Origin of the sequence: Lysinibacillus sp. FSL W7-1291 (genome assembly GCF_038593415.1) — a bacterium.
GTDB classification, from domain to species: domain Bacteria; phylum Bacillota; class Bacilli; order Bacillales_A; family Planococcaceae; genus Lysinibacillus; species Lysinibacillus fusiformis_D.
The window spans coordinates 3,112,822-3,343,507 of record NZ_CP151994.1; the positions used below are offsets into that span (position 1 = coordinate 3,112,822).

Genomic DNA, 230,686 nt, shown 5'->3' on the forward strand with positions numbered 1-230,686 from the left:
AAATTCATACAAAGGCCATCGAGAAGTTGATCTCGATGGCTTTTGTCATTTTTCTTCCTCTTTAATTTCCAACATTTAGTAAAACATTAACGTATCCAACCCCTGCACGGAGTGGAAGCGGTTAGGCGCTCGCCCACAGGAAAGCAAGTAGCCCATGCATGTGTATATACTAATTATATCGCTTGCATTATTGATTCTGCTTCCACAAGTTACAATTAACAAAAGTAAAAAAGACACATTATAAGGAATTGAAAACCTTTTTTACCCATTCAAGAAACTCTCTCATATAGTGTTCCTGCTTAAAGCCATGATTCTGACCTTCTACTACAATTTCAGTAATATCCGCATCTGCTACTCGTGCAGATTGAATATATTCTTGTGGCCCTTTTACCCCAACAGCTAAATCATTCGTCCCATAAGCAATAAACTGAGGTATATTTGCTGTGCTAAAATGTTTAGATAAATCTGTCTGATTCAAAAGCTCTTCACGCACTTCTGGACTTCTTACATCTTCATCTTTAAAAGAAGCAAAGAGCATAGGCACATTATAGCGATAGGTCAATGCTGGATAAATCATAGCTGCAGAGACTACTTTATCATCGACTGCATCGATGTCATCAAGCTGATAACTATTAGGAAACAGATTTTTCCCCTGAATGAGATTAATAAAGCTACCGGTTTGAAAACCACCCGCGCTAAAACCGATTAATCCAATTTTATCTGGATGAATACCATAATCATTTGCATGATAACGTAGATAACGGACAGCCCGCTGAACATCCAATTGGGGAATAGGCCATTCATATGGGTTAGAACGATAGTGTAGAACGAATGCATTGATACCTGCCTTATTTAATGATTCAGCTACTTCTTTTCCTTCAGCAGTTCCACCATCCATTTCCTTAAAGCCATAGCCACCTCCTGGAATAATAATGATGGCACTGTCACTGTTTGACCTCGTATAAGGAATCAGATATGGTTCATCTTCATAGGTAGATTTTTCATAGCCTCCTACAATTTCATGGACATATGTAAAGGTATCAATTGCAGCTTCATTGTCTTTATATTCTTCTCCCACAATACTAGTAGAAAATTTGAATGTCGCTAAGAGTCTGTTAGGATTACCCTTAATATTCATATCGTCTAGCTTACTTCCAGAATGATTTCCTGCAACTTCTTCTCCCCAAATTTCAACCTTGTGCTCAATATCCGCAACTGGCTTGCCTAGTTTATTCCCAAATGGATTAATCTCAAGAATAGCGTATCCACCCCCTATAAACAAAGCGAAAATAGCTAGAATTATTCCCACTATCTTGGCTATTTTCTTCATTATGTTCATAATATATAACCTCCTTTAAACCTATTCATGACAGTATTAAATAGTATATTAGCAGCCATTCCTACTTGTTTCTTAGTTGAGTATAATTCTAGTCGCTTTATGACCGATTTCACAAGAGACATACCAAAAGTGTCTTTCTCCATGAACGATCCCTGCTTCTGCCCTCAAACCAATATAAACTCCATATTCTAATAATTAAATTTGCTCATTATACCTTAAAATATAAAAAAGAACCTTCTATCATCTTTTATGATTCGAAGGTTCGTACTTCATCAATTTTTTGTAGTTTCCAATGTAACCCATACAATTTCCTCCATTCGAATGAAGAAAGGGGTACGATTCATCTCAAGGATCATATGGTCAGGTAGTATGGATAATAAAATACCTTTTTGCATCGTTTTTTCTGTTTGCACCACTACTGCCTGGCCAATCATCATGTTAAGTGTTTCGTATAAATATGGATTAGATCTACTCCCTATCTGCGTCAAGTTTAAGACACTCCTTCCTATAAAACTAACCATACTCATTAGTATATGAAGGATTTATAGGAAATGTTCCATTATTTTGATTCTAGAAGTATTGTTACTGGACCATCGTTGATTAGTGCAACATCCATCATTGCACCAAAAATACCTGTTTCCACATGTAAGCCGAGCTCACGCAATGCTTGATTAAAAGCTTCCCACAGCGGTTCGGCTACTTCTGGTCTAGCTGCACTGATGAAACTAGGACGATTTCCCTTTTTTGCATCCCCATACAATGTAAATTGTGAGACGGATAAAATTGCGCCTCCATGCTCTAGGATCGAATGATTCATTTTTCCTTCCGCATCTTCCCAAAGGCGTAAATTAGCTACTTTTTTCGCTAAATAAGCGACATCCTCATGTGTATCCTCATGTGTAATACCTACTAGAAGAACATAGCCATTATCAATCGCTCCTGTGACAGTTCCGTCAACCGTTACAGAAGCAGCTTTACTGCGCTGTAATACTACTTTCATGCATTAAAACCCCAATTCTATGTTGTTGCCAATCATTAATTGATGACACGCTGCACCGAATAAATATCAGGTGTTTGTTTAATCCGCTCAACAACCTTATGCAAATGTGAAATGTTTGAAATGGAAATCGTTAAATGAATTGTTGCCATTTTATCACGATCAGCACGACCACTGACTGCTAAAATATTTGTTTTTGTTTCACTAACAATTTGCATAATTTCATTTAAAATACCAGGTCGATCAAAGGCTGACACTTCGATATCCACTGGATATTCTTTTTTCTCAGGGATGATTCCATGCTCCCATTCCACTTCAATTAAACGTTCTTGCTCATCCTCAATTTGAATATTTGGACAGTCTGCACGGTGTACAGAAACACCTCTACCTTTTGTAATAAAGCCTACAATCTCATCACCAGGTACAGGCGTACAACAACGAGAAAGTCGAATAAGCATATTATCAATGCCCTTGACGATGACACCCGATTCCGTTCGTTTTTGCGGAATTGGATTTTTCATTTTTTGTTCGATTTTCTCTAAAGCTTCTTCCTGCTCACGCTCTTTACGACGTTTTTCCGCTAAACGATTAACCACTTGCTGTGCAGTAATGCCATTCACCCCTACTGCTGCATACAAGTCCTCCTCATTCGTATAGTTGAATTTATCACATACACGTTTGAGGTTTTCTGATGACATCGTTTCCTTTAAATCGAAATCCTGAGCACGAATTTCCTTTTCAATCATTTCTTTCCCTTTGATGATATTCTCTTCACGTAAATGTCGTTTAAAGAATTGCTTAATCTTATTTTTCGCCTGTGAGGATTGTGCTATTTTTAGCCAATCGCGGCTCGGACCAAAGGATTGCTTAGATGTTAAAATTTCAATGATATCGCCGGTTTTCAGTGGTGTATCAAGCGGCACCATTTTCCCATTGACTTTTGCCCCAATCGTACGATTTCCGACCTCTGAATGGACACGATAGGCAAAATCGATGGGCACAGAACCCGCCGGCAATTCGATGACATCGCCTTCAGGTGTAAATACGTAGACCATATCAGAAAATAAATCGAATTTTAAGGATTCCATAAATTCTTCTGCATTAGAAGATTCATTTTGAAATTCTAAAATCTCACGGAACCATGTTAATTTTTGATCGACATTTTGCTTTTGATGATCAACATTTTTGCCCTCTTTATACGCCCAGTGTGCCGCAATCCCGTACTCTGCAATTTTGTGCATTTCCTTCGTACGAATCTGAACCTCTAATGGATCACCATAGGGTCCAATAACGGTCGTGTGTAAGGACTGATACAGGTTTTGTTTTGGCATGGCAATATAGTCTTTAAAGCGCCCTGGCATCGGTTTCCAGAGTGTATGCACAATCCCTAAAACCGCATAGCAATCTTTAATACTATCGACAAGTACACGTATGGCTAATAAATCATAAATTTCATTAAATTGTTTCTTTTGGAGCACCATTTTTCGATAAATACTGTAAATATGCTTTGGACGACCATAGATATCTGCTTCAATTTCAACCTCATTAAGCTGTGACTTCATCTCAGCCATGACATTCTCTAAATAAGCCTCACGCTCATCACGCTTTTTCTTCATCAAACTGACAATACGATAATATTGTTGTGGGTTTAAATAGCGAAGTGCTGTATCTTCAAGCTCCCATTTTACAGTCGAGATTCCCAGACGATGTGCAAGTGGTGCAAAAATTTCTAGCGTCTCTTTCGATATACGTCGCTGCTTTTCAGCAGGTAAATGCTTTAACGTACGCATATTATGGAGACGGTCTGCTAGCTTAATTAAGATGACACGAATATCCTGTGCCATAGCTACAAACATTTTTCGATGATTCTCTGCTTGCTGCGCCTCTTTTGATAAATATTTAATTTTCCCTAGCTTTGTCACACCATCAACAAGCACGGCTACTTCTTCGCCAAATTCCCGTACCAAATCATCCCGCGTAAAATCCGTATCTTCGACAACATCATGTAAAAAACCTGCCGCTACTGTTTCCGGGTCCATTTGTAATTCAGCTAGAATACCTGCCACTTGTACTGGGTGAATGATATAAGGTTCACCAGAGCTACGGAATTGCTCAATATGGGCATCCCTTGCTAATTCATATGCTTTTTTCACGAATGTGACATTTTCATCATTCATGTAGGATTTGACTAACTCAAAAACGTCCTCAGGAGTCAAAATTTGCTCTTTCGCCATAACATGTCCACCTTGCTCGTCAAATTTTTCAGATTAGATATAAACTTAATTGTATAAAATTTTGTAGCCTATTGTAAAGAGACTGTGTCATTTAGTTTAGTTAATCTCGTGAACAGTTCGAAAAATGGAAAAAATATTCTTCTTTTTAATGAAAAAGACCCTTTGCGACAGGATGTCACAAAGGGTTCTTGTTTCGACAAATGATTAGTGTAATTGATTGTAGGCAACAGCAATTTTTGCGCCAACGACTGCATTGTTTTTCACTAATGCAATGTTCGCATCAAGACTTTTACCTTCTGTTAATTCTTTTACTTTACCAAGTAAGAATGGTGTAACGTTTTTACCTTGAATACCATTCTCTTCAGCTTCAGCTAAAGCTTTTTCAATAATGTTTGTAATAAATGCATGATCTAATGCTTCAGCTTCTGGAATTGGGTTGGCAATGACAGCGCCACCTTTTAACCCTAATTGCCATTTCGCAGATAGCATTGCTGCAATCTCCTCTGGTGTATCAAGTTGGAAGTTGACATCGAAACCACTTTGACGTGTGTAGAATGCTGGTAATTCATCTGTACCATAACCAACTACTGGTACCCCTTTTGTTTCAAGGTATTCTAATGTAAGACCAATATCTAGAATAGATTTTGCACCCGCGCAAATAACAGCAACATTAGTTTGTGCTAATTCTTCTAAGTCAGCAGAGACATCCATTGTTGTTTCAGCACCACGGTGTACACCACCAATACCACCTGTTACAAAGATTTCAATGTCTGCAAGTTCAGCACAGATCATTGTAGCTGCAACTGTTGTCGCACCTAATTTTTTTGTTGCAAGTAAGTAGCCTAAGTCACGACGTGAAGCTTTTGCAACGCCTTGTGAATTTCCAAACATCTCTAGCTCTTCATCTGATAAACCGATTTTGATTTTGCCATCTATTAAGGCAATGGTTGCAGGTACTGCACCATTATCGCGAATAATTTGCTCAACTTCACGCGCAGTTTTCACATTTTGTGGATATGGCATACCGTGTGAAATGATTGTAGATTCTAATGCCACGATTGGTAGACCTTCTGCTTGTCCTGCTTTTACTTCTTCTGATAATACGATGAATTCTTTCATGTTGTTATTCCTCCATTTCATTTTTTAACAAATCTACTGATAATTCAGGTCTTACTGTATAAGGAGATGCCAATGTATTTTTAGCATTTGTTAACCCTGCATCAATACATGTCTCAAAAGATTGACCTGTCAACCAACTGTGTATCACAGCGCTGACAAACGCATCTCCTGCTCCTGTAACATCTTCAATTTTGTTGATCACTTTCGCAGCGAAATGACGAGGTGTGATCGTCGTAGATGCTGCATAAACACCCTTGCTACCAGCTGTGATAATGACATGTTCAGCACCTAGTTGTAAGAGCTGTTGTAATGCTTTTTCATAATGGGTAGCGCTTTCAATTTTATGTCCAACAATTGTTTCTGCTTCATCCGTGTTACAAATAAACCAAGTTACACCTTGTAATGTTTCAGGTAGTCGATTCATTTTTGGCGAAGATACTGGCACAATGACTAATGGAATGGCACGAGCAATGGCTACTTGCTGGATATACGCCACTGTTTCTTTCGGGCAATTTAAATCCAAAATAAAGCAACCAGCATTCACTAGCATTGTTTCATGCTTTTTCAACAAACTCGGTAACAGCAGGTCATAAACCTCCATATTGGCTACAGCTAATGCTAGCTCACCTTGTTCATCCATAATAGCTGTATAGGAACCCGTAGAAGCCTCAGCTAGCTGCTCCACATAACGTAGATTCATAAAGGATTCCGAAGCTTCTTGGATCACTTGCCAATCAGCATCTTTACCAGCCGTTGTTAATAACGTCACTTGATGGTTTAATCTGCCTAAGTTTTCAGCAATATTTCGACCAACTCCACCTACACTAAAAGAAGAGCTGGCAGGGTTAGATGTTCCAAATTGAACATTGCCCTTCACATGGAATTTTCGGTCTAAATTAGCTCCCCCGATGCAAATAATTTCATTTTCCTCGGGTAAAATATAAGCACGACCTACAATTTTTCCTTGCTTTGTTAAACTAGACACTAAATTAGCAAGCACGGGACGGGACAGATTCATTGTATCTGCCATCTCTTGCTGAGACATAAACGGGTTTTGGCGAATTAAAGCAAGCACCGCCTGTTCTCTTTCATTCATAGCATCACCTTTTATTATATTTGTTTATATTGTAAACTTTTGTTTGTTAAATGTCAAACTAATATTGATAAAAAAAGTTGAACCTCTTTCTGTCGAGGTTCAACTTTTTTAGTCGACTGTTTATCCTTGCTGAGGCGTTTGTTTTTTTACAATGATAACGAATAAGCTTGCCAATGCACAGAATAGGCCAGCAAGGAAAAAAGCCCATGTGTAGGAATTGAAAAATTTATAAATTAACCCACCCCCATACGCAGCAACTGCCGCTCCTGCCTGATGTGAGGCGAATATCCATCCGTAAATAATGCTGCTTTTTTGCATCCCAAAAATTTGTCGTGTAATGCTGATAGTTGGTGGTACTGTGGCAATCCAATCGAGTCCATAAAAGATGCTGAAAATCGTCAATAAAACAAAGGAGCCTTGAGCGAGTGCATAAGGGAGTAGCAAGAGAGAAGCTCCCCTTAACAAGTAATACCAAAATAATAGCCAACGATTATCAAAGCGATCCGATAGCCAGCCAGAGACAGTCGTGCCTAATAAGTTAAACACCCCCATAAAAGAAAGAAGAGATGCAGCGGTTACTAGCGGAACGCCAAAGCTAATACAATATGACACAAAGTGAGTTCCGATTAATCCACTTGTCGAAAGACCACAAATGAAAAAGCTGCCTGCTAAGAGCCAAAATGCTTTGACTTTAACTGCCTCTGCTAAACCAAGAAATGCCATACTAATTGGATTCTTCTTGGGCTGTACTTGCGGCTCTTCTATAATCTCATCATGACCGTAAGGGGTTAGACCAATATCTTGCGGCTTGTTTTTAATAAACATAGCAATCATGACGAACATCATGGTACTCAGGAGTAGGATTAATCCCATTGCCCATCGCCAAGAATAATGTTCAATAATAATGGCTAGCACTGGCAGTAAAATTAATTGACCTGTGGCTGTACTAGCCGTTAAAATCCCAACTGCCAGCCCTCTGCGTTTAACAAACCAATGATTCGCTACATAGGGACTGAGCACCGTTAAAAAAAGGCTCGCACCAAGCCCAATGATACCTCCCCAAATAATGATTAACTGCCAGGATTGGCTCATCCAAAAGGTTAAGGTCATTCCTACTATTAAAGTAGACATGGCACTAAGCATCATTTTCTTTAAGCCAATGACTTCAAGCAGCGCCGCCATAAATGGTCCAGATATGCCATATAAAAATAAACTTACAGCAAATGCTAAAGCAATCGTTGAGCGATCCCATTGAAATTCTTTTTCGAGGGGATCCAGGAAAACACCAGACGATGACATTGTAATCCCTGCTACAATAATCGAGAAAAATGTGACAATCAAAATCAACCAGCTATAATGAACTCGCTTCATCCTAACACCTTCTTTTCTTGTGAGATGCATAACAAAACATGTATATACATGTTTTGCGATCTCTTCATTCCATTTATATGTATATACATGTATAATGATAATAATCGTTCCTATAGCTGTCAAGCAGTCTTTTCTAGCTCTTAGGTGTATACTTACAATTAGTAGAATCCCCTCAAAGGAGTACTGACGATGAAGAATCAACTTAAAACAATCGATTATACACAAATCTGTGTTTGTGCAAACCTTAGAAAAAAAACAAGGGTTGTCACACAATTATATGATAAGCTGCTACAGCCCACTGGTTTAAAGGTTACACAATATTCCATGCTGGCCCATATCGACCTTCAGCAAGCTGTCTCAATTAGCCGTTTAGGTGAAATTTTACAACTTGATCAAACGACTGTGACCCGTAATATTAATCTATTAAAGCAACATGGCTATGTTGAATTAAAGCGAGACACAAGCGATGCGCGCACTAAAAAGATTACGCTCACTGAAAAAGGATTAGAAAAGCTGCATGAAGCCGCACCCATTTGGCAAACGATTCAAGATAGAATCATCGAAGATATAGGAATCGAAAAATATGCAGATTTCTATGATACCTTGCGCACAATGCAGAAGATCATCCAAGCATATGATGAAGATTAAAAAGTACCTACTTTATTGGGCACTTCAAACTGCAAACAACAGCCATCGAAAAGTTCACCTCGATGGCTGTTGTCATTTTTTCTTCTAATTACTTACCAAATATAGAGTGGCATGATTAATATTTGGGCATCCATAAGCTTAGTAAGTCGTTTCTACTAAAGGGTAAATAGCAGCCTCTAATTTTCGCTCAAATGATATAAATTGATTAACCGTTACCATTTCTAATTGTTCATGTTTATTGATTTAATTTTCCGTCTTCAGCTTTCATCAGCTTAAAAGTTTACGGTTAATCAACACAGTAATAGGGAAAAAGTTGGATGGAGCGAGGAAAGCAGCTCGGCCCGTATCGTCTTTACTTTATTTCATTGTAAAAGAAAAAGACTGTAGGCAAACTCGTAATTTCTTGAGTTTGTCTACAATCTGAAGTGCCCACTATGGTAGACGCTTTCTCTTAATATTGAATAAGTGTTTTAATATTTAAATCTCCAAGCTTTGCACGACCATTTAATTCTAAAAGTTCGATTAGGAAGGCACAGCCTACTACCTGACCACCTAATTCTTCTACTAAACGAACAGTTGCTTCAACTGTCCCACCCGTTGCTAGTAAATCATCACAGATTAAAACCTTTTGACCAGGCTTAATCGCATCATGATGCATTGTTAACGTATCTTGACCATATTCAAGACCATAGTCTGCACTAATAACCTCACGTGGTAATTTACCTGGTTTACGAACAGGTGCAAAGCCAATTTCAAGTGCATAGGCAACTGGGCAACCGATGATAAAACCACGAGCCTCAGGGCCAACTACAATTTCAGCTCCCACTTCTTTTGCATATTCTACAATTTGGTCTGTTGCATATTTATATGCTGGTCCATTATCCATAATTGTTGTAATATCTCTGAAGCTAATGCCCTCTTTCGGCCAGTTTTCAACTGTTGTAACATATTGCTTTAAATCCATGTTATTGCTCCTCCTACGAAACGCTGTACGTCCGTTTATGTTAATCGTTCATCAAACCATTGTTTTAATTCTATATAAGGAGCATAGACAAGCTTTTGCTCCATCTCAATCTGTTCTGAACGTTGTTTGTAAGACGGTGCCTCTGTTAGTGCTTGTTTTGGGGCATTCACGTTGACAGTCGTCAGTCCACTCTCCATTTTAACAAAACCAAGCTCAAAAAACACCTGTGTCATAAATTTTAATACATCCAATGGCCAACCTGTATGCTTTGCTAAATCTGCTATATGCATATCAAGCGGAAAGGCTGGTCGATTTTTCAAAAATTTATAATACCAAGAAAATTGCTCACGAGTAGGTAAACCACTAAAGTATTGCGAATCAGGCATATAAAAATGCGCATAAATACGTGAAGGTGTCGTCTTCTGTAACACCTCTTCTAGTCTTTGAACTTGTTGTGGCAAATCTAAGAGCACAATATAATCACTTTGTTCCACATTGGATAGTGCTGGGTCAACTACTGTAATAGGAGCACCAATCAATGATTGATAATACGCCATCGTTGCTGGATGAAAGGCAATAAACTGTGCCTCATCCTTCGGTACCGTATTAAGCCAACGCGCAGTTTGACGGATACCACGAATATCAAATAGCTGCCATTCCGTTGTTTGGACATCCTCGATCATAAATTGGGCTTTTTTACGTCCCTGCCATTCATTAATTTGTAAATCGCCTATAAAGGATACTTTAATGCCATACGTTAATTCATCATGTAAATGCCCTTTATTAAAGCCGACACTATCTAATTTATCATAGCCATTTGTTAATTCCATTTTAATATGATTCTCAGCTGCTCCAATTTTACGCATAGATGAGATTTCAACATCCTCAAGTACGTAAACAGGCTTTGGAAAATCTGTTCCAAATGGTCCTAGTGCTGAAATTTCTTCAATAGCATCTGCTGAAACTTCATCGATGCTTAACGGAATATCAATATGGACGATTGGTGTTAATTGCTCCTCTGTTAAACATTCTCTTGCCTGTGCATCCAAGCGTGTACGTAGTTCATCCACATGCTCTAACGATAAGGTCATGCCTGCGGCCATAGGATGTCCACCAAAATGCGGTAAAATATCTCGGTTTTTAGCTAGTTCATTATATAGATGGAAGCCTTCAATGCTTCGAGCGGAACCCTTTGCTGTGCCCTTTTCAGGATCAAGTGAAAGGACAATGGTTGGACGATAGTACTGCTCAACAAGTCGTGAGGCAACTATTCCAACAACGCCTGCATTCCAGCCTTCCCCCGCCACAACAAGAACTAAGGAATTGCCGATTTTTTCATCCGATTCAATAAGTGCAATGGCCTCATCTGTAATGCTTTTCACAATATCTTTGCGCTCTGTATTGCAGGCATTAAGCTGCTTTGCCAATGCGCTTGCTTTAGCACTATCATCTGCCATTAATAACTCGACTCCTGGAGCTGCTTCTCCGAGTCGACCAACAGCATTTAATCGAGGACCAAAATAAAAGCCAATTGTCTCTTCCGTAATTTTTGCCTGCTCTGTACTGGCTATATCACACATTGCTTGTACCCATGGACTAAGGGAACGACGCATTTCCTGTATACCTCGCTTCACGAGATAGCGATTTTCATCCACTAAAGGAACTAAATCAGCTACAGTTCCAATCGCCACCAATTCCATTAAATGAATTGGTAGTTCACCATATAAAGCATGTGCTAACTTAAAGGCTACACCTACTCCAGCTAGCTCTCCAAACGGATAATGACCTTCTGGTAATCGAGGATGAAGAATAATATCTGCTGGCGGTAGTTCCTCACCTGGCTCATGGTGATCTGTCACAATGACATCCATGCCAAGCTCTTTAGCCACTCGAACAGGTTCGATACCAGATATCCCGTTATCTACTGTTATGATTAACTGTACACCCTCTTCATATGCTTCACGAAATAATGCCTCATGTGGACCATAACCATGGATAAAACGATTGGGGATTTTAAAGGATACATCCGCTCCAAGATCTAGTAAAACATTTAGCATAACAGTCGTGCTTGTGACACCATCGGCATCATAATCGCCATAGACTAAAATCTTCTGCCCATTTTCTAATGCTTGCTCAATTCGTGCTACTGCTTCAGCCATACCGTACATAAGAAATGGGTCATGGACATTTGCTTCAGTCATATTTAATAAGCTTTCTGCTTCAGCCGTAGTTTCACAGCCTCGTGCTGCTAAAATTTTTGCAGCAATCGCGGAAAGTTGTAAGTCATTTTGTAATGCTTGTACAAGTGTGGCATCTGGACGCTCCACCTGCCATCTTTTTTTCGATAGAATCATCTTCTCACTTCCTTACGAAAGCTATTATACCGAAATTCTATTGGATACGCACTATCCGTTAGATTGATAGTTTTATCCATCAATGTGAAAATTTCTATCCGCCCCTTTTACTGATTAATCCATCAGTTTAAACTTACTATCCATCTAGCAGCAAAAAAGCCTACTCTATAGAGTAGACTTCTCGAATACACCTTTTGAAGCGGCCACTAATGCTGCTACGGTGGTCATATCTTCTTCATGCAATGCTGTTACAATAGCACTACCAACAATAACTCCATCTCCCAATGACCCCATCCTTTTCACTTGCTCAGGTGTTGAAATACCAAAGCCTGCAAGCACAGGGATTGAACTTGCTTGACGTAGACTTGCAAAATGCTGCTCTAAGTTTGCAGCAAAACGGGACCTTGCCCCTGTAATTCCATTCACAGTCACAGCATAAACGAAGCCCTGACTAGCTGCTGCAATATGAGCAATACGCTCAGGAGGACTTGTTAAAGAGACAAGTTGAACAACATCAATGGTATATGGGTTTAATGCCTCCCGTAATAGAGCACTTTCTTCTAATGGAACATCTGGTACGATTATTCCCTTAACGCCCCCAGCTACACAGGCTTTTGCAAAAGCCTCTAAGCCATACGCTAACACTGGATTGAAATAAGTCATGACAACTAGAGGTACCGTGATTTCATCTCTAAATGAAGTGAGCGTTTGCAATACCTTCGTTAATGTTACGCCAGCTGCGAGTGCACGTTCTCCTGCCCGCTCAATTGTTGGCCCATCTGCAACAGGGTCTGTAAAGGGGATACCTACTTCAATAGCTGTCACACCTAGCTGCTGTAGTGTTAGGATGGTTGGCTTGATCGTTTCTAGCCCTCCATCACCTGCCATGATATACGGAATAAAGGCTTTGTTTCCTGCTACCTTTGCTTGTTCAATTGCTTGTTGTAACGTCGTCATTTGCCATCTCCTCCTAGTACCGCCCTAACCGTGTGTACATCCTTATCTCCGCGACCAGACAAGCACACTACAATGATCTGGTCTTTCGGCATGGTTTTAGCAAGTTTTGCTGTGTAAGCAATAGCATGGGAACTTTCAAGCGCAGGAAGTATCCCCTCTGTTCGACTTAACAATTGTAAGCCTTCTAGTGCCTCAGCATCTGTGATGGCGTCAAACTGCGCTCGACCGATATCATGTAAATAACAATGTTCTGGCCCTTTTCCCGGATAATCTAACCCCGCGGAAATCGAATGTGCTTCTTGGACAAAGCCATTTTCATCCTGTAATAAATACATGTAGGCACCATGCAATACACCTAATTGTCCACCTGCAATTGCCGCAGCGTGTTTCCCTGTTTCAAGACCACTCCCTGCCGCCTCTACACCATATAAAGCGACTGATGCATCATCTACGAACGGATGAAACATACCAATTGCATTACTGCCGCCACCAATACAAGCCACAACAGCATCAGGTAAACGACCTTCCTTTTGCAAAATTTGCTTTCTCGTTTCTACCCCAATGACACGCTGAAAGTCTCGAACGATTTTAGGAAATGGGTGAGGTCCTAGGGCAGAGCCTAAAATATAATGCGTATCCTCAACATTTGTCACCCAATAACGTAGCGCTGCATTCACAGCATCCTTTAAAGTTTTAGAACCACTTTCCACCGATTGAACCTTTGTGCCAAGCAACTCCATGCGAAAAACATTTAACTGCTGACGTTTCATATCTTCCGCACCCATAAAAACAACACATTCTAGATTTAATAAGGCACAAGCAGTAGCCGTTGCCACACCATGCTGTCCTGCACCTGTTTCAGCAACAATTTTCTTTTTGCCCATGCGTTTGGCAAGAAGCGCCTGCCCAATCGCATTGTTAATTTTATGTGCACCTGTATGATTTAAATCTTCACGCTTTAAATAAATCTTAGCTCCTCCAAGTGCGCTCGTTAAATTTTCTGCGTAATAGAGTGGGGTTTCTCGCCCTACATACTCCTGTAAATAATAGGATAGCTCCTCTGTAAACATTGAATCCTTCATCGCTTCTTCATAAGCTGTTTCTAATTCTAGTAAAGCTGTCATTAATGTTTCTGGCACATAACGTCCACCAAATTGTCCGTAACGACCTTCCTTAGTCGGTACATTAAATGCGATTGAATTTCCCATTATTCGCTCCCCCTCTTTACTGCCTGCAAAAATGCCTGTATTTTTATAGAATCTTTGACTCCGTCTGTTTCCACGCCACTTGATACATCCACCATTACAGGAGCAACACTTGAAATGGCCGCTTCAATATTGTCCACATTGAGACCACCCGCTAATAATAATTTCTCTCTTGGAATACCTACTTCCTCAAGTAACGTCCAATCAAAAGTATGACCGCTACCACCTTTAAAATCTGTTCCAGGCGCATCAAATAAATAATAATCCACCTGATAATGAACAGCTGCTTGAACATCCTCTCTTCCTCGTATCGACAATGCCTTAATGGCTGGGTAGCCTTGCTCCTGAATAAATGCTGGCGTTTCCTCTCCATGATATTGCACATAGTCTAAAGGCACGCGCTCTACCGCTTCCTTTAATTCAGCTGGTGTGGGATTGACAAAGACACCTATTTTCAAAACACCTCGTGGCACCTCCTTCGCTAACTGTTGGGCTTGCTCAACAGTTACACGACGTTTACTTGGTGCAAAAACAAAACCAATGGCATCTGCGCCAGCATGAATAGCTGTTTTGACATGTTCTTGTTCTTGTAATCCACAAATTTTGACTTTTGTCATATAGAAGCTGCCTCCTTTAGTACCTGTAAACATTGTAGTGCTTGCCCCGCGTCTTCACTGCGCATCAATGCCTCCCCTACAAGAACGCCACTAGCTCCCATTGTGGCAACTTGATTGGCATCTTCCTGTGACCAAATACCACTTTCACTAATTAATATACGTTGCTCACTGAATGGGAAAACTTCGGCAATTTCTTTTGTCCGTTGTAGACTAACCTCAAAGGTACGTAAATCCCGATTATTGACACCAATCAACTTTGCATCTACTGCAAGAGCACGTTCAAGCTCCTCTGTATCGTGTACTTCCACTAAAACTTCTAGGCCTAAGCCCGTTGCATAACTATATAAGTCGCGTAAAGCGTCATCCGTTAAGGCCGCCACAATTAATAAAATAATAGAGGCACCTGCTGCCTTCGCAAATCGAATCTGCACCCGATCTATCATAAAATCCTTACAAAGAAGAGGCGTGTCAACAACATGAGCAACTGCCGCTAAATCTTCAAAGGAGCCTTTAAAAAACGCCTTATCTGTTAAAACAGAAATAGCTGCTGCTCCTGCCTGTGCATAGACCTGTGCTTGAGCAACTGGATCTGCCGCACCAGCGATGACCCCCCTGGAGGGCGAAGCACGTTTCATTTCAGCAATGACCTGTAATGTTGTAGCTTGACGTAATGTTTCGACTAATGAGGGTCGTGACTTTTCTGTAAAATTTGCTAAAGGATCTGGCTGCTCTAATAAAGCACCTATCTCAATTTTCTTTTGCTGCAGAATTTTATAGAGTATATTCATTGCCCTACCTCCACTTCTTTCATTTGTTCACTGTAAGTAATAACTGCTTCCAATTTTTTCAATGCTCTCCCACTAAAAATACTTTCCTTCGCCATCGCGACACCTTCTTTAATGGTTTCTGCTTGACCATAACCGAATAAGCCAATACCCGTATTTAATAACACCGTATCTAAGTACGCACTGTGCTCTCCAGCCAATATTTTTTTCATAATGACCGCATTGTCATCTGCATTGCCACCACGGATAGCTTCTAAAGGTGCTGCTTGAAGACCAACATCTTCAGCCGACAAGGAGAAGGGAATTAAATCTCCTCTATCTACTAGGACCAATGTATTTTGTCCTGCTAAGGAAGCCTCATCAAGCCCCTTAGGACCTGAAACAACAATGGCTCGCTCCCGCCCCAGCATCTGTAGGACTGAGGCATATTCCATGACAAAATCAGGACGATTAATACCTGTGAATTGCGTAAATAATGGTACTGGATTGGTTAAAGGACCGACTAGATTAAAAATCGTTGGTTTTCCTAATGAACGACGAACTTCGCCAATTCGCTTTAATTTTGGATGAACATTCGGTGCATAGATAAAAGCAATTCCTTCTTTCTCTAGCAATTCAATCGTTTGAGGTATGGAAATAGCTGTATGAATACCTAATGCCTCCAACACATCTGAGCTACCCGAGGATGAAGATATTTTACGATTCCCATGCTTTGCCATTTTGACACCTGCTCCAGCTAGTACAAAAGCAGAGGCTGTACTAATGTTGAAGGTATGAAGACCATCTCCACCCGTACCACAATTATCCATATAGTCGTCTTCTTTTACAGCTACATCACGTGCAAAAGAACGCATAATGGTTGCTAATGCTGCTACCTCGTGTGCTGTTTCCCCTTTCACAGCTAAAGCCGTTAAAAAACTGGCGATTTCCTCTTTAGGTGTCTCATCCTGAAATAACCATTGCGCGACCTTTAGCATTTCCTCATACATCAGATGTTCACCTTGCACTACTTTCCGTTGTAATTGTTCCATCAGTTTCGCCCTCCATCGTTAACCAATAACTGTAAAAAATCTCTTTCTTCCTCTTGCACTTGCTGTAACACGTTAGGGATATTCGTATATTTAGTCATTGTTATTGTAGATTGCATATACATCGTTTCATGTTCAACTACAATGGATTGCGCTGTTAAAGCAAAATCCAAATGGCCATTGAATCCAATAAAACCAAGAGCATCACCAAAAATACCTGCCATGTGTGACCCATTCTCTAAGTAACGTGTCACCTGCTTCTGAGAAATCCCTGTAACTGAAAATGGTGGGATTGTTACTGCCAGTACATCCAGAGCGTGCAACATAGGTAAAAGCCGACCTTCTACTCTCGACGTCAAGTGCAATGCCTGTTTTGACCTTTCAATACGCATGGCCTCAATGACCTGAACAGAGTCTCGAAAACAAACAGACTGTAATTTTTGCTGAATGGCACTAACGAGTATTGCATGTGAATTTCGAATGTCCGTTTGTTCATATAATGTGCGCTCATTTTTTAGGTCTTCACTTTTAGTCTCCCCACGTGGATAGGTGCCCTCCGTTGGTGTGGCTATCACTCGCTCCCCCTTCACTCGTATAAGGCTGTCAGGAGAAGTGCCTAATATAACGTGATCCTCAAACTCTACATAATACATATAGGGTGCAGGTTTTTTTTTGCGTAGCTGTCTGTATAAGGAAAACGCATCACCTTGAAAATTTGCTACATAACGCTTAGGCAGTACTACCCTTGTTATGTCATCATTTAACTTGGTTTGCATCGCCTGTAACTCTGCTGCAAAGGATTCATCCGTTGCCTTTTCTATTGCGTGATAATGATAAGTTGCTTCGTCATAAGCATCACCATTTAATAATTGTTGGGCCAGCACTTCCAAATCAGGTTGCTGTTTTTCCGCATCAATATTTGTATGAATCAGTGTCACTTCATCTGTTAAATGATCGAACACAATGATCGTTTCATACACATGGAAGTGCGCATCAGGAAGCCCTATTTTCTCGTCAGCGAACATTGTCGTTCCGCCATGACCTATATATCCGACAGCACCTCCTGAAAACGGAAATTGTGTCGTATTAGAGATACGTGGCATAAGTCGTTTAAGGAGGACAAAGAGCTCCCCTTTATGCACATATGTTTTTCCCGTTTTATAGGATATCTCCTGAATTTCTTGTCCCACACCTTTATAGGTTTTTCGTGGATTCGCACCAATAAATGAAAATCTGCCTGCTCCCTCATGCTGTGCAGAGCTCTCCAGCAAAAATTTATATTTCCCCTGTAAACGTCTGAAAATTAAAATAGGTGTTAAAGAATCGCCATTGATAGTTTTCATTTTTGTTCTTGAACTCGTTGTTTGCATAGCTTATAAGCTCCTTTTCAAAAATTCCTTTTGCTAATGTCTAGACGAATGCTGAAGCAAAATAAAAAAAGCCCTCTGCAAAAAGGATTATTCCTAATTGCAGAGGACGATCATGACCGCGTTGCCACCTCATATTAGAGCATATGCTCTCACTTTTGTGCTTTCTATGATGACCAGCTTCATTTTAGCCATACATTCAAAGCACCCCTATAACGTGGGGAATCACGTTCGCTTTTAAAAGCGACTCTCATAAGTCCATTCACATAAGCTGTAAATCAGTTCACACCACCCACTGACTCTCTAAATTACATACCTATGCTACTACTCTTATTCAACAATTTCTCAGCTATTCTCATCTAAACTCAGCTCATCTGTTCTTAGGCTGACCTCGCTCCCGAAGCCTTCTACCTTGACCGAACAAAAAGTTAGCCTTAATTCTATGCCAAACCAATTTAATTGTCAATTAATTCTGAAGAAAAAGATTGAAATTTATGTTTTCGTAAGAACTTTTTATGTAGGTATATTATCCTTCAAAAAGGCCTTAAAAGGGAAAAGGATTCCTTACTATTGAATATTTTCTGAGTATTGACCATGTAAATATATCAAGTTATAGTAATTTCAGAACAATAATTTTTTCCATATAATATATAGAAAGTAGGAACGTATATGTCCGTTCGCAAAAAATTAAATTTAGGCTTCATTTCTTTAACCTGTTTACTATTCATTTCAAGCATCTTATCATTTCTTCAATTCAAAACAACACAAAATGATTTAGAGGAAGTATTGAAGCATCGTATTGTTCAAATTCAATTAACGGAGAATATACAGCAACAACTTGCGTCTCAAGGTTTATTTTTACGCTCCTATGTTTTAAATAATAAGGATGAAGCAGCTCGGGACAATTTAGAGCGTTATCACAAACTTTTACCTGAAACAGTTCAAGAACTTTCTGGTCTTGTTCGCTCTGATTATACAAAAGATATTATGCAACAAGTCACTGCATTACAAAACGAGTTACTAGCCTCTTCAGCGAAAGCCTTGCAAGCGTTTAATAGTGGCAATACGGATTTAGCTCTCACTTACATAAATAACGATGTCACAAAATACAATAAGGAAATTTTCAAGCTAACAACTGATTTATTAGCTTATCATGATGAGCAGCTTCAAAAGGTCGATCAAGAAGTGAACCATACCGTTTCACGTGCTCTTATTATTTCCATTAGTCTACTAATTGCTAGTATTATTATTGGTATATATTTTATGTATTTTGTTAAAAACTCCATTGTTCAGCCATTACGGAAGGTCACTGAAGCAGCAGACACATTAGCACAAGGAGATTTAACAATCGCTGAGCTTGACCATCAGACAAAAGATGAAATTGGCATACTTGCGGGTGCAGTCAATACATTAAAACAAAGTCTAGCTGGTCTGATGACGAACATCCAAGATAGTGCATCCCATTTATCAGCTGTCTCTGAAGAGCTTACTGCGAGCACAGAGGAAGTAACGGCAACATCCGATGATATTGCACAAAGAATTCAAGAAAACGCAACATCTCTCACTTCTTCCGCTCGTACCTCGCAGCAAAGTGCTGTGGCAATGGATGAAACAGCAGCAGGTGTTCAACGCATTGCTGAGGCGACACATAGTCTTCACCACAATACAGAGAGTATGCGCCAACTAGCCCATACAGGCGGAGCAACGATTTCAACAGCGAAAGAACAAATGAATATCATTTCTGTGGCTACCTCTGAAATTGCCACATTGACCCAAAAGCTAAGTAAGCAATCGGAAGAAATCGGACAAATTACAACCGTCATTACAGCCATTTCAGAACAAACAAATTTACTTGCACTCAATGCGGCCATTGAAGCAGCAAGAGCTGGAGAACATGGTAAAGGCTTTGCCGTTGTAGCTGATGAAGTGCGTAAACTAGCAGAGGAATCCAATCAATCTGCTAATCAAATTGTTGCCATTACGAAGGAAATCCTAACAGATACGCGCAATGTGGCTAATGCAGTGGACCATGGCTTAGCTTCTGTACAGGACGGCGTGTCCAAAATTCACGAGGCAGGAGATGCTTTCTACTCTATTACCTCAGCGGTCACAGCCTTTACAGAGCAAATTGAAGAAATATCTGCCACATCCGAAGAAATTTCAGCAAGTGCCGAGCAGGTTGCCGCCTCTGTCACCGAAACAGCCAATGTTTCAAATCAATCAGCTAGCAATTCTCAACTGATTGCAGAGTCTGTTGACGAACAAGTGGCGACAATGCAGCAAGTGAATGCGGTTGCTGAGGAATTAAGTCAGAATGCGCAACAGCTCCAAGAAGTCCTTCAGCAATTTAAATTATAAATACACTCGGCAATCTCGCCTACAAAAAAGCAGGGAATAGAAAACGAATCGTTTTCTATTCCCTGCTTACTAAATTATACTGTAGGTTCGTCAGTTCCCCATTGTTTTTTCTCTTTCTTGAGTAGCTTTCCATCTGATTTTTTCATTTCACGAATTTTTAATGAATACCAGATTTGAGCGGCGATACAGATAGAAGAATACATACCTGTAATTAAACCAATCAATAAAGCGATAGAGAAGTTTTGAATAGATGGTGCACCAAAAATTAATAGGGATACAACAACGATAATAACAGTTAACACTGTATTAACAGAACGTCCCATTGTTTGGCGTAGCGATTTATTCACAATATTTGCCAATATTTCACGGTCATTAATGGTATCATATCGATCTAAGTTTTCACGCATACGGTCAAAGGTAACGATTGTATCATTAATGGAATAACCAACAATTGTTAAAACAGCCGCAATAAACGTAATATCTACCTCTAAACGCATGAAACTAAACACAGCAACAATTAAGAATACATCATGCAGAAGCGAAACAATTGCCCCGACCCCCATGCGCCATTCAAAGCGAATAGCCACATAAATGATAATACCTAGTGCTGCAAGAGATAATGCCTTAATGGCATTTTTCACAAGTTCCTTACCAACAGTAGGAGATACTGTACTTACAGTAGGTTTATGACCATATTCCTCAGTTGTTTCTTTTTGGAATTTCAAAATCTCTGCTTGAGATAAATCGGTTTTATAACGTACAACCGCTGAGGTACTCTTTTCTCCTGAAAGAACTACATCTTCCGAAGGGAAGCCGATGCTATCAACATATTTTTCCACTGCTTCTTTTGTTAATGTTTGATTTGCTTCAATTTGAATACGTGTACCACTTGAGAAATCAATACCAAGGTTTAGACGGAAAATACCAAGAACAACTAAACCAGCCACTAAAATAGCTAATGAGAATGTATAGAATTTCTTACGATTGTGTACAAAGTCAAAGCGATCAAATTTTGTTGATAAATCTAATGCACCAATATTTTCATCCAGACTATGTTGTTTTGATTTCGCAATACCATACCAGGCTGGATTATTGAAATAGCCACTGTTCACAAGTAAACCTAATAGTACACGTGAGCCCCACACTGCTGTTAAGAAGCTCAATAAAATACTAATGATTAATGTTGTAGCGAATCCTTTAACAGAGCTTGTCCCAAAGTAGAATAGTACACCTGCTGCTAATAATGTAGTTAGCTGTGCATCAACAATGGCTGATAAAGATTGTTTAGAGCCTAGTAGGAAGGCTTGCTTCGCCGAGTAGCCGACACGTAATTCTTCTCGAATACGTTCTGCTGCTAAAATATTGGCATCTACTGCCATTCCTATACCAAGCACAATGGCTGCTATACCAGGAAGCGTTAAGACTGCATTAATCCAATCAAATACAACCAGTACTAGGAATGTAAATACACCAAGTGTGATGATCGAAATAAAGCCTGGTAAACGATAGTAGAATAGCATAAATAAGAAAATGATTACTACGCCAACAATACCAGCGAAAATAGTGCTTTTCAGTGCTTCATCACCAAATTGAGCACCCACAGAAGTTGAATAAATTTCATCAAGTTTAACAGGTAATGCCCCTGCATTTAAAATACCTGATAGATTTTTTGTTTCTTCAACAGAGAAATTACCACTTATCATTACATCTGTTGTATTTAATGTTTGAGAAACTGTTGCTGCAGATGCATAGCGAGGCTTCGCTTTCTGTGATTCCGCTTTATAAGAATCAACACCCTCTTCGAAGTCTAACCATACAACCAATAAATTTTGTCCTGCGGGTTTCGCAGCAATCTTACTTGTTACATCAGCAAATTTTTTCGCATCTTTTAATTTTAGCGAAACAATTGGGCGATTTTGTTGGTCAAAGGAAGCACTTGCTCCATTTTCTTTTAGATCATCTCCATCTAATAATAAATTATCATCAACATCACGGAATGTTAAATTCGCAGAAGTAGACAATAACTTACGTGCAGATTCTTGATCTTCAACACCTGCTAATTGCACACGGATTCGGTTTTCTCCCTCAACTTGAATGCTAGGTTCACTTACCCCAATAGCATTTACACGGTTGCCAAGAGCTGTTGCCGTAGCAGTGACGATTTCAGGTGTAATTTTTTGACCATCTTTTAATTCATTTACCTCGTAAAGTACTTCAAACCCGCCCTGTAAGTCAAGACCAAGCTTGATGTCCTTTAAGACGCCGTTTACAGTCGTACTAATTCCTGCTGCGAAAAGCACTAGAATTAATAGGAATGCAACTATACGACTTTTTAGTTTCATCAATAAATCCTCCTCGAATTGGTGTAAGGGCTGTCCTTACACGCCAAACAAGTAACTAGCAATACCTTTTGAAACGTTTAATCCTCCTTTTCCTTTAGAATCGTGTTACCTGTGCCTCAAAAAGGTTGCTCTACTTATTCAATCGTTCATAACGCGCAAGTTTATCTTTGTATTATTAGGTACTAGCCTTCCAAATGCAAGTAAAAGAGCATTCAAGACTTATGTAAGTAAAAACTTATTCAAAATAAAAAAAGCGCAACACACTTATTATGAAACAGGTTGCGCTTGGTGTCAATTCAACACATTTAGGATTCTTTGAAATATTGTAAAATTTGACACATCCTTGATTACGTTCTAACTGGACCAAGCAGTAATTGTAATTCTTCCATACCTACTTCTTCAAACCAATTATTACTTTGTAAAAACTCTACTTGATTAAATGAGACAATATCAGATGGTGATACCGCAAAAATGGTCGCAATCACCTCATGTAAACGTAGCTGTTCGATTTTCTTTTTACGCCATTTTTTTTCAATACAGTAGCGCCAAAGTTCTTCCGCCGTAATGGCATCATATTGATAATGTTTGAACTCTGCCATCTTACTATCAATTGCCGGACGGATTTTTTCAAATAGTTGCTCATATTGCATACTCATTTTGAATCATCTCCAATCAAAGTCGTAACGTAAGACATGTTTGCATACAAATAGTGTAAATGAATTTTTGCGGCTTGAGAAGGGACGGATGGCATGAGTTCTTTTGTAAGAGGTACATTATTTTTAATGTTCGTGATTTTTTTATCTAAACTTTTTGGCTTCTTTTATAGAATGCAATTTATGCGTATTGCTGGTGAAGAGGCTGTCGGCATTTATATGACCGTCTATCCAGCATTTATTTTCTTTATCTCACTCATTCAACTTGGACTACCTATCGCTGTAGCTAAAATCGTGGCAGAATTACTAGCAAAAAATAAGCGCGAAAACATCTTTGGTGTCATGCGTACGGCCATTCTTTGGTCATTCATAGGTATGATCATTTTTATGCCACTCGTTGCACTCACAATACCATATATTTCGACGACGCTCTTACATAATGAACAGACAACATTTACGCTATGGATTGCACTCTTTGCTGTACCTGTGTCCGTTGGATCTGGGTTATTACGTGCTTATTTACAGGGTGTAGCTAAAATTACCCCAACTGCTTGGGCTCAAATGATTGAGCAAATTGTCCGAATTAGCTTCATTACGTTAATGCTGCCTTATGTGGCTAATTACAATAATGCGGCTGTTACTGCTGCTGCTGCAATGGGTATTACACTTCTTGCTGAGGTTGTAGCATTCCTCTATTTATGGCTACATTATATCGTTTCGAAAAAGAGACTATTGACGCGTAAAACTAAAATCGAAGGCTACCCTGCATCACCCATGCTACGTATTGCCCTTCCCTCTGCGGGCAGTAAGCTGTTTGGTTCTTTCACTTGGTTTTTAGAACCGATTATCTTTTTAAAAGCTTTGACAGTTGCAGGTTTAACCGCTTCTGCTGCTACTATTTTATATGGTGTCATCTCTGGTGTTTTAGTACCCTTACTATTGTTTCCAGCTTTTGTATCAACAGCCTTATCCATTGTACTAATTCCAGCTGTGAGTGATGCCGTCGCTCGACAGCACATCCCGCTGTTACAAGAGCGAATTTCGGTCTCCCTAAGATTATCTTCCTTAGTAGGCTGCTTTGCTGCTACGTATTTCTTTGTACATGGTGATGAATTAGCTATGAAGCTCTTCCATCTAGAAGAAAATCGAGGGTACGTTAAAATTTTAGCACCAATTTTTTATTTTTATTATATTCAAAGCCCACTCCATTCTATCTTACAAGCGATTGGTGAAGCTAAAGCTGCTATGATGAACTCCATCTATGGTGGACTCGGTAAATTATTTGTGATGTTTGTACTAGCCTCTCAACCTGGCATTCAGGAAAAAGGAGCCGTCGTAGCTATTGGTTTTGGTGTTTTACTGACGTCCTTCCTGCATATCGCAACTGTTAGACAAAGAAAAAACCTACGTGCTGGCTTCAGAATGTTTGTCGTACCTTATAGTTGCTTTATTGCCGTTTGTGTCGCACAGTATTTTCTTATTCCAATCTTATCACTACCATTTATTTTGAGCAGTGGTGTTACATTATTTTTACTGTTTACTTTTTTATTATTTACCAATCAGTTACGAATCACTGATTTCCGCTACATCAAAAAATTAGCGAAGAAGGTTTAAGATTCTTTTAATTGGATGTGGAGCTTATGGTCTTCCCAAATACAAAAAAATACCGTTTCACTGTTTGTTATATTGTTTTTAGCTAGCTCACCCATTAACCAATCCACATCTTTATGCATGGTCAATAAATGTCTTTCTTGAATATCGCCATCGATAATAAGTGGATACACGAAAGCTTTTTCATCTTTTTTATAGATGGAAAGATTGCCTGATGGCTCTAAATAGGCAAATGCCACATCTGTCACTGATGCAACGCCATTTTCTCGTAATTGCTGACATAAATCATCTAAATTATAGCGGTGTTTTCGCATCTCACTCTCTAAAATAACACCATCTTTTACTAATAAAGCTGGGTCACCATCCACTAAATCTCGTATTTTTTTGAACTTTAACGATAAGTAAGCACTTAAAATTTGAATAAAGAGCAAAATAATGATAGGTAGTATGGCATTAAAGAGAGGATTTTTAAAGTCATCTAGCGCAAAAGCAGCAACTTCTGCAATCAATACAAATACAACCAAATCTATGACTGATAATTCTCCTACTTCTCGTTTACCCATTAAACGGAAAACAATGATAATAAACACATATAAAAAACAAGTTCGAAAAATAATATGGTAATATTCTTCCATAGAAACACCCCCATACTATCAAAGTGACCTTACTTATTGTTTTTTATACAATTTTCAAGGAATAGTCTCCACTTGTTCGTACACAATAACAAAGAACAAAATGCTTAACGACTATAAAAACAAACAAGGTGAGAACATGACAAGGAAAATAATTGTTTTCGTTGTTGTTTATATGCTGCTGTTGCTAATAAGCCCCTCCCCTATTTACGGATACCAAGAGCCGGAAATACCGGTTCTTATGTATCATCATTTAGAGGAACATATAAATAATACTACAGTTATTTCACCCGAAAATTTTGAAAATCAAATGAGGGCGCTGAAAGGTGCAGGATATCATACCATTTCTGTTCAGCAATTATATGATTACTTAAATGGGCAAACGCCATTACCTCCAAAGCCTATATTAATTACGTTTGATGATGGGTATTTAAGCAATTATGAAAAAGCATACCCTGTTTTAAAAAAATACGATATGCATGCAGAAATCTTTGTGATTGCAAGCCGAATCCTAGAAAATGATGAAAAAATTCAACAGCCAAAAGAAATTCCAAAGATGAGCTGGGAGCAGTTAAAGGAAATGAAGGATTATATGACAGTTCAGAGTCACACATGGGATTTGCATTATAAATTACCTTCAGAAAACGGTAGGCTAAATGGTGCGGTATATGGACCAGGTTTTGTAGACGGACAACTTGAAAGTTATCATGCATACGAAGAAAGAGTTAGAAATGATTTTATTCGCTCACGAAAAATAATAAAAGAAAAACTTGGCTATGAGCCCATTGCTATTAGCTATCCTTACGGCATTCATTCACCATCCACCATAAAATTAGCAAAAGAAGCTGGTTTTAAGATGGCCTTTGTTATTCAAAATAAACATGTGAAAAGGGGCGATTCTCTGTTTACGTTAAGCAGAATAACTGTAAACGGCAAAGATTCTGGTGAAGTATTGATCCATAAAATAAAAACAGCTAACTAGCCATGAGTTCGCTTCATGTGTAAAAAAAGACTTACAACATAGCTAATGCCCTATTGTAAGCCTTTTCTCTTTTGTTACTGATTGTCATTAACAATTCGCCCAATTGCTTGACGGTCAAATTTCACTCGTACATTGTCAGCGATTTTTAACGTCACTGCTGTGTCCTCAATCGCATCTACGACACCATGTAGACCACCGATTGTAATGACTTTATCTCCACGTTGCAAACTACTTTGCATATTTTGTGTTTCCTGCTGTCTTTTTTTAGCTGGACGGATTAAGATAAACCACATTGCAACGAACATTAATAATATTGGCGCTAATCCTAATAATTGATCCATAATATATCTTGCCCCCTTTCCAAATCTCACTTTTTTAGTATAGACTATTCCACCAATAAAAAGCGATGAACAAGCCAAAAAATTTTCTCAATTACTAATATTTTTTCTATGATTGACATTATTTTGCTAGAAATATTCACTTTTTACAAAGATTTGAATGCTTTTACAAAACGATTGCCATAGTATAAGGACATTAGGCACTGCCTAATGTCCTTTCATAGTGTTGAAAAACAAAACCATCCATAGAATTTATATGAAAGGTGAAAAAGGATTTCCGTTGCAGGCTACTTGCTTTCCTGTGGGCGAGCGCCGAGCTATCCCACCGGAGTCAAGTAGCCTTCCACTCCAATCCATAAAAATGTTTCTGTTTAGCAAAGATCTTCAAATAAAGTGAAGGTATTCATTACTCTTTATAAAGGGTGTTGTCACTCATCACTTCTCCACATTGAAAATAAGAGGCTATCCTTTCTCTAATCATACAAATACGGCTCGTATGAAAGATAAGGAAAAGACATTTTTGCAGAATGGTTGATTGGAGTGGAGCCAGTGTCACTCCTAGGGGATTTAGCGTCATAGAGGAGACCCTGGAGCGAACGCAGTGAGTGAAGCGGCTCATCTGACGCCCCCTGGAAAGGACGCTGGTGGAACGGAAATCAACCCCTCGCCTTACAAAATTGCTTATTATGCCGTTGACATTACCTTTTTTATTTCGATTCAGTAACATAAAATGAAAGGCGTAATGGCTTAAAAGTTCTTAGCATTTGGCCCATTGAAGCCATATTTTTCAAAGAATTCTTCTCGGAAATCACCAAGGCGGTCTTGACGAATGGCTTCACGCACTTGTTCCATCAGCTTCAATAGGAAATGTAGATTATGATAAGACGTTAAACGAATACCAAACGTTTCTTCCGTACGGATAAGGTGTCGAACATAAGCACGAGAATAGTTTTTACATGTATAGCAATCACAATTCGGATCAATTGGACCAAAATCACGTGCATACTTAGCATTTTTCACCACTAGACGGCCTTCAGATGTCATTAGTGTACCATTACGCGCAATACGTGTTGGCAGCACACAGTCAAACATATCAATCCCACGAATTGCTCCATCAATTAAAGAATCTGGTGAGCCAACCCCCATTAAATAACGTGGTTTATTTTCAGGCATCATTGGCGTCGTAAATTCTAACACTCGGTTCATCACATCTTTCGGTTCACCAACAGATAATCCACCAATTGCGTAGCCTGGGAAATCTAATTCCACTAATGCTTCTGCTGAACGACGGCGTAAATCCTCATACTCTCCGCCTTGGATGATCCCAAACAAACCTTGCTCCTCTGGACGCTTATGCGCTTCTTTACAGCGTTTTGCCCAACGTGTTGTACGATCAACTGATTGCAGCATATAATCATGTGTCGCAGGAAATGGTGGACATTCATCGAACGCCATCATAATGTCAGACCCTAAATCATTTTGAATTTCCATTGCTTTTTCAGGGCTTAAAAATAGCTTATCTCCATTAAGGTGATTACGGAAATGAACGCCTTCCTCCTCAATTTTACGGAATTGACTTAGGGAGAACACTTGGAAACCACCTGAATCCGTTAAAATAGGACGATCCCAGTTCATAAATTTATGGAGTCCGCCTGCTTCCTTGACAATATCATTGCCTGGACGAAGCCATAAATGGTACGTATTGGACAAAATGATCCCAGCATTCATTTCTTTTAATTCCTCTGGCGACATCGTTTTAACAGTTGCTTGTGTGCCCACTGGCATGAATGCTGGTGTTTCAAAGGAGCCATGTGGTGTATGGACGATGCCAAGACGTGCTCCTGTTTGTTTACAAGTATGAAGTAATTCATATCGAATTGCTGGTTGTGTCATAAACTAAAAATCCTCTCTTATCTGAAGTAAAAACAGTACTTCGATTGTATCCACTATTATTTTTTCGGACGTATAAACATCGCATCTCCAAAACTAAAGAAGCGATATTTTTCCTCCACTGCTTGCTGATAGGCACTTAAAATAGTTTCTCGAGTAGCTAGCGTACTAACAAGCATGACAAGTGTTGATTTCGGTAAATGGAAGTTTGTAATTAACCCATCCACCACCGTAAAGTTGTAGCCTGGATAAATGAAAATAGACGTCCAACCTTGTTCTGCTCGCACTTCCCCCTCATATTTAGAGCCAATTGTCTCCAATGTACGTGTAGAGGTTGTCCCAACAGCTATGACCTTGCCGCCGTTTTGCTTAACACGATTAATCGTATCTGCCGCTTGTTCGGTCACACTATAGAATTCAGCGTGCATTTCATGGTTTTCAATCGAATCCACACTAACAGGACGGAAAGTGCCGAGACCCACATGTAGCGTGATAAAGACCACTTCTACACCTTTCGCTTTTACCTGCTCTAATAATTGCTCCGTGAAATGCAGTCCCGCTGTTGGTGCTGCAGCTGAGCCACGTTCTTTGGCATAAACCGTTTGGTAACGATCCTTGTCCTCAAGTTTTTCACGAATATATGGAGGCAACGGCATTTCACCAAGTTGCTCTAATATTTCATAAAAGATGCCATCATAATGAAAGTCAAATGTACGTCCGCCATGTTCAAGCTCTCCTGTACAAGTAGCTGTTAATAAACCTTCACCAAATGTGATAACAGTTCCTACTTTTACACGCTTAGCTGGTTTTACAAGTGTTTCCCACTCATCTGTACCAGCTAATTGCTTTAATAACAATACTTCTATATGTGCACCTGTTTCCTCTTTCACACCCATTAAGCGAGCAGGTAAGACTCTTGTATCATTTAATACGAGACAATCTCCAGCATGTAGCTCATCTAAAACGTGAGCAAAATGGTGGTGCTCTACTTTAGTAGCGCCAGGTGTAACAACCATTAAGCGGCTCGCAGTACGATCAATTAATGGCGTTTGAGCAATAAGCTCCTCCGGTAATTCAAAATCAAAATCTTCTACACGCATGAAAAAACTTCCTTCTTTATGTTTGTTGTGGATACTCATATCCAAAATGTTCATAGGCTAAATGTGTGGCAACTCTTCCCCGTGGTGTACGTTGAATAAGGCCAATTTGCATCAAATAAGGTTCATATACATCCTCTATCGTAACCCGTTCCTCACCAATCGATGCCGCAAGCGTATCTAAGCCCACTGGACCGCCTTGGAAGCGCTCAATCATGTTCGTTACAAGTTTATGGTCGATATGATCAAGCCCTCTAGGATCAACTTGTAACAGCTCTAGCGCTTGCTGTGCAAGACCCTCCGTTATCATACCATCTCCAAGCACTTGTGCATAATCTCGTACTCGTTTTAATAGACGATTCGCAATTCGAGGTGTTCCGCGTGAGCGTCTCGCCATTTCCATTGCCGCTACTTGCTCAATTTTCACCTCAAATAAATGAGCACTTCGCACCACAATTTCAGCAAGTGAACGATCATCATAATATTCTAAGCGTAGTAACACACCAAAGCGATCCCTTAAAGGGGCTGATAAGGCGCCAGCTCTTGTTGTAGCACCTACAAGGGTAAAGGGAGGTAAATCAAGGCGTACAGAACGTGCTTCTGGACCTTTCCCCACCACAATATCTAAACAGAAGTCCTCCATTGCTGGATATAGCACTTCTTCAATGGCACGGGAGAGTCGATGAATTTCATCTATAAATAAAACGTCCCCAGGCTCAAGTGAACTTAAAATAGCTGCTAAATCCCCTGGGCGCTCAATTGCAGGGCCACTCGTCATGCGTACATTGACATTCATCTCATTCGCAATAACAGCAGCTAATGTCGTTTTACCAAGTCCCGGAGGTCCATATAACAGCACATGGTCTAAACTTTCTTGGCGAAGCTTTGCCGCTTCAATGAATATTTGTAAGTTTTCCTTCACTTTATGTTGCCCAATATACTGCGTTAATTTTTGAGGGCGTAAAGATAATTCAAACTGCTCATCATAGCTACCTGCCTCACTTGCCATCATACGTTCAGACATGCACCTTCCCTCCTTTCCTTATTTTATTTTTAGCAATAGTTGCAACGCTTGTTTCATAAAGGCATCTGTCGTTTCCAGCTTGTCGTTGTCCTCAAGCTGTGGACGAATTTTTTCGAGCTCTTTTTCAGAATAACCAAGTGCCATTAACGCCAGTATAGCTTCTTCTAGCTCATGCTTATAAGGATTCACACCAAACAATGGTAGCTCATGTTCTGCACTAGGAAGCTCCAATGTATCTAATAACGAGCCTAGCTTGCCCTTCAAATCAAGAATCATTTGACGTGCCGTTTTTTTCCCAACCCCAGGGAACTTCACTAAAAACGCTTCGTCCTCCCGCTCAATGGCACTAATAACCTGTTGCGGATTCCCAGTAGCTAAAATCGCTAGAGCCCCCTTTGGCCCTATGCCAGATACTAATATTAGCTTTCGAAATAGCTCACGTTGATCTAGATTAGGGAAACCATATAAAACTTGTGCATCCTCTCGTACATGCAAATGAACATATATCTGTTGCTCCAGGGCTGATGTGCGGAATGCAAACGGATTGGGCGTATGAAGTTGCCAGCCAATACCTTGTTGTTCTAATACTATAAACTCAGGTGTAATACGAGTTACTTGTCCTTTTAAATAATCATACATCTATAATCCCTCACAATCATCGTCTTCGATTATAGCATATAGCGAACGAATGCTCGACAAAAAGTAGTGGCAAAAGCGCTGTTGCCAAACAAAAATGACCGCCAAATGACGGTCATTTTTTAACAAATCTATCAATATCGTACCACAGTTTTGGCCAATAGGTGAGGGCTCGTTTTGTGAATGGCACTAAATAATCTAAAAATACTAGCTGTTGCTCTAGTGGTAAATCCACTGCAAAAAGCCATTCTCGTAATAGCTCATTCGGATATTTCAAACGATGGAGCTTTCTTTTATCCAGTCGTTTCAGCTCAGGTAATTCGGCAAAAATTTTCCCAAGATCATAATCAACAGCAGGTAATACACGATGCAACCATAAAATATATTCATCATCTGCTTCGCCAAGATGTGCTAAATCAAAATCAATTAAACGTAATTGGCCATCAGAGCACCATAAAAAATTATGATGAACCACATCCCCATGTAATAGTGTGATTTCTTTTTCAGGCGCATCCTCTAATGCAATCAGTTGTAAAGATTTATCACTATAATGCACAATTTGATCGATTTCTTCTTTTGTTAAAAAAGCTCGAAACTCATTTCTTCTACTTTTAAAACGCATATGACGCATTTGCCATTTTAAAAGCTGCGAGTAGGTATGCAAGCCTGGCATTCGCTGCCAAGCTATTTTTTTATGTGTATCATGTAAAGCTATTAATAATTTAAGAGATTCTTCACGATCTTTTTTATATGCAAAGTTAGCACCATGGCTTCCTTCTTGCCATACTTGCACAATTAACTGCTCATCATCACTCTGGACCAATGGTAAGATTAGAGAAGGCTCCATGCGTCCTAACTGGCGATGAATTGCTCTCACCTTCTCTGCAATTTCCACTTGCTTCGCTCGTTTGACAAAATAATGATTCGATTCATACTTATATTTCCAAATGTTTGACTTTAACTCTTCTACAATATACGCTTTTTCACCATCGATAAGGCGTCATCCCGCCTGGGAAATAGTGCGGTGACATCCATTGTCCCCCTGCTGGTGGGCACGGCGGTGGACAATGTGTCGGACATGGTGGTGGCGGACAATGACAAGGATCCATTTGCCATGTAGGCATCATCATTGGTTGTTGATGACAGCCACAGGATTGACCCATGTTCATATCAGGCATCATCATTGGCTGTGTACCACAGCCACAAGATTGACCCATATTCATATCCATTTGTGGCTTCATTTGCTGATCCTGTGTATGGAAGAATGGTGATGTAGACTCTAAAAAGTCTTCCATCCCACCTACTTTATGATCTGGCATGTCACAAGACATTGGCTGTTGTGGCATCGTATAATGCTCGACCTGAGGTTGCATTGGCATCATCGGCCACCACATTTGATGATAGATCGGTTGATGACAACTTGAGCAATGTGGGACAGCAGGCATTTGTGGCATGATATGCATCGGTGGCTGTGGCGCTGGTTGTGGCATTGGCTTCGGTTGAGCTACAGGTGGTGGTGTAGGTGCTGGCGGTGGTGGTGGCTGTATTTGTACAGGTGGTGTTGTAACATTTTGCTCCATTTGTGGCATCACCAATTGTTGGTGCCAATTCATTTCCACAGGCTGCGGTACCCACATCGGTTGTTGTGGCATTTGCATAGGCATTGGCATCGGTATTGGAATCGGAATCATTTGTGGTTCTGGCATTGGCATAGGAGCTGGTGGTGGCGGTACAATAGGCGGCGGTGGTGGCATCGGTCGCTGTACCTCTTTTTTAGGACTTTCCTTCGGTGCCTCCTTATGCACTTGTGTTTCCTTTTTCGGCATTTCTTTATGTGATTCTCTATGCGGCTCTTTGTTTATTTTTTCAGGCAATATAATTTCCATACCTGGAACAATATAATCTGGGTTGGCAAGATGGACATTGAGCCGCTTCAAATCTTCAAACGAAATGCCGTACTCTTTCGCAATCTTCCACAAGGTGTCTCCCTTTTGAACAATATGAATACGCAATTTTTTCCTCCCTTCCTCTCTACGTATCATATGTTCAATGTTTCATTTGGATACAAAAATTTCAGCAAGTTAGAAATGCTTCATGGTACACTAAAACATAAGGAATGCTGATTCCTTTATTATGAGCAGAGGTGAACTCTTATGAAAAAAATGTTAGGCGAAGAACGCCGACTGCAACTTTTAGCGCAATTAAAAAACAGTAAAGCACCTATAACTGGGACAGACTTGGCTAAGTTCGCCAATGTTTCTAGACAAGTTATCGTCAATGATATGACTCTATTAAAGGCAAGAAATGAGCCCATTATTGCCACAAGCCAGGGCTATCTTTATATGCATCAGGAACAATTACAGCAAACCGTTGAACGTACGTTCCCTTGCTTGCATACCTCAGAGCAAACAGAGGATGAATTAATGACCATTGTCGATTGTGGTGGTACTGTCAAAAATGTTATTGTAGAACATCCAATATATGGTGAACTCACTGCCTCCATTATGGTATCAAATCGCCATGAGGTGAAACAGTTTATCGAACGTGTCAATGCCACACAGGCTAATTATTTATCCGCCCTTACTGGTGGCATTCATCTGCATGTCATCTCTGCACCCTCTGTTGAAGTTTTAACTTTAATTGAACAAGCCTTACAAAAAAAGAGCTACTTAGTGTCAGATCAATAAATAGCAAAAGCACCGTATGATATCCTTTTTCATACGGTGCTTTCTGTTTTGATTGCAAATGTTATGCTTCTGATTGGACGCTTGAGCGACGGTATTTCTTTTCTCTTCGCGAGTATTTTGATCCTGAGCGAAAGTATTTTTCCACTCTCTGCGGATATTATAAACCCGTGCGCTACTAGGAAAGAAATCGTTGCCGTTGAGAAGGTGTGGGCAATAAGCATTCACTTTTTTGACCAAATAAACGATAGCGTTGTTTAGCAAATAATCGATACAGCGCATTACGGATAATGGGGGGAACAAGAATCAAGGCATAGAAGCAAGGCCACAGTCCATCCAATTTCCTGCATATGTTTAATGCTGCGGTAGATTCCAGCGAGACGTTCCCTTGTTCAATCAGAATCACACTATCTATATTCTTTGGTATATTGTACTGATTGAGCAATGCTTGGCCGATATCACTTTGAAGTGACGCAAATTGAAAATAGCCAGCTTCATCGTGTTTGATAATAAATTGAACAGTGCTATCACAAAAATTACAGATACCATCAAATAAAATGATGCCTGCCATTACCATTCCTCCCTACAGCTATTCTGCCTCGTCTGATGTAACATAAGTGAAGTAAGTACCCAAAGATTTTACCTTACAGCCTAGTGCAGCTAATTCTTCCATGGCGCCACGCATCATCGGTTCTTTTTCATCTGCTAATACATCAATCATAAAGAAATAATCACCTAAGCCCGTTTTAAGTGGACGTGATTCAATTTTACTTAAATTCAGTTGACGCCATGCAAAAACAGAAAGCACCTGATGCAATGCCCCTGAACGATCCGTTGGCAATGTAATCATAAACGTTGTCTTAGCTTGCCCTTCAGATAGCTCTTGCGGCAATCGTTTATTTTGCTTGGACAGTACAAAGAAACGTGTATGGTTAAAATGGAAATCATGGATATTCGATTCAACTATGTCAAGACCATATTTTTCGGCTGCTGCTGCATTGCCTACTGCGGCTATACATTCTTGTGGATTTTCTGATACATATTTCGCTGCTGCCGCTGTGGAAGTTGTTTGATGTAATGGCACATGACTGAAACGATAAAATAAGTATTTATGACATTGAGCTAGTGCATGTGGGTGGGAATAAACACCTGCGATAGACTGCCAATGATCCTTTTGCGCTTTATTCACCATTAAATGCTGCTGGATTTTTAGCAATAATTCACCTGTCACATAGAGTGTTGCCTCATGGAATAAATAATCTAATGTTAATGTTACAGAGCCCTCTAAGGCATTTTCTAGCGGAACGACGGCTAAATCCACCTTTCCCTCCGCGACAGCCTCTATACATTCTGGAATCGTCGCACACGGTACAAGCCACTCATTTGGAAAAGTAGCCTTTGTTGCTAAATATGTAAATGATGCTTCTGGTCCTAAATAGGCGATTCTATTTTCCCATTGTTGCTTTGTCATTGCAAATACCTCCTTTATGGCACAATAAGGAGCAGTCCCGCGAGATTTCTCACTGTTGGGACAGCTCCTTATTTGAGCTTGTTATCGCATTCTGACCTAGCAGTCTTATTAAACACGATAATTCATTTTTGTCAAAAATTAAAGGATTGAACACTGTACTGTTATTATAATGCTCCAGAACTAATTACTTCTGCTGATTCTACAAAATCTAAGCGCTTTAATTGCTGAATGAGGTCATCAAGATCACAGGTCATGCTTGTTACATCTAATGATAAAGTAACATTGGCACGTCCCTGAATCGGAATCGTTTGATGAATTGTCAATACATTACAATGTGTAATTGTCACAGTTTCTAAAAGCTTAGCAAGTGTTCCTTTTCTATCTTGAAGCTGTAAAAAGACTGTTAAAATGCGTTCCTGCACAATTGAATGAAAAGGAAAAACCGCATCACGATATTTGTAAAACGCACTTCGCGATAAATCCACCTGCTTTACCGCATCCCAAATGGAAGATACTGAACCACTTGATAGTAAGTGTTTCGCTTCCAAAGTTTTTTGCATTGCATCCGTTAAAACATCCTCACGAACTAAATAATATCGCTGATTCGCAACATTCTTCATACGCTTCCCCCTAAAACTCATGTCTTAATCGACAAATTCAAATTCAAACTCTTGTAGGCGTACTGTATCGCCATCTTGTGCTCCACGTTGACGCAGAGCCTCATCCACACCCATTGCACGCAATTGACGAGCAAAACGACGAATACCATCTTCACGGCTAAAGTCCGTCATTTTAAATAAACGCTCAATGGCATAACCATTAATAATAAATGTACCATCATCGTCACGAGTGATTTCGAAATCTTCACCTTTTGCCTCATGCTTGTACATGACAGTTGCGTCTGATTGCTCCTCTACATCTTCATATAGTGGGAATTCAGGCGTTACTTCCAGTAGATCCGCAATGGCAAACAACAGCTCTTTTAACCCTTGACGTGAAACAGCAGAAATTGGGAAAATTTGAACATCTTCTCCTACCTTTTGGCGGAATGCTGCTAAGTTTTCTTCTGCATCTGGCATATCCATTTTATTGGCTACAATTATTTGTGGGCGCTCTGTTAAACGAAGATTATATTGTTTTAGCTCTTCATTGATTGTTAAATAATCTTCATATGGATCGCGACCTTCCATTCCTGACATATCAATAACATGGACAATAACGCGTGTACGTTCAATATGTCGTAAAAATTGATGGCCTAATCCTACCCCTTCATGTGCCCCTTCAATAAGCCCAGGTAAATCTGCCATCGCAAAGCTTCGGTGATCTTCCGTTTCAATCATGCCTAAGTTCGGTACAATTGTCGTAAAATGATATGCACCAATTTTTGGCTTAGCAGCAGAAACCACTGATAAAAGCGTTGATTTACCAACACTTGGGAAACCAACTAATCCTACATCTGCTAAAACTTTTAACTCTAATATAACATTTAATTCTTGTCCTGGCTCACCTTTTTCAGAAAGTTCTGGCGCTGGGTTGGCAGGAGTGGCAAAACGAGAATTTCCTCGTCCACCTCGGCCAGCTTTCGCAATAATGGCTCTTTGCCCATGCTCCACTAAGTCGGCAATAACTGCATTTGTTTCTTCATTCATAACCACTGTGCCTGGTGGAACTTTAACGATTAAATCCTCTGCATTTTTACCATGCATGCCTTTACTCATCCCATGTTCACCACGAGGCGCTTTAAAATGACGTTTATAGCGGAAATCCATTAACGTTCGTAAGCCTTCTTCTACTTCAAATACGACGTTACCGCCATGTCCACCATCTCCACCAGCTGGACCACCATTTGGTACATATTTTTCTCGACGGAAGGCAACCATACCATCTCCACCGTCGCCACCTTTAACAAAAATCTTTACGTGATCGACAAACATTTAGTTCACTCCCTATTTGCACTCAAGACATATTGCCAGCGCGTAGTTGTCTGCTCAATTGTTTGAATGTCGAATTGTTTCAAACCTTTTTCGGTGAATGCATCAGCACTCCATAACCCATTTAGCGTGAATGTCACGGCAAATGTATGATCGTCAACACGTACATCAAGCGTTAGGATCTGCTCTGTAAATGGATCTAATGTATCATAAACATGCATAACTGTTTTGTTTAAATAATCTACAACTTCCCGATCAATATTGTTGGTCACTGGCTTTTTTATCTCACCGCTTAGCTTCCATGCTAGTGATGGATAACGCCATCCTGCTGTTTGTAGCCACTCAATTGTTTGTGGTAATTGTAGTCGATTGAGGATAGAAAACACGCGTAATTGTTCTGAATAATGTTGAATAAGTTTCTTTGATTCATCAATTCTACCTAAATCTAAATTCATGCGAATCAGTTGCAGTTGATTCACATAATCATGATTTGCAAAACGTAATACTTCACTAATGGTTAGTGATTGATTGTTCATCCCATTCACTCCAATAAAGTTATCCTTACTAGTATAACAAGTTTTGCTCTATTTTTCCCTTAATTCTTTAATCAATTATGCCTCAGCTTAATTGAGACCAGAATCGGCATTGTTGAAATTTAGCCAAAAAAAGGACTGCAATAAATGCAGTCCTCCGCTTTATGTTATCTTATAAAAGATTAAGCTTCTTGTGTAGTTGGATATACAGATACTTGTTTGCGATCGCGACCTAAGCGTTCGAATTTAACAACGCCGTCAACTTTAGCAAATAGTGTATCGTCACCACCACGACCTACGTTTGTACCTGGGTAAATTTTTGTACCGCGTTGACGGTAAAGAATTGAACCACCAGTTACGAATTGGCCATCAGCACGTTTAGCACCAAGTCGTTTAGACTCAGAGTCACGTCCGTTTTTAGTAGAACCTACCCCTTTTTTCGATGCGAAAAGTTGAAGATCTAATGCTAATAATAATTTCATCGAGTTCCACCTCCTACTTGGTTGTAGTTGATTTGGATGTATTGTCCGTAATTTTGCACCATAGAATACACTTGGGCAGTCATTACTTGAACAATTAACTGTAGTTTTGCATCTACTTCAGGCTCTAAATCTGATGGTAAATCTACCTTAAGATAGCCTCCACCTTCAGCAGCTTGTTCGACTTCTGGTTGAATTTGTAATAATGCATAAATAGCATTTACTGTACCAATGGCAATAGTAGATGCTCCTGCACACACTAAATCTTTACCAGATTCATCGTACCCAGCATGTCCTGAAAATTCAAATGCTGACACATGTCTATTTTCATTGTGATGAATCGTAACTTGTATCATTCGCTACACCTCACAATTAAGCGTTGATTGCTTCAACAACTAATTTTGTGTAAGGTTGACGGTGACCTTGTTTACGACGGTAGTTCTTTTTAGCTTTCAATTTGAAAACAACGATTTTTTTCGCACGGCCTTCTTTAACAACTTTAGCTGTTACTGTAGCGCCTTCTACGAATGGAGCGCCAACTTTAACGTTTTCGCCACCTACGAATAATACTTTATCAAAAGTAACAACCTCATCAGCTTCTACGCCTAATTTCTCAACATAGATTTCTTGACCAGCTTCTACTTTGATTTGTTTACCACCAGTTTCAATAATTGCGTACATTTTACTGCACCTCCTCTTAGACTCAGACTCGCCTGTTTTAAAAGGTGATCTTATTAGATACTTAAACCTTTCCAGAGCGGTTGTAGTAGCACGGGTGCTACAAACAATAACATTAAAATATTACCATACGTTTTTTTTTAAGTCAATCTATTCATAACATATTTTTCAAAAGCAACTCTATATTTTCGATAGCGCCATTCTTTCAATGCTTGCAGCCAAATGAATAAATTAATGATGGCTAAAAAAATAGACTGTGGCAAGAACTTGAAAGTGACTAGTAATAGTGTAGTGGCAATGATGAAAGACAACCAATAATACATTTCCACCACTTGAGCTCTTGGATAACTTAAAAATAGCCAGGCTAATACTAGCCTGCCACCATCTAACGGTATGATGGGCACAATATTTACAGCCAGTAACACTAATTGTACAGTTATTAGCTTAGTGGCGAGCAGATCAGGCATAAAAAAAGCGAGGCCAATCCCAATAATGGTAGCGATTGGTCCTCCTAATGCAATCCATAGGAGTGACGAAGCTTGCACAACCGCTGGATTTTCAAATTGAATTTCTCCCCCATATGGTGTAATAACGCATGATTTCACCTTCACTCCGCACAATACTGCTGCTACTAAATGACCTGCCTCGTGCCACAGCAAAGAAAATAAAATGATGGCGTAATAAGCTAATTGTCCACTAAAAATCATGACAAATACCAGAGGGATACATAGAAGATGTAATTTAATCCTCATTGGTCTCCGTCGATTCAAGCCATTGTACAATTTGCTCTAAATCATAATGAGTATCTCCCTTTTCAATGGACATATATAATTGACCAGCTTCTTTCATACCAATTAAATCATTAGCTTGAATCGATGTATAAGGGAGCTGCGCTAAACTATCTAACATACCATAAGATACCGTTGTCCCGTCCTCATAGCTGATTGTCATAGTCTTGCCCGTATACTTTGTATGACCAGTAAAAACCACCAACCCATTCTGCCCAGCATAGATCGGTAAACCAACATCATACTGCAATAAATAACCTTCTTTAAAAACTTGGGCATTAGCAAATGTTAGAAGATCGGCCTGCCCTACATCACTTGATACCATGATGGTCTCTTTTTCTTTTTCGAACCAACTTTGTCCGAGCTCACTTAAATAGGTTAAATCTGCAGAGGTTGTTACAAGCTTTCGAACGGGTGTATCTACTACGCCTTGATCTTCTAAACGAATTACAAGCATGATTGCTGCCACAAGTAGTATCGTGACGAACCATTTCCATTTTTTAAACAAGCTCTCATCCTTTTTTCCACACTATATGAGATTGCATGTCCAAACATGCACAAGAAAAAACCTTCTCGTACATTTGTACGAAAAGGTTGTCATTTATTTTGAAAATAGAGCCTTAAGTTTTGAAAACATACCTCTTTGCTCATTTTGAATAGCCATCAATGGCACGGACTCACCAAGAATACGACGGGCAATATTGCGATAGCCCAATGATGCTTTATTTGATGGGTCCATGACGATTGGTTCACCTTTATTGGAAGATGAGATGACACCCTCACTATCGACAATAATGCCTAATAGATCAATAGAAAGATGTGTAGTAATTTCATTGACATCCAATGTATCACCGCTCTTCATCATATGCTGTCGAATACGATTAATGATGAGTTTAGGTGCTGTAATCTCTTCTTGTTCAAGTAAACCAATGATACGATCTGCATCACGAACAGCGGAGATTTCAGGTGTTGTCACAACAATCGCATGATCTGCACCAGCGACAGCATTACGATAGCCTTGTTCAATACCGGCAGGGCAATCGATTAATACATAATCATAATCCCTTTTCAATTCCTCTACTAAGCTCTTCATTTGCTCAGGGGTAACAGCGTTTTTATCCGTTGTTTGAGCAGCAGGTAATAAAAATAGTTTCTCATCTACGCGCTTATCCTTAATTAATGCTTGATGGATTTTACAGCGTCCTTCCACCACATCAACTAGGTCATAAATAATACGATTTTCGAGACCTAAAATGACATCTAAATTGCGTAGGCCGATATCTGTATCAACTAAACATATTTTTTTACCTTGTAGAGCCAATGCAGTCCCAAGGTTAGCCGTTGTCGTTGTTTTACCGACACCGCCCTTACCTGAAGTTATGACGATCGCTTCTCCCACACTAGCTTCCTCCCTTAGACACATTTAACAATGGTCGTATATTTTTTAAGGCATGAATTTGATCGTACGTAATGCGTCCATCATAGCCAAGAAATGCACAAGTCATTTCTGCCTGATTGATCGCGTTTACATGTTCATCTGACATTGCCTGAACTTGATCAGCAATCATGATATGTGTGGCTTCAAATCGAGATGCTGCAATGATTGCTTCTTTATTGCCATGCACACCCGCATGTGCAATTCCTTTTAGTCTACCTAGGACATATACATTACCGCCAGCCTCTACTCGACCGTTTGGATTTACATGGCCTACAATGATAATGTCCCCTGATGAACGCAGAACTTGTCCTGATCTGACCACACCAATATATGTATCTTGTTGACCTTCAATCATTTTCTGGTTGCTTTCTTGGACAGTCAGTACTTCACTTTGCACCTTAGATACAATAAGTTGCTCCGTTTCTTCTACAATTTTTATCAGCTCATTCATTTGTTCATCAGTACAGTATCGATAGCCTAAGTATAATTGTACATCTACTTTACCATCGATACCGCCTTCTAACACTTTCTTCTTCAATTCTTCTACTAACTCGCTATACGAACATTGATCGTCTAGACGTAGTACAAAACCGTCCTTCGTTCCCTTCATATTAACTAACTGTTTTTTCATGAATGCCTCACCTCACGTTGTTCTTTATTAAGAAACTTCACGTGCTCTCTGTAAGACACGCGCATTAATTAGATATTTGAAGGCCCAACCAAGAATCATTAAAAATAAAGCATTAGCAATAATTGTTGGTAGTAGTCGTGAACGTAAGAAATCCGCTAAAGGTATTGCTGTAAAATCAATTAGGAAGAAAAATTGATATAGTATGAATTCTAAAATGGCTACTAGTACAACTGAAATTGTCGTTGTCACAACTAAGTGCTGATGGATAACTTTCACGATAGAGCCTGCTAAAAAACATATAAGTGGATAAAGCACTGAATATAATCCAATAATATCAATGTAAAACACATCATACAAGACACCAAAAAAAACTCCATACATTACCGCACGTTTACGGCTGTAATAGATGGATATAAAAATTAAATATAAGATTAAAAAACGTGGTACCAGAAAATAGACTTCCCCTTTAATTTCAATCGGGGAAAGCATAGCAAATTCTGGCTCTAATAAGAATAGTAAAACCGCTACAGAGGGGATGAGAAATCGAACCATCATTCCGCCTCCTCTTCACTCGCCTCTTGCGGATTCGATAAATCTTCATTTGTTGTATTGCCGTCTGAGCCATCAATAACTGTTGATGTACGTTTAGCAATGACAACATGTTCTAAAATTGAAAAATCAGCAGATGGTTTGACATAAGCCATTTTTGTTAAGCCATGATCATCTGTACTAACTTCTGTAATTTCTCCGATTGGGACACCTTTTGGGAAAATACCACCAAGCCCTGAAGAAACTACTTGCTCGCCTTCTTTCACCGTTAAGCTAGAATCGATTCGCTTCATAATGAGTTTATTACGTTCTTCATCAAAGCCCTCGATTAAACCGTATGCTTCTTTTTCTCCTAATACCATCGCAGAAACACGATAGTTTGGATTATTTGTATATAAAAGCTCTACCTCAGATGTGAAAGGTGTTACTAGTATAATTTTCCCTACTAAACCTTTCGCCGTCATAACTGCCATATTTTTTTGGACACCATGAGAAGACCCTTTATCTAAAATGATTTTCTCTTCCCACTGGTCTGGATTTCTAGCAATCACTGTTGCATGAATTGGATTAAATGCCTTCAAGCTCTCGGTTTTATCCAATAGCTCTCGTAGCTTGTTATTCTCTGATTTTAAATCCGTAGCTTCAGCTTGTACAACTGCAAAATCTTCTAAGCGTGCTTTTAAACGTTTATTTTCTTCGTACGTGTTTAAGAGGGAGTCAATACTATTAAAAATACCATTAATATAATTCGCCGGCTTCGCAACAATCGATTGTGCGACGCCGACAGTATCTTTAATAATTTGCTCTGGTAAAGTTGCATTCGTCCGATCACGTAATGAGAAGCTAATCAATGCCACAAGAAAAACCATACCTACGAGCAGCAAAATTACTTTCTTATTGAAGAAAAAGTGTGGCATTGCCTCAACCTCCTTACCCTTTTACTTGTTGTTGACGAATTAAGTCGATATGATCTAATGCTTTACCTGTGCCAATTGCTACACAGTCTAACGGATCTTCTGCGATAAAGACTGGCATGTTTGTTTCTTGGCTAATAACTTTGTCTAAGTTTGTTAATAGCGCACCACCACCAGTTAATACAATACCACGTTCCATTACGTCAGCAGATAATTCAGGAGGGGTTTGTTCTAATGTTTTGCGAACGCCGTCAATAATAGAGGCAACCGCTTCACGCAATGATTCAGAAATTTCCTGTGAAGAAATTTCGATTGTTTTTGGTAAACCAGTTAATAGGTCACGTCCTCGAATATCCATTTTATTCTCTGGACCTTCTGCCAATGCCGTACCAATTTCCATTTTCACAGCTTCTGCAGTACGTTCACCAATTGTTAAATTATATGTTTTACGAATATACGAAATGATGGATTGATCCATCGCATCCCCACCAACACGTACGGATTCACTCGTTACAATACCACCTAAAGAAATAACGGCAACTTCTGTTGTACCACCACCGATATCAACAACCATTGAGCCAGTAGGATCCCATACAGGAAGATTTGAACCGATTGCTGCTGCAAATGGCTCTTCAATTGTGAACGCCTCTTTTGCACCCGCTTGTCGTGCTGCATCAATAACCGCACGTTGCTCCACTGATGTAATGCCATAAGGCACACAAATCATCACATTCGGTTTTTTCCAGTTGCCTCCAGAGTTTTTACATGCCTCTTTTAAGTAATATTCGATCATTGCTGTTGTAATATCGAAGTCAGCAATAACGCCATCTTTCATTGGACGAATTGCTACGATTGAGCCAGGTGTACGACCAATCATATTTTTCGCATCATTACCAACGGCAACGATATCTCCTGTTTTTGTATTTTTTGCTACAACTGAAGGTTCACGTAAAACGATCCCCTTTCCTTTAATAAACACTAATGTATTCGCTGTGCCGAGGTCAATCCCGACATCTTTGCTTCCTAGTCCAAACAAATTGTGTACTCCCTTTCTATATAAGCCATACTTTCGTTGATATCCATTATCTTTGACGACAATGTGCAGGAACTTTAATTGTGTAAAAAACACAATTGACTCCTCTCAAAGCCTATCACACCTGTCAAAGCTTTTATCTTCATCAGTTGGTGATTGACACCTCGAAAAAATTACACACTCATTCACCTCACCACCAATTTCGATGGGAGTCCTTCCTGAATAAAGATAAAATTCATACCGTTCATTATAACGGAAAAGCGCAAGAATTTGTAGTGTCACATACTACATCTCACAGAAAAGATACTATTTTAATTCCCTCTTAAACTAAAAATAGTACGTATAGATTAGCATATAATTTTTATTCTCATAAGACAACGTGTATCAGGCTACCAATTTTTGTGAAGATAATAGCGTTTCTATGAATACATTAACGATTTGTAATGAAAAAGGTTCGCCAATAAACCACAAAAAAATACAAAAATTTTATAGCTGCCTAACGAAGATGTTTAACTTTCTGTATAAAAAGCATTTGCTGGCTCAACATAAAAAAACTCTGCATGCTTCATGCAGAGTTAAAAATACCCTTTTTCTTTCATGCTAATAAATTGATGATCACCAATGATCACATGATCAATTAATTCAATACCGATAATATAACCGGCTTCAACAATTCGCTTCGTTACCTCAATATCCTCCGTACTAGGTGTTGGCACACCACTTGGATGATTATGAGCACAAATAATGGAAGCGGCAGACCGTTTAACAGCTTCTCGAAAGTAGGGTGAGAACCCAGCGCCTTAATATATTTCTATATTAGGTTTCCAAGAACTCCCCTCCAAACCGTACGTACTCCTCTCAGAGTATACGGCTTTCCATTTACTTTAATCTAACTTACCATTATGTTATGTAAATCGTGATGACACGATGTACATAACGCCATTGTCTTTCTTCTTCGGGCAATCATTTTTTGTTCCCACATTTTCTTGCCTTTTAAATCTTTTAGTTTATGGATGTGATGCATTTCAAGTGGTACTCCCACTATACTGCACCATTCACATTTTTCGACAAGTAATCGGTCAATCATACTCGTTCGCCCTGTATAAATTAATGTATTTTCAACTATATCAACTGTTGGCTGTTTAATCGTATCGTTCTTTTCCATTCATTGCTCTGTAAAATAAGCAATTTTTAGACCCTCTTTGGTTTCATATCGAACACCCAATTTCCCATTAATCTTATATTTAGTGATAATTTTGCTGACAGTACTTTTATATTTATTCGTATACGTTTTAATCATGCTGTATTTCATCGTTTGACGGAAAGACTGTAAAACATGTACATTACTCGCTAGACGATAGTAATTGTAGTAGCCCTCTATTTCCGCATTGTACGTACGTAAAATTTCAAGATCATCATTATGCACCAAATACGGGCGATGAATGGGTTTCCAACCATTGTTTGCTCCTATTTTTAACGCATTTAACTGTAGAAGTTTTTGGATATATTTTTCATGTGGAACGAAAAGCTTTGCTTGATAGTTGAACTTACGCTTTTTTGTTCCATTTGGCATTTTCATTCTATGCCAATCTCTCATAACACGAATATCATACCCAAGAAAACGCGCATTTTTCTTACTGTGAGTAATTAAGGTCTTTTCATCGCTTAACTCTAACTTTAGTTGTTTTTTTAAGAACATTTTCAAGTCTTGCTTAGTTTGTTCGGCTTCCTTTTTACTACCGATGACACCTAGTATAAAATCATCTGCGTACCGCACATATTTTAAGCGTCGGTAATTTGGGTCAAAAAGGTCTTTACTATCATGGCTTTGTAATTCTTCATAAAGCGCTTTTAATTCTTTTAACCGTTCTTTCTTTTGTTCTTCACTTAATTTAGACCAATCACGTTTATTGTTACTTTTTCTCTTCGCAATTTTTGATGCTAAGTTATGATAAGTAAGATTGTGTGTACGTTTATCACCTTTATTATAGCTTTCTATATATTGCTCCACATATTTGTCGAGTTCATTTAAATAAATGTTCGATAACAGAGGACTAATAATCCCGCCTTGTGGTGCACCACTATAAGTTTTGTGAAATACCCAATCTTCCACATAGCCTGCTCGCAAAAACTTCCAGATTAAATTGATGAATTTTTCATCTTGAATCTGTTTTCTTAAAATATTTATTAATACATGGTGGTCTATATTATCGAAGAAGCCTTTAATATCCCCCTCAATAAACCATCTTGTCCCCGTAAAAGTATTGCGGATTTCTTTCAATGCTGTATGACAGCTAAGATTTGGTCTAAATCCATGAGAGTGTATGGAAAAATACTGTTCATAAATACTTTCAAGTAATCGCCGGACAACTTCTTGGACTAATTTATCCTCGAAGGTAGGAATGCCAAGCGGTCTTGTTTTCCCGTTCTTTTTTGGGATATACGTCCGTCGTGCTGGATTTGGTTGATACGTTTGCGTTTTTAATTTTTCAATGAGCTTTTCAATACGTTTTATACTCATACCATCAATCGTATCTTCATTGATCCCTCTTGTATTACTACCCTTGTTTGTATACAATTTTGCGTAAGCTTCAAAATAGAACTCTTTATTGTATAAGTTACGATATAGCCGTTCAAATACATAATTCTTATCTTTTGCTTTGGCAGTTAGACGATTTAATACTACTTTTGGAATTCTCATAGAGCCTCCGCTCCTTCCCAATTTTGTATTAACGTTGTAAACTGCTCCCCTTCGCCATGTACTAGGCTTTCCCTAGCTCGGACTACTACGAGAGCTCCGTTACCATATCAGATATTCAGTGTCTATACACATAGCCCAAAGGCATTCTGACTTAGGTAATCCCCATTTAGATTTATAAAGACTTGTCGCATGTATAATGTCGGATATGACGTTCGCTCGTTACTTTTATACGAAAGTTGGGTGAAATGGTATCACATCATTGACCTCGAAATCTTTAAGGACAATGCACATTTCAAATAGCGTAAATCATGACCTCCCGCTAAAGGTCCCCGTAGTCCCCCTTGAGCTGTCATTCAAGCAGTTTAGCCTTTATCCTTATTTATACAATTCATCTCGCCATTCAGTCGTACTTCGGTCATTAAGTAACTTATGGCTTTTCCAACATGCTACACTCCCTGTCCGGTTTCCCTTTCAGATAAGTTGGCTGATGATAGGGTGAAGCTTGTGATATGTCCCTACTGCTATGCGAAAGCAGATTCCTTATAAACCCTTATGGGCGCACAATTTCCCTGGGATGAACGATCGAGGCGTTTAAACTACCTATAAAAATGGTCTGTTTATGAATAATTTGATTCTTGATATTCAGAAAAAGAACAACAAAATGCTCTTGGTTAAGCGACGTCATATCAGGCATTAAGTAGGCTGCTGCATCTTGCGGAGAACGTATCGTAAATTTCTCAATATTTTGTTTTTGAGCCAATCGTCTACCAAGTTCAATGGCTGCGAGTAATTGAATGGCTTTCACCTCACCGATTCCTTTAATAGCCACCATTTCTTCGATGGTTGCATGCTTCAAATGATGTAAACGTTCAAACACATTTAATACTCTATTTGCAAGAGCAAGTACAGATTCTTCCTTCGTCCCTGTTCTCAATAAAATGGCGAGCAACTCTTGATTGGATAGACTTTCAGCCCCTTGCCGTAACAGCCGTTCACGAGGACGATCCTCCATATGGACATCACGTATCATCAAACTTGGTAAAACCTCTTCCAGCAAAAATACTCACTCCTTCGCAAATTGGATAATTTGTCGTGCTACCAATTGCGAAAACAAAGCTGCAAGTGGTAGACCTACAACATTGTTATAATCTCCTTCAATTCGTTTAACTAATAGTGTGCCTACTGTCTGAATACCATAACCACCAGCTTTATCAAATGGATCTCCAGAATCTACATAGGCTTCAATTAACTCTTGTGATAAATGATGAAAAATAACTGTAGTTTCCTCTACAAAAATCGTTTCTTTTCCATTTGGTTCGATAATTGCTACCGCTGTCATAACAACATGCTTGTTGTCTGACAATCGCTGTAAATGTGAAATAGCTTCCTCACGTGTTTTTGGTTTATGTAGTAGCTCATCCTTGTAAACCACGATTGTATCTGCACCAATAATCGTGGCATTAGGTGCTTTTCTGGCTACATCACGCGTCTTTAATAGAGCCACTCCCTTTACATAATCCTGCATAGTGTTGGCTTGTACACTTGTTTCCTCCACTTCACTAGTCATTACTTCAAACGGAAGTGCTAACATGCCCAGTAATTCCTTTCTCCTTGGTGACGCAGAAGCAAGGACAAGCTTATAATTTGTTTTCAACATGATCTGACCATTCCTCCTTATCCTTATGATAACGAAGAATAGACGATTTGAAAATTTTCAAAAAATCAAGATAATGATACTTTCGCGGTCTTTTATGCTTAAAACTTCACCTGAAGACATGTATTTTTAGATTGATAATGCGCAAAAACATGCAGTCGAATAATGTTAACATCGTTGGAAATAGTAGAGGCAGCCGCTCCAATTGATTGCCAATCCTCTGGTAATGTAGAGTCCTTTCCATTTTCTTTAAAATTTAATTTTGTAGCTTTTTTGTCTGCTAAGGCTGTTGGCAGTTCTGCAAGTGTTGGTTCCTTACAGCTTGCGCCACTGACAGTAAATGCTTTTTTAAAGGTTGCGGGTTCCTGTAAAAATTCTAGCTGACTTTCTTCTGTTACCATGCTTGTCCATACATAGAATTTTCCATCAACCTGAACAATCGCACTCTCTTTTAATGCTGGGTATTCCGCAACAAAAGAACTGGCACTCTCATAATTCGAATACACACCTGCTTGACTGGCAAAAAACATAGGGGCATTAGATGTATTGGTTGTCTCACCGGCAGTTGGAATCGTCTCTGTTTTTGATTGATTATTTGCTACTTCACTACCATTTATCTTTAACGGTAACTGTGTACTGGCCTGTAACACGCCTAAAAAAATCGCCACACCTAATAAACCAACAAATCCACCAATAATCATTGCTCGAAATATTTGTTTTTTTATCACATGACTTACAATTTTCATGCATCTATCACCTCACCCTTCCACCGATCTATCCAACTAGTAGCGTTGCAAAAATTCGATGACTCAATATGATATAAGTATATGTAGATTACGAAGTGTAAATGCGAGTTAATTGTGATTTGCTACAGAACTGTTGAAAGGAAAACATGGTCTCTAGCTATAAAAAAGCTAGGACTCCCTCTCAAGAGTCCTAGTCGGTTTATTCTTTTAATCTATTACGTACCGCTGTTAGTAAATACAATGAGCCAGATACGATTGTTCTTTGCTGACTTAGTGACTGCGCCTGTAAAAAAGGTACATAATCCACAAGGACAGCTTTGGATGCTGCATTGGAAAGGGTTAGCATTTGTTGCGCAGTCATCGCTCGCGGATTGTCAAAATCAACAAAATAAAAATTATCGCTGACCTGCTCAAAAAGGCGGAGAATCTGCTGTACGTCTTTATCTGCTAATATACCGATAACAAATGTTATGCGCTCATTTGGAAACTCACATTGAATCGTTTCCACTAATTTTTCCGCACTTGCTGGATTATGAGCACCATCTAAAATAACACAGGGCATTATTTCTTCAAAACGTCCTAAAATAGTAGCCCTTTGCACTGCCTGACGTATAGCTACTTCACTCGTAGATACATCTAATACAGATGCCACTTCAAAAAATGCTGTAATGGCAAGTGCCATATTATTCGCTTGATGTGTTCCCTTCATAGACCGAGTTAGTTTTGCTATTTGAAACTGTTGCACTACATTGGTATAGCATTCTCCATCAGCTGTTGATTTGACAGTAAAATGTTGACCTAATGCTAGAACATTGGCATTTTTCCGAGCGGCTTCATCATCAACAATACGCTTAGCTTCATCTGGTAAATCACCTATAATGACAGGGCGAGATCGTTTAATAATGCCTGCTTTGTGACGGGCAATATGGGCAAGCGTATCTCCTAAAAATTTTGTATGTTCTAACGCGATGCTTGGGATAATGGAGACAATCGGTGTTACCACATTCGTGCTATCCAGTAACCCACCCATACCTGCTTCAATAAGCGCGATATCCACGTGCTCATTCACAAAATGTAAAAATGCAGCTACAGTTAGTAATTCAAAATCCGTTAGTTTTTCACTAAGCTCTGCCTGTTGCATTTGTTGAAAAACTCGATCCATTTCAGCTTCCGTTATAGGGTGACCAGCTATTTGAATTTGATCATGGACATCCACTATACATGGAGACATAAATTTGCCTACGCGTAAGCCATGTTCTTGAGCAATTGCCTCCAGAAACGTTAACGTAGATCCTTTACCATTTGTGCCTGCTAAGTGGACAACACGCAATGTTTGCTCGGGGTTTCCTACTAAGGACAAGGCCTCTTCAATCGCCTCAAGACCAGGTTTAATCACATCATCGCTTTTGACATGCCATTTTTCTTTATAATGATCAAGTTTTGGAATCATTGTCCTTCCTCCTGTAGCCATTGTCGAACTTCCGCTATAAAGTATAAAGAACCTGTAATGACCACAATATCCTCTTCATGGCGTTCATGTAGTACAGTTTGAACAATTTCTAGCCATTCTTCGTGATGAGTTTTATGTGCATGTGTCGATAACATCGCTAAGCTCTCGGCAGGCATTGCATTGGGCAGGTTTATTTCCGTAAAGGCAATTGAAATCGCTACAGCATCCATTAGCTCTATACTGTTGGCATGATCCTTATCAGCCAATGCTGCATAAATGAATCGATATTGGTTGTTAGGATAGACATCCTTGAGTGTTTGGATTAGGGCAGCTGTACCTTCTGAATTATGAGCGCCATCTAGCACGATATGATTCGGCCATTGCTCGAAACGGCCAGCCCACTGTGCGCGTTGTAGTCCTTGACGAATTGTATCATCAGCAAAGGAAAGGTATCCGTCTTCACGTAATAAAAGTAGAGTCGTAATAGCAAGACTTGCATTATTAATTTGATGGGGACCAGCCATTTTTAAAGGTACATCCATCATCACGACCTGTTCTTTTTTATATGTAAATTGCTGATAATCTGTGCCTTGCTCACTATTTGTCACCGTAAAATCTTGTCCTAAAACGAAGCATGGTGCGTGTCGTTCCTCTGCCGTGGCTTTAATAACAGCTAATGCCTCCTCATTCCTAACTCCTACTACAACTGGTACGCCTCTTTTGATGATGCCTGCTTTTTCACTGGCAACCTTTGCGAATGTATCACCTAAAAATGCAGTATGCTCTAGCGAAATCGTTGTAATAATCGCTAAAAGCGGCGTGACGACATTGGTCGCATCTAAACGTCCTCCAAGCCCTGTTTCAATAATCGCTATATCTACTCCTTGATGGGCAAAATATTGAAACATAATCAGTGTGACTACCTCAAAAAAGCTGGGAAAATCTCCATTGTATTGTTCTTCTATAATTTTGGCTAGTTGATTGAAATAGGCTAAAAATTGCTCATCCGAGATTTGCTTGCCGTTAATAGTCATCCGTTCATTGACTCTCTCCAAATGCGGGGACGTAAATGCTCCTACTTTGTAACCCGCATGTTGTAGCATTTCTCTTAAGGCATTCACCGTAGAGCCTTTGCCATTTGAACCTGCCACATGAATTACACGTAGTTGATTGTGCGGATGACCTAAATGGGCAAGTACTTCTCGCATGAGGACAAGTGGTGCACGTTTATGATCAACTGCTTTTAATGTAAAGATAAATTTTGTACATTCGTTCATTGTGTTAAACAAAAGAAACACTCCCTCTTACTGCAATACCTTTATTTTAGTACAAGTAATGTTTAATAACATCGTTAAATAGCAAAACACTCGAAAAAACACGCTGCTAGCGACTGCGTGTTAGTTTTATTTTTTCAATTAATGTACTTGGTGAGCATCTAATAGAACCCCCATATTGTCAATAGCGGGAGAATATTTGGACGTTGTACTCATTCAAAGGGGTTTTTTAACATTTAAATATCGAAATTCGAGCAATACTCATTTATTTTTTGAATCGTTAATAAATCTGTACGTGATAACTGGATACAATTCTGTTGAGGTTTATTTGCTAATAGAGCACACGTCCACTGGCATTTAATAAACGATAATACTTTGCTTCTAATAATTTCAAAAGATTCGTTTCTATCAGTACCCTTGCACTTACAAAATCTAATTCATCACATGCTTTATTGACTTTCGTAATAATTGTGGCAATGTGTCCTGTCAACCTCAACACCTCCACTTTTCATACAATAGGCTCTACAAAAAGGGGGCTAGCCATCCCAATTCACCAAAACATTCAGGTTTTTTATCCTACTGAACGAATGATAACACTAATCTATTAGACTTATTATTCGAATAACACTATATTTTAACCTAATTACACACATACCTTTTGCTCCATTATAAAAAGAAGCAACGGATGACTTTACAGCCATCCATTGCTTCCTCATTACATATTTTTTAATTCTTCTAAACGTTTTAACACAACAGCATGCTTGCTTTCATAATCTGCTAATTTTTCACGCTCTGCATTGACTAACGCTTCAGGTGCTTTCGATACGAACTTCTCATTTGATAACTTACCAGTAACAAGCTTTACTTCTTTTGCCCATTTCTCTAACTCTTTTTCAAGGCGAGCAATTTCTTCCTCTAAGTTAATAAGACCAACAAGTGGTAGGAACACTTGCGCTCCTGTGACAACAGCCGTCATTGATTGACCTGGTGCCTCTAAACCTTCACCAATTGTGAGGGTATCAGGATTACAGAATTTTTCTAAATAGCCTTGATTCGCTTCAAGAACAGCTACTGTTGCTGCATCTTTCGCTGAAATAAATAGCGGTACTTTTTTGCTCATCGGTGTATTCACTTCCGCACGAATATTACGTACTGAACGTATAATATCCATTAGGAGCTTCATATTATCTGCTTCATCAGCAAAATGAAGATCCGCACGTACTGTTGGCCATGCAGCCACTGTAATCGATTCACCTTCATGTGGTAAGTGCTGCCAAATTTCTTCTGTAATGAATGGCATAAATGGATGTAATAAACGCATTGTTTGATCCAGTACGTAAGCTAAAATAGAACGAGTAGTCTTTTTAGCTACTTCATCCTCACCATAAAGTGGTAATTTCGCCATTTCAATATACCAAGAACAGAAATCATCCCAAATGAAATTATATAATTCACGACCAACTTCTCCAAATTCATAACGTTCTGCAAGAGAAGTTACACGTTCAATCGTTTCATTTAAGCGTGTTAAGATCCATTTGTCAGCAACGGATTTTTCACCTGTTAAGTCGATTTCATCATAGGTCATACCGTCCATATTCATAAGTGCGAAACGTGATGCATTCCAAATCTTATTGGCAAAATTCCATACTGCCTCTACTTTTTCAGTTGTATAGCGTAAATCTTGACCAGGTGATGAACCAGTCGCTAGGAAATAGCGTAAAGAGTCTGCACCGTATTGCTCAATAACATCCATTGGATCTACACCATTACCAAGTGACTTACTCATTTTACGACCTTCGCCATCACGTACTAAACCGTGAATTAACACATCTTTGAATGGGCGTTGACCTGTAAATTCAAGACCTTGGAAAATCATGCGAGATACCCAGAAGAAAATAATATCATATCCCGTTACTAATGTGCTGGTTGGGTAATAACGTTTATATTCTTCATTTGCCTCATCTGGCCAGCCCATTGTAGAAAACGGCCAGAGCGCAGAAGAGAACCAAGTATCGAGTACATCTTCATCTTGCGTCCAATTTTCGGAATCAGTTGGGGCTTCTTTTCCTACGTAAACTTCGCCTGTTTCATTATGATACCAAGCTGGGATTTGATGGCCCCACCATAATTGACGAGAAATACACCAATCACGGATATTCTCCATCCAACGAGAATATGTGTTTTCAAAACGAGCTGGGACAAAGTTTACTTTCCCTTCTTCATCTTTTTGAAGCTCGAGGGAAGTGTCAGCAAGTGGTTGCATTTTAACGAACCATTGTGCTGAAAGGTATGGCTCAACAACAGCACCAGAACGTTCAGAGTGACCTACTGAATGCATATGCTCTTCAATACGAATCAGCACGCCTGCTTCTTGTAAATCAGCAACAATTTGCTTACGGCATTCAAAACGATCCATCCCTTTATATTTGCCAGCAAGATCATTCATTGTACCGTCTTCATTCATCACAAGAATGCGCTCTAGGTTGTGACGATTTCCAACTTCAAAGTCGTTCGGATCATGGGCTGGTGTCATTTTTACAACTCCAGTACCAAATTCCTTATCAACATAGTCATCAGCTACAATCGGAATTTCACGACCTACAATCGGTAAAATAACTGTTTTACCAATTAAATGCTGATAGCGCTCATCGTTCGGGTGAACAGCTACCCCAGAGTCACCGAGCATTGTTTCAGGACGTGTTGTAGCAACTTCTACATATCCTGAGCCATCCGCTAAAGGATATTTCATATGATAGAATGCACCTTGCACATCCTGATAAATTACCTCAATATCAGATAATGCTGTTTTCGCTGCTGGATCCCAGTTGATAATACGTTCGCCACGGTAAATTAAACCTTTTTCATATAACTCAACAAAAACTGTTTTAACTGCATCTGAAAGACCTTTATCTAGTGTGAAACGTTCACGTGTGTAGTCTAAACCAAGGCCAAGCTTTGCCCATTGATCACGAATATGTCCAGCATATTCTTCTTTCCATTCCCATGTTTTTTCAAGGAATTTTTCACGGCCTAAATCATAACGTGTAATATTATCCTCACGCAGTTTTGCTTCTACTTTTGCTTGTGTTGCGATCCCTGCATGGTCCATACCTGGTAACCAAAGGGCATCATAGCCTTGCATGCGTTTCATACGAGTAAGGATATCTTGTAATGTTGTATCCCAAGCATGCCCAAGATGTAATTTACCTGTTACGTTCGGTGGTGGAATAACGATGGAATAAGGCTTTTTCCCACTTTCAGGCTGTGCCTCGAAAAATTTCCCTTGTAACCACCATTCATAGCGACCGGCTTCAATGGACTGTGGGTCATATTTAGTTGGCATTGAAATGTTTTCTGTCATCTTGACTCCTCCTATTGTTTGAAGACTATTGGTAAAGAAATGCTGTTCATTTTTTTACCCAATAAAAAAACTCCTCTCGTCTAAAAGGACGAAGGAGTTTTAATTCGCGGTACCACCTTTAATTCCAGCAGCGGTTAAGATCAATGCTAAATGACACATTTTCTCAGCCTTCCCTACTGGCTCTTAATTCGGTAACGGTGTTTAACCGGCTTTAACTACTGTTAGTTCACTAAAGCTGCTCAAGGGCTACCTTCAATTAAGTACAAATAGAAACTTCTCAGCTACCGTTTCCTCTCTGAAAATGTAGACATAATTTACTCTTCCCTATCATAGCATCTGTATTTGATTTTCCTTATTGTACCGCAGAATCGTGTCATTTTTCAAGTGATTTAGTCATCTTTTAGTAAGAGTAAAGTAAATAGAAAAGGAAGTGACAATTCAATGCGTCGACGCAAGTATAACCCTTGGCTTTTACCTCCTTGGCTACGACAAGTTCGTTTTTATTGTAGAACCATTATTGTGCCAATTTGTGCTTTTCAGTTTATCCGTGTCATTATTGTGCCAACATCAGGCGATTTAGTCTTCTTATTGCTCCTACTACTTCTCTGCTATTTACTTTTGAAAGACATCATTTGAAACACGGACTTTAAGCGGTGTATACTCTTCTGTTAGGTCCCAAATCATGGAAGGCACTTCATGCCAAGTGCTGGATTCACGTACAACAATATGGCTTGAGGATTCTCTCATTACTATCTTTTGGTCAACTGTTGTAGAGGTCTCTTGGCGTGAAGCTGCTGCTACTGCGGTAGGTTGTTTCACTTGAACACTTTCCTCGATCACAGCCATTTTTTCTTCTTGATCGAAAGCATGAGCCATTAGGTGTGGATTGTCTAAAGTATCATTTTCAACAACGGGTTCATATTCGTTAAAAATACTTGTAACTGTCCACTCAAGCTGACACATCTGATTCGACAGACTAGGGCGAATATCTTTGACCATTAAATCTTTGACATCCGATTCTTTTGGTAAATCCACATGTAAAGGGACAGCATACTCAAAATAACCAGTATCTCCTTGGACATCAAGGGCATCAATTGTAATTAAATTATCATCACCTGTAAATGCTTGCATATCTTGAAAATCAAAACGAACATGTGCAGTAATATGGTAGATGCCCATTAATCGAAGTGAATCCTCTAACTGCATGGCTTGCCACTGTGGTTTAATTTGTACAGCAGCTAATTCTGTTGGGCAACCATATCCAGGAAAACAAAATGTTTCTCGCATATTCCAAGTTTTTTGTTCGATAATAATCCCTCCCTTTGCATCATATGACGATTTAAAGGATAGTATGCTAGTGTGTTTCAAGTTGAACACAATTATAAATAGATACTACTAGAAAAATGGCATGCTAGAATATTACTTCTAGCATGCCATTTTCATGGATGTTCTTATCATTTAAACATTGACTAATTTAATTTTATTAGCTACACGATCTGTTAGCATTTGTGTTGCCTTTGGTACAATCGGTTTAAAAATCGGATTTAACACAGGGCCAGCTAAGCCGCCAGCAACGACTTCTAAAAAACCTGTCATTTTTGTGTTTTCAGCATCAATGCTTTCTGCAAGGAAATAGCCATTTCCAGTGAAATTATCAGAAAGACCCTTTAATTCGAATGTAACTTTTGATGGTGCTACCCATTCTAAAATTGTAATTTCTACTTGTACCGTTTTTTTCAAAACGCCAACATTGCCTTTAAAAGTCCATGTTGAATGTTTGTCATCAATCATTTCGTGTGTATTATAACCTGGGACAAGCTTTGCCCATTTTTCCATATCACTGACGAATTCCCATACATTATCAATTCCTACGGGTACTTCGACCATGTGTGTGCCAGTTGCCATATTAATTCACTACTTTCTATTATGAATAGCTATATTATAAACGATATCGCCCACAATTTGGCCATGCTGAAAGATATAATTTTAACAAAAACAGGTCCTTCATCCAGTATAGAAGTTCTTATTTGCTAGTTAATATATGCTATACTTTCTCTTTTGCTCATTCATTGCTCAAGTACTAGAATGACTTCCATCATAGAAAACTATTAATCGTAAGCGCTTGCGGTTTTCTGTCTCTGTCGCTTCACTTTAAGCTGAATTAAGCTAAAAAAGGCACGCTAGATTTGTTTCTAGCATGCCCTAAACTTTGTTATCTTGCTAATTGTGCAAATACTTTATGGAAGGCATCCACTGTTTTAGCCATATGTTCTTCCGTATGCGCTGTGGAAATAAATAATCCCTCAAACTGAGAAGGTGGTAGGAAAATCCCTTCCTCTGCCATCAGGCGGAAGTATTCAGCGAATAATTGTAAATCAGATGATTTAGCAGAAGCAAAATCAATAACATCTTCATTCGTAAAGAAGAAACCAATCATAGAACCAGCACGATTAACTGTGTGCGGAATATTGTATTTTGTTGCGGCTTCACGGAAACCTGCTTCCAGCAGATCACCTAATTTTTTAAAGTAATCATACGTACTATGGTCTAAGCGTGATAACGTTTCGTAGCCGGCTGTCATCGCTAATGGATTCCCAGATAGTGTACCTGCTTGATAAATAGGGCCAGCTGGTGCTACTTGCTCCATAATCTCTTTTTTCCCAGCAAACGCTCCTACTGGCAGACCACCACCGATTACTTTTCCTAAAGTAGTTATATCAGGCGTGACATCAAAATAGCCTTGTGCACAGCCATAATCTACACGGAAACCTGTCATAACCTCATCAAAGATTAATATTGCACCGTGCTCCGTTGTAAGGGCACGTAGACCTTCTAAGAAACCTGGCTGTGGTGGTACAACCCCCATATTCCCTGCAACTGGCTCCACAATGACTGCTGCTAGCTCTGCACCAAATTTCTCGAACACCGTTTTTGCCCCTTCTAAATCGTTGTAGGCAACTGTTAACGTATTTCGAGCAATATCTGCCGGTACACCAGGGCTGTCAGGTAAGCCTAATGTGGCTACACCAGAGCCAGCCTTAATCAATAAGGAATCACCATGACCATGATAAGAGCCTTCAAATTTTAAAATCTTATCACGTCCAGTAACACCACGAGCTACACGTAAAGCAGACATAGTAGCCTCTGTTCCTGAAGAAACAAAGCGAATCATTTCCATACCTGGCAGACGATCTAAAACTAATTGAGCTAAACGATTTTCTGTATAGCTTGGCGCACCAAAGGAAGAGCCTTTTGCTGCTGTGTCAGCAATTGCTTTCACTACCTCTGGATGAGTATGGCCTAAAATCAGTGGCCCCCAAGATAATACATAATCAATATATTCGTTGCCATCAATATCTTTAATAATAGCACCGTGGCCAGATTCCATGAAAATCGGATCCATATTTACTGATTTGAATGCACGTACTGGGCTACTAACGCCACCTGGCATTAATTGAACAGCTTCAGCATAAGCTTGCTTTGATTTTTCGTAAGAACGTGTCATTTATTTCTCCTCCAACCAACGTGCAGCATCTTTTGCATGATACGTAATGATTAAATCAGAGCCTGCACGTTTCATACCTAGTAATGTTTCAAGCACAACTTTTTTCTCTTCAATCCAACCATTCATAGCAGCCGCTTTAATCATTGCATATTCACCTGAAACATTATACGCAACAAGCGGTAGTGGATAGTTATTTTTCATATCTCGAATAATATCTAAATAGCTAAGGGCAGGTTTTACAATTAAGAAATCTGCGCCTTCTTCGATATCTGACTCTGCCTCACGGAAAGCCTCTAAACGGTTCGATGGATCCATTTGGTAGGACTTACGATCACCAAATTGCGGTGCACCATCTGCAGCGTCACGGAACGGACCATAGTAGCTAGATGCATATTTGACTGCATACGACATGATTGGAATATGCTCAAATCCTGCTTCATCTAGACCAGCACGGATTGCTGTAACAAAGCCATCCATCATATTAGATGGAGCAATAATATCTGCACCAGCTTTTGCTTGTGACACAGCTGTACGGGCTAACACATCTAATGAAGGGTCATTTAAAATCTGATCGCCTTCAATTAAGCCACAATGTCCATGGTCTGTAAATTCACATAAGCATGTATCGGCAATGACTAATAGCTCAGGATGACGTGCTTTAATAAGTCGTGTCGCTTCTTGAACAATGCCATGATCATGGAACGCACCTGTTCCAACAGCATCTTTTTCAGCTGGTAAACCAAATAAAATAACCGCAGGAATTCCTAATGCTACAACCTCATCAATTTCAGCTTCTAGTTTATCCAATGAAAATTGAAAAACGCCAGGCATTGAATGTACTTCATTTTTAATATTTTCGCCTTCAATTACAAAAATAGGATAGATCAGGTCCTCTTTATGTAAGTATGTTTCTTTTACCATTGATCTCATCGTTGCATTAGCACGCAAACGACGATGTCTTTGAAATTGTAGTTTTGTCATGATTTGTCCCCTACTTTCATAATTTCTTCGATAACTGCTTGCATGGTATATACACTTGGCATAATCTCCACAGTAGCACCGTATTGTTCAAGAGCCGCTTCCGTAATATGACCAATGGCTGCAATACGAGTTGCTCGCCAGCCAACATGTGATGCTACATCCCTTGCATACACATCAACAGCTGATGGACTAGCAAAAATGACCGTGACATCTTGATGTTGATCGATGCATTTGAGAATAACTGAGGTTTGATCATGTCGTTCCCTCGTTTCATAAACAGTCCACTCTTTTACTTCAAAGGGCAGTCCATCCTTCAGCGTACTTTTCGCCTTCTCTCCACGAATAAACAAACATCTCGGAAGATTACCTGCTACACTCGGAAATTCTTGGACGAAAATATCAGCACTAAATACAGAAGGCATAAAGCTCACTTGAAATCCTAGCTTTTCTAATGCTGTCGTTGTTTTTGTTCCAATGGAAGCAATTTTCCCTTGGAAGTGATCGGCATTCAAATGATGCCGCAGCATTTTACGAGCAAAAGCATCGACAGCATTTTGACTCGTAAAAATAAGCCAATCAAATTGATTCGCACAATTCAATCGTTCAGCATCATGATTGTCTAATCGTTCGCATGTTTCAATTAATGGGGCAATGATGGCATGGCCACCTAAAGCTGTTATATTGTCGACAATGGTTGTTGTCTTAGATGTCCCCGTTAAAAGGATCGTTTTACCTTTTAGGGGTAAATTACTTGGCATCTTGCTCTGCCTTTACACGTTGAATTAGTTCGAAAGCGCCCTGTTCTGTTAAAATAGCAGCCAGCTCTTCCCCAATTTTTTGTGCGTCTGTTCCTACTACTGTTTCCTTATACAAAACAGAAGCATCTGGAGCTGCGACAAGGCCAGTTAATGTCATTTCGCCCCCATTTGAAGTGGCATACCCAGCGATTGGTACCTGACAGCCACCATCCATTGCTGCCAAAAAGGCACGTTCCGCATGTGCCTCTTGCCAAGTGAATGGATCCGTTAATTTTCCTAACTCAGCTAATAGCTCCGCATCATCTCCACGACATTCAATACCAAGAGAGCCTTGCGCTACTGCTGGCAGACAATGTTCTACAGGTAAAAACTCTGTGACTACATCATCACTCCAGCCAAGACGTTTCAAACCAGCGGCTGCTAGAATAATTGCATCATATTCCTCTGTCTCCAACTTAGCTAAACGTGTATCAACATTTCCTCGAATCCATTTAATCTCGATATCTGGGCGTACTGTTAATAGCTGTGCACTGCGACGTAATGAACTTGTCCCAACTACCGCTCCCGCAGGAAGTTCTGCAAATTTAACATGACCTTTCGAAATAAAGGCATCACGTGCATCTTCACGTGGAGGAATGCAACCAATCACTAACCCTTCTGGCAACACAGCAGGCATATCTTTCATAGAATGGACAGCAAAATCAATTTCTTTATCGTAGAGGGCTTGCTCAATTTCTTTCACAAACAATCCTTTTCCCCCTACTTTTGAAAGCTGCACATCTAAAATTTGATCCCCTTTTGTTACGATCTCTTTTACTTCAAATTCGAATGGGGCACCAGCCGCTTTTAATTCATTAATGAACCAATTTGTTTGAGTTAGCGCTAGCTTACTTCTCCTAGAACCTACAATAATTTTTCTCAACAGTCTCCAACCTTTCTTCTAATACCATAAATGGAATCGCGATAAACTACTTCCTAGGAAGAAGTTCACAACAACTAATAGATAGGCATAAATATGTACCCATGCATAAGTTGTTCCTGTCAGCTTGCTTTTGCGATTCACATATAGGATAAAGCAATACAAAATTAAAATAATGAAGGACCCTATGATTTTCGAATCGAAAATCGAAAGACTCTCTAATGTTAATAGTGCCCATTCAAACCCTAATATTAAACTTATAAATAACATCGGAATCCCAATAAAAAATGAAATATTCATCCAGCTACTCGTTTGCTGTAGGGATGGTAATCTTGTCCATAAATGTGTCCACTTTTTCTTTTTCAGTAAACGATATAGAACGAGATACAAAATGGCAAACACGAATGTTAAAGTGAACGCTGCATATGACAGTATCGCAAATGATATATGAATAAAAAGCATTTCCGAAATTAATGTCTCTCCGACGGCTCCTGTAGGGCGTTTAGGCATAAATGTAAAGATACTAGCGAATAAAAATCCTAGTATATTAATAATAAACACCGGTAAGTCCACCTTCGCAATACAGTGAAGGATAATCGATAACGTCACAAGTAACCAGGAATAAAATAAAATTCCCTCGGACAAGGATAGAATCGGAAAACGCTTTGTTTCCACAAATGTTAAAATAATAATGGCACTTTGAATCACCCATACAAATGAAACAAGCCAAAAAGCAATGCGTCTTGCTCGTACTTGCTTATAAAAATAATCAGTAAAGTAAAAAACTAGACTGATCGCATACAAGACGATCATCACTTCATATAGTCTCGTCATGGTCAAATCAGCCAATAGACATCCCTTCTTTGTAGTAAAATGGTCAAGCTAGTATCTCTCAGAAAACAAAAAAAACGTTTTCGTATCCTTAGTTTACCATACAGATACGAAAACGCCTCTTGTAATATCAGTAGAGAATCCAATTGCGCGAAGTACTTACGTACAACCATTTTGGCTACGCGTACACATTGGATATTTTAGAAAGAGTACTTTGGCTCAGCAGAAGTTTGAGATGCCTTTGAGCGTTCTTTACGCTCAAGATCTTGCTTTGTCATCTCCTGAACTTCAACTTCAACAGCCTCTTCTATACCAAAAATTTGTTGGAATAAACGTAACTGTTCATTTGCTTTTGGTTCATTTGCCAATTCTTTAGCTTGTAAAATTGGCTCTTTTAACAATTGATTGATAATAGATTTTGTATGTTTGCTTAAAATTTTACGTTCACGATCCGTTAAATCTGGCATTTTATTTTCGATACTAATCATCGTCTCTTCTTGAATACGATTAGCTTTTTTACGTAACGCTGAGATGACTGGTACTACACCAAGCGTTGCTACCCAATCTTTAAATTGGTCAACTTCTTTGCCAATCATATCTGTAATATCAGCAGCAGCACGTTCACGCTCTGCTAAATTCGCTTCAACAATACCTTGTAAATCATCAATATCGTATAAGAAAACATTTGGTAAGTCGCCTACTCGTGGATCAATATCACGAGGAACAGCAATATCAACCATAAACAAAGGTTTTCCTTTACGTAAACGTTCCACAAATTGCATCAGCTCATAATCAATAACAAAATCTGTTGCACCTGTTGAAGTGATTAAAATATCCGCCTCTAAGAGAGAACATTGCAATTCCTTCATTGACTTGGCTTCTCCGTGGAATTTAGCTGCTAAAGTTTCTGCTTTTTCAAATGTACGGTTGATGACAGTAACTTTTCCTACACCACTACCGTAAAGATTCTCAATAGCAAGTTCCCCCATTTTTCCTGCACCTAAAATAGCTACATGCTTACGTTGTAAAGAGCCAAAAATTTTCTTAGCTAATTCAACGGCTGCATAGGAAACAGATACTGCATTCTCACCAATCGCTGTTTCATTATGTGCACGTTTTGCAAATGTTACCGCTTGTTTAAATAGCTGATTATAAACCGTACCTGTTGTACCAATCTCTTGTCCACTTAAAAAGCTTTTTTTTACTTGCCCTAAAATTTGCGTTTCACCAAGAACCATTGAATCAATTCCAGCTGTCACTTTAAATAAATGTTCGATTGCCTCATCTTCTTCACGAATCGTTAAATACGAAGAAAATGTCTCCACAGGCAAATCAAACCATTTGGCTAAAAATTGTTTCACAAAATGACGTCCAGTATGCAATTGATCCACAACAGCATATATTTCTGTACGGTTACAAGTCGAAACAATAACGTTTTCTAAAATACTTTTTTGCTTTTGCAGCGCTTCCATTGCTTGTGGTAGTTCACTCTCAATGAATGATAACTTCTCACGTATTTCAACAGGCGCTGATTTATAATTCAAGCCTACTACGATGGTATGCATGAATAACACCTCACACGTTCTAATTCACAAATCTCATTATAGCACAGTTCGACAATAGTTCATCACTAATTTGTGAACATGTCATGAAGAACTGCAATTCGTCATCTACATTAGAATTATTATAAACTAAGTGTAACAAATTATACGTCTTGTTTCAAATTAAAAAACTGCCCCCATTGTTTGGGGGCAGTTTGCTTATTAATTTGTAATTGTAACTGTTTGTAACGCGATTATATTGCCATCTTTATCATATGCCACAAACTGGATTTCATTATTGACTTTAAAGTCCTGCATCGTTTGTACAGTTTTCGTTAACATATAAACATGATCACTACGCTTTTGTAATTCAAATTGGACATCTCCACTAATCGAATTGTAGCGTACATTCATCTTATCAACGTTTTGACAATTACCATCAACTCGAGCGCTCATTGTAAGATAGCCTTTTCGTAGCGAAACGCTTGTTTCTTCAAATAAATCTTCCGGGTTGATACAGCTTGAAGCAGGTGTTTTACATAAAATAGTATCAATTAACTTCTGGAACACTTGATGCAATTTTAGATTATCAATCGCATGGAAATATGCTCCGCCAGTTTCTGTAGACAATTGCATTAATGTGGCATCATTTACTTGTGATTTTTTGCCCATACTTACAGTGTACACTTTAACGCCTTGCTTTTTCGCCTCATTAATAACCTTCGTCATTTTGGTTTTACTTGTTTTACCGTCAGATACTACGACAATCGCTTTGGCTGTTTTTGTATCATTTGAGAATTTTGTTAGTGCGATATCAATACCAGCAAAAATATCTGTCGCACCCTTCTCTTTGGATGCTTTGTAAAGATCTTTCTTCAGCACAGCATCTGTCGTCCCTTCACCAAGAACCGTTGCTTTTGTATTCGTTTCGATGACGATATTATTTTTTGCTTTCAATTGATTGATCAGCTCAATCATTTTTTTGCCACGATAATTCGTTGGATCAACTGCCTTCATAGAAGAAGAATAGTCGACTACATAGGCAATCTCTGTTGCTAACGAACATGAATTTTTACTAAAGTATGGATTAGTAAAAATATCTTTCGTTACTGTTTTATCTTTTAAACCCCTTAAAATTGTTGCATAGCGAGGATCTATTGGATTAACGAGTGTTGCCTCCACTTTTGATTTTCCATAAATAACTGAGTCAAAGTAGGCTACGGCCGTACCTGGGCTACCTGTATTATTTAATGGATCTGAAGTATTCGTAATGAATGAAGCTGTTTTTTCCACGCCATCATACTTAATTTTAACGGTTCCTTGATAATCCGTCACAGGCTCTCCACCAGGGCGAACTAAAGTCACCATAACTTTTGTATATCGATCTTTCCCAGATGGTCTTGAGGCTGCATCGGCACTTTCTTTCAATGCATCTACACGTTTTTTGTAGGCCTCTACTTGCCCAAGTAATTTCCCGCCTTGATATTTTAATAACACCGTACGGTCATAGTTACTTAAGTTAGTGAAGATAGCATAAATTTTCATCACACTATCATAGTGCTCTAATGTTAGATTTTTTTCATCTGGCATTTCTTTCATAAGTTGAATAATGGCGCCGACCGGATTAATATTTTCAACCTGTGATGCAATATCATCATCAATCCCTTGAACGCGATAAATTGGACGACCGTCTTCCGAAATCATATACATGATTTCAGTTTTAGCAGGTGTAGTCACAGAGTCAAGCAGACGACCTTTTATTAGTTCTTCAAATAAGAAAACGGAAATATCATAGTTTTCAAATTGTAATATTGCATGTTCATACCCTAATGCTGGATATCTAGGGTCAGATCCACCATAACGCAAATAGACATTTTGTACATTCCCCAAAGCATCTGTTACATTTGTTTGCTGCCCAATACTAAATAGCTTTTTATCCCCATCATACGCAAAAGGAATTGGATCATACACATCAATTAAGTTTTGTGTGAAGAACTCTGGCAATTTTTCATAAGGGATATATGGAGGTGTCACATTGCCATTATCATCATCTGAATTTGCAGGATCATATACTTGATAATCAATACGTAATTCTGGCTGTGGTGCGTAACGAACTTCTGCATTTAGCTTCTCCCCAACAAGACATTTCATAGCTGGATCTGTATTATTCACTAGCTCAAAAGAGATAGTATCACGTACTGATTTAGTTAATGATGGTGCGATAACGATAGCTGATACAGTCGAGCCGTCAGATTGGACAGTTTTAACTGCTTCTCCAGATGTATCAACGATTGTGCCGTAAGATGACGTAACTTTGAACGTATACGATTTATCATCCGCAATCGGGTCACCATTACAAGCCTTTAGCGATACGGTCACAAGTGTAGAATCTACATCGTTCGCAATTAAATCTGGCTTTTCCACCACAATGCTTTGCAATGCATTATTAACATTGCTAGGACCAGTAAAATCATTGGAATTATCCTTTGGTACTTCAAAATCAGAACTGTTGGAGCCCATGAAACCAGGCGGTAAAGTGATACTGTCATTATCACGACCTGCTGCACTACGTTTTAATCCTTGTACAGCAAAATTGCCATTTTGAACAGCTCTATATAAAAAGGTTGCAACATCACCACGTGTTAGTTTAGTAGAAGGATTAAAACTAGCAAATGTTTTTTTGCCTGAACTACTTGTAGATAGTTCATTTGAATATAAATATTGTACAGCCTGTGGTTCATCTAAATCTAAGCCTTTAAAGGCAGCATAAATTCGAGCAAATTGGCCACGTGTAACGGCTTTTGTTCGATTAGCATTCACATTTGTACCATTAAACGGTAAATAAAAATCACTATAGAAATTATAAGCAACACTATCAATATATGATAATGCATAGTTACGATCCAGCTTAGCAAACATCAAGATAAGCTCTCGTTCCGTTACTTGTTCATTTGGTAAAAAGTTATTGGCATTGTTCAAAGACATTAGGTCATTGTCAACTGCCCAAGAAATAGCCTTATAATTATTGCTATTTGTAGGAACATCTTTAATTGTTGGAGCTGCTTGCGTGACGACAGGCGTTGCTGTCATCAGTATTAGCATGAAGCAAAGCGTAGTGAGCAGTGCTTTTTTTACATAGGTCATTTTTGTTCAGTCCTTTCCTTAGTTAAAGAACAATATGTCATCACGATAGTTTTGCTTTAAGTCATCTTCTAAATATTTCAAGAAACGCTCTAGAACAACTGATGCCTCTGCACGAGTTAATGGTTTATTTGGATTAAAACGACCGGCCGAGTCGCCAATCATAAGACCAATTTCATTTGCAATATAGATGCCATCTCTTGCATAGTTTGGAATCTGGTTTTCATCTTTAAATTTCGTTATATAGCCAGGATTTGGTGCTCTATTTTCAAGGCCTAAGGCACGAACAAAAATAGTGGCAGCCTGTGCTCTTGTTATGGCACTATCTGGCTTAAAGTAATCAGCAGATACACCTTTAATTATCCCTTTGTTTAAGGCTGACTCTATATAACCATAATCTTTAACAGAACGCTTTAAATCTCTAAACACGCTTGTAGTTGCAGTCTTTTTCGATTTCTTTTCTTCAAACACACGTAAATCTACTGCTTTACCAATTGCTGTTGTAAAGTCTATGCGTTTCATCGGTGTGTTTGGCGAGAAGAAATTACTTGAATCTGAATAAATTCCTAGAGAATATAGCTTTTCAATGGCTTCTTTTGCATAGTGATTAGTTAAATCACGGAATTTAGGAATAATAAGGCGCTCGATCGTTGGCATGTATTCTGTATCTAAATCAAGCGTACCTTTTTGTCCAGAAGATAAATCATAAGTGTATTCAGAAATAACATCCTTTTCACTTAAAACTGCATAGCCTCCCTCAAAACTCCCTAAACTACCAAGGTTTTCTTCATAATTTAAAACACGTGATTTACTTGTAGACAAACGATTTTTCACATGGCTTGTCTTGCCATTACTATAGGAATAAACTGACTCTGTAATTTGTGTTTCTGTTGCTCCCCAAAAATTTTCATAGCCAGCATGTCGACTATCTGTTTCAATCGTTACTGTGTTTTGAACTGCGTTTTTTCCTTTTCCTGTTTCAAATGCATACGTTTTTCGCGAGATTACATTTCCTGAGTAATAATCAGAGGCTGCACGATTATCCGTAACCGTTCCTTGAGAAAATTGATAATCGACTAATGTATAAGTAATAGATCCAATCGTAATTTTCTCCGTATACTTTTTAACCTCACCATTGGATGTTTTTTGGCCGAGTACCGCATAATCTACTACATCAGATTCGTAGGCAATATTTCTTGTCAATGTAGCCCCATTGCTTGCCGTTAGCTTCATGCTATACGTTTCTGTTAACTTACCTTTGGATTCCTTTTGTGCAATTTTAAGATCTTTACTTGTTCCCTTAAAAATAACTGGTGTCCCTGACAGGAACACGGCTTCCTCATATGTATACTCGTTTTTTACAGCACCTGTTGTTTCTAATGAAGCAGCCGATGCATTGAACGGGATAGTAGTTCCAATTACAAAAATAACAAGAACTACCAACGTTATTTTGGATAAATATTTTTGCATTTGCTTTTCCTCTCTTTCACTGTGCATGAAGTGCATAATGAAGCTTGGTCTCATGACTAACAAAAAATCTGCTCGTCTATCGAATGTATTCAAGCCTATGCGAAGTACCTTCCTCTTTTCAGATCATGTATACATCGCCTTTTTGCAAATACTATTCGCATTAGACTCGCAGATTCTTTCTTTGTCTTTTATGCTAATCTACTAAAATAAAATGAGCTTTCACAAATCGATCGGATAAGACAACTAAACGATCGGATGGTTGTAAGTCAGAAGCTTGAATGACTTTTCCCGCTTTAATCAACGTCGCTTGGTCAATATTCACATTAACCATTTCACCCGCTTCATACCAACGACCATTTTGCCATTGGCTCACACTCTTGACATTTAGCACAGCAGGGTACGTAGATTTTACTGATTGTAGCTTCCCTGTCAGCATTAATGGAGCAACAGGTTTAGCATTATTTAAAATATGAAGTGCTTGTACATGGCCTTCCTTCACATAGAAGTAACCATAATCACCTTCAGATAAGTAAAGTTCAATATCCGGCATAACACTATATGTTTTATTGCCATCATCCACTAAAGCTTTTGTGGAATTACTTACTGACAGTACTGTACGTTCGGTTTTCTTGAAAACATTCGATTCAATTTTCATCGCATCGTCAATCTCAATTAAATAACCATCTGCTTGAGCTAAGCGTCCATAATATAATTCATGACCAGCTAAGTTAGGTGATATAAAGCTATCACTTGTCACTTGTACCACCTGTGCATAATGATCACGAGCAGCACCGTCTGTAATAACAAAAGCAGTACCATACGCCATCAGCCCAGTAGGTTCAATTAAACGCCCATTCCGAATTAAAATGGTACCATTATGGAAGTACATTGAGCCCGCTGTTTTTAGTTTCAACAGTTTATAATCTGTATCTACAGAAAGCATTGGCTCATAATACGTTCGCTCATTATTTTTCAATACTACAATCTTCTCAATGACTTCTTTCCCAAATTGTTTAACTGTCGCATAGTATGCTTCACTACCTATATAATTTTTCAGTTGACCTTTCTCTACTTTCGTATTGCCAACATATATTGGCACCTTGGATGTAAAAGACATTGTCGAAAGGTCATTTGTTGTTTGTGAGCCAAATTGCCAATTCACAAAGGCATGTTGGTTTTTCACGGTTAATTTATTAGCATTTGGATTGACTGCTTGTATTTCGCCTTTGTATAAGTTTTCCACTAGAGTACCTGTTTCACTAATGGCTACTTTCGTCACCACAGAGGTATTTTTATTTTTAAAACTTAATTTAACTCGATCTCCAACATATAACGCACTAATATCTGTTGCTGAAGAGCCTTTTTGATAATTGGTTTCTTTGTTTATATAGTAGGTTGTTTCTGCACCAACATCTGGTTTTACCATAATAAATAATCCATTTGGATCAATACTCGTTACGACACCAGCCGACGTTTTAACGCTACCTCCAGTTGATGTTCCATTCGTTTCTATTGGTGTATTAGATGTACCACGAAGTTCTACAACACTTCTTAAGGATATTTCAGCTTCCACTGCCATGCCCATTTTAAAGCCCTCAATAGTCGTAGACGTATTATTAATTGATAAACGAGTGTTCTTATTAATATTGAATGTGACTGTTCGTCCACGATCATTTTGCAATGTCACTTTGCTAAGCTGCTTTTCTATCGTACCATCTGGCTTTGTATATTCTGAATACGTTACATCGACAAAGGTCCCCGTCACCAATTGGGCTGCTTTTGCAGGTTGGCTAAAGGAAAAACCAATAACCATCAGTAACATCAGCATTAGTATGTATGAATACTTTCTCAAAAATCCTGCCTCCTTACTAAATATTAGTAATAGTATATCGTATTATTGGTAGTTTTTCTTATTCGAAAAGTTACATTTTAGAAGTTTCAAACATTCTTAAAAGTAAAGGTAGCTTTCAACTTCAAGCTACCTTGCCTGCATTACACTTGAATGTCTATTGTATGTCCGGCTGTTGGATGTGGAGCATCTAACATTTCAACTAATTGTTCTGTGTTTTGTTGCTGCATATCCATAGCCTGTTTCGTAACAGCTAAAGATACATTTTGCATAAGTGTCGCTTGATTCATTGCCATTGATAAAGCTGCGATATCCATCTAGTCCACCTCCTATCTCATTTATCGGACAAATTGTTTAATCATCAAGCGTTTTCCCCAATTTTCTACTTATCTTACTGGTAAAAAGACAAAAAACATCTACTGTCCTAACGACTAGACACAATAGATGTTTTTACATTACATTTTATTTTCAATTGTTTCCCAAACTTCTTCAAAGCCAAGACCCGTTTCCGAAGAAAAGACAATAAGTGGATCACTTTTCTCCAGTTCCAATGTCTCTTTGACAATTTTTTTATGTTTATCCCATTTACCTTTTGGAATTTTATCTGCCTTCGTTGCAATAACAATACAAGGAATATTGTAGTGCTTTAAAAAATCATACATCATGCGATCATCTGCTGTTGGTGGGTGACGCAAATCTATAATTTGTACAACCGCTTTTAATTCCTGGCGCCCTGTAAAGTAACGCTCAATCATTTTTCCCCAAGCTTCGCGTTCAGACTTAGAAACCTTTGCATATCCATAACCCGGAACATCCACAAAAAATAATTGTTCTTCGATTTTATAAAAGTTAAGGGTTTGTGTTTTACCAGGCTTCGAAGAAATCCGCGCTAAAGCTTTACGTCCAATCATTCGATTAATGAAGGAAGATTTCCCTACATTCGAACGACCAGCTAATGCAAATTCTGGCAGTCCATCTTCTGGATATTGGTCTGGCCTTACCGCACTAATGACCATTTCGACATTATGGACTTTCATTTTTCTAAAAACCTCCGTCCAGTGCATAGGCTAATACTTCATCAGCCGACGACACTAGTTTAAATGTTAGTTGCTCACGCACACTGTCAGGAATATCTTCTATGTCACGTTCATTATCTTTTGGACAAATAATCGTTGTTAAGCCTGCACGGTGAGCACTTAATGTTTTTTCTTTTAGACCGCCAATTGGTAATACACGACCGCGTAACGTAATTTCACCAGTCATACCAACCTCACGGCGAATCGGACGATGTAGAATCGCTGAGACAATAGCTGTTGCCATTGTAATACCAGCGGATGGTCCATCTTTTGGTACAGCCCCTTCTGGCACATGGATATGAATATCATGATTATCAAAATATTCTGCATCCACATTAAGTTGTTCCATTTTCGTACGAACATAGGATAATGCTGTCTGAGCAGATTCCTTCATGACTTCACCAAGTTTACCAGTTAGCTGTAACTTCCCTTTACCTGGTGTTAAGGATACTTCAATTTGAAGTGTATCTCCACCGACTGTTGTATAAGCAAGTCCTGTAGCTACTCCCACTTGATTTTCCTTTTCAGCCTGTCCATAACGGAAGCGATGTTTACCAAGTAATTCTTGTACAGACTTTGAGCTAACTGTTACTCGTTTTTTCTCACCAGATACAATTACTTTGGCGATTTTACGACAAAGTGTAGCAATTTGCCGTTCTAAACCACGAACGCCTGCCTCACGTGTATAATAACGTATAATGTCGAGGACTGCTTCATCCTTCATTACCACTTGTGTTTTTTTCAAGCCATGTTCTTTAAGTTGCTTTGGTATTAAGTGGTTTTTCGTTATTTGCGCTTTTTCAATTTCTGTATAACCTGCAATGGAAATCACTTCCATACGATCTAACAATGGTCCTGGAATACTGCTTAAATCATTGGCTGTTGCAATAAATAATACATTCGATAAATCATACGGTTCCTCAATATAATGATCACTAAATGTATTGTTTTGCGCAGGATCTAAAACCTCTAGCATTGCTGCTGCTGGGTCCCCTCTAAAATCATTCGACATTTTATCAATTTCATCCAATAAAAATACCGGGTTAATGGTACCCGCTTTTTTCATTCCTTGAATGATACGTCCTGGCATTGCGCCTACATATGTTCGTCGATGTCCACGAATTTCAGATTCATCACGCACGCCACCTAATGAAATACGAATAAACTTACGATCTAAGCTCTCCGCAATAGAGCGAGCTAACGATGTTTTCCCCACACCTGGTGGTCCTGCCAAGCATAAAATAGGTCCTCTAAGCGAATTTTTCAGCTGACGCACAGCTAAATACTCCAAAACTCGTTCTTTGACTTTTTCTAATCCATCATGATCTCGATTTAAAATATTCTCAGCATGGGCAATATTCATGCGATCTTCTGTTGAATTTGTCCATGGTAATGAGATGAGCCAATCGATGTAATTGCGAATAACGCCGCTTTCTGCACTGGCACTTGGTATTTTTTCATATCGATCTAATTCTTTCAGTGCCGCCTCTTTTGTTGACTCTGGCATACCCGCTTCGTCAATACGCTTACGCAATTCCGCTACTTCTCCAGTCTTCCCTTCGCGGTCTCCCAGCTCTGTTTGAATAGCTTTCATTTGCTCACGCAAATAATATTCCTTCTGCGTACGCTCCATTGATTGCTTTACTTTGGAATTAATTTTCTTTTCTAAATCTAACACTTCTTGTTCATCGTGCAAACGAATAATTAAGTGATCTAATCGTTTTTTTACATTCAGCATTTCCAATACTTCTTGCTTATCCGCAATCTTAAATGGTAAATGAGAAGCAATGATATCTGCTAAACGGCCAGGCTCTTCAATATCTGTTACAGTGTTGATGGTTTCAGTCGTAATCTTATTGGAGGATTTTGCATATTTTTCAAAATACGTCATTAATGTACGCATCAATGCCTGCGTTTCTACATCTTTATTTATTGACTCCTCTTTTACGTCAACATCCACAACAGTATACTTCTCTAACGCACGGTAGTTATTCCAGGTAGCACGCGATACCCCTTCTACTAGTATACGCAATGTGCCATTTGGTAATTTTAGCATTTGTTTAACAAAAGCCATCGTACCAACTGCATACAAATCTTGCTCTTCTGGCTGTTCATCGTGCATTTCTTTTTGTGTCACCAATAAAATCATTTGGTCCTCTAACATCGCCTGCTCTAGCGCCGCTACAGAACGATTTCTACCCACATCAATATGTAACACCATCGATGGGTATACTAAAAGTCCACGTAAAGGCAATAATGGTACATTTGTTGTTTTTTGTATTGTCACCATGCGGGCATTCACCTCCGTCAAAATTTTCATGTTCACATCCCGCGCTACTAGTATGTGTTTAAAAAATTGATTCACACTAGTTATTGAAGCGAGCCAAAAATTTCTTCAAGTTACAGCTGGCTTTATGTAGGAATGAATAAAAAGCTGACTGTCGATATGTGCGAATATTGCACAATCGAAGTCAGCTAATTACTCTCTATCTCACAACGGTAGACAGCCACATCTATTCGTTATGCTGAAGTTTTAGTGTCGCTACCTTCATCGAGTTCAGTGCCATCTTCAAGAAGCAATTTCGGTTTTTCTTTATCCGTAATTGTTTTTGCTGTAATGATACATTTTTTTACGTCTTCACGGGAAGGCAATTCGTACATTACATCAAGCATTGTTGACTCAATAATTGAACGAAGACCACGCGCACCTGTTTTACGCTCAATCGCTTCCTTCGCAATTGCCACAAGAGCCCCTTCATCAAATTCAAGCTCAACACCATCTATTTCAAGCATTTTTTGATACTGCTTAGCTAGTGCATTTTTTGGCTCCGTTAAAATTTGTACAAGTGCAGCTTCATTTAATTGCTCTAGACTCGCAAGTACAGGTAATCGACCAATGAACTCTGGTATTAGACCAAATTTCAGTAGATCCTCAGGAATCAGCTTGGACATGATAGAACCTTCATCAACTTCTACTTTATTCGGATCTGAACCGAACCCAATTACTTTTTCCCCTTGTCGGCGTTTAATGATAGTTTCAATACCATCAAATGCACCACCAACAATGAAAAGAATATTGGTTGTATCAATTTGTAAAAACTCTTGATGAGGGTGTTTTCGTCCTCCTTGTGGTGGAACACTTGCAACTGTTCCTTCTAAAATTTTAAGGAGTGCCTGCTGAACACCTTCGCCAGAAACATCTCGTGTAATCGATGGGTTTTCTGACTTTCGTGCAACTTTATCGATTTCATCAATATAGATAATCCCTTTTTCAGCACGCTCGATATCATAATCTGCTGATTGGATTAGCTTTAATAAAATATTTTCTACGTCCTCACCGACATAACCTGCTTCAGTTAGTGAGGTAGCATCCGCAATTGCGAATGGAACATTTAATATACGTGCTAACGTTTGAGCTAATAAAGTTTTACCGCTACCAGTTGGGCCGATTAACACAATGTTCGATTTTGCTAATTCAACATCATCAATTTTACTGTTCGTATTGATGCGTTTATAGTGATTGTAAACTGCGACTGCCAATGCTTTTTTAGCACGCTCTTGTCCAATTACATACTCATCTAGAATCGTTAGGATCTCTTTCGGTTTTGGGATATCTTGGAATTCGATTTCCTCTTCTACACCTAGTTCCTCTACAACGATTTCGGAACAAAGCTCGATACATTCATCACAAATATAAACACCTGGACCTGCAACTAATTTACGTACTTGTTCCTGTGGTTTTCCACAGAATGAGCATTTTAAATTGCCTTTTTCATCATTAAATTTGAACAATATGTTTCACCCCTATTCAAGCAACAATCTTACAAGATTATTGAACCTTTATCAAATAAATTGTCTGCATCATTTACTGCTCGGCGTTCCTGCCTACATAGATTATAACGCATCGTCATGTACTTTACTTCATTTGTCTCCTGAAGCACTGTAGAAACCTGTTACCTTTGCCACCTTACGCGCTATAAAGTTACGGCTCTTCACTCCAGTTATACAAAAGAATAACTGATCTCTATTTATAAATCTACTACATGCATGGACCGAGGGCTTTTTTCATTCAAAAAAATAAGTCATGTTAATAAGATCTATCTGAATGAAGTTAAATTTAGCATCGTATCAATTTCGCCTTGACGCAAGGTCATCTAAATTTTAAATTGTGCTAGCACCTTTAATTTCTCGAAACCTGTCAATGGCTCTATCTTCATTCAGTGATTGGACACACACTACAAAGTCTATATAGAATACAACACTCCCCCTAAAGAGAAGAGGTCTTTTGTACTGATCTATACTTTCAGTACAAACATCTGCTGAATGAAAATAAAAACTAAAACAATACTATGTATAAGTGAAGTAAAAAGAGAACTAAACTTTAAGGGGACTGATTTTAAGAGTTTATGTGATAAAACAAGGCACGGATTAATGCCGTACCTTGTTTTTTTTAACTATCTAATTACACAAAAACCTATTCAGTAATTTTAGCGTTTTCTACTAAAAATTCAACTGTTTTTTGGATTTTGATGTCGTTTTCAAGTACTGCTGTTCCACCTAAAGCACCTGTGATTTGATCTTTTGTCATGTTGAATTGAGCAGCCATTTTTTCTAATTCTGCTTCAATATCAGCTTCAGTTGCCTCAATTTTTTCAGCTTCAGCAATCGCTTCAAGTGTTAATGACACACGTACACGGCTTTCTGCTTCTTCTTTCATTTGGCCACGTAGATCTTCTTCTGATTGACCAGAGAATTGATAGTAAAGATCTAAGTTCATACCTTGCGTTTGTAAGCGTTGACCGAACTCTTGTAACATACGATCAGTTTCAGAGTTAATCATACCTGCTGGCACTTCAAATTCAGCATTTTCAGCAGCTTTTTCTACTAGCTCATCACGAAGAGCTGCATCTGATTCTGCTACTTTTTGCTCTGCAGTTTGTTCTTTAATTTTAGCGCGTAAAGCTTCTACGCCTTCCACTTCTGGATCAATTTCTTTTGCGAATTCATCATTTAACTCTGGAAGAACTTTTGTTTTAACTTCTTTCACAGTTACTTTGAACGTAGCTTCTTTACCAGCTAATTCAGCTGCATGGTATTCTTCTGGGAATGTCACAACAACATCTTTAGATTCGCCAGCTTTTACACCTACTAATTGCTCTTCAAACCCAGGAATGAATGAACCTGAACCGATTTCTAGTGGATAGTCTTCACCTTTACCACCTTCAAAAGCTTCTCCACCTACGAAACCTTCGAAGTCGATTACAGCTGTATCACCATCTACGATTGCTTCGTCTTCTTTAATTTCTAGCTCAGCTTTACGAGCTAATTGTTCTTGAATTTGAGCATCCACTTCTTCATCTGTTACTTCTACTGGAAGTTTAGATACTTCTAGACCTTTGTAGTCACCAAGCTTTGGTTCTGGTTTCACTGTTACTTGTGCAGTGAAAGTGAAGTCTTGGCCATGTACAAAGTTTTCTGTACCAGAGATTTCTGGGTAATCAACTGGCATAATTCCAGCATCATCAATTGCTTTTGCATAAGAATCAGGAACGATGATTTCTAATGCATCTTGGTATAGAGATTCGATACCAAAACGTTGTTCAAACATTTTACGAGGCATTTTACCTTTACGGAAACCTGGTACGTTAATTTGTTTTACAACTTTTTTGAACGCTTGGTCCATTGCTGCATCTACTTCTACAGCAGGTACTTCGATTGTAAGAGTACCGATATTACCTTCTTGTTTTTCCCATTTTGCTGACATGTATAAATACCTCCAAATAAATAATCAAGTTTAGATGTTAGACAATTCATTCGTAACTACGATTTTGACAACCATTTTAGTATAACATAGATGAGTATAGTTTCAACTTATTTCATACCTAATGTAGTTCTGTTAGCTTTTCTAACATTTGTAAAAAGTCGATGAGTTCATAGTCCATTTCCTGCACATTACCTAGCATCGCTGAGACAAAATCAATATAACTATAGGCAACATCATCGGCTTCGAATGGATGCCATTCAAACGGATACGTTACAATAGCATGTTTCGCCATTAAATATTGTACCATTTCTAATGTCGTTGGGTCTTGTTCTAGCTTCTTTTCTATTATATTTTTTATCTCGCCATACTGTGGTAGCTGGTTAGGTAATACTAACTGGACAGGATTAACGTTTTTGGTTTGCTTAAATTTGGCTATGGTAACGTCAATGGCTACTTCTTGTTCCACTAATAAAATTAATGCCAAGCTCTGGACAAAAGGATGAATCGTTGAACATTCAATAATCGCTTTTAGTGCCGTTTTTAATTGTCTTACATTTGTATCCATCAGACGATGTAAACGAATGGATTGTTCATTTGGAGTAAGCGCACAAAATTTCTCCAGCTCATATTCCTGTTCCTCTATTAAAAGCTGAGCATTTTCTCTTTTTTCTAGATTTTTAGACACTTCTCTATTTAAACTCTTCAATCGTTCAAATTTCTCCACTTGATCATGAGGCAATACATTTTCTTCAAGAAGCGTCGTAATTAATGTCTCAACCTGATGGTATTCTTTCAACTGCATACATATTGTAATGTACAATTCCATCACTTCCACATAAAGTGTCGTTCCCATCGTAAATAACTGTTCACAAACACCTTTCGCTTTGTCATAGTCTTTTAATTCATATAAAGCAAAGGCATATGCACTGAGTGCAAATTCATCTCCCGCTTCATAGACAAATGCCTTTTCAAAACTGGCTACCGCCTTTTCATATTGATAATTCTCAGCAAACATATGCCCTTCACGTAGTAACGTTTGGACAGTGCCAGGAAAAACAACAATATTGTCATGTTTAAGAACATGACGCTTTCGTTTTGTCATTTTTCTCACCTCTTTATTTCTATTTTTCATTTCGGTTATTTACTAAAAAATCCACAAGTTTCTTATTTTTAACAAAAAATCATTGCTTTACATTCATATTTTGTAATAAATTGTATTATAATTAGAATAATCTAAAATTTATTACAAATTGCGGACGCTCTTTATTAATGTCTGCTACTTCAAGAAAATCAAGTTCTTAATAAGGAGTGGAATCCATGCAATTACTAGATACAATCACAGAATTTGATCATTGTATCTCATCTGCATTTGAGGCATTATCAATTAAAGTCATTTCATTTTCTACAGCGGACGGACCTTTTCAAGATAAGCCGATAGAATTTGAATTTTTAACACGCACCAAAATTGACGTCTATACGCAAGAAGCCTGCACCTATATTTTACGTATTCAAGGGTGTATTCCTGGTTCTATTGCACTTGGTCATCAAAATGAATCACTTGCCATTATTCCTCAAAAAGTAAACATTGAATGTAACTACAAGCTGTTACATGTTGATAAAAAAGATATGCAGCAAATTTTACAACATCCTGAGCCAAATCATCATTACAGTGAATGGCTTATTGATGCAATCAAAAATACCCACATTCTTGTCGAGTTAAAAACAAATCAGCACACCCTTATTGAATGGCCCATCGGCATAAAAGCGGCAATCATCGTCTAACTAGACTAAGACATACTTAAATAGGTATGTCTTTATTTATTGTTCACATTTAAGCTTTACCATTTTGTAGCGTTTCTATCATAACAACTTTCTGTAGTTTCTGGAAATAATATTGTAAAAGTTATATTGGTAATTAGCCACGTATCCTTTCTTCATATAAATGAAGGTTTCAAATTGCTCCATTCGAAATAAAAAAGGCTATAATATATAGTACAAAAATGATGATGGGGGCTTTCTCAAATATGAACATTAAAGAAACATTACAGTCTTTTTCTACAATGACACTTTCTGAACGACAGGCACTTATGCTACAGCATAGTGATTGGTTATTACAAGAAATGTTAGCTCATATCGGCTCAGTTGATGCAGAATTACGCGACCACCTAATTTATCGGACTTTCATTGAATTACTAAGTGACAATTTATTAACTCCCCAACAACTACACTATTTATTTGAAACAGCAATTAGCGAGGATTTCTTATATTTACATATTGGTGAAAAAGCTACAGATAGCGTCTTTACTCGTTCATTTTCTGCTTTACTTGTAGCAGGGCTTCTTGCAAAGGATGCTGAATTATTAGTTTTAAACGATGATGACTTACACATTTTCTTTAAAAAAATCGGACGCTATCTATTATTGGAGCAAGATATAAGAGGTTATGTACAGGATAAAGGATGGGCACATAGCATTGCACACGGTGCTGACTTAGCTGCAACGACCATTAAACATCCAAAATTCGATTTACAATACGCACCATCAATCTTACACGCATTAAAGCTTGTAACTTGGAAGGACAATGTCTATATCAATGATGAAGAGGAGCGCTTAATCAACATAGTTGACGCACTATTACAACAAAATTATTCCGAAGAAGCACTAATAGAGTTTGTAGAGCAGGCTTTTGATAGATTTGAAATGCATTTAATGACACAAGGTTATAATAATTCCTTCTTTAGTGGGCGCACCTGTACCTTAAACTTTATGAAAACATTGTATTTTTCGTTGAAAATGAATAATAAAGCACATCAACTGCAAAACACGATTTATGGGCAAGTTTCTAAATGGCTAAAGCTCGGGGATTGACAGTCAACTTCAAAAATGCTGATTTACTACATTTCCTTCTCCATAACTTAAAAATTTTCTAAAACACCAGCAAACTAGGACAAGTCTTAGTTTGCTTTTTTACTTTTCAGATAGAATAAATAAAGTAAAAAATTGGATATTAAAGAAAAGCAATAATTATATTAACATAATTAATAATCCCCTCCAATTATTCCCTTATTGCAAATTCCTTACATTGAAAATTCATCCTATAGTTTCCACACAACGCTATTGCGTGTACTCCTTTTTTTAAAAAAAGGCAAACAAAAAGTGTTGTAACGACTTATTAGGCGCTGATTTTATTACAAAACAGCGTCCAAAATGTGAAATGCTATTTTTCACAAAAAAATTTATTTACTTAGGTAAACATGAGGAATCCAGTATTTTCAACGTTTCCACAGTGTTTATTAATAAAAACCTATAAATACCAATACTAAAATAACGATTTTCGTTCAAAAAATGTTCAAATTCGGTGTCGTCTTACTATCATTTTCATAACAAAATTATGTTTTTTCTTAAAAACAGGGCGTATAATCCAATGTGCAAACAACGACAAAATGTGACAATCGTAGTCAGGCAAGTACGTCTTTAGAAACGATTGCACATCGCTTTGATTTTGCTAACGCTTGCATCACATCAATCAACACTAGATTTTATGTTTCATATTGAACCATGCCATTGTAAATTCTTATGCTGTTGATTGATACTCCAAGATAAAAGAGGTGACCTCAGTATCTACTATTTGTAAATGTGAGACTGACAAAAAACACATGAATTTTATGAATAGCCGTTCTTATAGAAAGGAGTCAAACATGAAGAAAAAATTAAGTTTAATGTTTGTAGCATTGAGTGCGCTTGCTCTTCTTGCTGGTTGTGAACCATTAACAGTGTTCAACCCAAAAGGACCTAATGCCGAAACATTATCAAACACAATTATCTTATCCATTATTACAATGGCCTTTATATTACTAGTCGTGTATGTGCTTTTAGCCTTTATGCTAACAAAATATCGCGCATCAAAAGCATCTGCAGATTATGAGCCTCCTCATGAAGAGGGTAGCCATCTTCTTGAAATTACATGGACAGTAATTCCAATTATTATCGTAGCTTTCTTAGCTGTTGTTACAGTAAGAACAACTTCTACAGTAGAAGCCCAACCTGCGGGTTATGACGATAAGGAGCCTTTAGTTATTTATGCATCATCATCAAACTGGAAATGGCACTTCAGTTATCCTGAAGAAGGTGTTGAAACAGTTAACTATGTAAACATTCCAGTGGATCGTCCAATAGAGTTTAAGCTTTATTCATTTGGTCCAATTACAAGTTTCTGGATTCCTCAATTAGCAGGTCAAAAATATGCCATGAGTGATATGTTAACAACGATTCACTTGGCTGCAGATGAAGTTGGTTCATTTATGGGACGTAACTCTAACTTTAATGGTCGTGGCTTTGCAGAAATGGAATTTGAAGCACAAACTATGACGCAAGAAGATTTCGATCAATGGGTTGCTGATGTCAAAGCAAAAGAAGCACCATTAACTGAAGAAAAATTTGACGAGCTATTAGAGGCGGAGCATGTTGGTCGCCAAAGCTTCTCATCTACACACTTAGACTTCAGACCAGCTCCAATGGAACATGGTAAACACATGAATATGGATGACATGGATCATGAGGATATGTCTGAAGAGCATTCAGGACATCACTAATTTTTTATTCGAACGAATATTTACATTTATTTTTAATTTTGAAAGGAGCGCATCCAATGAGTATGGAAGAATTATTCCATCCAATGCAAGAACCGATGATTTTAGCGGCAGCTATTAGTATCGTAGTTGGTGCAGTGGTTATCGTAGCAGGCCTTACTTATTTCAAAAAATGGGGCTATTTCTACAAAAACTGGCTATCAACTGTTGACCATAAAAAAATCGGGATTATGTATATCGCAGTAGCCTTATTAATGCTATTCCGCGGTGGTATCGATGCACTGTTAATGCGTGCACAAACAGCCGTTCCAGATAACGGACTTCTTGATGCACAACACTATAATGAAATTTTCACAACACACGGTTTATTAATGATTCTTTTTATGGCGATGCCATTTGTGATCGGCTTAATGAACATTGTCATTCCACTTCAAATCGGTGCACGTGACGTTGCTTTCCCACGTCTAAACGCTGTCAGCTTCTGGCTATTTGCAGCAGGTGCTGGTTTATTAAACTTATCATTCATTATCGGTGGTTCACCAGACGCTGGTTGGACAGCCTACTTCCCTCTTGCAAGTACGGAATTTAGTCCGACTGTAGGGAATAACTATTATTCTTTAGCACTTCAATTATCAGGTATTGGTACTTTAATGACAGGTGTTAACTTTATCACGACGATCATTAAAATGCGTGCCCCTGGTATGACATTAATGAAAATGCCAATGTTTTCTTGGTCTATTTTAATTACAAACATTATTATCGTATTCGCGTTCCCAGTATTAACTGTAGCGCTTGCACTTATGATGTTTGACCGTCAATTCGGCACAAAATTCTTTGCAATGCAAGACGGTGGTATGGATATGCTTTGGGCCAACCTATTCTGGGTTTGGGGACATCCTGAGGTTTATATCGTTATCCTACCTGCTTTCGGTATTTTCTCAGAAATCATTGCAACGTTTGCACGTAAAAACTTATACGGTTACAAATCAATGGTGATGAGTATGGTGGTCATTTCCCTACTATCATTCGTAGTTTGGGCCCACCACTTCTATACAATGGGTCACGGTGTAATGGTTAACAGTGTTTTCTCTATTACAACAATGGCAATCGCAGTTCCTACTGGTGTTAAAATATTTAACTGGCTACTCACAATGAGGCACGGGAAAATTCAATTTACAACACCGATGCTTTATGCACTTGGCTTTATTCCTATCTTCACTATTGGTGGGGTTACAGGGGTTATGCTCGCGATGGCAAGTGCCGACTACCAATATCATAATACGATGTTCTTAGTTGCCCACTTCCACTATGTATTAATTCCAGGTACAGTATTTGGTGTACTTGCAGGTTACCACTACTGGTGGCCAAAAATGTTCGGTTTCCGTTTAAATGAAAAATTAGGGAAAGCTGGCTTTTGGTTCATTGCCATTAGCTTCAACGTAACATTCTTCCCACTATTTATTCTAGGTTTAGATGGTTATGCTCGTCGTATGTACACTTATTCAGAGTCTACTGGTTATGGTCCATTGAACATGTTATCGTTCGTCGGTGCGCTAGGACTTGCAGTCGGCTTTGCATTAATTGTTTATAACATTTACTACAGCTGGAAACATATGCCTCGCAATGAAAAGGCAGATGTTTGGGATGGTCGTACACTTGAGTGGGCTACACATTCTCCAGTACCAGAATATAACTTTGCCGTAGTGCCTACTGTTACTCGCTTAGATGAGTTTTGGTTCGCGAAAAAAGAAGGTCGCGATATTACTGCAGGTCCAATCGAAAAAATTCACATGCCAAATAATACAGGCACACCATTCTGGATGAGTGGATTCTTCTTCCTTGCAGCATTCTTCGCTGTATTCAATCTATGGATTCCAGCCATCATCAGTATGCTTGGTGTATTTGGCTTCATGATCCATCGTTCATTCGAAAAAGATCATGGTCGTTACATTTCAGTTGAGGAAGTAATGGCAACTGAAAAAAGCTTGAGAGGTGATAAATAATATGAAAATCGATTCTTCACTTCCATTAGAATATAGTACAGAGGAAAACCGTCTAAAAATCTTTGGTTTCTGGATTTTCCTCGGCGCCGAAATCGTGTTATTTGCCACACTATTCACAGTGTATTTCACACTTCATACACGTACAGGTAGTGGCCCAAATGGTGCCGAAATTTTCGAATTAACTCCAGTGCTATGGGAAACATTCTTATTATTAACAAGTAGTTTCACAATTGGTCTTGGTGTTCATGCAATGCGTATTGGTCGTAAAAAAGCGATGATGACATTCTTTATCATCACTCTTTTACTAGGTCTTGGCTTCTTAGCTATTGAGATTGATGAATTTGTCACTTATGTACACGAAGGTGCGACAATTCAAACAAGCGCATTCTTATCGTCCTTAATGACTTTACTTGGAACGCACGGTGCCCACGTAACATTTGGTTTCTTCTGGGGCGTAGCTATTTTAATCCAAGTGGCTAAACGTGGTTTAAATCCACAAACAGCGAACAAAGCGTTTATCTTCTCATTGTACTGGCATTTCCTAGACGTTGTTTGGATTTTCATCTTCAGCTTCGTCTACTTGAAAGGACTGATTAGCTGATGAAGGAATTATTCCCAAAACAACATGTGATGGGCTTCGGCTTCTCACTATTACTAACAATTGTAGCTTTAGCTGTTGTTAAATTCGATATGTCTCTTAATATGGCATTTGGAATTTTACTAGTAACTGCCCTTGCACAAGCAACTGTACAATTAGTATTATTCATGCACATCGGTGAATCTGAAGATAAGAAAACGTTGTATACAACGATTTTATATTCAGTATTCGTAGGTGTAGTCACAATCATTGGTACATTATTCGCCATGATCTGGGGTTATAATTAATCCATTACATCAGGGCATTATCGCGATCAGCGGACACTTAAATCTCTGCAGAACAAAGATAATCAAAAAAGCTGTCCCAAGCTATTGTCATTGGACAATTGCTTGGTGACAGCTTTTTCCTTTTTAATTATGGCTTCTGTACCTTTATTAATTTTCACATGTTTATCACGTGCAGTTGTGAAAAGAATGTTATTTTTTTAATAAAAGATTAGTCTTTTTTAAAAAATAACGAAACTTTTCCTTTTTTAGGGCGTATAGTAGTAGATAGTGTTTTTTACCAAGAATAGGAGATGAAAGTAATGAAGAAAATTTTTAAAGTATTAGCAGTTGGGACACTAGCATTGACACTTGCAGCTTGTAACTCGAGTGCTACCCCTACGAAAGACACAACTAAAACAAGCAAACTCACTTTAGAACAAGTGTATGACAAAGCAGTGGACCGCCAGGCTGACATTAAAAGTGCAAGTGCCAATATGGACATGACACAGGTAACAAAGGTTGGATCTGGTAAAGAGGCTATGGAATTTTCTATCGACTCTAAAATGGACATGGACATCATTGTTGACCCACTTGCAATGCATTTGTCAGGTTCAATGTCGATGCCCGATATGATGAGTGAAGGCGAAGAAACAACGGACATGCCAATAGAAATGTACATGAAGAAAGACACTGGTCTTTTCATGAAAGATATGACAACTGATAGCTGGATCAAGCTACCTGATGAGAATTTTGATGAGATTTTAGATCAAACGGCTGCTTCTGCAGATGCGAAAGAACAGCTAGAACATCTAAAAAAATTCATTGGTGATTTTAAATTTGAACAAACAGACGATGAGTATGTCCTTACTTTAGAAGCAAAAGGCGATAAATTTAAAGAGCTAATTGATTCTGAGATCACTAAATCTATCGAGGATATGGGATTAGAAGAAAATCCAATGGATCAATTAACAATTGAAAAAATCAACTATGTATTACACATCGATAAAGAGACTTTCGATACAAAAAAAATGGATATGAATTTTGATTTAAAAATGGCCGTAGAAGGTGACGAATTAATCATGAATACAAAGTCAGTCGTTACTTACACTGATTTCAACCACCTAAAAACAATTGATATTCCTCAAAGCATTATTGATAACGCTCAAACAATCGAATAATAATGAAAAAACCTGCTTGTCTACTAGCACAAGCAGGTCTTTTTTATTCAAAAAATTAACGGACAATTAGCACATCACATAGAGCATAGCGCACTACTTTCTCTGCAACAGATCCTAACATCATTTTCTCCATACGATTTAACCCCGTTGCACCACAGACAATTAAGTCCACATTCGGTAATTGCGTTAAAATACCTTTTGGTGAGCCTGCTTCTACTACAGATTCCACGGTTTTGACTCCTGTCTGCAATGCCTCTTTTTCCAACTGTTCCATTTTTACAACGTTTTCTTTCTTTAGTTCCTCCGCATATTTCAAATCATATGCAGATACCGCTCCAAATGATTTTGTATCAATGACGTTCACTAATTGCAAAATAGCATTATGTTGCATGGCTAAGTGACTTGCTCGATCCAATGCTTTTAATGATTGTTCCGAGAAATCAATTGCCACTGCGATTTTAAGATAATTAGCCAATGTTAGTCCTCCCCATTCCTTATACCCTTCTATGTCTTCACAAATAGTATATCACAATGGTATCCGATATAGTTTATCGTCCTGTGACTGTGGGCTTCCTCGACCATCTGTATTATTGCTAATAAAATAAAGAAATGCGTCATCCACAAAGACATCACGAATTCTTCCAAACTCCGACAATCGTTCAATATATTTGTTTTCTTTCACAGCAAACGCTAACACTGCACTACCTCTTAAAGCTGCGACATATAATTGATCATCCATCATATCAATGCCAGATGGTGCCCACGTTTTAGAAGTACCTGATGTAAAGAGAGGTGTGATCATACCTTGCTGTTTCTTTGTTCCTTCAATATCGGGCCATCCATAATTCTTCCCCTTCTCGATTATATTAATTTCATCGTTTGCGGCATTGCCATGCTCACTGGCATACATCGTACCATCTGTTGCCCAGGTCAAGCCCTGTGGATTTCGATGTCCATAGCTGTATACATAGGACTGTGGAAAAGGATTATCGTTCGGTATGGAGCCATCCAAATTGATGCGTAAAATTTTTCCCTCTAGAGCATCTAAATTTTGTGCTAAGGAAGGTTGCGTCGCATCACCTACTGTTGCATACAGTTTACCATCAGGCCCTATTTTTAAACGACCACCATGATGATATGTACCACTCTTTATCCGATCTATGATAAGATCCGTTTCTAACCACTTATTATCGTTCAAGGTTAATGTAACAATTCTATTAAACTGCTCGCTTCCTTCAACATACGTATAATAAGCAAAGGCAATCTGTTTGTCTGAAAAATTAGGTGCTAATACAAACCCCAATAAACCAGCTTCTGGCGCTGTTGAAAGCTCCTTATCGAGGATGACCTGTTGCCTGTCAACTGCTCCTCCTTCCTCAATTTTCACAATACTACCAGGCCTTTCTGCTACATAAAAAACAGTACCATTTTTTTGAATCGACCATGGTGTTTGCAATTGATTTGCTAGTATTTCTACTGTTGAATTTATTGAAGGAGCCATGCGCGTTTCCTCTTTTTCTAAACCTCCGTCACTCTTGTCCTTAGGTGGCACGCAAGCAACACATAAAACCATTACTAGCAGTAATAGTGGCATGATACATTTCATTGTTGTTCACCCTTTCATTTTTAATGCATTAAGAAAATAGAAAAAGACGCCCCTAGACGTCTCTTAGTGTTGAAAAACAAAACGATCTATAGAAATTTTGTGAAAGGTAAAAATAGATTTCCGTTGCAGGCTACTTGCTTTCCTGTGGGCGAGCGCCGAGCCGCTTCCTCCGCTACCGCTCCGTGCAGGGGCTCGCCTGTCTCGCTATCCCACGGGAGTCAAGTAGCCTTCCACTCCAATCCATAAAGATGTTTCTTTTTAACAAAGGTTTTCAAATAAAGCGAAGGTGTTCCCTACTCTTTATGAAGAGGTGTTGTCACGCATCACTTCTCCACATTGAAAATAAGGAGCTTTCCTTTCTCTCATCAGGCAAATAAGGAGCGATTTTGATCGTGACGGCTCGTATGAAAGAGAAAGAAAAGCCACTTTTGCCAAATGGTTGATTGAAGTGGAGCCAGCGTCACTCCTAGGGGATTTAGCGTCACAGCTGAGACCCTGGAGCGAACGGAAGTGAGTGAAGCGGCTCAGCGGACGCCCCCTGGAAAGGACGCTGGCGGAACGGAAATCAACCCCTCGCTAAAAGTTCTTTTTCTGCTATTGACATGATCTTATTTCAACAACATGAGACGTCCCCTAGACGTCTCTTTTATTACCTTTTATACCTTCAAAAGTGATTATTTCACCAAATGCTTTTGTTTTCGCTAACACATCAAGATACGCTTCTTTTCGATGGATGAGTCTTTCTTGTTGCAATTTCTGATGGGAATGTTGAAAATCATCTATAGCTATTTTGTCCATAAACTCACCTCTTCTAGTAGTGTACGTTAACACTATTATAATGTTGGAAAATTCTTACGACAATTCTATTTCTATTTTTGATTACAAGTTCCCAATAATAAAAAGGAAAAAAGGCATATAATTTTAGCCATTAGCTATTCAAATTTATCTAGCTAATGCATAAAAAAAGGTAGCACTTTTTCTTCAACAGCTTGTTCGCCTGCTTGAATCCATCTACTTTTATCGTGAATATACCCGTCCTTATCAAGCGGAGTTTGGAATTGACTAACACCAGTTGCATCAAGTAAAGACCCCTCATCATAATCTAGACCTATATTCTCAACATGCTTAATGACAAATGGTTTTTGAAAACGAATTTGGGCATCCTCATTATCAAGTTCCCCTGATGTTACGATAAAGGGAACACGCAAATAAATAGTTTCCCCTGCCTCTTTCCATAATATCGAATCGAAGCTTCCTTTATAATACTCCCAATTCCCACCAATCGTAAAACCTCGATTGGCAATTTTATCACGTAAATAGCCGAAACCAATCTCTTTTCCAACAATTTTTGAATCAAATTGTAGCAATTTGTATTCTCCTCCTTTCACTCGATAAAAGTCTAACCTAAAAGGTGGCATTACAAACTAGTTATGATGTAATTATGATTGCCAAAAAAGTCTCGAAACTTTTTTAAATCAAAGTTTCGAGACTTTTGTAAGTTGTTTATAAAGGCACTGAAATCTTTCGATGCAAAACATATTTAGCAGCTTCTACATACTCTGTGGCAGCCCTTTGACTGACTGCGGCTGTTGGAGCAATACTTTCAAAGCCATGATAGCAACCTGGGTATAAGTGGAATTCGACATCTACTCCAGCCTGACATAGCTTTGTCACATATTGTAAAGTCTCGTCACGGAATGGATCTAATTGACCAACACATGTATACGTAAACGGTAATCCTGATAAATCATCTGCTCTAGCTGCTGCGGCATATGGTGACACATTGTCGCTGCCGTTCTCTCCACTCAAATACATTTCCCAGCCTTTTTGATTGAGCGAGTGGTTCCAGATCATATGTCCCGTAATTTCCAATGAAGATGGTGTGTTATTCCGATCATCTATCATTGGATATAGAGGCATTTGGAAACTAAGCTTTGGATAATTACGATCTCGAGTAAGTAATGCGAGTGCAGCTGTGAGACCTCCTCCAGCACTTGCTCCAGCAATTCCTAAACGACTGGGATCAATCCCTAATTCGTCCGCATGATCTGCTACCCATTTTAACGCAGCATAACAATCTTCAAGAGGTGCTGGATAAGGATGTTCAGGAGCAAGTCGATAGTCTACAGATACAACCACACACTTCGCTTCATTAACAAAGCGCTGACAAAGCAAATCATCTCCTTCTGGAGCACCTAAGACATAGCCGCCGCCATGAATCCATAGTAGCCCTGGGGAAATTTCTTTCTGCTCTTTTGACTTATAAATACGAATGCGAAGAGAATCGTTGTCATCAGGCCCTTGAATCACTTTATTTTCAACTGTTATCTGTTCATCTATCGGAGCTGGCACAGCAACGGCTGCCATTCCTTCTCTTGTTGCCTGTACATTATCTAAATCTAATGGGGGGAAAATTGCTAACGTTTCTCTTAGTTCTGAATCAATACGATGTTCCATTAAAATTCTTCCTTTCTTATTTAAAATATTTTTTACGATGTTAAACCGCCATCAATTGGTACGACAGCGCCATTCACATAAGAGGCTTCCTCCGAAATTAAGAAAGCGATTACATTTGCGATTTCAGAAGCATCTGCTAATCTTCTTAGGGGGCCGTTTTCCTCTGGACTGGACGTTAAGCCCTTTGTCATATTAGTCATTACACCACCTGGACAAATAGCATTTACTCGTATACCGCTAGGACCATATTCAATGGCAGCAGTTCTAGTTAACCCAATAACACCGTGCTTACTAGCAGCATAGCCGCCTAAATAGGGTTGTCCTTGTATTCCTGCCGCTGAAGAAGTATTCACGATGACACCTGACTGTTGTTGCTCCATCTCTTTTAATACATATTTTAAGCCTAAAAAAGTTCCTTTTAGATTGACCGAAATGACGTTATCAAATGTCTCTTCCTCTAAATCTGCTAGTAAAGATGGCGGGCTTAACACACCTGCATTATTGATGAACGCATCAATTCTACCAAACGCTTCTTTTGCAGCCTCCACATATTTCTTCACGTCTTGGCTTTTAGAAACATCTGCGTGGACAAAGATAGCCTGTTGTTGATGTTCCTTCACAGCGTGTAGTGTGTCTTGACCACTTTTCTCATCAAAATCTACTAATACTAATGCCTTGTCCTGTGTGGCTAGTAATTTTGCTGTTTCTCTCCCTATACCATTTCCTGCACCTGTAATAATGACTACTTGTTGTCCCATATTGATATATGCTCCTCTCTTGCAAACTATGATATTGGTTTTAATCTCATTAATTTAAAGCCTTCATAATTATTTTGAGCCACCTCATGACAATGCTTTGTATAATAATCAAATCCGCCCAGATAAATTAAAAAACTGCGGGGTTTACCTTCAATATTAGCTCCCGTATACCAGGAATCACCTTTGACGTAAAGTGTTGTGTTAGCAATCTCTCGACAATGCTTGCTCCAAGCTTCCTCGGCTTCTTTATTTGGTTCCACAAGGTCAATGTCATGCTCACGCAAGTAATCGATACATTGTGCAATCCATTCTACATGCTGCTCAATAGCGATTGGCATATTCACGAGGACAGATGGACTTTCTGGACCAGTAATCATAAATAAATTAGGAAAACCTGCTGTTGTTAGTCCGAGATATGTTTGAACAGAAGCACCATCCTCCCATTTTTCCTTTAATGTCTCACCGTTCCTTCCCCTTATATCAATTTTAAATAATGGTCCTGTCATGCCATCATAGCCTGTTGCAAAAATGATACGATCTAAATCGTAATGTTCATCCGTCGTTTGAATACCTGTTTCTGTTATTTTTTTGATAGGTGATTCTTTTACATCCACCAGTACAACATTCTCCCTGTTGTAGGCTTCAAAATAATCACTATCTAAAACCTGTCTTTTCGTGCCATACATATACTTCGGACATAATTTTTCTGCTACCACAGGGTCTTTCACAATTTGTCGTATTTTAGAGCGAATAAATTCCGCTGCTTTTTCATTGGATTGTTCATTTGTTAACAGATCATCATAAGTGGCTGCGAAGGCAAAACCACCTTGTGCCCAAGCTTTCTCAAAAACCGCCATCCTTTTATCATCACTATCCTCCATTGCAGATTGCTGATTTTGTGCAAAAGGTGTACCTGATATAGAATTTCTCATCGACTGCTTTAAAGCTTCGAAATTTTGCTTGGTTTCTTTGATAAAGTTCTCATCATATGGATGATTACGAGCCGGAATCGTATATTGTGGTGTCCGTTGAAATACAGTAAGCTGCTCTGCTTCTTTCGCAATTACAGGTATGGCTTGAATACCACTGGAGCCTGTCCCGATAATTCCTACTCGTTTCCCTGTAAAATCAACCTTTTCATGTGGCCAATGCCCCGTGTGATACCAATTTCCGCTAAACTGTTGCAGTCCATGAATGTTAGGAACATTGGCAGCAGACAGACAGCCTATTCCTGTAATAAAATACTTAGCTAAGATGTGCTGTCCGTCGTTTAGATAAACAATCCATTTATGACGTTCCTCATCAAAATGTGCTGCAGTGACCCTTGTATTAAATTGGATATCCGTTCGCAATTGAAAGCGATCTGCCACGTAATTTAAATAACGTAATATTTCCGCTTGTTCTGGAAATCTAGATGTCCAAGTCCATTCTTCATACAACTCTTTTGAAAATGTATAGTTATAATAGATGCTTTCTATATCACATCTAGCGCCCGGATAACGATTCCAATACCAAACACCGCCTACACCATCTCCAGCCTCGCATACAATGGTAGAAAAACCTTTACTCCTCAGCTGATGTAACATATACAAGCCTGCAAAGCCAGCGCCTAAAACAACTGCATCCACCTCTTTAATTGTTTGGCTACTCATCCACTACACCCCTCACTCCAATAAATTATTAAATACAAATACAAGAAAATACTGGATTTCCTTAGCTTAAATACTACAACTTACAGAAAATATTGAAAATTCCTTATTTTAAGCGTAGTATATACTTAAAAAAGGGGATAGGTCATGTCCAATCTTTATACCATTCAAAAACGTTTCGACACGGTACAAAGTTATGCCAATCATGAAGAGCTGTTGATACATATTTTGCAGGTATATTTAGATTCTTTTCCTATCAAAGATGCCTACTTATTAAGGTATTCTCCAATAGGCTTTGTAGCTGAAGGAATCATTTTTTTGAATGAATCTGGAGGTAGTCATATCGGTGAAATTCGAGAGGAGATTCGTAGCTTCCCTATTATTTATGCTGCTATTGAGGATAAGAAGGCTAAATTTTGTACAGGAATGGATTATTTAAAAAATATAAGTATTAAATATTCTATTCCCTCACAAAATAATTCATTTTTAATCATTCCCATCTTCATTGGTCAATATGTTTTCGGCTATATTTGTAGTACACAATTGGAAGAAGAAATCGCTATAAATGAAAATCTATTGGATGACATGACAGCTTTTGGAAATGTTATTGGTCAGCTTATCATGCAAGCTAGAAATAGCAAAAAGGAAGACCTTCTTAGCAAACGTGAGCTGGAGGTGATGAGGCAGGTAGCACAGGGGGGAAGTACGAAGGAAATTGCAGATTTTATGGATTTAAGTGAATTAACTATTACCCAATATGTCAAATCTGCTATCAAAAAATTACATGCCAGAAATCGTTCTCATGCCATTAGCATTCTTTATCAAGAGGGAATTATTCTATAATAATTCAGGGGGAGCATGCAACTCCCCTCGATTACTACACAAGTATGCTCTGCATCCATTGCATAATGCAACAATTTTCTTAGACTCAAATGTCTTCGCTTTAACAACTTTATTACCCCCAGTAGGCCCTCATTAAATCTATTGACCATGCTGGCTGTTGAACATCCTTTTTAGGTAAAAACTCTTTCATCACAGGCTTTATATCTAGTATAGGTGTGCCATCAATGGCATCTAGCCCTTGGACGATTAATGCTCTTGGTTTGACCTCTAATAACTCAACGATTGTACTTCCTAATTTATTGGGTCTATTCTTACCCCTTTGCGCGAAAATGCCGACCTCGGGATAATTTTGATTATTTCTAGGATGTCTCGCCTCATATTGGATCTGATCGTCTGTAACTTTATCAAAATAAAAAATAATTTCTAGATGAGAAAAATCTCCTATTCCTTTTAAGGATGCCTCCTGGATATGATCAGCAAGTTCAATAGTTGAAATAATCTCTCCCCAATAATCATCTTTGATCATTTGCCGATTGTTATAAACTGTAGCGATTGATTGAACGATATATTGCATGTCTTTTATCTCCCATCGTTTCGAATGTTTAATAATACGGACTTTAATTCCAGTATATACAAAATAGACAAAAAAAGATGATTAACCTCGTTAATCACCTGACGTCCCATAATCTTTAATGGTTACATTCACTTCACATGTGATTGGAACCTCACTAAATGTTTGATCCCAATCTTTTTTTATTTTTTGCCATACCTTTGGATAATCTATTCTTATTTTATTGCCAAATCCAGCAACATCCGTTTGAAATTCATGTTGCGTTTTTTCCAAAACCTTCTTCACTAATCGTTCAATCTCTTTTTCAAATACTTTCTCCGCTTTTTTCAAAAATCGATTGTCAAATGCCTTATCTGATAGGACCCAATGTTCAGAGATTCTACCCTCTGTTTGAATTTTTATGGTAAAAGAGATTTGATCGTCCTTTATGAGAGGAATAATTTTACTTTTAGCTGAAATAATTTCATAGATAATGGGTGCCCCTGACTCCTCATCAAAGCCTTTGACTAAACCACCTTTCCCTTCGCCTGTTATCCATGCAATTCCTTCCAAGTCACTTTCATTTAAAAAGCCACGCAACTTTTTCGTTTTGCCTTCAATGACAGCAGCTCCTGCAAACCTTACTTCCCCATCTTCCGCTAACACATTTTGCAATAAAAAGCTTGAGTCTGAATAGAGCTTTCCTTCTAACTTGGCAACGGTCATCGGTGGTAAAATCTTAGTCGTCCTTTCATGCCCCTCCATCATTTCCACTAATTGAAAAGCTGGAATTTTCGTTGGTTCATTCGTTTCAAGTGCCTGACTTGCACGATTTTGAGCAATAAGGAGCAGGCCACTCGGTCGTATTTCTAATTCTCTTAGAAAAAAATCTAGTGTTTGTTGAAGATTGACGGTACTGGCTAAATCTTCCCCAATAATAATCACTTTGGAATGTTCAGCAAAGGAGCGTTTATCAACTTTTAGAAGCATATTTCGTAATGTTGGCAACACCGCATCGCCCGTTTCAGTGACATTTTTATATGCTTTTTCAGGTAAGGTACCCTCTTTCGTTCCAGAAACTGTTGTCTCTGATGTAATGAATTGATTGGTAATTGTTAGCAGATCCCTATTTGCATATCTAGCATCTTGTTGCTCCTCAGAAGATACATCACCTGTTTCTAAATCCAATGATGTGCCTACAATAATACCTAAATCCTCAATCTCTTTACTACTCCAGCAACCAGTAAGAAGAAAGGATACAGTCATTAATAGAAGGTATCGGATATATTGATGTTTTCGCTTCATGCTTTATTTCCTCTCCATTTCGATATAAGGAGTAAAATTATAGGTACGGCACCAAATAAAATTAGTGCAGCATGGCCAATCTTATCGCCAAATGTAAAAAGATCATTAATATTTTTTGGCGTCATCGCAATGATATAAATAATCGGTAATAATCCGTATAAGAAAGGATTCATACTTTTCTTAAAAAGTTGAGCTAATCCTAAAGCAGCTGCATAATAGGTAATCGAGAAGGTAGCAAATATTTGCATAATCCAGATGACCAGTAAAAACGACTCAAAGCGTTCAAAAATTAATCCAGGAATTTCAAAACTTCGCATCAATTCAATCGTGGGCCATGTCCTTGTCATAACCCCTTCAATGGATAAAGCTCCAATAACCATAACAACTGTAATAACATAAAAAAGTAAAGGAATCGTTATGCCCACTAGTACAACCTTTACAGCTTTTGTTTTATCTGATGGATACATAAATGCTACTATAAGCAGCATAATTTCAGGACCTAAAAATGCCAGTGTCGCTGTTTTGATCCCCTTTAACATGGGTACAACACCCAAACCTAATACTGGTCTAAGATTATCGATTTCAAAGATTCCTAAGCTTAAAAAGGCCACGAGCAAAAAAATCACAAAGGTTATAGGGAAAATGATTTCAAACAAACGAGCAATTGTATTGATGCCACCACTAATCAAATAAATCCCTACCCACAAAAAGGGCAAAATGATAGCCCATGTAGGTGTTCCTTCTAATAAGAAGAGAGAGGTTACTTCAGCCATTATGCGAACCTCAAAAGCAGAAATGGTAAAAAAGTAGACAATTACACATATACTTATGAATGAGCCCAACCATTTCCCTATAATATCTTGATTGTATTGATAAAATGTTTTGTCAGGATATTGTTGGCTTAGCTTGACAATAATTACGCCCGCAATCATGGCAACAACTCCACCTAAAAAAACACTAATCCATACATCCGGCGTTTTTACTTTTTCTACAGATGCACGAGGTAAGGTAAGAATTCCAGTGGCAAGAATATAGTTAATAATAATAACAACTGCTTGTGATGTCGTTATTTTATCTTTTAAAGTGCTGTTCAAGGCTGTTTTTCTCCTTTCCTCTTATTTCCCTTTGCGGATAGAATCTTTTGGCTTTAATAATCTCGGACGATGTTTCATCACCCTGAACGGCATACGAACCATAAAGTCTTTCCAGTCACCTGCTCTATACGGAACAGTAGGACTAAGATATGGTACGCCGAAGCTCTTTAGTTTCACTAAATGACTGCAAAGGAATAAGAAAAATAGGATGATGCCATATAGTCCAAATAAAGCAGCAGAAAACATTGAGACAAATCGCAGCATTCGTAGCGTGATGCCAGCATTATATTGAGGAATAGCAAAGGAAGAAATCGCCGTTAGTGCAACAACAATAACCATAATTGGACTAACAATTCCTGCCTGTACTGCTGCTTCTCCAATGACAAGCCCCCCAACAATTCCCATTGTCGGACCAATCGGCTTAGGCAAGCGAAGGCCCGCTTCTCGTAGTATTTCAATGGCAACCTCCATAATGAGAGCTTCGATTAATGCTGGGAAGGGTACCCCTTGCCTTGTCCCCATCATGGACAACGCTAGTTTAGTGGGAATTAACCCCTGATGAAACGACACAAAAGCAATATACAAGGATGGTCCAAATAAAGTGATACCTGCAGCAAAATAACGAAGCAAACGGATAAGAGAGCTAGGCAACCAACGTTCATAATAATCTTCTGGTGATTGCAATAACATATTAAATGTGACAGGTACAATTAAAGCAAAGGGAGTGCCGTCTAATAGAATTGCAACTCGTCCTTCCAGTAAAGCTGCAACAACACGATCAGGACGCTCGGTACTCTGTACTTGCGTAAACGGACTAAGATAATTGTCCTCAATCAATTGCTCAATATAACCTGATTCAGCTACATCATCCAAATTGATTGTTTCAATCCGTTTCCTCACCTCTTTGACGAGATCAGGTTCCACAATTTCATCTATATAGGCTAAGACTAACTGTTTTTTTATTCGCTCCCCCACTTCCATTTCAATAATAGATAAATGTTGGTTTTCACCATGTTGCCTCAATAAAGAAGTATTGACACTTAATTTTTCCGTGAAGCCCACCCTTGGTCCACGTACCAATGCTTCAGAAACAGGCTCCTCAAGATTTCGAGTCTTTCCATGTGCGGTACCAATGATAAATACACTCGGTATACCGTCAACAATTAATACAGTAGAGCCAGTTAATACTTTTCCCACGGAATTCATGACATTCGATTCATCTATAAGATCACTCACTGGTAGGATTTCATTTGCAATCAATTGTTGTAATTCATAACCTCTTATCAACGTGGAACTTTCTGAAAGTCCATTCATTAATGATTTTAAAATATGCTTGTCAATCAGCTCTTTATCGCATAACCCTTTAAGAAAAACGATGGCTGCACGATTACCAGTATTTCCAATGTGAAATTCTCTGAAATGGATATCCCAATTATGACCAAGTTCTTTCCTCATTAGTAAGAGATCTTCACTGTAATTACCTGTAAATTGCTCTAACGTTTTTTGAATAGGTTTATGCACCGTCTCACTTTGATCACTATATTCTTTTATATCAATCTTGCCGTTGCCCTTTTTGACAATAAAAAAACCATTAAACAATTTGAAAATCAAATATGGAATGAAAAATGCTAAAAAGCCCTGAAAAAAAACTTGCCAATGCGGCACATAGGAAATCACCTTTTCCCACATATTGATCACCCTCTTTAGTACAATCGTACAGAGTATCCCTACATGTTTTTAGCATTATCTAAGCAACGGCATTTTAAACTTCTAATCCCCAACATTCTTCACAAAACAAGACATCTGATCTTTGATAGTCATAAAAAAACCAGCCTCAAATAATTTGAGAACTGGTATTAATAAATTGTTGTAGTATTGGATAAGTTGACTTGTCTTTCCTAAGTATTCTTCAATATCGATTCTACTTACTTTCTAAATCCAATTTTCTTTAACGACATTGATTTCATGCGTTATGAGCAGGACTCCCCATTCCCCTCTCATGCCTTATTTCCACCTTTAATGTTTAGGATAAATGAAATCTATTAAATAGGATATGGTATACTAGCTACTATGAAAAATTAGAAGGTGAAATTTATGCTAGAAGTCAGTGAAAGTAAATTAGCACAATATAGTCTACATTTTGTGAGCGAAACACTTATTTTAGGAGAAGAAGCCTTGTCTCAACCCGAAGTCATGCTAGAAGCAGCCTTTACACAGCTTGCATTTAGTAAAATAGATATGGAGCAGCAATACGAATTTTTCCATGAAACCAATATTGAGCTTAATGAAGTTTTTACGTATTCTAAGGCTATTTTTGAACAGAACAGTAACTTTCTAGAACAGTCACAAAATATGGCTAGGCACTTACATAGTGTCTCACAACATCCAAACATCAAAAGCGGTGAACTGTTTATTGGTTTGTTCGAAAATTGTTTACTATTGAATGAAGCTAAAAAAGTTATTGCCATTGTCAAAATTGATGAAAAAGAAATATTTTTAGATGTAAAAAATGACCACAATCAAATGATTATCAACGGCGTTGATGGTATTAACGTCAAGAAAATAAATAATATGGCTATCATTGTTGATATGGGACCAGATCAAGCACCTGCTGTGTTTATGAAAACGAAACGTAAAGAAGATATTGTTTATTGGCAAGAACGATTTTTAAAAATTAAAGCAGCAGATGAACATTATCATAAAACGGATTTAGCATTAGCTGAATGTAAAAAATACATCTTAAAGGAAGAAAATTATACAAACACGGAGAAGCTGGGACTTCTGAATAAAACACTAGATTATTTTAGAAATGAAGAGGAGTTTCAAGTAAACCATTATATCGACACCGTATTTGAGCAAGCAGATGCTAGCCAAAAAGATATCATCATCAACTCAGTCAAACCCTATGAAACAGTCATTTCGGACAGTGCTTTAGAAAAGGCTGAGAAGAAGTATAAACGTAAAATCAAACTGGATGCCAACATTGAAATACAAGTAAATATTCAACATATCGATCAAATAGATGAGCTGATTGAAGTTGGCTATGATGAGGCAACGAATCGTAAATTCTATAAAATCTATTTCCAGGATGAACAGTAGAAAAGGCATTCACTTTTTATGAAAGCTGATTTAACATAAACAGATAAAAAATAATCATTCCCATTTCAGACTACCCGCTTTCCTGTGGATTGGCGTTAAGCTACTTCCTTCGCTATCTCTACGTGCAGGGTCTCAAAAAGGCTCGCTTACCCACTGGAATCGGTAGACTTTCACTATAGTCAGTAGTAGTGGAACATTTTAAACATTAGAATTCAATTGATGTTCATCAGAAAGTGCTCCTAAAGCTAACAATTAGGAGCACAAAGCTAAAACCATCATACTCTGCACTAATGCCTTCGTTACTCGTGCAATTCCAAGGACGTACTAGGTCGTAACGGAAAACGCTCCTCCCCTTGCAGAATAGTAACGTTCAGTTCTCTTTCTCCCTATAGAAAACACTTTCGTCATGTCCTTGTACATATACTCCTTCCTTCAATCTAAATAAGACCCAATCTTTTGTGTAAGTTGTACTGTAAATAATGGCTATTTTTCAAAGCAATCGGGTACTAAAAAAGAGAGGGCATGTCTTGAACTCCGCTCTTTTGATTTCTTTAAAAATTTTTAAAAAAGATAAAACCTTTTCAATTGGTAAAACGTCTAATTATTGGTAACACAAGTTAACCTAAAGGAGAATTGATAAACATGAAAAAACCTGTTAAAAAAACATGGCTACTGGCTTCAGCACTAACACTAGGAATGGCTGTATTAACACCGCTGCAAGCTGGTGCAACATCTGTGGAAACAACAAATAATGTCATAATGCAAATAGAACAAAAAATACAAGGTACCGTTAAATATTTTGGTGGTGATGGCCTTACTATCAAAGGTACAGATGGCAAAAATTATTATATTGGGTTACACAAATTCTCTGATCAGCAAATCGAGCAATTGAAGCTAGTGGAAGGACAGGAAATTTCAGTTGAAGGTAGCATTATAGAGGATTACTCGGACTTCTATACCTTTGATGTGTACAAAAAATCACTACCTAAGGGCGTAACGAAAGAAGAGTTAATCCAATTAGAAAAACTCTTTCATGACATGAAAAAAGCAGGAAAAGAAGAGAATTATGAGGAAATGGAACGTCTCTATCAAGCGATGGATAACATCACAAGACCCTATGAATTAGCAAACTGGCAACCTGAGCCGTTTGAAGAATTTATCAATGAAGCAGCCTTTACTGAAAAGAACATTGTTATTAAAGCTCAAGATAAAGAGCAGTTGAAAACTCTTTATACAGAATGGATAAAATTCACAAAAGAAGATAAAACGGAAATGGCACAAGAAAAAATAGATAAAATTTACACGATCCTTGAGCCGTATCACCAAGAGCTGTATCCGCCACTAACGTTTGAGCAATACATGGCGGACATGGAAGTAGATTTGACAAAAGAGGAACTCACAGAGTTAAAATCTATCTATGATGAAGCTCAAAAAGCAGATAAAGATAAAAACGAAGAGTTATCAATGAAGCTTTGGGATCAATTCTACGAAAAGTTGAACTCACATTTTAAATATGAACAAATTTCCTTTGAAGAATATATGGCTGATATTGAATTCGAAATTAGTCAATCGGATTACACAAAATTAAAACAACACTATGAAAAAGCTGTTACCCTTGAGAAAGATGGGGAAGAAGAAAAAGCTGGTGAGCAATGGGAAGCCTTCTATAAAATTTTAGATCCTTATTATGAGGCCAATAAAGATATTCTCATCTCTGCATCTAAACTCATAATTAATGGGCAAGATTTACTTCCAGAGCAAACTAAATAAATTTTATTGGGGCTCTCCTATTGATATAGGAGTAGCTCTTTTTGAGTTTTCTGATGTGACAAAATTGTCATGTTATCCCTCGAATAGTCATGCTAATCGATGGTTTGACCATATTTTGGTTGTTATAGTAATCCATGTTGTAACAAATATATTTCATTCTAAGGAGAAAACAACATGACACGATTAATGAAAAAATCGATGATGATTGCTGTAATATTGATCTTTTATATTTTGATACCCAAATTAGTACAGGCTGCATCAAATGATACAATTAGGAAAATTGATCAATTTATTGAGGAACAGCAAACCATTAGCGAAATCCCAGGCCTTTCGGTAATCATTGTTGATAAAGGGAAAACGGTATATCAAAAGGGCTTTGGTTTTGCAGATATGAAAACAAAAACGCCTGTCACTTCTCATACCCTTTTTGAGCTAGGCTCCACCTCTAAAGCATTTACGGCGCTTGCTATTCTGCAATTAGAAAATCAAGGTTTGTTAAAACGCTCTGATAATGTTCAAAAATATATCCCTTGGTTATCATTAGCCTATAAAGGGGAGGAACAGGTCATGACAATTCAGCAGTTATTGTCACATACAAGCGGAATTCCCTCTAATTCAATTACTCGTATTCCAGAAAGCACGGCTGATAACGCCCTTGAGCTAACGGTCAAAACATTACTGGATCATCCATTAAATCGCAAACCAGGTAGCTCCTTTGAATATGCAACGATTAATTATGATGTCTTAGGACTAATTATTGAGCATGTTTCGAAACAGCCATTTGATCAATATATCCAGCAAAATATTTTACAACCTATTAACATGGATCAATCTTTTGTAGGGGTTCATCAAGTACAATCTAGTAATATGGCTTCTGGTTATAAAATTGGCCTTATGAGAGAGCAGGCATATATACCACCTGTCTACCGTGGGAATATCCCTGCTGGCTATATCATCAGTAACGCCAATGATATAGCGAGATGGTTGAAATTACAGTTAGGAAACAGCGAAATCTATTCACTCAGTAACAATCTCATTCAAGAATCCCATATTCCCGATCAAACAGTGGAGCCTTTTGATACGAATACTTTTTATGCAAACGGTTGGGCAGTTGTTGAAAAGGACAATAAACCATATATTTACCATGCTGGTGAAAATCCAACCTTTACTTCATATTTCATCATGCAACCAGATGAACAAATAGGCGTAGCTATTTTAGTCAATATGAATACAAGTTTTACAACAGCGATTGGACAAGGGGTCATGGATTTATGGGAAGGCAAAACGATTCAAAATCAACATGTTAGTAGCTATCAAAAGCTAGATAAAATTGTAACAATTATAAGTGCTATCGTCATCGCAATTAGTATTTTCTTCTGTTACCTATTATTTAAAAATATTCAAAGCCTCTATAACAAGCAACGTGGTTTGGCAAAATTAAATTACAAAAGAATATTCCTTTTATCTGTACATTTTGTACTCGCTACTACACTACTGGCCGCGATATTTTTTACGCCCACTATTTTACTCGGTGGCCTAAATTGGACATTTATCAAAGTTTGGGCTCCCACTTCTATTACGATATTGTTGTATAGCACCATTGTGGCAAGTTTCCTCTATTTTTCACTAGGGTTTACACTCATTGCTACAAAAAAGAAAATCTAGATAACGCCTACATTTTCGATGAAGAAAAGAAGGATAGTTCGTCACAATCAATGGATATATTTCACACAATTAAATTATAGATAAGAATTTTATCCATCTATTTTCATTGTAGGTTGAAAATTAAATGGTAGGTCCAAACAGGAAAGGTCACCTCTATACTTTTTAAGATTCTATTCGTAATGCTGAGGAGATGACAGAAGACTTTCACCTGCGCAAATTAAAAAGGCAAAAAGAATGGGTAGTCTTATGAATTGAACGATGAATGGTAAGTTGGTTCGCCCATATTGCACTAACACTAAATAATAATAAAAGCGGCGTTTTTGAAACTTGACATTTATTTTTTTATAAAAGCATCACCGCTTCATTTAAGCTAAAACACTAGCTACAATTCTGGATTGGGTCATTATAGAATAATCAATTAGACGAATACCCCTCTCCTTTCAATATCCCCACATACAATAAATTGAAGAAAGGAGAGGTCACAATGGGATACTTTGGAAACACAGGCGGTTTTAATTGTTGTTACGGAGGCTATAGTCAAGGCTTTGGTCAAGACTATGGCGGAGGTTATTGCATGGACTACGGTAAAAATAATAGTTCCACATTCGTTTTAATTGTTGTTCTATTTATTCTTTTAATTATTGTAGGCGCAACTTTCGTGCAAAAAGAATATTAATATGAATCATCTTTCACTGTAAGAAAACGAATATAAGCTAGTGCCTTCATTATTGGCAACTATTGATCATGTCGTTACTCAGCACCATAACAAAAGGGTCACCTCCAGCTGGTGACCCTTTTGTTATGGTGAGAACATCTTGTTGATGTCATTATAAAACTTGCCTCGTAAAATTTTGTTAGTCCACAATTAGGGAAAAAGCCAGTTCTTTTCCCAGCTTTTCATCGGACTAGGCGTCTTTTTTAAGGAAATGCTATTGTTCTCACTTCAATTTTCGTTAGTTCAATATAACCAATAAGCTAGACATAATTGAATAAAATGATAGAAATTCCAGATGCACAATTCGAGGAAAGTTTTATATTGAAAGATGGCAGAGAAAAATAGAACAGATGGCAAATAAAGTCGCCTGTTTTTCATTTTTCGCTTTTCATCATAAATAAATCTTGCTATCATTTCTTTATTTCCAGCAGGTAAAGTCGTAAAATCGGGGAAAATCTATAGTTTATTGAAGAAATCCGGTAAAAAGGATGAGGTAAATGCATTAGCAGGATTAGGGAAAGTTCAAAAGTTTAATAGCAGAGGAATCTTAATGGATGGAAATTCTAAGACTGGATGGCAACATATTGATAAAAGACATGTGTCAGGAACTGCTGCTACAAAAGGGACAACACTTTTTCCAAAACACCTTGGTGAGGCGAAAATTAAAAATTTAATTATGGAGTCTCTAGAAAAAGGACAATTAGCAAGTGTTAATCCAAAAGATGGTACTATGGTATATAAATATAAACCTAATAAATATGGTATTGATGAAATGACAACAGTTGTGACAGATAATTATGTTATAAAAACTTCTTACCCAACCAGTGGGAAATCAGTCATCACTAAAAAATAATTAAAGGAGAGCACTACATGCGAATAAAATTTAATGTCGATGAAGATATATTCGTTTTAAAAAACGAGGATCTTGGTTATGATTACTATTTCGATAGTTATTTAGAAGTATTAGTTAGTGATGGAGATGTCGAAGAATTACTCTTTTCTACAACTATGCACAGTACTATTGTAATTGAATTAAATGAGTTATTAATACGACTTCATCAAACAAATGAAGTACAAAAATTAGACCCATTTGGAAACGCTAATATTATTAGCTTTGAAAAGAAAGGTCATAATCTCATTATTACGAACTACAGTCAATTATCTGGTAATAATGAATGGGTACATACTTTCGATTTATTCGATTTTACAAGTGCTTATATTAATGAATTAAAGAGATATTTAAATTCTTTGATGGCGGTAGATAGTAATGTAATAAAATATAAAAGTTTTGTATATCTTAAAGAAGGGTTAGACTCATTACAAGCAATTAATTAATAATAATGGAGTAATTCCCTTCCAAAAACAGAGAATCATATGAACTAACCCCATAAAAGTCAGATACTAATTTAAACTTTTATGGGGGTTTTTTTATTCAAGTAGTCTAGCGATACTGCATCTATGATTGAAATTGCGAAAAATAATCTTAAACCTTCTAGCTTTCCTTTAATCAGTTCATTTTTTGTCAAACCAAGCTTTATAGACTGCTTGCTGTAATCTAGTAAGGAGCGAGAATGGAAAGGGTATACTTATCTATTCTCAACTGAGTTTGGTAAAGCTTATCTTCGTTACTCCTTCAGTAGTGATGGGATTATATTATAAAAAAATCCAGATTCGTGTTATCGATTAACGACACACTTTTGCTAATTTATATAAATAGTTATTTAATCAAGAAGCAAGAATGTAAAAACTATTTGATAATTAAAGTTATCTTATAAACATATTGTAAGGCTTTATATACTTGTTCCATCCGTAAAGATTATGGATTTAATTTTATAGTTAAAAGTCATATTCTCAAATGGTAAATTATAAAAGCGCATATCTACATCATTGAATTGATTTAAATCAACAGCAGTATTAAAGTTTGTAGAACCATTTGCAGGAATAACATCCCATTCATATTTCATTGCTGACTTGTATACTAACTCGCCGAACATATCATAAAAATATGTTTCTGCTAAAAATCCTTTAATGTCTTTATCTGTGTGATTTATATATTTCATAATAAAATTTAATTCATATCCATAGACATTATTATCAGTACTAGGATCTCTAGGAATAACATCTTCTAAAACTACTGTCAAAGATGTATTTAAATGATTGTCTTCATCAGTCTCTTCATTAGTGGAAGCTTTCTCGATAGCTAAATTATCTTGATTTGTTGTTACTGCTTTTTCCTCTTGATGTAAAGTCTCTACTTTTTCTTGTTCATTCTCACCTGATTTATCAACACGCTCTTCTTTCTGATTACATGCTGATAGAATTAAAATATACAATAAACATAGTAATAATAACTTTATTTTACTCTTTTCCATAATAATTCCTCCATATATGTATTAATCTATATGGTATCATAATTAGGAAATTCCACTCAATACAAAATAATCATTTTAAGTGTTAATAATATAAATCAAATTAAAAAAATGTCCTTGCAATAAAGCTAAATAACTAGGAAAAGAAAATATGACATCTACATTGCATTTATAAATATAGCTAAGCTACTTTCCCAAAGAATGAACTTATTTTAAACAAGTAAATTTTTCACTATACCTTAGCAAACTTTTTTAATATGTTATTAATCTTAACAAAGCATATTCGTCTACACATATTGTTTTCTCATGAACGTAGCAAACGATATTTAAAATGACTACTATGTTATTTGAAGAAGATTTATTACCATCTAGATGGCTTCACGCTAAATGTTTTTTATCCTCCTTGTCGGAGAGTTGTGTGCCGAACAAAACTATACTATTAGATACTTTTGAGGTAACTGTAGCTACCTTGAAGCTTGATTGCTTCCTATTTTAGGAGATATAAAGATAAGTTGAACAGCCTTGTATTACTCTCATGGCTGGCTCAAACGATCGTCGATTTGGATTACTGTTCGAATAGTTGCTGTCTCTTTTTAACATAGTAAAAAGCACCCAAATAGGAGTGCTTAATACAATAAATAGCTATCTAATTATTTGTTCATACGTTTTCCCTTTTACAGTAATTATCGCTTTAAGCGGCTTCCCATCCTGCTCTACTTGTTCTGGAACGGAAGCTAAAAAATGTAGTGTACCATTTTTCAGAGGTTCAATTGATGTAATATTTGTAAACGTGAAATCTGATCCACCTCGATTTTCTATTGTTGAGAAAGTCTTGTATTCGTATTTTCCATCATAAATAATTTTTACATCTACAAATTCATTAGATGTTTGACCTGTTGTTAGTAAACTTTTTACTAAAATAATTGTATCTAAGTATACTTCCCCCTCCTCTTCATTTTTGTAATATGTATACACAGAACTTGGATTTGGTGGTGAAATTTGTTTACCAAAAATATTGTTGTTAATTGTGATTTCTGCATAATTATCAACTACTAATACATTACCTTTAGTAATCGTCAGAACTTCCTCTACCTCTGGTTCATTTTCTTCATTATTTTCAGATGCCTTAACTTCTTCCTCTGCATTTTTCTCAACAGACTCTTTTGTTTTGTTATCTGAACTGCTGTTTTTATCACTTTGACCACAAGCTACCAATAAAATAGACACCAATAATAATAATCCTAGCTTTTTCATGACAACTCCTCCTGTATATTAGGTGCTCTTCAAGTTACTTATCGTTATTTTCATTTAATTCATCTGGATAAACCATAGTATCAAATACTTCTCCATTTGATTCATCTTTAATATATACTGTGACTTTATAATGTTCAACGTCTGCACCGTTAAATAATTGGTAGTACATGCCTGCTAAAGCAAGCCCAAAGGATGCCAGTGCATCGAAACTACCTTCAAACTTTTCCTTATTTACTGTGAGTGTAAACTCAGAAAAAGATTTGTTATAAGCCACATCATTTATAGAAGCAAAATCTTCACTTGTTTTAAGTTCTTCTACACTTTTTACTATTCTTTCTTTTAATTCCTTCATCATTTTTTTGTGCTCGGATTTAGACATTTTATAAGTTAAAGATCCATCATCATTCTTAATAACTTCCTTAATTCCACTATTTTTTGCCTCCGAAATAATAGAATCTATGTCTTGTCCCTTGTAAAGTGTAGCCGGTATGGTAACTTCAACATTTAAAAGTCCTTTATCCACTTTTAATGTTTCTTCTGATGCTTTTTCAGCACCTTCTTTTTTCTTACCACTCTCATCACCTTGGCTACAAGCTACTAACAAAATACCTAGTAGCAAAATAAGTGGTAAAATAAGCAATTTTTTCATTTATTCAAACTCCCTTCTCCACAAATATACATGGATAATCGAGGTAATTCTATGATTATTTTCATATTTCTACATTTTTTACTCCTATCAATAAAAAAACACCCTCATGCGAGAGTGTCTGATATCAAAGCTATTTTTACTTTTTCTATCCATTACTATGTTTTCATTTTCCTCTATCTAAAACCTATTTTTATAGCTTTTTATCAATCGGTATATTAAAAACTTATTAAATCTTTCCATCTATTTATATTTATTTGGTCCCTACCTCTAACCCTTCAATGATGAAGAGAGACCCCGTCTAATTAGGTTTGCAGAGATAGGCTCTCTTCCCATCTCTCTAGCCCAAATTGATAACTGTCCTATATGATGGATTTCATGTGCAATCGTATGGCGAATGACTTCACCCCATATATGTGTCTCAATCCTTCCATCTGCTAATGTATTATGGAGTAAACGCTCTTCCATACTGTCGTCCCATTGGTTTACAAAGTTTTTTACTTCTAAATGAAATTCAGCTTCCAATTTACGAACCTTTTCCAAGCTATTATATTCCTCAAAACTCTCCTGAAAATCAGTTTTACCTTGTAAAAGTCGTATCCAACTCCATTCGACATCAATTATATGGAAAAGTGTATGTAATATACTTCCCATTCCACCAGGTCGGTTTTGCAAAAGCTCTTCTTCACTCAACTCGTCACACCAACGAAACCAGTCTTCTCTTACCATCCAATTATATTTAAAAAGTAATTGCAAAAAAGTTCCTCCTTAATTAAAAATGATTGAGTCATCTCAACAAGTTACTACTTCTTCATATAGAGTTAGGGTTCCTTCTCTTTAATTCCTTCAAATGTGAGAAATTCGTACGCAAATCACGCTATAAATTATATAAAGGCACTGTTTGGGAACGTTTAAACCGTCGTTTCAGTACCGTATACCCTTCAAAAAGTCGTAACAGACATATAGACGAAAAAGCCTAATACTGGATTTATATAATGGTGAGATTATTGCTTTAGCATATCAAAATGCCCGACACTCGATTTTGTGATGGGTTAGTGCTCCTAATCATTCATGAACGTGTAAAATACCATACGACCATTCACTCAGATCAAGCGTGGCATTATCAACATAATTCGTGGGTGCAAACATTAAAACAAAACAAGATTTTCCAAAGCATATCTCGTAAAACAACTTGTGCAGACAATGCCGCAATGGAGAACTTCTTTGATTTACTCAAACAAGAAATATATGACGGGGAAGAATGAATCTCCTATGAAGCGTTAAAAAAGAAAATAGAGAAGTTTATCGATTACTACAATAATGAACGAATTAAAACAAAAACTGGCTGGCTTGAGCCAGTAAATTACCGAACTCATGCCAGCCAATTAGCTGCATAACTAAAACTTTAACATTAAAAGGTCACTACCTTTGGATGTGACTTATAATGATTAATCAAATTCTACAGTGTCTTGCACTACTGATACCTTATAAACATTTTTAGTATTAATTAATACCGTTTTATAATTTTCTGTTTCAGTAAATGAATACCAGGACTTCTCATTGAATCCATTAGTAATTTCTTCTGCAAAAGTTTCTTGTCCAATATTAGTCTTGATTTTATATTCTTCTTCACGACTTTCTTCAAAGTAAAACTTTACAGTATATTCATAATCCATTAACCAACACCCCCCATCTATCTATATCATGGGACAAGTGGGATGGAAGTAATCAACGCTTTTAATAAAACTTGATAATATCAATTCACACTGTTTTTTGCGAACTTCTCTGGTATTAAGAAATTCATTTTCTTACTTATTTATTTTTATGAGTTAACAAAATAAAAACCACACTCTTTTTTGAATGTGGCTTTAGTATTTATTCATTAAAAAAATCACCTTTGAAAAAAGGTTTTATTCCAACTTCTCTAAATAAATATTTTATTGGATGGCAATCATTGACCAAATTTCTGTTGGGAATTAAAATTTCCTCCCTGAGTTCTTTAAATATTTCTGGATTAATTTCCGGAAACCATTCTTCATAACTCAAATGTTTATCTTTCTCTATCAGAAGTAAATAAACAACAATTATTTCAAACATATAAGGAAATTCTCGTTTAATATTTTGATAGTTATCTAACAATGAAGTTATATAGTCCTCAAAATTAAAAAATTTTGCTCCTTTTTCATTGTTATATTGTAAACGTTCCTTTTCAGGTTTAAAGACAAAAGTCGATTGATTATACCAGTTACCTAACATGCATGTAAAAAGTAGTAATGCATATTTTTTAGTTTCTTGATCCTCATCATTAAAATATTTAAAATATTCATCGTAAATATAACTCTTGGCAGTGGTAAAATACCCAATTTCAATCCCAGAAATAGTTTGTTTCACATTTTGTATAATTTTATTATTTCCCATCCCATAGTCACTTTCTTTAAAAATTTCCATAATATAGATTGTAACATAAATTTAAAATACAGGGAACATTGATACTATAATCCAATCATACTTTGAATATGACCCTGACCATGAACTCCCTTTTTGAATTGCAACCCTAACTCTTTGTCCTTCTTTAAACGAAACAAATTCTTTTGTATAACGATCTTTAACTGTAGGATCTTTTATCAATTCGTCTGTTCCATTTTAATTTCTTTGTTCACCATGTTTACATTTTGTTTACCTAATTTATTTTTTATATGTTATTCTATGCGATTCTTAAAAATATTAATATAAACAAAAAAAGCGCTCAAAACCTATTGTTCATAAGGTTTCAAGCGCTTTTCAATTTGGTTAAAAATTAACCTTTGATTTGTTATTGACGTCCCAGGAGGGATTCGAACCCCCGACCGACGGCTTAGAAGGCCGTTGCTCTATCCAGCTGAGCTACTGAGACATGGTGTCGTTTCTATGTATTTCATAGGAAGGACAATACTTATTATATGTACTTTATGGCATAATGTCAACATTAATTTTACTATGTAGGCAAGGTTTGCCTCATATTGTTCATCATATGTTGCCACAGCTTCGATTATACCATGTCTTACTCCTCTCAAGAAGACGAATATGAAAATATTTGCTACACTATTGGCGATAAAAAATTGTGAGGTATGTAGATGTTTAAGGATTCGGTCGTTGTTGTTACAGGTGGCGCACAAGGGATTGGCAAAGGGATTGTACTTGCATATGCACGGCATGGCGCAAAGGTGGTAATTGCTGATTTAAATGACGGTTTAGGTCAACAATTAGAACAGGATATGCTTGCACAAGGCTACGTTGTTTTATTTGTTCAAACAGATGTAACGAAGGAACAGGATATCGTTCAGTTAATGCAACGAGCTGTTGAGCAATATGGGACTATTCATATTTTAATTAATAATGCTGGGCAGTTTCAGCATATCTCTCCTTATGATGTGACGTTTGAGGAGTGGAATCATCTACTACACACAAATTTAACGAGTGCCTTTTTCTGTGCCAGAGAGGCTGCGAAGGTGATGAGGCGCAATGTGAAAGGTGGTTCGATTGTTTCGTTAGCATCTACACGGGCTGAGATGTCAGAACCTAATACAGAAGCCTACGCGGCTACAAAAGGTGGTATTGTGGCGTTAACACATGCTTTAGCGCGGTCTTTAGGTCCTGATCAAATCACGGTGAATTGTATTTCGCCTGGCTGGATTGAAACAGGCGATTATGAGGCACTTCGACCAGTCGATCATGTACAGCATTTATCAGGAAGGGTTGGTGTGCCTGAAGATATCGCACAGGCTTGTCTCTATTTAACAAACCCCGTAAATAATTTTGTGACAGGCATTAATCTTACGGTCGATGGCGGCATGACAAAGAAAATGATGTATGAAGAGTAGTTTTGTCATTTGCTCTTCCTTACTTGTTCTTCATACCCAGAGTTTCCTTAGAGTATGCTACTGTAGGAGAAAGAACAAGAAGGAGTGAAGCCTTGTCCCCCTATTCAAATGGTTTTTCATTAAGCCAGCTGTATCAAGCCCCCTCTACTCAATATATGGCACTGATTCGTCACTTTTTACATGCACATGATTACCGGCGCTGTATCAGTAAAGCCGAAGCTGATTTTATGGCGATGAATCGCTTACTTTGGATAGAGCATGTCAATTGGACGCGAATGACGATTATTAGCATTGTCTTCAATTTACCTGATCTTCCTTTTGTGCAGCAGCGTCTGTTACGAAATGCGACTGATTTAGGAAATTGTCTACGTCCCTTTTACGGCGACTCTATAGCAGATCGATATACAGCATTAATTAAAGAACATCTGCTGCTGGCTGCTCAATTAGTGACAGCTGCTTCTAAAGGAGATGCTACCATAGCGGAAGCAAAAGAGAAGGAATGGTATCGCAATGCAGATGATATTGCGCTATTTTTGCATACGATTAATCCTTACTTAAGTAGAGAGGCTGTCCAAAAAATGTTTTATACGCATTTAGCTTTAACGAAAAATGAAGCCGTGACGATGATCCAGAAAGATTATCAAGCTGATATAGACGTTTTTGATGAAATTGAAGCAGAAGCTCTAGCCATGTCAGATATGATTGCTGGCGCCATTGTGATGCAATTTTGTTATCTTTTTTAATGTAAAAATCCCATTTATTTGCGTTCAACTACTGGTGGAAAAACTTTCGCTACTTTGTTTTTAGCAAAATGAGCAATAGGCTGCGTTCCCTGAAAATTCCCCTTCATAAAAGAAGCTAATGTATTACTGTGAATCGTTGCGCTTGCCCGCTGTAATTCCCATGGTGAGTGGTGGATATCAATTCGAAAAAGGGTATCCTTCCACTTGGCCCATGAATGATAACGTTCTACAATCCATTGGTCAAAATTAGTATTCGTGTGATCTTCTATTGTATAAGTAACCCTTAATCTTTCGTCACAGGCTTTGTAATGGCTTGTATATGAAAAGTGATTTTCTCTTTGTTTTGCTAAGATTTTGGAGAAGCGGTATGGTAAACTACCTAATGCCGTGATTTTTGACACGAAATAATTCGTGACATCTAAATGAAAAAAATAGATGCCTTTCATGCCGTTATACTCTACATATGTTCGGACATTCAATTGTAAATAGATATTCATCCCAGGAATGGTTGGTAGAAATCGTAGTCGATGTCGATGAACTTTAAAAAAGACAGCACTTAGCCAAGCATTTTGTTCAAAGAGTTCAAGTTTTAGTTCCTCAGGTAGATGTTTTTCTAACTCTTTGGGGTCTATGGGCCAGTGTAAAAATAGAACATCTTGCCATGTCTGTGTCATCATCCACATAGAAAAACTCCTTTCTAACTACTAGCTTTTCCTAGAAAGGAGTTATTCAAACAACTGGACTATTGATCTTGCTCAGCATATTCTATTTCAACATACCGATAATATAAATTTCGTAATTCAGATTCTTTAAATAAGCCTAAATGGTTTTTAAATTGAGGATGAACCATTATCCCATGAGCTCGTAACTCTTTGACAAACCAACCTTTTGAAAATTTATGCACCGACCCCATTCTCCTTTATCTTTATTCATACATAGAGTATGCGATCGGATTCTGTAGAGTGCCTATATACAATAAAAAACGAGAGAATGAATGTCTCTCGTTTTTACTCATGTGCCACAAAAAGTACGATATGGTTGATTAGACGGTTCAGGTAATGCAGCATATTCTTGTTGCTCTTTCGTATGGGCATAAGGCTGAGCAAGGACTTTTAATAAATTATTCATAACACGATAGTCGTCTCGTTCTACAGCTGCTTCTAAAGCTTCTTCTACCCTGTGATTGCGAGGAATAACAGCAGGATTATGTTGACGCATTAATTGTTGTGACATTTCTTTCGTTTGCTGCTGTCTCGCTAATCGCTCCGTCCATTTTTGATGCCATTCTTGAAACCCTGATGCATTCATTAATGGGGTATCTTCCATTTGCTCAAAGGTTAAAGCGATAAACGTATTCGTATAATCTGCTTCGTATTGTTGCATAAGCTGGAGAAGCCCTTCAATAAGCTGGACATCTTCTTGCTCTTCATTAAAAATACCTAGCTTTGCGCGCATCCCCTTTAACCAATTTTCAACGTAGAAGTGAGGATATTGTTGTAGCGTGTCTTGTGCCAATTGAATAGCTTCTTCTTGATCATCGTGAATGAAAGGGAGTAACGTCTCAGCTAAGCGTGTTAAATTCCAGCCACCAATGTTGGGCTGATTTCCATAAGCATAACGACCTTGCCGATCAATAGAGCTAAATACAGTCGCGGGATCATAGGTGTCCATGAAAGCGCAAGGACCATAATCAATGGTTTCACCGCTAATGGTCATATTATCTGTGTTCATGACTCCATGAATAAAGCCCACTAACTGCCACTGTGCTATTAAGGATGCCTGCTTCTTCATGACTTCCTTTAGCAAATAAAGATAGCGATTTTGAGTGCCAGTATCAGCTGAGAAATGACGTTCTAATGCATAGTCAGCCAAGCGTTGGAGCTCTTCATCTGTTCCCCATTGTGCGGCATATTGAAAGGTCCCTACTCGCAAATGACTGCTGGCAACTCGCGTGACAATTGCTCCTGGTAATTCAGTTTCTCGCATAATCATTTCACCTGTAGCCACTACTGCAAGACTACGTGATGTGGGAATCCCTAACGCAAACATCGCCTCACTCATGATGTACTCCCTTAGCATTGGCCCTAACGCAGCTCGTCCATCTCCACCACGAGAATAAGGTGTTCTACCAGAACCTTTTAGTGCGATATCATACCGTTCCTGTTGAGGTGTTATATGTTCTCCATATAAAAGCGCTCTACCATCACCCAACATATTAAAATGACCAAATTGATGCCCTGCATAGGCTTGTGCAATTGGTTCGCCACCTTCTGGGATTTTATTGCCAGCTAAGATAGCGACTCCTTCTTCCCTCTGTAAAGCTTGAGCATCTAATCCAAGTGACACTGCAACAGCTTCATTTAACAGAACTAGCTTTGGTGAACGAACAGGATTTAACGAAATATCGGAATACATAATACTTGGTAGTCGAACATAACTATTATCAAAATGCCAGCCAATTGTCTTTTCCATGTTTTCTCCTTTATTGCCTTTTGATTTATTTTTGCTATTTCAACATTAATCATTCCTAGTCAAATTTACCACTAGAAAGCCTACATAAAAATCCACATAACTTTAATGTTATGCGGATTTTTATTTTATGTTAATTTCGTTGAAAAATATGAGTCGCAATACTTTGATGATCATCTGTCAAGCAAGCGACTTTAAAAGAGGTTGCAGTGATTTCCACAACCGCAAAGCTTTTCTCTTTACGACCACGTGGTTTTAATAAGCTTCCAGGATTTAAAAATAAAATATCATCAATCATTTCGGCACCAAGGATATGAGAGTGACCAAAGCATACGATTTGTGCGTCCACCTCTTTGGCCCGATAGGTTAATGATAAGATGGAATTTTTCACATTGAATAAATGGCCATGCGTCACAAAAATTTTAACATCATTGACTGTGAAAATTTCCTCTTCGGGGAAAGCTGTTTCACGATCACAGTTTCCTCTTACTTTTTTCACGCCTTTTAATGCCTCATGTGAGAAAGGAAGTTCACTATCTCCACAATGAATGACAACATCTATTTCAGGATAAAAACCTTTAACCTTTTCGATGACATGGCTATCACCATGTGTATCGCTCATAACAAGTATTTTCATGGATATCACCTCTTATTTTATAAGATTCGGTAATTGTTCCTTTAACTTGCGAATGGCATTGCCACGGTGAGAAATAGAGCCTTTTTCCTCTGGTGAAAGCTCAGCCATCATACGATTTAAGCTTGGTACGAAAAAGATTGGATCATAGCCAAATCCATTCGTTCCACGTTTTTCATGTGCAATAACCCCTTCACATGTGCCGAATACCGTTGTCGTTACAAAATCAGGTCCTGCAATTGCAATGCAGCAGCAAAAACGGGCAGTACGTTTGTCATCTTCGACACCATGTAAATTAGCTAACAATTTTACCATGTTTGCTTCGTCGTCATGATCGCCAGCATAGCGGGCAGAATACACGCCTGGCTCACCATTTAATGCATCCACTGCTAAGCCACTATCATCTGCAATCACAATTGTGCCAAGTTCCTTCGCCAACGCTTCTGCTTTTAAGATTGCATTTTCTTCAAATGTTGTACCAGTTTCTTCTATTTCCATTTCTGGTGCTACTTCAAACATTGTCACTACTTCATAACCTAGTGGACCAAATAATGCTTCAAAATCTTTTGCTTTTCCTTTATTTTTTGTGGCGATGACTACTTGTTTCATAATTATTGATTCCCTCCGACTTTGTTGGCCAGTTCACCAAGCGTTGTTTTTTGAAGATTTACTAATTGCTGAATGCCTTTTTCACCCAATGCTAACAATTCATTCAGTTCTTCACGAGAAAAGGTAGCTTCCTCACCTGTACCCTGTATTTCAACAAATCGCCCTGTGCCTGTCATCACAATATTCATATCAACAGCAGCAGCCACATCTTCTACATAATTTAAATCAAGAATGGCACCTTGTTCTTCTACAATGCCAACACTTGTTGCCGCTAAAAAGTCTGTTACTGGGAACTTCTCAAATGGCTTTTCTTCAGCAAACTTAGCAATTGCCTGTGTCATTGCAACAAATGCTCCTGTAATAGATGCTGTACGAGTGCCACCATCAGCTTGAATAACATCACAGTCAATCCATACAGTGCGTTCTCCAAGGGCTTCTAAATCGACAACAGCACGTAATGCACGCCCAATTAAGCGTTGAATTTCCATCGTACGGCCATTGACTTTTCCTCGTGAGGATTCACGTGGTGTACGTTGAGCGGTTGCACGAGGAAGCATTGAGTACTCGGCTGTGATCCATCCTTTCCCTTGGCCACGTAAAAAGCCAGGTACTTTGTCTTCAATTGTTGCTGTGCAAATTACTTTTGTATTACCTACTTGAATTAATACCGAGCCTTCTGGGTGTAATAGATACTCTGTATCCATTTTTACAGGTCGTAGCCCGTCTGCATTTCTTCCATCAAATCTTGTCATATCATTCGTTCCTCCTAAAAACTTTCGCGCCCTCATCTTATCACAATTTGTGCCATCAAAAAAGTACTCAGACGTTTATGTACATAGCTAAAAAAACGGCAAAAATCAGCCTAGCCTGTTGCTAAGCTGATTTTTTATTTTAATGTCATACGTTTTATGTCAAGAGTACCTTGCTCCAGCCAATTCTCAGCGATTGAACGGAAAATTGGAACAGAACCAGATGCAAAAAATTTATGGGCAGGCACCGCATCAGCATTTGCTAAAGTGCCGTTATACGCTAACATTTCTTGAACATCTTTTGCTGTTTCCTCCGCAGAAGATAACACATTCACATCTCCTCCGACAACAGCTTCAATTTGTTTTTGTAAAATAGGGTAATGTGTACACCCTAAAATAACCGTATCAAATTGTCGATTTTTCAACGGCTTTAAGCCTTCAGCTATTAACTTATTTGCAAAGTCACCTTTGTATTCGCCACTTTCTACAAGTGGTACGAATGTTGGACATGCTAGTGGGATAATATGTGTTGACGTATTAAGTGATAATAAGGCTTCTTCATACGCCCCACTTTTAATTGTTCCTTCTGTTGCAAGCACAACGACTTCATGTCGCTTCGTCTTTTTTACAGCTGCACGTGCGCCAGCATTAATAACGCCTAGTACCGGAAAAGGCATATTTCTTTGTAAACTTTCGAGTGCTACTGCAGTCGCTGTATTACAAGCAATAACGAGCATCTTAATATTCATTTTTTCGAGTGCTTTTGCCATTTGCCAAGTGAAATTCCGTACTTCCTGACGACTTCTTGGACCATACGGACATCTTGCTGTATCGCCAATATAATAGATCGTTTCGTTTGGCAATCGCTTCATGATTTCTTTTGCTACGGTTAAACCGCCTACTCCTGAGTCAATAACGCCTATCGGGGCATTCATACTTTCCGCCTCAATCCTGTTTCATGTGTACATGTAGTTTTTCTAAATAGCTTGATAATTGCGCGACTTCTTGTTCATTAAAACCAACAAGCATCTCCTGCAAGTATTGCTGCCTTTTTTCAATAACTTCTTGAATAATACGTTCGCCCTTTTCGAGAAGATGAACGACAACAACACGGCGATCATTTTCATCACGCACACGCTTGACTAATTCATTTTTCTCCATTCGATCCACTAAATCTGTTGTTGTGCTAAAGGCTAAATATAAACGGTTTGATAATTCGCCAATTGTAATATCACCAAGCTCTTCTAACCACTGTAATGCAACAAATTGTGGCGGCGTTATCGCATAGTCGGAAACAATTTCTCTTCCCTTTTGCTTCACGATGGCCGCTATATAGCGTAATTCCTTTTCAACCGTTGCAACGGTTTCAGGTGAGTGCTTTGTTACTTCATCCGACATATAACTATTTCACTCCTAAAAATACGTTGAATAGTTCTATTTTGTCGTTTTTTTCACGAAATAGCAAGTGTCCATTAGTCTAATTTAAATTCTTCCAAGCGTAACAGCTCAATTAACGCCTGAGATCGATTCGTTACACCTAGCTTTTGAATTGTATTGGAAATGTGATTCCGCACTGTTTTTTCACTAATACCAAGCTGCTCTGCAATATCTCTCGTTGTTTTTTCAGCTAATAAAAGCGCAAATATTTCACGTTCTCGGTTTGTTAAAAGAGAACGATGATGAGAGCCATTCATTCAGTTACACCCTCCTCCCCCGCACGTATTGTAACTTATGTTAAGGGGCTGGAAGCGGTGACGGCTATTTGCATGATTATTCCATGTTTCCTTAAAAATTTCGAAAATTACATCGATACATTCATAAATTTTATGTAAAATGCAATTCCTACTTTTTCAATAAACTTTCATATAATTACACTATAAACTAATGAGGAAGAATCGCCAATTGAATGAATTTCGTCCTATCTTCCTCAGAAATCGGCACACTCTTGCCTGTTCGAGGATCCATTTGCACAATTGTTCCACGACCAGTGAAGCAAATTTCATTCTTTTGATTTTTAGCAAGATAATGAATGTCCAGTGATGAATTTCCAACTTTCGCGATCTTTGTGTAAATTCGGAGAACATCATCAAAGAAGACCTGCTTCACATAATCACATTGTAAATCGGCCACTATCGGTATAGCCTCCACATCCTCATTAACTGCTGAAGGCATTAAAATACCTAAATGATGGAAATAATCAATTCTTGCTTGCTCAAAATATGTAAAGCTAACGGTATTGTTCATATGACCAAACATGTCTGTCTCTGAAAAACGTACACGTACCTCACTATAAAAGGAAAAATCCTTTTCCCACTCTTGAAAATCTTCAATATAGTTTGCTTTCATGTTACACCATCCCCTGTTATGTATTTGCCTGTTTTAATTATAATGACGGCAAATGAAATGAATACATATTCATTATAAAAGAAAATACTATATTATCATAGAAAAAACCGCAATTTACGCCTTTTATCACAAATATTCCTTCTGTTTATATCATATGCAACTTCAAATAAAAAAACTCCCTCACACAAAGTGTAAGAGAGTTTGGGCATTTAGCTTGTCCGTATATTAATCTACGTAGTGATCAGAACCGAAGAAGTTACGGAACATTTGCACTGTAGTTGCACGGTTTAGTGAAGCGATAGATGTTGTTAAAGGAATACCTTTTGGACATGCAGCTACACAGTTTTGAGAGTTACCACAGTTCGCAAGGCCACCATCACCCATAATAGCATTTAAACGTTCATCTTTAACCATTGCACCAGTTGGGTGAGTGTTGAAAAGACGTACTTGTGATAATGGAGCTGGTCCGATGAATGAAGCTTTTTCAGACACGTTTGGACATGCTTCCATACATACACCACAAGTCATACATTTAGATAATTCATAAGCCCATTGACGTTTACCTTCTGGCATACGTGGACCTTCACCTAAATCATAAGTACCATCAATTGGTACCCAAGCTTTCACTTTTTTAAGTGCATTGAACATACGTTCACGGTCAACTTGTAGGTCACGAATAACAGGGAATGTCTTCATTGGCTCAAGCTTAATTGGCTCAGTCAATTGATCAACAAGTGTTGAACATGATTGACGTGGACGGCCATTGATGACCATTGAACATGCACCACAAACTTCTTCTAAACAGTTCATATCCCATGATACTGGCGATGTATTTACACCATCCTCAGTAACAGGATTTTTTTGAATTTCCATTAAAATTGAGATTACGTTCATACCATGACGGTAAGGCACTTGGAATTTTTGCCAGTAGCTATTGCCGCCTTGTGTGTCTTGACGTAAGATTTCCACTTTGACCATTCTTCCAGTATTAGCTGCGATTTGCATAACTTTTAGTCTCCTTTCGCAGAGTAGTCGCGTTTACGTGGTGGGATTAAAGAAACGTCGACTTCTTGGTACGTGATGATTGGATTACCAGTAGTTGGGTCAAACTTCGCCATTGTTGTTTTTAAGAACTGCTCGTCATCACGGTTAGGGAAATCAGGTTTATAGTGTGCACCACGAGATTCATTACGTAATAGTGCACCTTTTGTCATTACTTTTGCAAGCACTAACATATTTTTAAGTTGACGCGTAAAGTGCGCGCCTTGATTACTCCATTTTTGCGTATCGTTAATGTTGATGTTATTCCAACGCTCAGTAAGCTCATCAAGTTTTTTCAATGTATCTTCAAGCTGATCATTGTAACGTACTACAGTCATTGTAGCAGTCATCATTTCACCAAGCTCTTTATGCAGTAAGTAAGCGTTTTCTGTGCCTTCCATTTTCATGATAGCATCCCATTTCGCTTGCTCCTCTTTGACACGAGCATCGTAAATCTCTTGTGGAAGATCTTCTGCATGCTTTTTAAGGTGTTTTACATAATCTACTGCGTTTGGTCCTGCAACCATACCACCGTAGATAGCAGATAATAATGAGTTCGCACCAAGACGGTTTGCACCATGTTGAGAGTAATCACATTCACCTGCTGCAAATAGACCAGGAATTTCAGTCATTTGGTTGTAATCAACCCATAATCCACCCATTGAATAGTGAACTGCTGGGAAAATTTTCATTGGTAATTTACGTGGATCATCCCCTACGAATTTTTCGTAGATTTCGATGATACCACCAAGTTTAACGTCCAATTCATGTGGATCTTTATGAGAAAGATCTAGGTATACCATGTTCTCGCCATTAATACCAAGTTTTTGGTTTACACAGACATCAAAAATTTCACGTGTTGCAATATCACGTGGTACTAAGTTACCATAAGCTGGGTATTTTTCTTCTAAGAAGTACCAAGGTTTACCGTCTTTATAAGTCCAAATACGACCACCTTCACCACGAGCTGATTCTGACATTAGACGGTTTTTGTCATCTCCAGGAATCGCTGTTGGGTGAATTTGAATGAATTCACCATTCGCATATGAAGCACCTTGTTGATAAACGATAGAAGCAGCAGAACCTGTGTTAATAACAGAGTTTGTTGTTTTACCGAAGATAATACCAGGGCCACCAGTCGCCATAATAACAGCGTCTGCACGGAATGATTTAATTTCTTCTGTACGCATATCTTGCGCTACGATACCACGGCAAACGCCGTCATCATCGATGATAACACCAAGGAATTCCCAGTGTTCATATTTATTTACTAAACCAGCTACTTCATGAGAACGAACTTGCTCATCTAGCGCATATAGTAATTGTTGACCAGTTGTTGCACCAGAGAAAGCTGTACGGTGCATTAAAGTACCACCAAAACGACGGAAATCTAAAAGTCCTTCTGGTGTACGGTTGAACATAACACCCATACGGTCCATTAAGTGGATAATGCCAGGTGCTGCGTCACACATACCTTTTACTGGTGGTTGGTTCGCTAAGAAGTCCCCACCATATACTGTATCATCAAAGTGAATCCATGGAGAATCCCCTTCACCTTTTGTATTTACCGCACCATTAATTCCGCCTTGCGCACAAACAGAGTGTGAGCGTTTTACAGGAACTAATGAGAATAAATCAACTTCAGTACCAACTTCAGCTGCTTTAATCGTTGCCATCAGACCGGCAAGACCACCGCCGACAACAATTATTTTGCTTTTCGCCATGATTATTTCTCACTCCTCTTAAAAAATTGCAATGATTGCTGTTACTCTATCGTAGCTTCTATTGAATTATACGAAAGCTAAAATAGCAGCCACACCAACTACACTTAGAATTACGAAAATAATGTTTGTTACGTAAGTAGCAATCTTTTGAGACTGAGGAGATTGTGTAATACCCCAGCTTACTAGGAATGCCCATAAACCGTTAGATAAGTGGAAAGTTGCTGATATAATACCAACAATGTAGAATCCAAGCATGAATGGATTAGCAACGATATTCGCCATCATGTCGTAATCAACGTGTGTGCCAAGTGCTTTTTGAATACGAGTTTGGAAAATATGCCATGCAATGAAAATCACTAGGAATACACCAGTGAAACGTTGTAAAGAGAACATCCAGTTACGGTATGTGCTGAAACGTCCTGTGTTTGGTGTAGCAGTGAATGCAATGTAGACACCATAGAATGCGTGGAACATTAATGGAATATAGATGACAATCCATTCAACTAGGATAAGGAATGGAATCTTTTCCATTACTGCGGTAGCATCGTTGTAACTTTCTGCCCCGCCTGTTGCTGTAAAGTTAATGAACAGGTGCATCGTTAAAAACAGACCTACTGGAATGATACCAAGTAGAGAATGTAAGCGACGCCATAAAAACTCTCGATCTTTCGACAAGACTGTTACCCCCCTTAGTACTTAAAATAGCACAACAAAAGAAGTCATCATTTTGTAAATGATACTTCATTGACTGTGTATTTCATCATGGTACAATATTATGACATGTTTATTGTACTCTCAAGAGCTACGAGCGTCAAGGCAACTCGGAGTTTTTCATAGAGCTTATTAAAGAACTAATCTAGTACATGATGCGTTGTTTTTTCTCGAAAAATCTATCATTACTTTATTACTGTTGAATTTTAAGAAAATTCTAAGAAAGAAGGATAACAATGTTAAACACTCCATCTCCTACAATTTCATCATTTGGTTATGAGCTCATTCGCGATCATATTCTATCTTCTATCCTTGGTAAACATGAGAATGATGTCCTTTATTGGGCAGGTAAAGAGCTTGCTCGCAAGTTCCCATGCAAAAGTCAAGACGAACTTATCGCATTTTTCGCAGATGCCTGCTGGGGTACACTAGAGCTCATGAAGGAATCAAAGGATGGTCGCATTTTCCAATTGACAAATGACCCTGAAATATTGCAAATCAAACAACGAAGCTTTAGACTGGAAGCAGGATTTATAGCAGAGCAAATTCAATTAGCTAAAGGCTACCTTACAGAATGCTATGATGAAAAGCGAGAAAAGCAGCACTATGTCATGTTTACAGTCAAATGGGATGTCAAGGAACGTATTATGAATACCATCCCTACTGAATGATGAAAAGGATTGTCTCCCTATTCAACGGGATGACAATCCTTCTTTTTTCTTCCTTTAATTTCGGACTATTACATAAAATACTGTTTCTTCTATTATTATATATAAAGTGCTTGCTCTAAATTGAATTCATCATGCAAGGCATTTGCTGCACGAATCATATCATCCTGTGGTACAACAACAGACACTTTTATTTCAGACGTACTAACCATTTTTATAGGAATATCTTCACGACGTAATCGATCAAACATGCGAGCAGCCACACCTGGATTAGAGGCCATACCTGAGCCAATGATAGAAACCTTCGCCAACCCTATTTCAAAGTCAGCAAAACTAAAGCCAAGTGACAATTTACTATCTTCTAGAACACGCAATGTTTCCGCAAATTCTTCTTTTAAAATGGAAAAAGACACAGTTGGTTTTAAGCCATCAATGATTGCCTGTACAATAATATCTACATTAATGCGGTTTTCTGCAAGGATTGTAAACATATCTGCCAATGCACCATCGGCATACGCATCATACCCCACTGTTAAACGGATAATATCTGACTCAAAGGCTACACCACGGACGACTAAATTTTTCTCCATTTCCACTTCCTCCTTCAATAAAGTACCTACTGACTCTACTAAGCTAGAGCGTATAATAACGGGCATTTGAAATTTTTTTGCTAACTCCACTGCACGAGGATGAATAACATGTGATCCTAAATTAGATAACTCCAGCATTTCATCATAGGAGATTTCCTGCAGCTTTTGAGCTTTGCTGACATAGCGTGGATCTGCTGTATAAACACCGTCAACATTTGTGTACATATCAGTTCGCTCTGCTTCCAATGCTACCGCGAGTGCTATAGCTGTTGTTTCAGCTCCGCCTTTGCCAAGTGTAGTAATATTTTGTTCCTCATCAATACCCTGTTCTCCAGCAATCACTACAATTTGTCCCTGTACAAGATGTTCTTCAATACGACTGTCATCGATATAGTCGATACGTGCATGACGATACTTACAATCTGTATGTATACCTGCTTGCCATCCAGTTAAGGACACTGCCTCATAGCCCGCTTCCTGTAATGCGATGGCAAATAAAGCGCTGGATAATTGAGAGCCCGTAGACACGACTGCAGCTAATTCTCGTTTGGGCACTTCGTCCGTTAGTTGATGTACCATCGTTTGCACATCTTTCGTTGTGTGTCCCATTGCTGCAACGACCACGACTACATTGAAGCCTCTGTCCTTTTCAGCAATCGCCTTCCTTGCTGCCTCTTGGATTTGTTCAGTAGAAGCTAGTGCAGCCCCTCCAAACTTCATCACTATTTTAGCCATTTCTTGCGTTCTCCTTTCCAGTCATATATTTCACCTGCTTCTAGAAAACTAAAAGGCAGCCTCCACATAACGTGAAAGCTGCCTATAACATGTACAATGATCGTAACTTGTGCATGTGTGATAGCTCTCCGAAACTTTTAGAATCGACAATCTTACATTTCTTAAATGTAAAACCAGTACAACAAAGGAAACAACAATGCTATACTTCGGCAAGCTCCCCTTTCACACACGATCTCTGGACTTGTTCATCCTCCATTGTGTTACTCTTGAATCTTGCACCTCTATCATCACCATAAAGTGAATGTATTCAATTGGTTTAACGCTGGCGTCAACATGCTAGCCACACCAGTTCGCTATTCATCACATTGACGAACAATGTTATTTACAACCTTAGCACATGTCTATTCCTTTGACAATGACTCTTGCTGAAAATAGCTATAAATTTGGCTCGCTAAATTAGCAGGTATTCCTGCCTCCTGCAAAGCTAGCTCGCTCGCCTCTCGAATTTTCTTAACTGAACCAAAATGTTTGAGCAACTGCTGCTTGCGTTTTGGCCCCACACCTTCAATATGGTCTAACACCGATTGAATGGCATGCTTCTCATGCTGTTGGCGCAAGAAGGTAATAGCAAAGCGGTGAACTTCGTCCTGAATTCGTTGTAATAAATAAAAGCCATCACTAGTACGCTTTAAGGCAATTACTTCTGGTGGATCACCAAACAATAGCTGCGACGTATTATGCTTATCATCTTTTGCTAAACCTGCAATCGGTATAACAAGTCCAAGCTCATCTTCTAGTACTTCACGGGCGACTTCCATTTGCCCCTTGCCACCATCAATTAAGACCAAATCTGGCAATGGCAAGCCTTCCTTTAAGACACGCGAATATCGCCGACGTATAACCTCTTGCATCGCACCGTAATCATCATGCTTTGCAGCCGTACGCGTTTTGTATTTACGATATTCCTTTTTCGCAGGCTTTCCATCAATGAAGACAACCATAGCCGATACAGCATCCGTGCCATGCATATGACTATTGTCAAATGCCTCAATTCGTAATGGCGTTGAAATACCTATTGCTTCACCAAGTGCCTCACAAGCACCAATTGTCCGTTCTTCCTGCCGTTCAATTAGCTGGAATTTAGCTGCCACAGCAATCTCAGCATTTTTAGTTGCTAATTCAACCAATTCCCTCTTTTGACCTCTTTTTGGTGTAAGAACTTTAAGCTCTAATAACTCCGTTAAGATGGCTGCATCAATTGCTTGTGGAATAAAAATTTCTTTCGGCTTAATATGCTCTGGTTTTTCATAAAAGCGGCCAACAAATGTTAAAAACTCTTCCTCAGCATCTTGATAAATTGGGAAAACCGAGACATCACGCTCAATCAGCTTTCCTTGGCGAACAAAGAAAACTTGCACACACATCCAGCCTTTTTCGACGGCATAGCCAAATACATCGCGGTTCGTTGTATCACTTGATACTATTTTTTGTTTCTGCATGACCGTATCAATATGTGCAATCTGATCGCGAAACTCCTTCGCTCGCTCAAATTCTAAGTTTTCAGCAGCTGCAAGCATTTTAACTTCAAGCTCTTTTTTGACTGCCTCGACACCACCATTTAGAAACTTCGTCATATCCTCAATCATCTCTTGATAAACCTGACCATTAATTTCTTTTACACAAGGTGCTAAACATTGCCCCATATGATAATACAAGCAAACTTTGGAAGGCAATTGGACACATTTGCGCAATGGATACAATCGATCCAACAGCTTTTTCGTTTCACTTGCCGCATAAGCATTGGGGTAAGGACCAAAATATTTAGCCTTATCCTTTTTTACCTTACGTGTCGTAATAAGACGTGGATGTTTTTCATTCGTAATTTTTAAATATGGATATGTCTTATCATCTGTTAGCATGACATTGTATTTTGGATCATGTAATTTAATGAGATTCAGCTCTAAAATAAGTGCTTCAATATTAGATGATGTCACGATATACTCAAAATCTTCTATTTCACCGACAAGCCTTTGTGTTTTGCCTTCATGTGTTCCCGTAAAATAAGAACGTACACGGTTTTTCAGTATTTTCGCTTTGCCCACATAAATGATTGTCCCTTGACGATCCTTCATCAAATAGCAGCCAGGCTGATCCGGTAAAATATCTAGTTTACGCTTGATTAAATCGTTCATTACCTACCTGCCCCCCCTACGTAAAAATCCCTCTCAATTGAATATGATAGATATTACCTTTATTATATAACGAAAAAAAGCCGAACACATCTATTGATGGTCCGGCTTTTGTGAACTTCATTAATTACGCATGTTTTGCGATAAATGCTTCTAAAGCTTCTTTCGGTTGGAAGCCTACAGTTTTGTCAACTAATTCTCCATCTTTAAATAATAGTAAAGACGGAATTGACATAATTTGATACTGAGCTGCAGTACCTTGGTTATTGTCTACATCAACTTTTACAATTTTAGCCGCACTTCCTGCAGCGTCCATTTCTTCAAGAACTGGCCCAATCATTTTACAAGGTCCGCACCAAGCAGCCCAAAAGTCTACAAGTACTAACCCTTCTTTAATATCGTCCTGGAACGTAGCATCTGTTGCATGTACAATTGCCATTTGAAATCCTCCTTAAACTTACTATGATTGTAGTATAGCATGGATAAATTCACTTGAGCGAACAATCTGCCTGCAATGTATTTTTTATGAAAAACTGTGTCGAAAAAAACTATAAAGACCATTAATTGGCTTGATAACGACCTTTCCATACATAGGTGAATGTTATAAAAAGATAAATGCCTAACGTAATGCTTGTCACGATAATAGATGTTGTAAAAATAATCCCAATTAAAATCGCACTTAACGCCATAATGGCAATCCATGTTGTATACGGGAACCATTTTACTTCATAGGCACTTGTATGTTCTGCTTGTTTTTTACGGGATTTCAAATGGGCAATCGCAATAATTAACCAAATAAATAACACGGTATAGCCAAGTGATCCCATTAGAAAATCAAAAGTCTTGCTGCCAACATATAAAGATAGAATAACTCCTAAATACATCGCTAATGTACACATTAAAATAGCATATACTGGCACTTTTCTTTTAGATAAGTGGGCAAATATTTTAGGAACCCGTCCGTCTACAGCTTGTGTATATAGTACACGGGATGAGCCATAAAGCCCTGAATTCATGGAAGAAATAATGGCAAGTATCACAACAGCATTCATAATGTGATCTGCGCCTGGAATGCCAATCATTTTGAACACCATTACAAAAGGACTTTCAGGAACTCCGTTTACTTCATTCCATGGAATCAAGCTTACGATAATAAAGAAAGGCAGTAAATAGAATGTAACAATACGTACTAATGTACTACGAACCGCTTTTGGCACTACTTTCTCAGGATTTTTCGTTTCTGCTAATGTAATCCCAATGATTTCTGTACCACCATAAGAATAAATAACAACTAACATAGCAGCAATTAATCCCATAGATCCGTTAGGGAAAAAACCACCGTGCTCAGTTAAGTTAGAAAAACCAACGGCGCTATGGTTTCCAAACGTAGCAAGTAATAAAATAAGTCCTGCTATAATAAAGACAATAATAACGGTAATTTTGATCAATGCTAGCCAGTATTCTGTTTCCGCAAATATTTTCACCGATAATAAATTAATGGCTGTCACTAACACAGAAACAGACAGGGCAAGTATCCAAATTGGATATTCTGGCAACCAATATTGAATAAAAATAGCGGCGACGACAGATTCTGCTGCAATATTTAAAACCCACATTTTCCAATAGATCCAATCTAGGAAATAAGCAGGGTATTTTCCCAACACTGATTGAACTAAATCTCTGAACGTTCTTGCGTCTTTATTTCGAACAGCCATTTCTGCTAGACCTTGCATGACAAATAATAAAATAATGCCCCCTATTAAATAGGCAATCAGCACTGAAGGTCCTGCCATATCAATGGCTGCACTACTTCCTTTAAATAGACCTGCTCCGATGGCTCCACCTAACGCCATCATGGTGATATGACGCGAGGTCATAGTTCTTGTTAATTGTTGCTTGTTCTTTTCCACTTTCTTACCTCCTAAAAATCAAAAAAGCATATCATCTACTCCTTCATCATCAAATGAAAGAAGAGACGATATGCTATCAGCAAACCGCGGTACCACTCTAATTGGTTCTTGAGAACCCAGCTTAAAAACCCTGTAACGAAGGTTAATCGTCAAACAAATAGAATAATCCGACAATTCTATTTATGTTACCACTCCTAGGCAAGTTCAAAGTCTTATTGGTCTGCGTTGCACCATCCCGCAGCTCTCTTCACCGAATAATGAGCTTTTACTACTCCTAATCTTTGCGTTTCTAATCATTATTATTGTATCAATCACTATACTGGCTAACGTTAATTATGTCAATATTTTATTTTGCGATAATTTTCAAATAGTACTTCATCACAAAAAAAGCAGGAAGGATTAGCCCTTCCCGCTTGTGCATTACGCGTTTACTTTTAACGCTTTAAATTCTTCTATTAGAAGTGGGATCACATCGAATAAATCTCCAACGATACCATAATCCGCTACTTTGAAAATATTAGCTTCTGGATCTTTATTAATAGCAACAATTACTTTTGAATTTGACATTCCTGCTAAATGTTGAATCGCTCCCGAAATACCAGCCGCAATATAAAGATCTGGTGTGACTACCTTACCAGTTTGACCGATTTGTAGTGAATAGTCACAGTACTCAGCGTCACATGCACCACGTGATGCTCCAACTGCACCGCCTAGTAAATCTGCTAGCGCTTTTAATGGTTCGAAACCTTCTTCAGATTTCACCCCACGACCACCAGCAACGACTACTTTCGCTTCTGATAAATCAACACCTTCTGAAGATTTGCGAACAACCTCTTTAATAATTGTGCGAAGGTTTGTAATATCAACAGTGATTGCAGACACATCGCCAGTTTTACCTTCTGCTTTTTCTAAAGGTGTAATGTTATTTGGACGAATGGAAGCTAAAACAACGCCTTCTTTCACTTTCACTTTTTCAAAAGCTTTACCAGAGTAAATTGGTCGGATGAAGACAACATCATCGCCTGCACCCTCAATAGCAGTAACATCAGATACTAGACCTGCTTGTAATTTACTTGCGATTTTTGGTGATAAATCTTTTCCATTTGCTGTATGCCCAAAGACAATGCCAGCAGGTTTTTCTTGCTCGATAACAGCTAATAGTGCTTGACTATAGCCATCAGATGTATATTGTTTTAAATGTGGGTGTTCCACTGTTACTACGCGGTCAGCACCATATTCAAATAATGGTCCTGTTAAACTTGCTACAGCATCTCCTAAAAGTACCCCAACAACTTCGCCACCATCAGCGATTTGTTTTGCAGCTGCAATTGCTTCGAAAGAAACATTACGTAAGCTTCCTTCACGAACTTCACTTAATACTAATACTTTTTTTGACATAGCATATTCCCTCCGTTACCCTTTAAGATTCGATTAACATCAAATAATTAAACAACTTTTGCTTCTGTGTGAAGTAGATTTACTAGCTCTTTTACTTGTACAGAAAGGTCGCCCTCTAGAATGCGGCCTGCTGCTTTTTGAGCTGGCAAGAAGATGTCTACTGTTTCAATCTTCACTTCTACATCATCTTCATCGATATCTAAATCATCTAACTCAAGCTCTGCAAGCGGTTTCTTTTTCGCTTTCATAATACCTGGTAGAGATGGGTAACGTGGCTCATTTAAACCTTGCTGAGCTGTTACTAGTAATGGTAAAGAAGTTTCAATTACCTCTGAATCTCCTTCGATATCGCGAACAATTTTCGCAGATGTTCCATCAATTTCAAGCTTTGTAATCGTTGTTACATAATTTATATCTAATAAGTCTGCAACACGTGGACCTACTTGACCTGAACCACCATCGATCGCAACATTTCCTGTTAAAATTAAATCAGCCTCTTTATCTTTTAAGTATTCCGCTAATAGATAAGCTGCTGCATTTTGGTCTAACTCATCTAAATCGTCTTCCGTATTAATTAGCACTGCTTCGTCTGCTCCCATGGCAAGTGCTGTACGTAATTGCTTCTCTGCATCCTCGCCACCAATTGTCACTACTGTTACTTTACCACCAGCAGCATCGCGAACTTGGATTGCTTCTTCAATGGCATATTCATCATAAGGGTTGATAATGAATTCTGCGCCGTCCTCTTGGATTTTACCACCCGACACTACGATTTTTTCTTCTGTATCAAACGTACGTTTAATTAATGCAAAAATATTCATATATCCATACCTCCTGGAACGTTTTATAATTCTAAGTAAACTTATAAATATTATATATTTTCAGTTTCGATAACGCCGATAACATCTTAAAACTGTTATCGACATTTGGGAAATTATTTGCCAGTAAACACAGGCTCACGCTTTTCAATGAATGCTTGAATTCCTTCTTTGGCATCTTCTGATACGAATACTGTCCCAAAGGATGTTGCCTCTGCTTCAATGCCCTCATAAAATGATGCATGCTTTGCATATTGCAATGTTTGAATAGCTGCTTTTAAAGCAATTGGGCTTTTCTTTGCAATATTTTTCGCAATTTTCAGCGTTTCATCTAGCAGTGCTTCGTCTGAGAATGTACGATTCGCTAAGCCCCACTGCACGGCTTCTGCACCAGTAATTGGCTCACTTGTAAACATCATTTCAGCAGCCTTTGCTACACCTACATAACGTGGTAAGCGCTGTGTACCACCAAAGCCAGGTATAAGACCTAATTGTAGTTCAGGTAAACCTAGTTTTGCCGATTCAGTGACAAATCGCATATGACAGCTCATGGCTAATTCAAGCCCACCGCCTAATGCCGCACCATGAATGGCTGCAATAACAGGCTTCGAGAATGATTCAACTCGCTCAAATACTTGCTGCCCGTTGCTAGCTAGCTTCGTAAATTCTTCTCCAGATTCTACCCCAGTAAATTCTTTAATATCTGCCCCTGCAGAGAAGAAACGGCCTTCACCATGAAGTACAAGGACTCTTACTGCATCATCGTGTTCAACAGCATCTAAGACAGCGTTAACTTCTGCAATAATACCGCGAGATAATGCATTTGCTGGTGGGCGTGCAATTGTAATAATCGCTACCCCATCTTCTACTTTCCAACTTAGAAATTCCATTTCTCCACATCCTTTTAAGCTTTAATGCCGTTCAGGATTAATGCCTGAACCTTTGGAACTTGTTCCATCAAATCATATCGATAGTCATTCATAACCCACGACGTAATCGTTTCATCAATTGTTCCAAAAACCATTTGTCGTGCCAAGCGTACATCCATCGTCTGATTAAACTCCCCTGAAAGCATACCTTCGACTAAAATTTGATCGAGTAAATGTAAATACTCACGTAGTACACCATTAATTTTTAATCGTAAGTCTTTGTTTGACTGGCGAAGCTCTAATTGTGTGACGGTTGCTAGGTATCGATCTGTCGCAAGAACATTAAAATGATTGGCAATCATTCGTGAAAGTTTGTCACGAGACGTACTTCCATTTTCTATTATATCTTGTAATGACTCTACAAAAACAGCCATTTTTTCATTAAAGACAGAAATTAATATATCTTCTTTATTTTTAAAATATAAATAGATTGTTCCATCGGCCACCCCTGCCTGTTTGGCGATTTTCGATACTTGCGCTTGGTGATACCCATTTTCCGCAATAACGATGACAGCTGCATCAATAATTTGCTTATATTTCGGCTTATCTCGTTTCACTTTTATATCACCACCTAAAAAACATGCGCACGTCTACAATATCAATATGACGTGTGAACCTAAAAAAATATGAAAATATGAATGGTCATTCATTCATATTTTCATATTATATTTTACAGCATTACTTGTCAATACTTTCACACGTATTTATTTCGCTTCTTTATTCGCCAATTTTGTTTTTTCTTCGTCTACCAAAGAGCGGCGTAAAATTTTTCCTACGGCTGTTTTTGGTAGTTCCTCTCTAAATTCATAATAACGAGGAACTTTAAATGCCGCTAGATGCTGACGGCAATATTTATTTAATTCGTCCTCCGAGATCGAATATCCTTCTTTTAAAACAATATAAGCTTTTACCGTTTCTCCACGATACGGGTCAGGTATGCCTGCAACAACACACTCTTGAATTTCTTCGCGTTCGTATAACACTTCTTCCACTTCACGAGGATAAATATTAAAGCCACCCGCTATGATCAAATCTTTTTTACGATCCACTACATAGAAGAAACCTTGCTCATCCATATAACCAAGATCACCTGTTAAAAACCAGCCATCGACAAATGTCGCTGCTGTATCCTCAGGTCGGTTCCAGTAGCCCTTCATCACTTGTGGACCTTTGACAGCGATTTCACCCACTTCGCCAACTGGAAGCTCTTCCGTATCCCCTGTACGTAAAATAACAGCTTCTGTATTAGGCCAAGGTAAACCGATTGAACCAATCACTCGCTTACCCCAAATTGGCGTAGCATGTGTTACAGGTGATGTTTCTGTTAATCCGTAGCCCTCTACAAGCTTCCCACCAGTAACCGCTTCAAATTTCTCCTGAACTTCAATTGGCAATGAAGCAGAGCCACTTAAGCACGCCTTAATAGATGATAAATTATAATTCGCAATGTCTGGATGATTTAGAAGACCAATGTATAAGGTTGGTGCACCGGGGAAAAGTGTTGGTTTTTGTTTATCAATCGTTTTTAATGCCGTTTCAGCATCAAATTTCGGTAAGAGCACCATCTTATTTTGAGTGAATACTGATAATAGCATAACCGTTGTCATACCATAGACGTGGAAGAATGGAAGAATGCCCATAATGGTCTCTTCACCATGCACACATTTATACATCCAGGCATCACACATTGTCGTATTGGCAATTAAATTTTTATGGGTTAACATAACCCCTTTTGGGAACCCCGTTGTTCCACCAGTATATTGTAAGAGTGCTAGGTCTTCTTCAAAATCAAATGAGATATGATCAATTACCTTAATCGGTGCAGAGCGCATGATTTCTGAAAATAAATGATTTTGCCCGCTATGTTCAACCTTGACACTAAAGCCATACTGCTTTTTTTGAATAAATGGATAGACTAAATTTTTTGGGAATGGTAAATAATCTTTAATGGCTGTCACGATAACATTTTCAAGTGCTGTCTCTTTCATAATTTTCATCACTCTTGGATATAAAATATCCATGACAAGAATAACCTTTGCACCTGAATCAGCCATTTGGTATTGAAGCTCACGTTCAGTATAAAGTGGATTTGTTTGTACGACAACAGCACCTGCATACATAGCGCCGTAGTAAGCGATTACACTTTGTGGCGAGTTAGGTAGCATAATGGCTACTCGATCTCCCTTTTCCACACCTAATGCTTGTAAATAGTTTGCGAACCTTAAAGCTGACTCATATAGCTCGGTGTACGTCAAATCCTTCCCCATAAAATGAATCGCAACTTTGGATGGATTCTTTTTATAGGCGCGTGTCAAAAACTCTTGCACTGGAATTTCCTCAAACGTTAAAGACGGTGGTACTTCTTCAGGATAATTTGCTAGCCATGGTTTTGCTGTCATACGTCCTCTCCCCTTTGTCCCAAACTTTGTCAATTCTTATATTTATTATAATGAAAAAGAAATGCAGTTTCAAACAGAAAATAGAAAATAAATGCATTTTCGATTAATTATTATGCAATTCACAACATTAATATGACAGATGTTTAGTCTGTTTTATTTGCATACACCTTATGAATCCTCATTCATTCTCAAATCTTTCAAATAGAAAATTATGAGGATATTCCTATACTATAAAAATAATTATTTATTCAGGTTATGGAGGAAAATGAATAGCTGTTAGCAGAAATTGAAGTAAATACAAAAAACGCACCCTCATAAGAGAATGCGTTTTTTACTTAAACAGTCATCATATAGTAGACGCCCACTGCCAAAAATGCAATACAGACAATGATTAGTACTTTTGCTAATTTTTCCATGTCATGACACTCCTATGCAATACTTGCCCCAATTACAAACGATAGACCGACTGAAATGGTAAAGGAAATGAAACCAACTGAGCGATTATCATTGGCAATCTCTTGATCTACATTAAAACGAGGTGTCATAAATTCAAATAAGAAATACGCTACAATCAATAGTGTAAAGCCAAAAAGACCCCAGCCAATCATTTCACTTAATGTGCTATGGCGTGCTATGGAAAAACGAAAGATGTTGCAAATCCCTAGTATTTTTCCACCTGTTGCAAGGGCCACAGCAACATTACCATTTTTAATTTCTTCCCAATTCTTATATTTCGTAACGACTTCGAACAATGCCATCGAGACGACTAAACATAATACAACAACACTAAAATATCCTGCCGTTTCGATAATTGGATATCGCCAAAAGCCAGAATTCAGCATTTTTCTCCGTCCCCTTTATAGCTTATTTCAATTCAACAACTGTGACGCCTAAGCCCCCCTCGCCGGCTTCACCAAAACGGAAGGATTTCACGCGCTTATGCTTCTTTAAATAGCTTTGAATACCTTGACGTAAAGCCCCTGTACCAACCCCATGAATAATAGACACACGCCCATAATTAGCGAGTAACGCATCATCAATATATTTCTCTGTTCTTAAAATAGCGTCCTCATAGCGTTCACCACGCAAATCTAATTCTAATTTTACATGGCTATTGCGATTTTTCACACCAGCTGTTCGTAATACCGTCTCTTTTTCAGGCTTAATATACTCTAAATCACTATCAGCGATTTTCATTTTTAAAATCCCCATTTGGACAACCCATTCGGTATTTGACACTTTTTCTAACAAAGTACCTCGTTGACCATAGCTTAACACCTTTACCTCGTCCCCGACAACTAAGTTTTGCGCACGTGCTTTTACTTGCGCTGCTTTTTTCAGTACTTTATTGTCTTCAAGTGGTGTTGCTTCTTCCAGACGTTTACGTGCTTCAATCAATTCGTGCTCCTTGACAACTTGATCAGCATTTTTGCGCATTTCTCGAAGCTCTGCAATAATCGCTTCCGCTTCTCTTTTCGCTTCATCAACAATTTTACGAGCTTTTTCCTTTGCTTTCTTATCAAGTGCCTCTTTACGCTCTTCATAGGCTTGCAATTTATCTTGAAGCTCTTTACGTAAAGTTTCCGATTCTACTAGCAATGCATGGGAACGTTCTGCATCATCTTCTGATTGGCGACGTGTTTCCTCCAATGAGGCAATCATCGATTCAACCTCATGTCGATCTGTCCCTGTAAAGCCTTTCGCACGATCGATAATGGATTCAGGCAGTCCAAGACGACTGGATATTTCGAATGCATTAGAGCGCCCAGGTACACCAATAAGTAGACGGTAGGTTGGACTCAAAGTTTCAATATCAAACTCTACACTAGCATTGGCAACACCTGGTCGATTATAGCCATACGCTTTTAGCTCAGGATAATGAGTTGTAGCCATTACACGTGCACCGCGTCCATGTACTTCGTCTAAAATGGAGATAGCTAAGGCTGCTCCTTCCTGAGGATCAGTACCTGCTCCTAATTCATCGAAAAGAACAAGTGATTCATGATCAAATTTTTGTAGAATGTCTACAATATTGACCATATGAGACGAGAACGTAGAAAGTGACTGCTCAATTGATTGCTCATCACCAATATCAGCAAACAATTGCTCAAATACAGCAAGTTCTGAGCCATCTAATGCTGGCACTGGTAATCCTGCCTGCGCCATTAATGTACACAGACCTACCGTTTTCAATGTTACCGTTTTACCACCTGTATTAGGACCCGTAATGACAATAGCTGTAATTTCTTTACCAAATTCAATATCATTCGGAATAGCTATCTCTATTGGTAGAAGTGGATGACGTGCACGAACTAGTCGAATATAGCCATCCTTATTCATTTTAGGCATTGTACATTTATTGGCTTGTCCATATTTGCCTTTAGCTAAAATAACATCAATATCCCCTAAAACTTTCACTAAATTAAATAAATCTGATGCTACTTCTTGCACCATTGCACTTAATGCCAGTAAAATACGCTCAATTTCCGCCTGCTCCTTCATTTTTAAGCGATGAATTTCATTATTCGCTTGTACAACAGAGTCTGGCTCGATAAATAAGGTTTGACCAGAAGAGGATTGGTCATGGACAATCCCGCCATAATGGTGACGATATTCTTGTTTAACAGGAATAACAAAGCGATCATTACGAATTGTCACAAGTGTATCAGAAAGCATTTTCGCTGCATTACTTCCACGAATTAAACTTTCCAGCTTAGAACGGACTTTCCCTTCTTCAGCTCGTAAAGATTGGCGTATAGAACGCAATGTTTGACTAGCCGAGTCTAAAACAGCTCCATTGTCATCAATACAGTTGTTGATTTCATGTTGCAAACCTGTTAAAACAGGTATCGCTTCCTTTTTCGCGATGAAATGTGGAATTTCAATCACTTCATCAGCCTCTAAATCCTCAATGAAATTACGTAAAATTCTACTCGCTCGAATTGTGCTCGATATTTCCATTAATTCTATTGCTGCTAGCATGCCTCCTATTTGGGCACGTCTTGCAGATGGTCGTACATCAAATATTCCTCCCATTGGAACATTGCCTTTAACACGTAAAATGGATAATCCCTCATCCATCTCCTCTAATAATTGTACTACTTTATCAAAATCTGTTTGTGGTACAAGCTCCTCAATGGCAGATTTCCCAATAGAGCAAGTACAATATGAGGCCACTTGTTGCCGAACTTTATCGTATTCTAGTGTTTTCAATGCGCGTTCTGCTATCACTGAGAACACCTCCTCAACCTATTTATTTCGTCGTATGAACGCCTCAAATTGTTCAAGCGTCCATGTATTCACTATCATATCTTTCGGTAGCCATGCTCTATTGGCATAGCGAACACCGATATCCATAAAACGTAAATGCGCTATATCATGAGCATCTGTATTAATGGCTACAGGTACACCTGCAGCTAAAGCCATTTCTAAATGTTCCACACATAAATCTAAACGATACGGATTTGCATTTAACTCTAAAATTTTACCATATTCCTTCGCCCACGCAATCAGCTGTTTCATATCAGGATTATAGCCATCACGATCCTCAATAATTCGACCAGTTGGATGGGCAATCATATGAACATAAGGATTTTGCATGGCCGTTAGTAAACGTGCCATAATTTTATCTTGTGATTGTGTAAAGCTCGAATGAATAGAAGCGATAACAAAGTCTAACTCTTTTAACACTTGATCGTCGAAATCAAGGGAGCCGTCTGGCAAAATATCCATCTCTGTCCCTTTAAACAAATGGAAATCTGGATGTGTTGCATTAAATGCCTCAATTTCCACACGCTGTTTTTCTAAACGCTCCGGTGTTAAACCATTTGCTACTTTTAGAAATTGTGAATGATCTGTAATAACGCTATATTGATAGCCACGCGCTCGTAATGCCTCGCCCATTTCTGCAACAGAGTATGCACCATCAGACCAGGTCGTATGCATATGTAAATCTGCCTGAATATCCTCTAATCGCACTAACTGTTGAATCGTCTTTGTATTATCAAATTCCACAGTTCCTGTGCGTAAGCTTGGTGGAATCCAAGGTAGGTCAAAATGAGCGAAAAATGCCGCTTCATCTGAAAACGTTATAACGGTACCATCTTCCTGTTCAACGCCATATTCACTAATTTTTTCACCACGCGCTTTGGCAAGTTGGCGCATACGCACATTGTGGTCTTTTGACCCTGTAAAATGATGCAAGGCAGTTGCATATTCATTGTCCTTCACTAAACGGAAATCAACACCAACTGGCTCCTCTAAGTCTAAAATCACTGAAATTTTAGTATCTCCCGCTGCCACTACTTCTTGGATGGCTAATCCATTTAATAACTTTTCACGTACAGCCTCAACTGCTTGTGTCACCACAATAAAATCAATATCTTTACTTGTTTCTAGCGCCCGACGGAAGCTTCCAGCAACTGAAAAACGTTCCACTTCCTTCATACTACCTAGAAGCGCCTCTATTTGTAAAACCACAGGCTCAAGCTGCCAAATTGGTAAACGTTCTGAGCGATTCGCCAAATTAGCGAGTTCCTTTAAAATTTTTTCCTCTGTTTTTACAGCAAAGCCTGCTAATTCACGAACTTTCCCTGCTTCACAAGCTGCCTTTAAGCTTTCTGCTGAGTCAATGCCTAGCTCTTGGTGAAGCTTCGCAATCTTTTTACCTCCCAAGCCTGGCAATTTTAACAATGGCAATAATCCTTTAGGGACAATGTCTTCTAGTTCTTTTAACAAACTAGATTCACCTGTTACCATCAAATCCTCAATGACAGCAGCCGTTCCTTTACCAATCCCTTTAAGTTTTGTTACATCGTCCATTTCACTTAATGAACGCTCGTCCCCCTCCAGTGCTGCAGCTGCTTTCCGAAAAGCAGATACCTTGAATGGGTTTTCTCCTTGTAGTTCCATATATAAAGCAATTTTTTCGAGTGTGCGAATAATTGTTTTTTTATTCATTGGTAATTCCCCCTATCGTAAAAACACTTCTCTCAAAACAGAGAGAAGTGCACAGTTTACTATTGCATATAAATATACCACCAGTTTTGGAACATCTTCGTAATAATCGGTGTATGCTCCAACATAAGCCCACTTAACAATGACTTCGACATTAAATTTTGAATGACATCAATCGGCAATAAAGCGCACACGTATAGCAAAATAAACATAATTAAATAGTTTTCAATCATGCCAAGTAATGCGCCAAGCCAACGATTCACTGTATTGAGCACAGGTAAATACGCAATAAAATCAAATATCGATGCCACGATTTGCAATGTTATTTTAACAGCAAAGAAAATTACCGCAAAGGCAATCACACGATAGAAGGTGCGATCTAAATCGAGACTATCAATGACGACACCAAGGCTACCTGTATCAGTGACACCTGGATAAGGCACCCAAAATACAAATTTTTGTGCTAATGGCTTATAATAAATATACGCAACAATTAGGGCTACGACAAAGCTGACAATGTGCATCATTTGTACAATGAAACCTCGTTTTGCACCGACACCAATTCCAGCTAGCAGTACCACTAATATGATTAAATCTAACATTCTCTTCAACCCTTTAGTTTTTTCAATTCTTCTTCTAGTTGCTCCATTCGTTCTTTTAATAGTAAATAATCATGTACTGTATTTACTGCCGTCAGAACAGCAAGTTTTGTGCTATCAAGTGAGGGATTATGTACGCTCATCTCGCGCATCCGGTCATCAACAATCGAAGCAACAAGTCGCATATGGCCAATGGATTCTGAGCCGACCATTTTATATGTATGACCATATATTTCCACAGAAATTTTATTTTTTTCTTGTTTTTCCATAGTCGCACCCTCCTATAAATTCGATGCACACACGATCTTTTCAGCTTGTGAGCACCATCACACAAAAAAGCTATTTATTATCATACCATGAAAGGTATAAAATTGTGAACAATGAGGACAGAAAGGAACGATTAAATGTCAAATATTGTGCTTTCCATTTCAACAAATATTCAAAAAGAGGTGATGGCTTACTACGCAACCTATTTTATCGAGCGTAAGGCTCCTGGTGTCATCTTTGCTGCAAAGCTACCAGATACCGCCATTACTATGTATAAATCAGGAAAATTAATGTTTCAAGGAGGTGGTGCTGAACGCGAGGCGGCACGTTGGGGAACTATTGAAAAAACAACTAGCCAGACATCCTCATCTATCGGGGCAAAGGGTGATGTACTACCTGAAAATTTCGCAGCAATGTCTGTCTTAGGCTCAGATGAAACTGGCACAGGTGATTATTTCGGCCCTATCACAGTGGCTGCGGTATATGTACCTACCTCCAAAATCGAACTTATTAATGAGCTTGGCGTAAAAGATTCGAAAATGCTAACGGATGATTACATGCGAAAAATTGCACCGGATTTACGAGCAGCTTGTGTCCATAGTGTCCTCGTATTACACAACGAGAAATATAACAGCCTACAGGCAAAAGGCTATTCCCAAGGAAAAATGAAAGCCATGATGCACAACAAGGCTCTAAAAAATACGCTGACGAAAATGGCACCTGAAAAACCCGAATTCATTTTAATCGACCAGTTTGCCGAACGCGGTGTCTATTACAATTATTTAAAAAACGAACATGAACTTGTACAAGAAAATGTCTATTTTTCTACCAAAGCAGAGCAATTACATGTCGCTGTCGCTACAGCATCTATTTTAGCGCGTGCTGCATTTTTAAAGGAAATGGATCGATTGAGTGCAATCGCAGGGCTTACCTTAATGAAGGGGGCTTCTAGCAAGGTAGATATGCAAGCAGCTCGCATTTGGCGTAGCCATGGCGAGGAATTTCTACGCTCCATAACAAAATGGCATTTTGCCAACACCGAAAAAGCACGAAAGAAGATTTAAAAAGCATTCCATGTTCTTTTAAGTAGCAGGGGGAGTCTTATGGGTAGTTCCCATATCTAGGTTCTTTTGAAAAATAGTAATCTTGCTAGATTCCAATTGTACGAGAACGCTTTTAATTCGATTGAGAGCGACTTGGACTACTTTGAGCAACTACCTTCTCGGAGTGAACGCTTTGAGCCTCTTTGAGAGTGCCTTTCTGCTTGCGCTGACCCTCCCCCTTAGCTAAATTCCCCAAGTAAAAAAAGACTGCCTCAAAAAGACAGTCTTTTTTCAAATAGATTAGCGTACTTCTGTACCTGCAATCGTAGCAATAGCTTTTAACACTTTATTGTGTGCGGCTACTACTTCTTCGTCCGTTAAAGTACGTTCTGGATCGAAGTATGTGAGAGAAAATGCAACGGATTTTTTACCTAGCTCCATTTTTTCCCCTTCATAAACGTCGAATATGCGAATGTCTTTTAATAATTTCACGCCAGCTGCGCTGATAGCTTCGACAACTTCACCTGCTGTTGTTGCACGGTCCATAATGAGCGCGATATCACGAGACATGACTGGGAAACGAGGCACTGATGTATATGCAAGTGGGGCTTCTTGTGCATTTGCATTTAATAGGGCAACTAAATTCATTTCCATAACATATGTGTCTTTGACTCCCCATGCTTTTTGCTCTGCAGGATGGAGTCCACCAATAATACCGACTTGCTCGCCATCTAATAAGATGCTAGCCGTACGTCCTGGATGTAATCCATCCACTTGTGCTTTCACAAATGTCATGCGATTTTCTAAGCCAAGTTTACCGATTACACCTTCGATAATACCTTTTAGCACAAAGAAATCTACTGTTTTTTTCTCACCTTGCCAAGCATGATCTAGCCATTTACCTGTTAGTACCGCTGCTACATGCTCTTCTTCGTAAGGTTGCCCTTCATCTGATTGACCAAGGAACACAGAACCAATTTCATATAAAGCAACACCCTCAGCCTGGCGAGCCACATTATACGCAGTCGCTTCGATTAAGTGTGGAATAAGGCTTTGACGTAATGTAGAGCGCTCCTCACTCATTGGCATTAACAATTTAGTTACTGGCTCTGCTTTTAAGGCAAAACGTTGTGACAATGCATCAGATGTTAATGAATATGTTACAGCTTGGTAGAGGCCAGCCCCTTCCAAATAATGACGAACAACACGGCGATTAGCTTGGTATGGTGTTAGATTGCCTACTTGTGTTGCCCCCTCTGGCAATGTCATAGGGATTTCATCATAACCGTAAAGACGAGCAATTTCCTCTACAATATCCTCTTCGATTTTAATATCTTGGCGGCGTGTTGGTGCATCAATCATTAGTAAACCATTTGCTGCCTCTACACCAAATTTTAGACGCTCTAAAATCGAAAGCATATCTTCCAATGCAATCTTCATCCCTAAACGCTCATTAATAAAATCTGGAGAAACGACTACTCGCGCTGCTGTTTTATCTAACTCATCTACTAGACATGTACCCTCTAATACTTCACCGCCAGCTAATTCAGCAAGCAATGCGGCAGCACGTTCAGCGGCTGGTAAGACACGATTTGGGTCTACCCCTTTTTCAAAACGAGCCGATGCATCTGAACGTAGACCAAGGTGACGAGATGCTTGGCGTACTGTTAAACCATCAAAATAAGCTGATTCAATGACAACAGTCGTTGTTGCGTCTGTTACCTCTGAATTGGCACCACCCATTACGCCAGCAATCGCCACTGGTTCTTTTCCATTCGTAATGACTAAATCAGAAGCTTTTAAAGTTCGTTCTTGGTCATCCAGTGTTGTGATTTTCTCACCTTCTTTTGCTTTACGAACGACGATTTCACCTGTTGCTAGGCTATCATAGTCGAAAGCATGCAATGGTTGACCATATTCCATTAACACATAGTTGGTTACATCCACGACATTATTGTGAGGGCGTACACCCGCTGCCATTAAACGATTTTGTAACCACATTGGTGACTCACCAATTTTTACGTTTTTCACCACTTTTGCGACATACATCGGATTTGCTTGTAAATCTTCTACACGTAGCTTTAATAAATCCTGTGCTTTTTCATTAGCCGTTTTATATGCAATCTCTGGATACTTAATTTCCTCAGTAAGGATGGCACCTACTTCATAGGCTACACCAAGCATAGAAAGAGCATCTGAGCGGTTTGGTGTTAAGCCTAGCTCTAGCACTGTATCACGTAAGCCTAAAATAGCCAGTGCATCAGAGCCAACTTCTGCATCTGACGGTAATACGTAGATTCCTTCTGAATATGCTTTAGGAACAAGCTTGCCTTCGATTCCAAGTTCTTGCAATGAGCAAATCATACCGTTTGATTCATGACCACGAAGTTTTGCTTTTTTTATTTTAATGCCACCTGGTAAATGTGCACCGGGACGAGCAACAATGACTTTTTGACCAGCATCTACATTTGGTGCACCACAAATAATTTGTTGTGGCTCTGCTTCTCCAACATCAACTTGACAAATATTTAACTTATCAGCTTCTGGATGTTTCTCTTTAGACACTACATAGCCAACCACTACTTTATCCATAGCGTTTGCACGATCAATAACTGCATCTACTTCGATACCAGAGCGTGTAATTTTTTCAGCTAATAGCTCAGGCGCTAAGTCCTGTGTATTGACATAATCTTTTAACCATTCTAATGATACTAACATGTTTTATCCCCCTTACGCTTCTGTTCGCTCGAATTGTGATAAGAAACGAGTGTCACTTGTATAGAAATGACGAATATCGTCAACACCATATTTCAACATCGCAATACGTTCTGCACCAATACCGAAAGCGAAGCCAGAAACTTTCTTCGGATCATAGCCAGCCATTTCTAATACATTTGGATGCACCATACCTGCGCCTAGAATCTCAATCCAACCTGTGCTCTTACATACATTACAACCAGCGCCACCACATTTGAAACAAGAAATATCCATTTCTACTGATGGCTCTGTGAATGGGAAGAAGCTCGGACGAAGTCGAATTTCGCGGTCTGCACCAAACATTTTTTTCGCTAAAGTATCTAATGTTCCTTTTAGATCACTCATACGAATATTCTCGCCAATGACTAAACCTTCAATTTGCATAAATTGATGGGAATGTGTTGCATCATCATTATCGCGACGGAATACTTTACCTGGACAAATGATGCGAATAGATTCACCCTTTTTTGCTTCCATTGTACGAGCCTGTACTGGCGAAGTATGCGTACGTAGCAATATTTCCTCGGAAATATAGAACGAATCTTGCATATCACGTGCTGGGTGTCCTTTTGGTAAATTTAGTGCTTCAAAGTTATAGTAGTCCTTTTCTACTTCAGGACCTTCAGCAATTTCATAACCCATTCCGATAAATAAATCTTCAATTTCTTCAATGACGCGTGTTAACGGATGGCGATTTCCTACTTTCACTTCACGACCTGGTAAAGTGACATCAATCGACTCACTTGCTAATTTTTCAGCAATCGCTGCTTCCTCTAGAACAACCACCTTTGTTTCTAGTACTGCTGTTACATTTTCACGAACATTATTCACTAAAGCCCCCATTTTCGGACGTTCTTCAGCTGATAATTTCCCCATCCCTTTTAGTAAATCTGTGATAGGTCCTTTTTTCCCTAAATATGCAACACGCACTTCATTCAATTCTTTTAAATTTGCTGCTGCTTCAATTTTAGCAAGAGCTTCTTGCTCTAATTGTTTTAATTGCTCTTCCATGTTAAAACCTCCTTAGAAAATAAATGCCTGCATTTTAGGCATAAAAAAAACTCGCCCCTAAAAAGGGACGAGGACATATTCGCGGTACCACCCTAGTTATTGCAAGCAAAAAACTTACAATCACTTCATTGACATAACGACTTGATGAAGCCGGCACACCTTTACAGCATCACGCTGGTCCCGGTAGCTGCTCACGGGCTGAATTCAAAATTGCATTGGTACGGCGTCGGCTCTCAATCTCCGGCCTTACGCTCCCTGTCGTCCATTCACAATCTTTACTACTTCCCGATCAAAGCATTTATTATTTAAACATACATTTTAGAATAAATTATACAATAACGAATAGTAGCAAATCAAGAGACAACTACCTGAATCCCACAAGGATCTGTCAATTATTTCACAAAGCCATATAAAACAATACCTGTTGCAACTGCTACGTTTAATGATTCAGCTTGTCCAAAAAGTGGAATAATCATATTTTGATCTGTCATCGCTAATAGCTGTGGCTGGATGCCACTTCCTTCATTCCCCATAATAATAGCAAATGCACCCGAATGCTGAATGTCACTATATGGCACTGCCTCCTCATCCAAAGCAGTACCAAAGACAGGTACACCTTGATTTTGTAGCAAGTCTACCCATTCTGCTAAGTCTCCGCGTACTACTGGGATATGGAAATGGGAGCCTTGAGCTGCGCGTAATGTTTTAGGATTGTAGGCATCTGCACAGCCTTTTCCTAAAATCACGGCATCTAATCCTGCTGCATCGGCAGTGCGTATCATTGTTCCAATATTACCAGGATCTTGGACTGCATCAATTAATAGCACTTTACGCCAAGTGGCCTTCACTTCATCCTCTAAAATTGGCTGTTTACATACAGCAAACACGCCTTGAGAAGTTTCTGTTTCTGCGAATTCCTTTGTTACTGCTGCTGTTACTTCTACAATAGCAACATCATCAATCGGCCATAACATTGGCAAATCAATACCTTCACGTACAATAATTTGTAATACTTGCTCTTTATTTTTTAAAGCTTCCTCCACAAGATGAAAACCCTCTATTAGAAATTCACCTGATCGTTCACGCTCTTTTCTTGTTGTCGCTAACTTTTTCCAATATTTCACTAACGCATTTTGCGTAGATTCAATTCTCTTCATATGCTACCTCTTACCGCCTTTTTCCTATATATTGACCACTATTATACCTTAGCAAATGGCAAATTTCATAGTTATGTGAGAAAACTATTATTTTCTACAGTCGTTCAGTAAAGAACAATATAGACATGCTATAATTAGACACAGCATACTAAGTCAAGGCAGCTGAATATAAATGAAAAAAACGATACATGTCGTTGGTGTCATTATAGAAAATGAGCAGCAAGAAATTTTCTGTGCTTTAAGAAATCCACATATGGTACTAGCAAATTACTGGGAGTTTCCTGGTGTGAAGATAGAACACGGCGAAACACCTGCGCAGGCGCTTTATCGTGAAATTTTTGAGGAATTTGACTGTATGATTCAAGTAGGTGATCGAGTCGCAGTAACCCTTCATGAATACGACACATTTTTCGTTCACTTAGAAACATATAAGGCAACGATTGTGAAAGGCGTACCCAAAATACTAGAACATGCTGAAGCAAAATGGGTTCCTCGCAAGCAATTGCTCGAACTTCCATTCGCTCCAGCAGATCTACCTTCTATCCAAAAATTATTAGCCGAAAAATAAAGACATTCATTTCATCTCATGATAATGAGTAACTCGGTTGCATCCATACGCTTTCAATACATACAGTGCTTCATCTGCTTTTTTTATGAAAGGCATGTCTGTATCCCCAGCTGTTATTGTAGCAATCCCTCTACTGAGCGTAATACGTCCTGTCGGCCAATTATCCTGCTTAACAGTTTGTCTTAATTGTTCTCCAATTGCTTTTGCCACAGCTATTTCGTTCACTGGTAAGATGCTGATAAATTCCTCATCGCCGTAACGAGCAACATTGTCTTTTACACGCACTCGATGCTGCAGTAGCTGTGCTAATTGAACAGGACATCATCTCCCACTTAATGACCCTCTATATCATGAACGTTTTTAAAATGATCGATATTTAAAATACATAAGGAGAAGGGCTCTGCCGTCCCCGTGAGCCTCACCTTTTTCAACAACAAGCACCTTTCTCCCCATGAAACTTATCAAAGAATTTGAAGTTTCAACTATTTTACTGGACTCACATGAAAATACTCATTTTCACCTTTGAAACATATGATGCACTAATAACATCGTGTAGGAGGTGTTCTATGCTTATTCATGTAGTGAGTGCTGGCGAAACATTATGGCAAATAGCCAATCATTATGCTGTACCTGTTCAATCGATCAGTCTATTAAATGCATTAGCTACACCCGATCAATTAGCTATCGGGCAATCACTAGTTATTCCTTCTCCTTATACCATTTATACTGTTCAAAGTGGGGACACGTTATGGTCAATTGCTCAACGCTTTAGTGTTCCTTTACAATCCATCATTTCAGAAAATCATCTAACAAATCCCGATATGTTAACACCAGGAACGAAATTAATAATTCCCCCCATCATCCATATCGTGCAGCCAGGAGAAACATTATGGCAAATAGCTCAGCGCTACGGTACGACCGTTCAAGTCATTGTGGTGGAAAATCAAATAAACAATCCTAATATGCTATATGTAGGAACTAATTTAATCATCCCAAGAGAATTACCGATGATTGAAGTCAATGCTTATTCCTATCAGCCATCTGAAGAAGCGATTGATTCAATTAATGCCGTTGGTCATCTTTTAACGTACTTTAGTCCCTTTGCTTATAAAATGAAGGAAGACGGTACATTACAGCCCATCAGCGACGAAAGTATGATAGCAGCTGCAAAGGCTAAAAACATCATCCCTATGTTAACGCTCGCTAATTTTACTGCTACAGAGGAAGGCTCTAATTTAGCACATGTCGTCTTGTCCGATGCTGACCTACGAAAAAAAGTTATGAATAATGTTTTACAAGTGATGCAAGATAAAGGCTACCAAGTATTGAATATCGATTTTGAAAATGTTTTGCCAGCAGATCGTGAAAATTTCAATGCCTTTATACAATTAGCCGCTGATATGCTTCATCCAAAGGGCTATTTAGTGTCAACTGCCCTTGCACCAAAAACAAGTGCTACGCAAACTGGCACATTGTATGAAGCACATGATTATGAAGCACATGGGAGAATTGCAGATTTTGTAGTATTAATGACGTATGAATGGGGATATCGACTTGGCCCTCCACAAGCCATTTCCCCTATTAATGAAATGCGAAGAGTTGTGGAATATGCCTTAACTGAAATTCCAGCCGATAAGATTCTATTGGGCTTTGAGCTGTATGCGCGTGATTGGCTCTTACCTCATGTCAAAGGACAGGAAGCAGAAACGTTTAGTCCGCAGGAGGCGCTTAATAGAGCCATCAAGTACGGAGCAACAATACAATTTGACCCGACTGCACAATCTCCTTTTTATCAGTATGTCGATGAGCAAGGAAGGCATCATGAGGTATGGTTTGAGGATGCAAGAAGTGCACAGGCGAAATTTGATATGGTCAAACACTATAACCTTCGAGGTATTAGTTATTGGGCATTAGGATTCCCGTTCCCTCAAAATTGGGTTTTATTAAGCAATCATTTTTCCATTAAAAAACCGTAGTGCTCGTTATTGTTCTCAAAAAATAAAGAGCTATGCAACTTTTTCCCATGTGAAGTAACGACTTACTACCTGTGATGTCGGGATAAAAAATGCTGTTTGAAGCCATATTAACCTATATCAACAGGAAAGGAGCAACTCACATGGGAAGAGACAATAAACAAGGTCAAAGCAATAATAAAGCTTCATTACCTCAAACACCAAAAAACCAAAAAATCGCACCAAATAAGGTGAGTGAAGAATTTTCTCAAGAGTTTATGGAGCTCATTAATTCAGTCACACAAAACAAAAATAAACAAAAAAAATAAGGGGGGCTTCCGTTGAATTTTCAACGTGCACAAGAAATTGTTGCCTCACCGTCAGAATATGAAGTGAGCTATAATGGCGTTTCCGTCTGGATCGACCAACTCCACAATGATGAGAAAACAGCGACTGTTCACCTTCGCCGCTCTTTAGAGGAGCGATCTGAAGTAGCTATTTCCGAATTAAAGGAAGAATATCTCGTTCATTAAACAGATAGAACCTGCTTATTTGCATAGTCAATAAGCAGGTTCTTTTTTTATTTAAATAATATAATCCTCAATATATTGAAGCTGTGTTAACACTTCATCTATATGGTGGTGTAAATCCGTATAGGTTTCTGAAATTTGCTGAGGTGAGATTGGCTTACTAAATAGATAGCCTTGAATATAATCACAACCGCCATCCATCAGAAATGATAGTTGTTCCACTTCTTCAATACCTTCTGCAACAACCTTTAAACGCAAATGTTTAGCCATCGAAATAATCATAGAAACAAGTGCTTCATCGTTTGGATTATGCGGCACATTTCTTACAAAAGTACGGTCGATTTTTAAACAATCAATGGGAAAATCCTTTAAATAGGATAAAGATGAATAGCCTGTTCCAAAATCATCTACAGCAATTTGAATGCCTAATGCCTTTAATTCATGTAATAGCTGTGTCATTTGATCAATATTCATCGTCATACTTTCCGTAATTTCTAATTGTAGATATTTAGGCGTCAATTTTGTGCGTTGTAAAATTTCTTCCACCATTTCTACTAAATCCTGCTGAAATAATTGCCCAAGTGACAAATTCACTGCCACCTTCATCGGGGGTAACCCTTGTTTTTCCCATGTTTTCGCTTGCATACAAGCTGTTTCTAATATCCATTTACCTAATGGGATAATAAGCCCACACTCTTCGGCAATGGGAATAAATACATCTGGTGGTACAAAGCCACGCGTCGGATGCCGCCAGCGGGCCAATGCTTCGACGGATTCAATTGTGCCCGTTTTTAAATTTACCTGTGGCTGATAATCTAAATAAAACTCATTATTGGCTAATGCATTATGTAAGTCTTGCTCTAACAAAATTCGATCTGCAATGTCTTTTGACATATAAGGCTTATAAAAAAGAAATCTTTGGGGTATTTGTCTAGCCTCTCTCATTGCTAATTGGGCATGCATCAATAGCTCTTCGCCCGTCCATTTATCCTCATAGAGGGCAATGCCCATATTCAAGTTGCCATTTAATGAAAATAATTGTACCTGCAAAGGGTCTTTCATGGCACTTTTGAGATTTAAGCAAAATTGTAATAATTCTTCAACCGTCTTTACATGATTAATATAAATAACAAATTGACCCTCTCGCAGCTTCGTTGCAAAATAATGAGGAGGTACAATCGCTTGAATGCGCTCTGCGACAAGCTTCATCATTTTATTAGAATTACTTATCCCGATAGAGGAGCGAATGGCTGCAAAACGGTCAATTTCTATGGCAATGATGGCCTTCTGCACTTGATTATCATGTAAATTTTCCTTTAACGTCTTTAGTAATAAATGCTCATTTGGCAGTAGTGTTATATCATCGTGATAGGCCTGAAATCGCAGCTCTTCTTGAGATTGTTCAAGATCCTTTTTAATTTTTAATAATTGTTGAAACGGCTTTTCCACAGATGTATAATAAATCGCCTTTAAGAAAAAGTAAAAGGCTAAAAATTGATAAATTAATGCCGAGAAATCCCATATCGCATTTTGATCTTGACTAAAAATAAAAAAGACATCACTTACAATAAGCGAGATGGCTGCACTGATTAACCACATCGATCGCTTCGGCATTTTTTTTAGATACCTACTTACTATCACAATGGTTATAATTTGAAGAATTATAGCAAAAAGGTGTACCATATTATCAATATACACTAGCAATTGTTCTGACAATATGTTGGATACCATATACACTAGAGAAATACTGACTATAACGAATAGCAAAGAACTACCATATGTAAACAACCGATAGTTCATTGATAATTGTTGTCTTTTGAATAAAATAATCAGTAGAAATCCAATGGATAGATACACACGCATTAATATATGTATTGACTCGTCCATATAGCCCCATTCAGTAGATTGACTAAAGAACAAGCTAACTAATTCAAGTAATGCAATTATAAAAAAAATGTTCCCTATGTATAAAGTTTGATTGGATAATAAGTGTGAAAATACTAAATAAGATTGGATCGCAATAGCCATTGTAAAAACAATGATTAAAACTTGGATCACCAATTTTAAATTTTGATAAATGTCACCTTGGAATACACCATACATTTGATTGCTAAAGCTTAATAATGGTATGACAAGTAATAACGGCAATATTATGTACCAAACCTCTTTTTTCTCTATTTGATTAAACCATTTCTCCACTACAAACCCTCCATACAACTATCTAAACATTGACTAGGAAATTCTAACTAACTATATTAAATAATACACTTAGAATTGTATATTTCTTTGACTTCTTACAAATCATAACACTTTTATCTGAATTTGTATGCATTCATATCAAGTATGCTAATATTCATTTTATTTCAATATTAGCATACTTTTGATATTTTAGTACTTCATTCCACTTCAAAAACTTGGTTACTTAGCCTCTGGAAGATTCTAGCCCGTCTTTTTTTACTAGCAGCGACAGATAAACCTAGTACTTTGGCTATTTCTTGATCATTGTAGCCTTCTACATAATAAAGGAGTAGTATTTTTCTTTCTATCTGCTTTAACTGGGTCAAAATACTTTCAAGGTCAATAGAATTTTTTTGATTCTCCCCTCCTTTGAACTCACTACGAACATAATCGAGTGTTTCATCATCAACGACTGTTATTCGCTCTTTATAGCTTCTTTCCTTTGATAATTCATTTAAAATCTCTCCTTTGATCGATGAATATATATAAGCGGAAAATTGTCCTTTTGCTGGATCTGCTTTTAGCCATGCCCTCCATACAGCAATGGAAGCAATATGACGATAATAATCAAACTCCTTATAGATATGAAGTTGCTTAAGAATAACGGTAATCATTGGTTGCACACATTCTAATATTTCTTCAAAGGATTGTGTTGGTGAAAGCTTTTGCTCGTTCTGAATAGACATTTTACTCTTCCTGTCGACTATGCACAGTCCAATATTCCTAGGTGATACTATCTTAGTCCCTGGCGTTTATTGAAAGCGAGTACACATTTTCATCATTTCATCGTTGAGAATGACTAAAATCCCTGACCTATTTATACATAATCTCAGCAATTTATTGTAAAAATCATATATTTTTCTTTGGCATTTCATACATATTTAAACGATGATTGGACAAATTACTACTAAGGAGGCGAAATAGATGAATTTTCAAATAAGAGATGCCATTACTGCAAATGTTCATGGTCAATCTGCAGCAGAATTTAAAGATATTGTGGAAGATGCCATTAACCGTGGAGAAGAACATTTACTGCCAGGGCTTGGGGTGTTTTTCGAAAATTGGTGGAAGCAATCAAGTCCATCTGAACAAGATGAATTCGTTCAAAAACTAGAAAAAATATTTGCAAACTGATTTTTAATGCACAGTGCATTCCATTTCCAATAAATGCGTGATAAAGTTTTATTTATCAGAAAATTTGGAGGGATTGGAATGACTGTTGCAGTAGAATTACTTGTCAATCAACTCAAACAGGTATTATTAGAAGAACAAGTGTCAACAAACGAAACGGTACGACAGCTACATGGGAAGGATGAATCTCATCATGCCGTGAGCCTACCTGATATCGTTGTTTTTCCACGCTCCACAGCAGATGTCAGTGCCGTTTTAAAAATTGCACATGCACAACGTGTACCAGTTGTACCATTTGGTGTTGGCTCCAGCCTAGAAGGAAATGCAATTCCTATTGCACATGGTATTTCCATCGACTTCTCTGAAATGAATGCTATTTTAGAAGTTCGACCTGATGACCTTCTTGTAAAAGTACAGCCTGGGGTCACACGTTCTCAATTGAATAAGGAATTAAAAAAGCACGGTCTACAATTCACAGTAGATCCAGGTGCAGATGCAACATTAGGTGGCATGGCAGCAACGAATGCTAGTGGTACAACCGCAGTACGTTACGGTGTTATGCGGGATCAAGTTCGTGATTTAGAGGTTGTACTTGCAGACGGCTCCGTCATCCATACTGGTAATTTAGCCGCGAAGTCCTCTTCTGGTTATCATCTCAACGGTCTATTTGTAGGCTCAGAAGGGACACTTGGCTGCTTTACAGAGTTAATATTGAAAGTCTACGGTATACCTGAATTTGTAACAGCAGGACGCGCAGTTTTTGACACAGTAGGCGATGCTGTCTGTGCCGTCACTGCTTTATTACAGGTAGGCATTTCAATCGGCCGAGTGGAATTAGTTGATGAAGCCTCTATGAAACAAGCCAATATCTATAACGATACTTCCTATAGCGAAAAACCAACATTATTTTTAGAATTTCACGGAAATGAAGCAGGTATGCATGCAGATATAGCATTTGCTACAGAAATTTTTGAGGACTTCGGCTGTCTATCCGTTGAATTTGAACAAGATAATGCGGCACGTAACAAGCTTTGGGAAGCACGTCATTCCTTAGCCTATGCGTATATTCATGCTTACCCTGGGAAAAAGCTTATGTCAACAGATGTCTGTGTACCAATCTCCATGCTTGCAGAAACCATTTTGTATGCGCGTGAGCAGCTCGATCATATTGGTCTTGCAGGCGGGATTGTCGGACATGTGGGCGATGGAAATTTCCATGCACTACTAATGTTAAATCCTAATGACATAGAGGAGCAGGCAAAAGCAGATCGCTTCAATGAACAGATTGTTCAATATGCTTTACTTCGGGGTGGTACATGTACAGGTGAACATGGTGTTGGCATTGGCAAAATGAAATATCAAGCTACTGAGCACGGTACCTCTTTAGCTGTCATGAAAAGTATAAAAGCAGCACTCGATCCATATAACATTATGAATCCAGGAAAAATTTTCACCCTATAACTAACGATAAACCCGCTGAATGACTATGTCATCAGCGGGTTTATGTTTATAAATCATAGCGGAAGCTCTTGACTAAAATGTCGCCCTTATAAAATTCCTTTGACTCGTCTCGTACAAAGCCTAGAGATAAATAAAGATTAATAGCAGCCTGCATGATATCACCTGAATGTAAATAAAGAGCCTTATCCTGTCTCTTTCTGGCAAAGGCAAAACTTTCGTGTAATAATTTCTTAGCGACCCCTTGCCCTCTCCCTTTCGGATGTACGCCTAACAAGCGTACGATCGTAGATTGAATATTCAGCTCTGGCAAGCCATATGCTTTTTCCGCATCAGTAAATATTTGTAGCCCTCCTACTATCTCCTCACCACGCTTTGCTACAAGAATTGTTTCTGCGTTCGGATTGCCGACTGAAGCACGGATATCACTTAAATATGACTGCCAATGTTCAGGGTCCTGATAGTCTTTTTCGTATTGCTCATAGCTCTCGACTAAAACCTCAAGATAGCGTTCATAATCTTCCTCTTGTAAATGTTCAATCACAATGTCAGCTACTGTCATGCTAGTTTCCCCTTTCTATGATGAAAAGCCACCCTTACGATAGGCGGTTACTCTTTTTTCAATGCGATGTGAGATCCATTCTGCCACAATTGATATTCCCCAATAAATGATTCCCACAGCAATAAATGACTCTAAAAACTTTAAATTCACAGAAGCAACGATATTCGCAGCACCAGTCAACTCTTTAATAGATAGAAAAAATGCTAAGGATGTGGCATGTAAAAAGCCAATAAAGACGTTTGTCAAATTCGGAATAGACTGCCCAAATGCTTGCGGTAAAATATAACGTCGCATCGCTTGAGTAAATGTTAAACCAATCGCATAGGCTGCTTCTAATTGTCCTTTCGGTACACTTAATATTCCTGAGCGAATAATTTCAGAAGCATAAGCTCCCGCACTAAGTGTTAAGGCGAGTATGACAAAAAATAATATAGGAATGGTGCTTGATTGTATCTTTAACTGTAAAGTACTTGCCATCATATCCACTAGCATTGGCAAGCCAAAATAAACGAGCATGATATGCATAATAATGGGCGTGCCTCTAAAAAAAGAGACATAAAAATTAAGTATAGGCGCAATAAATTTTATTTGTTTAATGCGAACAAAAGCGACGATTATCCCTATAACAATACCTAATAATACAGGTGTAATGGTCATGAATAAGGTTAAAGGTATTACTTTACTAATTTCTCGTAAGGCTTCTACTATAAAAGCCAGATCAATGGTCATACTATATTCCCCCTATTGTGAAGCCAATTCCTTTGGCATATAACGATTAAAATAGCGTTCATTGAACTTAAATAGTTTTTCCAGCACGATCACGATAATATAGTAAACAATAGACAATGCTACATAGATTTCAAACGCTCGTGTCGTTGAAGCAATCAAGGTTTCTCCACGTCCAACCATATCCATTACGCCAATAGAGAACGCTAGTGATGTATCTTTTAATGAACTAATCATCGTGTTTGCTATATTTGGAAAAGCAACACGAATTGCCTGTGGGAAAACAATGCGCATAAAAGCCTGTGTTCCATTTAAGCCTACTGAATAGGCAGCCTCCATTTGTCCTCGGTCAACGGTTAAAATAGCAGCACGAAATATTTCGGCAAAGGCTGCCGCATTGCTTAGTGTGTAGGTAATAATGACAAAATACATCGCATCCATGCGAGTAACATCAATATGAATCAATTTTAGCAATGCAGGTATGCCGTAAAATACTAAGAACAACTGCACTAAAATAGGGGTTCCACGAATAAAGGATATATAGACCGTGATGATCTGCTTCAATACGGGTATGTGAAGTAGCTTCGGTATGGCTAGCACAATCCCTAGTACCATACCAAAAAGTATGGAGAATAGTAGTATTTCAAATGTTACTGGTAAATATTGAAGCAATGTTGGAATGATCTTCGCAATGAGCATGACATCAAAGTTATTTTCCATACTTCCGCCTTCCTTTCCTGTCATTAGAAGTCTACTGTGTAATCATCACCTAACCATTTTTTACTAAGTTCACTTACCACTCCCTCTTTCTTTAATTCAACGATAGCTTCATCTAAGCGCTCCTGTAATGTCACTTCATTTTTATTGAGTAAAAAGTATACTTTTGAATTTAATAATGCGTCACCTACAACCTTTTGTTGTGCTTCATTGCTCTCGTTATAGTATCTGACTGCGAACGGTGTTGTAATAATGGCATCAATACGACCAGTAGCCAGTTGATTATTGACATCTACTGAACCAGAAGAATAGACGATATTCGCTCCTAAATTATGCTCTTTATTATATTTTTCAATAAAAACAGCGGAGTTACTCGTTGGTGAAACACTGATATTCTTCCCTTTCAAATCCTCAACGGATTGAATTTCTTTATTTTTCTCATTCACTGTCACCTTTAATGGGAAGACATTATACGGCTCTTTATTGAATAAAAACTTCTCCTGTCGTTCACTATTGACTTCCATTTGATGGGCAATAAAATCAATTTTCCCTGTCTCTAAACTTAGTAATAAATTGGAAAATTCCATTGTTTTAAACTCAAATTCATATTCTGGTAGCTTCTCATCAATTGCTCGAACAAGCTCCACGTCATAGCCCGTTAAATTGCCTTTATCATCTAAAAAGCAGATGTTTGGAAACTGTGTCCCCGTACCTACAATGATTTTTTGAACATCTTTCCCACCCTGTGCTGTATTTTGGGCACTCGCATCTCCATCTGATTTTTCTGAGCTTACGCAGGCTGTTAATAGTGCCGCTAGTACAAATAGTAGATAAAACGATATTTTTTTCATAAAATCCCTCATTCCTTCTGTTATGCATGTGAGGGTAAGCTCACAGCAAGTGCCTTCTGCAGGTGTTCTAAACCTATTTCTGTTACAGCTTGATAGATACCCGTTTCACTTGATCCAATTTCTACAACAGGTACATATCGAACACCATATTTTATTTCAAGGATGTCGCGGAACGTATCATTCGACGTGACATCCACCGTTTTGTATGCTATTCGTTGTTCCTGTAAATACGCTTTTATATCCTCGCAATAACTACAACCTTGTTTCGACCAAACAATTATCTCTACATTTTTTGTCATGATGATGACCTCCTTAGCTGACTGCCACTTTTTGCTGTAGCTGTAAATTAACTGGACTTAATAGTTCGAATGAGCGTTTACGTTCAAACTCCTTCAATACAGGAGTATGCAAAATGAATTCATCTACCTGATATTGAACATGAAAATCATCTAATATTGCTTTAATATCCTTAGGCGATCCATAGACAATATCTGCCTCATATTGTTTGACCGTATACGCCTCTCCAGACTCTTGACCAAATTTTTCAGCTAGCTCTATGGATTGTAATGTCAGTGTTCTACCACTCGCTAAATGCACCTTCGTAATTTTTTGATCCCCAATCAATTCCTTTGCTTCCTTTTTGGTTGGAGCTGCAATGGCTGCGATTGATATGGCGAAGTGGCCACTGGCATTATACTCACGATAGATACGTGCTGCTTGCGCTAATACATCATTGTCACTATTAATAAATCGAGCAAAGACAAATGCAATGCCGAGTTTTCCTGCAAGAGCAGCACTTTCTGGGCTAGCACCGAGTAAAAATAATGTTGGCTTTATCTTCGGAATCGGCGTTGCTTGTATACCATATAATTCGTGCTCTTTTGGTATTGATTGCTCAATTAATTGCTGTAAAAATGTTAGTCTATCTTCAAAATCGTCCCCTTGATTGAGCGTGCCATATTGTAATGCCTTTGTGGAAAGAGGTAAACCACCTGGTGCTTTTCCAATACCTAAATCCACTCGTCCTGGCTCCAACGCTGCCAGTACATGGAAGTTTTCTGCCACCTTGTATGGGCTGTAATGTTGTAGCATCACACCACCTGACCCGATATGAATGGACTTTGTCTTTGCCAATAAATAGGAAACTAATACTTCTGGCGAGGAACCTGCTAATGTTTCTGTATGATGGTGCTCCGACACCCAAAAACGTGAGTAACCTAACTGCTCCGCTTTTTGTGCAAGTGCCACTGTTTTTTGCAAAGTTTGTTCGTTTGTTGCACCCCCGATAATCGGACTTTGATCTAATATGCCTAATGTATAGCTCATCCAATGCCTCCTAATTTCTTTTATTCTAATAAATTTACTAGGTTTTTAGACAGACTGTGTGACATAGCGACTTTCTTTGAATGGTAATCCCAAATTCCCGCGCAGTGTTTCTGCCTCATAGTCTTTACGATAAAGTCCTCTTGCTTGTAAAATAGGCACGACCTTATCCACAAAATCTTCAAGAGCACCAGGCACTGTCACACCAATGATGAAGCCATCTGCCGCTTCCTTTTCAAACCATTTCTGTACAAGATCCGCTACCTGCTCAGCTGTCCCAAAAAAGGCTGTTTTAGGTGTAGCTTCACGTAAAGCAACCTGACGTAATGTAAGACCCTCTTGTTTAGCATATCGTTTAATATAATCAGTTGTACTTCTAAAGCTATTGGCTCCAATGTCACCTAGTTCAGGAAACGGAGCATTCACATCATACTGAGTAAAATCATGATGGTCGAAATAACGCCCAAGATAAGCAAGTGCACGGTCTATGGAAACTAGTTCAACGATTTCTTGATATTTTGCCTCTGCTTCCTCCACTGTATCGCCAATAATAGGTGAAATTCCTGGGAAGATTTTTACTTCATCTGGATTACGCCCAAATGCTGCCACCTCTGTTTTTACTCTTCTGTAAAATGTTTGCGCCTCTTCAATTGATGCACCATGTGTAAAAATAGCATCTGCATCCTTGGCAGCCAATCGAATGCCTGCATCTGATGACCCAGCTTGGAAAATAACAGGCTGACCTTGTTTTGACCGTCCAATATTGAGTGGACCTTGAACTGAAAAATAGGTCCCTTTATGATGTAAAATGTGTAATTTTTCTGGATCAAAAAATTGATCATTGTCAACGTCAGCAATAAATGCATCATCATCCCAAGAATCCCATAAGCCTTTGACAACCTCTAAATATTCTTCCGCAATTTGATAACGCTCTGCATGGTTAGGATGTTGGTCGATTGTTTTATTGTAGTTCAAAGCAGTACTTTCTAATGGAGTAGTTACTACATTCCAGCCTGCACGCCCCGCACTAATATGATCTAATGAAGCAAATTGTCTTGCCACTGTAAATGGTTCGCTATAGGAAGTTGAAACGGTTCCAACTAAGCCAATATTCTTCGTCGCTACAGCCAATGCTGATAAAATTGTAATCGGCTCAAAGCGGTTTAAAAAATGAGGGATGGATTTTTCATTAATAAATAAACCATCTGCAATAAATGCTACATCAAATTTCCCTTGCTCTGCCTTCTGAGCCTGCTGAATATAAAAAGGCAAGCTTACACTTTGATTACTCGCTACCTTTGGATGACGCCAACTAGAAATATTGCCCCCCACTCCATGAATGATGGCCCCAAATCGAATTTTATCCTGTCTAGCCATGTCAATTCCTCCTCAATCCTCATTATTTACTAAACTTAGTGGTTAAGTATGTTTTTGTTTAAAAATTTTTTATTTATGCTAATTCATAAATAAATTTGGATTGAAAATGATATTACAGTTCCTTTAGACAATATGCAATAGGCTACGTAATAGAAAAAATTTTAAGTTCTGAAAAAATATTTAATTAATGCCTTTCTTGCATGCTTTCAAATTGCTTAGCGGTCTCACAGATTGTCTGCCAAAAGGCTGTCGTCAACACCTCTTTATCTTTATAGGTTAAAAATATGTGTTGATTCATATCCAATAAATGCTTGACGTCTATCTCCACAAATTCACCGCTTTCGAGCTCCTTTTTGACGCAAAGATGTGGTAAAAAGCTAATATAGTTCTTTGTCCGAATAAATTCCTTTGCAACTTCTAAATGATCCGTACGTACTTCAATATTGGCTGTCACGCCCTCTATCTCAAACATTTTATGCACATAATTCCAATCAAACGCTCCACATTCAAAAAACACCATTTTCTGTTGGGCTAACTCCTTTGCTTGCATGCGTTCACGTTGTTGTAATAGATGATCACGATGTTTCACAAGTTTCACCGCATTGTTTAATAATAGCTCATTACTGATGCCATCTCGATGCACATATTGAATAAGACCTAGATGAATTTGATGGCTTTGTAACTTTTCTAAAATCATCGTAGTTGAACCTGTAATTAGTTGAAATCGCAAATAAGGAAATTGTTCTTTCCATTTCGGCAATGCATAGGCTAAGAAATACTGTGCTGTCACCCCATTTGCCCCAATACATACTTCATCTGTTTCCTGTGTTTCCTCTAATTGCTTCTTTCCTTGCTGAAACGTTTGGACAATTTGTGTAGCAAACGGTATAAAGTCTTTTCCTTTCTCCGATACGCTCACACTTCGCCCATCTCGGTAAAACAATTCAACACCAAGCTCCCTCTCTAACGATTTGATTCGTGCTGTCACAGTGGGCTGTGAGAGAAACAACGCATTGGCTGCCTTATGGGTACTTTTGTAATGGACAACATATAAAAATGCCTCGATATGGTCTATATTCACGAGGAGTTCACCCCTTCATACTTATTTATCCTATTATATAAATAATTCTTTATATTCTCTATAATTTATTGGAAAACTATGTTTTTAATTTTTATCAAAAGAAAAAGTAACCTAGCGTCTCCTAGGTTACTTTCATAGTGTTGAAAAACAAAACCATCCATAGAATTTATGTGAAAGGTGAAAAAGGATTTCCGTTGCAGGCTACTTGCTTTCCTGTGGGCGAGCGCCGAGCCGCTTCCTCCGTGCAGGGGCTCGCCTGTCTCGCTATTCCCACGGGAGTCAAGTAGCCTTCCACTCCAATCCATAAAATAAAATGTTAACTTTTTAGCAAAAAAGTGAAGGTATTCACTACTCTTTTATGGAGGAGTGTTGGCACACATCACTTCTCCACATTGAAAGTAAGAGGCTATCCTTTCTTAATAATATAAATAATGGGCTATTTTGTTCAGGAAAAGACACTTTTGCAGAATGGTTGATTGGAGTGGAGCCAGCGTCACTCCTAGGGGATTTAGCGTCACAGAGGAGACCCTGGAGCGAACGCAGTGAGTGAAGCGGCTCATCGGACGCCCCCTGGAAAGGACGCTGGCGGAACGGACATCAACCTCTCACCTTGCAAAGTTGGTTTTTCTGCTATTGATATCACCTTTTTTCAACAACATGAAAGTAACCTAGCGTCTCCTAGGTTACTTTACTATGTAGCGATGTTGCCATCCATCTTGACAACCAACATCGCGCGTGGTTTACAGCCCTCTGTCTGCGCTACCACTGTTATGTTATTCACTTGAACATCCTCTGCTGCGCAAGTAAACTCTTTTTATCGTACTTCTCAACTCGAGAAGCATATGTCCAAATTTAAGCAAGAATCGATGCCAGTACGGCTTTTTGTGCATGCAGTCTATTTTCGGCTTGTTCAAAGATATAAGAATTAGGTCCATCAATAACTGATGTTGCCACCTCTTCCTCACGATGTGCTGGTAAGCAGTGCAAGAACATATAATTTGGTTTTGCGTAGGCAACTAGCTCATCATTAATTTGATAACCAGCAAAGTCTTGTAAACGTTTAGCCGCTTCTTCCTCTTGACCCATCGATGTCCAAACATCTGCATAAACCACATCTGCATTTAACACAGCTTCAACAGGATCATTTGTGATCGTAATGGTACTGCCATTTGCCACTGCAATCGCCTGTGCTTTGGCGATTACTTGCGCATCACACTCATACCCAGCTGGTGTTGCCACAGCGACATTCATGCCGACATGTGCAGAAGCTACGACTAGTGAATGCGCTACATTATTGCCATCGCCTACATAGGCAATTTTAAGCCCTTTTAAAAAGCCTTTATTTTCTGCAATCGTTTCTAAATCAGCTAATGCCTGACAAGGATGATAAATATCCGTTAGTCCATTGATGACTGGAATAGCTGCATGCTCTGCAAGCTCTTTGACCATCGCGTGAGAATTTGCACGAATCATAATCCCATCTAAATAACCAGATAATACATGTGCTGTATCATAAATCGATTCACCACGACCAATTTGCAAATCGCGCGCATGCATAAACATACTTTTCCCACCTAATTGATTCATGCCAACTTCAAATGAAATACGTGTACGAGTTGAATGTTTTTCAAAAATCATGCCAAGTGTTTTACCTTCTAATAATCTTGGACATTTTCCCTCTTTTGTAATCATTTTTAGCTGTGTTGCTAGTTCAATCAGTTCTTGAACCTCTTGACTTGTATAGTCTAGCAATGTTAGAAGATCTTTTCCTTTTAAACTAGATACTAACTTCAACTGTACTTCTTCGAGTAATTTCATCGCCTTCGCTCCTTACATCGTTGCTGTTGAAATTAGTATATCATGCATAAATATAAAATCAACTGAATTTTTATAATTTATTTCAATTAGTAAGCACGAGACTTTAAATGTGACAAAAATTCGCCATATAGAATATTTATGCATACATTAAGATTCATCTATACTAATCTTTTAAAGCACAAAAAGGATACCTCCGTTTTAAGGTATCCTTTATATATTCTTTGCGTAACTAATAACTCATATGACAGGTGTTTTCCTGACAACTCTGTTCTAACTCCTTATAATAATCCTGTTTATTTTCATATGGGAAAAAGTGACTTCCGGAAAACTCTTTCAAATGAAAGGTATTAGTCGTGACAACTTGCCAATTTTTCACATTACATGCTGGTGCATCAGGATCATTCGTTCCACAATGTGCAAGAATCGGACCATGGAATAATTCATCTTGATAATCAAACGACTCATTCAAGCGATAATCATTTTTTACAATAGGTAAAATATATTGCAGCACTTCTTCATTTTCTAACAATTCATTCGGTGTACCACCTACTCTTTTTAACTCTTGAATGAGCTCACTATCGTCCATCGTTGTTTGATAGTCATCAGGAAAATCATCCTGTGGGGCATGGCGGCCAGCTACTATTAATAAATTCACCTTTTTCTTATATTTTTCTTCTAACAAACAGGCTGTCTTAAATGCAAGAATAGCTCCCATGCTATGACCATAAAAATAAATTCGTGTTTGGCTTGTCACTTGATGAATAGCCTCTGCAATTTGTGGTATGACATCATGATAATTTGTCATGTACTGTTCTTTTATTCTTGTTGACTTTCCAGGTAGCTCGATCGGAAAGACAGCTAAGTTCCTCTCCCATGTTTTCCAATTTTTAAAAATGGCTGCACTGCCACCAGCATGATGAAAGCAAAAAAGCTTACAAGGATGACCATAATCTAACGCTTTCACAAAAGGAAACCATTTTTTCACATTCATCATATCCATTCTTTTTCTCCCTTAATATCCCTCATTCTTAACGGCTCTCGTTCCTGTATACAGACTTTTTGGGACGGCCCCATTTTCTTCCCAATATTATTCCATAATTTACAAGCTGTTAAATAATATTGTGTTGTTTGATTGAAGTAAGAACGACTCCAAATTTCTTCTGAAAATGTTATAAGAGAGCGTTCAACACTTTTTGGCCATACCTTTATATATAAATCTTCAAAGCTCGTATTTTGTGCAGGAAAGACAATCTCCTCAACCGGATAGCTTAAGAATTTATTGTCTCTTTTCTTATTAAATATAGTTGACTCGTTTAATGATGAGCTCATACATGGCATCCAGTGTACTGATCCATGCGGGTCTGGTAGATACAATGTTCCTCTGTTCGTTCCTAAAATCACTCTATGCAACAAATAAATATTACTTTCTGGATTAGCTAAATCCATTTGATTGAAAATGCGTAACGTCACTGGAATATCCCGGATTTGTCCAGATAGCGTATAAAAGGGATCATGCTCTGTATGATTATTAATTGGTTCAAGTGTACAAGTTTGTAAGCCCCCAAGTGCTTGTCCGATAATATCAAGCATTGGAAATAATACTTGGATACTACACGCCGCCTCTAAATAAATAATGTCGCTGGCTTCTCTTAATGTTTGCGCTGTTTGTAAAAAGGCATATACGGCATCAACATTTGGGTAAAAACTATTCAAGTGATACTTACAATTACCAGCTTTCGCACTTTTAATTAGCTTTAAATAATCATCTTCATGCACTGGATGCTCCTGAATAACATGTATACCTTTTTCTAAAAACGCTTGTGCAATGCTTGTCCCTGCTCCACCCACGATAGTCGATTTAACAACAACACAGGCAACATCCACCTGCTCATTTGTTATTTCATCCACATCGGTGTAAAGCGGTACATTAAATGTATTAGCAAGCTCTTCCGACTGTTTACTACCTTTAGATAAAATACCTACAAGCCTATAATGAGATGGTAAGTTTAAAATTGCCTGCACATAATACGCTCCAAATTTCGTACCACAAACCACTACCCTTAACGGTCTCATAATAGCCCTTCTTCCAACAAGCTTACATGATTTTCTGAATGTGAAGTGATGCTAAAATCTTCTATCGCACCCTGCACACGCAATTCTCGCATCACAATAGTAGGGTTTAATACGTCATATGCCCAATAAACACCATTTTCGTGCACCATTCCTTCTATAATTGCTTCTACAGATAATGCACAAATAATGCCACTAATCATAAAGCTATTTTGACTAAGTAATTGAGCTTTTCGTCGTATTGGCTGTTGCTGATACTTTCCAATCATTTCAATGATAACGGTGTACCATGTTTGCCGCACAGGGAATACAGTGAGTCTTTCCATCAATTCATCTATAATTTGATGTAAATGTTCTGATGTATTTTTCATCGCCAATCGTATACATGCTTGTTGTAATAATGAAAAAACAGCTTTATTTGGATACATATTATACCAATGTGCTTCAGTTATCTGTAGCTTTTTTGCGAGGCGGATTGTTTCATTTGTTATATACCTTTGAGTATAGATTTCTTTTTCCTCACCATAAATGGTGACATTTATTTTTTCTGGCTGTACAGTATCTCGTACTATTTCTTTATTCTTATAAAAGGCATTCGCTGTGCCAAATCCATAAATGGAGCTAAGCATTAAATCAGCAGCTGCTCCTTTACTATATGTTTCTTCACCACCTGCATAGCCGATTACTTTCTCTATTTGATCAAACCCTTCTTGAGCTAATAAACGAGGAAGAATCCCAGATAAACCGGGAAAACTTCCTGCTGAAAGAATCATGATATTCGTTAGCTCCTGCTGCATAATTTTTTTTTCCAACAAATCGGCACCAAATGCATCAACATAATGGGCTCCCACTTTTTTTGTAGCCTGTGCTACTCTATCAATAATGCTATACGATGGGCCTGCACAATTTAATACAATTGTACATCCTGTACAAAATGTCTCTAGCGCCTCTTGGTCATATATATCTACTTGCCTATAATCTATATATTCATGTGAGTGAGCATGTTCTTTATTGCCACTTCTACTACCACAGCGTAGTGGATATTTATCCTTTAAAAATCGTACAGCTGCTTGTCCAACGGATCCACTGTAGCCAATAATTCCTATTTTAAATTGATGGTTCATGACTAACTCCTTTAAGCAGTAAATGAGCAGTCTCTTTCACATATGGCTCTTGTAAACAGGTAATGTGATTGCCATTTATAGGTATAATATTCAAGTGACCAAATGTAATCTCTTTCCAAAATTCTTCATTTCTTGTACCCATGACTGGTAAAAAGGATGACGTTTTATCGATACAGCTAAATGCAGCTACATCTCCCATGAAAGGCTCTGTTCCATACGATACAACACCTTTAAAGCTTTGACAGAAAATTTGATATAGCGTTTCCATTCGCTGTTTTTGATAGGCAGAAATATCACCCTGCAAAGCTGGAACAGTCGTATATAAATCTACCAATCTTTGTTCAGGTGACTTACTAGCAAGCTTTTGATAACAGTGTGCAACTGGTGTGAACTCTCCCGTTAGTTCACATAAATCTTCAATCGTAATCATGTTCGTTTCTTTTTTGATTAAATCTTGTAATGCTTTTTTGAGTAATTCATCGTCAACAGCATGACCGCTTTTTTCAAGATCTGCACCTATTAATAAACCAAATGTTCTTTCCATTAATAAATCATTTCGAAGCTTGGCATCACACGGCGTAGTATCTATAGTTATGACCGGTTCAACTTGAACACCCTCTGCAAGTAACACCTTTGCTGTTTCAATAGCGATAAGTCCACCCATGCAGTATCCTATCAGTTCATAGCTTGCAGCATTTAGCTCTAACAATTGTTTGGCATATTTTTGCCCTAAACTTTGAATGAGTGATTCAGATGGATAGGCTAAATAATCTGCTTCATCGCCAAAAATAAACCCTGCTATCGTATCTTTGCGATTAGATTCTTCTATTAAATAAGGGAGCAATTGATTGTATGGTGTAAGTGTCCCTGTTCCATCATGAAATAGAACTTTCATGTTACCGCCCATTTCACCTTCAGCTAAAATAACGAAAGACGGTTTCTTATCTGAAGTAGTTTCATCCTGCACTGTTTGATGATTTTCCACTGAGTGACTTATCTTTTCTGCAATCTCTGCAATGGTTGGTGTTTGTAAAATCTCTACCATTAATTGATCCCACTCCCAATGCTTCACCTCTGGTAGTGTATCTCTCATGGCGGCCACAATTTGTGCCACTAGTAATGAATCACCACCTGCTTGATAGAAGTTTTCATTACGCCAAATACTTTCTCGATTTAATGCCTTTGCCCAGATAGCTGCAATTCTTTTCTCTAAATCGCTTTGTGGGGATTCTCCAGATTGTGCAATAAATGGATTAGATGCTTCTAAGCGACTTTGTAACGCACCACGATCCACTTTACCATTTTCAGATAACGGTAATTCACGGAGTACTTCAATATGCGCTGGGAGCATATATGCTGGTAATTGTTCTTCTAAATATTGTTGAATCTCACTCGCATAAATTCGCTTGCGTTCACCTCTAAACTGACCAACAAATACTGCCTGATTGGCTGCTGATAATGGATCATTTGGGGTAGGATATACACCCGCTATCTCCATTTGTGCTGCTGCAAATAACTCATGCCACTGTTCACGATTAAAAAATACTTGATCATTGTCTTTACGAAAATCTTCAAAATCATTTAGACCCGCATGAAATTCCATCGATGTAAGGAGGGAATAGTTTTCCCCTGTTGTATCCGCCACGATCAATGCCCCACCTTCCACTGTCATTTCCTTAAAAGCCTGTAGCACTTGTGGTGCTTTTTTAGCATTGTGTAAAACATTATTACATAAAATCAGGTCAAAGGAAGATGCTTGAATTCCTTGAGACCAATAGGATTGATTGATATCATACAAACCATATGTAACCCACTTATAAGGTTCAAATGATTTACGTGCTTCATTTAAAAAGAATTGTGATAAATCTGTAAAAACATATTCTACATTTTTTTGATCTAATGACGGTATTAACTCTAAACTTACACCACCTACGCCTGCTCCTACTTCTAAAATTCGAAATGGTTTATTTGGATAACTCGCTCTAAATTCATCTATAATCGTATGAACAGCTTGAATCGTCACTTGATTTAATGAACGACTAATCAGATTGTCTTTATATGCTGCTAAGGCAATCTCAAAGCTGCCTTTTGGGAAAAATAAATCTAACGAATCTATTTCGCCCCGAAGTAAACCTAGAAGATGCTTACTTGAATCCTCAAAGTAATCCACAAGCTTTTTACCATATTGCATTTTTCCCTCAATTTCTCTCCATTGTAGCCAAGACATTGCTGAAGCATTATGCGGTAAATCTGTATGAATTAGATAATAGTTTGTCGTAGCTGGATTTTGCTGAATAAGATTCTCTTTACATAACACATTCAGCCATCGTCTGAGTAGCTGATGATAATAGGGATGAACTTTCACAATTTGCTGAATCTCACTAAAAGAAAATTCTCGATCATCTATAAATATATCTAAGTCCTGGAATGTTTTCATAATATCTAGGACGGCTGTCCAATTGGAAATTGTAGACCATTGTGCAAATAGCTCGCGATCTACAGCATGAGTTGCTCGATCTCCAGCAGTCTTCACTATAGCTGCTAACTTGTCTGAAGGAACGAAGGTTGTGACTTCATTTGTATTTTTTCTTGCTTGCGCGAATGCTGAAATACTAAATTCTTTTGTTGCCGAATCCTTATTTGCAATTACGGCAGCATGCTCTATCTGCTGCATCCGTTGTAGAGAGCTTTCAACTTCGCTTAGTTCAATGCGGTGCCCATGAATTTTTACTTGCGTATCTTCTCTTCCCAAAAATTCAATCACACCATCTGGTCGGTATCTGCCTAAATCGCCAGTGGCATATAACCGTTCTTCTGTGTAAGGATGGATTATAAATTTCGCTGTAGTATTTTTTTCATCGTGTAGATAGCCAGTGGCAAGCCCCTCTCCTCCAATATATAAATCACCAATTGTCCAGTCAGGGCATTCTTCTAGCTCCTTATTCAACACATAAAAATTTTGATTGGCCAATGGCTTACCATAAGGAATGCTATTTTTATAAGCCGTATTCATATCTATTGGATAATAAATAGACCAGATGGCTGCTTCTGTAGCTCCACCAAGACTGATAAATTGCGCTTCTTCAAAATAATGTGCCATTTGTTTAGGTAATGTAACAGGTATCCAATCACCAGATAAAAATACTAGACGCAATACGTTATGAAGAGTTGTTGTCGTATCCTGCATATAAGCGGAAAGAAGTTGCATTTGAGCTGGTACTGAATTCCAAATAGTGACCTGCTGAGATGTTATAAGTTCCAGCCAATGTTTTGGATCTTTATGACGTTTATGCTCTGGTAATATAATGCTACCACCAACACTTAATAAGCCAAAAATATCGTATACGGATAAATCAAATGCTAAATTAGCAATGGCTAAAACTCGATCATGCTCTGTTACATGGAAACGCTGATTTATATCCATTATTGTATTTAGCGCCGCTTTATGACTGACAATAACGCCTTTTGCTTTACCTGTACTGCCTGATGTATGAATAATGTAAGCTGGCTGCTCAACGTCTACACGTACAGGAACTAATTGTGCTTCTGATACAACGTTTAATTGCTCGACACTAATAAAAGAAAGAGCATCTTGTTCGTATAATTTACTAGAATGACTATGACTTAAAATAAATGTGATTTGCGATTCATTGATAATATCTTTCTTCCGTGCAATCGGTTGCTCTCTTTCTAAAGGTACATACACGCAACCCGCTGTTAATGTTCCTAATACAGCAGCAATTTGCCAAATCCCTTTCGGTAAATCAATGGCTACAAAATCCCCTTGCTGTACACCTTCCTTCAGCAATGCCTGTTGAATAGCAAATACATAGCGACCGAGCTCCTCATATGTAAAATATTTGCCATCTGCATAAACAGCCCTATTTTTAGGATATTGTGTAATGGCATCTAGCACTTTGTCATACAGTAATCCTTTAGGTAAATTAACTGTTGTATTCTTTATTTCATTTCTAACCTTTTGCATTGCTTCTGGTAAGCCTATCACATCGCGATCAGTCCACGCTCCCTCGTTATTTGCCAGGTTTGTTAGGTGATCCACAAAAAACTGAAAAGCAGTATCCATTAAACCATTTGGAAAAATGCCCTCTCGTACATCCCAATTTATCAATACCCCATTTGGTTGTTCAGATACTTGACAATCAATCCACACTTGAGGGGTCTGACTAATTTTATAGGCTAGCTTCAACTTAGGCTCATTATCAGACATATGGCTATTTACCTCAGCACCTAATGTGCTTGTATAAACAACAGGAATAATAACATCTCGATTGCGCTGTCGCTTTAATTCACGCAATACCTCAATTCCTGAGAAATCCCGATACTCTAAATCTGTCCAGAGCTGCTGTTGAATTTCAGCCGCATGCTCATAAAAAGCTCTATCTCTTTTTGCATATATTTCTAATAGATTAATCGTTGTAAAGTCTCCAACTATATCATGAATTTGAGCATGAATAGTAGGACGGTTAAGCATCGTAATATTCAAGCAAAAATGCGATTGTTTTGACCATACACCGATAATTTCAGCAAAAGCCGTCAATATAATACTAGATGGTGTTAGTCGATGTTCTTTTGCCTTCTGACTTAAACTTTGCCACTCGTGTTTCGGTAATAAAAAATTAAATTGTTCAAAACGAATGGTATGACTATCCGTTTTGTCACTTACAACTGGTAACTCTGGCGCTTCTGGAAAAGTCTCTAAACGGCTAGTCCAATAATTTTTAGCTATGTCATAGGCTGCCGATCGATTATGTTTTTGTTCATATTGTTGGGTCATGACATCTCTAAATTGAATGTCTAAAGCTGGTAATGGCGTATTTTCTGTATAATAAAAGTGTTCTAATTCAGCTATTAATACATTGATACTGACAAAATCCGCAATTAACATATCAATGGATAGATGAACAGTACTTTGATTTTTTTGCTGTGTCAGGACGAGGTCGTACAATGGCCACTTATCAGGAGCATACTGTTTAACAGATAGCTCATTTCTTACTTGTAATAATCGTTGATTCGCAGCTTCAGGTGCTTCCTCTGTTAAATCAATAACCTGTAAAGCTGGAAGCTCTACATTTTCTAGTACTTGCTGATAGCCCTCCTGATGCACTATCGCACGAAGCATATCATGACGCTTTATGACATGATGCCATGCCTTTTCAAGCTGTATAGGATCAAAAATAGTACCAACTAGTTCAGCATATACTTTACAGCCTACTCCACCGTAATGATAATTGCCGCTTCTTCCTACTAAATAGGCTGATTGAATATCTGTAAGTGGAAAGGAATCATAACGTCTTTCTGCGTCATGGGTGATTGGCTGGTGTTCTTTTTGTAAAAAGTCAAGAAGCTGCTCTTTATGCTGTCGTAACCGCTCTTTCCGTTCATGTGTAAGTACACCAGTTGGAGCCTTAAAATGTAATTTCCCATCTTCTACCCAAAGATTTACGCCCAATTCGCGATACTCTGCTACTAATTTTTTCATATTATAATATGCCCTCCTGATATTCGAAGTCCTTTTTGACAACTTCTATTAGATAGTCATCTTCTTTTAATGGATAAAGTGCTTTGATCTTTAAGCCGCTTTGATGGAATAACGCTTCAAACTGCGATTGTGTTCTTTCCTTGCCTCCGCACATCGTCCAAATATTTAAATCTGTCATATATAAATGCGAGGCATTTCCTTCAATGACCTCTGGTAATATTTTTTCAATAATAGTTAGTGCAGAATTTTCGCTCATACTTTCGGCAATATTACATAAAATTGTAATTGCTGCTTCATCCTCCCAATCATGGAGAATTCTCGATAGAATATAGAGATCACCTGACCGTGGCACTGCATGAAAAAAATCTCCTGCCTGAAACGTACATCGACTATCGAAACCGTAAAGTGCCAGCTTCTCCTCCGCCTTTTGTTGAACATGTTGTAAATCGATTACAACCCCTTGAGCATTGCGATAATATTCCAAAAATTTCACAATTATCTCTCCAGATCCACCACCAATATCAATAATTGTCTTGATACAGTGCCAATCCTTTTTTGCTGCGAAATAGGTGTCTAATTGAAGCTGTTCACTTGTTTTACTCATCATATTATGAAACACTTCAAATTTTTCGTTTTGCTGTATTTGTGCTTGAAAATAAGGCTGTTTCTCTACTAATTGATATGGGATTTTGTTCATTTTTATTGCCTCACATAGTTTTGACCAATAAGGCATTGCTTGTCTCCCTGTAAATAGCAGAAAATCCTTTAAAGAATCCTTTGCTTGTCCTGCCAACCGTTCCCCTAAAGGAAGTAAATTAAAATAATTTTTTTCTTCTTTCACATACTTTAAAGCCACTAATGGTCTCATAAAACGAAAGAGTATGTCTTCATCAATTGCTAATTCCTCTGCCAATAACGATACATGTCTTCGTTCTTGATATAAGGCATCAAATATTCCTAATTCACAAGCTGTATAGAGCAAATAAGATGTAGAAAAGCCTTGAATCGTTGAACGTATCATATTTCCTTGTATATCCATAGTTTTTCTCCTTAATGGTTACTGCTATTATCTGCCATCAATTTATACCATTTACAAACAGTGTTTTCTGCGATATTAATAAGGGCATATAACCCTCCACCCAATAAAGCTAGTCCTATCACACCTGCATACATAGCTAGATAATCTCTACTATCCATTCGATTTAAAATGTAATATCCTAATCCGCTAAAAGATGCAAAAGTTTCTGCTATAAATAGAATGGCTAATGCTGTTCCTAATGAAGCCCTTAAAGAAGTCATTACACTCGGTAAGCAATAGGGTAATGTCAAATGAGACAATGTTTGTAGTTTTGTAGCATTTAATGACCGGATAACTTGCTTCTGATCATAAGGAATTCCCTTCGCTGCATCACGGATGACTACGACTAATTGAAAATAAAGAACAAAGGCAATTAAAATGATTTTTGGGGCATCGCCTAATCCAAATAACACAAGAATAATTGGTAAAAAAACAACCTTCGGGATAGGGTAGAGCACATATAATAAAGGACTTAATATGAGGTCTATTTTGTTATTCCATCCCATAAGTAATCCTGTAGGAATCGCTAATAAAAGAGCGCAGCCAATACCAATAGCTACTCGATAACTACTAATGACAAAATGTGGTGTTAAATCACCGTTTGTTACTACTGTTAAAAATGATAGTCCTGCTTTAAAGGGAGAAGGTAAAAAAGGTTTATTTAATGCAATGCTAGACAGATGCCATAATAAAATAATCATGATGGCAGCAATCACTATACTATATGTCTTCTTCACAGGGCTCTCCCTTTAATAATTGTTTAATCCGCTGTTGCTGACGATACATGCAAGCAGGATGATGACGCCCCTCTATTTGATAATCATTCTCAATAATTCCTGCAATTGTTTTTCCATTCGTGTGAAATACAACAATTCGATCGCTCATCATCAGCGCTTCATCAATATTATGTGTCACGAATAGTAAGGTTAAATTTCTTTCATGACGTATTGTTTGTAATGTCTGTATGAATTGCTCCTTCGTTAAAATATCTAACGCAGAAAACGGCTCGTCCATTAACAAGACTTTTGGTTTTTGAATTAAAGCCCTACCGATGGCAACCCGCTGCTGCTGCCCCCCAGATAGTTGGAAAGGGTAGCGGTTCTGCAAATCGTGAATATTCAATTGCGATAAAATTAATTGTGTGTCCCTGTCCCTTTCCTGCTTAGAGCGTTTAGCAAGCTTTAAAGGGAGAGCTATGTTAGCTTTCACGCTTTTCCATGGAAACAGGCCATAATTTTGAAAAATAATCGCTATCTCCTGCTGTGGTCCTTTCAGTTCTTTACCATCAAAATAAATGGTTCCTTTAGTCGGTTTCTCCAAGCCAGCTACAATATTTAAAAATGAGGATTTTCCGCTACCTGAGACACCAACAATAGCTACACATTCACCTAAAGATATATGAAGGCTAATATTTTGCAGAGCGTTCACCATACCTGAGGCTGATTTGTATGCTAAGTCAACATGCTGAATTTGATACATGGCCTATCCTCCTTTTACTGTTCTTCTAAGGATGTCTCTACTAGCTCTTCATATGAAAAGGCTTGCTCTAATAATCCTTTAGAAACTAACCAATCCGAAAGACGCTCAATATTTTCTTGTGCTGGTACACGATTAGGCGTAAAGGCTGGAACTGTATATTGTTCTTTTAAAATTTCTGGTACATTCGCCACTTGTAAGGCAAGCTCAAAGTATTTTTCTGGCTGCCGATTTACCTGTTTAATGGCTTCATTGTAGGCTTCCAGAAATTTTTTAACCTCAGCTCTATTTTTTGTTATATTTTTTTGTGTCATCACGATGACTGATTGGGAAAAGTTCTCGCCAAGCTTTGTATCATCAATGACAATATTTGCACCTTGGGCAACTGCATAGCTTGCCAATGGCTCTGGTAGTATAGCTACCTGCGCTTCTTTTCCAGCTAATATGGCATCTACACGTAATGAAAGATTCGGCAAATGAATTTTTGTTATTTGGGAGGATTCTAGTTTTAAATGGCGCTCATATTGCTCCATTAGATAATCCATCATTGTATTTTCAGCGATCATTACAGATTGTCCTTCTAGCTGTTTCGGTTCAACAATAGCGCTTTGCGGAGAAGAAACGACTAAAAATCTTCCCTCCTTCTCCGTCGCACCTAATGCTAATGCAATGGTTTTAACATCCAAGCCTCCTTTTTTTATTAAATTTTGGACTATCATATCAGTCATCATGCCGTCGAGCTCACCAGCCTCCATCGCCTTGGATTGGTCAGAAGCACTGCCAAACTCTATAAGCTCAACATCGACACCATATTGTTGAAAAAGTTGATCCTTCTCAGCTACATATAAAGGCAGACTATCATCGATTCGTAACACACCTATTTTTAATGAAGAATGCTTAGCTATTTTTGTTTCTTCACTACAGCCACTTATGCAAGCCATCATGATAATCATGAAACATATTCGGGCAAGGAGATGCTGTCTCATAGAGCTCCTTCCTCCATAGTGACACTTTGCTCTTCAACATATGCTGCTAGTTGTTCAAGGCGTGTATGCGTGAATAGTGTTTGAATAGAAAGCTCTATAGTGAATTGCTCTTTTATTTTTCCGATCATTTGAATGGCCATTAAAGAATTACCTCCACATGTGAAAAAGTCATCATCAAGTCCAGGCTGTGCGTAGGATAATATTTCTTCCCATATTGCTGCTACGTCTTTTTGCATCTCTGTATAAGGTGCTCTATACTTCTTTGACAGCTCTTGCTCATTCAATGGTAACTGTTGTAAAAACTTACGGTTTACTTTCCCATTTTCTGATAGAGGCATTTTATCAATAGATTTATAGATTGTAGGCAACATATAATGAGGCAATTTTTGAGCAAGTAATTGTTTAAATTGTTCATTATTTAGTCCATCTTGTTCATCTTCTAATACTACATATGCCACTAGTATTGATGTTCCATTACGTTCATGAACAATGGTTGCTGCTTCCTTCACACAAGGCAATTTAGCTAAGTGATAATCTATTTCGCCTATTTCAACCCGATAGCCATTTAATTTGATTTGTGCATCTGCTCTTCCTAAAAATTCAATATTGCCATCAGGCAAATATCGCCCTAAGTCGCCTGTAGCATATAGACGCTCTTTTGTCATTGGATGAATTAAAAATTGCTCATTTGTACGGTCTTCATTTTTCCAATAGCCTTTTGCAAGCCCTACTCCTCCGATATATAAATTTCCTGGTACATTCACAGGGCAGGCCGCCATTTGGTCATTTAAAATATAATAATATTGGTTGGCTAAAGGTTTCCCATATGGAATACTCTTCCAATTCCCATCTACTGTTTGTATATCGAAAATATTCGACCATATAGACGCCTCTGTTGCACCACCTAATCCTAAAATTTGTGTCTTTGGCGCAATTTCCCAAATTTCACTTGGCAAGCTTATTGGAATCCAGTCTCCACTCAGTAGTACCGCTCTTAATGTTGGATATGTGAAAAACTCTATATTTTTAGTATATTGTGCCAGCATTTGCATAAAGGCAGGTACTGTATTCCAAATGGAAATGTGCTGCGTTTGCAATAATTCATTCCAATGAACAGGATCTTTTATGCGCTCAGCTCGTGGTACTACTATGGCTCCTCCAACAGCAAGTAAACCGAAAATATCATAGACCGATAAATCAAACGTCAAGTTAGATAACGCAAGAATGCGATCCTCTGCACAAACGCCAAGTCGATCATTAATATCTACTATCGTATTCACTGCACCTCGATGATCAATCATGACCCCCTTCGGCTTTCCAGTAGAACCAGAAGTATAAATGACATACGCTAAATCAGAAGACAATAATTCAGGACTAGTAATAAAACATTCTTGATGTGCCCATTCAGGATCAATGACTGTCACATGATAATCATTTAAAAAAGGTAGCTGTTTAAGTACATGTGCTTGCGTCACAATGGATTGAACTTCTCCTTCCTGTAAAAGAAATTTCATCCGTTCAATCGGTGTTGTACAATCTATCGGCAAATATGCCTTCCCTGCCTTCATAATGCCTAAAACAGCAACTATCTGTTCCCATCCTTTTTCCATAACAACAGCAACTAATCTTCCTTTAGTACGATCCATTGCGAGTATTGCTTGCGCAGTATGGTTCGTTAAATGACTTAGCTGTTCGTACGTCATATTTTTTTCTTCCGAAATCACTGCCAGATTAGTAGGATTTGCTGCTATTTGTTTTTCAACAAGACTGATTAATGTCTCGTCGGAGATAGCTGTGTCTGGTCCTTTCAATTTCCCTTCTTGCTCTTGACATGGGAAACATACAAGACTCCTAATTGGCTGTTGCCATAAGTCTTCTTTCCTAGCAAGCTCCTTTAAAATACGGGTGTATGCTTCAAACATGTCGCGAATTAGATACTGCGGGAAAAGCTCCTCTATGGCATCCCAGCTTAACCATAATTCACCCTTTTGCTCTGAAACTTGATGATCTAGCCAAACTTGAGGTGTCTGAGATAATCCATATACAATATCCCCTAAATAGCTAGTTTTTGTTGTAGATCCATTATTTTTTTCAAGCCCTAAGCCACTCGTGAAGACAAAGGGCATCATAATCCCCATTTGTCGATACCATTTTTTTGCTAGTGCTCGTTCGACATAAACACCACTTACATAAGGATGTTCTAAATCCTGCAATAATTGCTTTTGAACAGTTCTTGCACGCTCTAAAAAAGATTCTCCTTTTGACATATCAATAGATAACAGATTAAGAGATGTAAAATCACCTATGAGCTGGTCAACATCTGGTTCGAACAACACACGATGGAAACGAGTAAGATTAATCGTAAATTTCGGTTGGCTACTCCATCTCGCTAACGTTTCAGCATAAGCAGCTATTAACAACGAGGCTGGTGACAAGTTCATTTTGGCAGCCAATTGCTTTAATACTAGCCATTCTTCTGTCGATAGCTTTTCCTCGTATCTTGTAAATTTACAGTTAGATAAATCTTCTTTATAATCAAGCAGTGGTAAATCAGGTGCTGGATACATATTGTCAATTCGCTGATGCCAATATTGAATATCCCGCTTATACATTTCGGTCTCTCGAATTTTTTGATAAGCCAGTATATAATCTCTAAATGTCGTTTGAAGTGTTTGTAGTTTTGCTGAAGAATCATCATATAGCCGCTTCCACTCTTTAAATAAATAGAACATACTAAAGCCATCAAAAATGATATTGTCAAAACTAATATGGATTCTTGTTTTTTGTTCATTAATGGCCGACATACGAATATCAAATAATGGCCACTCACTCGGAATAAAAGTTTGATGTTCCATCTCACTGCGCACTAACGTGAGCTGTTCTTTACGTTGTTCTGCTGAAAGATTCGTAAGATTATAGGAAGCAATGGAATAATACGCTACAAATTCTTGGACTTGTTGCTGTTGTCCATCATTTAAAATAATGGCTCTCATCATATCATGATGTTGGATAAGACGATTCCATGTTTGCTCCACCCTTGCATGATCGAGGGAAGAACAATCCATTTCAAAATAGCAATGAGTAGATACATCCCCGTACGCATAAATGCCGCTACGGCCTAACCAATAGGCTTGCTGAACGTCTGTTAATGGGAACGGCTTAAAACGATCCTGCTCATTAGGCTCTATACTTGGTAACTTTTTCTCCGAGTCCTCATTTGACTTTTGGTGCACTAGTTCCTCTAATAACAAGGCCATTTGTTGAAACACTGGTTGATTAAAGATGGCTTCTAAACTCATTTTGACAGCAAATTGCTCTTTTATTTTTGCACTAAGCTGAGTAGCTAATAATGAATCTCCACCAAGCTCAAAATAATGATCGTCTATGCTAATGGCTTCTTGCCCTAATACTTCTTTCCATATTTGTGCTAATCTCAATTCGATTGAGGTTGTTGGTGCAATAAAATCCTTTTTAGCTAGATCAGCTTGCTCTTGTTGAGGGATTGGTAATGCTGCTCGATCTACTTTTCCATTAGCAGTAATAGGCAACTGCTCTAATTGAATAATGACTTGTGGAATCATATAGTTTGGTAATCGTTGTTCTAAGTAACGGTGAAGTGGTTCTAATTGGAAATCTAATGTTGATTGTCGTTCAACTTGCGCTACAAATAAATACTGTGTAAACGCGGTATCAATAGACTGCGTCGTCATATTGGTGAAGCCCTCGTCTGTCAATACTGAAAGCCAATCATTTTCTGATAATAAGGGAAGGCATGTCTTTGCCCTTTCATCCTCATAATGTGTAAAGCCATCCTCTAAAAATGCTGTACTGACTAATTGCAGAGGATTATTTTCCGTCATTTCTAATTGAATGAATAAACCGCCATGCTTTAATAGCTTTTTTAAATGTTTAAGTGAATTTCTAATATGGGCTGCTCTATGTAAAGAGTGAGAAGCCACAATCACATCATAGTCATCATCTACAAAGCCTTGAGAAATCGGGCACTTATTTATATCAAGCATTTTGTAATGGATATTCGGCTGTGACCCTACAATTTGTTGAGCACGATTTAAAAAATAGTTGGATTCATCTGTAGCCGTATAATGTAGCTCATCTGTCGAAAATGCTTCCATTACTATTTGAAGTGTGTTGATATGACGCGTCCCAATCTCTAATATTTTGAGTGGTGCTTGACGTTCTATTCGATGATTTAATACCGTTTGAATCAAGTTTATGAATACTTCTTGCTGTTTGTTTCCATCAGATAGGTTATCTGTCAATTGCTCTAAAGTGTGTACATTATGAGGAAGCAATAATTCTAAAGGCTCTATTTCACCAGTTAAAAGTGCATAGCTTTTTTCAAAAAAGGTAGAAATAAATTCATTTATATATGTTGTTTGTTTTTTATTTAAACGATGAAACGATTCTTCATTTTGGACGATTAAGCATTGTTTATTATGAATAATCGGCCCATCACATGAAACGATATTGTTTTTTTCTAAAAATCTAAACCATTGATCGATTAAGCTTTGATATCGACTGTTGATCTTTTCTCGCTCTATGATCGTTATCCTATTGTAGCTTGCATCTTTTTCTATTGGAAAACCACATCTGACAAGTATTTTACAAATCGTTTCCGTAGTGAGGTGGGTACAATAATTTTTAAATAATCGATAACGATATTCATTCTCATTTACATTTTTTAAAAAATACCCTGACGCTTTTAATTGATCTATGTTAGACCAATCAATCATGGGTTTATTGTTCTTTATAGATTGTACCTGCTCTTTTTCTGAACAACTTACAATATAAGCAGCTAAATATTGGCTTTCCTCTCCTCTGACAGTGACAACGGCATCCTCCACTTTCTCATAGCTTCGCATAACACTTTCGATTTCACCTAATTCAATACGATGACCCCGTACCTTTACCTGGGAATCATTTCTTCCTAAAAATTCAATAAGCCCATTATGCCAAAATCGCCCATTATCCCCTGTCTTATACCAGCGAATACCTTTTTCTTCTATAAAACGGTCAGCAGTTAATTGTGGTTCTCCTACATACCCTTTGGCTATACCAGCGCCGCCTATCCACAATTCTCCTGCTTTCCAATTCGGACAATCTTCTCCATTTACATCAATCACTCTATAAAACTGATTTCTCAATGGTCTTCCATAAGGGATCGATCGCCAATTTGCTGGTAACGGGTGATCAACATTATAGTAATTGGACCAGATTGCCGCTTCTGTCGCACCACCCATCGCTACTAATAAACCTCTCGGTGCTACTTTTAACAATCGGTCAGGAATATCTAAGTTAATCCAATCACCTGACAGCATGACGATACGTAAATCTAAACAAATTAATTTTGCACTTTCTGCCTCTATTAAAAACATTTTCAATAAAGCGGGTACAGAATTCCATAGTGTAACATGATAATGACGAACCAACTTTAACCAAATATCAGCGTTTCGAGCCGTATCGTCTGAAAGAAGAACAATGCTGCCACCAACACTCAAAAGACCAAATATATCGTATATAGACAAATCAAAATCTAATGAGGATACTGCTAAAATACGATCTTCCATGCTTATGTTATATTTTTGATTGATATCTGCAATTGTATTCCAAGCTGCTTTATGACTAATTTCCACACCTTTTGGTTCTCCCGTTGAGCCTGATGTAAAAATAATATAAGCTGAGCTGTTTACATCCACTTTAGGCAATGTCACATGACCAAATTGTTGTGTTTGTTCTATTTTAATAACTAGTACTTGATCAATATTTTTATATTTTGCCTCATAGGGAGCAGCTGTTAAGATAAAGCTTACATTAGCCTTTTCCATAATTTTTTTATAGCGCTCACTTGGCTGTGTCACATGTACTGGAACAAAGCATCCCCCAATAGCCAAAACCCCTAAAATTGCTTGAATTTGCTCTAATCCTCTCGGCAATGAAATCGCTACTCGATCACCTTTTTTAAAGCCGTTATGTAACAATGTGGCAGCCACCTGTTCCGCCTGTAAGGTTAGTTGTTTATAAGTTATTTCATGATGGTCTATCCCATCTATTAGCGCTATAGCATATGGTTGTTGCTTTGCTATTTCAAAGAAAGACGTATGCAAGCACTGTGCAGAATCTGTTACTATGAAATCTTCTATTACTTGACGTCTTGCTATTTGTGCTTTCGTTTCGATAGCTGGATGTTGGAGCCAATGCTGTTCGTCTTCAATTAACCAATGAATGGTTTTGATAAACAGATCAAACATGTCATCCAATAAACCTGATGGAAATATGTCATCTAAACCATCCCAAATACATAATAAACCACCATCCATATCAAACATTTGAAAGTCTAACCAAACTTGAGGTGTTTGAGAAATCATGTAATGAATCTTGCCAAATGCATCTTTAAATTCTTCATTAATAAGTGGTACACCTAAATTACATGAAAAAACGATTGGAGCAAAGACTTTTTCATCTGGGTGATACTTAGCTAAATCTCGTTGAATTTTGACCCCTGAATAAGCCGTATAGTTCATATCTTGATGAAATTGCTGTTGTAAACTTTTTGTAAAGGCTAAAAAAGACTGTTGTGTTTCACTATCAACCTCCAATAATAACAAGGTAGTAAAATCAGCTACAACATGCTCTAGCTCTTCAGACAAAGTATCTCGATTGAACAATGGTATATTCATAAGAAAACGGGATTCACTGCTCCACTTATTTAATGTGTAAGCATAAGCTGCTAACAATACCATCGCAGAAGTAACGTTATAACGAGAGGCAATCAATTGCAGCTTGCTCCAAGCAGTATCTTCTAAAAAGTACTCTCTTCTTGTAAATTTAGGTTCGTGTTGTATCAACGCAGCATTGTTTGACAACGGTAGTTTAGGACCTAATGGTAAAGTGGCTAACCTGTTTTTCCAATAGGCTTCGGCATAACGTTCTTCATCAGCATTTGCTAATTTTTTATCATAAAGATATTTCGCAAAGTTCCAATTTTCAGGTGCTTTTGGTTTTTGTTGTCTAGTATAAGCGGCCGCTAAATCATGTAAAATGATTTGGAAACTTTGCACATCAGCTACAAGTAAGTCGATATCGAAATGAAGTCGCGTTTTACCATCAGGCAATAGAGATAGCTGTAATCGAGCTACTTCCCCTTGATCAATTGCCAATAGCCGATGTGAAGTATTCGCACGAATAGCTTCTAATTGTTGATTAACCTCGTCTTGTGAACATGTTGTTAAATCGTGAACAGCAATAGCTGTAAAAGGGGATGCTGTTAAAACTTGCTGTTGGCCATCCTCCGTATACTTAACACGGAGCATAGGATGATGCTGGACAATGATGGCCCATGCCGATTCAAGCCGCTCTATATCAATATGTTGACCGTTAATTTCCATATAACCATGACAGCCATTTCCGCCTAAATATTGACCGCTTTGTCGCCCAACCCAATAGGCATACTGTACATCTGTTAATGGAAATGGCTCATACATATTAGGTATTGTTTTATCTTGATTTTCTAATAGGGAGTTATCACTATTTATTGAATGGACAGCCTCTCTATTTAATAATTCGTACCAAGCGCTCAAATAAGGTTCCGATATTAATTCTTTGAAAGTAATGGTAATGCCAGCTTTTTTTAGTTTGCTGACTAATTTCATGACTTGTAAGGAGTTTAAGCCTAACTCCAATAAATTTTGATCCGCGCGTATTTCTTTCTTTATACCGAGGAGTTGATTGACTTCTAATGCTAGATTTCGGATGATGTCTAAATCACTTTCTAATTTCAATGCATAGACGCCTCACTTTCCATAGCCATCTGTTTTAATTTTTTTTTATCCACTTTCCCTACATTTATAAACGGTAATCGCTCAACATATATGATTCGATCTGGAAGTTTATATGGAGCAACACCTATATGAAATAAATAACTACATATCTCATCTCGTTCCATTCTTTGTCCATCGGTCACTATAAATGCACAAATGCTTTCTCCTAGATCCTTATCTGGTAAACCAACAACAGCAGCATCTTTTATCATTGGCTGTGTACGTAAAAAACTTTCAATTTCAGATGGTATAACATTTTCACCTGCACGATTAATTTGCTCCCTTACTCGACCGATAATTTGTATATTTCCATCTGATGTAATACGAGCCTTATCACCAGTACGTAAAAAGTAATCCTTGGTAAAAATTTCTGCATTTAAAGCAGATGCTTGATAGTATCCGCCAAATGTATACGGACCTTTTGCCACCAATTCTCCAAGCTGACCCTGAGGAACTTCTCTTCCTAGCTCATCTATAATCTTTATTTCATCACCTATCGAAATTGCCTGCCCTTGACAGCTTGTAACAATTTCCACAGGATCATTTAATGCTGTGAAACAAGTAATCCCTTCGCCGAGTCCGTATCCTTGTTGTATTTTACAGTGAAATGTATTCATAAATTGAACAGCCATTTCCTGCTCTATGTGAGCAGCGCCAATTAAGACCACCTCTAAGCTCGACATATTCAAATCTTCATACCATTCAAATGCTTCTAACCAAAGGCTAGCAATTGTTGGTACAATGGCGGTATGTGTCACCTGTTCTTTTTCGATTTCATGAAATGCTTCATCAAAGCTAGAGGTTTGACATAATACCACTTTTCCACCTGTAAAAAGAGTACCTAATATACCTGGTGAGCATAACGGATAATCATGTGAAATCGATAGTACAGCCATGTATGCCGTTTCAGGAGTCATTCCACATTTTTCAGCAGAGGCGAATGCATTATAGGCATAAGCTTCATGTATTTTCGGAATTATTTTGGGAATGCCTGTTGTGCCACCAGACAATAAGTATAATGCAGTATCTCTATAGTGAGGTGAAGCGCTAATTGCTAATGAATAGTTCCTTTCTTTCAGTTGATCTACTGTTACATGTGTATAGGATGCTGGCCACTGTATGGTGGATTCCCCAACCGTCACAATATATCGAATACTTTTATGCTGAGGAATTACCTGTGCGGCCATACATTCATACTGGAAACCTAGATAACTACTGCAACATATATAAGCTATTGGCTGAACCATTTTGGCAACTGTATCGATTTCTACTTCTCTATGGGATGGCAACATCAAAACAGGCTGCACACCTATTTTTAACAGACTAAATAAAACAGTAATAAATTCAATTGTATTTGGTAGCTGCATTAAAACCCGATCACCCTGCTGCCAACCTAAAGATAAAAAGCCTGTCGATAATTGCTTAATTTCTTGAAGCAGCTCTTCATAAGTTAAGCGTCGATTCCCTTCCACTACTGCCAGATGATGCGGAAACCGTTGAGCAATGATGTCAAGCTCTTCCATTAATGTTTTCTTTCTTAAAAAGCCCAATTCTTCATATCGTTCTACTTCTTGTAAATACCAATCCATTTGCTGAGACATCCTTTTCGCCTCCATTCTCTCTGTTAACATCTATTTGTTAGACGATACTTAATTGATGTTCTTTTTTCCACATAGCTGCATATTTGCCCTCCTTAGCGATAAGACTTTGATGTGACCCTTCTTCAACGATTTGTCCTCCATCCACAACTAATATATTGTCTGCATTTTTAATAATGGAAAGTGTATGGGCAATCATCACCACTGTTTTTTTCTTTTTCAAAAGATTTTTAATCGCTTCTTTTACAGCTAACTCATTTTCGATATCTAACGAAGCGGTCGCTTCATCTAATAAAAGTATAGGACTGTCCTTTAAAATGGCACGTGCAATGGATATACGCTGCCTTTCACCACCAGATAACTTATTACCATTTTCCCCAATGATTGTGTCATAGCCATACTCCAACTTCTCAATAAAATCATGGCAGTTGGCCTCTTTTGCAGCATTAATAATTTCTTGTTTTGTTGCTTCTGGCTTTGTATAGCGAATATTATTTAATATCGTGTCATTAAACAAAAAAGTATCTTGATCAACCATTGAAATTTTTGGCATTACTTTTTCAGTAGCGATCGATTGAATCGTTTGCTGACCAATTAAAATATCACCACGATTAGGCTCATAATATTTTGTGATTAAATTTAAAATAGTTGATTTTCCCGAACCCGATGGCCCGACAATTGCTACAAACTGGGAAGACCCAATTTCAAAATTAATATCACGCAATACAGGTTCTTCTTGGCTATAGGCGAAATTCACATTGTGAAAAGCTATACTATATTGTTCAGGTTCAAAAAAGGCATCACTTGATGGCTCTTCCTCTGCATCTAATACAGCTTCAATTTGACGTTTGGCAATCATAAAATTTTTATAAGAGGTAAGGTCAATAAAAAGTGTGCCAAACAATTTACATGTAAATAAAGGGCTGATGCTAATTAGAAAGAAGGAAGAAGCCTCTAGATTTCCTGCCAACCATTGATGACCTGCTAAATAAAGAACAATCGGTAAACTGAACCAACAGAGAATGCTAAATATCGTACCAATTGGAATTACTTTGATCTCATATACATAACTAATATCACTATAGGCTTTCATAGAATCAGTTGTTGCTTTATTTTTAACACCACCTAAACCAAATGATCGTAGCGTTTGAATACCATTAATATACTCCACTACATCACTTGTATTTTTTGTCATAATATTTTTCTTCTCGTTCCCGTATTTTTTTACCATTAAAAAGGACAAGTAAAGTGATGGTAATAATAATAAGCCTGAACATAAAAGAACTATTCCAGCAGATATCGAATGCGTTGCAACGAAGCCAATTAACAGTAAGCTAAATGAAGTATTTTTTATAATATCACCAATTTTATGAGTCAAAATATTTTCATAATTATTAACACTTGTTGTCGTTGCATTAATGTACTCGCCAATTTGTGCCTTCGTAAAGGAGGAAAGTGGTATTTTTTTCATTTTATCGCCCAGCGACAAGCGAAGAATTCTACTTACTTGCGCACCACCAATTTGCCCTCTCGTATAACCAAATGCATAGACAATTAAGCGAATAACAAAAACAGCACCTAATAATAATATAGTTTGAGTTAACATGCTCATCGTTAATTGCTCTGTAATTAAGGCTTTAATCGTGTAGTATAAAACGATAAAATTAAAACCAGCTAGCATCCCTTCGATGACATTGAAAACAACAGAAAGATAAAAAGAAATATTTTTTCTAAATGCATGTTTTTTGTCCATACTAAATTCTCCTTCATCCATTAATTACGCCTTAGCGTAATTGTACCCGTCGCTACGTAGGTAATTTTCTTCCAAATATGTGACATCTGCTGAACCAAGATAAATATCTTACAATTCATACGTAATTTCTCTAGCTTTGCTATAATCCTGCCAAACTTTTTTATATGAAGGGCATTCTTCTAGCATATCTTGATGTGTTCCACACGCTTGAATTGTTTCATTTTCGACAATGGCCACTCGATCACAATGCTTAATCATTCCAAGACGATGTGCAATGATAATAACCGTTTTACCTACACAAAGCTCAGCAATGGCCTGATCAATTTCGGCTTGATTTTCTGGGTCAGCTGCGGATGTGGCTTCATCCAATATTAGTATAGGCGCATTTTTTAAAATGGCACGTGCAATCGCAATACGCTGCTTTTCACCACCAGAAAATCTAATGCCAAAGCTCCCTACCTTCGTATCATAACCATCTGGTAATGAAATGATAAAATCATCAATTTGGGCCTTTTTTGCTGCTTCTCTTACTTCATCAAGTGTGGCGCTAGAGCCCATAACAATATTTTCGAAAACGGTCCCACTCGTTAAAAATGTCTTTTGGAATACTATCGTTATATTTTTTAATAATTCCTCATACTCAATAGCCTTGACGTTTTGATTGCCGATTAACACTTCCCCTTGTTGAACATCATTAAAGCGTGAAATCAACTGGACAATTGTACTTTTCCCTGAACCTGAAGCACCGACAATAGCTATTTTTTCATTTTCAGCAATCGTTAGATTCACATTTTTTAAATGTTCTTTCTGCCCATCATAAGAGTAGTTAACATTTTTCAATTCAATAGTATAATTCTTTGGAAATGCTTGCCCTTGTTCAAAAACAGGTGTTTCTAAAAAAGTTACACATTTCTTTACAGCATTTAATACTTGTGCAAAGTTCATGCCTAATTCTTGTAGAGGGCGTAGTTCTGTTAAATACAATGAACCTACAAATGCAAAAAGAATAAAGACACTTCCTGTTAAGCTACCATTTAAGAACCACATGCCACCTATGGGCACCATTAGCAATAAACCGCACTCTATAATAATGATATAGCTCGCATATGGTGGGCCCATTTTCAAAGATATTTCTTTCCATGTCTTAAATTCATCATCTACAGCTTTAGCAAACTTTTGAAAAGATGAACTGCTCATGTTAAATGCCTTAATTAAACGCATGCCTTGAATATATTCGATAATGATTGCATTTAAATTAGCTATAGAACGTGCTGCACGATCCATCATTTGATTCGTACCACGAAACATGATGGCCATAACTGCTACTGCAATGATTAATGGAATAAACGAAATAAGCGCTAACGGTACATTTACCGTACATAAATAGATAAAGACAGCTATTGGACCACTCATATAAAAGATGAGCTCTGGTAAATGATGGGCTAAAAATAATTCTAATTTTTCGATTTCTTCATTTAATAATGTTTTAATTTCCCCTGTATTTCGTTCATTTAAAGAGCCTAATGGTACTTGTGCCATATGCTCTGTTACTTGACAACGCACTTTAAATAACGTTCGATAGGCTCCTTTATGCGAGAGAGTACCAGAAATAGCAAAGAGCCCAAATCGAACAATAATCGATGTAATCAAAAGTAATAAATTTTGAATTAATAAGGCTTCCGTTAAGGTATTGTGATAGACTTGCTCAATAATTTGATAAATAACGAAATAAGGTACAATTGTAGAAAGACCACTAATTAAAGAACATAAAACCGATAAATATAAATATTTTTTATCTTTTCCTGCCCAAGAAAGAAGCATGAAGATCGGATTTTTATTTTGTAGTGCTTTTTCCATTGTTATTCAGCCCCTTCCTACACAATCATCTGTGTAATTTTACATTGTACTTTACTCAGCAGCCGCTAACCTTGCTGTAGAGTGAAAGCATCAATTGTATACTGCTGATTTTCTTTATTCAGTATATAATCGTCTTGCTTCTTTCCATCTTCAAAACGAAGAATACGGTGACAGCAGGTCGCTATAAATTCCAGGTCATGTGTTATAACAAAAACAATTTTATTAGCCTCCGCTAAACTTTTTAAAATACTTGCCACCTTTTGCATACTGTCATAATCTAGTCCACTTGTCGGTTCATCAAATACTAAAATTTCCTTTTCACTTATTAAACTAGCCGCTACTGCAAGCCTTTGTTTTTGTCCACCTGATAATGTATTAGGGTGTCGGTCTGTCAACTCTAATAAATCCATCTCCTCCAATACCTGTTGTACTAAATTTGAATCAGGATTTTTCACCCCAAAGACACATTCCTTTTCGACTGTTTCAGCAAATAACTGATAATTAACATCTTGCATCACCAGATAGGAGAGCTGTGCTTGTTTTTTCGAAGTTAGTTTTTGATTATTAAAATAAATATTTCCAGATGTTATTTTATGTAGACCACATAGCGATCTAGCAAAGGTCGTTTTCCCTGCCCCATTATGTCCTGTGATGGCAATAATTTCGCCGCTTTTTGCTGCAAAGTGTATATTTTCCAGTATATTTCTCTTTTTATGTGAAATCGTAACATCCTTCACAACAAGTTCATGGACTTTATGTTTAGCAGGCTGCTGTCGATGTTGAAACTGTACATTGCTTAAATAAAGCGTGCGTAGCCCCAATTGTTCCAGCTGTTGATTCGAAAGCTGTAAAAATTCCTTTTGTGTATAAGTTGATACAATTTGTCCCTTATTTAACACAATGGCAGTATCAATTAAATCTCTTAAATAATAAAGTCGATGTTCAGATATAATAATCGTCTTACCTTGCCTTTTTAGTAAGGCAATCATCTCCTTTAATTCTTCAATAGCAGCCGCATCTAAATTAGACGAAGGCTCATCTAGCACAAAAACATCTGGTGCAACAGCATAGACACTCGCAAAGGCAATCTTCTGCTTCTCACCACCTGATAAATGAAAAATATTACGACGACGAAGCTTTTCTAAACGAAGTTCCAATGTAATCTCTTGCATTCTTTCTTCCATCATTTCTTTTGGATATGCCATGTTTTCCATTCCAAATACAATCTCACTATCTGTATCAACGTTAAAAAACTGTGATCGTGGATTTTGAAAAACTGTCCCTACCTGTTCACTTAATTCATACATCTTTCTATTTTCTACAGGTAGATTATTTAACATCACTTGCCCTTTAAGTTGGCCGAAATAAAAATAAGGAATTAAACCGTTAATTGCTCTGATAATCGTTGTTTTCCCACAGCCACTTTTACCACATAATAAAATGCACTGTCCTCTTTTCACATGAAAATTTATATTTTCGATACCTTCACTTTTCTCATCTGTATAATGGAATGAATATTGCTCGATTTTCAACATATGAACAGCCCTCCAAATACAAAAAACGTCAATACAAAAACGACAATACTATCGCTTAGTTGAAAATGTACATGTTGAAAGCAAGAGCGCTCTTTCGGGTTTTCAATTCCCCTCGCTATACTTGCAGCAGATAATTCATCAGCAATTTTGGATGCTGCCATCATTAAAGGAACATATATGCATTCAACCGTTTGCATAGGTTTTGTTAGAAAGCCTATGATGGAGGGAGAAATGCCCCTTAATTTCATCGCATCCTTTATATAGCGCCAATCTTCCCCAATCATAGGAAAATAGCGTAACATGACGGCTAATGGAATAATTACTTTTTTTGAAAGTCGTAGTTTTCCTAAGGCCGTCATAAATTCATTGATTTTGGTAGTCCCAACTAGTAACCCTCCCATGACAACACATGGAAAAATTTTTCTAATAAACATAGCAAACGAGACAAACATTAGCTCCCATGTACCAGATAAAAATCTTTCACTTATAAAGTGAATACCTAGAATAAATCCATATCCTAGCATCATTTTTATTGAAAATGACAACATACCCATCAATAGACAAAGACTAAATATGATGACCATTAATAGCAGTTCGTATTGAAAAGAAGGTGACAAAAACACCGCAACATTCACTAACAGTAGCAGGTATATTTTTGTTCTTGGATCAAGCTTGACGGTGGAAACTTGCATATGCACATTGCTCTGCTCATACATATAAATCTTCTCCCTTAATCTTAAAGTTTCACCACTCTAGCTATGCCAGTACCCCAGATTTCTCAAACTGTTTTTTCAATAATTTTTTCCCTAAAAAACCACTAATGAGTGCACAGAGCATTGTACCAATAATCATTGCTGGTAGCATCCAGTTTTGGGCCGTTGTTAGCATCGTATCCATATAAGCTTGTTCTGTTCCTTGACCTACTAAATACTCCTTATATGCTTGTTGATTGAACCATAGCATTATGTAAGACCCCATAGGATGAAGTGAAAAAACAATATAACTCATCATATTAATCGTATTATTTTTATACTTGCCGATTGATGCAATGAATTCGCCTAGCAAAGCTAGTACTATACATGCTAATGACCATAACCAGTACATTCCTGTTACGAACGTAATAATCGCTATCAATATCCCCAAAATTAGTATTGGGCCAAATTTCGGTACTTTCGCTAGCATTAATAAATAAATAGGGCCCGTTAATAGGGCTGCACCCGCTGGCATTAAAAAAGTCAATACAGGGTTGGGTGCGAAAAAGGCTGACCCAATCATCATAAATATAAAGAAAAGCGCTGAGAAAATACCGACTGTTATTAAATCTTTCATCGTAAGCGTTTTTTGTTGCATCGTTTGTGTATACATATTTACATCACAATCCCTTTCTATTGTAATTTTTACTATAATTAGCATCTTTAATTGATAACGATTATCATTATCTATTATAATGAATAACAGTACATAAAAATATGCCCACACTGTGTTTACGTCTAATCAAGGAAAAGGAATGTCTAATTGAGGGAAGGGGAAAGCAAATGACTTTACAACATTTTGAACCTCTATTATTAAAAAATGGATTTTCACAAGATGATCAGAAGAGTAAATATAACGCCATAGGAACTACTTTCACAATTGATCCAGCTTTAGGTAACGGGTATTATTGGATATATCATGCCAAAGATATGTTTTCTATTCTTATTCATGATTTTTATTTTTTTGAGGATCATCGATTAGAATTAACGATGCCTGAGCTACTAACAATCACATACTACGAATCTATTTCAGGCGAGGAGCTTCATCCTTATCAACCATTAAAGTCTGGCTATATAAGAAGCTATTGGAGCAAAGGTGAAAAATATAGTGCTATTATTCATAAAAATATTCCAGTACAATCAATTGGCATTGAGTTTACTGCTACATTTTGTGATCAATTTTTAGCATATAAATATGGTGAAAAATATGTGAATCCACGACAAGCGTTAACAACATTAAAAGCGACATCTACTTTTTCAGAGATGGTTATTCTCCTTCGACAAATAGCTGCTTATCGTGGTTCCGACCTAACTTCTGCCCTTTTTTATGAAGGAAAAGTATATGAAGCATTGGCTCTCATTATGGAACGAGCCCTTTCTGATAAAACATGTCATTGCTCACAAATTTCTAAAGAAGATATTCACCATATTGAGCATGTAGCCGCTCATATCGAAAATTACTATACGCTTCAACTAACATTAGATCATTTAACGAAAATTTCATGTATGGGTGCTACAAAATTAAAAAAGCTATTTAAAGAAGTGTATCATTGTACAATTACTGAATATATCCAAAAGCAACGAGTCCATCAGGCTGAGAAACTACTAGCTCATACAGAGCTTCCTATTAATGAGATTGCTCGGAAAGTAGGCTATCAAAGTGCCGGAAGGTTTTCAGAACTATTTAAACGTTATCTAGACCTCACACCTAAAGAATATAGACAGCAATTATCGAAAGGCTAAACGAATAGGAGGGTATAATTATTATAAAACTGGCTTTACTTTCAATTACAGATGTACACTTTGACATGTACCATTCGAAACTTACAGCTTTTATTTCCAATGAGAAAAAAAATAGACTCCAAAAATTTCACTATAAAGAAGACTACAAGCGAGGGCTATTAGGGGATATATTAGCTAGATATTTAATTTCAACAAATTTTAATATAGCCCCCTGTACTATTGAATTTGCTAATAATTCGTATGGCAAACCTTTTATTAAAAATTTACCAAATGCCTTTTTCAATGTTTCTCATTCAGGAAATTATGTTTTTTGTGGTGTCAGTAATACAGAAATTGGCGTTGACATTGAAAAGCATCATTTATTGGATCTCAATCTTGCCCAGCATATATTCTCCTCTGAGGAATATAAGGATCTCATCACGTTATCGGACAAGGATCAATTAGATTATTTTTTTAAGCTTTGGACATTAAAGGAAGCCTACATCAAATACTTAGGCATTGGCTTATCAACGCCACTTCAATCTTTTTCTTTTAAAATAATGGAAGGCACTATTCATTTCCATGGTAACCATTGTGACATTCTTTCTTTTTTATCCACCCATCTCGAAGGACAATATTCGCTTGCTTGCTGCTCTACTGAAGCTATTGAAGCAAATGCTATTGAATTATTATCTTTACAGACTATCATCACCTCTTTCAACAATAAGATGGTTTATGAATCTTGACTGCAATCCGTGGGGGCTTTCTATCTCTCACGGATTATTTGCTTTCACCAATCGGACTTGTACAGGTTCTAACCAACGCAAAAAACCTCCTAACAATAATTTGTTAGGAGGTAAAACGCTATTATCGAAATTGAATATCATTTTTCACATCATTATGATGAATTTTGATGTTAATTAATACTACCTGTTGGGTATAATGTCGTTCCTCCAATGGAGACTTTGATTTCATTAGACATTGGAACATTATATTCATCAATAACCGTTCTCCACCATTCCCAGGCAAGACCTGTACACTCTCTTGCATAAATTCTTATATTTTTTGAATTAGCAGGAAGTGGTATTACTGTAGAGAAATGAGCTGTTTTGTCCTTCCAATTTCCATCCCAAGTTTTATGGGTTAATACTTCATTTCCATTTTCATCATAGGAAAATTCGTCCCAGGCTACTTCAAATTGAGCAACATATGCACCATAATGATCAAGGATGATCTTTCCTTTAGAATATTCTGTAGATGTCGTCTCAATATAATCTGTATTATTATGAACAGCAGCAATTGAATGATCCTTTAAGAAAACACTTGTATACGAAATTGGATATGCTGGATTTTTAAGACTAAATTCTGCATTATCTTTAATTATTCCTCGAATATCATTAAAGTCCTTTGAGACAATTTGATTATGCTTTTGTGAATCTCCTCCTAATACTACAGCCGTAAAGGAGCTTTCTTCAAAAATATCCTTGTACTGTGCACTAGTTTCTACATTCGTATTGACATTCTTCAGTAAGGCTTTAAAAGCAGCTTGTACATCCTTGCTCTTAGAGCTTGTTTCTAATTTCACATAAATTGTTCTACCATAAGCTACATTTGATACCATAACGGGAGGAGCATCATTACTTACCCCTTTACGCGTTAATTCTTCAAAATGGACACTATCATCAAAAAGGTCTGATGGATTGTTAGGTAGTTCAGCACTTACGGTATAAAATATTTGTTTGTATGCTGCAACCATCACTTTTTTCTCGCCGTTCGCAATCGCATTAAAGTCAATCCCTAGTGAATTGTCAAGAACTTGAGCGTTGACATTCAGAGCACTCGCTATTTGAGATTTGCTATAAACCATAGATTCAGAATATTGTAGTCTTGCAGGTAAAGTATGTGTTGTGGAATATTTCTCACTCCAAGTAGATACTAACTCATCTACTGCACCAGACACATTACCATATGTTGGATTATCCACCGTTATAGTATTTTCCCTTTTCATGCCAGGTAAATCAATGCTAATATTTAGGGGTTTTCTTTTAGCTACCAATAAACTAGGTTGATTGTCTACAAAAGCTCGGTTTGCAAGTTGTAATGCTCCTGGATATGTACGATTCGCCATAGAATCAATAATTGAAATATCCACCGGTGAAGTTGTAAGTGATTTTTTATTACGTTCAACCACTATAAATTTATTATTTGAGTTAATACCTTCTTTTGGAACAAAGCTATCAACCTTGTCACCATTCACTGCTAATACTTCCTTGTTATTGTAGTTCAAGTTTGCTATACCTGTATCAATGTCAGATATGCTTTTTTCACTAGATGTATTCATATCAAGTGTTTCAGCAAAAGAAATACTAGGATAATTTATGATACATAAACTAAGAGATAAACATAATAAAAACTTGATTACTTTTTGAATTCCCAAATAAATCCACTCCTTTTATAGGAAATTATACCATACAAAATTAATTTTCAAAAATAGTATTTTGGTTTCATTTTCAACTTGCTATCTAGTATGTACTAATGACTATTGTGTAACATTTGCTATGATATCCTAACTATTCCCTCTTAAGTAAGCTATATTGGTTTGAGCAACGAAAAAAGCCTCCTAACATTGTCGTTAGAAGGCAAAACTATGGGAATTCTATTTAGTTCTTATCATTCAATCAATCAAATGTAATTTTATTGACTGCATCACGGTCTAATTTTTTAATAACTTCTACCATTAATTTAACAGCGTTATCATAATCATCACGATGTAGGATACCTGCATGTGAATGGATGTAGCGTGTCGCAATACCGATGGATAGTGCTGGTACGCCATTTGCTGTTACGTGGATGGAGCCAGCGTCTGTCCCACCGCCAGCCATCGCTTCAAATTGATATGGAATATTGTGCTCATCTGCTACATCTAATACGAATTCACGTAAGCCACGGTGTGATACCATAGATGCATCATACACAACGATTTGTGGGCCAGCACCCATCTTACTAGTTGATTCTTTAGCTGTAACACCTGGCGTGTCTCCTGCTACACCTACATCTACTGCAAATCCAATATCTGGTTGGATTTTATATGTTGCTGTTTTAGCACCGCGAAGCCCCACTTCTTCTTGTACATTCCCTACTGAATAAAGAATGTTAGGATGCTTTTCATTTTGTAACGCTTTCATAACATCAATCGCAATAGCACAACCGATACGGTTATCCCAAGCTTTTGCTAATAGATACTTATCATTTTTCATAACATTAAATTCAAAGTATGGTGTTACCATATCGCCAGGACGCACGCCCCACTCAAGTACTTCATCTTTAGAAGCAGCACCAATATCAATAAACATATCTTTAATGTCTACTACTTTATTACGTACATCTGCAGGTAAAATATGAGGTGGTTTTGAACCAATAACCCCAATCACTTCATCACCCTTACGAGTAGTAATCGTTACACGCTGTGCAAGCATTACTTGACTCCACCAGCCGCCTACCGTTTGGAATTTGATAAAGCCTTTGTCATCGATTTGCGTTACCATGAAACCTACTTCATCTAAATGTCCTGCTACGACAATTTTAGGACCGTTTTCATCGCCTACTTTTTTAGCAATTACACTACCTAAGTTATCTGTTTCTACAGTGTCTGCATATGGTGCAATGTATTTTTTCATGACCTCACGAGGTGCACGCTCATTACCTGCAATACCATTCGCATCTGTTAAATCTTTAAACATTTGCAATGTTGAATCTAGTTGTGTCATCCTTTTGCCTCCTACTTCTCGTATCTACTTTATTATACTTCGTTTACCGAAATATTCCTAGCTTAATCGTCTGAAAATTAGTGTATTTCTTACTTTAATATCCTGAACGCTGACGCTGGTAATTTTCTTGGTTTTTCTCAATATAAGCGCCAACCACGTCCTCAAATGTAAAACTGAGGTTATACGCGAGTACCCCGTAGCATTGCCAAATGGCTAAGTAGCGCTCTTTGGTAGGTTGCTGAATAAATGTTAAAATAGCACTTTGTGTCTCTAAAAAAATGGCTGTTAAATCTCGATTTTCTTCTACCACAGGCCACTTTTCAATCGATGTATAGCCCTTTAATAAGCCAAGCGATAAGATAAAGTGAATAGAATCCACATATTCTTCTAAAATAACCTCACGTGCTGAAGGCCCCTTTGTGCTCCAAAACTTAAAGCAGCGCGTTTCATTCGCAAGCTCTGCTAACTCTACCATTAAGGCTAAGCCCTTTTCCTGAAACACATCTTGCTGAATATTTTGTGTTTGCTCGATAAAATCATCCAGCTCTTGTTGCATTGTAAACAATTGTTGTAAATTCATTTTTATCTCCTAAATTTCTAAAAAAATATTTTAAATAAAATGAAACTATTTGACCTCTCTAATCGTATAGGAAAGAATAACCTTTCTTCAAGGGGGAAAATTTAAAAATGTTGCCGTTACTAATTCGACTTGCTGTGATAGCGCTTATTATCTATGTATTTTATAAAGCGATTCGTTATATAACCGATCCTAAACGCAAACTTGATGAAGCCTATGAAAAAGGCCAATATTATTTTTACGATGACGTTAAAAATGTGCGAAAGAATTTCTTCATTTCCTATAAGGGTGCTCTTTTTGAAGGTGAAAAATACCTAGGCACGACAGAGGATGCTTTCGAGGTTGTGACTATTTTTGTCGGTGCGCGTGACGCTGCGACGCTGCAAGGCCTCTCCAAAAGCGACTTTGAATATTTACAGCAGGAAATTTTATTGAACTATCCAAACGCAAAAATTAATTGGAAGCAGCCCATTGAACAGCTTATGCGGAACACATCCCCATCATGAGGATGTGTTTTTAATTCATGTCAATTATGACCACAATTGTACAATGATAAAAATTTGAATGGCTGCTAATAGTGGAAAACCAAATGCAAAACGATTGTGGCGTGTTTTATGGCGGAATAAATACATACCTAGCACGCCACCTCCTGCCCCTCCTGCTATGGCAAGCGTAAACAACGTGCGCTCCGCAATACGCCATTCATGTTTTTTAGCACGTGATTTATCCATACCCATTAAAATGAGCAGCACAATCGATACAATGCTCATATACGCTAATAATGCTTGTCCCATTTCTTACTCCTTTATCTAGAAAACGTTATACTACTAATCTAACACAAAAAAGACTGATGGAAAAATCCATCAGTCTTTTTTAACACCTGTCGCTTATGCTTTCGGTGCAGAAAATTCCTATTTTGCACCTGCCGCTGCGCTTTCGGTGCAGAAATAATAGTTGACTACGTCAACTATTATTTAGCTACTGCTTTTTTAGCAGCGTCTGCTAGTTGAGTGAATGCTGCAGCATCTGTTACAGCAAGGTCAGCTAACATTTTACGGTTAACTTCGATACCAGCAACTTTTAAACCGTGCATTAAACGGCTGTAAGAAAGACCGTTCATACGAGCAGCTGCATTGATACGAGTGATCCATAATTTACGGAAATCACGTTTTTTCTGACGACGGTCACGGTATGCATATTGACCTGACTTCATTACCGCTTGGTTAGCAACTTTATATAATGTATGTTTTGAACCATAGTAACCTTTAGCTAATTTTAATACTTTTTTACGACGTTTGCGCGTCACTGTTCCGCCTTTTACGCGTGGCATATGAATTACCTCCTGCTTTTCATTTAAAAATGAATGTTAGTATTTTTGTAGTCAATTATTTCATGTAAACAAGTAAAGATTTGATGCGTTTGAAGTCACCAGATGAAACGATGTTTGCTTTACGTAAGTGACGTTTTTGTTTCGTAGATTTGTTTGCGAATAAGTGGCTTCCATAAGCACGGTCATATTTTAATTTACCTGAACCCGTTTTTTTGAAACGTTTCGCAGCTCCACGGTGAGTTTTCATTTTTGGCATGTCGAATTCCTCCTAAACTGTTCGTCTAATATTATTTCTCGTTCTTTGGTTGAAGAACTAAGAACATGCTTCGGCCTTCCATCTTCGGTTTTTGTTCTACCGTTGATACTTCAGCACAAGCTTCAGCAAAACGATCTAACACACGTTGACCAATGTCCTTATGTGTAATCGCACGACCTTTGAAACGTAAGCTACATTTTACTTTATCGCCTTTTTCAAGGAATTTAATCGCATTACGTAACTTCGTTTGGAAATCATGCTCATCGATTGATGGGCTCAAACGAACCTCTTTCATGACGATGACCTTTTGATTTTTACGAATTTCACGGTCTTTCTTTTGCTGTTCAAACTTAAATTTACCATAGTCCATGATACGAGCGACTGGCGGCTTGGCTTGAGGGGCCACAAGGACAAGATCCAAGTTTACACGAGTGGCGATTTCTAGCGCTTCATTACGTGTCTTTACACCAAGCTGGTCACCATTGTGATCGATTAATCGAAGTTCACGTGCGCGAATGCCTTCGTTTACATACATGTCTTTGCTAATAGTAATCCACCTCCAAGTAGTTGTCGCGAATACATGGTTTGGGCAAAGTCTTGCCCGGTTGAACGGTACATCCTCTTGTCATGTCCATAAAAAAAGGACGGACATTTTTGAAGATGTCCGCCCGCTATATGTGCATGCGCAAGTCTACGCAAAACAATTCAACGTGTCATACCTGTTCACAGCCTTTAAAGCGTTGTATCAGGTGAGAAGCGGGCAGCCTCTACTTCAACCACAAACTTTGTATTCATTAACCTTAACTATATTAGCATGTATATGATAAGCTGTCAAATGTTTATTTTCTTATCACTACTAGCTTAGCCTAAATGCAAATGTTCTATACAAAAACAAGATTCATTTTACACAGAAACCCTCACTTTGGCAAGCGTACTTTATTATGAAAGCTTATTTTGTAATTTCGGCTTTTATAGTTGCTAGGAAATCCTCAAAGCTAATTGTTTCTGAATCTTTTGAGCCATAGCGTCGAACATTTACGCCATTCGCCTCTACTTCCTTGTCACCAATTACTAGCATATACGGAATCTTTTTCATTTGTGCTTCACGGATTTTATAGCCTAATTTCTCTTCACGATCATCCATTTCCACACGCAAGCCAGCTGCTGTTAATTGCTCTTCAATTTGTTTTGCATAGTCGAAGTGTGCTTCATTCGATACTGGAATAACTTCTACTTGTACTGGTGCTAACCAAGTTGGGAATGCCCCTTTGTATTCTTCAATTAAGAAGGCAACGAAACGTTCCATTGTTGATACAACTCCACGGTGAATAACAACTGGACGGTGTGGTTTTCCATCTTCCCCAACATACGTTAAGTCAAATCGCTCTGGTAATAAGAAGTCTAATTGAACTGTAGATAAAGTTTCTTCTTTACCAATCGCTGTTTTTACTTGAACGTCAAGTTTAGGACCATAGAATGCCGCTTCACCTTCTGCTTCGAAGTAATCTAAGCCAAGCTCATCCATTGCTTCTTTTAACATGCTTTGTGCTCTTTCCCACATTGCATCATCATCGAAGTATTTTTCAGTATCTGCTGGGTCGCGATAAGATAAACGGAATGAGTAATCATTTAAATCGAAATCTTTATAAACCTCTAAAATTAACTGTACTACTTTTTGGAACTCCGCTTTAATTTGATCTGGACGAACAAAAATATGTGCATCGTTTAAAGTCATTCCTCGTACACGTTGTAAACCTGAAACCGCTCCTGACATTTCATAACGGTGCATTGTACCAAGCTCTGCAATACGTAATGGTAGGTTACGATAAGAATGCATGCTGTTTTTGTATACCATCATATGGTGAGGACAGTTCATCGGACGCATAATTAATGTCTCGTTATCCATCTCCATTGGTGGGAAAATAGAATCTTGGTAATGATCCCAGTGACCCGAAGTTTGATAAAGCTCTTTCGAACCTAATACAGGTGTATAAACATGTTTATAACCTAGTGACAATTCTTTATCGACAATATAACGTTCAATAACACGACGAATTGTTGCACCATTTGGTAACCAAAGTGGTAAACCTTGACCTACTTTTTGAGAAGTTGTAAATAGTTCTAACTCTTTCCCGATTTTACGGTGATCACGTTCTTTTGCTTCTTCTAGCATTTGTAGGTGATGTTTTAATTCTTCTTTTTTGAAGAACGCTGTACCATAAATACGTTGTAGCATTTTGTTATCAGAGTTCCCTCTCCAATATGCACCTGCTAATGATAACAGCTTGAATTCACGTAGTTTCCCAGTTGATGGTACGTGAATACCACGGCAAAGATCGAAAAACTCGCCTTGATAATAAATAGATACTTGCTCATCTGCTGGAATGGCCTCAAGTAATTCTAATTTATATTCATCGCCAATCTCCTCATAGATTGCTTGTGCTTCGGCACGGCTTACATTTTTACGTTCTACTTCTAGGTTTTCAGCAATAATTTTTTTCATTTCTTTTTCAATTGCTGGCAAATCTTCAGCAGTAATTGGTGTTGGTGAGTCAATATCATAGTAGAAACCACCTTCAATGACTGGGCCAATACCAAGCTTCACATCTGGGAATAGACGTTTAATAGCTTGTGCTGTTAAATGGGCAGTAGAGTGACGTAAAATTTCAAGTGCTTCCACATCATCTTGTGTAATAATCGCAATTGTTGCATCCTCTTCAATTGGTGCTTTTAAATCTACTAACACACCATTGATTTTACCGGCATAAGCTTTTTTACGTAAGCCAGGGCTAATAGATAATGCTACATCATCAGTTGATGTACCTTTTGCAAATTCCTTTACAGCGCCATCTGGGAAAGTTAATTTAATCATTTCTGACATATTCTTTGCACTCCTTCATTTTGTTGAATACATAATGCTTGATGATTAGCTTGAGTCATTGTTTGTGTGACTTCGGCTTGAATTGAGCGGGGTCCTACTCGGTTAGAGTGGAGACATTACTTTCATGAGCTACTTCTTTCCTTTTATGAGCGGAGCCACCATTTCCCACAACGATTTCAATGAAATCTGAGACAAATAAAAAAGCCCCGTCCCTACGAAAGGGACGAAGCGTATGCTCGTGGTTCCACCCTTCTTCCTTCCGACTTATCCAAAGTCAGACGAAGCTCAAGGCTAGCTAACGGGCTAGGGACCGGCGAAAGATTATCCCTTTCGCTGCTCAGTAGGTAGTAAATGATGTGCTCACACTAGGAAGTTTTCAGCCAATGACTTCCCTCTCTATAAGCCGATACACAAAATTCATGTCCTCATCAATGCATATTGATATTAAGTATATGAGTCAGTATACGCTCGATTGTCGAAAAATGCAACTATCAATGCCATGTTACATTCTACGATTATTACCTCGCATTTCAATGGGCTCAGTCAAGGCTTTTATTCGTTCCATAATACGTCCTGCCTTTACAACCTCGATATCACCTTTTTGTGACTGTGCTAAATGATGCTCTAATTCATCGTAATTAAAATTAGATGTAATAAACGTTGGCAATTGCTCTGCCATACGATAATGGAAAATAGTTCCTAATATTTCATCTCGTGTCCAAGCCGTCATCGTTTCTGCGCCTAAATCGTCTAGCATTAAAACAGGAGCTTTTTTTATATAATCAATTTTCTCGTTCAAGGTATTGTCGCCAATGGCGTTTTTCATTTCTCGTAAAAACTCTGGAACAAAAACCACAACAGAGCGAATTTTAGTGGACGCTAATTCATTAGCTAGTGCTCCAAGTACAAAAGATTTCCCTACACCAAATTTACCGTATAAGTAAAAACCTTTTGAAGGTAATTGACCTGTTTCTTTTGTCATTTTTACAAATTGAGCTGCCTTTTGTGCAATTGTCACACGTGATTCATCATCAATACTTAAATCTTGAATAGTTGCTTGAAGCACGTCTTTTGGCATGTGCATACTGGCAATCATATTCGCAACATCTCGACGTTCTTCTTCTCTGATTTTTTGCTCACAGCGTACATAGTCCATTTCAATAGAATTCCGTACTACCCTTAATGTAGGAAGGAAGCCTTTTAAATAGTTTGTACAATGTTCCGTATTGTCACAGCCACAGCACTCAGTAGATTGACTAATAAACTCATGAAGCTTAGGTAAATTTCGCTCTATATTGTCATAGTTTAATTCATCTGCATGCTGAGCTAAGAATTCCTGCACACGTGGATGTTCTAAAATTTCACGTCGCATTGCTTCATAGCGTTCTTGAAACGAGGGTACATTAATTGCTCGTTTTAATGGTCCATTTATAGGTTCGATAGTTGTTCACCTTCTTTACTATTCACTTTTTCCTAGCATCTCTAATATTTTCTGTCGCTCTTTTTCAAAATCTATTGTGCTAGAAGTAGATTCCTCTTGTTTTTCATTCCGTTTATAGAACCATTCAGGCACTTTTTCTTCACGTTGCTGTCCTGAACGTCTTTTGTTTTGCTGATTCGTTTTACTTGTAGTCTGTGGCTTATTTTTCCAAGCCGTATATTTATCATGCTCTTGACGTGCAAGCTCCATAGCTTCCTTGGCTGTTTGAACATTTTTACGTACCCAGTGATCCGCAATCGTTTCCACATATTTTTTTGGCAGCTTCATATCTGTCGTTAGCATAACGTATTCTAACAAAGCATTGACCACTCCAATAGGCATACCATGCTGAACGATTAAATTTTCCGCTAGCTGGACAGAAGTTTGCAAAGGCTCTTTTCCATTATTAATATCACGTAACACTTGTACAGGTGCTGTCGTTTCTAAATAGTGTTGGAGCTCTTGATCCTTCGTTTTTTGCCCTGCTTCTGCTGCTGGTAATGGTTCAGTTACCCGTGCTAATTTTGGCGGCTCCTTTGACACGGTTAATTTATAAAAATCGGCAGCGGCCTTACGTAAACGTTCCTGGGAAATTCCTAAATCATCATCCAAAGCAAGAATCACAACTTTTTGCATATCAAGGGCCGTTAAATGATATAAAAACGCCAGTTTTGCTATCGCTTCACGTACTTCTAATGTCAGCAAATTGGAAGGTACCAATTGCTCTGACAAACCTGCTTGTAATAGCTCAAAATCAAATTGCTCCAAATAAAAAGGATATACTTTCGGTTGTTTATCCTTATGACTCGTATCTACTTGTATATCTGCTGGAATATTAGCGTGAACAGGCTTAAAGACATCAATAAAGGCACGGGACACATCCTTAAGCTCCGTATCCTTTATTGGTGACATAAAGCGCTGACGTAAATTTCGATAGGCCTGTTCGCCAATTTTGCTAAACAAAAACATCGACAGCAACGGGTCTTTCATAAAGCTATCTGCATCTAGTGGGCGCTGTAGCTCATATAAAAAACTACGCTCACCAGCATTTTCCTTTTTCCATGTACGCAGCAAACCAATTGCCTCTAGTGCAATACGAGCTTCAAACACTTTACCAATGGGCAATCCAAGCACATTCATTAAATAATAATGTGTCATTTGTTGTTTTGGCATTTGCTCTGCTTCCGCCCATAATGTTAAATAAAGGCTGATTGGCTCTGAACCCGTTAATGGTTGATAAAATAATGTAACTAATTGACGCTCCTGTGTAGAAAATGCATGAGGTAGACGAATGTCGAAAGGATCGCCAGGCTGCAATTCCTTATATAAATGAATCAACGTCATTCATCCTCTCTGTTTGCTATAATTTCTTCTCCGTCTGACGTTGAATAATGTCCTTTATTTCCTCAATAAAGACATTGATATCTTTAAACTGACGGTAAACCGATGCAAAACGCACATAAGCGACCTCATCGATTTTGGCTAGGCGGTCCATTACCATTTCACCAACATCTTCTGAACGTACTTCTGAATTTCCAATACGGCGAAGATCCTTTTCAATTGACAGGACAAGCTCCTCCAGTACATCAAGCGCCACTGGACGTTTTTCACAAGCACGAATAAGCCCACGAAGTACCTTCTCACGGCTAAACTCCTCTCGTGAACCTTCCTTTTTCACTACAACTAATGGTGTTTCTTCAATCTTTTCAAACGTTGTAAAACGGAAGCCACATGACTCACATTCACGACGTCTACGAATTTCTTTGTTATCATCTACTGGCCTCGAATCCACAACACGCGTTCCGTTAAATTGGCAAGATGGACATCTCATATAATTACTCTCCTGATTTACAACATTTTAATATTTCTATTATAACAAATTTCCTACATGTAAGAAAAGTGCATTCATGTTTGTGTGCTCATGATAAACCTAAAGAACCTAAAGCACAAGGAAAGTTTCTCCAAAAAAAGAGCACATTGAAACCATGTCGATTTCAATGTGCTCTCTATAAAAAATTATTACGCGTTTACTGTCTCTAAAGCATTCGCCACTTTTTTCACAAGGTCTACAACACGTGCAGAGTAGCCCCACTCGTTGTCATACCAAGCAAGTACTTTCACTTTGCGATTGCCTAAAACCATTGTAGAAAGTCCATCAACTGTTGAAGAGTAAGTAGTTGTATTGTAATCAGCAGATACTAATGGTTCTACTGAGAAGTTGAGAATGCCCTTCATTGGCCCCTCTGTTGCAGCTTTTACGAATGCTGCATTGACAGAGTCAACTGTGACATCCGTATTTAAATCTACTACAAGGTCTACTAAAGATACGTTTGGTGTAGGAACGCGAAGTGCCATACCATGAATTTTACCTTCTAATTCAGGTAAAACTAATTTCAATGCTTTTGCAGCACCTGTAGATGTTGGAATAATAGATTGTGCGCAGCCGCGTGCACGACGTAAATCTTTATGTGGATTGTCTAAGTTCTTTTGGTCGTTTGTATATGCATGAACCGTTGTCATTAAGCCATTTTCAATGCCAAATGTGTCATTCAATACTTTTGCAACTGGCGCTAAGCAGTTTGTTGTACAAGAAGCATTTGAAATAACATCATGTTTCGCAATATCGAGTTTGTCATCATTTACACCTAAAACAATTGTGACATCTTCGTTTTTACCAGGTGCTGTTAGGATTACTTTTTTTGCCCCAGCCTCTAAGTGCATAGCTGCTTTATCACGCTCATTAAATTTACCAGTAGCTTCAATAACAATATCTACACCCATTTCAGCCCAAGGTAATTTTAATGGATCACGTTCACTAATAATTTGAACACGTTTACCATTTACAACTAAAGCATCGCCTGCTGGTTCTACCGTACCCTCAAATGTTCCGTGATTTGTGTCATACTTAATCAAATGTGCTAACGTTTCTGCTGGATAGCTTGCATTAATTGCAACGATGTTTAAACCTTGTTGTACGATAGCCTGGCGGAAAACCATACGTCCGATACGCCCGAAACCATTAATAGCAATTGATACTGTCATTTATAATATCCTCCCGTGAGTACAAACTCAAATTAATTAATTATATACTTTATGGTGATTAGTATAACACAATTTTAAAAAAGATGAACATTATATATTGAGAATATAAAAGTTCTTATTTTCTGAAAAATTATTCTTTATTATGGCATTTTCCCATAAAAAAATGCGCAGCAAGATTGGCTTGCTACGCACCTGATTGACCAATTAAATAACACCCCAATAGCGCAGGATTTTTATTAATTGTTCCTCTGTGTTTTCTATATTCTCATTATTATAAATGACCGCATGTGCACCTTTTTCTTTGACAGACATCGGTAGCTGCGAGTGCATACGCGCCAATGCATCCTCTTTCGATAAATGATTGCGTTCCATTAAGCGACGGAGCTGAACTTCTTCACTGACTGATACCACAATGATACGCTCTACAAAATGCTGCAGCTTACTTTCAAATAACAATGGAATGTCCATTACCACATGCTCATGTCCTGCCTCTAAATAGGCATCGCGCTGACGTAGCATTTCTTTGCGAATAGCTGGATGCATAATATCATTTAATATTTTGCGCTTAGCAGGCTCATGGAAAATGATATCCCCAAGCATTGTTCGATTTAAATGGCCATCCTCAAGCAAAATGGCTTGTCCGAAGCTTTCAGCAATGAATGCTAAAGTCTCTGTTCCTGGTTCTACAACATCTCGTGCTACAACATCTGCATCGACAATCGGTAACCCCAGTTCGATCATCATTTTTGCTACTGTACTTTTTCCGCTTGCAATACTCCCTGTAAGTCCGATAATCATCGTTAAATCCCCTTTAATGTTGACAATTTGGGCAATAAACTGAGGTACGCCCACCAATCGTCATTTGACTTGTTGCCATTTCACATACTGGACATAGCTTTTTCCCATACATTTGCAGTCGATTTTGCATACTCCCAGCTTCCCCATTAATATTTCGATAGTCGGATATCGTTGAACCGCCTGCTTCAATGCTTTGACGTAGGACAGTAACAATTTCCTTGAATAATGCCCGCTTCCGCTTTTCACTGATGCGGTTCATTTTGCGTGCTGGGTGAATTTTCTGAGCAAACAATGCCTCTGTAGCATAAATATTGCCACAGCCCGATATGACTTGCCCATCCATAATCACTTCTTTTACCGCCTTATTTTCATATTTCGGTAATTTAGATTTTGCTATAAAAAAGTCACATGCATGCTCATCAAATGGCTCTGGGGCCATTTTTGTTAATGGCGCATGATCTTCAATTTTTGTTAGAAAGCGAAGTTCGCCAAAGCGGCGAATATCCGAATAAATCAAGTATCCTCCATCAGCCATTTTAAATGTGGCATGAATATGCTTTTGGAATTTTGCCTCATGGATTTCTTCTGGTGAATTGACAACAAACCAGGCACCTGTCATGCCTAAATGACTGACAAGGACATATGGAACATCATCCCTCAGCAAATGAAAGAAAATGTATTTCGCTCGTCGTTCAATTTTGGTAATGGTCATCTGGGACATCGTTATTTCAAAAGCATCAGGCTCTGCTTGTTTTACAATACATTGTTTCCCTTCACTAAAAGAGAAATGTACTCTTTCAGATAGTTGAACCTGTTGAATGGTGCGTCCTTCAATCTTTGGTTTCAATGCCTGGACGACACCTTCCACCTCTGGTAATTCAGGCATTTGAATCCCTCCTTATTTTGCCTCGTACCATGTCGAGCCATGGTTAAAATCTACTTTGAGCGGTACTGAAAGCTCAATAGCATTTTCCATTACCTCTGGTACAATTTTTTCTAGCAATGCAATTTCTTCCTGAGGTGCTTCAAAGATCAATTCATCATGCACTTGAAGAAGTAGCTTTGCCTGCATTTTTTCTTTTTTCAATCGAGCATCCATATCGATCATCGCTTTTTTTATAATATCCGCAGCACTTCCCTGAATCGGCGTATTCATCGCAGTACGCTCTGCAAAGCTTCTTAAATTAAAGTTGGAGCTTGTAATGTCTGGTAAATAGCGACGTCTATTTAAAATCGTTGTGACATAACCATTAAATTTCGCATTTTGCACAATATCATCCATATACTGTTTCACACCGGGGAAACTTGCGAAATACTTTTCAATAAACGTGGCTGCTTCCTTACGTGTAATATCTAAGTTTTGTGAAAGGCCATAATCACTAATACCATAGACAATACCAAAGTTAACAGCCTTCGCTGCACGACGCATATTGCTATCAACCTCTTCTTCGGCTACATGGAATACATCCATAGCAGTACGTGTATGAACATCCATCCCTTCACGGAAGGCCTCTACAAGGTTTTTATCTTCCGACATATGTGCAAGCACTCGCAATTCAATTTGTGAGTAGTCAGCAGAAAACAGAATCCACCCCTCTTTTGATGGGACAAATGCTTGACGGATTTTGCGACCCTCTTCTAAACGAATCGGGATATTCTGCAAATTTGGATCAGTGGAGCTTAAACGCCCTGTCGCCGTTAATGCTTGTTGGAAGCGTGTATGGACCTTGCTATCTGATTCATGGATTTCCTTTAATAAGCCTTCAATATATGTGGATTGTAATTTTCCAAGCTGGCGATACAACAGAATATGTTTGATGATAGCATGCTCTGACTGTAATTTTTCCAGTACATCAGCCGCTGTTGAATAGCCCGTTTTGGTCTTTTTAATGACAGGTAACCCTAGCTTATCGAATAAAATAACACCTAATTGTTTAGGGGAATTAATATTAAAGGTTTCTCCAGCTTCCGCATAAATTTCTTGCTCAATCACTATCAGCTTATCATTAAGCTCTTGACCCATTTTCTCTAACGTAGCACGGTTAACAGTAATCCCTTCACTTTCCATCTCGCCCAAAATCCCTGCCAATGGTAGCTCTAGGTTTTTATAAAGTTCAAATTGTTCATTCTCTTTTAATAAGGTTGCTAACTTTGGCTGTAATGACCACACAGCAAAGGCTTTACGGCTAACATGCTGTGCAAGTTGATCCATGTCAGGAATTGCACGCTTAGCTCCCTTTCCATAAACCGTCTCATCTGCTTGAACATCATAGTAACCTAATTCCTTCGCAAGTGTTGCTACATCATCCCCGCTTAATCCAGGATTATTAATATAAGAGGCTAGTAGCAGATCAAAGTCAACGCCTGCCAATTGAATACCTACTCGCTTTAATGCCGCTTGAGCTGCCTTTGAATCGGACATATACTTTATTTTTGTGGCATCTTCTAGCCAGCGACGGAGCGCATCCGATTTTGCTGCAATATCAAATGGAATATATTGCGTCTTTGTTCCATCTGACAACGCAATTCCTAGTAGCTGACAAGTGTGATAATGCTCATTTTCCAGTTCAACATGGACAGCCATTACATCTAGTAAATCCTCTGGTTGCACTTCTTCGGCTAGTACATAATCGAAAGGTGCTTGCTCTTCTTCCTGCATTGTAAAATCACTTTTATCAAGGAGTGATTTAAAGCCAAGCTCACGCCAGACATTGATTAATTCTTCTTCATTTGGTCCGTTATAGGCGAGGTCAGCAAGTGAAATCGTAATAGGGGCTTCTGTATAGATCGTTGCCAGCTTCTTACTCATGATAGCCTGCTCTTCATTAGCCACCAGCTTTTCCTTCATTTTAGAAGCTTTCAATGTATCCATCGCCTCATAAAGTGCCTCAACGGAGCCATGCTCTTTCAATAATTTAACAGCGGTCTTTTCACCAACACCTGGCACACCAGGAATATTATCGGAGGCATCCCCCATTAAACCTTTCATATCGATAATTTGTAGCGGTGATAAACCGTATTTTTCTGCAATAAAGGCAGGTGTATTTTTCTCAATTTCTGTTATGCCTTTTTTCGTAATATAAACGGTTACTTGCTCTGTCGCCAGCTGCGTTAAATCGCGGTCTCCCGTTACGATGATGACATCCATATCTTGTGACGAAGCCTCTTTAGCAAGCGTCCCAATAATATCATCCGCTTCATATAATTCTTGCTCATATTGCTTAATACCATAGGCATCTATAAGCTTTCGTAAATAAGGGAACTGCTCTGATAGTTCTGGTGGTGTCTTTTGTCGCCCACCTTTATATTCCGTGAAAGTTTCATGGCGAAACGTAGTTTTTCCTGCATCAAAGGCCACCAATATTTTCGTTGGCTGTTCTTCCTCTAATATTCTTTGTAGCATTGTTGTAAAGCCGTATACAGCATTAGTATGAATACCACTATCATTCGTTAACAATGGCAACGCAAAAAACGCGCGATACGCTAAACTATTACCGTCCAATAATAGTAATTTTTCTTTGGTCATGATTTTATCCTCCTGCGTTGTCTTCTACTTCCCTCTACTTTATCATAACAATGCATTTCAAGTAAAAAAAGCAGACGGTCATCCGCAAGATTATCCGCTACCTTCGAGGTGCTAACCGTCACTTTCGGCACGCTATCCATCACATTTGTGGTTTTATCCATCACTTCTGCATCTCGATCCATAGCAAAAAGCCAACCGCTCAATGCGATTGGCTTTATTAATACATCATCAAACCGTTAAAAGGTTATAATCTGGGTCCATCTGAAATTTCAATATTCGATAGCTGTTATTGATTGGATGTACGATAAAAAATTTCTTCATATATGACGGTTAATATAAATGCATTCATAAAGGCAATCACTAGAAATAATGGCATACCACCTAATTGTGGCTGTGTCAACTCTTGACTAAATACCATTACCATACTGATTTGTGCCAAAAAGAAAATAAAGCCGATCCCTACTTGCCAAATAGGACGCTGAATCTTACGTTTTTCATACCAAAACAATTTTTTAAACAAATTTCTTACATCCGCTGCAATAATAATACTCATTAAAAAGATACAAACAAAAAAGACTGGTATATGATAAACACTTTTCGTCACCCAGGAAAATTCAGATAGGCGAAAGAAGAGTGTCAATAACGATGCTATACTACAAGCGATCCCTAAATTTTGGAGCCATGTGCTAATTTTTAATTTCAAAGCTCTTACCCCCAACTATTCATTTTAAACATTTTCATTCTATCAAATTATAGTAGATTGGGGAATATAAAATTATAAATTTCTATTATTTTCATAAAATAACAATCCAAATAAATAGATAATTATAATTCTGTAGCAATAAAAAAGACGCCTCTTTCATAAGAGACGACTTTAATTGACTGTTTATTTTATATAACCAGACAAAATATTGGCATATGGTGAAGTAGAAGGTAAAATGATGACCGTATCTTCTCCAACCGTTTTCTTATATGATTCTAGCGTGCGGTATAAAGAATAAAATTCAGGATCTTGAGAGAATGATTTATTATAAATTTTTGCAGCTTCTGCTTCACCTTCAGCTTGAATAATGGCAGCTTCTTTATTGGCTGTAGCTAGCATTTCTTGTACTTCTTGATCTGTTTTGGCTTCAATACGACGTTTCTGAGCATCTCCCTCAGAAAGATATTTTTGGGCAATGGATTCACGATCTGAAATCATGTTCGTAAAAACAGATTGCTCATTTTCAGTTGGCAAATCAATGCGACGAATACGTACATCTACTACTTCAATGCCGTATTTATCGTTTGAAAGCAGTTCATTAACACGTTCAGTCACCGTATCATTAATGCTGCCTCTCGAAGAATCCTCATCATTAATTATTTGATTATAATCAATTCGTCCAAGCTCAGATCGAATAACAGAATAAATAAATTCTTCCATTCGTGATTCCACTTTTTCAATCGTCCCAGCATTAGAAATTAATAATTTTGGATCTGTAATACGCCATACAGCATAATTATCGATAATTATTCGCTTCTTATCCTTTGTATTAATCTCTTCTTCTGAAATTTCATATGTCATTTGGTTTTTTGGTAACTTAGTGACACTTTGAATAAATGGAATTTTCATATTTAAACCGGGTTCGCGCTCGAACTTAACAACCTCTCCGAACTGTCGAACAACTGCATATTCCGATTCCTTCACTATATAAATATTCGTTAATAAAATAATCACTAGAGCAAATACAGCTGTTAATGTTACAGCTAGAGAGATATACTTCTTTGGATTATTAGGACCTTTTTTTGACATTTTCACTACATTGTCCCCTGAGTCGCCTTCTGATGGAGCAGCTTTTTTACTTTTGCCCGATAAAAAATTGAGGAATTTGTCAAGATCCTTATTTTTTTGGTCCATTAGTTACCGCTCCCTTCTTTTTTCTCTGTTTGTGTCTGCTGAGGTTGTAGTGACTGTAGCGGCAAGTACTTCATCGTACTACCATCATCATTCATAATGTAAATTTGTGCTTTTGGTAAGACATTTTCTAGCGTCTCTAAAATTAAACGCTCACGTGTAATTTGTTGATTGCCTTTATACTGCTCATACATTTTATTAAAGACAGCTACATCACCTTGTGCTTGCTCAATACGAGCTGTTTTAGCACCTTTTGCCTTTGACATAATCGCATCTCGTTCACCCTGGGCTTCATTAATGCGTTGGTTTTCATATTTTTCAGCTTCATTTATTTTCGTATTTTTCATTTCACGTGCATCTGTAACAGCTGTGAATGCTGCACGCACATCTTTATTTGGCAATTCTACATCTTGTAATTTTACACCTAAAACACTAATTCCAATATCGTACTTTTCTATAAGAGATACTAATAATTGACGCGTTTTTGCTTCGATATCAGCTTTACCTTCTGTTAACGCTGCATCGATAGAAGAACTTCCGATAATAGAACGAATGGCACTCGATGTCGCGCTATGTAATATTCTTTCAGGATCTTGTGAATTAAATAGAAACTTATTAGGCTCAGTAATTTTCCATTGAACAACAAGGTCTGTTAAAACAATATTTTCATCCCCTGTAATCATCTTTGTTTCAGCATCGTAGGCCTCTAGATCTCCCTCTTTATTTTGCTTATAGCCAAATTGTAAACTAAATGTTTCTTTTGATAAAATTTCGACCGACTGCACTGGCCAAGGTAATTTAAAGTGAAGACCTGGATTTGTAACCATATCATCGGCACGACCAAATGTAATGACAACAGCTTGTTCTGATTCATCCACCGTGTACCATGATGTAAAAACTGTAATAAGTGCAATAATACCAAATATTCCAAGTCCAACTATCATTAGTGTCCTTTTCACACTCATGTCTATTCCTCCCTTTTGCTTAGTACTATTGTTTACGGGAGACCTTAAGAAAAAGTTTCAAAATATTTTCATATAATTATTTTTACGTGACGCTTTGTAAAAACATTTCTGAAGCAAGATAAAAAAATCCTGTTACCTTTTATGGCAACAGGATATTGATAACCAGATGTTCAAATACTGGGAAAATGGTTGTAGATAATACAATGCTGATTAAGGCGGCAACGATCATTGCCAGGCTAGCAAATGTTCCTTCTAGCTCGCCAATTTCAAATGCTTTAGAAGTACCAGTTCCATGAGCACCCATCCCAAGCATTAAGCCCCTAGATGAAGGTCTGTGGAAACGGCAAATTTTAATAACGATGGGTGCCAACAAGCTCCCTAAAATACCAGTCGTCATAACAAATACGGCTGTAAGAGTAGGGGAACCTCCAATCATATTTGAAATGTCCATCGCTATAGGTGTTGTTACTGAACGTGGCACTAAGCTATGCACCAACTCATCATTCAGCCCTACCACTAGAGCCATGATAAAGGATGATACGATAGCAACTGCAGAGCCAACCGCAATACTGACGAAAATTTCGAATGCGTGTTTTTTTAATAGATTCACATTTTTATAAATCGGAATCGCAAACGCAACGGTTGCTGGCCCTAGTAAATTTGTTAAAACATTCGCTCCAGTATTATAGGTTTTATAAGGTATGCCTGTCAGCAATAAAATACCTATAATCACTAAAGGCGTCATCAACATGGGTGATAACCATTCTTTTTTATATTTCTTATAGAACATTTTACAAATATAGAAAATAGCAATAGTTCCTAATAAGCTGATGGTAGCAATAAATAGACTCATACTGTATCACTCTTCTTTCGTTGCTCTAGCCATTGTGCTGTATAGCCCGTTACAAACATCACGACAATTGCACTTACAGCAATGACCAGCACAACCTTCATTCCTTGCACACCGAATAAAGCATGATAATCAATTACACCGATGGCAGATGGGATAAAGAATAGTAGGAGTTCACTTAGTAATACAGCTGCTCCTAATTCAATCCATTCAAGCTTGATTATATGAAACTGTAAAAGTAAAAATAATAGGACAAGCCCTATTATGCTCCCTGGAATCGGCAAGTGAAGTAGGCGTGCAATAGTATTTCCGATAAATAATAGGATGTAAAGATAGCCGATCTGCACGATACTTTTGACGATTTTCATGGTCATCCTTCTCTCATTTTTTTCTCTGCCTCAACAGTCAGAAAAACACAATTCAAATGAAAAGAAGGTTGATTCACTGACTGTCAAAGCGATGGTTTAACAAACAATTGCCAAAAAAATTGTTGTTAAACTTTATGCTACTATACTTTACACCTATTTTTCCTCCCTGTAAAACAGAAAAAGAATGTAGTGCCTAAAAAAGACACTACATTCTTTCTATGGTGAAAATAAAATCCTTATTAAAAAATCTCCAACTAGATAGTAGATTTTTTATGGTTATCGTCTTAACAATCATATAGGGGGTTTCTAGTAATTAGTATAGTACCCAAATATGAATATAACATGTTGTTCATGTAAAGGAATTGTTAATCTTTTGGAATCATGACAATCATTTTAGTCCCCATTCCGACTTCGCTTTCTACTTGAATACGACCATGATGGGCCTCTACAAGATGCTTCACAATCGCTAACCCTAATCCTGTTCCGCCAGAATTACGACTTCTTGCTCGGTCCACACGATAAAAACGCTCAAAAACACGAGCAATTTCATGCTTTTCAATACCGATTCCTTGGTCTTCTATTTCGATAATGCCATGTGTTTCATTTTCCTTTAAACGAATGGAAACAGTCGTATTTTCAGGAGAATATGTAATAGCATTGGTAATTAAATTCGTCACGATTTGAATAATACGGTTGGCATCTCCCATTACTTGGACATCTCGTTCGAAATCTACTTGGAAGCTCATATTTTTCTCATCTAACCGCGGTGCAGTCAGCTCTGCTCCACGGATTAAAACATCTTGTAAGCCCATCGGCATAATATTAACAGTAAAGCCATGCTGCTCAATTTTTGACAGCTCTAATAAATCTTGAATGAGCATTTGAAGTCGATTACTTTCTTTATAAATGATCTCTAAAAAGGAGATCAGCATTTTTTCATCCTTATAGGCCCCATCCAATAATGTTTCCGAAAAGCCTTTAATAGAAGTAATAGGTGTACGTAATTCATGTGATACATTAGCAACAAAGTCTTTTCGAATTTGCTCCAATCGAACAAGTTCCGTTATATCGTGCATAACGATAACAACGCCTAGCCATCGTCCATGATCCCCGATGACAGGTGCCCCGTAGACTTCTTTATTATAGAGCTCCTGCTGTATTTCCATTTTGATTTGTTGTCGATAAGGCATCTCTGTTAGAAAGACATGATCGATAAATTGCTCTAATGATTTTGGTAAACCTATTGTACGAAATACCTTTCCTTGTACATCATCAAGCTGCATATCAAAGCGCTCTAGAAATACCCGATTCACGATGGAAATATTTCCTTCACGGCCAATCATCATGAGAGAGCTTCCCATATTTTCAATTAGGGTCTTCAGTCGTTCTTCCTCTACTTCACGTATCGTCGTAATATCCTGTAAATTACGTGCTAAAATATTTATGGAATGACTGAGTGGTATCATGCGTTCATGTTCATTTTCATGGGCACGTGCACGGTAGTTTCCCTTGGCAAGCTCAAGAGCCGTTTCTGTCACGTTATCAATAGGTGCCGTAAAATTGCGAATCATATAACGGCTTACAATGGCGATTAAAATTAATGTGATGGTGAAAAGAACAGCTAGTACTAAGTAGAGTCGGGCATGCACATAGGACAACAAGGATTCCTCTTGTTTCATGCTCTGTACTGCATACAATGCTTCCTGATCTTCCTTTGATAATTCCATCTTGCGTTCATCGATTACTTGATCCATCGACGCCTGTAATTGCGTGGTTGCTTGTTCATTGTATTGCTTGATATAAACAGGAAAAAGCTGACCTATAACAATCATTAGGACAGCTAGTATCGTTCCAAGTAAAAGCATGAATGTCAAGAATAAGCGGTTGCTCATTGATTTCATGTCGTTTTCGGCTCCTCAAATTTATAACCTAGGCCTCTGATTGTTTTAATGAACATTGGCTTACGGCTATTTTCCTCGATTTTATCGCGAAGGTGGCTAATGTGTACATCCACAATTCGAGTATCGCCAGCAAAATCATATTTCCATACAGCACTTAATAGCTGATCACGTGTTAAAACTCGATTTTTATTTTCAAGTAAGTAAATAAGTAGCTCAAACTCTTTTGGTGTAAATTCCAATGCTTCGTCTTGTAAAAAAACTTCAAAACGCTCTGGAAACACTCTCAATTGTCCAAACTCATACATTTTTTCTTTAGGCTCATCCTTATCATCTACCACAACATTTTGTGTGAAACGTCTTAACACAGCCTTGACACGTGCCAATACTTCACGTGGACTAAAAGGCTTTGTCATATAATCATCTGCGCCTAGCTCAAGACCAAGAACTTTATCAAATTCGTCATCTTTTGCAGTTAACATAATGATAGGCGTATTCATACGTTGCTGTCGGATTTGTTTACATACCTCCATACCATCTAGTTTTGGAAGCATCAAATCCAAAAGAATTAAATTGGGCTGTAGGTCGATTGCTTTTTCAAGTCCTTCCTGACCATCAGCAGCCGTTTCAACGACATAGCCAGCCTGTTCTAAATTATATTTCAATAATGTTGCAATCGAAAATTCATCTTCAATAACTAAAATTGTTTTTGTCATGTATAATGCCTCCGTAAGTGATTTGAAACCCCCATTTCAAATCTCAAGACGTCTATAATATAAGCGGTGGTGTCACCAACAGCATCCCTTCAATCACAAGCTCCTTTTGCTCATTATATGAGTGTACAGATACCGTAATCGTATTGTCGTATTTATTGACTGCCGTTACCTCTAAAAGCGTATCAAATAATTCATAATGATAGAGAGGACCTAAATATTTTAAATGTTGCTCAATAATTCGCGCACCTGGCCCCGGAATATACTTGGACACAGCTGATGTAATAATTCCATTTAACATAATTGTCGGCACAATTGGTTTTTGAAAAGGTGTCATCGCCGCATAATCATGTTGAATATAAAGCGGATTACTATCGTTTGTCAGCCCTAAATACAGCAATAAATCCCTATCCTCGATTTTTTCTGTTATATGGATCTTCTCGCCAACTGTAATTTCATCGATTGTGAGACCAAGTTTACTATTTTTTTGAAGCAAAGATACGCCAACCCCTTTTCTATCATACTACATTCATAGTATCAATTTTATGCTAAAAGTACAATGAAAAGCAGAAGGACCTTAAGCTTCCTAACACTTGAACATAAAAAAACGAGCAGGAATTATCCTGCTCGTTTTCGAGTAAGCTCGAAAAAATCTGCTTAATAACGCTGATGCATTATTCATTTACACTAAAATTTTCATCACATTACGGACTGCATCTGCCGATTGGTCTAAAGCTGCCTTTTCTTTGTCCGTTAACTCAAGCTCAAAGATTTTTTCAATACCATTGGCTCCAAGTAAAGTAGGAACGCCTAAGTATAAATCATGGTAGCCATATTCACCTTCTAAATAAGCGATAGATGGCAAAATACGTTTCTGATCTTTAATAATGGCTTCAGCCATTTCAATCAGTGCCGCAGCTGGCGCATAATAGGCAGAACCATTGCCAAGTAAGTTGACAATTTCTGCTCCACCATTGCGTGTACGATCAACAATCTCTTCCAAACGTTCGGCAGAAATTAATGTTTCTAACGGAATACCACCTGCAAATGAATAGCGTGTTAATGGCACCATTGTGTCACCATGACCACCCAATACAAATCCAGTAATGTCTTTCACTGAAATATTGAGCTCTTGTGCTACAAATGCACAGAAACGAGCTGTATCAAGAACACCCGATTGACCGATAACACGATTTTTCGGGAAGCCAGTTTCTTTGTATACTGTATAAGTCATGGCATCAACTGGATTTGTCAGTACAAGGATTGTAGCATTTGGTGAATGCGTAGCAATTTCTTTTGAAACAGTTTTCATGACACCTTGATTGATTTGAACGAGATCATCACGACTCATACCTGGTTTACGCGCAACACCAGCAGTAATGATGACTACATCCGAATCAGCCGTATCTGCATAATTGGAAGTGCCTTGTACATAAGAATCAAACCCTTGTATTGGTGCTGCTTCCCACATATCTAGTGCCTTTCCCTTTGTTGGGTTTTCTGCTTGTGGAATATCCACTAATACGACATCACCAAGTTCTTTCTGAGCTGCTAAAAATGCTGCCGTAGCGCCTGTAAAGCCGCCACCGATTACTGAGATTTTTTTACGTTTCAGAGACATTTTGAATACGCTCCTTTAAAATTAGGTTATATATTTTAAAAGAGGGAGGAGACATACATCTCACTCCCTCGTTTAAACAAGTTTATCGTAAATATTCAATTTAAATTTACTTTCACCCTAATTATATCGGCAGAATAAACTATCCGCTTTAGTGATAATTCCTATTTTAGAATAGAAAATTATAGGTTTTTGATTAACTCGTTCGCGAATTCTGAACATTTCACTTCTGTAGCGCCGTCCATTAAACGTGCGAAGTCATAAGTTACAACTTTAGAAGAAATTGTTTTCTCAACAGATTTAGTGATCATGTCAGCAGCTTCTTGCCATCCTAAGTGTTCAAGCATTAATACACCTGAAAGTAAAACTGATGATGGGTTTACTTTATCTTGGCCAGCATATTTTGGAGCTGTACCGTGAGTAGCTTCGAAGATTGCATGTCCAGTTACATAGTTGATGTTCGCGCCTGGAGCGATACCGATACCACCAACTTGTGCAGCTAGAGCATCAGAAATATAGTCACCGTTTAAGTTCATTGTAGCTACTACATCGAACTCAGTTGGACGAGTTAAAATTTGTTGTAAGAAGATATCAGCGATAGAATCTTTCACTAAGATTTTACCAGCTGCTAAAGCGTCAGCTTGCGCTTTGTTTGCTGCTTCTTCACCTTGCTCAGCTTTGATAGCATCATATTGATTCCAAGTGAATGTTTGATCAGCAAATTCTTTTTCAGCTAATTCATAACCCCATTTTTTGAATCCACCTTCAGTGAATTTCATGATGTTACCTTTATGAACTAAAGTAACAGATGGGCGTTTATGTTTAATTGCATATTCGATAGCAGAACGTACTAAACGCTCAGTACCTTCTTTAGATACAGGTTTTACACCAATACCAGAAGTTTCTGGGAAACGGATTTGGTTTACACCAAATTCAGTTTGTAGGAAGTTGATGATTTTTTGAGCTTGTTCAGAGCCAGATTCGAATTCAATACCAGCATAGATGTCTTCTGTGTTTTCGCGGAAGATAACCATGTCAACGTCTTCTGGGCGTTTAACTGGAGAAGGCACTCCATCAAAGTGACGTACTGGACGTAAGCATACATATAAGTCAAGTTGTTGACGTAATGCTACGTTTAGAGAGCGGATACCACCACCGATTGGCGTAGTAAGAGGACCTTTGATTGCAATTAAGTATTCGTTAATTTTGTCTAAAGTTTCTTGTGGTAACCATTCACCAGTTTGGTTAAATGCTTTTTCACCAGCTAAAACTTCTAACCATTCGATTTTCTTTTCACCGTTATAAGCTTTTTCTACAGCTGCATCGATTACGCGTGATGCTGCTGCCCAGATATCTGGACCAATTCCATCACCTTCGATGAAAGGAATTACTGGATTATTTGGTACATTAAGTACGCCATTTTCAACTACAATTTTGTTTGACATTCTGTTGCCTCCTAAATTCATAATCATAGGACTGTGTTAGTGATAACACAGTCCCAAACATTCTAGCATATTTTCCAAATTAGCGCTCGCTGATTGGAATATATTTTTGCATGCCTGGTCCAACATATTCAGCACGTGGACGGATTAGGCGGTTGTTTGCATATTGCTCAAGGATGTGTGCCACCCAACCTGAAGTACGAGATACTGCGAAAATTGGTGTGAACAGGTCATGATCAATACCTAAAGAATCATACACTGACGCAGAGAAGAAATCTACGTTTGCAGGTAATTTCTTTTGTTCCACGATCATGTCATGGATTTTAACTGACATCTCATATAGCTCTGGTTTACCAGTTAGCTCAGTTAATTTTTTAGACATTACACGTAAATGTGGTGCACGAGGGTCGCCTTTACGATATACGCGGTGACCGAAGCCCATGATTTTTTCTTTGTTGTCTAATTTATTTTGAATGTAAGATTCAACATTTTCAAGTGAGCCGATTTCAGATAACATTTTCATCACTTGCTCATTTGCTCCACCATGAAGTGGTCCTTTTAATGCACCGATTGCTGCTGTTACACCCGAATAAACGTCTGATAAAGTAGCTACACATACACGTGCTGTAAATGTAGATGCGTTTAATTCATGGTCAGCATGTAATACTAATGCTTTGTCAAATGCTTCAATTTCAATAGCTGCTGGCTCTTCGCCTTTTAGCATGTATAAGAAGTTTGCAGCATATCCTAATTCAGGTTTTGGCTCAACTGGCTCTAAACCTTTACGAACACGTGCAAATGCAGTTACTGCTGTAGCAATTTTAGCTTGTAGACGAATTGCTTTACGGTAGTTTGCTTCTGGATCCATAACATCCGCTTCTTCATCGAATACACCAAGTAAAGATACTGCAGTACGCAATGCAGCCATTGGATGTACAGTTGAAAGTGGGTATGTTTTGAATTGGTCGACAATCGCTTGCGGAATTGACATATTGTCTGCCAATTGTTGTTTTAATTCAGCTAGCTCGTCCTCTTTTGGTAAACGAGTATGCCATAACAAGTAAATTACCTCTTCGAATGACGCATTTTCTGCTAAATCATCAATGTTGTAACCAACATATGTAAGTGTGTCATCGATAATTGAACTGATTTTAGATTCCGCTGCTACGATACCTTCTAAACCTTTAGTTGCTGACATAAATTATCGCTCCCTCATATTTAAACTTTGTTATAAATGCGTTTTTTTTGTTGCATTTATGGTTTTTGCTCATATGAACCATTAAGTAAATCGCTTACATTGCTATTATAATCATTTTTGACAGCTTTGTGAATGAAAATCCTCCAAATAAAGAAAAAGACGTCCGAACGACTATATATTTGTTCCAAAGAGATTTTTTTGTATATTTTGACAATCGTATTATCAATTGATTTGAGGTGAATTTGTAAAAATGAGGAATTTAAAGTATTTTTCATATGAAAGAACTACAAGTGTTTTACTTTTTATTTTTTATTTAGTAATACTTTGGTTTGTATTACCTGTTTCACTTGCAATTTTTTTATCCTTTTCGACGTATCCTGTTATAAATTTCTTACATAAATATTGTAGGATTGCCTATTGGATCGCAGCAATTATTGTGGAAGTACTCATATTAACTTGTATTTTTCTTCTTGTCGTCATATCCATTAACAGTATCATTGTTATCTTTCCAGAAATTCGAGAGACATTACAAAATTTCCCGCTTTTTAGTGAATATGAATCCATGTTTGTACAAGTATTAAAAGAAAAGTCACTGTCCATATTTGATTCTATCATCATTTACACAGCAGATCTTTTCCAAGTATTAATGAAGCATGTTATCGAGGTGTTTATCTTTTTAGTCGCTTATTATTTCGCTTTATTAGAGACACGGAAATCACGCTATTGGTTTTTTCAATATGTCCCTAAGAAATATCGCCATGAGTGGCAATCTCATTTTGCAAAAATCATGCAACTCTTTCATTACTTCTTATTCGTGGAGTTTCAATTATTCACCATTACCCTACTAATCCTTTGTGCAGGGTTTATGATCCTCCAGTTTGAACAAGCCATCATTAAAGCTTTTATTGTAGCATTTGCAGATGTATTACCATTTTTCGGAATCGGTGTTTTTCTTGTACCAATGAGCATTTATTTTTATTTCAACGGCAACACCTTTTTATGTGTAGCCATTTTACTACTGTATTTATTTGTTCAATTAACAAGGCAGCTAGCTGATTCAATGCTTTGGTCCAATACGCTACAATTACGTACATTCCATACATTTTTTATCAGTGCTGCCTCTATTCTATTGTTTGGCTTTTATGGGATCTTGCTTAGCCCTATCTTTTTATTTTTAGCAGTAAAGCTAAAGGAAAACTCTATCTTTGAACGATAATGAATTGGCCTTTTTTCATTTTTTTACGCATCCAGTAATAGACAACTGGTTGGAACATTTTTCGAGAAAATGGCATGAGCAATAGTAGACCAATAAGATCTGTTAAAAATCCTGGTAATGCTAAAAGCAAACCACCACTAAACGTTAATAATGCATCCACTAAAGCAGCACCTGGTGCCTCTCCGCGTGCCAACGTATTTTTTACATTTTGGACAGAATTCATACCCTTATTCTTCATGACATAAATACCAATAACGCTCGTTGCAATAATGAGCAATAAAGTACTTAAAACACCAATATTTTGTCCAATGACTATTAATAACGCCAATTCGGCTAAAGCGTAGACAACGAAACCAAGAAAAATTTTACGCATATTTTTCTCCTTTCTACATGAAAAGCTATACCTTTTATACGTTATTATAGCCCATTTAGTTTCATAAAAAAATGAATACCTTCATTCAAAGAGAATGTCTATTCCTTAGTATTGATAGAGAAAAGAAGTTACCACAAAATGTGTACAACCTTATTTAAAAGCTCTAGTACAAAAAATCGCACTAGAGCTTTTCGTTACTTGTTAAAGAACACTCGCATGTCCTTTGTAAATAACTCCTGTTTCAGCGTCCATTGTAATCTCTTGATCATGACGTATTAATGTTGTGGCTTCTTTTACGCCCACAATTACTGGAATACCAAGGCTTAGACCAACAACTGCTGCATGACTCGTTAGACCACCTTCTTCAGTAATCAGACCAATACAATTTTCTATAGCTGGCATCATATCTCGATCAGATCCAACTGTTACAAGGATGCATCCTTCTGTATCGTAAGCAAGTGCCTCAGCAGCATTTTTGGCAACGACTGTCTTCCCTACAACGGAGGCTTTGCCAATCCCTTGACCACGAGCTAGTAAATCTCCGATAATGTGTACTTTCATTAAGTTTGTTGTACCTGCTTCACCTACTGGCACACCCGCTGTAATGACAACAGCATCTCCGTGCGTAACGAAACCATGTTTCAAGCTTTCATCTACAGCTAGCTCTAAAATTTCATCTGTTGTTGTCACTCGTTGACAAACAATTGGATACACACCCCATACTAATGTTAAAGTATTGGCTGTATTTGGAGAGCCTGTCACTGCAACAATTTGCACACCTGGTCGATACTTGGCAATCATTCTTGCTGTATTACCACTTTCAGTTGGTGCTAATACGGCTTTTACCCCTAAATTGATAGATGTATATGCTACTGCTTGAGAGATAGCCTCCGTCATATTCGCTTCTTTTTCACGACTACGGGCAGAAACAATTTTTCGATAGTCTAAAGAATTTTCAGTATGCTGTGCAATTTTATTCATTGTTTGAACTGATTCTACTGGATAAAGACCCGCAGCAGTTTCACCTGATAGCATGATGGCATCTGTTCCATCGATGATTGCGTTCGCTACATCACTTGCTTCTGCACGTGTTGGACGTGGGTTACGCTGCATAGAATCTAACATTTGTGTTGCCGTAATAACCGGTTTACCTACTTGATTACATTTTAAAATCAATTTCTTTTGAACAAGTGGTACTTCTTCTGCTGGAATTTCAACACCAAGATCTCCACGAGCAACCATTAATCCATCAGATACTAGGATGATTTCGTCGATATTATCGACACCCTCTTGGTTCTCGATTTTCGGGATAATTTGAATATGACTACCACCATTTTGTTCAAGCAATTCACGGATTTCAAGCACATCCTTTGCACGACGAACAAATGAAGCAGCAATAAAGTCTACACCTTGCTCAATACCGAATAGAATATCTTGCGCGTCTTTTTCTGTGATCCCTGGTAGCTGTACAGAAACACCTGGTACATTTACACCTTTTTTATTTTTTAGGACGCCAGCATTTTCAACAATCGTATGAATTAAACCTTTTTCCAGATCAGTTGCTAATACGCGTAACTGAATAAGACCATCATCAAGTAAAATAATTGAGTTTTGCTCAACATCTTCAATTAAACGCTCATATGTGACAGAGAAGCTTGTCTCAGTACCTTCTACTTCAGTCATTGAAATATCAATCACTTGGCCTGCTGCTAAATGTAGCTCACCATTTTTCATATTATGTGTACGAATTTCAGGTCCTTTTGTATCAAGTAAAATTCCTACTGGTTTGTTTAACTTTTGTGCCACTTCACGAATTAATTGAATACGCCCTGCATGTTCTTCATGAGATCCGTGTGAAAAATTCAAGCGGGCTACATTCATACCTGCTTCCATTAATTTTTCTAAAGTTTCTGCCGACTCACTTGCAGGTCCGATTGTACATACGATTTTTGTTTTTCTCATTTTTGCCCACTCCGTTTTATAACAAATTATATTGATAGTTCTTTCATTAGTGTATAAAGGCTTACATCTGCCTCATGATTTTTTTCAAAAGCTTCTGGCATATCATAATCAATGACTTGGTGATTACGAATACCTACTGCTCGACCAGCCTTGCCTTCCATTAGCAATTCAACTGCATGTGCACCAAATTGACTTGCCAATACTCGATCTCGTGCGGTCGGTGAACCGCCTCGTTGAATATGACCTAGCACTGAAACGCGTGTTTCTTTTCCTGTTTTTTCATTTAACAACTTTGCCAGCTCACTGCCAGACATGACCCCTTCTGCTACAATAATAATGCTATGTTTTTTACCACGTGCAGCTCCACGGTCTAAGCGTGCTACAATATCATCTAAATTATAATCTTCCTCTGGAATTAACACTGTTTCAGCACCAGCAGCAAGGCCTGCCCACAAGGCGATATCACCTGCATCACGCCCCATGACCTCAACAATGAAAGAATTTTCATGAGATGTAGCTGTATCTCGGATTTTATCGATGGATTCTACGACTGTATTAAGAGCCGTATCAAAACCGATTGTATATTCCGTTCCTGGAATATCATTGTCGATTGTTCCTGGCACCCCTACAACAGGGAAACCTTTTTTTACTAAATCCATTGCACCTCGATAAGACCCGTCACCACCAATGACAACAAGTCCTTCAATTCCAGCAGCTCTTAAATTGTCAATACCTTGTTGTTGGATAGCATCCTCTTTAAACTCTGGACATCTGGCCGAATTTAAATGCGTACCACCACGCTGAATAATACCACCAACTGCACCTAAATCAAGTTCTTCCATATATCCTTTTATTAAGCCTTCATAACCATGCTTAATTCCGACAACATCAATCCCATGAAACGCTGCCTTACGAACGACCGCTCGAATAGCCGCGTTCATTCCAGGCGCATCTCCACCACTAGTTAATACAGCAATTTTTTTCATTGTCGAACCTCCTGCAGTTACTATTATTATTCACATTAACATGAAAAAACAAACTATGTAAGGGCTCTGAGGATACAAAAACATAACTTTTACATAAAAAATGAAAAGAATGCGCTTTCACACACTCTTTCCATTCCAAAACATCCTAAATCTAACATTTCTTCAAGAAGTCTGGCGTTTATCATGCGCTATTATCTTCTTTAATTTTTATAGCCTTTTAATATGTTAAGATACAAATTTTGTCTCTTTACGAGCAAATTTATACGCTTAGATTTTTTATACACGATCAGATAAGAGCATTCATTTGTTATGAACAACTATGTTTACGCTTCTGTATATTGTCCTATTTTTTTGAATTTTTCATAACGATCTTCAATTAATTGTTCTCCATTTAGAGAATTTAATGTATGAAGTGTGTCGCTAATGCATTCTTTAATAGAAAGAGCCTGTTTTGCCACATTGCGATGGGCACCACCGATTATTTCAGGGATAATGCCATCTATTACACCAAGTTCTTTTAAATCTGGTGCTGTAATGCGCATAGCTTCTGCCGCTTGCTTAGCAAGGCTACCATCACGCCATAGAATTGAAGCTGCGCCTTCAGGAGAAATAACGGAATATGTTGAGTTCTCTAGCATAAAGACACGGTTTGCTACACCTAGTGCTAGTGCACCACCACTTCCTCCTTCACCAATGACGATACTAATAACAGGTACAGTTAAGCCTGCCATTTCAACAAGATTTCTAGCAATTGCTTCACTTTGTCCTCGTTCTTCAGCAGCTTTACCTGGGTAAGCACCTTTTGTATCAATAAAACAAATAATCGGTCGCTTAAATTTTTCAGCTTGCTTCATCAAACGTAGCGCTTTACGATAGCCCTCTGGATGCGGCATACCAAAATTACGGCGTATATTTTCTTTTGTCGATTTACCACGCTGATGACCAATAATCGTTACTGGCTGCCCTTCAAAAATGGCAATCCCACCTAGAATAGCTGCATCGTCACCAAACGTACGGTCACCATGCAGTTCAATAAAGTCTTCACACATCGCTTCAATATATTGTAAAGTTGTTGGTCTTTCTGGGTGTCTTGCTACCTGCACACGATCCCAAGGCTTCATATTGGCATAAATCGATTGCTCTAATTGCGATAAACGTGTTTCAAGCTTTTCGATTTCTCCTGACATATCTACATCTGCTTCAGCAGCAATTGTTTTTAATTCATCAATTTTCTCTCGTAATTGTACGACTGGTTCTTCAAATGCTAAATTTTTAGGCATGTTGGACGCCACCTTTCGTATGCATTTTTACAAGTAATGAAACTTGTTTACGTAAATCCTTGCGAGGGAAGATAGCATCAAGCTGACCATGCTCTAATAAAAATTCTGCTGTTTGGAAATCGCTTGGCAATTTTTCTCTTACTGTTTCTTCAATAACACGACGACCTGCAAAGCCAATTAATGCTTGTGGCTCGGCAATATTTATATCACCAACAGAAGCAAAGCTTGCGGAAACTCCACCCGTTGTTGGATGCGTTAAAATAGAAATGAACAATAAACCATGATCACTGTGACGCTTTAAAGCCACACTTGTTTTAGCCATCTGCATTAATGACAATACGCCCTCTTGCATACGAGCACCACCACTAGCAGTAAAGATGATAAATGGCACACCTAATGCTGTTGCCTTTTCTATTGCTCGCGTGATTTTTTCACCCACAACGGAGCCCATTGAACCCATGCGGAAATGAGAATCCATAATTGCTACGACGATTTCTTCGCCATCTAACGTTCCGACACCCGTTAGGACAGCCTCATTTAAACCTGTTTTCTCTTGGTCGGCTGAAATTTTTTCTACATAGGCTGGGAAATTAAGGGGATTACTTGTTTGTAAATGATCATCCATTGATTCGAATGAGCCTTCATCTAAAAAATAGTCCACACGCTCTTGTGCTGTCATTTTGAAATGGTGACTACATTTTGTACATACTTTATCGTTTTTTTCTAATTCCTTTGTCAGTTGAATGTGACGACATTCAGGACATTTCGTCATTAACCCTTCTGGAAATGTCTTTTCTTGTCCGTCCTCTTTCTTTTTTCGATTACCACTAAATAAGCTGCGTATTGCCATGTTCGACTCCCCCTTTGTTGTTAGCTAAATGCTTTGTACAGTACTCATCCACTGTTCATAAGCTTTCAATGCTTCTTTTTCGTACCCAAGCTGCATCGATTTTAACATCGTTTGAATGATTAATTTTTCATCTTCTGTTGAGTTTCGATTTAAACGGTCGCCATCATAAGCTGCTAATTGAAACCAGATTTTTAAAGAAAGACGATTCCCTGTCGTAATCAATAACTCTCGTAAAATATCTCGACAATTAACCGCTCCCTCTATTTCTAGTTTCACAAAAAAACCATCCCACACAGGTAGTGTGCGAAGAATCTCTGTACAACTTATTACGCGGATTGCTTCCATTTCATGAATTTGTCGCGTTAATGCGACATCTTTCTTCGATTTTTCATCTTCTAATATAAACATCGACAGTATTTCTACGAGCTGATGCTTATGTGTGGACGCAAGAAAAGTACCACCACCGTGTCTTGTTTCAATAAGCCCTAGCAATTCTAAGCTTCGCAAAGCCTCTCTCACAGAGGATCGCCCGACACCTAGACGCTCTGATAGAACTCGTTCGGAGGGTAGTTTTTCACCTGCTTGGATTTTTTCCATTTTAATGAGTTGACGTAGTTGTTGGACGATTTCTAAAAACACTTTTTTTTGTTCGGTTTTTTTATCCATACGACTAACTCCCCTTATCAAAAAAGTGGTCTGACCACTTTTTAACGTTGATTCTAGCTTACAAAAGAACCGTTCAAAAGTAAAGGAAAAACTGCATAAAATTTATGCAGTTTCTATATTCTTGTTTCATTTCATATCTTTTTTGTCGCTTGTGCATGTTTTACTTTGATTTGTAGCTTACCAAAACGCCTCTCCAACACACCATCAATTACTAGCATCTCATCCTCTAGCAATAAATCTTGGACAAGTTGAAAAACTTGAGGGAATAATGTAATCGAAACAGCTCCATACTCATCCTGTAGCTGAACGAAAGCCATTTGCTCCCCTTTTTTTGTACGAATTTTTTTCACTTCTTCAATCATACCAATCATTTTTACATAACTACCATCACGAAGTTGCTTTAACTCGCGACAAGTACTATTGACATCATGCCAGTGTAGTCTTTCTTGTGCTACTGGATGGGTAGAAATATAAAAGCCTAAGCTTTCCTTCTCATGTACTAATTTTTCCTTTTGAGACATCTCTTCTGCCTGCATATATTTTGGCTTACCAAAACTAAGTGTCATAGCTGATGCCAGATCTATATCTTCAGTAGGTCTTAATAACTCCGCATGTTTTAAGGCTGCGTCTACTGTCATGAGAAGAACAGCCCTGTCCTTCTCAAGATAATCAAGCGCTCCAGCATAGATTAATGCTTCCATCACTTTAGCTTTAAAATGCTGTGCACTTAAGGCAACAGCCAAATCAAACATATTATTCAGTACTTCTGGACTTGTTTGACGTAGCGTATTCACTTTCTCTATCAGTGTATGGGGCACACCTTTGATGCCAGATAAGCTATAGCGAATACCTTCATTTTCTACTGTAAAATACTTTGTACTGTTTTTTAAAGAAGGTGGATAAAATGGGATGCCTTTATCCTTTGCCTCATGGACAAGTTGTTGAATCTTATCGACATTACCTGTTGCATTAGATAATAACGCTGCATAAAAGCTTCGAGGGAAATGCGCCTTTAAATAGGCCATTTGATAGGAAATGACACTATAGGCAACCGCATGACTTTTAGGGAAACCATAATCCGCAAAACGCACAATCAGTTCATAGACTTCTTCCGCTACTTGCTGATCAAAGCCTTGCTGTAATGCCCCTTGAATAAATGCAGCACGTTGCTCCTCTAAAACTTGACGATCTTTTTTACTCACTGCACGGCGCAGTAAATCGGCTTGTCCCATTGTAAATCCTGCGAGAACTGAGGCAATTTTAATAATCTGCTCTTGATAGACAATTACACCAAATGTCTCTTGTAAAATAGGCTCTAACACTGGATGGGGCATCGTAACCATTTCTTTGCCAGCTTTTCTTCTTGCATAGACCGGAATAAAATCCATTGGACCAGGACGATAAAGTGCATTTATAGCTACAATATCTAAAAAGTTCGTAGGTTGGATATCACGTAAAGCTTGTTTCATTCCGTCTGATTCTAATTGAAAAATCCCTAGCGTATCCCCTTTTTGTAAAAGTTGAAACGTCTTTTCATCATGCATAGGGATTCGTTCAAATTCTATCCAAGGTCCTCCCACTTTATAAATAGACCAACGTATTTGCTCTAAAATGGTGAGATTACGCAAGCCTAAAAAATCCATTTTGACGAGACCGCACGCTTCAATATCTCCCATCGGCCATTGCGTACTATAAATACCATCATGCCCTTCTTCAATTGGTACCGTATTCACTAATGGCGAAGGGGCGATGACAATACCAGCTGCATGTGTAGAGGAATTTCTAGGCAGACCTTCTAATTTTAGCGCTACCTCGAACCATCGCTGATGCTTTTCATTGTCTGCAAGCCAGTTTTGAAAGTCATGTGATTCTGCCATAGCTCTTTGCAATGTAATACCAGGCTTATTTGGAATCATCTTCGAAATTTTTTCTAATGTCTCTGCCTCAAAACCAAAAACCCTTGCAACATCCCTCGCAACTGCCTTTGCAGACAGTGTGCCAAATGTAATAATTTGCGCAACATTGGCTTTGCCATATTTTTGGGCAACATACTGAATCACTTGATGTCTTTTACTATCAACAAAATCAATATCAATATCAGGTAAAGTAATTCTTTCAGGGTTTAAAAAACGTTCAAATAATAAACCATAGGCAAGTGGATCTACTTGTGTAATGGCGAGGCTATATGCCACAAGGGAACCTGCGGACGAACCACGACCAGGTCCAGTCAAAATGCGATTTTCTTTCGCATAGTGCATAAAATCCGCGACAACTAAAAAATAGTCAGCAAAGCCCATGGAACAAATAATTTCAAGCTCATATTGTAGCCGTTCCCGATAGGCTGTAGGTATCGTCATTTGCTGAAATCTTTCTTCTAATCCTGTAAATGCTTCCTTCATCAGCAAGCTTTCAGCTGTTTCATCTACAGGTACAGGAAATTTAGGCATTTGCACAGACATTTCAGGTACAACAGCTTTACAGCTAGCAAGCATTTGTACACTTGCTTCAAGCCACTGTGGATGATCAGCAAACCAATTTTGCCATTCATCTGCTGTCGGTGCAAAATAGCCTTGCACATCGGCCGTTAGCATAGTGTTTCCTAGCTTATCA

203 protein-coding genes, 1 tRNA gene, 3 pseudogenes, 1 riboswitch and 5 other annotated features (1 of these 213 cut by a window edge) are annotated in these 230,686 nt (G+C 38.0%); of the genes and pseudogenes, 33 read left to right on the top strand and 174 right to left on the bottom strand.

Features of this window, described 5'->3' with window-relative positions; translation table 11 throughout:
- Nucleotides 1-238: 238 nt before the first annotated feature.
- The 7 genes from NST76_RS15095 to NST76_RS15125 form a co-directional block, all read right to left on the bottom strand.
- Entirely contained in the window at nt 239-1,339 is a 1,101-nt protein-coding gene (locus NST76_RS15095; protein ID WP_271910505.1) for an alpha/beta hydrolase, read from the bottom strand.
- Between the two features lie 272 nt (nt 1,340-1,611).
- Entirely contained in the window at nt 1,612-1,827 is a 216-nt protein-coding gene (locus NST76_RS15100) for a DUF2642 domain-containing protein (protein WP_036124402.1), read from the bottom strand.
- Nucleotides 1,828-1,898: 71 nt separating this feature from the next.
- On the bottom strand, nt 1,899-2,339 hold the full coding sequence (gene dtd / locus NST76_RS15105; protein ID WP_036124403.1) for a D-aminoacyl-tRNA deacylase: 441 nt from the start codon (nt 2,337-2,339) through the stop codon (nt 1,899-1,901).
- A 35-nt stretch (nt 2,340-2,374) separates the two neighbouring features.
- On the bottom strand, nt 2,375-4,570 hold the full coding sequence (locus NST76_RS15110) for a bifunctional (p)ppGpp synthetase/guanosine-3',5'-bis(diphosphate) 3'-pyrophosphohydrolase (RefSeq protein ID WP_036124404.1): 2,196 nt from the start codon (nt 4,568-4,570) through the stop codon (nt 2,375-2,377).
- A gap of 204 nt (nt 4,571-4,774) precedes the next feature.
- Nucleotides 4,775-5,689 (bottom strand): pseudouridine-5'-phosphate glycosidase, encoded by a 915-nt coding sequence (locus tag NST76_RS15115; RefSeq protein WP_271910506.1) that lies wholly within the window; start codon nt 5,687-5,689, stop codon nt 4,775-4,777.
- 4 nt (nt 5,690-5,693) lie between these two features.
- A complete protein-coding gene (locus NST76_RS15120; RefSeq protein WP_058845310.1) occupies nt 5,694-6,785 on the bottom strand; it encodes a carbohydrate kinase in 1,092 nt (363 codons plus the stop codon).
- A 120-nt stretch (nt 6,786-6,905) separates the two neighbouring features.
- Complete coding sequence (locus tag NST76_RS15125) at nt 6,906-8,156, bottom strand: MFS transporter (RefSeq protein ID WP_271910509.1); 1,251 nt, start codon at nt 8,154-8,156, stop codon at nt 6,906-6,908.
- 189 nt (nt 8,157-8,345) lie between these two features.
- On the opposite strand from NST76_RS15125, the gene NST76_RS15130 reads away from it, so the two are divergent.
- A complete protein-coding gene (locus tag NST76_RS15130) occupies nt 8,346-8,804 on the top strand; it encodes a MarR family winged helix-turn-helix transcriptional regulator (protein ID WP_058845308.1) in 459 nt (152 codons plus the stop codon).
- 451 nt (nt 8,805-9,255) lie between these two features.
- On the opposite strand, the gene NST76_RS15135 is transcribed toward NST76_RS15130, so the two are convergent.
- From NST76_RS15135 to NST76_RS15170, 8 genes are all read right to left on the bottom strand, one after another.
- On the bottom strand, nt 9,256-9,768 hold the full coding sequence (locus NST76_RS15135) for an adenine phosphoribosyltransferase (RefSeq protein WP_036124410.1): 513 nt from the start codon (nt 9,766-9,768) through the stop codon (nt 9,256-9,258).
- A 35-nt stretch (nt 9,769-9,803) separates the two neighbouring features.
- Complete coding sequence (gene recJ, locus NST76_RS15140) at nt 9,804-12,122, bottom strand: single-stranded-DNA-specific exonuclease RecJ (RefSeq protein WP_101966517.1); 2,319 nt, start codon at nt 12,120-12,122, stop codon at nt 9,804-9,806.
- 165 nt (nt 12,123-12,287) lie between these two features.
- Nucleotides 12,288-13,079 carry a tryptophan synthase subunit alpha gene (gene trpA, locus NST76_RS15145; protein WP_089934884.1) on the bottom strand — a complete coding sequence of 264 codons (792 nt, stop codon included), beginning with the start codon at nt 13,077-13,079 and terminating at the stop codon, nt 12,288-12,290.
- A complete protein-coding gene (gene trpB, locus NST76_RS15150; protein WP_271910518.1) occupies nt 13,076-14,287 on the bottom strand; it encodes a tryptophan synthase subunit beta in 1,212 nt (403 codons plus the stop codon). The genes trpA and trpB overlap by 4 nt, the downstream gene beginning before the upstream one ends.
- Nucleotides 14,287-14,901: a phosphoribosylanthranilate isomerase gene (locus tag NST76_RS15155; protein WP_342544099.1), complete on the bottom strand. Its 615-nt coding sequence runs from the start codon at nt 14,899-14,901 to the stop codon at nt 14,287-14,289. The genes trpB and NST76_RS15155 overlap by 1 nt, the downstream gene beginning before the upstream one ends.
- Nucleotides 14,898-15,689, bottom strand: a complete 792-nt coding sequence (trpC, locus tag NST76_RS15160; RefSeq protein WP_342544100.1) for an indole-3-glycerol phosphate synthase TrpC — start codon at nt 15,687-15,689, stop codon at nt 14,898-14,900. The genes NST76_RS15155 and trpC overlap by 4 nt, the downstream gene beginning before the upstream one ends.
- Nucleotides 15,686-16,717, bottom strand: coding sequence for an anthranilate phosphoribosyltransferase (trpD, locus tag NST76_RS15165; RefSeq protein ID WP_089934892.1), 1,032 nt, complete (start codon nt 16,715-16,717; stop codon nt 15,686-15,688). The genes trpC and trpD overlap by 4 nt, the downstream gene beginning before the upstream one ends.
- Nucleotides 16,717-18,084 (bottom strand): chorismate-binding protein, encoded by a 1,368-nt coding sequence (locus NST76_RS15170; protein WP_342544101.1) that lies wholly within the window; start codon nt 18,082-18,084, stop codon nt 16,717-16,719. Before NST76_RS15170 ends, trpD begins: the two co-directional genes overlap by 1 nt.
- A gap of 99 nt (nt 18,085-18,183) precedes the next feature.
- Nucleotides 18,184-18,428, bottom strand: a binding site (T-box leader).
- A gap of 322 nt (nt 18,429-18,750) precedes the next feature.
- Here NST76_RS15170 and NST76_RS15175 point away from each other — a divergent pair.
- Nucleotides 18,751-20,439 (top strand): methyl-accepting chemotaxis protein, encoded by a 1,689-nt coding sequence (locus tag NST76_RS15175; RefSeq protein ID WP_342544103.1) that lies wholly within the window; start codon nt 18,751-18,753, stop codon nt 20,437-20,439.
- A gap of 74 nt (nt 20,440-20,513) precedes the next feature.
- Here NST76_RS15175 and secDF read toward each other — a convergent pair whose 3' ends face one another.
- Together secDF and NST76_RS15185 are read right to left on the bottom strand one after the other, a co-directional pair.
- Nucleotides 20,514-22,781, bottom strand: a complete 2,268-nt coding sequence (secDF, locus tag NST76_RS15180) for a protein translocase subunit SecDF (protein WP_342544105.1) — start codon at nt 22,779-22,781, stop codon at nt 20,514-20,516.
- A 347-nt stretch (nt 22,782-23,128) separates the two neighbouring features.
- Nucleotides 23,129-23,437: a post-transcriptional regulator gene (locus tag NST76_RS15185; RefSeq protein ID WP_036124425.1), complete on the bottom strand. Its 309-nt coding sequence runs from the start codon at nt 23,435-23,437 to the stop codon at nt 23,129-23,131.
- Between the two features lie 93 nt (nt 23,438-23,530).
- On the opposite strand from NST76_RS15185, the gene NST76_RS15190 reads away from it, so the two are divergent.
- On the top strand, nt 23,531-25,048 hold the full coding sequence (locus NST76_RS15190) for an oligosaccharide flippase family protein (protein ID WP_036124428.1): 1,518 nt from the start codon (nt 23,531-23,533) through the stop codon (nt 25,046-25,048).
- Here NST76_RS15190 and NST76_RS15195 read toward each other — a convergent pair.
- Nucleotides 25,045-25,680: a DUF421 domain-containing protein gene (locus NST76_RS15195; RefSeq protein ID WP_036124431.1), complete on the bottom strand. Its 636-nt coding sequence runs from the start codon at nt 25,678-25,680 to the stop codon at nt 25,045-25,047. The two genes, NST76_RS15190 and NST76_RS15195, sit on opposite strands and share 4 nt — an antisense overlap.
- A gap of 100 nt (nt 25,681-25,780) precedes the next feature.
- Here NST76_RS15195 and NST76_RS15200 point away from each other — a divergent pair, with 100 nt between their 5' ends.
- Entirely contained in the window at nt 25,781-26,659 is an 879-nt protein-coding gene (locus NST76_RS15200) for a polysaccharide deacetylase family protein (RefSeq protein ID WP_342503567.1), read from the top strand.
- Between the two features lie 74 nt (nt 26,660-26,733).
- On the opposite strand, the gene yajC is transcribed toward NST76_RS15200, so the two are convergent.
- From yajC to NST76_RS15235, 7 genes are all read right to left on the bottom strand, one after another.
- Entirely contained in the window at nt 26,734-27,000 is a 267-nt protein-coding gene (gene yajC / locus NST76_RS15205; protein WP_036124438.1) for a preprotein translocase subunit YajC, read from the bottom strand.
- A gap of 744 nt (nt 27,001-27,744) precedes the next feature.
- The gene (gene tgt / locus NST76_RS15210; RefSeq protein WP_036124159.1) at nt 27,745-28,890 is read right to left on the bottom strand and encodes a tRNA guanosine(34) transglycosylase Tgt; all 1,146 of its coding nucleotides are present in this window, start codon (nt 28,888-28,890) and stop codon (nt 27,745-27,747) included.
- Between the two features lie 56 nt (nt 28,891-28,946).
- The gene (gene queA / locus NST76_RS15215; RefSeq protein ID WP_036124157.1) at nt 28,947-29,987 is read right to left on the bottom strand and encodes a tRNA preQ1(34) S-adenosylmethionine ribosyltransferase-isomerase QueA; all 1,041 of its coding nucleotides are present in this window, start codon (nt 29,985-29,987) and stop codon (nt 28,947-28,949) included.
- 16 nt (nt 29,988-30,003) lie between these two features.
- Entirely contained in the window at nt 30,004-31,008 is a 1,005-nt protein-coding gene (gene ruvB / locus NST76_RS15220) for a Holliday junction branch migration DNA helicase RuvB (RefSeq protein WP_036124152.1), read from the bottom strand.
- A gap of 18 nt (nt 31,009-31,026) precedes the next feature.
- Nucleotides 31,027-31,647, bottom strand: a complete 621-nt coding sequence (gene ruvA / locus NST76_RS15225; RefSeq protein WP_058843999.1) for a Holliday junction branch migration protein RuvA — start codon at nt 31,645-31,647, stop codon at nt 31,027-31,029.
- Between the two features lie 112 nt (nt 31,648-31,759).
- A complete protein-coding gene (locus NST76_RS15230; RefSeq protein WP_334312335.1) occupies nt 31,760-32,638 on the bottom strand; it encodes a phosphotransferase in 879 nt (292 codons plus the stop codon).
- Nucleotides 32,628-33,656, bottom strand: coding sequence for a LysM domain-containing protein (locus NST76_RS15235; protein WP_036124142.1), 1,029 nt, complete (start codon nt 33,654-33,656; stop codon nt 32,628-32,630). Before NST76_RS15235 ends, NST76_RS15230 begins: the two co-directional genes overlap by 11 nt.
- 141 nt (nt 33,657-33,797) lie before the next feature.
- Here NST76_RS15235 and NST76_RS15240 point away from each other — a divergent pair, with 141 nt between their 5' ends.
- A complete protein-coding gene (locus tag NST76_RS15240; RefSeq protein ID WP_089934703.1) occupies nt 33,798-34,331 on the top strand; it encodes a transcription repressor NadR in 534 nt (177 codons plus the stop codon).
- Between the two features lie 175 nt (nt 34,332-34,506).
- Here the strand turns inward: NST76_RS15240 and NST76_RS15245 are convergent, their stop codons facing one another.
- The 41 genes and pseudogenes from NST76_RS15245 to NST76_RS15445 all read right to left on the bottom strand — a co-directional run bounded on the left by NST76_RS15245 (nt 34,507) and on the right by NST76_RS15445 (nt 78,896).
- A complete protein-coding gene (locus tag NST76_RS15245) occupies nt 34,507-34,899 on the bottom strand; it encodes a DCC1-like thiol-disulfide oxidoreductase family protein (RefSeq protein WP_036124137.1) in 393 nt (130 codons plus the stop codon).
- 18 nt (nt 34,900-34,917) lie between these two features.
- Nucleotides 34,918-35,799: a prephenate dehydratase gene (gene pheA, locus NST76_RS15250; RefSeq protein ID WP_036124134.1), complete on the bottom strand. Its 882-nt coding sequence runs from the start codon at nt 35,797-35,799 to the stop codon at nt 34,918-34,920.
- A 164-nt stretch (nt 35,800-35,963) separates the two neighbouring features.
- On the bottom strand, nt 35,964-36,419 hold the full coding sequence (locus NST76_RS15255) for an ACT domain-containing protein (protein WP_004226679.1): 456 nt from the start codon (nt 36,417-36,419) through the stop codon (nt 35,964-35,966).
- A 24-nt stretch (nt 36,420-36,443) separates the two neighbouring features.
- A complete protein-coding gene (gene obgE, locus NST76_RS15260) occupies nt 36,444-37,733 on the bottom strand; it encodes a GTPase ObgE (RefSeq protein WP_036124130.1) in 1,290 nt (429 codons plus the stop codon).
- A 5-nt stretch (nt 37,734-37,738) separates the two neighbouring features.
- On the bottom strand, nt 37,739-38,266 hold the full coding sequence (locus tag NST76_RS15265) for a Spo0B domain-containing protein (protein WP_036124127.1): 528 nt from the start codon (nt 38,264-38,266) through the stop codon (nt 37,739-37,741).
- A 179-nt stretch (nt 38,267-38,445) separates the two neighbouring features.
- Complete coding sequence (gene rpmA / locus NST76_RS15270) at nt 38,446-38,745, bottom strand: 50S ribosomal protein L27 (RefSeq protein WP_016991892.1); 300 nt, start codon at nt 38,743-38,745, stop codon at nt 38,446-38,448.
- Nucleotides 38,742-39,098, bottom strand: coding sequence for a ribosomal-processing cysteine protease Prp (locus NST76_RS15275; RefSeq protein WP_036124121.1), 357 nt, complete (start codon nt 39,096-39,098; stop codon nt 38,742-38,744). The genes rpmA and NST76_RS15275 overlap by 4 nt, the downstream gene beginning before the upstream one ends.
- Before the next feature lie 16 nt (nt 39,099-39,114).
- Nucleotides 39,115-39,423, bottom strand: coding sequence for a 50S ribosomal protein L21 (gene rplU, locus NST76_RS15280; protein ID WP_036124117.1), 309 nt, complete (start codon nt 39,421-39,423; stop codon nt 39,115-39,117).
- A 14-nt stretch (nt 39,424-39,437) separates the two neighbouring features.
- Nucleotides 39,438-39,515 (bottom strand) — a sequence feature (ribosomal protein L21 leader region).
- A 45-nt stretch (nt 39,516-39,560) separates the two neighbouring features.
- A complete protein-coding gene (locus NST76_RS15285; RefSeq protein WP_036124114.1) occupies nt 39,561-40,172 on the bottom strand; it encodes a stage IV sporulation protein FB in 612 nt (203 codons plus the stop codon).
- Nucleotides 40,162-40,716, bottom strand: a complete 555-nt coding sequence (locus NST76_RS15290; protein WP_036124111.1) for a peptidoglycan DD-metalloendopeptidase family protein — start codon at nt 40,714-40,716, stop codon at nt 40,162-40,164. Before NST76_RS15290 ends, NST76_RS15285 begins: the two co-directional genes overlap by 11 nt.
- A 93-nt stretch (nt 40,717-40,809) precedes the next feature.
- Nucleotides 40,810-41,607, bottom strand: coding sequence for a septum site-determining protein MinD (gene minD, locus NST76_RS15295; protein WP_036124107.1), 798 nt, complete (start codon nt 41,605-41,607; stop codon nt 40,810-40,812).
- Between the two features lies 1 nt (nt 41,608).
- Complete coding sequence (gene minC / locus NST76_RS15300; protein WP_058843996.1) at nt 41,609-42,277, bottom strand: septum site-determining protein MinC; 669 nt, start codon at nt 42,275-42,277, stop codon at nt 41,609-41,611.
- Between the two features lie 27 nt (nt 42,278-42,304).
- A complete protein-coding gene (gene mreD, locus NST76_RS15305) occupies nt 42,305-42,829 on the bottom strand; it encodes a rod shape-determining protein MreD (RefSeq protein WP_080717089.1) in 525 nt (174 codons plus the stop codon).
- Complete coding sequence (mreC, locus tag NST76_RS15310; protein ID WP_036124096.1) at nt 42,829-43,743, bottom strand: rod shape-determining protein MreC; 915 nt, start codon at nt 43,741-43,743, stop codon at nt 42,829-42,831. The genes mreD and mreC overlap by 1 nt, the downstream gene beginning before the upstream one ends.
- 13 nt (nt 43,744-43,756) lie before the next feature.
- Nucleotides 43,757-44,776: a rod shape-determining protein gene (locus NST76_RS15315; protein ID WP_058844000.1), complete on the bottom strand. Its 1,020-nt coding sequence runs from the start codon at nt 44,774-44,776 to the stop codon at nt 43,757-43,759.
- A gap of 572 nt (nt 44,777-45,348) precedes the next feature.
- Nucleotides 45,349-45,552, bottom strand: a pseudogene (locus NST76_RS15320) (JAB domain-containing protein); the annotation flags it as partial.
- A 110-nt stretch (nt 45,553-45,662) separates the two neighbouring features.
- Nucleotides 45,663-47,474 (bottom strand): annotated as a pseudogene (locus NST76_RS15325) (reverse transcriptase domain-containing protein).
- 562 nt (nt 47,475-48,036) lie between these two features.
- Nucleotides 48,037-48,504, bottom strand: a pseudogene (radC, locus tag NST76_RS15330) (DNA repair protein RadC); the annotation flags it as partial.
- A gap of 33 nt (nt 48,505-48,537) precedes the next feature.
- Nucleotides 48,538-49,131, bottom strand: a complete 594-nt coding sequence (locus tag NST76_RS15335; protein WP_036124089.1) for a Maf family protein — start codon at nt 49,129-49,131, stop codon at nt 48,538-48,540.
- 98 nt (nt 49,132-49,229) lie between these two features.
- Nucleotides 49,230-49,874, bottom strand: a complete 645-nt coding sequence (locus tag NST76_RS15340) for a hypothetical protein (protein ID WP_058844888.1) — start codon at nt 49,872-49,874, stop codon at nt 49,230-49,232.
- Between the two features lie 199 nt (nt 49,875-50,073).
- Nucleotides 50,074-51,324: a folylpolyglutamate synthase/dihydrofolate synthase family protein gene (locus tag NST76_RS15345; RefSeq protein ID WP_342544106.1), complete on the bottom strand. Its 1,251-nt coding sequence runs from the start codon at nt 51,322-51,324 to the stop codon at nt 50,074-50,076.
- Nucleotides 51,321-52,601 (bottom strand): folylpolyglutamate synthase/dihydrofolate synthase family protein, encoded by a 1,281-nt coding sequence (locus NST76_RS15350; protein WP_342545293.1) that lies wholly within the window; start codon nt 52,599-52,601, stop codon nt 51,321-51,323. Before NST76_RS15350 ends, NST76_RS15345 begins: the two co-directional genes overlap by 4 nt.
- A gap of 328 nt (nt 52,602-52,929) precedes the next feature.
- Nucleotides 52,930-53,088, bottom strand: coding sequence for a hypothetical protein (locus NST76_RS15355; RefSeq protein ID WP_244504887.1), 159 nt, complete (start codon nt 53,086-53,088; stop codon nt 52,930-52,932).
- A 225-nt stretch (nt 53,089-53,313) separates the two neighbouring features.
- On the bottom strand, nt 53,314-55,959 hold the full coding sequence (locus NST76_RS15360; RefSeq protein WP_036124012.1) for a valine--tRNA ligase: 2,646 nt from the start codon (nt 55,957-55,959) through the stop codon (nt 53,314-53,316).
- Between the two features lie 81 nt (nt 55,960-56,040).
- Nucleotides 56,041-56,299: a binding site (T-box leader), on the bottom strand.
- A 272-nt stretch (nt 56,300-56,571) separates the two neighbouring features.
- Nucleotides 56,572-57,336, bottom strand: a complete 765-nt coding sequence (locus tag NST76_RS15365) for a hypothetical protein (protein ID WP_036124006.1) — start codon at nt 57,334-57,336, stop codon at nt 56,572-56,574.
- 81 nt (nt 57,337-57,417) lie between these two features.
- Entirely contained in the window at nt 57,418-57,864 is a 447-nt protein-coding gene (locus NST76_RS15370) for an SRPBCC family protein (RefSeq protein ID WP_036124000.1), read from the bottom strand.
- A gap of 307 nt (nt 57,865-58,171) precedes the next feature.
- Entirely contained in the window at nt 58,172-59,464 is a 1,293-nt protein-coding gene (gene hemL / locus NST76_RS15375) for a glutamate-1-semialdehyde 2,1-aminomutase (protein WP_089934695.1), read from the bottom strand.
- On the bottom strand, nt 59,465-60,445 hold the full coding sequence (hemB, locus tag NST76_RS15380) for a porphobilinogen synthase (RefSeq protein WP_036123992.1): 981 nt from the start codon (nt 60,443-60,445) through the stop codon (nt 59,465-59,467). It lies immediately after the preceding gene.
- Complete coding sequence (locus tag NST76_RS15385; RefSeq protein ID WP_342544108.1) at nt 60,442-61,203, bottom strand: uroporphyrinogen-III synthase; 762 nt, start codon at nt 61,201-61,203, stop codon at nt 60,442-60,444. Before NST76_RS15385 ends, hemB begins: the two co-directional genes overlap by 4 nt.
- A complete protein-coding gene (gene hemC / locus NST76_RS15390; RefSeq protein WP_342544109.1) occupies nt 61,193-62,125 on the bottom strand; it encodes a hydroxymethylbilane synthase in 933 nt (310 codons plus the stop codon). The genes NST76_RS15385 and hemC overlap by 11 nt, the downstream gene beginning before the upstream one ends.
- Nucleotides 62,126-62,143: 18 nt before the next feature.
- On the bottom strand, nt 62,144-62,971 hold the full coding sequence (ccsA, locus tag NST76_RS15395) for a cytochrome c biogenesis protein CcsA (protein WP_036123979.1): 828 nt from the start codon (nt 62,969-62,971) through the stop codon (nt 62,144-62,146).
- 182 nt (nt 62,972-63,153) lie between these two features.
- On the bottom strand, nt 63,154-64,518 hold the full coding sequence (gene hemA / locus NST76_RS15400) for a glutamyl-tRNA reductase (protein WP_036123975.1): 1,365 nt from the start codon (nt 64,516-64,518) through the stop codon (nt 63,154-63,156).
- A gap of 198 nt (nt 64,519-64,716) precedes the next feature.
- Nucleotides 64,717-67,638, bottom strand: coding sequence for a VWA domain-containing protein (locus tag NST76_RS15405; RefSeq protein ID WP_340811802.1), 2,922 nt, complete (start codon nt 67,636-67,638; stop codon nt 64,717-64,719).
- A gap of 18 nt (nt 67,639-67,656) precedes the next feature.
- The gene (locus NST76_RS15410; RefSeq protein WP_036123969.1) at nt 67,657-69,105 is read right to left on the bottom strand and encodes an S-layer homology domain-containing protein; all 1,449 of its coding nucleotides are present in this window, start codon (nt 69,103-69,105) and stop codon (nt 67,657-67,659) included.
- A 193-nt stretch (nt 69,106-69,298) separates the two neighbouring features.
- Nucleotides 69,299-70,957: a hypothetical protein gene (locus NST76_RS15415; RefSeq protein ID WP_036123966.1), complete on the bottom strand. Its 1,659-nt coding sequence runs from the start codon at nt 70,955-70,957 to the stop codon at nt 69,299-69,301.
- Between the two features lie 140 nt (nt 70,958-71,097).
- Nucleotides 71,098-71,271: a YjfB family protein gene (locus NST76_RS15420; RefSeq protein WP_082673761.1), complete on the bottom strand. Its 174-nt coding sequence runs from the start codon at nt 71,269-71,271 to the stop codon at nt 71,098-71,100.
- Between the two features lie 138 nt (nt 71,272-71,409).
- Nucleotides 71,410-71,991 carry a ribosome biogenesis GTP-binding protein YihA/YsxC gene (gene yihA, locus NST76_RS15425; protein ID WP_036123963.1) on the bottom strand — a complete coding sequence of 194 codons (582 nt, stop codon included), beginning with the start codon at nt 71,989-71,991 and terminating at the stop codon, nt 71,410-71,412.
- 4 nt (nt 71,992-71,995) lie between these two features.
- Nucleotides 71,996-74,320: an endopeptidase La gene (gene lon / locus NST76_RS15430; protein WP_036123961.1), complete on the bottom strand. Its 2,325-nt coding sequence runs from the start codon at nt 74,318-74,320 to the stop codon at nt 71,996-71,998.
- Nucleotides 74,321-74,550: 230 nt separating this feature from the next.
- A complete protein-coding gene (gene clpX, locus NST76_RS15435; protein ID WP_036123956.1) occupies nt 74,551-75,822 on the bottom strand; it encodes an ATP-dependent protease ATP-binding subunit ClpX in 1,272 nt (423 codons plus the stop codon).
- 682 nt (nt 75,823-76,504) lie between these two features.
- Nucleotides 76,505-77,794: a trigger factor gene (gene tig / locus NST76_RS15440; RefSeq protein ID WP_036123952.1), complete on the bottom strand. Its 1,290-nt coding sequence runs from the start codon at nt 77,792-77,794 to the stop codon at nt 76,505-76,507.
- Nucleotides 77,795-77,912: 118 nt separating this feature from the next.
- A complete protein-coding gene (locus tag NST76_RS15445) occupies nt 77,913-78,896 on the bottom strand; it encodes a DUF3196 family protein (RefSeq protein ID WP_058844879.1) in 984 nt (327 codons plus the stop codon).
- Nucleotides 78,897-79,111: 215 nt separating this feature from the next.
- Between NST76_RS15445 and NST76_RS15450 the strand changes: the two genes are divergently transcribed.
- The 7 genes from NST76_RS15450 to NST76_RS15480 all read left to right on the top strand — a co-directional run bounded on the left by NST76_RS15450 (nt 79,112) and on the right by NST76_RS15480 (nt 86,427).
- Nucleotides 79,112-79,576, top strand: a complete 465-nt coding sequence (locus NST76_RS15450; protein WP_036123947.1) for a hypothetical protein — start codon at nt 79,112-79,114, stop codon at nt 79,574-79,576.
- Nucleotides 79,577-79,818: 242 nt separating this feature from the next.
- Entirely contained in the window at nt 79,819-80,661 is an 843-nt protein-coding gene (locus NST76_RS15455; protein WP_058844878.1) for a DUF2785 domain-containing protein, read from the top strand.
- An 830-nt stretch (nt 80,662-81,491) separates the two neighbouring features.
- Nucleotides 81,492-82,385 (top strand): cytochrome aa3 quinol oxidase subunit II, encoded by an 894-nt coding sequence (qoxA, locus tag NST76_RS15460; RefSeq protein ID WP_036123941.1) that lies wholly within the window; start codon nt 81,492-81,494, stop codon nt 82,383-82,385.
- A 56-nt stretch (nt 82,386-82,441) separates the two neighbouring features.
- Nucleotides 82,442-84,385 (top strand): cytochrome aa3 quinol oxidase subunit I, encoded by a 1,944-nt coding sequence (gene qoxB, locus NST76_RS15465; protein ID WP_205444708.1) that lies wholly within the window; start codon nt 82,442-82,444, stop codon nt 84,383-84,385.
- A gap of 1 nt (nt 84,386) precedes the next feature.
- Nucleotides 84,387-84,986, top strand: coding sequence for a cytochrome aa3 quinol oxidase subunit III (qoxC, locus tag NST76_RS15470; protein ID WP_004226587.1), 600 nt, complete (start codon nt 84,387-84,389; stop codon nt 84,984-84,986).
- A complete protein-coding gene (qoxD, locus tag NST76_RS15475) occupies nt 84,986-85,270 on the top strand; it encodes a cytochrome aa3 quinol oxidase subunit IV (protein ID WP_004226585.1) in 285 nt (94 codons plus the stop codon). The genes qoxC and qoxD overlap by 1 nt, the downstream gene beginning before the upstream one ends.
- A gap of 299 nt (nt 85,271-85,569) precedes the next feature.
- Entirely contained in the window at nt 85,570-86,427 is an 858-nt protein-coding gene (locus NST76_RS15480; protein WP_058844877.1) for a DUF6612 family protein, read from the top strand.
- Between the two features lie 55 nt (nt 86,428-86,482).
- Here the strand turns inward: NST76_RS15480 and NST76_RS15485 are convergent, their stop codons facing one another.
- The 7 genes from NST76_RS15485 to NST76_RS15515 all read right to left on the bottom strand — a co-directional run bounded on the left by NST76_RS15485 (nt 86,483) and on the right by NST76_RS15515 (nt 92,900).
- Complete coding sequence (locus tag NST76_RS15485; RefSeq protein ID WP_036123932.1) at nt 86,483-86,902, bottom strand: universal stress protein; 420 nt, start codon at nt 86,900-86,902, stop codon at nt 86,483-86,485.
- Nucleotides 86,903-86,953: 51 nt separating this feature from the next.
- The gene (locus NST76_RS15490; protein ID WP_340834793.1) at nt 86,954-88,033 is read right to left on the bottom strand and encodes a PQQ-dependent sugar dehydrogenase; all 1,080 of its coding nucleotides are present in this window, start codon (nt 88,031-88,033) and stop codon (nt 86,954-86,956) included.
- Nucleotides 88,034-88,666: 633 nt separating this feature from the next.
- Nucleotides 88,667-88,831: a hypothetical protein gene (locus NST76_RS15495; RefSeq protein ID WP_186436205.1), complete on the bottom strand. Its 165-nt coding sequence runs from the start codon at nt 88,829-88,831 to the stop codon at nt 88,667-88,669.
- 152 nt (nt 88,832-88,983) lie between these two features.
- Entirely contained in the window at nt 88,984-89,400 is a 417-nt protein-coding gene (locus NST76_RS15500; RefSeq protein WP_036128457.1) for a YugN family protein, read from the bottom strand.
- 136 nt (nt 89,401-89,536) lie between these two features.
- Nucleotides 89,537-90,490 (bottom strand): alpha/beta hydrolase, encoded by a 954-nt coding sequence (locus NST76_RS15505; RefSeq protein ID WP_058844355.1) that lies wholly within the window; start codon nt 90,488-90,490, stop codon nt 89,537-89,539.
- 32 nt (nt 90,491-90,522) lie between these two features.
- Nucleotides 90,523-91,248 carry an SDR family oxidoreductase gene (locus NST76_RS15510; RefSeq protein ID WP_196243750.1) on the bottom strand — a complete coding sequence of 242 codons (726 nt, stop codon included), beginning with the start codon at nt 91,246-91,248 and terminating at the stop codon, nt 90,523-90,525.
- A gap of 26 nt (nt 91,249-91,274) precedes the next feature.
- Nucleotides 91,275-92,900, bottom strand: coding sequence for an NAD(P)/FAD-dependent oxidoreductase (locus NST76_RS15515; protein ID WP_342544111.1), 1,626 nt, complete (start codon nt 92,898-92,900; stop codon nt 91,275-91,277).
- A gap of 144 nt (nt 92,901-93,044) precedes the next feature.
- Here NST76_RS15515 and NST76_RS15520 point away from each other — a divergent pair, with 144 nt between their 5' ends.
- Entirely contained in the window at nt 93,045-93,740 is a 696-nt protein-coding gene (locus NST76_RS15520) for a helix-turn-helix transcriptional regulator (protein WP_342544112.1), read from the top strand.
- A 112-nt stretch (nt 93,741-93,852) separates the two neighbouring features.
- Here NST76_RS15520 and NST76_RS15525 read toward each other — a convergent pair whose 3' ends face one another.
- The 4 genes from NST76_RS15525 to NST76_RS15540 all read right to left on the bottom strand — a co-directional run bounded on the left by NST76_RS15525 (nt 93,853) and on the right by NST76_RS15540 (nt 98,378).
- A complete protein-coding gene (locus NST76_RS15525; protein ID WP_342544113.1) occupies nt 93,853-94,314 on the bottom strand; it encodes an SAM-dependent methyltransferase in 462 nt (153 codons plus the stop codon).
- 90 nt (nt 94,315-94,404) lie between these two features.
- Entirely contained in the window at nt 94,405-95,595 is a 1,191-nt protein-coding gene (locus NST76_RS15530) for a Ger(x)C family spore germination protein (RefSeq protein WP_036124261.1), read from the bottom strand.
- Nucleotides 95,592-96,689 (bottom strand): spore germination protein, encoded by a 1,098-nt coding sequence (locus tag NST76_RS15535; protein ID WP_342544115.1) that lies wholly within the window; start codon nt 96,687-96,689, stop codon nt 95,592-95,594. The genes NST76_RS15530 and NST76_RS15535 overlap by 4 nt, the downstream gene beginning before the upstream one ends.
- A gap of 21 nt (nt 96,690-96,710) precedes the next feature.
- Nucleotides 96,711-98,378: a spore germination protein gene (locus NST76_RS15540; protein WP_036124257.1), complete on the bottom strand. Its 1,668-nt coding sequence runs from the start codon at nt 98,376-98,378 to the stop codon at nt 96,711-96,713.
- Nucleotides 98,379-98,783: 405 nt separating this feature from the next.
- Here NST76_RS15540 and NST76_RS15545 point away from each other — a divergent pair, with 405 nt between their 5' ends.
- The 6 genes from NST76_RS15545 to NST76_RS15570 all read left to right on the top strand — a co-directional run bounded on the left by NST76_RS15545 (nt 98,784) and on the right by NST76_RS15570 (nt 105,273).
- On the top strand, nt 98,784-99,788 hold the full coding sequence (locus NST76_RS15545; RefSeq protein WP_141904993.1) for a nucleoid-associated protein: 1,005 nt from the start codon (nt 98,784-98,786) through the stop codon (nt 99,786-99,788).
- Between the two features lie 642 nt (nt 99,789-100,430).
- The gene (locus NST76_RS15550) at nt 100,431-101,558 is read left to right on the top strand and encodes a hypothetical protein (RefSeq protein WP_036124253.1); all 1,128 of its coding nucleotides are present in this window, start codon (nt 100,431-100,433) and stop codon (nt 101,556-101,558) included.
- Between the two features lie 174 nt (nt 101,559-101,732).
- The gene (locus NST76_RS15555; protein ID WP_342544116.1) at nt 101,733-103,223 is read left to right on the top strand and encodes a serine hydrolase domain-containing protein; all 1,491 of its coding nucleotides are present in this window, start codon (nt 101,733-101,735) and stop codon (nt 103,221-103,223) included.
- 574 nt (nt 103,224-103,797) lie between these two features.
- Complete coding sequence (locus tag NST76_RS15560; protein ID WP_139149540.1) at nt 103,798-103,899, top strand: YjcZ family sporulation protein; 102 nt, start codon at nt 103,798-103,800, stop codon at nt 103,897-103,899.
- A 505-nt stretch (nt 103,900-104,404) separates the two neighbouring features.
- Entirely contained in the window at nt 104,405-104,791 is a 387-nt protein-coding gene (locus NST76_RS15565) for a hypothetical protein (protein ID WP_089934652.1), read from the top strand.
- Nucleotides 104,792-104,808: 17 nt separating this feature from the next.
- Nucleotides 104,809-105,273: a hypothetical protein gene (locus tag NST76_RS15570; protein ID WP_036124246.1), complete on the top strand. Its 465-nt coding sequence runs from the start codon at nt 104,809-104,811 to the stop codon at nt 105,271-105,273.
- Nucleotides 105,274-105,728: 455 nt separating this feature from the next.
- Here the strand turns inward: NST76_RS15570 and NST76_RS15575 are convergent, their stop codons facing one another.
- The 7 genes from NST76_RS15575 to NST76_RS15605 all read right to left on the bottom strand — a co-directional run bounded on the left by NST76_RS15575 (nt 105,729) and on the right by NST76_RS15605 (nt 111,100).
- Nucleotides 105,729-106,310: a hypothetical protein gene (locus NST76_RS15575; RefSeq protein WP_058844348.1), complete on the bottom strand. Its 582-nt coding sequence runs from the start codon at nt 106,308-106,310 to the stop codon at nt 105,729-105,731.
- A 639-nt stretch (nt 106,311-106,949) separates the two neighbouring features.
- Nucleotides 106,950-107,561 (bottom strand): hypothetical protein, encoded by a 612-nt coding sequence (locus NST76_RS15580; protein ID WP_036124242.1) that lies wholly within the window; start codon nt 107,559-107,561, stop codon nt 106,950-106,952.
- 34 nt (nt 107,562-107,595) lie between these two features.
- Nucleotides 107,596-108,210, bottom strand: a complete 615-nt coding sequence (locus NST76_RS15585) for a hypothetical protein (protein ID WP_058844346.1) — start codon at nt 108,208-108,210, stop codon at nt 107,596-107,598.
- Nucleotides 108,211-108,477: 267 nt separating this feature from the next.
- Nucleotides 108,478-108,963 (bottom strand): DinB family protein, encoded by a 486-nt coding sequence (locus NST76_RS15590; RefSeq protein ID WP_058844345.1) that lies wholly within the window; start codon nt 108,961-108,963, stop codon nt 108,478-108,480.
- 692 nt (nt 108,964-109,655) lie between these two features.
- Complete coding sequence (locus tag NST76_RS15595; RefSeq protein ID WP_036125924.1) at nt 109,656-109,883, bottom strand: hypothetical protein; 228 nt, start codon at nt 109,881-109,883, stop codon at nt 109,656-109,658.
- A 199-nt stretch (nt 109,884-110,082) separates the two neighbouring features.
- Complete coding sequence (locus NST76_RS15600; RefSeq protein WP_342544118.1) at nt 110,083-110,625, bottom strand: hypothetical protein; 543 nt, start codon at nt 110,623-110,625, stop codon at nt 110,083-110,085.
- 401 nt (nt 110,626-111,026) lie between these two features.
- Nucleotides 111,027-111,100 (bottom strand) — tRNA-Arg (locus NST76_RS15605).
- Between the two features lie 220 nt (nt 111,101-111,320).
- Between NST76_RS15605 and NST76_RS15610 the strand changes: the two genes are divergently transcribed.
- Complete coding sequence (locus NST76_RS15610) at nt 111,321-112,067, top strand: glucose 1-dehydrogenase (RefSeq protein WP_271910632.1); 747 nt, start codon at nt 111,321-111,323, stop codon at nt 112,065-112,067.
- 92 nt (nt 112,068-112,159) lie between these two features.
- The gene (locus NST76_RS15615) at nt 112,160-112,810 is read left to right on the top strand and encodes a hypothetical protein (protein WP_342544119.1); all 651 of its coding nucleotides are present in this window, start codon (nt 112,160-112,162) and stop codon (nt 112,808-112,810) included.
- A gap of 14 nt (nt 112,811-112,824) precedes the next feature.
- Here NST76_RS15615 and NST76_RS15620 read toward each other — a convergent pair whose 3' ends face one another.
- From NST76_RS15620 to NST76_RS15680, 13 genes are all read right to left on the bottom strand, one after another.
- Nucleotides 112,825-113,493, bottom strand: coding sequence for a DUF2071 domain-containing protein (locus tag NST76_RS15620; protein WP_342544120.1), 669 nt, complete (start codon nt 113,491-113,493; stop codon nt 112,825-112,827).
- Nucleotides 113,494-113,552: 59 nt separating this feature from the next.
- A complete protein-coding gene (locus tag NST76_RS15625; protein WP_170829897.1) occupies nt 113,553-113,723 on the bottom strand; it encodes a DUF2639 domain-containing protein in 171 nt (56 codons plus the stop codon).
- 98 nt (nt 113,724-113,821) lie between these two features.
- Nucleotides 113,822-115,282 carry a YdiU family protein gene (locus NST76_RS15630; RefSeq protein WP_271910636.1) on the bottom strand — a complete coding sequence of 487 codons (1,461 nt, stop codon included), beginning with the start codon at nt 115,280-115,282 and terminating at the stop codon, nt 113,822-113,824.
- A 130-nt stretch (nt 115,283-115,412) separates the two neighbouring features.
- Nucleotides 115,413-115,916, bottom strand: a complete 504-nt coding sequence (locus NST76_RS15635) for a metallophosphoesterase (protein ID WP_036128211.1) — start codon at nt 115,914-115,916, stop codon at nt 115,413-115,415.
- A gap of 12 nt (nt 115,917-115,928) precedes the next feature.
- Nucleotides 115,929-116,522, bottom strand: coding sequence for an XTP/dITP diphosphatase (locus NST76_RS15640; protein ID WP_036128214.1), 594 nt, complete (start codon nt 116,520-116,522; stop codon nt 115,929-115,931).
- A 2-nt stretch (nt 116,523-116,524) separates the two neighbouring features.
- On the bottom strand, nt 116,525-117,274 hold the full coding sequence (gene rph, locus NST76_RS15645) for a ribonuclease PH (protein WP_141904741.1): 750 nt from the start codon (nt 117,272-117,274) through the stop codon (nt 116,525-116,527).
- Nucleotides 117,275-117,408: 134 nt separating this feature from the next.
- A complete protein-coding gene (racE, locus tag NST76_RS15650; protein WP_036128218.1) occupies nt 117,409-118,206 on the bottom strand; it encodes a glutamate racemase in 798 nt (265 codons plus the stop codon).
- Between the two features lie 10 nt (nt 118,207-118,216).
- A complete protein-coding gene (locus tag NST76_RS15655; protein ID WP_016991542.1) occupies nt 118,217-118,669 on the bottom strand; it encodes a MarR family transcriptional regulator in 453 nt (150 codons plus the stop codon).
- Between the two features lie 74 nt (nt 118,670-118,743).
- A complete protein-coding gene (locus NST76_RS15660; protein ID WP_004226437.1) occupies nt 118,744-118,965 on the bottom strand; it encodes a LuxR C-terminal-related transcriptional regulator in 222 nt (73 codons plus the stop codon).
- Nucleotides 118,966-119,152: 187 nt separating this feature from the next.
- Nucleotides 119,153-119,617 (bottom strand): thioesterase family protein, encoded by a 465-nt coding sequence (locus NST76_RS15665; protein WP_036128221.1) that lies wholly within the window; start codon nt 119,615-119,617, stop codon nt 119,153-119,155.
- A 225-nt stretch (nt 119,618-119,842) separates the two neighbouring features.
- Nucleotides 119,843-120,622, bottom strand: coding sequence for a succinate dehydrogenase iron-sulfur subunit (gene sdhB / locus NST76_RS15670; protein WP_058844339.1), 780 nt, complete (start codon nt 120,620-120,622; stop codon nt 119,843-119,845).
- A 5-nt stretch (nt 120,623-120,627) separates the two neighbouring features.
- Nucleotides 120,628-122,382 (bottom strand): succinate dehydrogenase flavoprotein subunit, encoded by a 1,755-nt coding sequence (sdhA, locus tag NST76_RS15675; protein WP_036128225.1) that lies wholly within the window; start codon nt 122,380-122,382, stop codon nt 120,628-120,630.
- Between the two features lie 66 nt (nt 122,383-122,448).
- Nucleotides 122,449-123,057 carry a succinate dehydrogenase cytochrome b558 subunit gene (locus NST76_RS15680; protein ID WP_036128227.1) on the bottom strand — a complete coding sequence of 203 codons (609 nt, stop codon included), beginning with the start codon at nt 123,055-123,057 and terminating at the stop codon, nt 122,449-122,451.
- Between the two features lie 272 nt (nt 123,058-123,329).
- On the opposite strand from NST76_RS15680, the gene NST76_RS15685 reads away from it, so the two are divergent.
- The gene (locus NST76_RS15685; RefSeq protein WP_036128229.1) at nt 123,330-123,764 is read left to right on the top strand and encodes a YslB family protein; all 435 of its coding nucleotides are present in this window, start codon (nt 123,330-123,332) and stop codon (nt 123,762-123,764) included.
- A 95-nt stretch (nt 123,765-123,859) separates the two neighbouring features.
- Here NST76_RS15685 and NST76_RS15690 read toward each other — a convergent pair whose 3' ends face one another.
- The 14 genes from NST76_RS15690 to zapA all read right to left on the bottom strand — a co-directional run bounded on the left by NST76_RS15690 (nt 123,860) and on the right by zapA (nt 140,553).
- Nucleotides 123,860-125,086, bottom strand: a complete 1,227-nt coding sequence (locus NST76_RS15690) for an aspartate kinase (protein ID WP_342544121.1) — start codon at nt 125,084-125,086, stop codon at nt 123,860-123,862.
- A 113-nt stretch (nt 125,087-125,199) separates the two neighbouring features.
- A riboswitch (Lysine riboswitch) is annotated at nt 125,200-125,378 on the bottom strand.
- Between the two features lie 109 nt (nt 125,379-125,487).
- The gene (uvrC, locus tag NST76_RS15695; protein WP_036128233.1) at nt 125,488-127,278 is read right to left on the bottom strand and encodes an excinuclease ABC subunit UvrC; all 1,791 of its coding nucleotides are present in this window, start codon (nt 127,276-127,278) and stop codon (nt 125,488-125,490) included.
- A gap of 124 nt (nt 127,279-127,402) precedes the next feature.
- A complete protein-coding gene (trxA, locus tag NST76_RS15700; RefSeq protein WP_004226420.1) occupies nt 127,403-127,714 on the bottom strand; it encodes a thioredoxin in 312 nt (103 codons plus the stop codon).
- Between the two features lie 121 nt (nt 127,715-127,835).
- Nucleotides 127,836-129,185 (bottom strand): amino acid permease, encoded by a 1,350-nt coding sequence (locus NST76_RS15705; RefSeq protein WP_058844337.1) that lies wholly within the window; start codon nt 129,183-129,185, stop codon nt 127,836-127,838.
- Between the two features lie 58 nt (nt 129,186-129,243).
- Nucleotides 129,244-129,476 (bottom strand) — a binding site (T-box leader).
- Between the two features lie 129 nt (nt 129,477-129,605).
- Entirely contained in the window at nt 129,606-130,583 is a 978-nt protein-coding gene (locus NST76_RS15710; RefSeq protein WP_058844336.1) for an electron transfer flavoprotein subunit alpha/FixB family protein, read from the bottom strand.
- A 47-nt stretch (nt 130,584-130,630) separates the two neighbouring features.
- The gene (locus NST76_RS15715; RefSeq protein ID WP_036128240.1) at nt 130,631-131,404 is read right to left on the bottom strand and encodes an electron transfer flavoprotein subunit beta/FixA family protein; all 774 of its coding nucleotides are present in this window, start codon (nt 131,402-131,404) and stop codon (nt 130,631-130,633) included.
- 113 nt (nt 131,405-131,517) lie between these two features.
- Complete coding sequence (locus tag NST76_RS15720; RefSeq protein ID WP_036128241.1) at nt 131,518-132,291, bottom strand: enoyl-CoA hydratase; 774 nt, start codon at nt 132,289-132,291, stop codon at nt 131,518-131,520.
- Between the two features lie 14 nt (nt 132,292-132,305).
- Nucleotides 132,306-132,887, bottom strand: coding sequence for a TetR/AcrR family transcriptional regulator (locus NST76_RS15725; protein ID WP_036128243.1), 582 nt, complete (start codon nt 132,885-132,887; stop codon nt 132,306-132,308).
- A 147-nt stretch (nt 132,888-133,034) separates the two neighbouring features.
- Nucleotides 133,035-134,729, bottom strand: a complete 1,695-nt coding sequence (locus NST76_RS15730; RefSeq protein WP_101966537.1) for an AMP-binding protein — start codon at nt 134,727-134,729, stop codon at nt 133,035-133,037.
- A 428-nt stretch (nt 134,730-135,157) separates the two neighbouring features.
- Entirely contained in the window at nt 135,158-135,571 is a 414-nt protein-coding gene (locus tag NST76_RS15735; protein ID WP_036128246.1) for a DUF350 domain-containing protein, read from the bottom strand.
- A 22-nt stretch (nt 135,572-135,593) separates the two neighbouring features.
- Entirely contained in the window at nt 135,594-137,960 is a 2,367-nt protein-coding gene (locus tag NST76_RS15740) for an endonuclease MutS2 (RefSeq protein ID WP_271910647.1), read from the bottom strand.
- Between the two features lie 18 nt (nt 137,961-137,978).
- Nucleotides 137,979-139,688 carry a DNA polymerase/3'-5' exonuclease PolX gene (polX, locus tag NST76_RS15745; protein ID WP_058844334.1) on the bottom strand — a complete coding sequence of 570 codons (1,710 nt, stop codon included), beginning with the start codon at nt 139,686-139,688 and terminating at the stop codon, nt 137,979-137,981.
- Between the two features lie 59 nt (nt 139,689-139,747).
- Nucleotides 139,748-140,287, bottom strand: a complete 540-nt coding sequence (locus tag NST76_RS15750) for a CvpA family protein (RefSeq protein WP_036128251.1) — start codon at nt 140,285-140,287, stop codon at nt 139,748-139,750.
- A gap of 5 nt (nt 140,288-140,292) precedes the next feature.
- Nucleotides 140,293-140,553, bottom strand: coding sequence for a cell division protein ZapA (gene zapA / locus NST76_RS15755; RefSeq protein WP_036128254.1), 261 nt, complete (start codon nt 140,551-140,553; stop codon nt 140,293-140,295).
- A 135-nt stretch (nt 140,554-140,688) separates the two neighbouring features.
- Here zapA and rnhC point away from each other — a divergent pair, with 135 nt between their 5' ends.
- Nucleotides 140,689-141,615: a ribonuclease HIII gene (gene rnhC / locus NST76_RS15760; protein ID WP_036128256.1), complete on the top strand. Its 927-nt coding sequence runs from the start codon at nt 140,689-140,691 to the stop codon at nt 141,613-141,615.
- A 279-nt stretch (nt 141,616-141,894) separates the two neighbouring features.
- Here rnhC and pheT read toward each other — a convergent pair whose 3' ends face one another.
- From pheT to NST76_RS15775, 3 genes are all read right to left on the bottom strand, one after another.
- Entirely contained in the window at nt 141,895-144,312 is a 2,418-nt protein-coding gene (gene pheT / locus NST76_RS15765; protein WP_058844333.1) for a phenylalanine--tRNA ligase subunit beta, read from the bottom strand.
- A 12-nt stretch (nt 144,313-144,324) separates the two neighbouring features.
- On the bottom strand, nt 144,325-145,362 hold the full coding sequence (gene pheS / locus NST76_RS15770) for a phenylalanine--tRNA ligase subunit alpha (RefSeq protein WP_036128260.1): 1,038 nt from the start codon (nt 145,360-145,362) through the stop codon (nt 144,325-144,327).
- A gap of 392 nt (nt 145,363-145,754) precedes the next feature.
- The gene (locus tag NST76_RS15775; RefSeq protein WP_058844332.1) at nt 145,755-146,519 is read right to left on the bottom strand and encodes an RNA methyltransferase; all 765 of its coding nucleotides are present in this window, start codon (nt 146,517-146,519) and stop codon (nt 145,755-145,757) included.
- 172 nt (nt 146,520-146,691) lie between these two features.
- Between NST76_RS15775 and NST76_RS15780 the strand changes: the two genes are divergently transcribed.
- The gene (locus tag NST76_RS15780) at nt 146,692-147,087 is read left to right on the top strand and encodes a (deoxy)nucleoside triphosphate pyrophosphohydrolase (protein WP_058844331.1); all 396 of its coding nucleotides are present in this window, start codon (nt 146,692-146,694) and stop codon (nt 147,085-147,087) included.
- A 6-nt stretch (nt 147,088-147,093) separates the two neighbouring features.
- On the opposite strand, the gene NST76_RS15785 is transcribed toward NST76_RS15780, so the two are convergent.
- On the bottom strand, nt 147,094-147,372 hold the full coding sequence (locus tag NST76_RS15785; protein ID WP_058844330.1) for a diguanylate cyclase: 279 nt from the start codon (nt 147,370-147,372) through the stop codon (nt 147,094-147,096).
- A 281-nt stretch (nt 147,373-147,653) separates the two neighbouring features.
- On the opposite strand from NST76_RS15785, the gene NST76_RS15790 reads away from it, so the two are divergent.
- The 3 genes from NST76_RS15790 to NST76_RS15800 all read left to right on the top strand — a co-directional run bounded on the left by NST76_RS15790 (nt 147,654) and on the right by NST76_RS15800 (nt 149,572).
- The gene (locus NST76_RS15790; protein WP_036128266.1) at nt 147,654-149,063 is read left to right on the top strand and encodes a LysM peptidoglycan-binding domain-containing protein; all 1,410 of its coding nucleotides are present in this window, start codon (nt 147,654-147,656) and stop codon (nt 149,061-149,063) included.
- A 140-nt stretch (nt 149,064-149,203) separates the two neighbouring features.
- Nucleotides 149,204-149,368 (top strand): YfhD family protein, encoded by a 165-nt coding sequence (locus NST76_RS15795; protein ID WP_139149533.1) that lies wholly within the window; start codon nt 149,204-149,206, stop codon nt 149,366-149,368.
- Nucleotides 149,369-149,380: 12 nt separating this feature from the next.
- Nucleotides 149,381-149,572 carry an H-type small acid-soluble spore protein gene (locus NST76_RS15800; protein ID WP_036128267.1) on the top strand — a complete coding sequence of 64 codons (192 nt, stop codon included), beginning with the start codon at nt 149,381-149,383 and terminating at the stop codon, nt 149,570-149,572.
- A 51-nt stretch (nt 149,573-149,623) separates the two neighbouring features.
- Here the strand turns inward: NST76_RS15800 and NST76_RS15805 are convergent, their stop codons facing one another.
- Nucleotides 149,624-151,768, bottom strand: a complete 2,145-nt coding sequence (locus NST76_RS15805; protein ID WP_231745058.1) for an EAL domain-containing protein — start codon at nt 151,766-151,768, stop codon at nt 149,624-149,626.
- A gap of 197 nt (nt 151,769-151,965) precedes the next feature.
- Complete coding sequence (locus NST76_RS15810; protein ID WP_271910658.1) at nt 151,966-152,493, bottom strand: sigma-70 family RNA polymerase sigma factor; 528 nt, start codon at nt 152,491-152,493, stop codon at nt 151,966-151,968.
- Between the two features lie 238 nt (nt 152,494-152,731).
- Here NST76_RS15810 and sspI point away from each other — a divergent pair, with 238 nt between their 5' ends.
- Both sspI and NST76_RS15820 read left to right on the top strand, forming a co-directional pair.
- A complete protein-coding gene (gene sspI / locus NST76_RS15815) occupies nt 152,732-152,941 on the top strand; it encodes a small acid-soluble spore protein SspI (RefSeq protein WP_036128269.1) in 210 nt (69 codons plus the stop codon).
- Nucleotides 152,942-153,019: 78 nt separating this feature from the next.
- Nucleotides 153,020-154,399 (top strand): FAD-linked oxidase C-terminal domain-containing protein, encoded by a 1,380-nt coding sequence (locus NST76_RS15820; RefSeq protein ID WP_036128270.1) that lies wholly within the window; start codon nt 153,020-153,022, stop codon nt 154,397-154,399.
- 46 nt (nt 154,400-154,445) lie between these two features.
- Here the strand turns inward: NST76_RS15820 and NST76_RS15825 are convergent, their stop codons facing one another.
- The 24 genes from NST76_RS15825 to NST76_RS15940 form a co-directional block, all read right to left on the bottom strand.
- Nucleotides 154,446-154,958: a GNAT family N-acetyltransferase gene (locus NST76_RS15825; RefSeq protein ID WP_036128271.1), complete on the bottom strand. Its 513-nt coding sequence runs from the start codon at nt 154,956-154,958 to the stop codon at nt 154,446-154,448.
- Between the two features lie 15 nt (nt 154,959-154,973).
- A complete protein-coding gene (locus tag NST76_RS15830; protein WP_036128272.1) occupies nt 154,974-155,687 on the bottom strand; it encodes an amino acid ABC transporter permease in 714 nt (237 codons plus the stop codon).
- A 12-nt stretch (nt 155,688-155,699) separates the two neighbouring features.
- A complete protein-coding gene (locus NST76_RS15835; RefSeq protein ID WP_036128280.1) occupies nt 155,700-156,404 on the bottom strand; it encodes an amino acid ABC transporter permease in 705 nt (234 codons plus the stop codon).
- A gap of 23 nt (nt 156,405-156,427) precedes the next feature.
- Complete coding sequence (locus NST76_RS15840; RefSeq protein ID WP_089934420.1) at nt 156,428-157,252, bottom strand: transporter substrate-binding domain-containing protein; 825 nt, start codon at nt 157,250-157,252, stop codon at nt 156,428-156,430.
- Between the two features lie 20 nt (nt 157,253-157,272).
- Nucleotides 157,273-157,551, bottom strand: a complete 279-nt coding sequence (locus NST76_RS15845; RefSeq protein ID WP_036128274.1) for a glutaredoxin family protein — start codon at nt 157,549-157,551, stop codon at nt 157,273-157,275.
- 13 nt (nt 157,552-157,564) lie between these two features.
- Nucleotides 157,565-158,578 (bottom strand): LLM class flavin-dependent oxidoreductase, encoded by a 1,014-nt coding sequence (locus tag NST76_RS15850; RefSeq protein WP_342544127.1) that lies wholly within the window; start codon nt 158,576-158,578, stop codon nt 157,565-157,567.
- Nucleotides 158,579-158,623: 45 nt separating this feature from the next.
- The gene (locus NST76_RS15855; protein ID WP_036128276.1) at nt 158,624-159,952 is read right to left on the bottom strand and encodes an LLM class flavin-dependent oxidoreductase; all 1,329 of its coding nucleotides are present in this window, start codon (nt 159,950-159,952) and stop codon (nt 158,624-158,626) included.
- Nucleotides 159,953-160,136: 184 nt separating this feature from the next.
- Nucleotides 160,137-161,033, bottom strand: coding sequence for a LysR family transcriptional regulator (locus NST76_RS15860; RefSeq protein WP_036128277.1), 897 nt, complete (start codon nt 161,031-161,033; stop codon nt 160,137-160,139).
- An 852-nt stretch (nt 161,034-161,885) separates the two neighbouring features.
- The gene (gene argF, locus NST76_RS15865; RefSeq protein ID WP_342544130.1) at nt 161,886-162,851 is read right to left on the bottom strand and encodes an ornithine carbamoyltransferase; all 966 of its coding nucleotides are present in this window, start codon (nt 162,849-162,851) and stop codon (nt 161,886-161,888) included.
- A gap of 229 nt (nt 162,852-163,080) precedes the next feature.
- Entirely contained in the window at nt 163,081-163,851 is a 771-nt protein-coding gene (locus NST76_RS15870; RefSeq protein ID WP_271910663.1) for a thioesterase domain-containing protein, read from the bottom strand.
- The gene (locus NST76_RS15875) at nt 163,842-164,924 is read right to left on the bottom strand and encodes a Gfo/Idh/MocA family oxidoreductase (RefSeq protein ID WP_342544131.1); all 1,083 of its coding nucleotides are present in this window, start codon (nt 164,922-164,924) and stop codon (nt 163,842-163,844) included. The genes NST76_RS15870 and NST76_RS15875 overlap by 10 nt, the downstream gene beginning before the upstream one ends.
- Nucleotides 164,921-166,045 (bottom strand): saccharopine dehydrogenase NADP-binding domain-containing protein, encoded by a 1,125-nt coding sequence (locus NST76_RS15880; RefSeq protein ID WP_342544134.1) that lies wholly within the window; start codon nt 166,043-166,045, stop codon nt 164,921-164,923. Before NST76_RS15880 ends, NST76_RS15875 begins: the two co-directional genes overlap by 4 nt.
- Nucleotides 166,029-171,545 (bottom strand): amino acid adenylation domain-containing protein, encoded by a 5,517-nt coding sequence (locus tag NST76_RS15885; RefSeq protein ID WP_342544136.1) that lies wholly within the window; start codon nt 171,543-171,545, stop codon nt 166,029-166,031. The genes NST76_RS15880 and NST76_RS15885 overlap by 17 nt, the downstream gene beginning before the upstream one ends.
- Nucleotide 171,546: 1 nt before the next feature.
- A complete protein-coding gene (locus NST76_RS15890) occupies nt 171,547-172,584 on the bottom strand; it encodes a methyltransferase (RefSeq protein ID WP_342535023.1) in 1,038 nt (345 codons plus the stop codon).
- Between the two features lie 11 nt (nt 172,585-172,595).
- Nucleotides 172,596-173,360: an ABC transporter permease subunit gene (locus NST76_RS15895; protein ID WP_330493083.1), complete on the bottom strand. Its 765-nt coding sequence runs from the start codon at nt 173,358-173,360 to the stop codon at nt 172,596-172,598.
- A complete protein-coding gene (locus NST76_RS15900; protein ID WP_342544137.1) occupies nt 173,344-174,102 on the bottom strand; it encodes an ABC transporter ATP-binding protein in 759 nt (252 codons plus the stop codon). The genes NST76_RS15895 and NST76_RS15900 overlap by 17 nt, the downstream gene beginning before the upstream one ends.
- Before the next feature lie 14 nt (nt 174,103-174,116).
- Nucleotides 174,117-175,085 carry a MetQ/NlpA family ABC transporter substrate-binding protein gene (locus NST76_RS15905; RefSeq protein ID WP_342544138.1) on the bottom strand — a complete coding sequence of 323 codons (969 nt, stop codon included), beginning with the start codon at nt 175,083-175,085 and terminating at the stop codon, nt 174,117-174,119.
- Complete coding sequence (locus NST76_RS15910; RefSeq protein ID WP_342544139.1) at nt 175,082-182,884, bottom strand: amino acid adenylation domain-containing protein; 7,803 nt, start codon at nt 182,882-182,884, stop codon at nt 175,082-175,084. Before NST76_RS15910 ends, NST76_RS15905 begins: the two co-directional genes overlap by 4 nt.
- Nucleotides 182,881-184,524: an AMP-binding protein gene (locus NST76_RS15915; RefSeq protein WP_342544141.1), complete on the bottom strand. Its 1,644-nt coding sequence runs from the start codon at nt 184,522-184,524 to the stop codon at nt 182,881-182,883. The genes NST76_RS15910 and NST76_RS15915 overlap by 4 nt, the downstream gene beginning before the upstream one ends.
- Before the next feature lie 37 nt (nt 184,525-184,561).
- A complete protein-coding gene (locus NST76_RS15920) occupies nt 184,562-186,274 on the bottom strand; it encodes an ABC transporter ATP-binding protein (protein WP_089934157.1) in 1,713 nt (570 codons plus the stop codon).
- Between the two features lie 108 nt (nt 186,275-186,382).
- On the bottom strand, nt 186,383-188,131 hold the full coding sequence (locus NST76_RS15925) for an ABC transporter ATP-binding protein (protein ID WP_330493079.1): 1,749 nt from the start codon (nt 188,129-188,131) through the stop codon (nt 186,383-186,385).
- A gap of 65 nt (nt 188,132-188,196) precedes the next feature.
- Nucleotides 188,197-189,666 carry an energy-coupling factor ABC transporter ATP-binding protein gene (locus NST76_RS15930; RefSeq protein ID WP_330493078.1) on the bottom strand — a complete coding sequence of 490 codons (1,470 nt, stop codon included), beginning with the start codon at nt 189,664-189,666 and terminating at the stop codon, nt 188,197-188,199.
- Nucleotides 189,660-190,382, bottom strand: a complete 723-nt coding sequence (locus NST76_RS15935) for an energy-coupling factor transporter transmembrane component T (protein ID WP_051891635.1) — start codon at nt 190,380-190,382, stop codon at nt 189,660-189,662. The genes NST76_RS15930 and NST76_RS15935 overlap by 7 nt, the downstream gene beginning before the upstream one ends.
- A 40-nt stretch (nt 190,383-190,422) precedes the next feature.
- Nucleotides 190,423-191,145, bottom strand: coding sequence for an MptD family putative ECF transporter S component (locus NST76_RS15940; RefSeq protein ID WP_244504859.1), 723 nt, complete (start codon nt 191,143-191,145; stop codon nt 190,423-190,425).
- Nucleotides 191,146-191,201: 56 nt separating this feature from the next.
- Here NST76_RS15940 and NST76_RS15945 point away from each other — a divergent pair, with 56 nt between their 5' ends.
- Both NST76_RS15945 and NST76_RS15950 read left to right on the top strand, forming a co-directional pair.
- Entirely contained in the window at nt 191,202-192,161 is a 960-nt protein-coding gene (locus NST76_RS15945; RefSeq protein ID WP_036121620.1) for an AraC family transcriptional regulator, read from the top strand.
- 65 nt (nt 192,162-192,226) lie between these two features.
- Nucleotides 192,227-192,886: a 4'-phosphopantetheinyl transferase superfamily protein gene (locus tag NST76_RS15950; RefSeq protein ID WP_342544142.1), complete on the top strand. Its 660-nt coding sequence runs from the start codon at nt 192,227-192,229 to the stop codon at nt 192,884-192,886.
- A gap of 170 nt (nt 192,887-193,056) precedes the next feature.
- Here the strand turns inward: NST76_RS15950 and NST76_RS15955 are convergent, their stop codons facing one another.
- The 3 genes from NST76_RS15955 to NST76_RS15965 all read right to left on the bottom strand — a co-directional run bounded on the left by NST76_RS15955 (nt 193,057) and on the right by NST76_RS15965 (nt 196,487).
- Nucleotides 193,057-194,583, bottom strand: a complete 1,527-nt coding sequence (locus NST76_RS15955) for a thiol-activated cytolysin family protein (protein ID WP_058843379.1) — start codon at nt 194,581-194,583, stop codon at nt 193,057-193,059.
- 235 nt (nt 194,584-194,818) lie between these two features.
- Complete coding sequence (locus NST76_RS15960) at nt 194,819-195,907, bottom strand: M42 family metallopeptidase (RefSeq protein WP_342544143.1); 1,089 nt, start codon at nt 195,905-195,907, stop codon at nt 194,819-194,821.
- Nucleotides 195,908-196,001: 94 nt separating this feature from the next.
- Nucleotides 196,002-196,487, bottom strand: a complete 486-nt coding sequence (locus NST76_RS15965) for a dUTP diphosphatase (protein ID WP_036121628.1) — start codon at nt 196,485-196,487, stop codon at nt 196,002-196,004.
- Between the two features lie 107 nt (nt 196,488-196,594).
- Between NST76_RS15965 and NST76_RS15970 the strand changes: the two genes are divergently transcribed.
- Complete coding sequence (locus NST76_RS15970) at nt 196,595-196,990, top strand: hypothetical protein (RefSeq protein WP_036121631.1); 396 nt, start codon at nt 196,595-196,597, stop codon at nt 196,988-196,990.
- Nucleotides 196,991-197,014: 24 nt separating this feature from the next.
- Here NST76_RS15970 and NST76_RS15975 read toward each other — a convergent pair whose 3' ends face one another.
- From NST76_RS15975 to citZ, 23 genes are all read right to left on the bottom strand, one after another.
- A complete protein-coding gene (locus tag NST76_RS15975) occupies nt 197,015-197,278 on the bottom strand; it encodes a DUF1294 domain-containing protein (RefSeq protein WP_058843380.1) in 264 nt (87 codons plus the stop codon).
- A gap of 176 nt (nt 197,279-197,454) precedes the next feature.
- Nucleotides 197,455-197,814: a 50S ribosomal protein L20 gene (gene rplT, locus NST76_RS15980; protein WP_004226314.1), complete on the bottom strand. Its 360-nt coding sequence runs from the start codon at nt 197,812-197,814 to the stop codon at nt 197,455-197,457.
- A gap of 55 nt (nt 197,815-197,869) precedes the next feature.
- Nucleotides 197,870-198,070 (bottom strand): 50S ribosomal protein L35, encoded by a 201-nt coding sequence (rpmI, locus tag NST76_RS15985; protein WP_004226312.1) that lies wholly within the window; start codon nt 198,068-198,070, stop codon nt 197,870-197,872.
- 31 nt (nt 198,071-198,101) lie between these two features.
- Nucleotides 198,102-198,605: a translation initiation factor IF-3 gene (infC, locus tag NST76_RS15990; RefSeq protein WP_025114499.1), complete on the bottom strand. Its 504-nt coding sequence runs from the start codon at nt 198,603-198,605 to the stop codon at nt 198,102-198,104.
- A 95-nt stretch (nt 198,606-198,700) separates the two neighbouring features.
- Nucleotides 198,701-198,849, bottom strand: a sequence feature (ribosomal protein L20 leader region).
- A gap of 170 nt (nt 198,850-199,019) precedes the next feature.
- On the bottom strand, nt 199,020-200,951 hold the full coding sequence (thrS, locus tag NST76_RS15995; protein WP_340809320.1) for a threonine--tRNA ligase: 1,932 nt from the start codon (nt 200,949-200,951) through the stop codon (nt 199,020-199,022).
- Nucleotides 200,952-201,453: 502 nt separating this feature from the next.
- Complete coding sequence (gene dnaI / locus NST76_RS16000) at nt 201,454-202,383, bottom strand: primosomal protein DnaI (RefSeq protein ID WP_255358782.1); 930 nt, start codon at nt 202,381-202,383, stop codon at nt 201,454-201,456.
- 27 nt (nt 202,384-202,410) lie between these two features.
- Complete coding sequence (locus NST76_RS16005; protein WP_036118960.1) at nt 202,411-203,775, bottom strand: DnaD domain protein; 1,365 nt, start codon at nt 203,773-203,775, stop codon at nt 202,411-202,413.
- Nucleotides 203,776-203,791: 16 nt separating this feature from the next.
- Nucleotides 203,792-204,262, bottom strand: coding sequence for a transcriptional regulator NrdR (nrdR, locus tag NST76_RS16010; RefSeq protein ID WP_036118958.1), 471 nt, complete (start codon nt 204,260-204,262; stop codon nt 203,792-203,794).
- A 188-nt stretch (nt 204,263-204,450) separates the two neighbouring features.
- Nucleotides 204,451-205,473 (bottom strand): glyceraldehyde-3-phosphate dehydrogenase, encoded by a 1,023-nt coding sequence (locus NST76_RS16015; RefSeq protein ID WP_036118955.1) that lies wholly within the window; start codon nt 205,471-205,473, stop codon nt 204,451-204,453.
- Between the two features lie 204 nt (nt 205,474-205,677).
- The gene (gene coaE / locus NST76_RS16020; protein ID WP_141904696.1) at nt 205,678-206,271 is read right to left on the bottom strand and encodes a dephospho-CoA kinase; all 594 of its coding nucleotides are present in this window, start codon (nt 206,269-206,271) and stop codon (nt 205,678-205,680) included.
- Nucleotides 206,272-206,284: 13 nt separating this feature from the next.
- Entirely contained in the window at nt 206,285-207,157 is an 873-nt protein-coding gene (gene mutM, locus NST76_RS16025; RefSeq protein ID WP_036118952.1) for a bifunctional DNA-formamidopyrimidine glycosylase/DNA-(apurinic or apyrimidinic site) lyase, read from the bottom strand.
- A 12-nt stretch (nt 207,158-207,169) separates the two neighbouring features.
- Nucleotides 207,170-209,797, bottom strand: a complete 2,628-nt coding sequence (gene polA / locus NST76_RS16030) for a DNA polymerase I (protein WP_036118950.1) — start codon at nt 209,795-209,797, stop codon at nt 207,170-207,172.
- A gap of 286 nt (nt 209,798-210,083) precedes the next feature.
- On the bottom strand, nt 210,084-210,500 hold the full coding sequence (locus NST76_RS16035) for a hypothetical protein (protein ID WP_036118946.1): 417 nt from the start codon (nt 210,498-210,500) through the stop codon (nt 210,084-210,086).
- A gap of 183 nt (nt 210,501-210,683) precedes the next feature.
- The gene (locus NST76_RS16040) at nt 210,684-211,694 is read right to left on the bottom strand and encodes a protease modulator HflC (protein ID WP_036118944.1); all 1,011 of its coding nucleotides are present in this window, start codon (nt 211,692-211,694) and stop codon (nt 210,684-210,686) included.
- Nucleotides 211,694-212,656, bottom strand: a complete 963-nt coding sequence (hflK, locus tag NST76_RS16045) for an FtsH protease activity modulator HflK (protein ID WP_036118942.1) — start codon at nt 212,654-212,656, stop codon at nt 211,694-211,696. The genes NST76_RS16040 and hflK overlap by 1 nt, the downstream gene beginning before the upstream one ends.
- Nucleotides 212,657-212,795: 139 nt before the next feature.
- Entirely contained in the window at nt 212,796-213,509 is a 714-nt protein-coding gene (locus NST76_RS16050; protein WP_036118940.1) for an LrgB family protein, read from the bottom strand.
- Nucleotides 213,506-213,874: a CidA/LrgA family holin-like protein gene (locus tag NST76_RS16055; RefSeq protein WP_036118937.1), complete on the bottom strand. Its 369-nt coding sequence runs from the start codon at nt 213,872-213,874 to the stop codon at nt 213,506-213,508. Before NST76_RS16055 ends, NST76_RS16050 begins: the two co-directional genes overlap by 4 nt.
- A gap of 365 nt (nt 213,875-214,239) precedes the next feature.
- On the bottom strand, nt 214,240-215,775 hold the full coding sequence (locus NST76_RS16060) for an ATP-binding protein (protein WP_036118935.1): 1,536 nt from the start codon (nt 215,773-215,775) through the stop codon (nt 214,240-214,242).
- A complete protein-coding gene (locus NST76_RS16065) occupies nt 215,772-216,488 on the bottom strand; it encodes a response regulator transcription factor (RefSeq protein ID WP_036118933.1) in 717 nt (238 codons plus the stop codon). The genes NST76_RS16060 and NST76_RS16065 overlap by 4 nt, the downstream gene beginning before the upstream one ends.
- A 52-nt stretch (nt 216,489-216,540) precedes the next feature.
- Complete coding sequence (locus NST76_RS16070) at nt 216,541-216,981, bottom strand: MaoC/PaaZ C-terminal domain-containing protein (RefSeq protein WP_036118931.1); 441 nt, start codon at nt 216,979-216,981, stop codon at nt 216,541-216,543.
- A 186-nt stretch (nt 216,982-217,167) separates the two neighbouring features.
- Nucleotides 217,168-218,106, bottom strand: a complete 939-nt coding sequence (mdh, locus tag NST76_RS16075; protein ID WP_036118928.1) for a malate dehydrogenase — start codon at nt 218,104-218,106, stop codon at nt 217,168-217,170.
- A 179-nt stretch (nt 218,107-218,285) separates the two neighbouring features.
- The gene (gene icd, locus NST76_RS16080; protein ID WP_036118927.1) at nt 218,286-219,548 is read right to left on the bottom strand and encodes an NADP-dependent isocitrate dehydrogenase; all 1,263 of its coding nucleotides are present in this window, start codon (nt 219,546-219,548) and stop codon (nt 218,286-218,288) included.
- 79 nt (nt 219,549-219,627) lie between these two features.
- Nucleotides 219,628-220,743 carry a citrate synthase gene (gene citZ, locus NST76_RS16085; protein WP_036118926.1) on the bottom strand — a complete coding sequence of 372 codons (1,116 nt, stop codon included), beginning with the start codon at nt 220,741-220,743 and terminating at the stop codon, nt 219,628-219,630.
- Between the two features lie 250 nt (nt 220,744-220,993).
- Here citZ and NST76_RS16090 point away from each other — a divergent pair, with 250 nt between their 5' ends.
- Nucleotides 220,994-221,959, top strand: coding sequence for an AI-2E family transporter (locus tag NST76_RS16090; protein ID WP_082673687.1), 966 nt, complete (start codon nt 220,994-220,996; stop codon nt 221,957-221,959).
- On the opposite strand, the gene NST76_RS16095 is transcribed toward NST76_RS16090, so the two are convergent.
- The 7 genes from NST76_RS16095 to dnaE form a co-directional block, all read right to left on the bottom strand.
- Nucleotides 221,943-222,332 (bottom strand): FxsA family protein, encoded by a 390-nt coding sequence (locus NST76_RS16095; RefSeq protein ID WP_051891590.1) that lies wholly within the window; start codon nt 222,330-222,332, stop codon nt 221,943-221,945. The two genes, NST76_RS16090 and NST76_RS16095, sit on opposite strands and share 17 nt — an antisense overlap.
- Nucleotides 222,333-222,533: 201 nt before the next feature.
- Entirely contained in the window at nt 222,534-224,294 is a 1,761-nt protein-coding gene (gene pyk / locus NST76_RS16100) for a pyruvate kinase (RefSeq protein ID WP_271910704.1), read from the bottom strand.
- Between the two features lie 26 nt (nt 224,295-224,320).
- Nucleotides 224,321-225,280, bottom strand: a complete 960-nt coding sequence (gene pfkA / locus NST76_RS16105) for a 6-phosphofructokinase (RefSeq protein ID WP_036118919.1) — start codon at nt 225,278-225,280, stop codon at nt 224,321-224,323.
- A 323-nt stretch (nt 225,281-225,603) separates the two neighbouring features.
- Nucleotides 225,604-226,560, bottom strand: coding sequence for an acetyl-CoA carboxylase carboxyltransferase subunit alpha (locus tag NST76_RS16110; RefSeq protein ID WP_036118918.1), 957 nt, complete (start codon nt 226,558-226,560; stop codon nt 225,604-225,606).
- Entirely contained in the window at nt 226,553-227,410 is an 858-nt protein-coding gene (gene accD, locus NST76_RS16115) for an acetyl-CoA carboxylase, carboxyltransferase subunit beta (RefSeq protein WP_036118916.1), read from the bottom strand. Before accD ends, NST76_RS16110 begins: the two co-directional genes overlap by 8 nt.
- A gap of 24 nt (nt 227,411-227,434) precedes the next feature.
- Entirely contained in the window at nt 227,435-228,076 is a 642-nt protein-coding gene (locus tag NST76_RS16120; protein ID WP_340809335.1) for a GntR family transcriptional regulator, read from the bottom strand.
- Between the two features lie 131 nt (nt 228,077-228,207).
- On the bottom strand, nt 228,208-230,686 hold the 3' portion of the coding sequence (gene dnaE / locus NST76_RS16125) for a DNA polymerase III subunit alpha (protein WP_342535029.1). It continues 605 nt past the right edge of the window; only the last 2,479 of its 3,084 coding nucleotides appear in the window; its start codon lies beyond the right edge, outside the window; the stop codon is at nt 228,208-228,210.

What these genes read in the sequence shown, in the direction of transcription:
- NST76_RS15095 (WP_271910505.1), bottom strand. Translation starts at nt 1,339, where the DNA reads ATGAACATAATGAAGAAAATAGCCAAGATAGTGGGAATAATTCTAGCT.
- dtd (WP_036124403.1), bottom strand. Translation starts at nt 2,339, where the DNA reads ATGAAAGTAGTATTACAGCGCAGTAAAGCTGCTTCTGTAACGGTTGAC.
- NST76_RS15110 (WP_036124404.1), bottom strand. Translation starts at nt 4,570, where the DNA reads ATGGCGAAAGAGCAAATTTTGACTCCTGAGGACGTTTTTGAGTTAGTC.
- NST76_RS15115 (WP_271910506.1), bottom strand. Translation starts at nt 5,689, where the DNA reads ATGAAAGAATTCATCGTATTATCAGAAGAAGTAAAAGCAGGACAAGCA.
- NST76_RS15120 (WP_058845310.1), bottom strand. Translation starts at nt 6,785, where the DNA reads ATGAATGAAAGAGAACAGGCGGTGCTTGCTTTAATTCGCCAAAACCCG.
- NST76_RS15125 (WP_271910509.1), bottom strand. Translation starts at nt 8,156, where the DNA reads ATGAAGCGAGTTCATTATAGCTGGTTGATTTTGATTGTCACATTTTTC.
- NST76_RS15130 (WP_058845308.1), top strand. Translation starts at nt 8,346, where the DNA reads ATGAAGAATCAACTTAAAACAATCGATTATACACAAATCTGTGTTTGT.
- NST76_RS15135 (WP_036124410.1), bottom strand. Translation starts at nt 9,768, where the DNA reads ATGGATTTAAAGCAATATGTTACAACAGTTGAAAACTGGCCGAAAGAG.
- recJ (WP_101966517.1), bottom strand. Translation starts at nt 12,122, where the DNA reads ATGATTCTATCGAAAAAAAGATGGCAGGTGGAGCGTCCAGATGCCACA.
- trpA (WP_089934884.1), bottom strand. Translation starts at nt 13,079, where the DNA reads ATGACGACGTTACAACAAGCAATTGAACAAGCAAAGGTAGCAGGAAAC.
- trpB (WP_271910518.1), bottom strand. Translation starts at nt 14,287, where the DNA reads ATGGGAAATTCAATCGCATTTAATGTACCGACTAAGGAAGGTCGTTAC.
- NST76_RS15155 (WP_342544099.1), bottom strand. Translation starts at nt 14,901, where the DNA reads ATGACAAAAGTCAAAATTTGTGGATTACAAGAACAAGAACATGTCAAA.
- trpC (WP_342544100.1), bottom strand. Translation starts at nt 15,689, where the DNA reads ATGAATATACTCTATAAAATTCTGCAGCAAAAGAAAATTGAGATAGGT.
- trpD (WP_089934892.1), bottom strand. Translation starts at nt 16,717, where the DNA reads ATGGAACAATTACAACGGAAAGTAGTGCAAGGTGAACATCTGATGTAT.
- NST76_RS15170 (WP_342544101.1), bottom strand. Translation starts at nt 18,084, where the DNA reads ATGCAAACAACGAGTTCAAGAACAAAAATGAAAACTATCAATGGCGAT.
- NST76_RS15175 (WP_342544103.1), top strand. Translation starts at nt 18,751, where the DNA reads ATGTCCGTTCGCAAAAAATTAAATTTAGGCTTCATTTCTTTAACCTGT.
- secDF (WP_342544105.1), bottom strand. Translation starts at nt 22,781, where the DNA reads ATGAAACTAAAAAGTCGTATAGTTGCATTCCTATTAATTCTAGTGCTT.
- NST76_RS15185 (WP_036124425.1), bottom strand. Translation starts at nt 23,437, where the DNA reads ATGAGTATGCAATATGAGCAACTATTTGAAAAAATCCGTCCGGCAATT.
- NST76_RS15190 (WP_036124428.1), top strand. Translation starts at nt 23,531, where the DNA reads ATGAGTTCTTTTGTAAGAGGTACATTATTTTTAATGTTCGTGATTTTT.
- NST76_RS15195 (WP_036124431.1), bottom strand. Translation starts at nt 25,680, where the DNA reads ATGGAAGAATATTACCATATTATTTTTCGAACTTGTTTTTTATATGTG.
- NST76_RS15200 (WP_342503567.1), top strand. Translation starts at nt 25,781, where the DNA reads ATGCTTAACGACTATAAAAACAAACAAGGTGAGAACATGACAAGGAAA.
- yajC (WP_036124438.1), bottom strand. Translation starts at nt 27,000, where the DNA reads ATGGATCAATTATTAGGATTAGCGCCAATATTATTAATGTTCGTTGCA.
- tgt (WP_036124159.1), bottom strand. Translation starts at nt 28,890, where the DNA reads ATGACACAACCAGCAATTCGATATGAATTACTTCATACTTGTAAACAA.
- queA (WP_036124157.1), bottom strand. Translation starts at nt 29,987, where the DNA reads ATGCGTGTAGAAGATTTTGATTTTGAATTACCGGAGGAGCTTATTGCT.
- ruvB (WP_036124152.1), bottom strand. Translation starts at nt 31,008, where the DNA reads ATGTCTGAACGTATGATGGCAAGTGAGGCAGGTAGCTATGATGAGCAG.
- ruvA (WP_058843999.1), bottom strand. Translation starts at nt 31,647, where the DNA reads ATGTATGATTATTTAAAAGGACAAGTAACTCGTATTACACCTGAGTTT.
- NST76_RS15240 (WP_089934703.1), top strand. Translation starts at nt 33,798, where the DNA reads ATGAAAAAAATGTTAGGCGAAGAACGCCGACTGCAACTTTTAGCGCAA.
- NST76_RS15245 (WP_036124137.1), bottom strand. Translation starts at nt 34,899, where the DNA reads ATGGCAGGCATCATTTTATTTGATGGTATCTGTAATTTTTGTGATAGC.
- pheA (WP_036124134.1), bottom strand. Translation starts at nt 35,799, where the DNA reads ATGACAAAGCAACAATGGGAAAATAGAATCGCCTATTTAGGACCAGAA.
- NST76_RS15255 (WP_004226679.1), bottom strand. Translation starts at nt 36,419, where the DNA reads ATGAAGAATGTTGCGAATCAGCGATATTATTTAGTTCGTGAGGATGTT.
- obgE (WP_036124130.1), bottom strand. Translation starts at nt 37,733, where the DNA reads ATGTTTGTCGATCACGTAAAGATTTTTGTTAAAGGTGGCGACGGTGGA.
- NST76_RS15265 (WP_036124127.1), bottom strand. Translation starts at nt 38,266, where the DNA reads ATGAACAATCAATCACTAACCATTAGTGAAGTATTACGTTTTGCAAAT.
- rpmA (WP_016991892.1), bottom strand. Translation starts at nt 38,745, where the DNA reads ATGAAATTATTATTAGCATTAGATCTTCAACTTTTCGCATCGAAAAAA.
- NST76_RS15275 (WP_036124121.1), bottom strand. Translation starts at nt 39,098, where the DNA reads ATGATACAAGTTACGATTCATCACAATGAAAATAGACATGTGTCAGCA.
- rplU (WP_036124117.1), bottom strand. Translation starts at nt 39,423, where the DNA reads ATGTACGCAATTATTGAAACTGGTGGTAAACAAATCAAAGTAGAAGCT.
- NST76_RS15285 (WP_036124114.1), bottom strand. Translation starts at nt 40,172, where the DNA reads ATGAGGATTAAATTACATCTTCTATGTATCCCTCTGGTATTTGTCATG.
- minC (WP_058843996.1), bottom strand. Translation starts at nt 42,277, where the DNA reads ATGAAAAAACAGTTAGTTAATATGAAGGGAACGAAGGACGGTTTTGTA.
- mreD (WP_080717089.1), bottom strand. Translation starts at nt 42,829, where the DNA reads ATGGTTCGATTTCTCATCCCCTCTGTAGCGGTTTTACTATTCTTATTA.
- mreC (WP_036124096.1), bottom strand. Translation starts at nt 43,743, where the DNA reads ATGCCACACTTTTTCTTCAATAAGAAAGTAATTTTGCTGCTCGTAGGT.
- NST76_RS15335 (WP_036124089.1), bottom strand. Translation starts at nt 49,131, where the DNA reads ATGTTGAAAACAAATTATAAGCTTGTCCTTGCTTCTGCGTCACCAAGG.
- NST76_RS15340 (WP_058844888.1), bottom strand. Translation starts at nt 49,874, where the DNA reads ATGAAAATTGTAAGTCATGTGATAAAAAAACAAATATTTCGAGCAATG.
- NST76_RS15345 (WP_342544106.1), bottom strand. Translation starts at nt 51,324, where the DNA reads ATGATTCCAAAACTTGATCATTATAAAGAAAAATGGCATGTCAAAAGC.
- NST76_RS15350 (WP_342545293.1), bottom strand. Translation starts at nt 52,601, where the DNA reads ATGAACGAATGTACAAAATTTATCTTTACATTAAAAGCAGTTGATCAT.
- NST76_RS15360 (WP_036124012.1), bottom strand. Translation starts at nt 55,959, where the DNA reads ATGACAGAAAACATTTCAATGCCAACTAAATATGACCCACAGTCCATT.
- NST76_RS15370 (WP_036124000.1), bottom strand. Translation starts at nt 57,864, where the DNA reads ATGGCAACTGGCACACACATGGTCGAAGTACCCGTAGGAATTGATAAT.
- hemL (WP_089934695.1), bottom strand. Translation starts at nt 59,464, where the DNA reads ATGACACGTTCTTACGAAAAATCAAAGCAAGCTTATGCTGAAGCTGTT.
- hemB (WP_036123992.1), bottom strand. Translation starts at nt 60,445, where the DNA reads ATGACAAAACTACAATTTCAAAGACATCGTCGTTTGCGTGCTAATGCA.
- NST76_RS15385 (WP_342544108.1), bottom strand. Translation starts at nt 61,203, where the DNA reads ATGCCAAGTAATTTACCCCTAAAAGGTAAAACGATCCTTTTAACGGGG.
- hemA (WP_036123975.1), bottom strand. Translation starts at nt 64,518, where the DNA reads ATGCATACCATCGTAGTAGGCTTGAATTATAAATCAGCGCCTGTTGAA.
- NST76_RS15405 (WP_340811802.1), bottom strand. Translation starts at nt 67,638, where the DNA reads ATGACCTATGTAAAAAAAGCACTGCTCACTACGCTTTGCTTCATGCTA.
- NST76_RS15410 (WP_036123969.1), bottom strand. Translation starts at nt 69,105, where the DNA reads ATGCAAAAATATTTATCCAAAATAACGTTGGTAGTTCTTGTTATTTTT.
- NST76_RS15420 (WP_082673761.1), bottom strand. Translation starts at nt 71,271, where the DNA reads ATGGATATCGCAGCTTTATCAATGGCAATGAATCAAGCGACACTTATG.
- yihA (WP_036123963.1), bottom strand. Translation starts at nt 71,991, where the DNA reads ATGAAAGTCCATAATGTCGAAATGGTCATTAGTGCGGTAAGGCCAGAC.
- lon (WP_036123961.1), bottom strand. Translation starts at nt 74,320, where the DNA reads ATGGTGACAATACAAAAAACAACAAATGTACCATTATTGCCTTTACGT.
- tig (WP_036123952.1), bottom strand. Translation starts at nt 77,794, where the DNA reads ATGTCAGCAAAATGGGAAAAACAAGAAGGTAATATCGGTACTCTTACA.
- NST76_RS15445 (WP_058844879.1), bottom strand. Translation starts at nt 78,896, where the DNA reads ATGACAAAACGAAAGCGTCATGTTCTTAAACATGACAATATTGTTGTT.
- NST76_RS15450 (WP_036123947.1), top strand. Translation starts at nt 79,112, where the DNA reads ATGCAATTACTAGATACAATCACAGAATTTGATCATTGTATCTCATCT.
- NST76_RS15455 (WP_058844878.1), top strand. Translation starts at nt 79,819, where the DNA reads ATGAACATTAAAGAAACATTACAGTCTTTTTCTACAATGACACTTTCT.
- qoxA (WP_036123941.1), top strand. Translation starts at nt 81,492, where the DNA reads ATGAAGAAAAAATTAAGTTTAATGTTTGTAGCATTGAGTGCGCTTGCT.
- qoxB (WP_205444708.1), top strand. Translation starts at nt 82,442, where the DNA reads ATGAGTATGGAAGAATTATTCCATCCAATGCAAGAACCGATGATTTTA.
- qoxC (WP_004226587.1), top strand. Translation starts at nt 84,387, where the DNA reads ATGAAAATCGATTCTTCACTTCCATTAGAATATAGTACAGAGGAAAAC.
- qoxD (WP_004226585.1), top strand. Translation starts at nt 84,986, where the DNA reads ATGAAGGAATTATTCCCAAAACAACATGTGATGGGCTTCGGCTTCTCA.
- NST76_RS15480 (WP_058844877.1), top strand. Translation starts at nt 85,570, where the DNA reads ATGAAGAAAATTTTTAAAGTATTAGCAGTTGGGACACTAGCATTGACA.
- NST76_RS15490 (WP_340834793.1), bottom strand. Translation starts at nt 88,033, where the DNA reads ATGAAATGTATCATGCCACTATTACTGCTAGTAATGGTTTTATGTGTT.
- NST76_RS15495 (WP_186436205.1), bottom strand. Translation starts at nt 88,831, where the DNA reads ATGGACAAAATAGCTATAGATGATTTTCAACATTCCCATCAGAAATTG.
- NST76_RS15505 (WP_058844355.1), bottom strand. Translation starts at nt 90,490, where the DNA reads ATGGAACATCGTATTGATTCAGAACTAAGAGAAACGTTAGCAATTTTC.
- NST76_RS15510 (WP_196243750.1), bottom strand. Translation starts at nt 91,248, where the DNA reads ATGGGACAACAAGTAGTCATTATTACAGGTGCAGGAAATGGTATAGGG.
- NST76_RS15515 (WP_342544111.1), bottom strand. Translation starts at nt 92,900, where the DNA reads ATGAGTAGCCAAACAATTAAAGAGGTGGATGCAGTTGTTTTAGGCGCT.
- NST76_RS15520 (WP_342544112.1), top strand. Translation starts at nt 93,045, where the DNA reads ATGTCCAATCTTTATACCATTCAAAAACGTTTCGACACGGTACAAAGT.
- NST76_RS15525 (WP_342544113.1), bottom strand. Translation starts at nt 94,314, where the DNA reads ATGCAATATATCGTTCAATCAATCGCTACAGTTTATAACAATCGGCAA.
- NST76_RS15530 (WP_036124261.1), bottom strand. Translation starts at nt 95,595, where the DNA reads ATGAAGCGAAAACATCAATATATCCGATACCTTCTATTAATGACTGTA.
- NST76_RS15540 (WP_036124257.1), bottom strand. Translation starts at nt 98,378, where the DNA reads ATGTGGGAAAAGGTGATTTCCTATGTGCCGCATTGGCAAGTTTTTTTT.
- NST76_RS15545 (WP_141904993.1), top strand. Translation starts at nt 98,784, where the DNA reads ATGCTAGAAGTCAGTGAAAGTAAATTAGCACAATATAGTCTACATTTT.
- NST76_RS15550 (WP_036124253.1), top strand. Translation starts at nt 100,431, where the DNA reads ATGAAAAAACCTGTTAAAAAAACATGGCTACTGGCTTCAGCACTAACA.
- NST76_RS15555 (WP_342544116.1), top strand. Translation starts at nt 101,733, where the DNA reads ATGACACGATTAATGAAAAAATCGATGATGATTGCTGTAATATTGATC.
- NST76_RS15560 (WP_139149540.1), top strand. Translation starts at nt 103,798, where the DNA reads ATGGACTACGGTAAAAATAATAGTTCCACATTCGTTTTAATTGTTGTT.
- NST76_RS15570 (WP_036124246.1), top strand. Translation starts at nt 104,809, where the DNA reads ATGCGAATAAAATTTAATGTCGATGAAGATATATTCGTTTTAAAAAAC.
- NST76_RS15575 (WP_058844348.1), bottom strand. Translation starts at nt 106,310, where the DNA reads ATGGAAAAGAGTAAAATAAAGTTATTATTACTATGTTTATTGTATATT.
- NST76_RS15580 (WP_036124242.1), bottom strand. Translation starts at nt 107,561, where the DNA reads ATGAAAAAGCTAGGATTATTATTATTGGTGTCTATTTTATTGGTAGCT.
- NST76_RS15585 (WP_058844346.1), bottom strand. Translation starts at nt 108,210, where the DNA reads ATGAAAAAATTGCTTATTTTACCACTTATTTTGCTACTAGGTATTTTG.
- NST76_RS15595 (WP_036125924.1), bottom strand. Translation starts at nt 109,883, where the DNA reads ATGGATTATGAATATACTGTAAAGTTTTACTTTGAAGAAAGTCGTGAA.
- NST76_RS15600 (WP_342544118.1), bottom strand. Translation starts at nt 110,625, where the DNA reads ATGGGAAATAATAAAATTATACAAAATGTGAAACAAACTATTTCTGGG.
- NST76_RS15610 (WP_271910632.1), top strand. Translation starts at nt 111,321, where the DNA reads ATGTTTAAGGATTCGGTCGTTGTTGTTACAGGTGGCGCACAAGGGATT.
- NST76_RS15620 (WP_342544120.1), bottom strand. Translation starts at nt 113,493, where the DNA reads ATGTGGATGATGACACAGACATGGCAAGATGTTCTATTTTTACACTGG.
- NST76_RS15625 (WP_170829897.1), bottom strand. Translation starts at nt 113,723, where the DNA reads ATGGGGTCGGTGCATAAATTTTCAAAAGGTTGGTTTGTCAAAGAGTTA.
- NST76_RS15630 (WP_271910636.1), bottom strand. Translation starts at nt 115,282, where the DNA reads ATGGAAAAGACAATTGGCTGGCATTTTGATAATAGTTATGTTCGACTA.
- NST76_RS15635 (WP_036128211.1), bottom strand. Translation starts at nt 115,916, where the DNA reads ATGAAAATACTTGTTATGAGCGATACACATGGTGATAGCCATGTCATC.
- NST76_RS15640 (WP_036128214.1), bottom strand. Translation starts at nt 116,522, where the DNA reads ATGAAACAAGTAGTCATCGCCACAAAAAATAAAGGAAAAGCAAAAGAT.
- rph (WP_141904741.1), bottom strand. Translation starts at nt 117,274, where the DNA reads ATGACAAGATTTGATGGAAGAAATGCAGACGGGCTACGACCTGTAAAA.
- racE (WP_036128218.1), bottom strand. Translation starts at nt 118,206, where the DNA reads ATGAATGCCCCGATAGGCGTTATTGACTCAGGAGTAGGCGGTTTAACC.
- NST76_RS15655 (WP_016991542.1), bottom strand. Translation starts at nt 118,669, where the DNA reads ATGTCGGATGAAGTAACAAAGCACTCACCTGAAACCGTTGCAACGGTT.
- NST76_RS15660 (WP_004226437.1), bottom strand. Translation starts at nt 118,965, where the DNA reads ATGAATGGCTCTCATCATCGTTCTCTTTTAACAAACCGAGAACGTGAA.
- NST76_RS15665 (WP_036128221.1), bottom strand. Translation starts at nt 119,617, where the DNA reads ATGAAAGCAAACTATATTGAAGATTTTCAAGAGTGGGAAAAGGATTTT.
- sdhB (WP_058844339.1), bottom strand. Translation starts at nt 120,622, where the DNA reads ATGCAAATCGCAGCTAATACTGGAAGAATGGTCAAAGTGGAAATCTTA.
- sdhA (WP_036128225.1), bottom strand. Translation starts at nt 122,382, where the DNA reads ATGGCGAAAAGCAAAATAATTGTTGTCGGCGGTGGTCTTGCCGGTCTG.
- NST76_RS15685 (WP_036128229.1), top strand. Translation starts at nt 123,330, where the DNA reads ATGTTAAACACTCCATCTCCTACAATTTCATCATTTGGTTATGAGCTC.
- NST76_RS15690 (WP_342544121.1), bottom strand. Translation starts at nt 125,086, where the DNA reads ATGGCTAAAATAGTGATGAAGTTTGGAGGGGCTGCACTAGCTTCTACT.
- uvrC (WP_036128233.1), bottom strand. Translation starts at nt 127,278, where the DNA reads ATGAACGATTTAATCAAGCGTAAACTAGATATTTTACCGGATCAGCCT.
- trxA (WP_004226420.1), bottom strand. Translation starts at nt 127,714, where the DNA reads ATGGCAATTGTACATGCAACAGATGCTACGTTCCAGGACGATATTAAA.
- NST76_RS15710 (WP_058844336.1), bottom strand. Translation starts at nt 130,583, where the DNA reads ATGTCAAAAAAAGTATTAGTATTAAGTGAAGTTCGTGAAGGAAGCTTA.
- NST76_RS15715 (WP_036128240.1), bottom strand. Translation starts at nt 131,404, where the DNA reads ATGAATATTTTTGCATTAATTAAACGTACGTTTGATACAGAAGAAAAA.
- NST76_RS15720 (WP_036128241.1), bottom strand. Translation starts at nt 132,291, where the DNA reads ATGGAATTTCTAAGTTGGAAAGTAGAAGATGGGGTAGCGATTATTACA.
- NST76_RS15730 (WP_101966537.1), bottom strand. Translation starts at nt 134,729, where the DNA reads ATGACAGCAAAACCATGGCTAGCAAATTATCCTGAAGAAGTACCACCG.
- NST76_RS15735 (WP_036128246.1), bottom strand. Translation starts at nt 135,571, where the DNA reads ATGCTGAATTCTGGCTTTTGGCGATATCCAATTATCGAAACGGCAGGA.
- polX (WP_058844334.1), bottom strand. Translation starts at nt 139,688, where the DNA reads ATGAATAAAAAAACAATTATTCGCACACTCGAAAAAATTGCTTTATAT.
- NST76_RS15750 (WP_036128251.1), bottom strand. Translation starts at nt 140,287, where the DNA reads ATGTTAGATTTAATCATATTAGTGGTACTGCTAGCTGGAATTGGTGTC.
- zapA (WP_036128254.1), bottom strand. Translation starts at nt 140,553, where the DNA reads ATGGAAAAACAAGAAAAAAATAAAATTTCTGTGGAAATATATGGTCAT.
- rnhC (WP_036128256.1), top strand. Translation starts at nt 140,689, where the DNA reads ATGTCAAATATTGTGCTTTCCATTTCAACAAATATTCAAAAAGAGGTG.
- pheT (WP_058844333.1), bottom strand. Translation starts at nt 144,312, where the DNA reads ATGTTAGTATCATTAGAATGGTTAAAAGATTATGTCAATACACAGGAC.
- pheS (WP_036128260.1), bottom strand. Translation starts at nt 145,362, where the DNA reads ATGGAAGAGCAATTAAAACAATTAGAGCAAGAAGCTCTTGCTAAAATT.
- NST76_RS15775 (WP_058844332.1), bottom strand. Translation starts at nt 146,519, where the DNA reads ATGAAGAGAATTGAATCTACGCAAAATGCGTTAGTGAAATATTGGAAA.
- NST76_RS15780 (WP_058844331.1), top strand. Translation starts at nt 146,692, where the DNA reads ATGAAAAAAACGATACATGTCGTTGGTGTCATTATAGAAAATGAGCAG.
- NST76_RS15790 (WP_036128266.1), top strand. Translation starts at nt 147,654, where the DNA reads ATGCTTATTCATGTAGTGAGTGCTGGCGAAACATTATGGCAAATAGCC.
- NST76_RS15795 (WP_139149533.1), top strand. Translation starts at nt 149,204, where the DNA reads ATGGGAAGAGACAATAAACAAGGTCAAAGCAATAATAAAGCTTCATTA.
- NST76_RS15810 (WP_271910658.1), bottom strand. Translation starts at nt 152,493, where the DNA reads ATGTCTATTCAGAACGAGCAAAAGCTTTCACCAACACAATCCTTTGAA.
- sspI (WP_036128269.1), top strand. Translation starts at nt 152,732, where the DNA reads ATGAATTTTCAAATAAGAGATGCCATTACTGCAAATGTTCATGGTCAA.
- NST76_RS15820 (WP_036128270.1), top strand. Translation starts at nt 153,020, where the DNA reads ATGACTGTTGCAGTAGAATTACTTGTCAATCAACTCAAACAGGTATTA.
- NST76_RS15825 (WP_036128271.1), bottom strand. Translation starts at nt 154,958, where the DNA reads ATGACAGTAGCTGACATTGTGATTGAACATTTACAAGAGGAAGATTAT.
- NST76_RS15830 (WP_036128272.1), bottom strand. Translation starts at nt 155,687, where the DNA reads ATGACCATTGATCTGGCTTTTATAGTAGAAGCCTTACGAGAAATTAGT.
- NST76_RS15835 (WP_036128280.1), bottom strand. Translation starts at nt 156,404, where the DNA reads ATGGAAAATAACTTTGATGTCATGCTCATTGCGAAGATCATTCCAACA.
- NST76_RS15840 (WP_089934420.1), bottom strand. Translation starts at nt 157,252, where the DNA reads ATGAAAAAAATATCGTTTTATCTACTATTTGTACTAGCGGCACTATTA.
- NST76_RS15845 (WP_036128274.1), bottom strand. Translation starts at nt 157,551, where the DNA reads ATGACAAAAAATGTAGAGATAATTGTTTGGTCGAAACAAGGTTGTAGT.
- NST76_RS15850 (WP_342544127.1), bottom strand. Translation starts at nt 158,578, where the DNA reads ATGAGCTATACATTAGGCATATTAGATCAAAGTCCGATTATCGGGGGT.
- NST76_RS15855 (WP_036128276.1), bottom strand. Translation starts at nt 159,952, where the DNA reads ATGGCTAGACAGGATAAAATTCGATTTGGGGCCATCATTCATGGAGTG.
- argF (WP_342544130.1), bottom strand. Translation starts at nt 162,851, where the DNA reads ATGAAATTACTCGAAGAAGTACAGTTGAAGTTAGTATCTAGTTTAAAA.
- NST76_RS15870 (WP_271910663.1), bottom strand. Translation starts at nt 163,851, where the DNA reads ATGGATATGATGAATGTGAAAAAATGGTTTCCTTTTGTGAAAGCGTTA.
- NST76_RS15875 (WP_342544131.1), bottom strand. Translation starts at nt 164,924, where the DNA reads ATGAGACCGTTAAGGGTAGTGGTTTGTGGTACGAAATTTGGAGCGTAT.
- NST76_RS15880 (WP_342544134.1), bottom strand. Translation starts at nt 166,045, where the DNA reads ATGAACCATCAATTTAAAATAGGAATTATTGGCTACAGTGGATCCGTT.
- NST76_RS15885 (WP_342544136.1), bottom strand. Translation starts at nt 171,545, where the DNA reads ATGAAAAAATTAGTAGCAGAGTATCGCGAATTGGGCGTAAATCTTTGG.
- NST76_RS15890 (WP_342535023.1), bottom strand. Translation starts at nt 172,584, where the DNA reads ATGGATATACAAGGAAATATGATACGTTCAACGATTCAAGGCTTTTCT.
- NST76_RS15900 (WP_342544137.1), bottom strand. Translation starts at nt 174,102, where the DNA reads ATGTATCAAATTCAGCATGTTGACTTAGCATACAAATCAGCCTCAGGT.
- NST76_RS15905 (WP_342544138.1), bottom strand. Translation starts at nt 175,085, where the DNA reads ATGAGACAGCATCTCCTTGCCCGAATATGTTTCATGATTATCATGATG.
- NST76_RS15915 (WP_342544141.1), bottom strand. Translation starts at nt 184,524, where the DNA reads ATGTCTCAGCAAATGGATTGGTATTTACAAGAAGTAGAACGATATGAA.
- NST76_RS15920 (WP_089934157.1), bottom strand. Translation starts at nt 186,274, where the DNA reads ATGGACAAAAAACATGCATTTAGAAAAAATATTTCTTTTTATCTTTCT.
- NST76_RS15925 (WP_330493079.1), bottom strand. Translation starts at nt 188,131, where the DNA reads ATGGAAAAAGCACTACAAAATAAAAATCCGATCTTCATGCTTCTTTCT.
- NST76_RS15930 (WP_330493078.1), bottom strand. Translation starts at nt 189,666, where the DNA reads ATGTTGAAAATCGAGCAATATTCATTCCATTATACAGATGAGAAAAGT.
- NST76_RS15935 (WP_051891635.1), bottom strand. Translation starts at nt 190,382, where the DNA reads ATGTATGAGCAGAGCAATGTGCATATGCAAGTTTCCACCGTCAAGCTT.
- NST76_RS15945 (WP_036121620.1), top strand. Translation starts at nt 191,202, where the DNA reads ATGACTTTACAACATTTTGAACCTCTATTATTAAAAAATGGATTTTCA.
- NST76_RS15950 (WP_342544142.1), top strand. Translation starts at nt 192,227, where the DNA reads ATGTACCATTCGAAACTTACAGCTTTTATTTCCAATGAGAAAAAAAAT.
- NST76_RS15960 (WP_342544143.1), bottom strand. Translation starts at nt 195,907, where the DNA reads ATGACACAACTAGATTCAACATTGCAAATGTTTAAAGATTTAACAGAT.
- NST76_RS15965 (WP_036121628.1), bottom strand. Translation starts at nt 196,487, where the DNA reads ATGAATTTACAACAATTGTTTACAATGCAACAAGAGCTGGATGATTTT.
- NST76_RS15970 (WP_036121631.1), top strand. Translation starts at nt 196,595, where the DNA reads ATGTTGCCGTTACTAATTCGACTTGCTGTGATAGCGCTTATTATCTAT.
- NST76_RS15975 (WP_058843380.1), bottom strand. Translation starts at nt 197,278, where the DNA reads ATGGGACAAGCATTATTAGCGTATATGAGCATTGTATCGATTGTGCTG.
- rplT (WP_004226314.1), bottom strand. Translation starts at nt 197,814, where the DNA reads ATGCCACGCGTAAAAGGCGGAACAGTGACGCGCAAACGTCGTAAAAAA.
- rpmI (WP_004226312.1), bottom strand. Translation starts at nt 198,070, where the DNA reads ATGCCAAAAATGAAAACTCACCGTGGAGCTGCGAAACGTTTCAAAAAA.
- infC (WP_025114499.1), bottom strand. Translation starts at nt 198,605, where the DNA reads ATGTATGTAAACGAAGGCATTCGCGCACGTGAACTTCGATTAATCGAT.
- thrS (WP_340809320.1), bottom strand. Translation starts at nt 200,951, where the DNA reads ATGTCAGAAATGATTAAATTAACTTTCCCAGATGGCGCTGTAAAGGAA.
- NST76_RS16005 (WP_036118960.1), bottom strand. Translation starts at nt 203,775, where the DNA reads ATGACGTTGATTCATTTATATAAGGAATTGCAGCCTGGCGATCCTTTC.
- nrdR (WP_036118958.1), bottom strand. Translation starts at nt 204,262, where the DNA reads ATGAGATGTCCATCTTGCCAATTTAACGGAACGCGTGTTGTGGATTCG.
- NST76_RS16015 (WP_036118955.1), bottom strand. Translation starts at nt 205,473, where the DNA reads ATGACAGTATCAATTGCTATTAATGGTTTCGGGCGTATCGGACGTATG.
- coaE (WP_141904696.1), bottom strand. Translation starts at nt 206,271, where the DNA reads ATGATTATCGGACTTACAGGGAGTATTGCAAGCGGAAAAAGTACAGTA.
- mutM (WP_036118952.1), bottom strand. Translation starts at nt 207,157, where the DNA reads ATGCCTGAATTACCAGAGGTGGAAGGTGTCGTCCAGGCATTGAAACCA.
- polA (WP_036118950.1), bottom strand. Translation starts at nt 209,797, where the DNA reads ATGACCAAAGAAAAATTACTATTATTGGACGGTAATAGTTTAGCGTAT.
- NST76_RS16040 (WP_036118944.1), bottom strand. Translation starts at nt 211,694, where the DNA reads ATGGACCAAAAAAATAAGGATCTTGACAAATTCCTCAATTTTTTATCG.
- hflK (WP_036118942.1), bottom strand. Translation starts at nt 212,656, where the DNA reads ATGAGTGTGAAAAGGACACTAATGATAGTTGGACTTGGAATATTTGGT.
- NST76_RS16050 (WP_036118940.1), bottom strand. Translation starts at nt 213,509, where the DNA reads ATGAGTCTATTTATTGCTACCATCAGCTTATTAGGAACTATTGCTATT.
- NST76_RS16055 (WP_036118937.1), bottom strand. Translation starts at nt 213,874, where the DNA reads ATGAAAATCGTCAAAAGTATCGTGCAGATCGGCTATCTTTACATCCTA.
- NST76_RS16060 (WP_036118935.1), bottom strand. Translation starts at nt 215,775, where the DNA reads ATGAAATCAATGAGCAACCGCTTATTCTTGACATTCATGCTTTTACTT.
- NST76_RS16065 (WP_036118933.1), bottom strand. Translation starts at nt 216,488, where the DNA reads ATGACAAAAACAATTTTAGTTATTGAAGATGAATTTTCGATTGCAACA.
- mdh (WP_036118928.1), bottom strand. Translation starts at nt 218,106, where the DNA reads ATGTCTCTGAAACGTAAAAAAATCTCAGTAATCGGTGGCGGCTTTACA.
- icd (WP_036118927.1), bottom strand. Translation starts at nt 219,548, where the DNA reads ATGTCAAACAAAATTGTAGTTGAAAATGGCGTACTTAATGTACCAAAT.
- citZ (WP_036118926.1), bottom strand. Translation starts at nt 220,743, where the DNA reads ATGTCAGCAACTAAAGGTTTAGAAGGTATCGTAGCAGCGGAATCTAAA.
- NST76_RS16090 (WP_082673687.1), top strand. Translation starts at nt 220,994, where the DNA reads ATGAGGAATTTAAAGTATTTTTCATATGAAAGAACTACAAGTGTTTTA.
- NST76_RS16095 (WP_051891590.1), bottom strand. Translation starts at nt 222,332, where the DNA reads ATGCGTAAAATTTTTCTTGGTTTCGTTGTCTACGCTTTAGCCGAATTG.
- pyk (WP_271910704.1), bottom strand. Translation starts at nt 224,294, where the DNA reads ATGAGAAAAACAAAAATCGTATGTACAATCGGACCTGCAAGTGAGTCG.
- pfkA (WP_036118919.1), bottom strand. Translation starts at nt 225,280, where the DNA reads ATGAAAAAAATTGCTGTATTAACTAGTGGTGGAGATGCGCCTGGAATG.
- NST76_RS16110 (WP_036118918.1), bottom strand. Translation starts at nt 226,560, where the DNA reads ATGCCTAAAAATTTAGCATTTGAAGAACCAGTCGTACAATTACGAGAG.
- accD (WP_036118916.1), bottom strand. Translation starts at nt 227,410, where the DNA reads ATGGCAATACGCAGCTTATTTAGTGGTAATCGAAAAAAGAAAGAGGAC.
- NST76_RS16120 (WP_340809335.1), bottom strand. Translation starts at nt 228,076, where the DNA reads ATGGATAAAAAAACCGAACAAAAAAAAGTGTTTTTAGAAATCGTCCAA.